The following is a 230,686-nucleotide window of genomic DNA, read 5'->3' as shown; positions in this document are numbered from 1 at the left end:
GGCAGTTCGGCAAAGGTGTCGAAGCGTGCGTGAGGAATGTCGTTGGCTTCGCAGTACTTGGCGAGGCTGCCCTTGGCGAACACGAAGTCGGCGGTGGAGGCCACGCACATATCGGACTTGCCGTCGCCGATCACCAGCACGCGCTTGTTGCGTGGGGTGGACTTGCACTTGCAGTTGCCGGAAGCGGCACGGCAGGCGTCGCTGGCATACGGGAAATCGATGCGCCAGCTGTTCTGGTCGACCTGGCGCAGGCGGTTGGCAAGGATCGGCAGCAAGGTCACGTAGTTGCGCGACAGGATGCGGGCAATGCCCTGCTCGATGCCGTCGCTGACCACTTCGATGGTCGCACCCAGTCCCATGACGTGGTCGACGAAGTCGGGGAAGTCCGGGTCGATCTCGACGCTGTCGAAGTACGCCAGCAGCTCGGAAGGTGTGGCCTTGATCAGCGCCAGTTGGCGGCTCAGGCATTCGCGTGAACCGATATGCCCATCCAGCCATTCCTGTTCGATGGTTTCCCACTCGGGGCCGGCGAAGCGTTGGAGGACGTTGTCGATGACATCGGTGGGGGTAATGGTCCCGTCGAAGTCACACACGATATGCCACTGGATCATCGTTGTTTACCTTGGAGGAGCGCGCTGTGTGCGCTTGCACCAGAGGTAGAGCAGGGACTGTGCCAACTGGCCACCACCCAGCAGGGCTGGGCCCCTGGCGCGTATCGAGGGCGGAATGTGTCGTCGAAGCTACAATTTTTGTAGCTTGCTACAAACAAGATGAGTGCTTGCGTGAAGCGGGCCCTTCGCGCGTTCATGCGCACGTAATCAATCAAGGAACCTGACCATGTACAGGATCACATGCGCTGCATTCGCCGGTTTGCTTGGCCTTTGGAGCTTTTCAAACGCTGCCCTGGCCGAAGGCATCACCGGTGAAGTGGGCGCAGGCATCAGTTATCAACCCCATGACCCCACCGCCAGCCGCTACGAAGTCCGCCCCGTGCCCTACCTGGACCTGGATTGGGGCAGCGTCAGCCTGGGCACCGATGACGGCTTGACCTGGAGCGCGCTCAACACCCACGGCTTTACCGCCGGCCCCTATATCAACTACCTGTCGGGGCGCACGTCCAATGGCGATCTGCAAGGCCTGCGCAATGTGTCGGACATGGCCGAGGTGGGTGGCTTCGTCCAGTACGCCCCGGCTGATTTCTGGCGGGTCTACGCGCAAGTGGGGCAAGCCGTGGGCGGTGGGCATTCGCAGAGTGGCGCCCTCGGCAAACTGGGCGGCGAACTGGGCTACCCGCTGGGCGGTGGGATCATCGGCAGCAGCGGGCTGGTCGCGCATTTTGCCGATGCACGCCAGACCAACACGTTTTTTGGCGTGGATGACAACGAAGCCGCTTCCACCGGCTTTCGTCCCTACAACGCCAGCGGTGGCTTCCAGAACCTGACACTGACCCAGAGTTTCGAATTTCCCCTGGCTGCCAACTGGTCCTTGCTGACCAGCGCCAGCTGGATTCACTTGGTGGGATCGGCCGCCAACAGCAGCATCGTCAAAGAGACCGGCGATGTGAACCAGGGCCAGGTGCAGACGGCCATCAGCTACAAGTTCGATTAGGTTGGTCTGGGGTTTGCAACAAGGTGCTGGAATCCACTTTTCCAGGACACTCTTCATGGCTCGCCCCGCTTACCGCCTGCTCCATCACTCGCTCTGGGACCTGGTGCCCATCGCCCTGGGCCTGGCGCATTTCGCGTTTGTCGTCTGGCTGGTTGCCGCCTTCCATCACCTGAGCTGGTGGGCCCTGGTGCCGCTGGCGCTGCTTTACGCAGTCAGCCTGTCGTGGAGCATCAACAGCATCTCCCACAACCAGATCCACAACGCCTACTTCACCCATCGCGCCATGAACCGGGCCTTCGACCTGCTGCTGTCGGTGACCATCGGTTTCTCCCAGACGCTCTATCGCGACATCCACAATCGCCACCACCGTGGCAACGCCGACCTGCCGGGGCCGGACGGTAAAACCATCGACCCACTGTCGATCTACCAGCGTGGCCACAACGGCCAGCCGGAAAACCCGTGGGCCTATACCTTCCTGAGTTTTTTCCGCGACGACCCCAAGCCCTTCTATGACGAGATGAAGCGCAAACGCCCGGCCGATGCGCGCTGGGTGAAAGTCGAGATCGGCGTGACCGTGGCGTTCTACATCGCGCTGGCGTTCTACAACTGGCAGGCGGTGCTGTGGCTGTTGCCGTTCTGGTACCTGGGCCAGTGCCTGTCATCGCTCAATGGCTACTACGAGCATTTCGGCGGCAACCCGGACCTGCCAATCGCCTGGGGCGTGAGTTCCTACAGCGTGTTGTACAACCTGATCTGGATGAACAACGGCTACCACGCCGAGCATCACTACCGGCCGAAGATGCACTGGACCCAGGTGAAGGCGTTTCATCGGGAGATTGCCGGGCAGCAGCGGGAGGCAGGGGTCAAAACACTTCCGGTGTCCCATGGTCTAGGGTTTTTGGTGGCACACCGCAAACCCTAGGCACTCAGTTTTCTTCGCCCTCTGCCAGGAGGGCGATACCACCGATAATCACCGCCACCCCCACCCAGTGCAGCGGGCTGATATGTTCCCCCAGCCCCAGCCACGAACCCAGCAACACCACCACGAACACCAGTGAACTCAGCGGAAACGCCAGGGACAGGCTGCTGCGCCGCAGGATCAGCATCCACACGAAAAACGCGCCGATGTAGCTGGCAATCGCCGCCAGGATTCCAGGGTTGCGCACCACCTCACCCAACCACTGCCAGTTGAAATCCATCTGCCCCAACTGGTCGCCAGCGACTTTGGTAAACAGCTGGCCGGCGCTTTCCGTGCAGATCAGCAAGGCCCACAGCACCACCGTGCCCAAACGCCCATGCAACCATCCCGTATTCATCGTTTGCGTACTCATGCCTGACTCCCTGCAATCGCCACCAACATCACACCCAAGGTAATCACCAGCGTACCGAGCCAACGGCGCCGGCTGACGGTTTCGCCCAGCACCACCTTGCCCGCCAGCACCACCCCGCAATACGCCAGCGCGGCCGCCGGAAACAGCAGGCTCAATGGCGCACGCGAGAGGGCTTCGAGCCACACGAAAAATTCGACGGCATAGGCGCCGATCCCCGCCCACAGCAACGGCGCATTGAACACCTGGCCCCAGAACGCATTCAGGCGAAAACCGCCGTCCAACTCCGGCAAACGGTCCAGGCCGATCTTGAAACACAGCTGGCCGATCACATCGAGCACGATGGAAAACGCCACCAGCAACACCACGGTCAAGGTCACGGGAACAGCTCCTCAAACAGGTCAATCAGGGCTTCATTGGTCGCGGCATTGCGCTGCAGATCCTCAGGGCTCCAGCGTTCGGGCGGCGGCTGGTCGGACTTGGCTTCCCAACGCTTGAAGGCATTGCTGAACGCCGGCGTGGCGAACTCGCCGCACACGTCGATGCCGATGATGCGCTTGCGCGCCGCCAATGCGCGCAGGGCTTGCAGCAGGTGGGTCAGGCGCATGCCGCCCTGATCCCAATTGGTGGCGGCGTCTTCGCTGGCGAGTACGTCTTTGTCGAGGGTGATCCAGATTGCCTCGGTGGGCAGGCTGTCGATCATCTGCTCAAGGAACGCCGCCCAGTCCAGCTCGGCCAGGTTGCGCCAATGCAGGTGGTTTTCCCGCTGCTGGTGACCAGCGCCGTCCCCTACCCGCCCCCAGACTTTGGAGGGCGCATGCTGCCAGGGAAACAGCTGCAATTGCCCGCGCTTGAGGGCACCGAGGTTGCCGCCGCGCAGTTGCGGGTTGTGCAGGTCGTCGCTGCACGGGCCGAGGGTGACGATGCGTTTGATCGCCGGCATTTTCAGCGCGCGATTGACCCACGAACCACAGTGACGCTTGGGCGCAAAGCGCACCCAGTCGGGGTGGTTGTCGAAGTGGATCAGGCTGATGGGCTCTTTCAAATCAGCCAGGAATGCCGGCGTGAGGTGGTGATAATCGCCGGAGCCGACAAACAGGATTTCCGGCCGTGCGTCGGAAGGCCGGGGCCGTTGGGCCAGGCGTTCGGCGAAGCGCTTCCAGGTTTTTTCGGTGGACCACAGGCGCAGCTTGGGGCCAAGGTCCAGCAGGTCGATACGATGGGCGCGCCCACTGGCCAGGCGCCGTGCAATCGGTGCCTGGCCGGTGAGGCTGTGGTCGAGGTCAAGAATGTTCAAGGCAGTGTCCCCTAAGGCTTTAAGGGGTCAATGCAAGGGACGGGCCAGCACCTGTCTCAAGACCAATGGAGAACAATGTGGGAGGGGGCTTGCCCCCGATAGCAGAGTGTCAGTCAACACATGTCTTAACTGAACCACCGCTATCGGGGGCAAGCCCCCCTCCCACATTTTGACCTGCGTTCGGCTTTAGCTTTTGGCTTCGCTGATGATCTGCCGGATCGCCCCCACAAAGGCTTCAGCCGGCTGGCCACCGCTCACGGCGTACTGGTCGTTGAACACGATGGTCGGCACCGAGGTCACGCCACGGGAGATCCACAGTTGTTCCTGTTCGCGGACTTCGGCGGCGTACTCGTCGCTGGCCAGAATCTCGGCCGCACGCTGGATATCCAGCCCGACGCTCTCGGCAATGATCGCCAGGGTCGCGTGGTCGGACGGGTCCTGCCGGTCGGTGAAATACGCCTTGAACAACGCTTCCTTGAGGTTGTATTGCAAGCCCTCCAGCCCGGCCCAATGCAACAGGCGGTGCGCGTCGAAGGTGTTGTAGATGCGGCTCTGGCCGTCAGTGCGGAAGGCGAAGCCCAACCCGGCGCCCATGTCGCGGATGCGCTCGCGGTTAGCCTGGGATTGCTCGGCGGTGGAGCCATATTTCTCGGTGATGTGCTCGACGATGTTCTGCCCTTCGGCGGGCATGTTCGGGTTCAGTTCGAACGGCTGGAAGTGGATCTCGGCTTGCACATCGGCGCCAAGCTGGTCGAGGGCTTCGGTCAGGCCGCGCAGGCCGATGATGCACCAGGGGCAGGACACATCGCTGACGAAATCGATTTTCAGGGGAGTACTCATGGCAGGCAACCTCGCTGGCAGTAATGCGCCGTAAAGGTTGCACGATACACCAATGTCACAACACCTTCGAAGGCTCGCCCAGGTCAATCTGCGCCCAGTGCGCCGCATCTTCCCGATGTGCTTGCAGGTACGGCAACACGGCCGTCAACAGGGGCGCCTTGAACGCTTCCTGGAACCGATGGGCCATGCCGGGAATCAGCTTCAACTGGCTGCCCTGGATATGCGCCGCCAGGTGCACGCCGTGCATCACCGGCAACAACGGGTCGGCCGTGCCGTGCACCACCAGGGTCGGCACGCGCAGTTGGTTGAGCAACGGCACGCGGCTCGGTTCGGCGAGGATCGCCATGATCTGGCGCTTCACGCCGTCCGGGTTGAAGGCGCGGTCGTAGGACAGCGCCGCCTGGTGCAACAGCGCCTGGCGATCATCCTTGACGTTCGGGCTGCCCAGTGCGGCGAGCAAGTCGGCCTGCTGCTCCAGGGCCACTTCACGATTCGGCGCGCTGCGTCGCGACAACAGCTGTACCAGCGCGGCATTCGGCGCCGGCAGGCCTTCGGCGCCGGAACTGGTCATGATCAGCGTGAGGCTCTCGACCCGCTGCGGCGCCATGGCGGCCAGGTGCTGGGCGATCATCCCGCCCATGCTCGCGCCGAGTACGTGGAATTGCTGGATCTGCAACGCGTCCATCAGGCCTATGGCGTCATCGGCCATGTCGGTCAAGGTATACGGAGCCGCCACCGGCAGGCCGAGTTTGTAGCGCAGCACTTCGAAGGTCAGGTTGGCATTGGCCGGAGCCTGGCGCCAGGTGGACAGGCCGACGTCTCGATTGTCATAGCGGATCACCCGGAACCCTTGCTGGCACAAGGCGACGACCACCTCGTCAGGCCAGTGGATCAACTGCCCGCCCAGGCCCATCACCAGCAGCAAGGCAGGGTCGGACGCACGACCGATGCTCTGGTAGGCGATGCTCACCTGAGCCAGGTCGACCATCTGGGTCGGGACATTCACATCACATCGAGAAGCCGCAAAAGACGGCAGGCCGAACACTAAGGCGGCCAATAAAAACAACACACGCATGGAAAACACCGAAACGCAGAACCCCAGTAGAGCGCGAGTCTGATGAAGTTTGTTCAAGCGCGCTGCCACAGTTGCGTGACAGTTTGATGAAGAGTGCTCAACGGTCACTGTCGACACGGCTTGTAACATGAGACAAACTCACGTCATTCCGATTCGTCACAAATTGTATTCATGGAGAGCCCGTGCTCGAGATCCGTCACCTCAAGACCCTGCACGCCCTGCGCGAAGCTGACAGCCTGGTGGAAGCGGCCGAGCGCCTGCACCTCACGCAATCAGCGCTGTCCCACCAGTTCAAGGAACTGGAAGAACGCCTGGGCATGCCGCTGTTCGTGCGCAAGACCAAGCCGCTGCGTTTCACCAGCGCAGGGCTGCGCCTGCTGCAACTGGCCGACGCCACCCTGCCGCTGCTGCGCGGCGCCGAACGGGATATTGCGCGCTTGGCCGGCGGCACCGCCGGACGCCTGCACATGGCGATCGAGTGCCACAGTTGCTTCCAGTGGCTGATGCCGACCATCGACCAGTTCCGCGATGCCTGGCCCGAAGTCGAGCTGGACCTGGCCTCGGGTTTCGCCTTCGCCCCGCTGCCGGCCCTGGCCCGTGGCGACCTCGACCTGGTGGTCACCTCCGATCCGCTCGAGTTGCCCGGCATCACCTACGTGCCGCTGTTCACCTATGAAGCCATGCTGGCCGTGGCCAATCAGCACCCGTTGGCGAACAAGGCGTACATCGTGCCGGAGGACCTGCTGACCGAAACCCTGATCACCTACCCGGTGGAGCGTGACCGCCTGGACATCTTCACCCGCTTCCTGGAACCGGCCGACGTGGAACCGGCCCAGGTGCGCACCTCGGAACTGACGGTGATGATGATGCAACTGGTGGCCAGCGGCCGTGGCGTATGCGGCATGCCCCACTGGGCGCTGCATGAATACAGCTCGCGTGGTTATGTGAAAGCCAAGCGCCTCGGCGAGAAAGGCTTGTTCGCGACGTTGTATGCGGGGATTCGCGCCGACATGCTGGATGCACCGTACATGCGCGACTTCCTGCTGACGGCCAAGGACACCTCGTTCTCCACCCTGGATGGGGTCAGCGCGGTTCGCTGACCGCCCCCCATCAAGCGGACGTCGCGCAGCCGGCCAGCGATTCGCGGTAGAACGGCAGGATCAGGTCGCGGGTCAACGGCGCCAAGTGCAAGCCGCCGTCGCCCATGGGATCGATCCAGCGTATTTCTTCGATTTCAGCGGCAGGCGTCACCGGTACGTCGATCCGCACCTGGAACAGCTCGGCTTCCACGGTGAAACCCGGCTCGTTGGCGGCCGGCGCCGAGAAGTGCCCCAGGTACAAGGCCTGGCCTGGATCGATATGCAGGTTCAGCTCTTCGTGCAGCTCGCGGGCCAGGGCCTGGGCGGGTTGCTCACCGGCATCGATCTTGCCGCCCGGTTGCATGAAGGCCTGGGTGCCGCGCTTGCGGACCAGCAACGTGTGGCCATCACTGCCGATCAGGAGGGCGGCAGCAATGCGGATAATGGTGGACATGCAATAAACCTCAGGCGCAAAAGCGGCAAGGATCACATGGGCTTGCGTTGCAGGCAATCGCCCCCGGGCACGCGTTCACCCACACACATGCACCGCAACACGTGCAACCGCCAACCCTAGACTCCGAACTCTGATCCAGCCGTGCGCAGCAAGCGCCTTCCATACGAGTTCACCATGTACCAGTCATCGCTTCCCCCCTCAGATGCCCCGGAACCACTCTTGCCGGTCAACGGGCCTGCCAACCTCTCGCAACCCGTGACCCTGCCGGTGGTACCCGCCGCCAACCAGACCGGCGACACCCAGCAAGTGCTGCTTATCCAGGCACTCGGCAGGTTCAATACCCAGACCGACGAACTGCTCCAGCAACAGCCGAATCTTGAAACGGTGTATCAGCAACAGTTGGCTGCCTTGTTTCCTGATTTGCAGCGGCCCATCAATCCCAACCACATTTTCTACAGCCGCTATCGCGAGGACGTACCGGGCCAGAAACAATGGCTGGGCAGCGAACCCCTGGGATCACTGCTGGCCAGGTTACGCGGCTCTGACGCGCAGGCTTATCTGACGCAAGAGAGCGGTGCCTTCTACCGGGAAAGCGGTACCGTGGACGAGGGCAAACGCCTGTCTGCGGCCAGCCCGACCGCCACACTGGCGGGCGTGCTGGAAATCGCCTTCACAGTCAAGCTCAATGAATTCTGGAGAGATCGGGAAGGCGACCAACCGACCCTCGAGGAGCGACTGGTCGACCTGCGCCGGCAGGTCCTGGCCCACCAATTGGCCCTGCGCACGCTGGACGGCACATTGTCGGCCGCGTCACGGACACTGGCGGACACGGTATTGAAATACCCCACCGCCGCGGCGCGCAAAAAGGTGTTTCCCACAGGCCCCAGACCTGCCGTGTACCGGCTGGCGCTGGACAATGGCAGCGAGTTCGCCGCCGCGTTCATCCTGAACGCCACCGGTGGCACACCGCCCGTTGGCAGCGTGCTGCTCTTCAGCCCTGGCGAAGGCTTCGAGGAATTTGAAAACCTGGCGCGGTTGAATGAAACCGTGGCGGCACGTCTGCGCGCCAGCGACCCCGCGGGCCAACGCCTGATTACCAGCCTGCCGCTGGCCGCTCAAGCACACGCGAGTGACACGCCAATATTGGCGAGCGACCCGGCACGGATCGAGGCCGACGTGATCGCCGACCACGTCCGCTCCCTGCGGGTACGGCAGTACTTCAACACCCGGGCGGCTCTGCGCCAACAGACGTTGCCACTGGCCGGTGAGATCGCTCTGGTTGCCGACCTGGCGCCACACCTGGATGTATCCGCGGCCCTCGCGGCACGCAACCTGCGCCTGGTCGCGCCGCACGACCCCGTCTGGCTGAGCACGGCCAGCCCGGCGGACCAGCAGTTGTACCGACAGCTGGAAACAACCCTGGTCGACAACAATGAGGCGCTGCGCCCACTGCTTGAACAGATTTCGACCCTGCCAGCGTTCGCGGAGGATGAAACCCGCAAGGTGCTCAGCCGCCAGAAACCGGAATACGCCAATGTGGACCTGGACGTCCACAAGAGCCTGGTACGACTGCGTGTGAGCACGTCAATGCCGGTCAAGGTCACGGGTTATCGAGACGACGAATCCGAAACGGTCTACATCTGCGAAGACCCACAGCTCGATATTCCCCTGGTGTTGACGGAGCAGACACTGACCTTCGGCACCTGGAACGCCAAAGAAGTCGTGGACCTGCGCACCCTGGGAAGCTATGCCCGGCGCAACATCGATGCGTGGTCGCCCCATGAATTGCACAGAACGATCACCGCCACTGCCGACCTTTTCGACACGCGAGGAGAAAAAGTCGGCAGGCTCGACAACGCAGACCTGCGCGCCCTTGCCCTACAGGCCGACATTGGCCAGCAGTACGCGGCGTACCTCAGGGCGGCGTTCGCGCCAGACGGTGAAGGCCGCGCTTTCGCCAGCGCCTGGCAGCGCGCGAATGCGGCAAGGATGCGCAAGGACGCCTTGGAGAGCCGGCTCAATCCTGCTGTCAACGACCTGTTTATTTTCAAGACACCCGGCGGTGGACTGGACTGGGCGCAGGCGGTTGCGCAGCATCCCGACCCCACCACCCGGCCCAAGGTCGGCCAGTTCGATATCGAGGTCAATCTCCTGGTCATGGGAGGCGGGCTTGAAGGGGGCCAGGGAGGCCAGGTGATCAACGGCGTGCTGGTCATTCAGCGCAAGGGCACCAGGCCCGGCGGCGTGTGCGTGCTCTACACACCGGAGGCCCCCGATGATGCGCCCTTCAGGGAATTGGTGCTGGGCCTGGCGGAACTCGACACGCTCAAGGCCAAACCCGAATGGCGTGCCTATTTCAGCCAACGGATGGCCACGCACGATGTGCGCGAACTCTCCCGGGTGTTCAATGACACGCGCAGCGTGCACCGTTATGCCCTGACCCCCGTCACCGTCGAGCTGCATGCCTATTTGTATTCGGCACAACTGGGCTTTCAGCTTTCCCATGCCGATTACCGTTCGCGGACCAACGCGGAAATTACCCTCGAATCGGCAGTCAACGGCTTTCTATTTTCCGTCGAAGTGGCTGATTTCCTCCTCGGACTGTCCCTGTTCAAGGCCCTGCGGCGCCTGGCCCATCGCTACATCGTCCGAGGGGTGCGCAACGCGCAGAAGTTGGGGCGCAGCATCCCGGGCCTGATCCGCAAAATCGGCGAAGACAAAAAAGCCTCCATCGTTCTCGCCAAACCCGCGATCCGCCCGCTGGACCCGGCCTGGGTCGATGTCGCAGAGTACCGACTGCCCCACTCGATCGACGCTCTTTTTGACGTCGAAGCGTTTGCCCAAACCCACCATTTTCGACTGTCGCGCGCGATGGGCGCGCCCAGTTTCATGGACAGTCGCAATCAGCAATTTGTCGCGATGATGGGCAACGACGGTCGCTACTACCTGTATGCGTCCCATGTGGAAGAAGGTGCGCGCTTTATCAAGCACCCGACGGGGAATAAGCCGGATTTCATGGTCGTGCCGGGCGATGCAAAAAGCTGGAAGCCACGCTTTGAGCGTACGACACGCGGGGGCGGGTCGGTGTTGGGCGTTCTCGGGGGGCGTACCGCCGAACAGCAAGTGCACGATGACCTGATCGCAGCGATGCGCATCTACTCCTCTGCTACCCATGGCGAAGCGATGCTCAAGGAGGTGACCGCGTCACAGAAACGTCGACTGCTGGACAACGCGCTGGAGCGCCTGGGTGTCGATGAGGCCACGTTCCGCCGCATTGTCTGGGGGCAGCGGGGGGCTCCCGCGCCGCGACTGCGCGAGACGTTATTGAACATTGAATTCGAAGCGAACCTTTATACACACCTGAACAAGACCACCTACTTCCTGTCCGGACAACTCACCCTCTCCAGCGAGGAGATGGAAAATCTGTTTATTAAAATCAAACGAATCGTTGGCCGGAACGACGACTTCTCAAAACACATCAGGGCATCGATCAGTATTATCGACCACGATACCGGCGCCACTTTCGTCGGTTATGCGTTCACCCAGAAACAGCTGAACAGCCTGACCAAGTTCGATAATAAGTTTCACTTGTCCACCTGGCGCCAGGAAACCCTCGAGGCGTTTGTGAGAGAAAAAGGACGCACGAAGATCGTCCAGGACATCGCTACACAACACAACATCAGCTTTAACGAGGCCTTGAAGAAACTGCTCGAGGCCCCGAGTATCCAGGAAGCCTTGGAAACGTTCAGGACCGAACGGCGCCGTGAGCTTTTACTGAAGCTCGGCGTCGATTCATTTTCAGACGATTTCAAAAAAGCCGGCATTCCCTACATTGCCTTGTCCCACGGCGAAAGGACCGGAGCAGTCTCCAGTTTCAAGGCGGTGGACAGCGTGACGGTCGCGGAATTTGAAAGAACCATTCCCAAATTCTCAACGCCTTTGGAATTTCAACCCGCACACCCGCCACTTCCTCGCGGTGAAAGGCTGCCTCAAAGGCCACAAACCCCTGTGCCACCTAGCCCCGTCACTCCCTCGGGCGACGGGGCGGCCCACATCGTCAGGTTCGACGAGCTGATGGAAACCCAACTGTCTCTGCTGCCAGCCAACGCCAAAAGCAAAATCGACGAAATCGTTCAGGACATTCAAGGAGGACGGGTCAGCGGCAAGAAAATCGGCAGCTACAGCTACGTGGATCTGCCGCAACTGGACCCAGGCGCCGGGCGCGGTCGATGGCGAGTGGCGCTCGAGAAAACCGGGAAAGACGGTGAGAAAGACGTGTACGTGCTCAGGGGCATCATCGACTATCACGGCAGCCGGCGTAAAACCTGGGGCCTGTAGGCAAGCCGGGCCCCGTACGGCGCGCACTAGGGGAGTTGCGCCTGCTCCTCGGGCGTCTTGATGAACACGCTGTACTTGGCGCCCTCCATCGCTTCGAACGCAATCAACTTGTCGACCAGCGGCAGGTTCAACACCTTGCCGGCGTTCAACAACAACATGCCGTTGTCGGCATTGAGGTTGCGGGCCAGGACCATGCCGGCCTCCAGCTCTCGAGTGGTGAGGACTTTTACCGTGGGGTCGCCCAGGGTCACGTCGCTCAGGAAGGTTGCGCAGGCCTGCACGAAATCTTCCACCAGGTCCGGATCGTAGAGGCGCCCGGCATATTTGCGGATAAACAGCAGGGCTTCATCGCTGTTCAAGTTGCGCTCGAGGATCAAGCCTTTCTGCAACTCGATGAAGTCCACCGCCAATTTCAACAGCCGTGAACCGGGAGGAATCGACTCGCCCTTGAGGTGGTCGGGAAAGCCCGTACCGTCCCAGCGCTCCTGATGATGGCGAATGATCCGCGCCGCGTCTTTCATCGGTTCAAGGGTCATCAACAGCGATTCACTCTGGGCCGGGTACTCGCGGTAGAGCGTGCGGTCGGTGCTGTGCAATTTGTCCGACGGCGACACCATCATGCTGTCGGTCCAGCTCAGCTTGCCGATGTTGTACAGCGCGGCGGCCATGGTCAGGTCACGGGTGCTGGCTTCATCCATGGCCTGGGCGGCGCAGTACACGCGGATCAGTTCGATCAGCGCGCGGTTGGTCTGCTTATCCCTGGGCAGACGCAGGTTGGCCAACAGCGAAAACACTTCGGTGCCGGTCACGTAGCTGCGCTTGAGTTCTTCGTAGGCCAGGTCGAGCATGTCGGCGGTTTGCTGCAACTCGGCGGTGCGCGACGCGACGCGCTTTTCCAGGGTGGCATTGAGCGCCTTGAGCTGGTCGTTCTGCACCTGGGTCAGCCGTTCAAGCCGCTGATGTTCAAGCGCCTGCTGCAGGATCAGCTTGAGTTCATCGTCATTCCACGGCTTGCCGATATAACGGTGGATCTGCCCTTCGTTGATCGCCTTGATGATGGTCGGCACGTCAGCGTAGCCGGTCAGCAGGATACGGCTGGTGGCCGGGTACAGCCGGTGGACTTCGGCCAGTAACTGCGCGCCATCCATGCCGGGCATGCGCGCATCGCTCATGATCAGGTCGATGGGCTGTGCCGCCATGATCTCCAGAGCCTGGGCGCCGCTGCCGGCCAGCACTACATCGAAGGCTTGACTGCGCAACAGCCGGCGCAGGCTATTGAGAATCGACTCTTCATCATCGACCAGTAAAACAGTGGGTTTCTCATCCATGGTGACCGCGCCTTCAAATCAAACAAAATTGAGCTAAATTGAACCCTTGTGCCCGGCCAGCTTCCTTCGCCTGAGGCGCGGGGTTGATTTGACGCCAACTGGCCGTCGATATCAAGCGACCTCGACTATGCTGACAGAACAGGTTGGCGCCCCGCTCCGAGGCGAAATCAGGGAAGGAATCGTTATGCAGTCAAACCTTTTGTCGTCACGGAGCAGGCCATGACTGCTGATTCCGCCAGGGCCAACCGGCGCATTCTGATCGTCGATGACACGGCCTCGATCCACCAGGACTTCCGCAAGATTCTCTGCGCCGATGCCAATGGCGAGCCTTCGTTGGAGAACCTTGAAGAAACGCTGTTCGGCACCGCCCCTAAAGTACGCCAGGCCTTCAAGCTGGACTCCGCCTACCAGGGTGAGGAAGCTCTGGAACTGGTCAACCGGGCCCTGGCCGCCAACGCGCCCTATGCCCTGGTGTTCATCGACATGCGCATGCCGCCGGGTTGGGATGGCCTGCAGACCATCGAACAGCTGTGGAACGTTGACCCCAACCTGCAGATCGCCCTGTGCACGGCTTATTCCGACTATTCCTTCGAAGCCATCGAGGCGCGACTGAAGTACAACGACCAGCTGCTGATCCTGAAAAAACCCTTCGATCATCTGGAGATCCGCCAGATGGCAAGCGCCCTGACCTGGAAATGGCAGCTTGCCCAGGACATAGCGCTAAAGGTGATCGGCCTGGAGCGCACTATCGAAGAACGTGTGCAGGAGCTGCTCAAAGTCTCGCACCTGCTGCAATACGACACCCTCACCGAATTGCCCAACAGCACGCTGCTGGGCGACCGGCTCACGCAGGCGATTGCGTTGGGCCACCGGCATGACACGCAACTGGCGGTGATGTTTATCGGGCTGGACCGCTTCAAGCGCGTCAACAATGCCTTGGGCTACCCGGTGGGCGATGAGGTACTGCAACAGGTCAGCCACAGCCTGGTGGCGAGCGTGCGTGCATCGGATTCGGTGTTTCGCTACGGCGCGGACGAATTTGTGGTTGTGCTCAGCGATATCGAGCATCCGCAGCAAACCCAGCATATCGCACAAAAAATCCTCACGGCCGTGAGTGCCACCCGACATGTCGCAGGGCACGACCTGAGCGTCACCGCCAGCCTGGGCATCGCCATCTACCCCGATGACAGCGGCAATGCCGTGGAACTGATCAAACACGCCGAGACCGCCATGCGCACCCGCAAGGAACAGGGCCCGGATGGCTTCAGCTTTTATACCGAAGACATGAACCGGCGCGCCCGACACCAGCAAAACCTGGAAAGCGCGATTCGCCAGGCGCTGGACCGCGAAGAGTTTGTGCTGCACTACCAGCCGAAGCTGGACCTGAAATCCGGCAAGATCGTCGGCGCCGAAGCGCTGATCCGCTGGTTCCAGCCACGCTCGGGCTGGGTCAACCCCGGCGATTTCATCCCCGTGGCCGAAGACAGCGGGCTGATCGTGCCCCTGACCCAATGGGTGCTGCGCCAGGCCTGCGAGCAAGTGCAGGCCTGGCGTGCGATGGGCCTGCCACCGCTGTGCATCTCGGTGAACATCTCGGCCATCGACTTCCGTCAACGCGACTTCGTCGACAACCTCGTCGCAATCTTGAAGCAGACCGATATGCAGCCACATCTGCTTGAACTGGAAATCACCGAAAGCGTGCTGATGCAGAATGTCGAAGAAACCGTCAAGACCCTGCACACCATCAAGGCCATGGGCGTGCGCCTGGCCCTGGACGACTTCGGCACCGGTTACTCCAGCCTCAGCTACCTGAGACGCTTCCCCATCGACGTGTTGAAGATCGACCAGTCCTTCGTGCGTGGCCTGAACGTAAATAGCCAGGACGAGCAACTGATCAGCGCTATCATCGGCATGGGCAGGAGCCTGGAACTGACTATCATCGCCGAAGGGGTCGAAACCCTCGATCAGCTGAGTTTCCTGCAAGCCCAGCTGTGTGAAGAAGGCCAGGGCTTTTTATTCAGCAAGGCCGTGCCTGCCAAAGACTTCGCCCAGTTGCTGCAAGTGGGCTGCGCGACATTGATGCCCACCCCATAGCCCTATGCTTGCAAGGAGTGCTCGCTTGAGCGATGTCTCAACTTACCGTCTTGGCCTGATGTTCATGCTGGGCCTGGCGGCACCGCTGCTGGCCGCACCACTGGATGAAGCGCTCAAACCGCTGCCTGCGGTTCCGGCGCTGGACCCGGCCAGGGTCGAGCTGGGTCGCCAGCTGTTCAACGAACCGCGCCTGTCGGTCAACGGCACCCTCTCCTGCGCCAGTTGCCATCGACTGGCGTCCGGCGGTGCCGACGACAAGCCGTTTTCCCTTGGCTTCGACGGCAAGCCGGTAGCGATCAACACGCCGTCGGTATTCAACGCCAGCCTGAACTTCAAGCAGTTCTGGAATGGCCGGGTGGATACCCTGGAAGCCCAGGTCGAACAGGTGGTGATCAGCCCGGTGGAAATGGGCAGTGACTGGAAAACCGTGGTGCAGAACCTGTCCGCCATGCCTGCCTACCAGACCGCGTTCAGCCAGGCCTACCCCGACGGCGTCACCGCCGCCAATGTGCAAAACGCACTGGCCACCTATGAACGCACCCTGCTGACACCCAACTCGCGATTCGACCAGTACCTGCTGGGCAACACCGAGATCCTCACGACCCAGGAAAAGTACGGCTACCAACGCTTCAAGGACTACGGCTGCATTGCTTGCCACCAGGGGGTCAATATCGGCGGCAACATGTTCCAGAAGTTCGGCGTGATGGGCGACTATTTCAAGGCACGGGGCAATCCGGTGGAGTCGGACCTTGGGCGCTACCTGCAGACCCAGGACGAAGAGGACCGCCATGTGTTCAAGGTGCCCAGCCTGCGCAATGTAGCCGTCACCGCCCCGTACTTTCACGACGCCTCGGCCAGGACCCTGGAAGAAGCGGTCGATGTGATGTTCAAGTATCAACTGGGGCGCAACCCGTCCCAGGAAGACAAGGACCTGATCATTCAATTCCTCAAGACCCTGACGGGCGAATGGGCGGGCAAACCACTATGACCCTGTCCAGACGCCGTACCAGCCAACTGCTGCTCGGCCTGATCACCGTGCTGCTGGCCTCGACGCTGGTCTTTCTGTACTTCAAGTCAGGCCGTGACCAGACAGCCAGTTACACTCACTCGCGGGACCTGATCCGGCAACTCCAGCAACTCAATGCCCAATGGGACAGTGAGGTGCTCAAGGCCAGGATCTCTATTACCCATAACTACGACCCCCTGGTCGCGCCACTGCTGGAAATGACCCGACTGTGGACCGAGCTGAAAAGCCGCGGTTCCTACCACGAGGCCACCGACCTGCCCCGCTGGCAGGCCGATCAACAAGCCTATGAGGCGGCCATCCAGGAAAAGGCCCGGTTGGTGGACCAGTTCAAATCCCACAACGCGGTGCTGCGCAACTCGCTGGCCTTCCTCCCGACTGCCGAGGACGATATCCAGGCCCAATTCAACCGGGTGGACGATGAGGGCAAGGCGCAACTGCAAAGCGTGGCCACCGACACCTACGACCTGCTGCTCAGCAGCCTGGAGTTCGCCCAGGTCACCAGCGGTGATCGAGCCGCCGACATTCTCGTCGGCCTGGGCAAGCTGGCCGTCAACAAAGAGTTGCTGCCTGTCGAGTTCCAGGCGCCGGTCGATATTCTCAGCAATCATATTTCGCTGATCCTGCGCGAACAGCCTTTGGTCAACAGCCTGCTCGAACGAATCGCGGCGGTGCCCGTGGCCGAACGCCTGGATGACCTGACCACCCATCTCAACCAGGACCAGCAGACGGCCGACCTGGTCGACCATCAATACCACCGTTACCTGCTGATTTTCTCGACCTTGCTGGTGGTGCTGTTGCTCTATCTGGCCGTGCGCCTGTTGCGCAGTTTCGCCGAGATCAACCGGGTCAACCGCGCCTTGCAGGCGGCCAATGAAACCCTGGAGCAACGCGTGGAGCGGCGTACGCGGCAGCTCAAGGATGCCCAGAGTGAACTGATGGACAGCGCCCGCCAGGCCGGCATGGCCGAGATCGCCACCAACGTGCTGCACAACGTCGGCAATGTGCTCAACAGCGTGAACATTTCCGCCGACCTGGTCAGCCGCAAATTGCGTAGCAGCAAGGCCCTGGGCCTGGGCAAAGCCATGCAGTTGATCAACGAACGCCAGGCTGACCTGGGCACGTTCCTTACCGAAGATGAAAAGGGCAAACTGTTGCCCGGCTACTTGAACCAGTTGGTGGAGGCCATCGCCGCCGAACAGCAGGGCATGACCGAGGAACTGGCGCAGTTGAGCAAAAGCGTCGACCACATCAAGGACATCGTCGCCACCCAACAATCCTACGCCGGTGCGTCCACGCTGCTGGAGCCGGTCAACATCAGTGCCTTGATGGAAGATGCCTTGCGCATGAATGCCGGTGCCCTGAGCCGTCACCACGTCACGGTGGTCAAGGAGTACGCACGGGTGCCGGAAATCCTGGGGGATAAGCACCGGCTGTTGCTGATCATGGTCAACCTGATCAGCAACGCCAAGTACGCCATGTCCAACCTCACCGACCGGCCACGACAAATGACCCTGGTTGTCCAGCCGGGTGCCGATGACACCTTGCAAATCAGCGTGAAAGACGAGGGCGAAGGCATTCCGCCCGAGAATATGACCCGGATCTTCACCCACGGCTTCACCACCCGCAAGGAAGGCCACGGCTTCGGCCTGCACAGCTGCGCCCTGGCCGCCGTGGAAATGAACGGCCAGCTCAGCGCACACAGCGATGGGCCTGGCCTGGGTGCGGTGTTTACCTTGACGATTCCTCTCACTCTTGCCGGAAGCCCCCCATGAACCAGCCTCCCAACCGGCGCATTTTGTTGATCGATGACACGCCGTCGATCCATGACGACTTTCGCAAAATCCTGATGCCAGCCGTCGAATCCAACCAGGCGCTGGATGACATGGAGTCGGCCCTGTTCGGCGACACGGCCAAAGCCCAGGCCCAGGTGTTCGAGTTGCATTCGGCATACGGTGGAGAGGAAGGCCTGCAACTACTCGTCACGGCCATGGCAAACAAACAACCCTACGCCCTGGCCTTTGTCGACATGCGCATGCCCCAGGGCTGGGATGGCGCGAAAACCATCGAGGAACTCTGGAAAGTCGCGCCCGGCCTGCAGGTGGTGGTGTGCACCGCTTACTCGGACTATTCCTGGGAAGACCTGCTGGAGCGCCTGCACGCCCATGATCGCCTGCTGATCCTGAAAAAGCCTTTCGACAATATCGAAGTCCAGCAAATGGCCAACACCCTGGCCAACAAATGGGACATGGCCCGGCGTGCCTCCCTGCAAACCGCGCACCTGGAACAGTTGGTGGAACAGCGCACCCAGGCGTTGCAACTGGAGATCGACGAGCGCAAGCACCTGGAAAGCCAATTGGTGCAGTCGGAAAAACTCGCGTCGCTGGGGCAACTGGCGGCGGGCGTGGCCCATGAGATCAACAACCCGGTGGGGTTTATCTCCTCCAACCTCAGCACCCTGGATGGCTATTTCAACCAGCTGCAACAGATGTTGGATGCCTACCGGACGGTCGAGCAAACCCTTGCGCCGGGAACACAGCGCGATCAACTCAAGGCGATGCGCGACGAGGTGGAACTGGACTTCCTCAAGGAAGACATTCCGATCCTGATCAGGGAATCCAAGGAAGGTATCAGCCGTGTGATACAGATTGTGAAGGACCTGAAGAACTTCTCCCGGGTGGACAACGACCAGACCTGGCAATTTGCCAACCTGCAACAGGGCATCGACTCCACGCTCAACATCGTCGCCAGCGAACTCAAGTACAAGGCCGATGTGGTCAAGCACTATGCCCCGCTACCGGAAATCGAGTGCCTGGCATCCCAGCTCAACCAGGTGGTGATGAACCTGGTGATCAATGCTGCGCAAGCCATGGGACCCGAGCGCGGCACCATCACCATCAGCAATGGCGTGGAAGGCGAGCATGTATGGCTGGAAGTGGCCGATAACGGCTGTGGGATTGCGCCTGAGACCGTGCAGAAAATCTTCGACCCGTTCTTCACCACCAAACCGGTGGGTGAAGGCACAGGGCTGGGCCTGTCGCTGTCCTACGGCATCGTCAAGAAACACCGGGGCGATATTTCCGTCAGCAGCGAACTGGGCAAAGGTACGAAATTTAGAGTGGTCTTGCCGATCCGGCAGACGGCGGCGTAGGACACGCCGCCATCATGTCGCTCAGGCCTCGGCTTTTTTCGGGCTAGAGCCAAACGACGCGAACCGCTTGTTGAACCCGGCAATGCGGCCTTCGGCCTGGGTCTTGCGCTGTTGGCCGGTGTAGATCGGGTGCGAGGCGCTGGACACGTCCAACGGAATATACGGGTAAGTGTTGCCGTCACTGTGTTTATGGGTGCGGTCGCTGTCGGCGGTGGAGCCGATCAGGAAAAACACGTCGGCGGCGGTGTCGTGGAACAGCACGGTGCGGTAGTCGGGATGGATACCAGCTTTCATAAGGCCTCCGGGGCGTTTGAGTGCATTTGATGCGTTATACAGTAACACAATCCACACACCCAAACGAGAACAGATTGCAATAAGCATATACCTGTCAGAACTCACAGCAGACGTTGTTGGTTGCTAACCAGACACTCCAGGCAAGCGAGTTGCCTCAATTGAGCAGCACGCGCCTCGGCTCCAGCCAGCCCTTGACTGTAACGACCAGCGTCACCAATACCGGCCCACGCGCAGGCGACGAAATTGTTCAGCTTTACCTGCGGGACGCTGTCGCCAGCGTCACCCGCCCGGTACGCCAGTTACGCGGCTTTCGCAAAGTGCATTTAGCAGCCGGCCAAACCCGGGAAGTGGTTTTCACACTCGATGAAAATGACTTTGCCTTACTGGGTGCGGATTTGGCGCCAGTGGTGGAGGCCGGCACCTTTACTGTTTTTGTCGGGGGTGACTCAACCACCGACAACCAGGCCCACGTCGAAGTCACTGATAGCCGCAAGCTCTCTATATCGGGCCAGTCCGTCTCACCCAGCGTGCCAAATTGAATATTCCCACAGGTTGTCTAGGGTTTCCTTACAGGCGCAGAATGCCGTACCGACCAAAAGAGTCTGAACCCAAGGAAACCGTATGAGCCTGTCGTTGTTAAGCCGTTACGCCTTCTTTGCCGTGTGCGTCCTGTTCACCCTTGCCAGCTTGCCCTTTATCGAACACGAATGGCTGTGGCCCATCACGGTGGTCACCGGCGTGTTGAGCCTGATCGGTCTGTTCGACCTGCTGCAAAGCCCCCACGCCGTGCGCCGCAACTACCCGATCCTGGGCAATATCCGTTACCTGGTGGAAGCCATCCGCCCGGAAATCCGCCAGTACCTGCTCGAATCCGACAGCGATGCCCTGCCCTTCTCCCGCGCCCAGCGCTCGCTGGTCTACTCGCGGGCGAAGAACGAAACCGCCGACAAACCCTTCGGCACCCTGATCGACGTGTACCAGTCGGGCTTCGAATTCATCGGCCACTCCATGCGCCCGGCGCCGCTCAGCGACCCCAGCGCATTTCGCGTGATGGTCGGCGGCCCGCAGTGCACGCAGCCGTATTCGGCATCGGTGTTCAATATCTCGGCGATGAGCTTTGGCTCGCTGAGCGCCAACGCGATTCGTGCGCTGAACCAGGGCGCCAAGCTCGGCAACTTCGCCCACGACACCGGCGAAGGCAGCATCAGCCCTTACCATCGCGAAAACGGCGGCGACCTGACCTGGGAACTCGGCAGCGGTTACTTCGGTTGCCGCACCAGCGATGGCCGCTTCGACCCTGAGCGCTTCGCCGTGCAGGCGCAGAACCCGCAAGTGCGCATGATCGAAATCAAGATGAGCCAGGGCGCCAAACCCGGCCACGGCGGGATCCTGCCCAAGCACAAGGTCACCCAGGAAATCGCCGACACGCGTGGCATCCTGATGGGCGAAGACTGCATCTCGCCGTCGCGTCACAGCGCGTTCTCCACACCGATCGAATTGATGCAGTTCATCGCGCAACTGCGTGAACTGTCCGGCGGCAAACCGGTAGGCTTCAAGTTCTGCCTGGGCCACCCGTGGGAATTCATGGGCATCGCCAAGGCCATGCTCGAAACCGGCATCCTCCCGGACTTTATCGTGGTCGATGGCAAGGAAGGTGGCACCGGGGCCGCGCCGGTGGAGTTCACCGACCACATCGGCGTGCCACTGCGTGAAGGCCTGCTGTTCGTGCACAACACCCTGGTGGGCCTGAACCTGCGCGACAAGATCAAGCTCGGCGCCAGCGGCAAGATCGTCAGCGCGTTCGATATCGCCAGCGTACTGGCCATCGGTGCCGACTGGGCCAACTCGGCGCGCGGCTTCATGTTTGCCATTGGCTGCATTCAGTCCCAGTCGTGCCACACCAACAAATGCCCGACCGGCGTGGCGACTCAAGACCCGCTGCGCCAGCGCGCCCTGGTGGTACCGGACAAGGCCCAGCGCGTGTTCAACTTCCACCGCAACACCCTCAAGGCCCTGGCGGAAATGCTCGCGGCGGCGGGCCTGGAGCATCCGTCGCAACTGTCGGCCAAGCACCTGGTGCGACGCATGTCGGCGACCGAGATCAAATTGTTCTCGCAGTTGCATGTGTTCCTCAAGCCGGGCGAATTGTTGACCGGTGAGGTGAATGGCGAGTTCTATTCGCGGATGTGGCAGATGGCGCGGGCGGACAGCTTTGAACCCCACGAAGCCAGCGCCGCGTGATATCAAGATAACGCCCCTCACCGCTGAACCGGACCACCGACGGCATCGTTGAAACAAGGAGATTCACATGCCGTTACTGGACTTTTCCGCCATGGCCGCGCAACTACCCGAGAGTTGGAAATCCAAGCGTCTGGGCCAGGTTGGCCCCGCGTGGATCAAGGTGTTGCGTATGGATGAGCAGGCGTACGAGGTAGAAACCCATGACTACAACGAAGGCCTGCTGGTGATCGATGGCCTGTTGCGCCTGAGCATCGGCGACGACGAAATCAGGGTAGGCGCCGGCCAGATGTACCTTGTGGAAGCCGGTATCGCCCACGCAGTGCTCGCCGGCAGCCATGGCACACTGGTCATCATTGATGTCTAGAGACATTCAGTAATATCCAACCTTTGCAATTGCTTACAAATACCGCCAACCTGCGCCCGCCCGACGTGCGGCGTACGACAACGCCCACGCTCACCTGTCCTTGTTAAACCTGACATTCAAGAGCCCGTAGCCATGCCTGACGGACGCGACCCACGCATCGATTTTTTTCGGGGCCTGGCGTTGATCTTCATTTTCTGGGATCACGTCCCCCACAACCCTCTCGGCCAGATCACCTTGCGCAACGTCGGTTTCAGCGACGCGGCGGAGGTGTTCGTGTTCCTCGCCGGTTTTGCCGCCGTGCTCGCCTACGGCAAGATCCTGCAGCGCGACGGTTACTGGCTGGCCAGTTTGAAAATCCTGCGACGCACCTGGGTGCTGTATGTGGTGCATATCTTTTTGCTGGCGCTGCTGATGGGCATCGTGTTCTTCGCCAACAGCCATGTGGAAACCCGCGACCTGGTCGAGGAGATGGGCCTGACGCACTTCGTCACCCACCCCCAGCAGGCGCTGACCGACGAACTGCTGCTGCGCTTCAAGCCCAACCTGATGGACCCGCTGCCGCTGTATATCGTGCTGTTGGGCGGCCTGCCGCTGGTGCTGCCGATGATGATGCGCAGGGTCGAGGCCGTGGTGGCCGTGTCGCTGGCGATCTACTTGATGGCGCCCTGGATGGGCTGGAACCTGCGCGCGATTGCCGACGGCGTGTGGTACTTCAACCCGGTCACCTGGCAGTTGCTGTTCGTGCTTGGCGGCGCGGCGGCGGTGTACAGCCAGCGGCCGAAACCTGTGCAGGTACGCCCGTTGTCGCGCCAGCCGCTGTTTGTCGCATGTGCCCTGTATGTAGTGCTGGCGGCGGTGATCACCCTGTCGTGGCGCTGGCCGCACGTGCATGACGCCTGGATGCCGGCCTGGCTCAGTGATGGGCTGTACCCGATCAGCAAGACCGATTTGTCACCGGTGCGCCTCGTGCACTTCCTCGCCCTGGCCTACGTTACGGCGAAGCTGTTGCCCCACGTCGGTTGGACGCAGAACCGCGTTGCCACTGAGGTGTGCCGCATGGGCCGCTACTCCCTGGAAGTGTTTTGCCTTGGGGTCGTGCTGGCGCCCCTGGCAGACATGATCAACGCCTTGGCCCACGATGCCGTCGCCATGCAACTGGCGACCGCCGTGGCCGGTGCGCTGTTGATGGTCGGCCTGGCTATGTGGCTGGACATGCTCAAGCGCCTGGACTCGGCCCCCAAGCCCGCGCTACATAGGTAGCGCCCGGCAAAACCGGCAGGGTGATTCCATTTCCTTCCACTTAACCCGTGAAAGGAAATGGCCCATGCCAACCCATCAACTGCTCAACGGCCTGTCGGGCAACCTGCAATCGAGTGATGCCTGGGGCCGACAGCAAGCCCTGGAGCAGATCCGTGAAACCCTCACGCGCACACTGAACACCCTGAGCCCTGACCAGCAGCGCGATTATGTGCGGCTGCAACGCAATGCTCTCCAGGCCCTGAAAGCGGTAGAGACAGAAAACAACGCCCTGATCGGCACGTTCAAGACGTGGGGGCAGGCCCAATTGCGCGCACGCATCGGCAACCAGGACCCCAAGCGCGTGTTCCTGCACACCCGCTACCTGGAACAGGTGCAGCCGCCGATGCCCTGGGAACCGCGCACCAGTTCCACCAGCCTCTCCCGGGAACGGCGGCGTTTTCGCCGGGCATACGATGAATGGAAATACCGCTCCCATGTGTCCACCCTCTCGTTGTGGGACGCCGCGTGCCTGAACTTCGACTTCACCACCGGCACACCGCAACGCCAGGGCAGTACCTTCGTCGATGCCTCCTACTTCACGGGCAATGAAAACCCGGTGTTGACCGTCCAGGGTTTTGTCGAGATCGCCCGCGAGCTGGACCTGGGCGGGCAACTGCAACGCACGCTCGATGCAGCCCTGGGCCGGGACGGGAGACTGCAACAGTTGCTGCAGGACAGCGCCCGTGCCTGCCTGCTCTTCGAAGCGTTGGAAGCCTATCGCAACCGCGCCGTGACAGGCGTCACCCTTGAACTCTACCACCGCCTGACCCAGGCCATTGATGGCAGTGGCGCGGCGCTGGAATTCGAAACACTTGGGATGAGCACCGGCATCACGCTGCTGCCGGCGGTGCCGTTCGTGCCCTCCGGCGAGACCATCCCGGTGCCGCTGCTGCTGATCCGGGTGGGCAGCCTCGGGGTAGTGTCCTACTTCCCGTTCCGTCCCGGCGGTGCGCTGCACTATCACATCGACAGCAACGCGGCCCACGCGCACTTCATGCAGCAACTCAAGGACAGCCACCGCCAACATGACCTGGGCTGGTTCGCACGACAACTGCCCGTGACCGAAATGACGGCGTTCAAGCGCCTCGACCAGCAGGAGCGACGCCCGGAGCACCTCAGCGCCCTCGCCGGCTTCCTGTACGACACGTTCCATCGCCTGTTCCCGGCCAAGACCCTGGACAGCCTGCGCTTCAGCCCAGACCCCAAGCACGGGCGTCCCGAAACCCTGGTGCAAGCCCTCACATACCGTCACGTCCAACACTACCAGGCCAATCTCTCCACCCTGGCCACCAGCCGCTCGACCCGCGACTTGCAGGCCGTCATGGACGGCGCTGCCGCCATCGCCGACGAAATCCTGCAATTGCTGCTGACGCCCATGCCCGGCGGCGTCACCGGCCTGAACCGGGTGATGCAGGCGGCGGTATTCGGCAGCCTCACCTACAGCACGATCGTCGGTATCAATGAAGCCGCGAAGGGCCAGCCCATGGACTTTGCCGCCGCATTGGCGGATGTGATGGACCTGGCAATCAACGGTCTGTTGATCACCACCGCCGGGCGGGTGCATCGGCTACGCATCCAAGGTTTGCTGCAACGCCTGGGCAACCCGCAAAAGCTGATGCGCAACGACGAAACCGGGGTGCTCTGGAAACCGGACATAGGCCCCTACGCCATTCTCGATCAGAACCTGCTCAATGGTCAGACGCCCAATGCCCAGGGCGTGTACCAGATCAACGGGCAGCAGTACGCCTGGTGGAACTACGGTAAAGAGCGACGCGTCGTGGAAATCAGCCATGACGCCAAGACCCTCAGGTTCGTGCTCAAGCAGGAAAACCGCGGCGACGCAGCGCCGCCGATCGTGTTCGACCCCGCCTTGCAAGCCTGGACCCTGGACTTGAGAAACGCCCATGACCTGTCCGACGTGCAACTGATCGAGCGCATGCTGCCCAATGGCTCAAGCCCGGTGCCCAGGCTCGACTTGGAACGCATGCTGCGCAGCATCTCGCCCAGCCGCGCCACCCTGGACAACGTCTGGGCCGGAGAGCCCGCCCCCGTCAACCTCACCGAAGGCGTCAGGCGCCTGCAGGTTGACCGGGTCATAGACCAGTTGATCAGCGACTTTCACCGCCGCGGCCACCTGCCGCCCCATGCCGATGGGGCGGTGCTGTGCCTGTTGCCTCACGTGCCCGGCTGGCCAGCAGATGCGTCCCTCCAGGTGCATGACGCCCAAGGCACGCTCATCGAAACCTATGCCGCCGCCGATACCCCACCGGCCACGGGCGCCGTTATCAAGCTCAAGCGCCGCGACGATGGCACCTATATCGCCCTGGACGGTCCGGACACCACCGTCGTCTCCCAGGAGCCGTTGTTCGAGCTGATCCTTGAGCAACAGCCTTCCGGTTCGGTACTGGGCAAAGAAGGCAGCCCGCATTTGACCACGGCGCAACGCATCGCCCGCGTGCGCCTGCAAATCAGCGAGCTGGCCCAGGCCCGGCGGTTGGCGCTGTTCAGCGCGCTGTACCGCTACGCCGGCCATGCCCGGCATGAAGTACCGGCCAGCGATCCCGCGCGCCTCTTTACGCCGCTGAAGGTCGCGCCTCCTTTGGTGGAGGTCACGCCTGTGCTGAAGACTCTGCGCGAGCGATTCGCCCCGTTGACCCCGGCAAACCTGGCACAGTTGCTCAACGACATGCCCTTGAGCGAGCCTGAGCAGGCGCGTTTGCTGCAGACCGGCAAATTGCCGCAGGCCCTGCACGAGCACCTGGAGCATCACCGTACCGCGCTGCGTATCGATGTGGTCATCGACGGCCTCTACCACCGCCGCGCATTCAACCCGGACACCGATCAATGGGCACGGGAGTTCGCCGCCAGCCTGCTACGCGACACCCTGGGACGACATTTCGTGGTCACCGATATGAGCAGCGGCGATCCCGGGCAACGTTACGAGTCCAGCGGACCCGACGACACCACGGTGGAATTGCTGTTCTACGGCGAAGGTCGCTACGAAGCCTACGACATGCGTAACGGCGGAGCGATCCCGGTATCGCCGGCCGTCGACAGTTTCTACCTGGCCATCGGCTCGGTGCTGCAACCCCACGAACGCTTGAAACTGGGTATGCAATCCGCTTCCGATGCCCAGGGGCTGCGCACCACCCTGGGCGACCTGATGAGCGCCCAGCGCAGCCCCAGCGGCTATGTCAGCCTCCTGGACCTTTCGTTGCACCAGTACGAGCAGAACGTGGTGCTGCCGGCACACTTGCAAGCGGGCGCCAATGGCCTGTATGACCTGGACGGGCAAACCCTGCTGCCGCTCTATGGCTCGCTGTATCCGGTTGTCTATGACAACAGCCTGCGCAAGTGGCGGCTCAAGCACCCGGAAAAAATCGGCGTCGACACGCCCACTCTGGAACACAACCGTCGGGGCGCATGGCGCTTGTCCACCGAGAATCCGATGACCTGGAGCGATCATCGCCTGCTCTACCGCCTGGGAGCCCAGGACTACAACGTGGACGAAACCACCGCCGCGCGTATCCTGAAAATCACCGATACCCCGGCACGGGCCCTGCGCGAGTCGCACAGCACTCAATTGCCGCCACCGCCGTTGCTGGAAGACACCTGCAAACGCTTTCGCATCGAGCGCGACATCCTGCACTTTATCCAGGCGATGACCACCTATTCTGCCCAACAGAATGCGCGACCGTCCTTGCAACTGCAGCTCGCCAGCCACTTGCCTACCTGGCCGGACAGCCACAGCCTGGAGGTTGTCGACGACAACGGCCGCGTGATCAGCCAGTACCGCTACCACCCCACTACCGAGAAAATACGCCTCACGGAGGCCGAAAGCCGCAGTCGCGAACCGTTGAAAAAGCTGGTGCAGAACGATGCCTTGACTCGCGCCTTGCTCGGCGAACTCCCGGCCACCCAGGAAGAACGCCTGTTCAAACTGGCCAAGGCCATCGCCGAATATGCCTACCGCGAACGCGCGCAACTGTTCGACAACCTGTACGCCCAGAGCGAGCAAGGTGGCAACCGGCTGGAACAGCGCTTGAAATCCAGTTTCCCGCAACTGCCCCGTAGCGCGGTCAGGGCCATTCTCGACCAAGCCACCCCACGGGAACTCAAGCAACTGCAGGACCATGGCCGGGTCGGCCTGCGCCTGGTCGAACAGGCCCGGCTCACCGCCGACGATATGCGCCTGAACCGCGCCTACGAAGGCCTTTACCTCAGGACCCTGGCCAACCCCGACAGCGAAAGGATCACCTTGCACCTGCTCAAGGAACTGCCCGGCTGGCCCCGGCAACTACGCCTGGACATCCACGACGGCAACGCCAGGGGCCGTCTGCTGGAGCGCGCAGGTCACCTCGCCGGTATCGATCGGCGCACCCTGGCGCGATTCAACGGCGGATTCCATGCTTATGACAAGCAAGGCCGCTTGCTCAACGACCCCGCCGATGTCGGCAGCGACCTGTTGAGCGCCATCGCCCTGCTGCTGTCGGAAACCGAGTGCCGGGCACTGGGCATTGCCGACAGCGTTGACCTGTCACCCCTGCGACAGGCGATTGCCGAGCTGGCGTTGAACCGGCGCATTGCAATCAAGGGCCTGCTCGGCCTACGGCATATACCGCCGTGGCTGCAACCGCCGATGCAGGTGGACAGCTCATTCATCGCCTATCCGTTTTCATTGAGAGGGCTGTGGCCATTCGGCGGGGACCAGCCGGTGGACTTGCTGAGCAAGGTGCGTGAACTCTACCCCAGCTTCAGCCAATTCCGAGCGCAGGAACTGATCGACAGCCTGGGCATGAGCGAACCCGCCGCCCTGATTGAATTGCAACGCCGCAAAGCCGAGTACCAGGGCCTGCAATTCGAATTGCAACGCTGGATCGGTCCCCCCCAGGCCGTCGACGCCCCGCGCACCGATCCGGTCGCTCGGAACTATGGCGTGCGTCGGCAATTGGCCGACAGCATCCTGCGGGCCTGGCGCCAGGAAACACGTGTGGCCTATATCAGCGGTACGGGTCTGTTCGACGCTCACCAACTGGTGCTGCGCCTGGACGGCAACAGCTTGCCTGACGCTGATTTCATCCTGAATAACCGAGGCTTCGAGCACATTGAATACCTGCGCATCGACGGCGACGCCTTCCCGGAGACCGGCAACGCCTTCCTCGGCAAATTCACCGGCCTGACCCACCTGAAAATCGACTGCATGCTCAATGAGCTGCCCGCCAGCCTGACGCAGATGACCCAGCTTGAGAACCTTGACCTGAGCGACAACACTATCGTGCTGACGGCCGAATCTCGCCAGCGACTGGCCGGTATGACGCGACTGGCCGAGCTCCACCTGGATGGTAACCCCCTGGGCCTGACCCCGGATATTTCCCGCATGACCCGCCTGCGCGTACTGTCGTTGCGTCAGACCAACATTGATCAGTGGCCCATCGGCGCCGAAACCCGCAGCAGCCTGCGCACCCTGTTATTGCAGGAAAACCGCTTGACCACGGTACCTGACGCAGTGTTTTCCGACGTGCGCATGGGGCCGACCAACCGCAACACCATCCTGCATGACAACCCATTGAGCGAAACGACCCTGGCCAGGATTCGCGACTACCGTCATCGCACCGGCATCGTCATCGGTGGCGCATTGCCGGGGACCTTGCACCAACAAGCCATGTCCAGGGAATTCAGCCGCTGGCTGGCCGGGGTTCCTGTCGCACAGCACAGTGAACGGCAACAGTTATGGGAGCAGTTGCAACACCACGAGGGGGCGAGGTCGGATGACGCGTTCCGGGTACTGCGCGACCTGATCCAGTCCTATGCCTACACCCACAGCCCGGCCAGCCAGCAAACCCTGACCACCAGGGTCTGGCACCTGCTCGAGGCCATGGGCCAATCGACCGAGCTGCGCGAGCAGATTTTCCTGAACACCTATGTCGCCGGTACGTGCGGCGATGGCGCCATCCTCGCCTTCATCGATATGGAGATTCAGCACAAGGTCCACCAGGCCCGGTCCCAGGCCGGCAGCAGCCAGGCCGACCACGATCTGCTGAGCCTTGCCAGAGGCCTGTTCTACCTGCGCAAAGTGGATGAATTGGCCGATACGCACCTGCAAAAGTTGCGTGAAGAGGAGATAGATCCGGACGATGCCGAGGTGAAACTGTATTACCGGCTGCGTTTTCGCGATGAGTACAACCTGCCGATTCTTCGCGAAGAGATGCTGTACTCCGTGGAGGATTGGGTCGACGAGCAAGATATTGTCGAAGCCCGCGATAGTCTGGCCGGGTTGGAGAGAACCCAGGCAGTGCAGAACTCGGTGCTGATGGAGGAGTTCTGGATCGAGTACCTGGCCCGCAGTTACCCGGAACCTTTCTCGACCATCGAGAACGTCGTGAGTCACCAATTGAAAAGCCTGAACCTGGAGATCTCGAACAGACGCTCGGAAGCCTACCTGGAACGTCGGCAATCGCTGATGGAGTTGGAGATCGCCGAACGCAATCGGCTGGTGCGCCAGTTGACCGAAGCGGCGCAACTGGCACAACAGCAGGTCAATTGAGCCTCACGCCGAACGCGTGGCCCCCTGGGCAGTGTTCAACGGCTGCAGCTTGAACACGTAGAACAACACGGTCAGCAGCACCAGGAACGCCGGCCCCACATACAGCGCCACGCGAGTGTCCGGGAAGTACGCCATCAGGCCCACCACCAGCACCAGGAACGCCAGGGCCAGGTAGGAACTGACCGGATACAGCCACATGCGGTATTTGAGCCCTGCCCGTTCGGCGGGGCTCAGGCCTTTGCGGAACTTGAGCTGGGCCAGCAGGATCATCAGCCAGGTCCAGATCGCACCGAAGGTGGCGATGGAGGTGACCCACACAAAGACTTTTTCCGGCACCAGGTAGTTGAGCAACACGCCCAGCAGCAAGGCAAAGATCGACAGCAGCAACGCCTTGCGTGGCACGCCATTGCTGGAGGTCTGGCCGAACGTGGCCGGCGCCTGGCCGTTCTGCGCCAGGCTGTAGAGCATGCGCCCGGTGCTGAAGATGCCGCCGTTGCACGACGACAGCGCGGCGGTGATCACCACGAAGTTGATGATGCCCGCGGCGGTCTTGATACCGAGCCGTTCGAAGGTCATCACGAACGGGCTGCCCTGGGTGCCGATCTCGTTCCACGGGTAGATCGACAGGATCACAAACAATGCGCCCACGTAGAACAACAGGATGCGCCAGAACACTGAGCCGATGGCGCTGGGAATGGTCTTTTGCGGGTTCTTCGCTTCACCGGCGGTGAGGCCGATCATCTCGACGCCCAGGTAGGCAAACATCACCATCTGCAACGACATCAACACGCCCTGCACGCCATTGGGCATGAAGCCGCCGTGGGCCCACAGGTTGGAAATCCCCAGGGCCACGCCGTCATTGCCGAAGCCGAAGGCGATGATGCCGACGCCGCCGATGACCATGGCAATGATGGTGACGATCTTGATCAGGGCGAACCAGAATTCGAACTCACCAAACGCCTTGACCGCGATCAGGTTGATGGTGCCCATGCTGATCAACGCCGCCAGGGCCCAGATCCAGCGCGGCGTATCCGGGAACCAGACGCCCATGTACACCGCCACGGCGGTGATCTCCGCCACGCAGGTCACCAGCCACAGGAACCAGTAGTTCCAACCGGTGAGAAAACCCGCCAAGGGGCCGAGATAGTCTTGGGCATAACGGCTGAACGAACCGGCGACCGGGTTGTGCACGGCCATCTCGCCGAGGGCGCGCATGATCACCAGGATCGCCAGGCCACCGATGATGTACGACAGCATGATCGCCGGGCCGGCCATTTCGATGGCCTTGGCCGAGCCGAGGAACAGGCCGACGCCGATGCAGGCGCCCAGCGCCATCAGGCGGATATGCCGTTCACCGAGTTCGCGTTTGAGCGGGCCGCCTTGAGCGGTCTCGCCATGGGGCAGTGGGTTGCCGACTGGCATAGGGTACAACCTCATTTTGTTATTGGATTGTCCGTCGAGTCTCCAGGGCGCGGGCCGGTAAGCCGGCACCCTTGCCGAGACCGGGGCCGCCTCATGGACGGGCCCTTCTTGCCAGGCAAGATCAGCGGGGCGTGCAGTATAAAAAGCCCGGAGCAGGGTCTTTCACTATAAAAGCGAGGCAATTTAGTGGAAGTGCTCGCTGTCTTGCAATTTAACAGGAGCATCTGACCTGCATTGAGCGGCAAAACGTCGCGGCAGGCCCGCCCCCATAACCGTCGGAAGGTTCTGACTCGAAAAACACATTTCCCTCACAAGCAGCGTCCAGCGACTACGCTTCAAGCAAGTCCGATCAATCTGCGTGAATGGATCAATCGACTATGGGCGCACTGTGGCAAACCGAATCGACCAAGGCTGCGAAACCACAAGGCAGTTCGGACCCAGCGCCTTTACCCGAAAGTAAACCCCGGCCGCGCCATGGGCGTCGCCTGTTCTGGTTGATCGTGCTGATGGCGCTGATCGCCCTGGGCTTTGCCGCCGCCGGGGAGATGCGCACCTCGCACCTGCAGGCCGAGGCACTCAGCCGGCTGGCCCGCGACCTGACTTATGACGTCAGGCCCGGCCCCAGCGATGCGATCGTTTACCCCGGCGCAGGCCCATTCGATCGTCGCCTGGGCTACAGCGACCTCGATACATTCCTGCCGCGCTTGCTCAAGCGCGGCTACGTGATCGAAGCCCAGGCGCGGTTTTCCCCCGCGTTGATGGACTACAGCGCCAAAGGGCTGTTCGTGCCCTACACGGAAAAAATCCAGGCGGGACTTTCCATCACCGATTGTCGCGCCGTGCCGCTGTATCGGTACGACTACCCGCAACAGTTGTACTCAAGCTTCACGGCTATCCCCTCACTGGTCGTGAACAGCTTGCTGTTCATCGAAAACCGCGACCTGCTCGACCCCGCGCAACCCCAGGCCAACCCCGCCGTGGACTGGCCACGCTTCGCCAAGGCAGCCTGGTCGCAAGTCGCCAAACTGCTGCACTTGCCGGGGCAAAGTGCCGGTGGCAGCACCCTGGCGACCCAGTTGGAAAAATACCGTCACTCACCAGACGGCCTGACGGTGTCAGGTGGAGAAAAATTGCGGCAGATGTTTTCCGCCGCCGTGCGTGCCTACCACGACGGCCCCGAGACCCTGGCGGCACGCAAGAATATCCTGCGCGATTACCTCAACAGCGTACCTCTGTCGGCAGTCCCCGGGCATGGTGAAGTGCATGGCATGGCCGAGGGTTTGCGGGTGTGGTACGGCGCCGACTTCAACCAGGTCAACCAGGCCTTGCGCGGCCCAGTGAATGCGCAGCAAGGCCTGGCGTTGCGTCAGGTGCTGTCGTTGATCATCGCGCAGCGTCGTCCTTCCCATTACCTCGCCAAAGGGCGGGACGAACTTGCCGACCTGACCGACAGCCATTTACGCCTACTGGCCCAGAATGGCGTGATCGGACCTGACTTGCTGAAGGTCGCCCTGGCGAGCAAGGTCACTTACCGCGACTGGGCACAACAACCCACGCTTCAACCAATAGAAACCAATAAAGGCATCAGTGTGGCCCGCAGCCGTTTGGCCGCATTACTTGACCGGCCGCTGTACGACCTCGACCGCCTGGACCTGTCCGCCACCACGACCCTGCAAGCGCAGTTGCAGGGCCAAGTCAGTGACTACCTCAAGCACCTCGCCGACCCCGAGTATGCCCGCCAGATCGGCCTGCTCGGCGAGCGCCTGCTCACCCCCGCCAGTACCGCCCAGGTGCGCTACAGCTTCACCCTGTTCGAACTGACCCCGGACGGTTCACGAGTGCGGGTGCAGACCGACAACACCGACCAACCCTTCGACATCAACGAAGGCAGCAAGCTGGAGCTGGGCTCCACCGCCAAGCTGCGGGTGCTCACCACCTACCTGCAAATCATCGCCGAACTGCACGGCAAGTACGCCGCACAAGCCCCCGCCGCGCTGAAAAAAGTCGCCGTCGACGACCAGGACCGCCTGAGCCGCTGGGCCCTCGATTACCTGATCCAGGCCCCGGACAAATCCCTGGCCGTCATGCTCGACGCGGCGCTGGACCGCACCTACTCGGCCAGCCCCGGCGAGCGCTTCTTCACCGGCGGCGGCTTGCACAGCTTCCATAACTTTCGCAGCCAGGACAACGGCCGCAGCCCGACCCTGCGCGACGCCTTGCGCGAATCGATCAACCTGCCATTTATTCGGCTGATGCGCGACGTGGTGCGCTATGTCACCTATTCGGGCGAGAACAACAGCGCCGAGTTGCTCAAGGACGACAGCGACCCGCGCCGCCAGGAATACCTTGCCGGTTTCGCTGACCGCGAAGGCACCACCTTCCTGCGCAAGTTCTGGAAGAAGTACCAGAAGAAAGACACCCAGGCACGCCTGGACACCTTCCTCGACAGCCTGCGCCCAACGCCGATCCGCCTGGCAGCCGTGCACCGCTACCTGTTGCCCGACGCCAGCCAGGCGAGCTTCAACCTGTTCGTGCGCTCACACCTGGCCGGCATCAAGACCCACGAAAAACTCACCGACGAACGCCTGCAAAAACTCTACAAGGACTACGGCCCCGGCACCTACGACCTGCCCGACCAAGGCTACATCGCCAAGGTGCACCCGCTGGACCTGTGGTTGCTCGGCTACTTGCTCAACCATCCCGAGGCAACGTTCAGCGAGGTGGTCAAGGCCAGCCAGTTCGAACGCCAGGAGGTGTACAGCTGGTTGTTCAAGAGCCGCCACCAGAGTGCGCGGGACAGCCGCATTCGCACCATGCTGGAGATCGAAGCCTTCCTCGACATCCATCAGCGCTGGCAGGCCGTGGGCTACCCCTTCGATCACCTGGTGCCGTCCCTGGCGACGGCGATCGGCAGCTCTGGCGATCGCCCGGCGGCCTTGGCTGAACTGATGGGCATTATTCTCAACGACGGGGTGCGCCCCAAGGTGCTGCGTATCGACAGCCTGTTGTTTGCCGCCGGCACGCCGTACGAAACACGCTTCGTCAACGACCCGGCACCCGGCAAACAAGTGATCCCGGTCGAGGTCGCCAGGGCCCTGCGCGGCGCCTTGTCCCAGGTGGTGGACGCCGGCACCGCCAAACGCGTCGCCGGCAGTTTCAAGCTGGCCGACGGCACGCCGCTGGCCATGGGCGGCAAGACCGGCACCGGCGATAATCGCATCGAGGCCATCGGCGCCGGTGGGCGCATCCTCAGTTCCAAGTCGATCAACCGCACTGCCACGTTTGTGTTCTACCTGGGCGAACACCACTTCGGCACGTTAACCGCGTTTGTCCCCGGCCAATCCGCCGAGCACTTCACCTTCACCTCGGCCCTGCCCGTGCAGGTGCTCAAGGGCATGGCGCCGTTGCTGATGCCGTACTTGCAACCCGGCAGCCAGACCCTGTGCCGGGCAAACGCTGACCTCAGTCGAGGCTGAAAAACAGACGCCTGGCCACGGCCAAGGAGATGGCTTGACGTTCGATCTCAGGCACAGGTTGCAACTGACCAGTCTGCCCGCGACGAATACGCGCAAACCTGTCCGCCTCGACTTCGGCCTGGTCCTGGCGGCCCAGGTATTCCTGTTCGGGGCGCTTGAGGTGGGCGGCCACGAAATGATCGTCCAACGCCTTCTGCGTCGGGTAATGGAAATGGGCGACACACAGCGCTTCGCCGTTCGCGGCATCGACGACGGCGTAGACCTGCAGATAGTCGTCGCGGTGCCCCTTGAGCGCCACCCGCCCGCCGCGCCGGGTTATCCGAACCTCGTGGTGGCGATGCAGGAACTCCAGCGTGTCCTGGGTGATGGGCCGTACCTTGCTCGCCTGTATGCGAGCCTCCAGGCCGGCGGCCTCCAGGCTCGCCACCGAGGCGTGCAAGCGGCTGACCATGGCCCGGGCGTTGGCCTGTTGCACCACTGCCAGCCGCGTACTGTCGAGCACACTCAGCTTCTTGTTGATGTCCTCGGCCACCCAGCGTCGACGGGTGGCCTGGGACTCCAGCAGGTATTGCAGGCTCGACGGCTGGTTGACGCCAGGGATCATGGCCTTGACCTGATTGATGGCTTTATCGACCGTCGCCAACAGGGCTTCGCCTTTTTCCATCAGGCTGCTCAATGCCGGATCGGGGCGGCGCCGGGCGGGTGTCGGCCGGGCATCCCACACGCCGTCTTCGGCTTCGGTGAAGGCGGCGATGACTTGGCCCGAAGGGTCACGCAGTTCGGCGGCTGGGTGGTCGGACGGCAGGTCGCTCAGTTGGGCAACATACAGGTCGCGGTTACGCGTGCGGATGATCTTCTTGCGTCTTGCCCCTGGTATGGGTGCGGGCGGCTTGGTCCGTGGCCTGGTCTTGGCGACCGGTTGCGTCAGGTCGTTGAGTTGGCCTTCGATGTACAGATGCAGCTGTGTCAGTAACGCCTGGAGTTTTTGCAGGTAATCCACGTTGAACTTGTCCGGCTCCATGGCCCGCCAGAACTCGATCTGATCGTCGGTTTGCGCGTAGACCTGGTCAACGCTCTCCAGCAATTCGATGCGCTCCTGGTCAGTGACCTCCACGTGACGCAAGTCCGCCATGGAACGGTTGGCCCGACGCGCCCGGTTGATGGTTTCGCTGATGCTGTCGAAGAAGGCGTCCTCCAAAGGCGGCCCCGCCACATCGATGGCGATACCCCATAACGTGGTGAACTGCAGGGCTTGCAGGTCCTGCACCGATGGCCGTGGGGGCAAGCCTGCCGTCAAGGCCTCGGCCTTGTCGCGGCCAAGCCTGGGAACCTGCCGCAATTCGTCCAGGTGAAGGTCCTCCAGGGTTCGCCAGTGAATAGCGTGGTCGTGCAGCGTCGCCAATTCGCGCAGGCCCTGTCCCAACTCCACATGGGCCTGGCGGTTGATGTCGGACTGAGCCTCATCCTCGGTTTCGTCCTCCAACAATTTGAACACCGGATCGAGTCGCGCGTTGGTTGCCACCATCTGGTCGCGGGTCAGGGAGCTGAGCAATTGCGTGCTCAACACAACCGACTCCAGGGCGCCGCACAGCTCTTCTTCATAACGCGTGCGCGGTGCCAACTCGCGCAATGCGCGCAGGGTGTGCAGTTCCTTGCGGGCGAAACCACAGGCGCGTTCGGCTTCCTGGTGATAACGCTGCCGGGCTTGCACCCGACGTTGCTCATCAATGGCGCCTTCAGGCTGTTCGACCAGTGCACGGGCCACCGCCATCGCCTGGCGGGCCCGCGCCTGGTCCTGGCGTGCCTGCTGGTAGTCGCGGGTCAGGCTTTCACGCCGTGTACTGGCTGCCTGGCGGGCTTCCTGCCGGGCAGAGTCGGCCGCGCCGCCACGCAGGTGCAGGCCCAGGTCGAGGTCCCAACGCCCGTTGCCCAGGTGTTTGAGCCAGGGCCCCAGGATTTCGCCCGTGGCACTGACCACCCGTACCCGCCCCTGTTGGATCTGAACGCGATAGACCCGCCCGCGTACCAGCGCCTGCCAGTACCCGCCGACAGCCGATGCGGGTTTCAACAACCCTTGCAACGGACCGCTGGCTTCAGCCTGTTTCAGATCGTCGGGCGTGGGCTGCGACTCGAGGCTCAAGGCCGTCAGCCGCGCCTGCATGGCCGGGGTCAGGGTATCCCGTGCGTTGGCCCAGCCAAGCGGCGCACTGAACGATGCCGGGGCCACCACCCGCACCGGCGCGGCAGGCAACGGTTCGGCGCGGGCCAATGGCGCAAACGCCGGATGTTCCAGGTCCAGATGGCGGTGCACGTCATGGGGGGCAGCCTGATGCGCTATCACGGCTATCAGGTTGACCAGCATGTCCGTGACGGCGGCGGCTCGCGCCTGGGCATCGGTACTGTGCAGGCTCTGAAGATCCTCTCGTACGCTGTCCGTCAACTGCAGCAGCCACCCGGACAACGCCGCCGGCCCACGCAGGAACGGCAGCAGGTTGGTAAACAGCAGCCAACCGAGTTTTTTCAGGGTGGCCCAGCGCTGTTCGGCATTGGACTGTGACTGACGGTCGGCCAGGGTCACCAGCGCCTCGGCGGTTGCAATGAAAACCTGTTGCGCCGGGTCGCCCTCGACCACCTGTTTGTGCAGTTGTGCGGGAGCCGGTTTGGTGTAGACCGTGAACTCATCCGTCGGTAAAAAATGCCGGATGTGCGGCTCGATGAAACCACCCTTGACATAGATCGCCTGGCGTCGTGCATCTATCCAGCTCAGCACCTGATCCTGCAGTTCGCCAGGGGCCCTGATCGCCTCGAGCAAAGCCGCCAGGCTTTCATACTCCTGCAACGTCGGGCTCAGCAGTGGCCGGTACAACAGGTGCGGCCCTTCGTGCCCGGCCTGGGGCCCGATGATGAACTGGTTGGCAACCACGTCCGCCACCTGATCGGGCGCAGCGCGAAACGCCAGCGGCCACAGGGCCATGCCTTTTCCATCGAGCAGGCGTTGGGCCGGAGTAGCTTGCAACGCGGCCTGCAAGCGCAGGAAACCGGTGCGGGTCAGGCCGTGCAGCCCCTGGATTTTGTATTGCAGAGCCAGCAGCGGCAGTTGGTTACGCAGTTGCCGGCTGAACAACCGCCGGCGGCGCGTGGCTTCAGATTGGTCCTCCACCAGCTTGCGCTTGAGCAACAGCGGATAGGCTTGCCCGATATCGACCTGCTCGATGCAGGTGCTCAGCAGGTTGTACGTCAACCACGTCGGGGCCTTTTCGCCCTTGAGGCTGATCGACTTGGGCGTGTGTGGAAAGCCGGCGAGGTTTTCCAGGGCCAATTGCACCAGTGTCACGGTGACGGGTTCGACTTCCCCGGCAATGAAGCCGCCCGGCAGCGGCACGGCAGCGGCAATCACGCGATCGAACCGCAGGCTGATGTCTTGTGCTTTCAGCTTGGCCGTCAAGGGCTGCTGCTTCAAACACCCTTGCAATTGCTCGATGGCAAACTGCTCAATCGTCGGGATACCTTCCAGGTAGTCGTGTGCGCCCTCGGCATGCCCGGCCAGCACCCAGCCACGCAGCAATTGGGCACAGGCGATACTGTCGGCGGCATCGGCCTGGCTCAGCCACAGCGGCAAGCCAGCACGCAACTTCTGTTGAAGAGAACTCAGGCGCGCGACAAACCAGTGAAAGGGGTCAGTGATGTCGTTCAGCAACTGTTGCAAAGCCTGGGGCGTGCGTGGCACCCGGCGGTCGATGCGGTCGAGGTCGCGCAACTGCCGCTCCAGGTAACTGGCCGCCAAAGCATCGAAGGGGTCCCCCTCCACCGGCTGGGAAAACCACTGTGCGACTTGCCCTGACGGTGACGGTTCCACCTCGGCAGCCAGCAAAGCCCCTATATCGTCTATAGCTTCAATGGGGGTGATTCCCGAGGCCGGGTTGTAGACCAACAAAGACGAACGCCCCAGCGCCAGGGTCCGCTCAAGCAACAGCCAAGGCAGCGTGCGCAGCTGGTTTTGCTGCAGGTGCAGCGTTTGCACGCGCAATGCCGCGCTGTGCAGGCTCCACTCACGGTCGGGCCGGGTCGCACGCAACAAGGTTTTCGGAAACAGCTCGGCAAAGCGCGCCGAGCTCATGCCAGGCGGCATGGGGGCATCGTAGAACAGCGCCAACAACTCATCGGACAAATACCCCCAGCGCACGCTGTCCACGGGCATTGCCTCATGCCACCACGCCTGCAATCGCTGGGAAAAAGCCTCCAGCAGAAAGCTACCGCATTCGTTGATCAATACCTCCAGTTCGGCAAGGCTCGGCCCACCCGGCTCAATCACCTCGCGTACGCGTCGGACCACCTTTTGATAGTCCTGCACCAGCAACACTGGCCGAGCAGTCGCCAGGCGCTCCACCACCATCTGCGCCAATGAGGCATAGCGCCAGGCGCCTTCATCGGGGTGATCTTCAGGGGTTGCGATATGGAGCCATCGCGCGTGCTCGTTACGCGCGCTGAAATGACGGTCCAGGTAAGCCTGGGCACTGTCCAGGGCGACTGCCAACAAGGAGGGAGGGTCGTTGAACAGGGTTTCGATCTGTTCAATATGAGCTTGGCGCAGGGCGCTGGCAGTGAGGGGCATCCAGGTCTCTCCATGGGGTGGGTCCCCTCAAGCTAATCCCTTGCGCCACCTCCGAAGACGTAGACAGTTAACACCGCCGACCGAGCCCCAGGAATAAAGCGCAGGCGACTTCAACTATCTACTGCCTCGCCCCCACCCCAGGGCACCTAGGCTGACGACCTTTTCTACACCTCAAGGTCATCTGCCATGCACCCGCCACCGCAGCCCGCGCCCGCGTCGTCCCTCCACCCAGACAAAGGCCCGCACTATGAATTGATCAAACAGAAGATCCCGCCATGGCTGCTCGCAACCTCGCCGGCCAGAGCTGAAGCCTTGAGCAAGGCCCGCCTGGACCTCGCGTCCTGGTATCACAGCGCGCCCCCTCAGGCTCACGCCAGCCTCAAGACGGCCAACGCCCAGGCATGGGTCACCCAGAACACGGTGGATGAGCGCCTCGAACAGGTCCAGGACGTCTATGCCTTCGCCGAGCCGTTGCTGACCCAGGCGCTCAAGACAACATACGGCGTGGACGCCAGCGTCCGGGACACCTTCCTGTTCCTGTACAGCGTCAAGGGCACGTTCATCCAGGGTGTCACCAGCCGCAGTGTGTCTCTGCTGGACGCCGCCCTGCACAACTTTGCCAAGGATGAGCACTTCACCGACGACTCCAGCTACACCAGCCGGCCCGACGCCCGCGGTCACTTCACCCTCAAGCCCCTCAAGCAGCAGATGAGCATTGCGCAGTTCACCGCCCTGTGCCGACAACTGGATCTGGGTGCCCAGTACCAGCGCCACCTGCAACAGCACCTGCTGCCCACCGACGAAACGCAACTGGCCGCGCTGCACGATGCGCTCATCGCCAGCCAGAAAGCCGCCCTGAACGCCGCGGCCCACCACGCCTTGCTCACGCACGCCATCGACGCCGCCAGTTTCCATGTGCTGCAACGCGCCCTCAACGGCGAGCGAGGCGTGCTGCAGTTTTATGAGTTGCAGATGATGGACTCGCGCCTGACCGGCATCCTGCTGATCGCCGCCGACCTTGAGCGCGCAACGGTCACCGTGCCGGTACTGGCGTATATCCCCCATGACCCACAGGCACCACTGATGGCATACCCCAGCAGCGCGGCGTTCATGCAAGCGCTGACCGATAAGTTGCGCACCGCCGCGTACCGCCAGTTCTTCAGCCAATTCATCGACCAGCAACAGCGCGGGCACTTTTTCGCCAACCTCGAACAACGCCTGAACCGCGTCCAGTGGTATCGCCGCACCGATCCGCTGGACACGCGCCCTACCTGGCGGGACACGCCGGTGGACCAGCCGCGCCTGCAATACGCCGCCGTGCCCATCGACGGCGACCTGTGGCGCCATCGCCTGCAACGTGGCCTCGACAAGATCTTCAATGACGCCCGCGACATCGTGGTATCCACCGCCGACAGCGACAGCCGCGCCCGCTGGGCCTGGTGGGATAATTTCAGCCGCGTGCTCAGCGAGATCTTCAACGCCGCCTTGCTGGTGATCACACCCTTCGTGCCGTGGCTGGGTGAGCTGATGCTGGCCTACACCGCCTACCAGTTGCTCGATGAAGTGGTCGAAGGTGTGGTCGACCTTGCCGAAGGCCAGGCCAGGGAAGCGGCCACGCACCTGGTCGGCGTGGTCAACGAAGTGGTGCAGTTGGGTGCGTTTCACATCGGCGGTCAACTGGTCAAGCTCATCCCTTCGCCCTTCGTCGATCAACTGCAGGCCATCGAACACAATGGTCAACCGCGCTTGTGGAACCCCGACCTGCGCCCCTACGCGTTGAAGGCCCCCGGCCTGCCCGGCGATTCGGCACCCGACGCGCTGGGCTTGCACACCCACGCAGGCCGCAGCGTGCTGCCCCTGGACGGCGAGCACTATGAAGTCAGGCTCGACGACGCCGGCCACCGTATCCAACACCCCAGCCGCCCCGACGCCTACGCACCGCGTTTGCAACACAACGGCCAGGGTGCCTGGACCCACGAGGCCGAAGACCCCAGGACCTGGGACGACCCCCAATTGATGCGGCGCCTGGGTCACAGCGTCAATGACCTGGACGCGGCGCAACTGGAACAACTGCGCCAGACCAGTGGCACCGAGTACAACGAACTGCGTGCGCTGCATCGCGACAACGCAGCCCCCTCTCCGCGCCTGGCCGACAGCCTCAAGCGCTGGCGGCTGAGGCAGCACACGGAGCGCCTGGCCCAACGTTTAAAGGTCGGCGAGGCGGTGGATGATGACACCTACTGGAGCCCTCACTTGGCCACCGAACTGCCGCAATGGCCAGCGGACCAGGCGATTGACGTGTACGAAGAAGATGACCTCGGCGGCGCGCCCCTGCGTTACGGCGCCACCGACGCCAACGCCGTGCTGCCGATCAGCCGCCAGGCCCTGAACAGGGGCGAGCTGGCGCCGCGCCTGCTCGACGTTCTCAACGAAGCGCAACTCCAGGCCCTCGCCGGCCCCTTGCCGCAGACACGGGCGGCGCGTATCGATGCATTGCGCCAGCGCCTGGCCGATCAGCTCGCCGTACGTCAACGGGCAGTGTTCGACTACCTCTACCAGCACAGCGAGAGCGTGAACCAGGCAACGGCGCTGCGGGTCCGCGAGGCGTTCCCCGAACTGCCCAAAAGCCAGGTCGAATATCTGCTGGAACAAGCGCGCCCGGACGAACGGGCGCTCATGACCCACGGCCATCACTTGCCCCTGCGCCTCAAAAGCCTCGGGCGCGCACTCCAACTGCAAGCCCGGGCCACTCACGCGTATGAAGGCTTCCACGCCGCGCCGCTGCTCAACGAGCACAGCGAGCGCATGATGCTCGGTGCGCTTGAGCAACACAGCCCGGCCCTCGCCGCGCTGCACTTGCAAGTGCGCAGCCAGTCCACCGGCGGTGCAGTGCGCGCCGAGGCGGGTCGCGGCGACGCCCGGCGTATCCTGGTACATCGCGAAGACGGCCAGTACGCGGTCTACGACGGCGCTCACCAGAGCCTGCACCCCGCCAGTGACTTTTACAGCGCATTGCTCAACGCCCTGCCCAGGCCAACGCGTACCGCGATGGGCGACGCCGCCGCCGACGGCCCGGCGTTGCGCAACTGGTTGATGGAGCGCCTGGTACCGCTGGAGGATCGCTGCCGAGTGCTCGCCGACCCCATCGGCGCGCCGCCCGAACGCGAGACCCTGCGCCTGGTGCAGGCGCCAAGGTTCAAATGGGCGAGCAAGCTGCTGGGGCTGTCGCCAGGCTCGGTGGAAGAACGCGTCAAAGCCTTGTACCCGGGATTGAGCGCGGCAAAGGTGCAGGAACAGGTGCAAGCGTTTGACTCACCGGATGGCCTCACGGCGCTGCGTGAGCTGGAGCGGGAGAAAAAGCAGCTGGCCAAGGACCTGAAGAAATGGGTGGAGGCCCCCACGAGCCGGCATCAGGGCAACATCGAAGAACAAACCGCCGAGCGACTGGTGCGCTCTCAACTGTCCCAGGCCTTGCGGCGCAGTTGGGAGAAATCGGCAAGTGGCTACCGCGACGGGTTTGGCGAGCGCCAGCCAGGCAGCCGCCTGGACCTGGAAGGCTGGCCGCTGGGTACCTACCTGTTGCATATGCCGACACTGCGCACACCGCTCAAACACATCACCAGTCTGAACCTTGGCGACACCGGACTGGGCGATGCGCAGGCCAGGTTCCTGGAATTGTTTCCAAACCTCATCACTCTGGAGCTGGCGCAGAATCGCCTGACGCGGCTGCCGGAAACACTCACCACTCTGCCACGCCTGACCCAACTGGGGCTGAGCGCCAACCCCTTGCAATGGGACGCCCATTCCCTGGCCCAACTCAACACCCTCAGCCGCCTCAAGGTGCTGGACCTGTCCTACAACCGCCTGCTGCGCGAGCCACCGGACATCAGCGGCATGCCCGACCTGCGCGAGCTGTACCTGACGAATACGCAGTTGACGCAGTGGCCGCAAGGGTTGTTCGAACAGCCACGGCCCGAGGATTTCCTGCTCGACCTGCAAAACAGCCCGATCAAGAGCGTGCCGAAGTTTCTGCCCTGGCAAGCCGAGGCGCTGTTGGTGGCGCGCACGCGGTTGGACCGCAACCAGCTCGGCCTGGACGACGAAGAACGCATGGTCAGCTATCGCCTTGGCGCCGGCCTCGACCCTTATCGCACCTACCCGCCGCGTGGCGAACAGGACAGCGCGTTCTGGCTGCAGGACCTGCCGGCCGAACAGGGTCCATCGCGTCAGCGCCAATGGGACGAGCTGGAACAGGAACACGGCTCCCAGGGTTTCTTCGAAGTGATCCGCAGCCTGCAGACGCCCAACTACTTCGAGACCGAGGGCGATCGGGCCGCGTACCTGGCCAACCGGCGGGCGCTGAGCCTGAACGTCTGGCGCATGCTCGACGCGATGCACGCCGATGAAGCGCTGCGCAGGCGCTTCTTCACCCTGGCCAGCGCGCCCGCCAACTGCGCCGATGCGGGTGCGCAGGTGTTCAATAGCCTGGGCGTGCAGACCCTGGTGTACGAGGCCTACGCTGCACGCCCGGCCCTGGAAGAAGGCGCCTTTGCCCGGCGACTGGCGCACCTGGCCTGGCAGGCCGCACGCCTGAGCCGCGTCACCGCCCTGGCCCGCCAGGAAGTGGCGCACCGACTGGCGCCGATTGACCAGGGTGGGCTCGGGTTGCGACTGACCAGCGAAGTGATCGATGGCGTACCGGGCAGCGTGGATGAAGTGCAGGTGCACACGGCGTTGCAGACCGCCCTCAAGGCACGCCTGCACTTGCCCTGGCTGGCAGAACATATGGTCTATCGTGTCACCGCGTCGGTGAACCCCGCACTGATCGAGACGACCTACAAGGCCGTCATCGAGAGCGAGGCCGGCGACGGCCGGGTGGATGCGTTGTTGAACGTCGAGTTCTGGGACCAGTACCTGGAAGCCACTCACGCCGAAGCGCTGGCGCTGAACACCCAGGTCCATCAGGACAAAGCCGCACGCCTGGACGACTTGCTGCAGGCCCAGCACGCCTGGGTGCAGGGCCAGGGTTCGCGGCAAAGCGTTGAGACCCTGGCCGATGCGCTGGGCGTGCCCCGTGCCAGCGTGCTGACCGACGCCCCCGTTAGCCAGGCAACCTATGAACGCTGGCTGGAAGACGTGGCGCAGGCCCACAAGGCCCTGCGCCGGCAATTGACCCGTGAGGCGCTGGGCCCGCTGCAAAGCGAGGCCGCGCCCTCAGACTTCGGAGTCCCAGACCACCGTAGCCGTTCCTGAATAGGTGGTGCCGCTGCCGTGTTCGAGCATCTGTGCCACACCGTCGGCCAGTACCGAAAAGTGCAAGGTGCTGGGTTGCCGGTAGATGTAGATGCGCGGCTGGAAGCGCTCGGTGCCGCTGCCGTCCAGGCGCAGCGGCAAGCGGTTGACCGGCCGCCCGGCACTGTCATACAAACCCGCCGGCAGGCTGACGGCCACCTCCAGCGGCACCTGGTGCGTGCCGTTGCTGACGCTGCAGGTGTTGCCCAGCGGCTGCCCGCACTCCAGGGTCATCTTGAAGGGGCCGCCCGACCACAGGCTGACGGTCTGGTCCCTGGCCAGGCGCGTCGGTTTGCGCCCGTTCTGCAGCCAGTTCTGCCAGCCGCCCTGGGGTTCCAATTGCACCCGGTTGCCGCCCGGCGGCACCTGTACGCGCAGGTGATGGTCCACTGTCAGGGTGAAGTTGAACGTCAGGACGTTATCGTTGGGGATCATCACATCGCCGAAATCGAAATCCCCACCCGGGCCTAGCACATAACTGATGCTGCCCGTGTATTCACCCGGCGCCATGGCCAACGGGTTCGGGGTTTTCAGGCCGTAGGCATACTCCATATTGCTGTAGTTGAACCAGTCGATGGTGGTGGAAGGCACCCGGTGACACACGCCAGCGTTTTCCGGGACCAGCCAGAAGAACAACACGAAGTTGGTTCCAGCGGCAAAATAGTTGATGCCGCGACAAGGGCTGGGCGCATCCCGCCACGCGCTGCTCCAAGGCAAGCCGGGTTGCCCCCAGGCACTCACGCCGGGGCGGCTGTTCCAGCGATGGCCGATGCCTGCGATGCGCATCTGTACCGTATCGGTCTGCCCGGTTTCGGTATGGGTGACCTGCACCGCACGCCACTCCGAAGGCACCTTCCACATGGCCCCCTGGCGGGGGCTGGGGTGGTTTGCGGGAATGGGCCCGTTGGCCTCGGCCGTGAAGGCGTTGGTGCGGATGGTGAAGATCCCCAGCGCGTTGCAATGCCCCGGGATATGCCCCGGGCAAATGCCGCTCTGGGGCGTGGTGTTGACGAACTCGTTGACCGTCGGGTTGGACGGGTCGGGGCGGAACTTGGCGGTGATGTCCTGGGTAAGTGCGCTGGCCAAAGGGCTGATCAACGCGGCCGTCAGCCCGGATGCCAGGATCAGTCTGCTGATCCAATAGTGACTCATTTAAACCTCCGAATCCCAGATCACGGTGGCTGTGCCTGTATAGGTACTGCCGCTGCCGTGTTCGAGCATCTGCGCCACCCCCTCGGATTGAATGGAAAAGTGCAGCGTGCTGGGCTTGCGGTCGACAAAGCGGGTCGGTTTAAACAGCTCGCTGCCACTGCCGTCAAGGCGCAGGGGCAAGCGGTTGACCGGACGTCCGGAGGCATCGCTCAAACCTGCGGGCAACGTGACAGCGATGTCCAGCGGCACCTGATGCGTACCGTTGCTTACGCTGCAGGAATTGCCCATGGGCGCCCCGCACTCCAGGGTCATCTTGAACTGAGTACTGGTCCACAGGTTGAGGGTCTGGTCGCGGTACAACCGGGTCGGTTTGCGCCCGTTTTGCAGCCACGCCTGCCACCCCCCTTGAGGCTCAAGCTGTACGCGATTGCCACCGGGGGGCACCTCGACCTTGAGGATATGGTCCACATCCAGTACGAAGTCCAGGATGGCGACGTTGTCGAACGGAACGACGCGGTCGCCGAAATCGAAGTCCATCCCCGGGCCTACGGTGTAGAGCTGGCTGCCACGGTAAATCCCGGCGGGCATATCCAATGGGTTGGGCGTACGCAGCTCGTAAGTGAAATACAGGTCGGGGAAATCCATATAGGGCAGATCAAACAGCGCCTGGGTGGCGCAGGCGCCCGCATTTTCCGGCACATGCCAGAGCCACTGGACCCAGTAAGCGGTGCCATTGATCATTCCGGTGGGGATACACGGTGCCGGCGCTTTATGCCAGCGTCCGGTACTCCACAATTGTTCGTAGTCTCCACCATTGGTGATCAGCGTCACATGCCCGCCGTGACGCTCGGTGCCACCGATCCCCGAGATACGCACCTCCAACTGACTGCTGTCGCCAGCAGCACTGGTGACCGTGATGGTTCGCCATTCGGACGGAACCTTCAGGTATACGCCCTGACGCGGGTCGGCGTGGTTGGCGGCAACCGGTCCGCCAGTGGTTTGCGGCCTTGGGCCGATGGGCATGTCCAGACTGAACCAGCCTCTAGGCTCGCAGTAATTAACGAAGTGCTTACAGAACCCCGTACTGGGCGTGACGTTGGTAAAGCGGTTGACCATCGGGTTGCTGGGGTCGGGACGGAATTCGGCACGGACCTCGGCGGAACCGGCCTGGGCTGCACTCGCAACCAGCGTGAGAACCAGGCCAAGGCCCCATTGGATATGACGTAAATACCTCATGGATTCGCCCCCGGCGCCAGCGCATCGAACACCATGTGCACCGTGCCGTAATAGTTACCCGGGGCGTAGTCATCCGCCGGTTTGATCGCGGCGATTTCCAAAGCCACGCGCTTGCCCGGCGCGGCATCGGTGCTGGACACCACTTCGCTGGAGGTCAGGCCCAGCTCTTGATTGTTGAAGGTCACGCGCAGGTCGATACGCTCCCTGCCGTTGAACAGAAACGGTTCGGCATCCAGCCGTGCGCCAATGGCGCCGCTGACGTTTTTCACATCGAATTGCGCACGCAGCGGCTTGAGTTGCGATGACACCGGGTTGTAATCCAGCGGCTGGTCGCGCTGCACCAGGGTCGGGTCCACCGGGAGCACATAAAACTGCGCCGTGGGGATTTCCACGAACACCTCGAAGGTTTCCCGCTCTACCGCAGCCCGGGCCGAGGGCAACACGCAAATAGCACTGAGCGAGGCGAATGCCAGCGTCTTGAAGAGTGTGATCACCCCTTGACCTCCATCGGTTTTTTCTCGCTGCCTTCGATCAGGCTGAAGCGGTAGGAGCGGCCAGGCTCTTTATCGAATCCATAGGAACGACCGGCCATGATGTGGTGCTTGACCGTCGGCCGGCATTCCAGGGTATTGGCCGCCGAGCAGTCCTTGAATTCATCGACCACCACGACACTGTTGCCCTTGTTGACCAAGGTGTAGCGCTTGCCTTCGTCACGCACCTGGGTGTCAAACCGCACGTTGCTGGGGCGTACGAAAAACACCGTGCCGTAACCCGCCAGCACGCGCACGCCAGCGGCCAGGCTGTCTTTGTATTGCTTGCGCTCTTCTTCGGTGACGGCGAACTCGTCTTCGGTCTCGGGCACCACCGGTACGAAGCGCACGCGGAAGTAGCGTTCCTTGTCACGGTTGCCCATGAACAGCAGGCGCGTGCCCTGGGTGCCGTTGGCCGGTACGATCAGCCGCGCCGGGCTGGCCATCAGGCCATCGCGCGCAGCGGCGCCGGGCTGGTTCTGCAACGGTACTTCACGGTAGGAGCCATCGGCGTCGTAGATCATTTCCAGGATGTTGACCTTGACGAACGCCGTGGAGGTGCCGCCATTGAACACCCGTTTCATATAGGTGCTCTTACCCGCCTCCAGGTAGTCGTACACCACGCCTACGTTGATCTGGGGGCCCGCCTGGGCCCCCAGGGAGAAAAGACATACGCATAACAACCAAAAACGTTTCATGCCACAACCTCATGTTTTGCAAGCGGCCAAGCGCGGCCATTTATCCAGGAACTATTCAACCCGCCGTTGCCGTGCCCAGGGTGGCCTCGGCCAGGGTGTCAGGGGTACAGCGCAGGTCACCGATCATCAGCACATCGCTCTCCTGGCGCGCCTGGCTGGGGTCAAGGCGGAACTGGCAGAGCAACTGGTTGGCGTAGCGCACTTCCAGGGTGGGCGAGCTGGCGTTCATCTCCATGGAGAAGAACCCGTCGACCTCGCTGACCCCGCGACTGGCGTGATTGATCACGTGGTGCCCCTTGAGCGGCCGGCCCTGGGCATCCAGCAGGCGACCGAGCACCGTGACGGTTCTCATCACGCTGATCTTGCGGTAGCCCACCCCGCCCTTGTTCAAGTGGTAGCTGGACCGCGCCGGCTGAATGTTGGCCGCCGGTGGATGGTTGCCCTCGAAGTCGAAACTCAGGGTGCTGTTCTTGTAGGCGGTGATGGGCACGAAGTTGCGCCCCGGCCGCAGGGTGCTGCTGCCGCCGGTAAGGTCGTCGGCGCGCAGGGTGATGTCGTCCAGGTCGGTCTCCACATCCACGATCATCCCGGCGCCGTGGCCTTGGGGCTGGCTGCTCAGGGCAACTTTCTGCCCGCCCACCGCGACGGTGCTGCTCAGGTTCAAGCCACCGGTGATCTTGTTGTTGAAGGAGGAACGCTGGGCAAAGGCATCGCCGTACAGCGCATCGGTCTGGAAGCTGGTACGACCGGACAACCCGACGCCGTAAGTATCGGCAATCGCCGTGGCCGACACGCTTTGCAGCACGTGATCGTCCAGGGTGCGCTGGTAGGTCAGCGAGCCATTGTTGTCGCGGCTGCCGTCACGGGCGGTGCGCGTACCGAGGCTGGCGGACCATTGCTCGTTGGGCCCGCCCAGGGCCAGGCTGACGCTCACGTCGACGCCCACGTTGCGTTTGTCGCCGGTGCTGGAGGTGGCCGGGCGATCGAACACCGAAAAACGCCAGTTGGCGTCGCTGCCGAGAAGCTTGCCGCGCTGGTTCCAGCCCAGGTCCAGGCCCAGCCCTTCGATGTTGCCCTGGCTGTAGGACAGGCGCGAGTTGATCGAACTCTTGTTGCTCAATCGATGGTTGATCGACAGCGACGAGTTGCTGGTCTGGCCGATAAAGGCGGTCCGCGGCCGCAGCCGTGTGCCGTCGGGGAGGATCTCGTAGGTGCGGCGGGTGTCCAGCCAACTGCGGTTGTGGCTGAGTACCACGCTGCCGTGCCCGTAGCTGTAGAGGCCTTGCATATCCAGGCCGGTGCCGTGGTCCTGGGTCTGGTAGACGTTGGCGTAGAGGCTGGTGCTGTTGGCCAGGGTCCAGTCGATGGACGTGCCGTATTGCATCTTCTCGCGCACTTTGCGCGTGGACAGGCCCAGGATCACCCGTGGATGGGCCAGGTAGTTGGCGCTGGCGCCGTAGGTCACGAACCCGGTGGCCTGTTCGTCCCAGTTACTGAGCAGCTTGGTTTCCCGACCGACGAAGGTGTTATAGCGCCAGCGTTCGTCGGCATTGCGCCAGTTGTTGGGTTTGTACACCAGTTCCTGGGTGGTGGCCGTGGTCAGCCCGTCTTCGATCAGGCGCACTTCGACTTCATAGATGCCCCCCGGCAGCGAGCGCGTGTCGAGGGTCTGCAGGCCCGCCGCCACCGGCTGGCTATTGATCAACAGGCCATTACGGTAGATCTCCACCGACGCCTGGCGGCTGGCGGTGACGTAAATCGGGTACACGCTGGGCTTGGGGTTGTTGATCAGCAGGCTGTCGGAGCTGCCGTACATCAGGCCCACGGCGGTGTCGGGGTTGGCGCCGAATGAGCGGACCTGCCGCGTGAGGCCATCGGAGCCAGGGGTGAAGTAACCCAGGCGCAGGAAGTTGCCTTCCATTTCACGCTGGCTGTAAAGCTCATGCACGGCGTGGTACAGCGTGGTATCGGTGCCGCCGAAACGCGACAGTTGCAGGTTCAGTGCCTGGGTCCAATTGCCGACGCTGGCGCTGGCTTCCAGGCCGTAACGGCCGCCCAACGCTTCATCCTGCCCACCATTGAGGTTCAATTGGTTATTGACGATCAGGCCCAGGCTTCCGGCCTCCGGCTGGTCGTAATAACGCTTGGTCTGCGTGGTGCGCTCGACGTTCTCGGTGAGGATCGAGACCAATGAGTTTTCCAGGCTGTAGTGCATCGCCAGGAGTTGCTCTGGGCAACTTCTTTCGCAACTTCCAAGGGTCATGCCCTGTTGCAGGAGTTGCTGCCACTTGGCCCGTTCTGAAGCCGCGAAGGGACTGTCGTTGGCGTCCGTGAATTCCAGCAAGGTAATACGGTCATTGCGGTCCAGCACAATCATGGCCTCGCCGAGAAACTGTTGGTCCAGTTCCACGCGCACGGCCAAGGGCACGTCAAAAAAGTGCTCTTCGAAATCGTTTGGCAATCCCTTGGACTGTGACAGCAAACTGCCCGGCGTCGTGCCAGGCGCTGTCGGCGCGGCCAGGGCGCCGGCGCACATCAATAGCGCCAGCGCGCCCGCAATAGGCGTCTTCGAAAACATGAACGGAATACTCGTAAATACGCACAGTCAGGGCTGCTTGACAAGGTCGGCAGCCATTGCCGGCAACCGACCTTGGGTCAATGCCCGCGTGATCGTCGCGATCACGGGGCCAGGGGTGCTCCGCGTCGGTTACGGATTCGGCGTACGCGGCACGGCGTCGAAGATCACCGTGTAACTGGCGGTGTACAGGCCATTCTGGGTGTCTGTCGGCTTGGCCGGAGTGATCACCAGGTCGGCCTGGGTGCCCGGGGTGGATTGAGGGTCGTCCACCACTTCCTGCGGGGTGCCAGTCAGGGTGACGCCGTTGAAGGTGTTGGTCAGCGCAATGCTGTTGGAACCGTTGTACAGCGCGGCCGACGTCGGGCCGCCTTCGATGTAGGCATGCACCGAACCGTCGGTGTTTTTCACGTCGAACGTGGCGCGCAGGGAACTCAGCTCACCGCTCACCGGGTTGTAGTTCATGGTTTCGTCTTTACCGAAGTTCGGGTCCCGTGGCTGCGCATGAAACTGCTTGGTCGGGATGTCGGCCTTGATGTTGATGGCGGTGCGCGCGTCATCGGCGGCAACGACCAGGGACGAATTCAAGGCGACCGCGACCAGAGCGGCCGCGACGGAAAGTTGTTTCAACATAGCGATATACCTGTTGGTTAAAAACAATTTAGTGAAGTCATTAAAAACCTGCATTACGCAAACTTTTCAACAACTTGCATTGACGAACGCACCGTCTCGCCTTATGCCCAACAAGTATTCTCAAAATAAAAGTTCAAGTAAGCAGTCCGCTTCTCTACTTCATGTAGCCGAGACACACCTAGTAATATGGGAAAAAAGTGGCATTTTGCCAAAACTTTAAAATCACCTGTAAGAAAAAGACTACTTGATAATAAACGAGAATAATTACGCACCGAACAAGTATGTAAGAACAATACGACATGCGCATAAAAACTCCAACATTCGCGTGCCGACAACGCGTGTAAGAGAACACCACTGACTACTTGAGTAGTTACTCTATTTATACAGAGTTGAATAACTCGAAACTTTCAGCCTGCTTTTCAGGCTCGTAATGCCTTGCGTGCCGTTGGTCGGGTGCGTTTGCCCTAGTCACAAGATATATCTTACGTTGTATCTAACCACGACAGGAGAAGCGCAATGAGAGGACACCCTCACCACGACAGCCACGACGGCTTCGAAAAACGCGGCGGTCGCGAACGCGGTGGCCGCGGCCCGCGGGTCTTTGCCCCAGGCGATCTGAAATTGCTGCTGCCGGCGCTGATCGCCGAACAGCCCTGCCATGGCTATGACCTGATCCGTCAGATCGAAAGCCTGTTCGACGGCGCCTACAGCCCCAGCCCCGGGGTGATCTACCCCACGCTGACCTTTCTTGAAGAAAGCGAGTTGATCAGCGGCGACACCGAAGGCGGGAAAAAACGCTACACAATCACCGACGCCGGTCGTCTCTTCTTAAGCGAGCAGACGGTTGCCCTCGACGGTATTCGTCTGCGCATGGACGTGAGCAAGCGCGCGCTGCGCGGCCAGGACCGACCGCCGGAAATCCACGAGGCGGTGCACAACCTGCGCCATGCCTTGCATTCGCACCACGGGCGCTGGAGCCCGGAAGAAATCGTGCGTGTCGCGGCACTGCTCAACAGCACCGCCCAAGCCATTGTCGACGGGAAAAACCAATGAATACGCAAACCATCCATCGCGTTACCCACGAAATCAAACGTCGCCGCCTGCACGTGCTGCGGGTGGTGGACATCACCCCACGCATGCGCCGCATCACCCTGGGCGGGCCCGAATTGACCGGGTTTGTCAGCCTGGGCAGTGACGATCACATCAAGCTGCTGTTCCCCCAGAACGCCGCCGAACAGGCCGCGCTGGAAAGCCCGACGTTCGCCATCAAGGGCGACGGGCCGCAACCGGCCATGCGCGACTACACGCCGCGGCGTTTCGACCTGAGCATCGGTGAACTGGATATCGACTTCGTGCTGCATGGCGACGGCCCTGCGTCGACCTGGGCCGAGCAGGCGCAGGTCGGCCAACACCTGTACATCGGTGGGCCACGGGGCTCGATGATCGTGCCGGATATCTTCGACAGCTACCTGTTGATCGGCGATGAAACCGCCATCCCGGCCATCGCTCGCCGCCTGGAAGAATTGCCGGCAGGGCGCACCGTGCTGGCCGTGATCGAGATCGCCAATACAGCCGAAAAGCAGGCGCTGCAAAGCGCGGCCGACGTCCAGGTGATCTGGGTGATTCGCGGCCAGGACGACCTGCTCGACACCGTGCGCGAACTGACGCTGCCGAGTGGCTCGCTGTACAGCTTTGTCGCCACCGAAACCAAGCTGTCGCGCCAGGTGCGCCGCGTGCTGCTGGACACGCACCAGGTCAAGGAGGAGTTCCTCAAGACCGTCGGTTACTGGCGCGCCGAAGGCAGCGACGAAGAATGAATCAGGGCTGGGGCTTGATGAGCTTGTCCAGCCCCACCACTGCCCCTGCTATCGCGACAAACCCCGCCAGAATGCCCCCCGCATTCACGAACACCTGTGGATAACCAAGGGTGCCCACATCAATGAACGGGTACTGATACTGCCCGAGCAAATCCCCCCGCAGCAGCACATAGGCAAAGTACACCAGCGGGTAAATCACCCAGCCGGCGATGTGCCTGAGGTGCAGGTTGCCCTTGGGCACGCACTGCCACCAGTAAATAAAAAACAGCACCGGCATTACGTCGTGCAGCAACTCGTCGGCGATGAACTGGAAGCCTTCGGGTTGCCACAGATGCCGCAGCAACAGGTTGTAAGCCAGGCCCACCACCAGGATGCTCACGGCGATCCCACTGCTGATGCCGGGCGCGAGGAAAAACCGCTTCGCGGGTGAATCGCGCTTCACCAGCGCATAGCTCAACACCACCACCGCGAGGGTGTTGGTGAGCACGGTGAAGAAACTGAAAAAGTTGACCAGCCCGCCCATCAGGCTGGCGCCGGATTCCCAGCGCGAATAGAAAATCAGGTATTGCTGAATCACCAACCCCACCCAACCAGCAAGCGCCGCCGCAGCCACAAACCGCTTCATGGGATCAGTCCAGCGGACGTTTGGTACGCATCAGTTTCACGTACAACCCTTCGACTTTTTCCCGCGCCCACGGGGTCTTGCGCAAGAACGTGAGGCTTGACTTGATGCTCGGGTCGCTCTTGAAGCAGCGTACGTCAATGCGTTCGGCCAGGCCGGCCCATTCGTAATGCTCCACCAGGGTGGTGAGGACGTGTTGCAGGGTCACGCCGTGGAGAGGGTCGTTGCTTGTCGCGGTCATGCCAGGCCTTTAGAAAAGAGAACACACAGCTGCGCACTTTAGCACGATCAAAAAAGTTCCCGTTTTCAGCGAAAAAGAGATGTTATATTGTAACCATACATCTCAAATCTTTTCGTTGCTTTACAAAGGAATGCCCAATGCTCTTCTCTTCCCTATGGCGCCTGTCCCCGCTCGCCGCCGCCCTCCTGATCGGCTCCGAAGCCCATGCCCTGGAGCTGCAACCCCAAGTCATCACCGGCAACCCGCTGGGCAGCGAGCAGCTCGCCTCGCCGACCACCGTGCTGGAAGGCGATGACCTGACCCTGCAACAAAAGGGCAGCCTCGGCGAAACCCTGAACAAGCAGCCAGGCGTGTCGTCGTCGTACTTTGGCCCGGGCGCCAGCCGGCCGATCATCCGCGGGCAGGATGGCGACCGCATTCGCATCCTGCGCAATGGCGTGGGTGCGCTGGATGCGTCGTCGCTGTCCTACGACCACGCGGTGCCGCTGGATCCGGTCAACGTGGATCGCGTTGAAATCGTGCGCGGCCCGGCGGCGCTGTTGTACGGCGGCAGTGCCATCGGTGGCGTGGTCAACACCTTTGACAACCGCATCCCCACCGAAGCCATCGAAGGCATCCACGGTGCCGGTGAATTGCGTTACGGCGGCGCCGACACCACGCGCAGCAGCGCCGGCAAACTGGAGGCTGGCAACGGCACGTTCGCCTTGCACCTGGACGCCAACGCGCGGGAATTCAACGACCTGAAAATCCCCGGTCAGGCGCGCAGCCGCCACGCCCCGGCAACCGACGACGCCCCCGGCAAGAATGGCCGCCTGGGCAACAGCGACGGGCGCCAGGACGGCGGTGCCGTGGGCGGTTCCTATACCTGGGACGACGGCTATGCCGGGTTGTCCTACAGCAACTACGACGCCAACTACGGCTCCCCTGCCGAACAGGATGTGCGCATCCGCATGAAGCAGGATCACTACGCCTTCGCTTCGGAGATCCGCAACCTGCAGGGTCCGTTCACCTCGGTGAAACTCGACGCGGGCTACACCGACTACGAGCACCGCGAAATCGAAGGTGGCGAAACCGGTACGATCTTCAAGAACAAGGGGTATGAAGCCCGGATAGAAGCCCGCCACCAGCCGCTTGGCCCGTTCGGTGGCGTGGTGGGCGCGCAAGTGACCCGCAACGAGTTCTCCGCCCTCGGCGAAGAGGCCTTCGTGCCGCAGACCGACACCAACGCCGGCGCGCTGTTTATCCTCGAAGAAATGCAGGCCACCGAGCGCCTCAAACTCAGCCTCGGCGGGCGCCTGGAACACACCAGCGTCGACCCGGATGCCAAGGGCAACGCGCGTTTTGCCAATGCCGACAAATCCAATGACTTCACCGCCGGCAGCTTGTCTTCGGGTGCGGTCTACACCCTCACACCCGTGTGGTCCCTGGCCGCCACCCTGGGCTACACCGAGCGTGCACCGACCTTCTACGAGCTGTATGCCAACGGCGCCCACGTCGCCACCGGCACCTACGAGCTGGGGGATGCCAACCTGAAAAAAGAAAAAGCCGTGTCCAGCGACCTGGCGCTGCGCTTTGACAATGGCACGCACAAGGGCAGCTTCGGGGTGTTCTACAGCCGCTTCTCCAACTACATCGGGCTGTTGGGCAGCGGTCGCACGCTGAACGATGAAGGCGAAGAAGACGCGGGCGGTATCCCTGAGTACAAGTACTCTGGCGTGCGGGCACGCTTCGCCGGCTTTGAAGCCCAGGATCACTGGAAACTTGGCGAAAGCGCCTACGGTAAGTTCGCGCTGGAACTGTCAGGCGACTACACCCGTGCGACCAACCTCGACACCGGCGAAGCCCTCCCGCGTATCGCACCGTTGCGCTTGAACAGCGGCTTGCTATGGGAACTGGACCGCTGGCAGGCACGTATCGATGTGGAACACGCGGCGGGCCAGGGTCGCGTGCCGGATAACGAAAGCGGCACCGATGGCTACACTACGCTCGGCGCAAGCATGGGTTATCACTTCAATATGGGTGGCAGCCAGTGGCTGGCGTTCGTGAACGGCGAGAACTTGACCAACCAGACCGTGCGCTATGCCAGCTCGATCCTGCGCGATATTGCCCCGGCACCGGGGCGCAGCGTGCAGTTCGGCATCCGCACCACCTTCTAAAAACCCCGCAAATCCAATCTGTTGGTCTGCTGTGGCGAGCGGGCTTGTTGTGGCGAGCGGGCTTGCCCCGCGTTGGGCTGCGCAGCAGCCCCAAAACCAGTCACTGAGTCTTTCTCAAAGAATGCGGTGAATTGACAGGGGGCTGCTTCGCAGCCCAACGCGGGGCAAGCCCGCTCGCCACAACAAGCCCGCTCGCCACAGGGCAGGGCTTCATGAAGCCAACGTTGCAGCGACTATCTGTCACTGTTACCAAATCTGAAATGATGCATCTTGCGATTTACGCTTTCTCTCGACGCCCTCTCCCTTTATCCTTGCCGCAACAAACTGAAACGTTTCACGCCCCCGGTCGACCTCATCTTGCTGATTATTCCCACCTGCAAAGACAGCGCTGTCTTACCCCGAGCTGCGCCTGGGGATAAATCGCCCGTCTGTGGATAACCCCACTTATCCCCAGAAAAACCGAATTAACGCTGAACCAAGCCCGTGCCGAATCGTCATCTACAGTGAAGCACGGGGTCACATAATTCCAACGTCACGGAGAAACACACTATGAGCACTGATGGTGCTTCGAGCCGAAGCCGCCTCCTGCCCAGGTTGCTAGGCGTCTTGCTGCTGATCATGGGCCTGGCCTTGCTGGCCGGGGGTATCAAGCTGACGATGCTCGGCGGGTCGCTGTACTACCTGCTGGCCGGTATCGGCATCACCCTGACCGGCATCCTGTTGCTGGCCACCCGCCGCGCCGCGCTGGGCCTGTACGCACTGGTGCTGTTCGCCAGTACCGTGTGGGCGCTGTGGGAAGTCGGCCTGGACTGGTGGCAGTTGGTGCCGCGCCTGGCGCTGCTGTTCGCCCTGGGTATCGTCATGCTGCTGCCGTGGTTCCGCCGTCCGTTACTGCGCGGCCAGCCTGCCCCACTGGGCACTGGCGCGCTGAGCGTCGCCGTGGTGTTGGCAGGTGCTACCGCCCTGGCCAGCCAGTTCACCAACCCGGGTGAGATGGTCAAGACCGGCCAACTGGACCGCGACGCGGTGCCAGGCATGGCCAGCGCCGCGCCGTCCCAGGCCGATGGCGACTGGAACTCCTACGGCCGTTCGGCCTACGGTGACCGTTACTCGCCGCTGGCGCAGATCACCCCGGAAAACGCCCATAAGTTGGTGCCGGCGTGGACCTACCGCACCGGTGACATCCCTGGCCCGAATGATCCAGGCGAGACCACCGCGGAAAACACCCCGCTGAAAGTCAACGGCATGCTCTACGTGTGCACCCCGCACAGCCAGGTGATTGCCCTCGACCCGGACACCGGCAAGGAAATCTGGCGCTTCGATCCGAAGATCAGCAGCCAGGGTGCCGAGAACTTCAAGGGCTGGGCACACATGACCTGCCGTGGCGTGTCGTATCACGATGACGCCGTGTACGCTTCCGAGCAAAGCCCGACCGGCAGCGCCAGCCCGGCCGCCGCACCGAACGCCTGCCCGAAACGCATCTTCGTGCCAACCGCCGACACCCGCCTGATCGCCCTCAACGCCGACACCGGCAAGATGTGCGAAGACTTCGGCGACAAAGGCCAGGTCGACCTGCGTGCCAACATCGGCAGCTTCGCCCCAGGCGGTTACTACTCCACCTCGCCACCGGCCGTCACCAAGAACCTGGTGGTGATCGGCGGCCACGTCACCGACAACGTCTCCACCGACGAGCCCAGCGGCGTGATCCGCGCGTTCGACGTGCACACCGGCAAGCTGGTGTGGAACTGGGACAGTGGCAACCCGGACGACACTACCCCGTTGGCCGAAGGCAAGACCTACACCCGCAACTCGCCGAACATGTGGTCCATGTTCGCCGTGGATGAAAAACTCGGCATGCTGTACCTGCCGATGGGCAACCAGATGCCCGACCAATACGGCGGCGACCGTACCGAAGACTCGGAAAAATACAGCGCCGGCCTGACCGCCCTGGACATCGACAGCGGCCATGTGAAGTGGACCTTCCAGTTCACTCACCATGACCTGTGGGACATGGACGTAGGCGGCCAGCCGTCGCTGATCGACATCAAGACCGAAGCCGGCGTGAAGCAGGCGGTGATGGCGTCGACCAAGCAAGGCAGCATCTACGTGCTGGACCGTGCCACCGGCCAACCCGTGGTGCCGATCCACGAAGTGGCCGTGCCGCAAGGCGCCGTCGCGGGCGACCACACCTCGCCAACCCAGCCGAAGTCGGACCTGAACTTCATGCCGCCGCCGCTCAAAGAGCGTGACATGTGGGGCGTGACACCGTTCGACCAACTGCTGTGCCGCATCGATTTCAAATCCATGCGCTACGACGGTGCGTTCACCCCGCCATCGCTGCAAGGTTCGATCGTGTACCCGGGCAACTTCGGCGTGTTCGACTGGGGTGGCATTTCCGTCGACCCGGTGCGTCAGATTGCCTTCGTCAACCCGAGCTACATGGCGTTCAAGTCCAAGCTGATCCCGGCGGCCGACATCGCCAAGCAAGGCCCGCGCGTCAGCGAAACCGAAGGCGTGCAGCCAAACAAAGGCGCGCCGTACGGCGTGATCCTCGAAGCCCTGCTGTCGCCAATGGGCCTGCCGTGCCAGGCACCGGCATGGGGTTATGTGGCCGCGGTCGACCTGACCACCCACAAAACCATCTGGATGCACAAGAACGGCACCGTGCGTGACAGCTCGCCGGTTCCGGTCCCGCTGACCATGGGCGTGCCCAGCCTGGGTGGCACCTTCACCACCGCCGGTGGCATCGCGTTCCTCAGCGGCACCCTCGACCAGTACCTGCGTGCCTACGACGTGAAAAACGGCAAGCAACTGTGGGAAGGTCGCCTGCCAGCCGGCGCGCAGACCACCCCGATGACCTACACCGGCAAGGATGGCAAGCAGTACGTGCTGGTCATGGCCGGCGGTCACGGTTCCCTGGGCACCAAGCAGGGTGACTATGTGATGGCGTTCAAACTGCCGGAATAAGCGACACCGGCAACAGAACTGTCACTTGGGAGGGGGGCAAGCCCCCTCCCACATTTTTTATCAGTGTTCTATGACTTCACCGCGCATCACCGCCAGCCGCGCAATCAGGCGGTTCTGCACCGGCACCGCAATTGCCTCGCTGTCCATCGCCTTGATCAAGTCCTCCACCAACGCATTGAAATCACTGCGGCTCACATTCTGGCCCTTGTGACTCTCGGCCATGCTGTCACCGGTGTAGGTGCACGGCCCACCCGCCTCCACACAGAACTGCTCGATCAGCTTGTTGCGCAGGCGCTGGATATCAATGCGCCGGAAGCGCTCGACGATACGATCATCCCGGGCGATGTTGAGCAACATGCCCTCCACGATCCGGGTGATGCCGGGCATGGCGCCGAGGTCGCGATAGAGGCTGTCGTCCTTGGGCGGTTGCTGCGCGCAGGCGCTGAGCAGCAGGATGAAAACCAGCGGTAGACAGCGCATCAGAAACTCCCCTGCACGGACAAATACGTGCCGTTCTGGTGGTCCAGCGTGGCGATTTCGCCAAGCCGTGCATAAGCCAATACAAACGACACATGCTTGTTGGGGAAGTACCCCACGAACAGATCCGCCCAATCACTTTCGCCGGCAAACGACAGGTTGTCGGGCTTCTCACGGTACTCCACGCCCACCGCCCAACGCGGGTTGAGCAGCAACGCCAGCGAGCCTTCCTTGAGCAGGCTGCGGCTGTCGCGGCGGTCGCCGCCAAAGCCGAGCAAGCCGGTTTCATTGGCCCGACTGTAGCGCAGGCTGCCGTTGACCAGCACGTTGTAGCCAAACGCGGCGCCCATGAACAGGCGGCTGGCGGCCAGGTAGCCTTCGACATCGCTGTCGCGCCTGGCGCCCACCAGGCTGGGGATATCAAAGTTCGTCTGGTGCTTGTATTCCAGGCCCAGGGAAACCTGGGGCAGCGCGTCGTAGATCACATCACCGAACAGGCGCACCTTGAGGCCAAGCACGTCCTGGCCCAGGTTGTCCTCGGGCAGATTGAGCTTATGCACCAGGCTGCCGAGGTCGAAGCGCTGGCGGGCGAAAGACACCTCGACGCGGTTGTCATAGGCCAGCGCCAGCCCGGCCACGTCCAGCCGATAATCCGGCAGGTTGACCGTGGTCGCGAACGCCGTGGCGCCCCATTCGTGCTGTTCGCCGTATCCGGCCAGCACTGCCCAGGGTGTGACCCCACCGCCCGCCGTGCCTTCGATACTGCTGGCGCCACCGGTAGCGATCAGGCGGCCGTTGTCGGCCAGTGCCGTTTGCAGGGCCAGTGCGCCAAGGCAACCGATCAGGAAAGAAAAACGCACGGTCATGTCACTCAATGAACCAGGGAAGTTTGCGCACTGAGCGGCAAGGCCATCCAGGCTTCGAAGGCGTCGGCACTCAACGGCCGGCTGATCAGGTAACCCTGGGCCGTGTCGCAGTGCCAGCGCTCCAGCAGGCGCAGGCTGTGGGCATATTCGACGCCCTCGGCAACGACCTTGAGGCCCAGGTTGTGGCTCATCTCGATGGTGGAACGCACGATCACTGCGTCTTCACTGGTTTCATCGAGGTTGCGCACAAAGGATTGGTCGATCTTCAACTCCTGCACCGGCAGGCGCTTGAGGTGCGCCAGTGACGAATAGCCGGTGCCGAAATCGTCCACCGACAGGCCGATACCGCAATCGCGCAGCAAGTTGAGCACCTTGAGGGCTTTTTCCGGCTCACGCATCACCGCGCTTTCGGTGATTTCAAACAGCAGTTGCTCGGCCGGCAAACCATAGCGACACAGCAATGCCGAGACCCGGTGGGCCAGCTCATCGCCCAGCAGATCGTCCGCCGAGATGTTCAGCGACAGTTGCAAGGACAGGCCGCGCCGGTTCCATTCGCACAACTGGCGAATGCCCTGCTCGATCAACCATTGGGTCAGCAACTGGATACTGCCCGAGCGTTCGGCCAGCGGGATGAATTCCCCCGGCGAGACCATGCCGAACTGCGGATGCTGCCAGCGCAACAGCGCTTCGGCCTGACGCACATGGCCCTGGCGGATATCCAGCTTGGGCTGGTAGTGCAGCAACAGTTGACCCTGGTTGGCCGCGTGGCGCAGGTCACGGATCAGCGTAATCTGGCGGCGGTGCGCCAGGTCGCGGCCCTGCTCGTAGATTTGCAGGCGGCCGGGCATTTGCGCGGCGTCCTTCATGGCGATGGCCGCGCGTTCCAGCAAGGTGTGCGGGCTTTCACCATCGACCGGGTACACCGCGATGCCCAGGCGACAATCCAGCGCCAGGTCATGGCCGTTGATGCGCTGGGGACGCAGCAGCAGCTGTTGCAGTTTGTCGGCCATGCCCACCGCTTCGTCGCTGCCTGCCCCTTCGAGCAGCAGCAGGAATTCGTCGGCGATCAGGTGCGCCACGGTATCGCCGGGGCGCAACGCCGCTTGCAGGCGCTGGCTGACCGTGATCAGCAGTTGGTCCACCGCTTCGGGGCCGGCGGTTTCGCTGGCGGCGCGCAGGTTGTCGATGCCCAGGTAGATCAGGGCCACCGGGCGTTGCAGGGCAATCGAACTGCCCAGGCGTTCCATGGCCAGCGCACGGTTCGGCAGGCCGGTGACGCGATCATGCAAGGCATTGTGCGCCAGCTGTTGTTCGCGCTCGGCAATGCCGTTTTGCATCGCGTTGACCGCCAGGGCCAGGCGCCCCAGTTCATCACTGCGCGCCAGCACCACCGGGGTCTGATAGTCGCCGCTGCCGATGCGTTCGGCCGCCTGCGCCAAGGCCTGCACCGGACGCGACACCGTGCGCGCCAGCAGCAAGGCACCGATCAATGAAGCGATCAGCGCGACCAGGGCAATCCCGAGAATCTTTTCATCCAACGGCACAAAGGCCTGCATCGCTGCATCCAGCGGGCTTTGCAGCAGGGCCAGGACTTTGCCGTTTTCATCACTGGCCAATACCAGCGATTGACTGAGGAAGCGGTGCTCAAGGTGATCGGTGGTGGACACCCCACGCCGCGTCGAGTCGCCCAGCATCAGCGCGCTGATGCTCTGGCGCAGTGCTTGCGGCTGGGTACTGACCAGCTCGCCGGGGCGGTCATGATCAATCGCCAGGAACGAGACTTCCAGGTTGCTCAACGAACGCAGCTCATCGGCAAATGCCGCGTCCATGCTGAACCCCATTACCACCCGCGCGATAGGCAACGGCGCCAGCACCGAAGCTTCCACCAACAGATGCGGCTCGCCCTGCAACGGCACCATCAGCATCGCCTGACGATTGCGCCGGGCTTCGCGCAGGGCCTGGTCGTAGCGAAAGGTCGAGCCCTCCGGAACGTCCTCCAGGGTGCTGGCCAGGACTTTTCCGTCCATGCCCAGCAGGATCATGTCGCTGGCGTTGATGCGCTTGCCGTGGTTGAGCAGCACCGAGCGCAGGGTTGCCGAATCGCCACTGGCGACCGCATCGCGAAAACCGAAGTCGGCCGCCAACAACTGCACGCCATCGGCCAGGCGCCGACCGCGTGTGTCGAGCAAGCGCTCGAACACCCGCGTGCCCACGTCCAGCTGGGCCAGGGCCTGGCCGTGGACCGCCGAGCGGGTGGCGGCCTTGACGCTGAAATACAGCGCGCCGATCACCACCAGTGACAGCACGATCAACACGCAGGCGACCCGCGCCTGGAAGCTACTGCGCAGTTTCATGGGCGGCTCGATTGAAGGCATCGCCAAAGGCGCTGGGCGGCGGCGGCAAATCCGCCGGTGCGGGCTCCAGGCTCAACGTCACACGGTGGCTGAGCCCGGCAGCAGGCATGTGCAAGGTGCCGCCATCCAACGGCTGCATATCTGCCAGTTGCGGATGCCACACGGTGAGGTGGTAGTCACCGGCCGGCAACTGTTCCAGGCGCACACGGCCCTGGGCATCGCTGACGCCGAAACGTGGGTCATCGGTGACATAGATATAGCCGAGCATCCAGTCATGGATATTGCAGCCCAGCACCACCACGCCGGGCCTGTCGAACAGCAGCGGGTCAGTGGGCGTGCCTTCGTAAAGGCGCAGTTCGAAGCGCTTGGCAGCGGAGAACGAATACACCTGATGGCGAATATTGTCGCTGTTGGGGAAGCGCACCTGGGTACCGGTGTGCACTGCCAGTACATGGGGCGCGAAGCGTTGACCGCGCTGGTCCATATCCGCCTTGAGCACGCCTTGCGGCGCCTGCGCAGGGCCGTGCAAGGTGACCACGGCATCGGCAACAGGCTGACCGTCGACCTGCAGGGCCAACACCTCAAGCGTCGCCGCCGATGCGGGGCCGGCCACAGCCAGCAACAGTGCCGTACGAAGTAACGAGTGAAAAATCCAAGCCATGGTCGATCCGCAGGAAATGAGCTGAAAGAGCAGCCTGCCTTGGCACAGAAACATTGAAGTGCATGCATGATGACGCAAACAAGGCCAATTGCCATCATCGGTTTTACAGCAATACATAACCGCCTGTCGGCAAAAAACTATGCATTCGGTCAAGCCTTGTAGAGGTTATCGACGCTGTTTTGAAAATCTGCAGTCGAAGGGAAAGGCTTTTCTAGATCGGCACCCGCTCACGCCGCATCCACATCTCGAACGCCATCGCGTTCAGCGGGCGGCTGATCAGGTAGCCCTGGGCGGTATCGCAATTCCACTGCTTGAGCAGCTTGAGGCTGGGGGCAAACTCCACGCCCTCGGCCACTACCTTGAGTCCGAGGTTGTGGCTCATCTCGATGGTGGAGCGCACGATCACGCCATCGCCGCTGGTGCTGTCGAGGTTGCGCACGAAGGACTGGTCGATCTTCAACTCCTGCACCGGCAAGCGCTGCAATTGCGCGAGGGACGAGTAGCCGGTACCAAAGTCATCCACCGACAGGCTGATACCGCAACCGCGCAGTTGCTCCAGCACGCTGAGGGCCTGTTGCGGGTTGTGCATGATCGCGCTTTCGGTGATCTCGAAGATCAGTTGCCCGGCGTCCACCTGGTACTGCATCAACAGCGCGGTGACGCGAATCGCCAGGTCGTCATCAGCCAGGTCGTCCACCGAAATATTCACCGACAGCTGGATCAGCAGGCCGCGCTGCGCCCACTCGGCGATCTGGCGCACCGCTTCTTCGATCACCCACAGCGTCAGGCTGCTCATGCTGCCGGTGCGTTCGGCCAGGGGGATGAACTCGGCGGGAGACACCTGGCCCAGGGTCGGGTGCTGCCAGCGCAACAAGGCTTCGGCCTGACGCACATGGCCGTGCTTGAGGTCGAGTTTGGGCTGGTAGCACAGGAACAACTCGCCCTCGATGGCCGCACGCCGCAGGTCGCGGATCAGGGTGATCTGGCGCTGATGGGCCAGGTCGCGGTCCTGCTGGTAGATCTGCAGATGCCCCGGCAGGCTCGCGGCGTCATGCCGGGCGATGGCGGCGCGGCTGATCAACTCTTCCACTTGCTGGCCGTCGGCGGGGTAAGCCGCGATGCCGATGCTGACTTCGTGGCGCAGTTCGTCATTGCCGATGCGCTGGGGCTCGGTGAGCAGCGCGTAGAGGCGGTCGGCGCGGGCCACGGCGCGGTCGACCTCGGTGTTTTCCAGCAACAGCAAAAACTCACTGCCGGCAATACGTGCCGCGGTGTCGCTGGCCAACAGGCTCATGGCCAGGCAGCGACTGGCTTCGCGCAGCATTTCCTCGACACCTTCGGGGCCAAAGCCTTCGTTGATCACCCGGTAATTTTCGATCCCCACATACAGCAACACCACCGGCCGGCCGGCGCTGATCGCACTGCCCAGGCGCTCCATCGCCAGGGCGCGATTGGGCAGGCCGGTGAGCGGATCATGCAACGCGTTGTGCGCCAGTTGCCGCTCACGCACAGCGATGCCGCTTTGCATGGCGTTGAACGCACGGGCCAACAGGCCGAACTCATCATGGCTACGCACCCGCACCGGCGTGCGGTAGTCACCGGCGCCGATGCGTTCGGCCGCCTGCACCAGCGCATTGAGCGGGCGCGACACCCGCCGCGCCAAAAACAACGCACCGGCCAACGACACCACCAGCACCGCCAGGGCAATCCCGAGGAACTGCCGGTCCAGCGGCGCAAAGGATTCCAGGGCGTGGTCCAGCGGACTTTGCAACAGCACCCGCACGTCATCGCCGTCGCCGGTGTTGGCCAGCGGTAATACCTGGCTGAGCACACGCTGGCCGTAGAACAAATGGATCCGCGGTTCGGGGTCGACATGCCCGTCGCGCAACAGGCTGAGGGTACCGGCCTGGTAGGCGTCCGGCTGCGTGCTGAACAACGGGCCGGGCTTGCCGTCCTGCACGCTGAGGAACGACACCTCCAGGTTGCTCATGGAACGCAGTTCACTGGCGAAAAGCTTGTCCATGGGGAACCCCATGACGATGCGAGCGATAGGCAGCGGGTCGAGTACTTCATCCTGCACCAACAAATACGGACGCCCATCCATGGCCACGATCAACATCTGCAGCCCCGTGCGCCGCGCGTGACGCAGGGCATCGTCGTAGGGGAAAAACTGGCCACGGGTGAGGATCGGCAACGTGCTGACCATGACCTTGCCATCCAGGCCCAGCACAAACACCTCGCTGGAGCGGATACCCGTGCCGTGACGGCGCAGCGCAGCAAGGATCGGCACGGTCTTGCCGTCGGCCACGGCTTGCTTGAACGGCAGGTCGGCGGTCAGCCAGTCCAGGCCGTATTGCAGGCGATGCCCGCGCAGATCGAGCAAGCGTTCGAACACCTGGCTGCCGGTTTTCAGTTGGACTTGCGCCTGGTTTTCCACTGCGCGGGCGGTGGCGGTCTTTACCGAGAAATAGGTGGCGGCCACGACTACCAGCAGCAGCAGCGCGAGCACCCCGGCGATGCGGGTCTGGAACGTGTGGCGCCACTTCATCGCAGTGCCCTCTGGCAGCGTTCGCCTCTCTCTGCCACTACGTCCCTTTGTCATGTGCATTCCCTGCGACTGCTGACCTGGCGTCAAAAAAATATCCATTTTGATTGAATATTCGATTTGAGGAGATTAGCTGGGAGTGGGCGTATGTGCACCCAATAAAGACGGGGAACTGGGTGACGTTTTTTTGGCGACAAAGGGTTGGCTGAGGTTTTGAGTTGAGTACATATCCGTTATTTTGATAACGGCGACTTATGGCTCAACTCTTACAGTTGCGAACACTGCAATTGTGGCGAGCGGGCTTGCCCCGCGCTGGGTTGCGAAGCGACCCTGAAGAAGGAATTCGTTGAGTCAGATACTCTTCGGTCGCCGGTTTTGGGGCTGCTTCGCAGTCCAACGCAGGGCAAGCCCGCTCGCCACAGGGTAGTTATCGCCTGCTCTACTTAACGACCTTGATATGAACACAATCACCCACCCCGAGCCCGCATGAAATCCCCCCACCGCCGCACCAGATAATTGTGCTCATCCATCACCGAATTCCACACCGCAATATGCCCCATGCGCTGCTCATACGACCCCCCGTCCCGCACTTCCCCCACATCGATCAACGGCAAACCATCGCTGCCCAACAACTCCTCCCGCGCCGGCAACCCCGCATACCAGTAATCCCATTCGGCACTGCTCAAGTGATCACGACTGCGCGCGGGGTTACCAATGTAGTAACCCTGGCGCGCCATCACCGCCCCGGGCCAGCCGGACAGCCACCAATTCAAGTACGCATACGCCGCATCCAGCACCGGCCCCTTGGCATGCCGCGACAACGACAACCCGCCAAACCACGCGCGATACCCTTCACGCGGCACGGCAAGGCGGTATTTCACCCCTGCGCGATGCAGACGCATCAGGGTCGGCGACCACAGGCTCTGGATATCGATACTCGGGCTGAGCATCAACTGCGCAGCTTCTTCATCGTCGGACCAGAACGCCGCAAAGTGCCCTTCTTTCTGTTTACGCACCAGGATGTCAGCGAGCACGTCGATCTCTTCGATGCTCATATTGCCGATGTCCCTGAAGCTGGCCAGCCCCGCGCCCTGCACCGCCAGCGCGGCATCCAGGGCGCCGATGGCGGCATCGCTTTGCAGCGCGGTGCGCGCACGCCAAGCCGGGTCCAGCAGCCAGCCCCAGCTCTCGTTACCGTGGCAAAAACCGTCGGGCAAGCGCTCGGGGCGGTAGGCGAAACTGTCGGCGTTGTGGGTCAGCGGCAGCATGCTGATACGCTCGGTGACCGTGCTGCCGAGGCTGCCGTCGTGCTGCACGAACAGCCGCTCACTGGGCACGCTGCCACTGCCCAGGCGGTCGTCGGCCGACAGGCGCCCGCGCTTGGGCAGGTCGTTGATTTCATGCCACAAGGCGATGCGCCGGGTGTCGATAGGCTGGATCGCCTGGGCCGGCCACACAAAGTCGACGTTGTGGAACCACTGGTCGTACAGGTCGTAGCTGTCGGGCTGCATCACCGCAATACGCTGGGCCTGTTCGACATCGTGCACCTGGTACACCAGACGAATGCCCAGCTCTTGTTCGGCACGTACGCGCAGGCATTCAAGCAGGGTCACGGAGGTGCCGAGGACGCGCAGTGTGATCATGTCGCCCACCGCCGCGAAAAGACTTCAAACGAGCGCCTTAACAGCGCAGGGTCTACGCCACGCAGGATAAACACCAGGCGCGATTGGCGATCACTGCCCGGCCACGCCGGCAGATGCACCGGCGCGTGCAGGCAGTGCTGCACGCCATGGATGACGATGGGAGCGTTACTGGCGTTCACGTTAAGCAGCCCTTTGACCCGGAGGATTCGTTCGCCGTGGCATCTTAACAGCATCGACAACCACACCCCGAACCCCACCCAATCCAGAGGCTGGTCGAACGTCAGGCTGCACACTTGCGCGGCGCCGTGAGTGGCAGTGGGGATGCGATGCAACTGCCAGCGACTGACTTCAACGGCGGGCTCGGCGCTGCGCAGGCCTTCGCCGAGCAGCAGCTGGTCACCGCTGTGGATGTCGTGGGTATCGAGGATCGGCGTGCCGGCATTGAGTGCCTGCAAATGGGTACGTAGCGCTGCGCAATCCCCCGCCAGATCGGTCTTGCTCAGCAGCAAGCGATCCGCCGCCGCCACCTGCGCCAGCCATTCCGGGTGCAGGCGTTCTTGCAGGGCTGCGTGGCTGGCGTCGACCAGGGTGATCACCAGGCCGATATGGAAACGCCCGCGCAACTGCACGTCGTTGTTCAGGGTGGCGAGGATCGGTGCCGGATCGGCCAGGCCCGTGGTCTCCAGGATCACCCGTTTGAACGCCGGGATTTCACCGCGCTCGCGGCGCTGCAGCAGGCCAAGCAGCGCGTCTTTCAGCTCGCCCCGGATCGAGCAGCACACACAGCCGCCGGGTAGCAGCACGGTGTCCGGCGCAACCGCCTCAACCAGCAGATGGTCGATGCCGACGTCGCCGAATTCATTGATCAGCAACGCGGTGTCGCCCAGGCTTTCGCCTTGCAGCAGGCGCTTGAGCAACGTGGTCTTGCCGCTGCCGAGGAAGCCGGTGATGACGTTGAGGGCGATGCTCATACGCAGGCCTCCAGATGATCCAGCAGGCGCGGATCGAGCGGGTCCAACGGACGGCCAAGCAGGGTCTCGGCAGCTTGCCAGAGTTGATCCAGGCCGCTGGCCAATGCCTGTTTACCGGTGGCGCCCAATAGCAGATAGGACGCGCCCTGGAAGTCTTCGACCTTGAGCCGGAACACCGCCAGTACCTGGTTGATCGCCGCAATCCGGCGCAGGCGTTCGCGACGCCGGGGCAATTCATCGCCCAGGGGGTCGCTCCAGTGCAGGTCTTCACCAAGCAATCCACAGAGTCCGCACATGGCTACACCTCACTCATGGCATGACATCGCCGGAGTTCGGGCCCAGGGTCTGGCCAACGAACAGGTTGCCGCCCGGCTCGCTGGCCAGCAGCACCGCGACCGGCGCCACTTCATCCGCCAGGCCGAAACGGCCCAGGGGCAGTTCCCTGGCCTTGGCGCGTTTCCAGTCGTCGCTGATGCCGCCGACCAGGGGCGTCTCGATCGGGCCGGGGGCGATAGCGTTGACCAGCACATTGTCCTTGGCCACTTCCAGCGCCAGGGATTTGGTAAAGCCGATCACCCCCGCCTTGGCCGCTGCGTAATGGGTCAACTCGGCGCCACCCTTGATGCCCAGTTGCGAAGCCACATTGATGATCCGCCCCCAGCGCTGCGCGAGCATGTGCGGCAACGCACGCTGGCTGGCGACGAACACACTGGTAAGGTCGACGCGCAGCATGTCGTTCCACATTTCAAGGGTCAGGTCCACGCAACGCGCCTGGGTGAGCATGCCGGCGTTGTTGACCAGAATGTCGATGCCGCCAAAGTGCTCGACGCAGCGGTCGACACTGGCTTGGGCGCCTTCGGCAGTGCCCACGTCGGCCAGGCATTCGAACACCTCGGCGCCGAGGTTGCGGCAGGTGATCGCGGTTTCCGCGAGGCTGGCCGCATTGCGGTCGGCCAGCACCAGGCGGGCACCTTCAGCGGCGTAGGCACGGGCGATGGCGGCACCGATGCCGCTGCCGGCGCCGGTGATCACGGCGCGGCGGTTTGAAAGTTGGGACATGTAAATTCTCCTGAACAAAACACAGGTCCAATGTGGGAGGGGGCTTGCCCCCGATGGCAGTGGTTCAGATAAAACAACGGTGACTGATGCACCGCTATCGGGGGCAAGCCCCCTCCCACACTGGACCCAGTAAACCAGTTAGTCAGTCGGGCCAGCGCACGGTCAGGCCACCGTCGATGACGATGCTTTGCCCGGTCAAATAACTCGACGCCTCACTGGTCAAGAACTGCACCAGCGACGCCACTTCATCCGCCCGCCCTACCCGGCCCAAGGGAATCGCCCGCGCCGCTTTCGCCAAGCCTGCCGGCCCCAGCGAATTCTTCGCATCCAGCGACTGCGGCGTCTCGATCAACCCCGGGATCACCGCATTGCAACGAATCCCCAGCGGCGCCAACTCCACCGCCAGCGACCGGCACAACCCCGGCACACCGGCCTTGGCCGCCGCGTAATGGCTGTGTTCCTGCCAGCCATACACGCCACCGGCAATCGACGAAATCGCCACCAGCGCACCACCTTCAGCCATATGGCGGGTGGCCGCACGGAAGGTGCGCATCACCCCCGTGAGGTCGACATTGAGCATTTCGTCCCACAGCGCGTCGGTCATCTCCAGCAACGGTGCGCGGCGCAGCAGGCCGGCGTTGGCCACGGCGTAGTCCAGCCGGCCGAAATGCGCCACCGCCTGTTCGGCCAGGGCGTCCACCGAGGCGGTATTGCCCACGTCCAAGGGCAGCATCAGGCATTTGCCGCCGGCCTCTTCCACCAGGCCTACGGTGGCCTGCGGGTCATGGGGATCGGCCGGGTAATACCCGCCCACCACCGCCACACCCACGCGGGCATAGGCCACCGCGAGGGCTTGGCCGATGCCGCTGGCGGCACCGGTAATCAAGGCAACTTCAGGGATCATCGATCACTCCTTACTGAACGGTTTCCGGACGCACATGCCGTGCGGCGAACATCAGCGCGCCGGAGAGGAAGCACGGCAGTGCGCCAAACCACAGCGCGGCGGTCTGCCAGTCGCTGCCGGCAGACAACACTTGGGTCGCGCCAAAGCCTGCGACTACAGCGCCGATCGGCCCCATGGCATGGATGATCGCGCCACCGGTGGCGCGGATGCTGGTGGGGAAACTCTCGCTGATAAAGAACAGCGCCGCCGAGTACGGCCCGATCAGGAAAAACAGGCCCAGGCTGTACAGCCCGACCACCATCGGCATATTGCTCGGGCCAAACAGCATCCCGGCAAACGACAGCCCGCCGAGCATCCAGCCCAGGCCGATCACGTTGCGACGGCCGATCTTGTCGCCCATCCAGCCGTGGCTCAGATAGCCGCAATAGCCCACCAGGTTCGACAGCACGAGGATGATCAGCGAGTTCTCGAACGAGATGTGGTGCACGCTGACGATCACCGAAGTGCCCAGCACGCTGAACACCTGGATCGCGGCCCAGTTGAGCAACAGCGCGGCGCCGATCACCAGGGTGGCGCGGCGCGCCGGGCCACGGAAGGCGGCCTTGAGGCCGGCCTTGCTGTGTTCGTCGTAATCCACGCCGTAGGTCACGGCGACGTTCTGCGCTTCTTTCACCGCACCGCTTTTACGCAGCTCGCTGATGCGCTGGTGGATCTGGAACTGCGGGCTCTCCTTGAGCTTGCGCGCCATGATCGCGATGACGATGGCCGGGATCGCGGCAAAGATAAAGCAGCCCTGCCAGCCGATGATCGGCAGCAACAGCGCGGTCAACCCGGCGGCGATCAACGCACCGACCGGCCAGCCGCCTTGCACCAGGCTGTAGATAAAGCCACGGCGTTTGGTCAGGCGCGGGTCTTCCGAAGCGCCGTACAGCTCGCTCAGGTAGGTGGCGTTGACGGTCTCCTCGGCATAGCCCAGGCCGCCCAACGAACGGATCAAAATCAGCGGCGACTTGCCCCACGCACCACCGATAGCGGTCAGCGCCGAACACAGCGCGGACCCCGCCACGGTGAAGATAATGCCTTTGCGCCGGCCCAACTTGTCGACCACCGGCCCAATGGCAAACGCCACCACCGCCGTGCCCACCGCGACCCAGGTCGCGATTTCCGCTTGCTCCACTTCACCCCAGCCGAAGTGCCGGCCAATCTCCGGCAGCAAGGTGCCGAACAGGATGAAGTCATACACCGCAAACACCCAGGCGAAAAACGCGATCCAGGTGGCGAAGCGCACTTCCTGGGACGTCAGTTGCCGGGGTTTCCAGCCAGTCAGGTCAAGCTTGTTGTAGATGGACATGGGTCGCGCCTCAGGGGTGGTTGCAAAGGTTCAGGTACGCGGTTGGCGGCGGATGAAGTCGTCGGCGATTTCGTCGAAGGTGACGAAGCGCACGCCGGCATGGCTCTGGATGTGTTCGATCAGGCGCTCCAGCATCAGCAGCACTTGCGGGCGACCGGACACGTCCGGGTGGATGGTCATGGTGAACACCGCATGTTCGTGTTCGCGGTAGACCCAATCGAACTGGTCGCGCCACATTTCTTCGAGGTGACGCGGGTTGACGAAACCGTGGCTGTTGGGGGCTTTCTTGATGAACATCATCGGCGGCAGGTCGTCGAGGTACCAGTTGGCCGGAATCTCTACAAGGTCGGTTTCTTCGCCGCGCACCAGGGGTTTCATCCAGGTGTCGGGGTGCTGGCTGTAGTCGATCTTGGTCCAGCTGTCGCCCTTGCGCACGTAGTAGGGATGGAAGTCGTTGTGCATCAGGCTGTGGTCGTACTTGATGCCTTTTTTCAGCAGCAGTTCGTTGGTCACCTTGCTGAATTCCCACCACGGCGCGACATAGCCGGTGGGGCGCTTGCCGGTGACCTGGGTGATCAGTTCGATGGATTTATCCAGCACGATTTCTTCCTGCTCGGCCGTCATCGCGATAGGGTTTTCGTGGCTGTAGCCGTGCACGCCGATTTCGTGACCGGCGTCGGCCACGGCCTTCATCTGTTCCGGGAAGGTTTCCATCGAATGGCCGGGGATGAACCAGGTGGTGCGCAGGCCGTAGCGTTCGAACAGCTTGAGCAACCGTGGCGCGCCGACCTCACCGGCGAACAGGCCACGGGAGATGTCGTCCGGCGAGTCTTCGCCGCCGTAGGAACCGAGCCAGCCGGCGACGGCGTCAACGTCGACGCCAAATGCACAGAGGATGTCTTTAGCCATGGTGTGTCTCCTTAAACGTTAAGTACGGTTTCGACGGACAACGCCGCGCGCAACAGGCGAGCGTCTTCTCCGGTGGGGGCGCTGAGCAGCAGCCCGGTGGGCAGGCCCTGGGCATCGCGGCCGCTGGGCAGGTTCACGCAGGCCATGTCGAGCAAACTGCCGGGCATGGTCAGGCGCAGGGTGGCGAAATTGGTTTTGACAAACAGGTCGTCGTCGGCCTCCAGCGGTGCCAGGGCTGGCGCGACATGGGCGACGGTGGGGGTGATCAGGATGGCGCCGTCGAGGTCGTCGATCAGTTGCTGTTGCAGGCGGCGGCGTGCATCGGTCAGGTGGATAAGCTGACTGGCGGGCAGTGCGCGCGCGGCTTCGAGGCGGCGACGTACGCGAGGGTCGAGTTGCTCGGCATCAGGGCCGTCGAGCAGCGCTTCATGCAGGGCAAAGGCTTCGAAGGAACCGAGCCAGCCGTGGTGCTTGATCAGGTCCAGGGTGGCCTGGAAGGTCGCGCATTCACGTTCTTCAACCAGTGCGCCCCGGGCCTTGAGTTGCTCCACGGCGCGCAACAGGTTGTTGCGCACGGCGGGCTCGACGTCCTGTTGCGCCAACACAAAGCGCTGGCCCTTGAGGCTGCGGGCAGTGTGGATCTGGGTACGGCCATGCAGCAGGTCGTCGATGGCCAGTGCATCGCGCACGCTGCGGGTCAGCGGCCCCAGGCTGTCGAGGGTATGGGCCAGGGGGAACACGCCGTCGCGGCTGTAGCGTCGGCGGCTGCTGCGATAGCCCACCAGGCCATTGAACGCCGATGGGATGCGGATCGAGCCCGCAGTGTCGGTGCCCATGGCGATGGGCACGATCCCGGCCGCCACGGCCACCGCCGAGCCGGACGACGAGCCGCCAGGAATGCGCGGCTGGTCGTCGCCATGGGGATTGTGCGGCGTGCCGAAATGCGGGTTCAGGCCCAGGCCGGAATAGGCCAGTTCGCTGAGGTTGGTCTTGCCGACACTGACCATTCCGACGCGGCACAACAGGCCGACCACAGGTGCATCGAGCAACGCGGCAGGCGCGTTGCGGCGATAGGCAGCGCCTGCGGTGGTGACGCTGCCGGCCACATCGAACAGGTCCTTCCAGGCCAGCGGCACACCATCGAACACGCTCAATGGCTGCCCGGCGCGCCAACGGGCAGCCGAGGCTTCGGCTTCACGGCGCGCACGCTCGGCAGTCAGGCTGATAAACACGGCCGGGGCCTGGCTGGCCTTATCGAGTGCCTGTTCGAGGGCTTGCACCGGGTCACTGCGACCGCTGGCAAAATCCTCGGCCATGGAAGTGGCGTCTGACATCGGCTTGATCCTCAAAACGTACATATTCATAAAATGTACATTTTACAAAGGCAGATTCCGTGCCAGTCTGTATCGGCACGTGTGTGCGCGATGAGGAAAGTTTGCCCAGAGCAGCGGGATAGATGCTTTTAGACGGCAGGAAAAATCTTGCCAGGAAGAGGGAAAACACCTTCAATGAAATAATGTATCTTCTATTAAAAAGTACATTTTGGTGCAGAAAAGTAACATCCTCACTTTCAAGGCCCCAAAAAAGTGCCACCGACGTGGCGCAGAGTGACAGGCACGACTTATGAGAGAATCCTCGGCCACCTTCCTACAGCCTCCAGAGAAAACGATGAAAGCAGTGTCCGCCTCGGCCTCCCGTTACGCGATGATTTACAAGGTGATGCGTGACGCGATCGTCAACGGCACTGCGCGCCATGGCCTGGTGTTGCTGGAAGCGCCGCTGGCCGAATTGTTCGGCACCAGCCGTGTCCCAGTGCGCAAGGCCCTGGACCTGCTGCATGACGAAGGCCTGATCTGCCGCTTCAACGGCCGGGGTTACCTGATCAATCCCGAAGGCCTGGCCATGGAACCGCTGCGCCTGCCGCTGAGCCATGCACACCTGGGGCTCAACCGTGACGATGAACTGGTGGACACGCGCCCCCTGGGCGAACGCATCGTCGAAGAAATCGGCGCGGCGCTGTCCACCTGCATCGCCTTCGGCCATTACCGCCTCGACGAGCAAGCCGCCGCCGACCACTACGGCGTCAGTCGTGCGGTGGTGCGCGAAGCGCTGATGCGCCTGCGCGACCGTGGCCTGGTGGAAAAGGAGCCCTACTCCCAATGGCTGGCGGGGCCTTTGACGGCGCGGGAAGTCACCGAAGACTACGAACTGCGCGCCTGCCTGGAACCCGAAGCGCTGCGCCAGAGCGCGCCCCACCTCGACCGCGAGTTGCTCGAAGCCATGCTGCAGCGCGTGCTGGCCGCCCAGGACAGCCCCCACTGCAGCCTGGAGGCCATCGAACAGATCGAGGACGACTTGCACCAACGCTGCCTCGCCGGCCTGCAGAACCGCAAGATCGCGGCGTTGATCCGCCAGGGCCAGAGCCCCATGATCATCAGCCGGATTTTCTACCGCTTGCTGGGGATCGGCGCGGATCCAGCCATGCTGGCCGAACATCGGTTGATATTGGAGCTGCTGCTGCATGGTGCGTTTGATGCGGCGGCGTTGAACCTGCGCGAGCATTTGCAGCGGGCCAGGCAACGTATGTTGCAGCGGTTGAAGGTGCTGTCGGTGTTACCGGAGCAGCCGTTGCCGAGTTATCTGCACAAGATCAGCTGAATTCATGCAATTTGTTGCTAACTCCACCCCGCCATTGAAACCACCACTGCCCCGCCCCATCTAAGCACCATACTTCCTTATGCAGGTGCCCCATGAGCGACCAGCAAGATTTCCCCGATTACGACCTCAACGACTACGCCGACCCCGAAAACGCTGAATCCGCCTCGTCCAATACCGGCCTGGCCCTGCCTGGGCAAAACCTGCCGGACAAGGTCTACATCATCCCGATCCACAATCGGCCGTTCTTCCCGGCGCAAGTGCTGCCGGTGATCGTCAATGAAGAACCGTGGGCCGAAACCCTGGAGCTGGTAAGCAAGTCCGACCACCACTCCCTGGCCCTGTTCTTCATGGACACGCCGCCGGAAGACCCGCGCCACTTCGACACCTCCAGCCTGCCGTTGTACGGCACCCTGGTGAAGGTGCACCACGCCAGCCGCGAGAACGGCAAGCTGCAATTCGTCGCCCAGGGCCTGACCCGCGTACGCATCAAGACCTGGCTCAAGCACCACCGCCCACCGTACCTGGTGGAAGTTGAGTACCCGCACCAGCCCAGCGAGCCGACCGACGAGGTCAAGGCCTATGGCATGGCACTGATCAATGCGATCAAGGAACTGCTGCCGCTCAACCCGCTGTACAGCGAAGAACTGAAGAACTACCTCAACCGTTTCAGCCCCAATGACCCGTCGCCGCTCACCGACTTCGCCGCCGCGCTGACCTCGGCCACCGGTAACGAGTTGCAGGAAGTGCTGGATTGCGTGCCCATGCTCAAGCGCATGGAAAAAGTGCTGCCGATGCTGCGCAAGGAAGTCGAAGTCGCACGCCTGCAAAAAGAACTCTCCGCCGAGGTGAACCGCAAGATCGGCGAGCACCAGCGCGAGTTCTTCCTCAAGGAACAGCTCAAGGTGATCCAGCAGGAGCTGGGCCTGACCAAGGACGACCGCAGCGCGGACGTCGAACAATTCGAGCAACGCCTGGAAGGCAAGGTGCTGCCGGCCCAGGCGAAGAAACGCATTGACGAAGAGTTGAACAAGCTGTCGATCCTCGAGACCGGTTCGCCGGAATACGCGGTGACGCGCAACTACCTGGACTGGGCCACCTCGGTGCCGTGGGGCGTGTACGGCGAGGACAAGCTCGACCTGAAACATGCGCGCAAGGTGCTGGACAAGCACCATGCGGGCCTGGACGACATCAAGAGCCGCATCCTCGAGTTCCTCGCGGTGGGCGCCTATAAAGGCGAAGTCGCCGGTTCCATCGTGCTGCTGGTCGGCCCGCCGGGTGTGGGCAAGACCAGTGTGGGCAAATCCATCGCGGAGTCCCTGGGGCGGCCGTTCTACCGCTTCAGCGTCGGCGGCATGCGCGACGAGGCCGAGATCAAGGGCCATCGCCGTACCTACATCGGCGCGCTGCCCGGCAAGCTGGTGCAGGCGCTCAAGGACGTGGAGGTGATGAACCCGGTGATCATGCTCGACGAGATCGACAAGATGGGCCAGAGCTTCCAGGGCGACCCGGCGTCGGCGCTGCTGGAAACCCTCGACCCGGAGCAGAACGTCGAATTCCTCGATCACTACCTGGACCTGCGCCTGGACCTGTCCAAGGTGCTGTTCGTGTGCACCGCCAACACTCTGGACTCCATCCCCGGCCCGCTGCTGGACCGTATGGAAGTGATTCGCCTGTCGGGCTATATCACCGAAGAAAAAGTCGCCATCGCCAAGCGTCACCTGTGGCCCAAGCAGCTGGAAAAAGCCGGTGTGGCGAAAACCAGCCTGACCATCAGCGACGGCGCCCTGCGCGCACTCATCGACGGCTACGCCCGCGAAGCCGGGGTGCGACAGTTGGAGAAACAGCTGGGCAAACTGGTGCGCAAGGCGGTGGTCAAGCTGCTGGATGAGCCGGCCTCGGTGATCAAGATCGGCAGCAAGGACCTGGAAAGCTCCCTGGGCATGCCAGTGTTCCGCAATGAGCAAGTGCTGTCCGGCACCGGCGTGATTACAGGCCTGGCCTGGACCAGCATGGGCGGCGCAACCTTGCCGATCGAGGCCACGCGCATCCATACGCTCAACCGCGGCTTCAAGCTCACCGGGCAATTGGGTGAAGTGATGAAGGAATCTGCCGAAATCGCCTACAGCTACATCAGTTCGAACCTGAAGTCATTTGGCGGCGATCCGAAATTCTTCGATGAAGCCTTCGTTCACTTGCATGTGCCGGAAGGCGCCACGCCCAAAGACGGCCCGAGCGCCGGGGTGACCATGGCCAGCGCGTTGTTGTCGCTGGCGCGTAACCAGCCGCCGAAAAAAGGCGTGGCCATGACCGGCGAACTGACGTTGACCGGGCATGTGCTGCCGATTGGCGGGGTGCGTGAGAAGGTCATCGCGGCGCGGCGCCAGAAGATCCATGAACTGATCTTGCCGGAGCCGAATCGCGGGAGTTTTGAAGAGTTGCCGGAGTACCTGAAGGAAGGCATGACGGTGCACTTTGCCAAGCGCTTTGCGGATGTGGCGAAGGTGCTCTTCTGACAGCTATCCAGCGCCTGGTAGGCCCCCTGTGGCGAGCAGGCTTGCCCTGCTCGCCACAACAAGCCCGCTGCCCTGTTGTCACACCTTGTCTCATCTTCGGTTATGCTCGCCCTTCGTCGTGAATGAACGGAGCCCCCATGACCGCTGCCCGCCTGCTTCTCCCCTTGAGCCTTGCCTTACTGGCCGCGTGCGCCAGTGCACCGAAGCAAAACGTCACCGTGGACAACCAGAGCGCCTGTCCGCTTCAGCTTAAAAGCGGGCAAAACCTGACCCTCACCCTCCCGAGCAACCCCACTACCGGTTACCGCTGGGCCATCCAGGATTCCGCCGGCGGCGTACTGCGCGCGTTGAGCCCTGAGGTCTACAGTAGCAGCGAGTCGGGTGTGATCGGCGGCGGCGGCCAATCGACCTGGCGCTTCCAGGCCTTCGCCTCCGGCCAGGGCCGTTTGCGCCTGACCTCCCAGCAACCCTGGGAGCCGGAGGCCGAACCTGTCGAAACCTTTGACTGCGCCATTACGGTGAACTGATATGCCCTGGCTGATTCTTGCGTTGATGGGCGCCGGCACTTTTATCTACGGCCTGAGCACCCATGCCACCTTGCTGTGTCTATTGGTCAAGCCGCTGCCGGTACTTGCGCTGCTGGGCTGGCTGCATGATGCACCGCCCACCGACTATCGACGCTGGATCAGCCTTGGGCTGATTTTTTCCCTGGTGGGCGATGTGCTGCTTGCCTGGCCCGGCGACCTGTTTATCTTTGGCCTGGGGGCGTTCCTGTTTGCGCACCTGGCGTATCTCAAGGCCTATTTCAGTGATTGCCGCCGCCTGGCGCTGCTGCCGCTGGTATTGGCGCTGGGCATGGGGGTTGTGCTACTGAGCATCCTGATCTCGCACGGCCTCGGTGATTTGCTGATCCCCGTGGTGGTTTACGCCGCCGTGATCAGCGCGATGCTCTGGCGAGCGTTGGCACGCCTGGGCAGCGAAGTGCCAAAACGCTCGGCTCTGCTGGCGGCGGCGGGTGCCGTGTCGTTTGTGTTTTCCGACACACTGATTGGCATCAATCGGTTTGTGGTGGCGTTCGATGCGGCCCCGTACTTGCTGATCACTAGCTATTGGCTGGGCCAGTGGGGAATAACAGCAGCGGCATTCTCTCCAACCGCTACTCAGCCATTCGCGAATGTACCAACGAAAGAACTTATTGATTAGATCAACGCTAATATTTATAGCCAAAACTTCTACAACACTGTCATTACTAACAGTATCCGACCTCTCGAATCAAGAATAGCCTTCCTACTACTCGGCAAGTCAAACCTCATTCACCGAAGATGGGAGTCTTGAATCATGAGCACAGCACAACCTAAAGGACAAAAAGCAACGGGACGCCTTACGGGCACCATTACCAGGAATGATCAACCGACAGCGTTCAATGGTACAGATCACTATATATATAAAGACAACAACGAACTTGAGATTTACTCAGGCGAAGAAACTCCCGGAGGAGCTTGGAAATCAATAAGTTTGAATCTGGACCCAAACATTACAGCAGGCACACATAAGCTAGGTTCTTTTTCAAGTTTTCGGAGCGCCACGGTCGTTCCAGGCAACACTGATGTTCTTCTAAACTACTCGGGCACTCTGGATATAAAACCCGACCATGCAAATCGACATTACACTGGCAGCATTTCTCTCTCTGCAAAAAACAATGGCTCAGATACCTACCAGATAGAGGCAACGTTTGATCTCAAAGAATGAAAGTAGCCAACGCCAGCAATCATCCACTTTAAAAACTGTGCTCGCCTCATAAGCGAGTGCAGTTTTTTTCTGAATCGATGATGTCTTTCAGACAAACCGCGCACGCCCCCTTCAACTTGGCTAAAATACTGGCCTTTCCCAGATCAATGCCGGAACAGCCGTGAGCAAAGAACCCGATCGCCTATTCGCCCAGCCCCTGCCCCAGGTGCCGGACTTCGCCTTCAACGAAGACGTGGTGCGGGTGTTCCCGGACATGATCAAGCGCTCGGTGCCCGGTTACCCGACCATCGTCGAGAACCTCGGCGTACTCGCGGCGCAATTTGCCCAGCCCAACAGCGTGCTGTATGACCTGGGCTCGTCCCTCGGCGCCGTCACCCAGGCCCTGCGCCGCCATGTGCGCACCGGCGGTTGCCGGGTGATCGCGGTGGATAACTCGACAGCCATGGTCGAGCGCTGCCGTGAGTACCTCAATGGCCAGGACTCGATGTTCCAGGAGTTGCTGCCGGTCGAGGTGATCGAGGGCGATATCCTCGCGCTGCAATTTGCCCCGGCCTCGGTGGTGGCGCTGAACTTCACCCTGCAATTCATTGCCCCCGATGAGCGCCTGGCGTTGCTCTCGCGCATCCGCCAGTCGCTGTTGCCGGGTGGTGCGTTGATCCTCTCGGAGAAGCTGCGCTTCAACGATGCCGAAGAACACGCGCTGCTCACCGACCTGCACATCGCGTTCAAACGCGCCAACGGCTACAGCGAACTGGAAATCGCCCAGAAGCGCAGCGCCATCGAAAACGTCATGAAGCCCGACAGCCTCGAAGAACACCGCGAACGCCTGCTGGCAGCCGGGTTCTCGAAAGTCGTGCCGTGGTTCCAGTGTCTTAACTTTGCCTCGTTGATTGCCTTGCCATGATTGATCTTTCCCCCCTCGCCCGCCATCTGGTCGGCACTCCCCTGGCCGTGTGGGCCCAGGGCCTGCAAGCGCAGCTCGACAGCAAGATGGAAAAGGGCCATGGCGACCTGGAGCGTTGGCAGAGTGCGTTGGATGCGCTGCCAAAGATCCAGCCCAGTGACGTGGATTTGCTCAACGGCCTGACACTCGATACCGACTGCGACGATGACACCCGCGCGCAGATGCACACTGCATTGATGGGCCTGAGCCCGTGGCGCAAAGGGCCGTTTAACCTGTTCGGCGTGCATGTGGACACCGAATGGCGCTCGGACTGGAAGTGGTCGCGGGTTGCGCCGCACCTGAACTTGAAGGGCAAACGTATCCTCGACGTAGGCTGCGGCAACGGTTACTACATGTGGCGCATGCTTGGCGCCGGCGCTGACAGCGTGATTGGCGTGGACCCGAACTGGTTGTTCTTCTGCCAGTTCCAGGCGGTACAGCGCTACCTGTCCGAGCCCAGGGCCTGGCACCTGCCGTTCCCGTTCGAAGACCTGCCGGCAAACCTGGAAGGCTTCGACACAGTGTTTTCCATGGGCGTGTTCTACCACCGTCGTTCGCCGATCGAACACCTGCTGGCGCTGAAAGACACCCTGGTCAAAGGTGGCGAACTGGTGCTGGAAACATTGGTGGTCGAAGGCGATCAGCAACAAGTGCTGGTGCCGGAAGATCGCTACGCGCAGATGCGTAACGTGTGGTTCCTGCCCTCAGTGCCGGCGCTGATGCTATGGCTGCGCCGTGCAGGCTTCACTGATGTGCGCTGCGTGGATGTGAGCGTGACCACCGTCGAGGAACAGCGCGGGACGGAGTGGATGAAGTACCAGTCGTTGAGTGACTTCCTCGATCCCGAAGATCACAGCAAGACCATCGAAGGGCTGCCGGCGCCGATGCGGGCGGTGATCATCGCCAGGAAATGACGCTGATACCTCACTGATAAAATAGAGTTCCAAATGTGAGAGGGGGCTTGCCCCCGATGGGGGTGCATCAGTCATAAATATGCTTACTGACACACTGCTATCGGGGGCAAGCCCCCTCCCACCTTTTGATTTCCAGCGTCGTTTAGAGAGCAGATTTGGCCCGGCGGGCCTTGAAGAACTCGCTCAAGACCGTCCCGCACTCCTCAGCCAGCACCCCGCCTTCAAACAACACTCGATGATTCAGAAAGCCCTGGGTAAAAAACTGCCCCTGGCTTTGCACGACTCCCGCCTTGGGCTCCAATGCGCCATACACCACCCGCGCAACCCGCGAATGCACGATCAAACCGGCGCACATGCTGCACGGCTCCAGGGTCACATACAGCGTGCTGCCCACCAGGCGGTAATTGCTGATGGCTTGCGCGGCGGCGCGGATGGCGACCATCTCGGCGTGAGCGCTGGGGTCGTTGCCGCTGATCGGGCAGTTGAAGCCTCGGCCGATGATCTCACCGTCCTGCACCAGCACCGCGCCGACGGGCACTTCTCCCAGCGCGGCGCCTTCGGCGGCGAGGGCCAGGGCTTCGCGCATGAAGTCCTGGTCGCGGCTGCGATCAATGATTGCGGTTGGGCGGATCTGGCGCATCACGCCACCTCGATGGCGGCCATCAGGCCGGTTTCCATATGGTCGATCACGTGGCAATGGAACATCCAGACGCCTGGGTTATCCGCCACCAGTGCCACGCGGGCACGCTCGTTCTTGCCCAGCAGGTAGGTGTCGGTGAAATACGGGATCACCTTGTGCCGGTTCGAGGCGATCACCTTGAAGCTCATGCCGTGCAGGTGAATCGGGTGCTGGTACTGGGTCATGTTCTTCAATTCGAAAATGTAGCTCTTGCCCTTCTCCAGCTTGGCAATCGGGCGGTCGGCGCACGTCTTGTCGGTGATGTCCCAGGCCTTGCCGTTGATCTGCCACAGGCTGGGTGGCTTGCCGTTGTCGGTGTTGACCGAGACCGAACCCACCCACTCGAAATTGAAGTTGAGTTTCTCGGCATTGGCCAGGTCCGGTTCGCTGATCGGGTTGGCGGGCAACGCAGGCGGCCATTCGCCGGGCGCATCGGTGTTGGCGACCGAACGGAAGGTGCCGAGGCGTACCGGGCCGTTGCGGATCGACAGTTCCTCACCCACCGGCGGCGCCTTGATCGCCAGGCAGATACGCATGCCCGGGCCCAACCAATATTCCTTGCCCAGGGGGCGTGGCTCGATGGGGTTGCCGTCCAGCGCGTAGATCTGCGCTTCAACATCCGGGATGTTGATGCGATAGGTCAGGGTGTTGTCGAGGTTGAGCAACCGCACGCGGGTGATCTGCCCGGCCGGCAAATCGATCACCGCCTGGGACACGCCGTTGATCGTCGACAAGCGCCCTGCCGTACCGCCCCGGGCCGCCTCACGCGGGATACTGAATGCGACGAAAGCCCCCTCTTCGTCTACATGCCAGCTTTTCAGGCTGAGGGTGCGCTCGTGCTTGAAACCGGTGGGTTCGCGCTCTTCGATGATCAGCGGGCCAACCAGGCCACGGCCAAGTTCTTCGCTGCTGTTCACGTGGGGGTGGTACCAGTAGCTGCCGGCGTCGGGTACGCGGAATTTGTAGTCGAAGTATTCGCCGGGCAGGACCGGCAATTGAGAGACGTAGGGCACGCCATCCATTTCCAGCGGCAGGCGGATGCCGTGCCAGTGAATGGTAGTGGCAACCGGCAGGTGGTTGATAAAGCGTACCCGCAGCCATTCGCCCTGGCGCACCCGCAACTCGGTGCCCGGCGCCGAAGGGCCGAACGCCCAGGCTTCGGTCTTGTGCCCTGGCACCAATTCCACGTCCAGTGGCGCGGCGATCAGCTCGTAGTCGTGCCCCGCCTCGGCTTCGGCAACTTTCCCCAGCCAGTAGCGGTAGCCGCCACCGGCACCGACGCCCACTACGGCCAGGCCTGCAAGACCACCCAGGATTTGTCGACGGGAAAAGGATCGGGACACAACAACCTCACGTATCGGCCGCAGGCCCAAGGCCTGCAAAGGGCAGATACGATACACCTGCAACGGCTAAACAGTAAGGGTTCGCATGTGGGAGGGGGCAATCCCTCCCACATTGCAACTGCATCGTTGTTTAGTGCTTGGCGGCAGCCAGGATCAGGGCTTTCATTTCGGCGACAGCGCCTTTGAAACCGACAAACAGCGCATGGGCCACCAGCGCATGGCCGATGTTCAGCTCGTTGATACCCTTGATCGCGGCCACGGCTTCGACGTTATGGTAATGCAGGCCATGGCCGGCGTTGACGATCAGGCCTTGCTTGAGGCCGCAGCTCACACCGTCGATGATGCGTTGCAGTTCCTCGGCCACTTCGGTGGGCGTGGTGGCGTCGGCGTAGCGGCCGGTGTGCAGTTCGATCGCCGGTGCACCGACACGACGCGAGGCTTCGATCTGGCGCTCGTCGGCGTCGATGAACAGCGAGACTTCACTGCCGATCTTCGACAGGCGCTCCACGGCGGCTTTGATCCGCGCTTCCTGGCCGGCCACGTCGAGGCCGCCTTCGGTGGTCAGCTCCTGGCGGGTTTCCGGCACCAGGCAGATGTGTGCCGGGCGGATGCGCTCGGCGAACTGCATCATTTCTTCGGTAACGCCCATTTCGAAATTCATGCGGGTTTGCAGCACATCCTTGAGCAGCAGCACGTCGCGCTCCTGGATGTGGCGGCGGTCTTCGCGCAGGTGCACGGTGATGCCGTCGGCGCCCGCTTCTTCGGCGTCCAGCGCGGCCTTGACCGGGTCAGGGTAACGGGTGCCCCGGGCCTGGCGCAGGGTGGCGACGTGGTCGATGTTGACGCCAAGAAGAATGCGATTGCTGGTGCTCACGGAAGCGCTCCTGAAAAGGGAAAGAAACGCCGCACAGCATACACGGGGTTGTCAGGGCTTTCGAAACAACTCGCGGCTGACCAGCGGCCGTCCGCCCAGGTGCACGGCCAGGGCCTGGCGCATCAGGCGCTTGGCGGCGGACAAGGCGCCGGGCGCCGTCCAGTCCGCTTCGCTCATGGCCAGCAGCTCGGTGCCCTGGAACAGGCCAGGTTGCAGCAGGTACACGCGCTCCAGGCCGGCGTCCACTTGCAGGCGATACATACCATCGGCGGCGATGGGCTCGCCGTGCAGGTCGTTGGCCAGTTCGAAGCCGTAGCCCAGGTCGTCGAGCAGGCGCCATTCGAACGCACGCAGCAAGGGTTCCAGGGGACGGCCTTCGGCCAGGGCGAGCAAGGTGGCGGCGTAGTGCTCGAATACTGCCGGGTGCGGGTCTTCGGCGGGGAGCAGGCGGATCAGCAGTTCATTGAGGTAAAGGCCACTGAACAGCGCATCGCCGTTGAGCCAGGCCGAGGTACCCACGCTTTCCATGCGGCCGACGTTTTTCAGCTCACCCTTGCCGCGAAACTCCACGTCCAAGGCCACGAACGGCCGCGCCAACGTGCCCGCCTTGCCCCGTGCACTGCGCAAGACGGCGCGCAGGCGGCCTTGGGGCGTGAGGAAGTCCACCAGGGCGCTGGTCTCGCGGTAGGCGCGGCTGTGCAGGACGTAGGCAAGTTGGCTTGGGGGTGGGGATTGGGACATGGCTGCTCACTGCTGGAATGCACTTTTGAAAACGACACAAACCTAATGTGGGAGGGGGCTTGCCCCCGATGGCAGTGTGTCAGTCACTTATTTGTCAACTGACCCACCGCTATCGGGGGCAAGCCCCCTCCCACATTTTCAGCCCCGCGGTGCATTCAGGACCTTACAGGTCGCCATAGCCCAGGGAACGCAGTGCACGCTCGTCATCGGACCAGCCGCCCTTCACCTTCACCCACAGGTTCAGCATGATCTTGGAATCGAACAGCAATTCCATGTCCTTGCGCGCCTCGGTGCCGATGCGCTTGATACGCTCGCCCTTGTCGCCAATGATGATTTTCTTCTGACCGTCACGCTCGACGAGGATCAGCGCATGGATGTGCAAGGTCTTGCCCTGCTGCTTGAACTCTTCGATTTCCACGGTGATCTGGTACGGCAGCTCCGCGCCCATCTGGCGCATGATTTTCTCGCGCACCAGTTCAGCGGCGAGGAAACGGCTGCTGCGGTCGGTGATCTGGTCTTCCGGGAAGAAGTGCTCGTTCTCCGGCAGGTGCTCGGCGATCACGCGCTCCAAGGCATCGAGGTTGTGGCCATGCTGGGCCGAAATCGGGATGATCTGGGCGTTCGGCAGTTGTTCCTGCAGCCAGCTCAAGTGCGGCATCAGCTCGGCTTTGTCTTCGATACGGTCGGTCTTGTTCAGCGCGACGATCAACGGGCCGGTGACGTACTGCACGCGCTCCAGGACCATCTGGTCTTCGTCGGTCCACTTGGTGCGGTCGACCACGAAGATCACCACGTCGACGTCTTTCAACGCCGCCGAAGCGGTCTTGTTCATGTAGCGGTTCAGGGCTTTCTCGCCACCTTTGTGCATGCCTGGGGTGTCGACGTAGACCGCTTGCACGGTGCCTTCGGTCTTGATGCCCAGCATGTTGTGGCGGGTGGTCTGCGGCTTGCGCGAGGTGATCGCCAGCTTCTGGCCAAGGATGTGGTTGAGCAACGTGGACTTGCCCACGTTCGGGCGGCCGACGATGGCAACATAGCCACAGCGTGTTGCGGTTGAATCAGTCATGGCCATTCTCCACGCCCAGGGCAATCAGTGCTGCGGCGGCCGCTACCTGTTCGGCAATACGGCGGCTCACACCCTGACCTCGGCTTTTTTCGTTCAGTAAGGTGATTTCACATTCCACGAAGAACACGCGGCAATGGGGCTCACCCTGGATATCCACCACTTCGTAGCGTGGCAGTTCGCACCCGCGGGACTGCAAAAATTCCTGCAGGCGGGTCTTGGGATCTTTGTTGGTGTCGACCAGCGTGAGGCTTTCGATCTCGGAAGTCAGCCAGGCGGTGACACGTTCCTTGGCGGCTTCCATGCCGGCATCGAGGTAGATGGCACCGATCAGCGCTTCAAGGGCATCGGCCAGGATCGACTCGCGACGAAAACCGCCACTCTTCAACTCGCCGGACCCCAGGCGCAGGTACTCGCCCAGGCCAAAGCCACGGGCCAGCACGGCCAGGGTCTCGCCCTTCACCAGGCGCGCACGCAGGCGCGACAACTGGCCTTCACGGGCTTGGGGGAAGCGCTCGAACAGCGCCTCACCGGCGACGAAGTTGAGGATGGCATCACCGAGGAATTCCAGGCGCTCGTTGTTACGCCCGGCAAAACTGCGGTGTGTGAGGGCAAGGACCATCAGTTCCTGGTCCTTGAAGGTGTAGCCGAGCTGGCGCTCGAGACGTGCTAGAGAAACGGTCACGGTTTATCCATATCTAGTTGGTGGCACCGGCGGCCATCGACGATTGACGCAGTGTTCAAATTCAAATCCTGGTTGGTGCCGCATGAGGCAGGACCGATTTGTCCCCACCCCAGAAAAGCATTCGGCGCTGTGATCACAGCGCCGCCTGTATTACTTGATCAGCCCGATCCGCGAGAAGTTCGGCAGGTGGCTGAGTTTGGGTTCCGGCCAGCTCATCCAGACCGCAAAGGCCTTGCCGACGATATTCTGGTCGGGAACCATGCCCAGCAGGTCCTTGGGAATGTTGGGGTCATCCCAGTACCGGCTGTCATTGGAGTTGTCGCGGTTGTCGCCCATCATGAAGTAGTGCCCGGCCGGAACCTTCCACTGCCCATCAGGCTGGGCACGGTAGCGGCTCATTTCCTTGCGGATTTCGTGCTCCACCGCACCGAGTTTTTCCTGGTACAGCTCGGCGCTGCCCAGGCTGTTCGGCTCGGAACCCAGCAGCTTTTCAGCCACCGACTCACCATTGATGAACAGGCGCTTGTCACTGGTGTAGCGAATCACGTCGCCCGGCAGACCAACCACACGCTTGATGTAATTGACGTTCGGGTCGCTCGGGTAGCGGAACACCATCACATCGCCGCGCTGCGGGTCACCGACTTCGATGACCTTCTTGTCGATCACCGGCAGGCGAATGCCGTAGGAAAACTTGTTCACCAGGATGAAGTCGCCCACGTCCAGGGTAGGCTTCATCGACCCCGACGGGATCTGAAACGGCTCCACCAGGAACGAACGCAGCACCAGCACGATGAACAACACCGGGAAGAACGACTTGCCGTATTCAACCAGCAAAGGCTCTTTGTTCAGCTTCTCGATCACCACGCCATCGGGCTGGCTGACGCTGCCCTGATAGGCCGCGATAGCCGCCCGCCGACGCGGGGCGAAGAACACCAGATCGAGCAACGCCAGGAGACCGCAAACGGCAACGGCGATGACCAGCAACAGCGGGAAATTTAGCGACATAGGACCTAACTATCCAACCTGAGCACCGCAAGGAAGGCTTCTTGTGGAACTTCCACGTTACCTACTTGCTTCATGCGTTTTTTACCGGCCTTTTGCTTCTCAAGCAGCTTGCGCTTACGGCTTACGTCACCGCCGTAGCATTTGGCCAGTACGTTCTTTCTGAGTGCCTTGACGGAGGTCCGCGCAATGATCTGCCCGCCAATGGCGGCCTGGATCGCGACGTCGAACATCTGGCGCGGAATCAGTTCTTTCATCTTCTCGGTCAACTGGCGACCTTTGTAGTGCGCGTTGTCCTTGTGCACGATCAGTGCCAGGGCATCGACCTTGTCGCCGTTGATCAGTACATCCAGTTTCACCAGATTAGCCGATTGGTAACGGTCGAAATGGTAATCCAGCGAAGCATAGCCGCGACTGGTGGATTTGAGACGGTCGAAGAAGTCCAGCACCACCTCGTTCATCGGCATGTCGTAGGTCACTTGGACCTGGGTGCCGAGGAACAGCATGTCGCGCTGTACGCCACGTTTCTCGATGCACAGGGTGATAACGTTGCCCAAGTGTTCCTGCGGCACCAGGATATTGGCGCGCACGATCGGCTCGCGCATGTCTTCGATCGCCGAGAGATCCGGGAGCTTGGACGGGTTGTCGACGTAAATCGTTTCACCGGTTTTCAGCAACAACTCAAAAATAACTGTCGGCGCAGTGGTGATCAGGTCCAGGTCGTATTCGCGCTCGAGGCGCTCCTGGATGATTTCCATGTGCAGCATGCCCAGGAACCCGCAACGGAAGCCGAAGCCCAGGGCGTCGGAGCTTTCCGGGGTGTACTGCAACGACGAGTCGTTGAGGGTCAGCTTCTGCAGGGCTTCGCGGAAGTCTTCGAAATCGTCGGAGCTGACCGGGAACAGGCCAGCGTAGACCTGCGGCTGGATGCGCTTGAAGCCTGGCAGCACGTCGACGTCCGGCGTGGAGCTCAGCGTCAGGGTGTCACCTACCGGTGCGCCGTGAATATCCTTGATACCGGCGATGATGAAGCCCACTTCACCGGCTTTCAGATCAACGGTCGCGGTGTGCTTGGGGTTGAATACCCCGACGCTGTCCACCAGGTGGATCTTGCCGGTGGACTTGACCAGGATCTTGTCGCCCTTCTTCACGCGGCCATGGCGCACGCGCACCAGGGAGACAACGCCCAGGTAGTTGTCGAACCAGGAGTCGATGATCAACGCTTGCAGCGGATCTTCGTAGTTGCCGGTCGGCGCAGGGATAGTGTGCACCAGGCGCTCGAGCACTTCGTCGACACCCAGGCCGGTCTTGGCGCTGCAGGTGACGGCGTCGGTGGCGTCGATGCCGATGATCTTCTCGATCTCTTCCTTGACGCGCTCAGGCTCGGCCTGGGGCAGGTCGATCTTGTTCAGCACGGGCATGACTTCCAGGCCCTGCTCGATCGCGGTGTAGCAGTTGGCAACCGACTGCGCCTCCACGCCCTGGCCGGCGTCCACCACCAGCAGGGCACCTTCACAGGCCGCCAGGGAACGGCTGACTTCGTAGGTGAAGTCGACGTGGCCCGGGGTGTCAATGAAGTTCAGCTGGTAGGTGATACCGTCTTTGGCCTTGTAATACAGAGTAACGCTGTGGGCCTTGATGGTGATGCCGCGCTCGCGTTCGAGGTCCATGGAGTCCAGGACCTGGGCTTCCATTTCGCGCTCGGCAAGGCCACCGCACATTTGGATAAACCGGTCGGCCAGCGTCGACTTGCCATGGTCAATGTGGGCGATGATGGAGAAATTGCGGATATGACTCAAATCACTCACGGATCAACACTCAAAAAGGCTGCAGGCAGATTGCCCGCTGAAAAATAGCCGGGAATTGTACCTGATGCTCAGGCCAGACGTCATCTTTGCTGACCAGAACAAAAATGCCCCGATCTCTCGACCGGGGCATTTTTTGATCATAAGCGCGACATCAGCCAGCTCGACGCAACAGCCAGAACCCGGCCAGGGCGCAGATGCCGGTGGGCACCAGCACCGCAAACAGCGGCGAGAAGCCAAACACCAGGCTCGAAGGGCCAAGCAGGTCCTGGGCGATGCGGAAGGTGAAGCCCACCAGCACACCCGTGAATACACGCTGGCCCAGGGTCACCGAACGCAGCGGGCCGAAAATGAAGGAAATCGCCATCAACACCAGCGCGGCGGTCACCACCGGTTGCAACACCTTGACCCAAAATGCCAGCCAGTAGCGGCCGTTGTTCAGGCCCTGGTCCTTCAGATAGTGGATATAGCCCCACAACCCGGAGATCGGCAGGCTTTCCGGAATCATCACCACGGTATTCAGCAACTCCGGCTTGAGGGCGATATCCCATTCCTGGCTCGGTACGTTGATCACTTCGGTGCTGGCCTTGGTGCCTTGGCCAATATTGCGGAAGTAGGTGGTGGTTACATCGCTGAGTTGCCACTTTTCGCCACCGTACTGCGCACGTTTGGCGAAGCTGGACTCCAGCAGGTGACGCTCCTTGTCGAACGTATAACGGGTCACACCAATCAACAGTCCGCCGGGCTGCACGGCGTTGATATGGATGAACTCATCGCCCTGGCGGTGCCACAGACCATGCTTGGAGCTTTGCGCATCGCCTGACCCCTGGGCCAGGGCGCGATTGGCCTGGGCAGTGGTTTCGGCTGGTGGCGCGACGTATTCGCCGATCAGCACGCTGCAGGCCATCAGCAGCAGCATGGGCTTCATCACCGCCCAGACGATACGACCAATGGACACGCCGGCAGCGCGCATGATGGTCAGTTCGCTATTACTGGCCAGGCTGCCCAGCCCGATCAGGCAGCCGATCAGCGCGGCCATCGGCATCATGTCATAGAGGCGACGCGGCGCGGTGAGGGCCACGTAGCTCAGCACGTCCCACACGGTGTAGGTGTCGCTGACATTACTCACTTCATCGATGAAGGCGAACAACGACGCCAGCCCGAGGATGATGCCCAGTACCGCCAGGATGGCGATCAGTACGCTGCTACCAATGTAGCGATCGAGCTTAGCCACGAGCCAACTCCTTCTGGCCACGACGGCTCTTCAGTTTCAAACGGATCGGTTCCCAGTAGAGCAGCCCCAGGCCGATCACCAGGAACATCCCGTGCACCACCCACAGGCCCAGGGTCGGCGACAACTTGCCCTTCTCCAGGGAGGTACGGGCGGAAATCAGGATGGTCAGGTAGGCCATGTACAGCAGGATTGCCGGCAACAGCTTGAGGAAGCGGCCCTGGCGCGGGTTGACGCGAGACAGCGGCACAGCCATCAAGGTCACGATGAACACCAGCAGCGGCAGGGAGAGTCGCCATTGCAACTCGGCGATGGAACGCAGTTCCTTGCTGCCCCACAGATCAGTCGTCGGGATGGCATCACGGTCGGTGACTTCGTCGCTGATGTCCGGACGAGCCAGCATCACGCCATAGGTGTCGTACTTGATCGCGCGGTAATCGGCCATGCCCGGGCTGCCGTCATAGCGGTAGCCATTTTCCAGGATCAGGTAGCGGCTGCCATCAGGACGGACTTCCTGGCGCCCCGAATCGGCCACCAGCACGGAAATGCCACGGTCTTTCTTGTCCTGGCCCAGGCGCTTCTCGGAGATGAACACACCGCCCAGGTTGGCGCGGTCGTCGGTCAGGGTTTCGGTGTAGGTCACCCGGGAACCGTCATTGAGCGCCTGGAAGCGACCGGGCTCGAGGGTGTCGAACTCGGTCATCGCGTCCTGCTTGTTCAGCACCAGCTGGAACTGCAGGGCACCCTGGGGCGCCAGACTCAGGCTCAGCCAGGCAACGATCAGCGCGATGCCGGCGGCCGGGATCATGGTCATGCCCAGCAGGCGCTGCTGGCTCATGCCGGTGGCCGAGAGCACGGTCATTTCGCTTTCGAGGTACAGGCGGCCATAGGCCAGCAGTATCCCGAGGAACAGGCCCAACGGCAGGATCAACTGCAGGAAGCCCGGCAGGCGAAAGCCCATGATCAGGAACAGCGAACCCGGGTCGAGGGCGCCGGAGGCAGCCTGGGCCAGGTATTTGACGAAACGACCACTCATGATGATGACCAGCAGCACCGCACTCACGGCACTCAGGGTCAACAGGACTTCGCGGGACAGATAACGGAAGACGATCAAACCAGACACTCCAGGGTTGTCAGGCTAAGGCGGCCAAACAAGCAAGCATACCGAGACAGCCCATTTACACAGGGCCGGCTAAAAAGATGGCGCATTATCCTGTGATTGACCGCGCCTGTCACGGAGCTTGCTCGTGCACACGCACAAAGCGTGCACCAAGGGTTGTCAGGCTCCGTCGGCGAGGTTCAAACTGCGGCCTTTGTCGCCGGCGGCTTACACGGCTGCCTGGTATTAAAGCCGGAGTACAGACTCCTGGCTAACCGACCTTTATAAGGGACCCGAAAATGGAACTGGTTGTAAAAAGCGTTAGCCCCGAAACGTTGAAAACCGCCACCCTCGTGGTCGCCATCGGCGAAGGCCGCAAGCTCGGCGTGGCCGCCAGGCAACTCGACGAACTCAGCGGCGGCGCCATCAGCGCGGTGCTCAAGCGCGGCGACCTGGCCGGCAAAGTCGGCCAGAGCCTGCTGCTGCAAAGCCTGCCCAACCTGAAAGCCGACCGCGTATTGCTGGTGGGCGTGGGCAAGGACGCCGAACTGGGTGACCGTCCGTTCCGCAAGATCATCAGCGGCATCCTCGGCACCCTCAAGGGCCTGGGCGGCAGCGACGCGACGCTGGCCCTCGACGAAGTCGTGGTCAAAGGCCGTGACAGCTACGGCAAGACCCGCCTGCTGGCCGAGAGCCTGGTGGACGGCGGCTATATCTTCGACCAGTTCAAGAGCACCAAGACCGAACCCCGCGCCCTGAAGAAAATCACCCTGCTGACCATCAAGGCCGCCCAGGCTGAAGTCCAGCGCGCCGTGACCCACGCCACAGCCATCGCCAACGGCATGTCGTTCACCCGTGACCTGGGCAACCTGCCGCCGAACATCTGCCACCCGACTTTCCTCGGCGAACAGGCCAAGGCGCTGGGCAAAGAGTTCAAGGGCCTGAAAGTCGAAGTGTTCGACGAGAAGAAGATCAAGGAACTGGGCATGGGCTCTTTCTATGCCGTGGGCCAGGGCAGCGACCAGCCGCCACGCCTGATCGTGATGCAATACAACGGCGGCAAGAAGTCCGAGAAGCCTTACGCCCTGGTGGGTAAAGGCATCACCTTCGACACCGGCGGCATCAGCCTCAAGCCGGGCCTGGGCATGGACGAGATGAAGTACGACATGGGCGGCGCCGCCAGCGTGTTCGGCACCCTGCGTGCCGTGCTGGAACTCAAGCTGCCGATCAACCTGGTGTGCATCCTGGCCTGTGCCGAGAACATGCCGAGCGGTGGCGCGACCCGTCCGGGCGACATCGTCACCACCCTGAGCGGCCAGACCGTCGAAATCCTCAACACCGACGCCGAAGGTCGCCTGGTGCTGTGCGATGCCCTGACCTACGCCGAGCGCTTCAAGCCGCAGGCTGTGATCGACATCGCCACCCTGACCGGCGCGTGCATCGTCGCCCTCGGCTCCCACACCTCCGGCCTGCTGGGTAACAGCGACGAGCTGATCGAGCAATTGCTCAGCGCCGGTAAAGCCGCCGACGACCGCGCCTGGCAATTGCCGCTGTTCGATGAGTACCAGGAACAGCTGGACAGCCCGTTCGCCGACATCGCCAACATCGGTGGCCCGAAAGCCGGCACCATCACCGCGGCTTGCTTCCTGTCGCGTTTTGCCAAGAACTTCAACTGGGCGCACCTGGACATCGCCGGCACGGCCTGGACCAGCGGCGGCAAGGACAAGGGCGCCACTGGCCGTCCGGTGCCGCTGCTGACCCAGTACCTGCTGGATCGCGCCAAGGCCTGAAACTGAAGATTCCGGGGCGACGCTTATGTCGCCTCGGTTTCGGGAACCGCAATGACCCAAGTCGACTTCTACATACTGCCCAGCGCCGATCCGCTCGCGCGCCTGGACTTTGCCTGCAAACTCACCGAAAAAGCCTGGCGCATGGGCCACCGCATCTACCTGCATTGCAGCGATGCAGCCCAACGCGATGAGCTGGATGCCCGCCTGTGGCGCTTCAAGGGCGAAAGCTTCGTACCCCACGGCCCCGCCGAGTCTGAACCTGAAGGGCTGGTGGTGCTCGGTTTGGGCGACAGTTGCGGCGATCACCATGACCTGTTGGTCAACCTGGACCTGAAAGTGCCGCCGTTCGCCAAGGCGTTTGCCCGTGTGGCCGAGGTGGTGGTGGAAGATCCGGCTATTCGTCAGGCCGCGCGGGAGAGTTTCCGTTTCTACCGCGAACAGGGCTATCCTCTCCAGGATCACCGGCTACAACGACTTTGAGTAAATGATGGACACGCCAAACCCGCTGAAAAAAGATGACCACCTGCTGGACGACCTGGAGTCGATCCGTCAGTTACTGGGTGATGATGACTTGCAACCGCCGCTGTTGACCGAAACGGTCGAGGGCGAGGTACAGATTCCGCTGCTGTTCGACATGGTCGGCGGCAAACCTGTCGCGCCGGAGCCGGTTGTCGAAGCACCCGCCGTCGCACCTGCCCCCGCTGAAAAAGGGCCCGACGCCCTGCTACTGCACCTGGACAACGAACTGCGCGCCGCCGCACAACTGATCATGCAGGACGTGATCGACGACTTTGCCCCGCACATCGAAACCGAGATCAAGCGGCGACTGGATGCGCGGATGGAGCGGCTGCTCAGCCAGTACCAGTCCTGAGCCTTGCATAATCTCCCTGTGGGAGGGGGCTTGCCCCCGATAGCGATGGGTCAACGACTGCTGCGTTGACTGACACGCCGCCATCGGGGGCAAGCCCCCTCCCACATTTGATTCGCACAAGTCTTCAACTCGCCCTCAGCTCCCAGCCCCGTTATACTTGCCGGCTTTCCTGAATTAATGCCAACTAGGGTCCCGCCGCGCATGGATAAGACCTACCAGCCGCACGCCATCGAAACTTCCTGGTACAACACCTGGGAATCCGAGAATTATTTCGCCCCGCAAGGCGCGGGCGATTCCTACACCATCATGATTCCGCCACCGAACGTCACTGGCAGCCTGCACATGGGCCATGGCTTCAACAATGCGATCATGGATGCCTTGATCCGTTTCCGCCGCATGCAGGGCCGCAACACCCTGTGGCAACCGGGCACCGACCACGCCGGTATCGCCACCCAGATGCTGGTGGAACGCCAACTCGAAGCCACCGGCCAGAACCGTCATGACCTGGGCCGCGAGAAATTCCTGGAAAAAATCTGGGAATGGAAGGACCAGTCCGGCGGCAATATCAGCCGTCAGATCCGTCGCCTCGGTTCGTCCGTAGACTGGAGCCGCGAGCGCTTCACCATGGACGATGGCCTGTCGGAAGCCGTGAAAGAAGCCTTCGTGCGCCTGCATGAAGACGGCTTGATCTACCGCGGCAAGCGCCTGGTCAACTGGGATACCAAGTTGCACACGGCGATTTCCGACCTCGAAGTGGAAAACCACGACGAGAAAGGTTTCCTGTGGAACCTCAAGTATCCGCTGGCCGATGGCGCCAAGACCGCCGAAGGCAACGACTACCTGATCGTCGCCACCACGCGTCCGGAAACCATGCTCGGCGACGCTGCCGTGGCGGTTAACCCGAATGATGAACGCTACCAGGCGCTGATCGGCAAGTTCGTCGAGCTGCCGCTGGTGGGCCGCCGTATCCCGATCATCGCGGACGACTATTGCGACCCTGAATTCGGCACCGGCTGTGTGAAAATCACCCCGGCCCACGATTTCAACGACTACGAAGTCGGCAAGCGCCACAACCTGCCGCTGCTGAACATCTTCGACAAGAACGCTGCCGTGTTGCCGGCCTGCCAGGTGTTCAATCTGGACGGCACGCTGAACGAAACTGTCGATGGCAAGATCCCGGCTGAATACGCCGGCCTCGACCGGTTCGAAGCACGCAAGCAGATCGTTGCCGCCTTCGACGCCGCGGGTTTGCTGGTGAGCGTTGACGACCACGGCCTGAAAGTGCCGAAGGGCGACCGCTCCGGCACCGTGATCGAGCCGTGGCTGACCGACCAATGGTACGTCTCCACCAAGCCGCTGGCCGAACCGGCCATTGCCGCCGTGGAAGATGGCCGTATCCAGTTCGTACCCAAGCAGTACGAAAACATGTATTTCTCGTGGATGCGCGACATCCAGGATTGGTGCATCAGCCGTCAACTGTGGTGGGGCCACCGCATTCCGGCCTGGTACGACGAGTCGGGCAAGGTCTATGTAGGCCGCGACGAAGCCGAAGTGCGTGCCAAGCACAACCTGGGTGCCGACGTTGCGCTGCAACAGGACAACGACGTACTGGACACCTGGTTCAGCTCGGGCCTGTGGACCTTCTCCACCCTCGGCTGGCCGCAGCAGACTGAATTCCTGAAGAAATTCCACTCCACCGACGTACTGGTCACTGGCTTCGACATCATTTTCTTCTGGGTTGCCCGGATGATCATGCTGACCATGCACCTGGTGAAAAACGAGGACGGCACGCCGCAGGTACCCTTCAAGACCGTGTACGTGCACGGCCTGGTACGTGATGGCCAAGGCCAGAAGATGTCCAAGTCCAAGGGTAACGTGCTGGACCCGCTGGACATCATCGACGGCATCGACCTGGAAACCCTGGTGCAGAAACGCACCTCGGGCCTGATGCAGCCGAAACTGGCGAAGAAGATCGAAAAGCAGACCCGCGACGAATTCGCCGACGGCATCGCCAGCTACGGCACCGACGCCCTGCGCTTCACCTTCTGCTCGCTGGCATCCACCGGTCGCGACATCAAGTTCGACATGGGCCGTGTCGAAGGCTATCGCAACTTCTGCAACAAGATCTGGAACGCGGCGCGCTACGTGCTGGATAAAGGCGAAGACTGCGGCCAGAACGGCGAAGCCGTCGAACTGAGCCTGGCCGATCGCTGGATCATCTCGCAGCTGCAACGCACCGAAGCCGAAGTGACCCGCCAGCTCGACCAGTTCCGTTTCGACTTGGCCGCACAGGCCCTGTATGAGTTCATCTGGAACCAGTATTGCGACTGGTACCTGGAACTGTCCAAGCCTGTGCTGTGGGACGAGAACGCCCCGATCGAACGCCAGCGCGGTACCCGTCGCACCCTGGTGCGCGTACTCGAAGTCGCGCTGCGCCTGGCGCACCCGTTCATGCCGTTCATCACCGAAGAAATCTGGCAGCGCCTGGCGCCACTGGCCGGTATCGAAGGCAAGACCATCATGCTGCAACCCTGGCCGGTAGCCAACGAAGCGCGCATCGATGAGGCGGCCGAAAGCGATATCGAATGGCTCAAGACCCTGATGATGGGCACGCGTAACATCCGTGCCGAAATGAACATCGGGCCTGGCAAGCCATTGGCGGTGTTCGTGAAGAACGCCAGTGCCGAGGACCTGCGTCGTCTCGCCGAGAACGATGCGCTGCTCAAGAAGCTGGCGAAGCTGGAGTCGATCACCGTATTGGCGGCCGGCGAAGAAGCACCGCTGTCCGCGACCGCACTGGTTGGCGAGATGGAAGTGCTGGTGCCAATGGCCGGCCTGATCGACAAGGGTGCCGAACTGGCCCGCCTCGACAAGGAAATCGCACGCCTGCAAGGCGAAGTGCAGCGGGTGGGTGGCAAGCTGTCCAACGCGGCGTTCGTCGACAAGGCGCCGGCTGAAGTGATCGAGAAGGAACGCGCCAAGCTGGCCGAGGCCGAACAGGCCCTGGGCAAACTGGCGGAGCAACATGCGCGGATTTCCAGCCTGTAAGGATCAAACCGTGTGAAAAAAGAGACCTTCGGGTCTCTTTTTTTATGAAGATCAAATGCAATACGCCTCCTCAGGCCATTAAATTAACTCTCTTCACGTCCCCAAGCGGATCACTGTTCCTAACGACGTCCGCCGACGCTATTAAAGCGATCAACTTAGCACTTGCGAGCATGATGATTATAAAGAGGATAAAGCCACCACTTATAACTTCAAGATATAAGCTTTATAACCGTCGCCACACAACGCATTGCGTAGCCATATTGGAGGCCTGAGTGTCTATAGGAGAAGTAAGTGGGACACTGGCATAAAGAACCTTCATAACTTGGTTCCTTGAAGCAAAAATACTTACAAAAAAAATTGCACTCCATGAAAGATTCTGATCAGGATTCCTCCCTCCAACCTTCCTAAAGTCAAAGGGGCTTTACTTTCCTAGTCCAATACAGGAATTCTCCCATGCCAGTCATCCCGAATAATATTTCATCGTTATCGCCGGCATCTGCAAAAAACACTTACATTGAGCATGATAGTCTCTCGCTTCCCAGCGCCGCAGACAAAAACCCCGCCATTAAAAGCCAAACATTTCGCAGCTGGGAAACAGAGCACACTATTACTCATGACGAAAAAGACCGGTTACATACGCCAGAGGCAAAGGACCCTCGTAACTACCCTAAGACCCATGACAAATATGACCTCGCTTACTTACGAAACTGGAATAAACCCAAAGGCCCTGTTTGCACTGAAAAAGCGGCGAAGAAGTGCAATATCAATCAACTGGCGTTACTCACCCCTCCGAATACCCAGGCGCTCTTCAAGTTATACGACAACAAAGAGGGCTGGGGCGGTGTCCCGGGCTTTATCGATGCATTCTTGCGCGGGGAGCCAGGAGGAAGGACTGAGGGGTTTGGAGCACGGCCCGAACAGTTTTCGACCACGTCCTTTGACCCTCAACTAGGCGGTTTCCTGATATCGCCAAACCCCAGCAACATTCCTGAACGTGGCAAAACGTATACGGATGACGCCACTGCGTTACTTGAAAAGACACGTGGCAAGAATGGCTTCGGGTTGGTTTGCTACTGGATTCCCCCAGGAACCTATGAACGTTACCCTACCTTCCAAAAATTATTTCCACACGTAAAGATTCCAGAATCTTCACCTGCATTCGAAGAACGCGGGCATCTGCCGCCAAACCGACAGGACAGGGATTTCAATACCGAGTCTAATCAACAATACCTCCAGAGAACCGGAAACAGATTTCTATCGGTACCTGTGAACTTGGAGCGCAAACACATCCCCTTGCTTGAAGAGCTGACCAGTACCGTCAATAAGGTTTTGAAGGACGTATATCAAACGGATCCTGAGAAAGAAAAAGTTGAGATATTCACTCACAGTCCTGTATACGATATGGATTCGTGCGGCCTTCATGTACATGTGCGAGTCAATCAAGGGCGCCACCCCCTTGAAGAGGACCTGCGGAATTTGCCTATTGGTCAGTCAAATCCGAATCCGACTGTCATCGCCCCCGACAGTCATTTGAATCATTTCCCCCATAACCGGACTCTGATCGAGCAGTTGGAAAGCAATGGGAGACTCACCGACTTCCCACAAACCAAGAATAAACATTTCATCTCCTATAATATCGCCGCAAAAATGGAAAGAGCCAGAGATAATGGCATTGAGTTTTTAACTGTCCCGAATGTTTTCAAAAATCCAGCCCTCGCTGTCAGCAAGCAAAGCCTTACGCTATCTCCACACCCCTTGATCAATAGAGAAAACGACCCCAACAGTATTCAAATATCAAAAAAATCCGCGGCCAAATATAATTGTCCAGAAATAGGCTTGGTGCCCCCTGAAGGCATGCAAGAACGCATTTCACGTTATGCCAACAATGAAATACTGCCAACGTTCATCTATAACTTCTTTACTAAAGAGGACGACCCGAAGGCAAAGGCATTCCAACAGCACCCAGAACAGTTTCCTGCCACCCACTTTTCCACAGAGGGCGGCATGTTTTTAATGCCCAATACAAAATATGTCCCCGGAAAATCCGAATCCTTTGAGCGTCCGGAGGACATTCTGGCAAGTACCCGCAACACGGGTGGGTTTGCCTTGGTCGGCTATTGGGTCCCGCCTGGTGTTTTTGAAGGCAAAGAACCGTTCAATAAACTCTTTGGCGTAAACACCCAGCGGGCTGAAGGTCCTGAAAGTCGTGAGACCATCGCTGCGTATAACAAACGAACTGACTCATCTTTTATTGTCAACCCGATTGACCTGCAAAAAAAACATATTCCGATGCTCAATGAGTTCAAGGAAATGAGCCTTAAACACTTGCAGGATGTATACGGGGTCCAGCCTGACAAAGAAAAAGTCGATATTTACCTGCACAGCCCGATCTACGGAAACCGGACGGCCGGCCTTCATATTCATGTGCGCATTAACCAGAACCTGCCTGCGGGAGAAATAGATAGTAATCGGCTTGGCTTCGACAAGCTCATGTCCATTTTGAACGATGAAAAAATTTCTGATAGCCACATTCGGGAGCACATTTTGAACAGCGGCCTCAAGACGAACTCTGGAAGCTTTTTGTCATTCAGTTCTGCTTGGGGAAGGCAACAATTCGAAGGTACAGCGACCACCTACGTACCCAACCCATTCCGACGTCCGGACCTCATGACAAGCACATGAAGAGCTAAGTGCATTGGAAGATGAACACCCTCAACCAAAACCGGCAAGCCTCCACCACAGGGGGAGGCTTGCGCATGAGTGCGCCGGTTTGGGTCCACGAGTAACCCTTCCCACTACGACACGCGGTAGCGGTATATGTGTGACAATACCTGCCACTTTTGAAACAGCCTCAGAATCGACGCAGCCAATGACCGCCCCCAGCACGCCAAAACCTCCGCGCAAGAAGCCTAAAACCGCAGCCACGGCCAAGCCCGTTGTGCCGCGCAAAGAGGCCACCCTGCATCCGCGCAACCGCCACACAGGCCGCTACGACTTCCCGGCGCTGATCAAGACCACGCCAGAACTGGCGCAATTCGTGATCATCAACCCGTACGGCAAGGAAAGCATCGACTTCGCCAGCCCGGATGCGGTGCGGGTGTTCAACCGGGCGCTGCTGAAGGCGTTCTACGGCATCCAGCATTGGGACATCCCGGCCGACTATCTGTGCCCACCAGTGCCGGGGCGTGCGGACTACGTACACTTCCTCGCCGACCTGCTGGCCAGCACCAATGACGGCAAGATCCCGCGCGGTTCGATCGTCAAGGTGCTGGACATCGGCATGGGCGCCAACTGTGTCTACCCGCTGGTTGGCTACATGGAATACCGCTGGAACTTCCTCGGCTCCGAGGTCGACCCTATCGCCGTGGCCGCGGCCAAGGCCATCGTGCAGTCCAACGACCTGAGCAAGGTCATCCAGTTGCGCCAGCAAACCAACCCCAAGCAGATCCTGCTGGGCTTGCTGGAGCCGGGTGAGCGCTTCGACCTGACGATGTGCAACCCACCGTTCCATGCGTCCATGGACGAAGCCACCAAGGGCAGCGAACGCAAATGGCGCGCCCTGGGCAAGGCCGATCCCAAGCGCAAGTTGCCGGTGCTGAACTTCGGTGGCCAATCGGCTGAACTGTGGTGTGAAGGTGGCGAGGCGCGCTTTGTGACGCAACTGATCGCTGAAAGTGCGCATTTTGCCCACAAGGTGTTGTGGTTCAGTTGCCTGGTGTCAAAAGCGTCGAACTTGCCCGCGATCGAGACGGCGTTGAAAAAAGCCGGCGTGCTGGAAAGCCAGGTGGTGGAGATGTCCCAGGGACAGAAGCAGAGTCGCTTCGTGGCCTGGACCTTCCAGACCAAGAACGAGCAGCAGATCTGGCGCCAGCGCTGGGTGCGCTAGGCACAAATTGCAGGCACAAAAAACCGTGCCCGGATCGCTCCGGAGCACGGTTTTTTTTGCTGCGGCTTACTTGTTAACAGCGTCGGTCAGGCCTTTGGCCACAACCAGCTTGATAACTTTCTTGGCAGCGATTTCGATGGGGGCGCCAGTCGAAGGGTTACGGCCAGTACGGGCAGGACGCTCGGTCACTTTCAGTTTGCCAATGCCTGGCAGAGTGATTTCGCCGACGGTTTCCAGCTGGTCAGCAACAACTTGGCTCAGTTGGTCCAGCAGAGCGCGCACGGTAGTTTTTGGTGCGTCTACTGCTTCAGCCAGGTCAGCGATCAGTTGGTCTTTAGTAATAGCCATTGTGGTGTTCCTTCCCTATCAAATTCATATGGATTGCAGAGTGCAGTGTCAGCCGTCGAGCCCGACCGTCATGGCCTGGCACCCCAGGCTTATAACCACGGAGATCGCGGTTATAGATGCTTGAAACGGGGATTGGTTCGACCTGACAGATGCTGAATGCACGCTTATCGCCGAGACTTGGCGTAAGACGGGGCAAAACTAGCACAGAGACGGGGAAATATCCGCCTCTACCTACCCATTTGGTCAGCTTTATCGCTCTAAACCGTGAAAAAAAGGCATATGCCCCGTCGGAAGGTGCCCAAAACACCCTTCGAAGCACGTCTTGGCCAATGGTGCGGTACACTTGGCGACTTTTCGGGGAGGCCCACCGCTCCCCTCTCAACCAGCCGAGAAGCCTATGCCGATCCGTCATTGCATCGTCCACCTGATCGACAAAAAACCCGACGGCACACCTGCAGTTCTCCATGCCCGCGACTCCGAGCTTGCCGAGTCGGCCGCCATCGAGAACATGCTTGCCGACCTCAACGAGAGCTACAACGCCAAACAAGGCAAGGCCTGGGGTTTCTTCCATGCCGAGTCGGGCGCGCACCCGTTCAGCGGCTGGTTGAAGGAGTATTTCGACGGTGGGCAGGATTTCACCACCTTCAGCCGCACCGCAGTCGAGCACCTGCAGAAGCTGATGGAAGAATCCAACCTTTCCACCGGCGGCCACGTGCTGTTCGCCCACTACCAACAAGGCATGACCGACTACCTGGCCATCGCCCTGCTGCACCACAGCGAAGGCGTGGCGGTGACCGACGAGCTGGACGTGACCCCGTCCCGTCACCTGGACTTGGGCCAACTGCACCTGGCGGCGCGGATCAACGTGTCCGAATGGCAGAACAACAAGCAGTCCAAGCAGTACATCTCGTTTATCAAGGGCAAGAACGGCAAGAAGGTGTCGGAATACTTCCGCGACTTCATCGGCTGCCAGGAAGGCGTCGACGGCCCGGGCGAGACCCGCACCCTGCTCAAGGCCTTCAGCGACTTCGTTGAAAGCGAAGACCTGCCCGACGAATCCGCCCGCGAAAAGACCAAGACCCTGGTGGACTACGCCAGCAGCCAGGCCAAGCTTGGCGAACCCATGGGCCTGGAAGAACTCTCGGGGTTGATCGATGAAGATCGGCCAAAGGCGTTCTACGACCATATCCGCAACAAGGATTACGGCCTCTCGCCGGAGATTCCGGCGGATAAACGCACCCTCAACCAGTTCCGTCGCTTCACCGGCCGCGCCGAGGGCCTGTCCATCAGCTTTGAAGCACACCTGCTGGGGGACAAGATCGAGTACGACGAAGCCGCCGGCACCTTGATCATCAAGGGCCTGCCGACCCAGCTGACCGACCAGCTCAAGCGCCGTAACTGATGCTGGGCGGGGTCTTCAAGAAAGTCCTGCTGGTATTGCTGGTGGTGGTGGTGATCCAGAACTGGGGCAAGATCGAGCGGGTGTTCAACCCATCGCAGGTAGCCACTGAACAAGTGCGCGCTTCGGCGCGCGTGGTGCTGTATGCCACCGCGTGGTGCGGGTACTGCAAGCAGATCCGCCGTTTCCTGGACCAGAAAGGCATCCCCTACCAGGCGTTCGATATCGAGAAAGACGCCCAGGCGCGCAAGACGTATGAGGCGTTGGGCGGCGGCGGGATTCCGTTTGTGGACGTGAACGGCACGCTGATTCGCGAATACAGCCCCGAGAAGATCATGGCGGCGCTGAAGTAATCAGCGCACCACGATCATGCGCCCCAGCACCTGGTGCTGTTCAAAACCGAGAACCACCTGCAAGGCATTCAGCACAGCCTGTGGGTCTTTGCTCGGGAAGCTGCCGCTGACACGCCTGGCGCCCATCTCTTCGTTAAGCAACAGGATGCGACCGGGGTAGTAACGGCCCAGGTCCTTCACTACGTCCGCCAAGGGCGCCTTGTAGTAGTTGAGCCAGCCGTCGCGCCAGGCCAGGCGTGATTCGCTGTCGACCCCATGCATTGGTTCGGCAATGCCATCGGCGTAGGCCACTTGCTGGCCGGCGGTAAGAACCTGCTGTTGGCCCTGCTTTGACGGCGTCACGCCAACCCGTCCGGACAACACCGTCACCTGGGCGCCTGCCGGTTGCAGGCGCACTTCGAACTGGGTGCCCAGCACCCGCGCTTCACCGCTGCCCGCCGCCACCACGAAGGATTGCCCGGTGTGGGTCACGCTGAAAAAGCCGGCCCCGCGACGCAATTGGATACGCCGCTCGCCATGGTTGAAATCCACGGCGATGGCGCTGTCAGCGTCCAGGGTGACTTGGGAGTTGTCGGCCAGCGTGACGGTCTTGATTTCCCCGGGTGCCGTCACGTAGTCAGCGCCAAGGTCATCGACCCAGCGCGACGGCTGCCAACCAGCCCCCATGGACACCATCACCACCAGGCAGGCAGCCATGGCCAACGCCCCGGACCAACGCAGCACCCGCGAACGCTTCGGGGTGTTCATCGCATTGAGGTAGCCCTGCAAGGCCATGGCTTCTTCGTCCGCCAGCTTGCGCGCCGGGACTTCGCTCAACTCCCACAGCACCTGGGCCTGGGAATAGGCCTCGACATGTGCAGGGTCGGCCCGCAGCCACTGGCTGAACGTGGCCTGGTCGCCACTGCTGGGCTGGTCGTGCAGCAGGCTCAACCAGGCCAGGGCCGCTTGTTCCTGGGCGGGCGTGGGGATGACGTTCACGGTGCTTTCCCTGGCGTGCGTGGGGATGAGGGGTCGCGAAGGCTGGCTTTGCAGGCTTCGAGGGCACGCATCATATGTTTTTCCACGGCACTTTGGGACAGGCCCATGGCCTTGGCGATTTGCGCGTACTTGCGGCCGTGGATGCGGTTGAGCAGGAAAATCTGCCGCGTGCGCTCGGGCAAACTGCGCAGCGCCGCTTCGACATGGCGCAGATCATTGCCGGCTTCCAGCGCCGCCTGGGGCTCGGAGCCTTGGTTGTCGTGCTGTTCGGGCAGCCAGCCTTCGCTGCTGCGCACCCGCGCGCCTTCGCTGCGCAGGTGATCGATGGCGATATTGCCGGCGCAGCGCAGCAGGTAGGTGCTGAGTTCTTCGACCTGCACCAGCGGCCGGCGCCAGAAGCGCAGGAACAGGTCCTGCACCAGGTCGGCCGCCGTGGCGCGGCACCCCACGCGGCGACTCACCAGGGCCTCCATCTGCGAACGCTGGGACAGGAACACCTGCAGGAAATGCGCACGCCCACCGGCCGCGTCAGCGTGCTGGCTGTCCTGGGGTTCCGGTGGGGTGCTGATCATCATGGACGGGCTCAGAGTGTGGCGAAGGCTGCGACAGGGCTGGCGAGCAGGCCGACACCCGCCAGGATCAGGGCCAGCCTTGGCCGATACGGCAACAGCAGCACCAACAGCAGTGCGCTGAGCATCAACACGGCGCACCACTCCACCAGGCCCTGGCCCCAACCGGAGATGGCCACGGCGGGCCAGATCGACACGGTCAGCAGCAACCACCCAGCCACACGCAAACCCAGGCGCCGGCGAGGCGTGGGTCTACTGTGCAACAGTTCGCCGTGATGACGGTCGGTGGACAAGCACAACGCAGCAAACCCGGCGTAGCACATCAGCAGTGCAAGCAGCATTCAGTTCGCCTCCTGCTTGAGCGTCAACCCGCGTGTGCGTTCAACCTTGGGCGCAGGCATGGTGCGATGCCGCATCTTCCAGGCGGCCCAGCCGAGGAATATTCCGCTGGCCAGGCACGTCAGGTCGAAGCCGGCCATGGCCCAGTCTCCGGTGGCCAATGAAACGCCCAGGTGATGCGAGGTGGTCAACGCGTTGAGCAATGGAATGGCGATAAACAGCAATGCGCCGACGCTCAACTGCTCGACCCAACCCTGGCGGCCACACCGCAGGATGGCGTGCAGCAGGCTCAGGCCCCAGGCAATAAAGAAGGTTTGCACTTCCCAGTCGGAACGTTCGGCGAAGGTCACCGGCAGCAGGCGGTTGGCCCAGAAAAACGCCGCGATGGCGATCATCAGGCCGGACATGCTGGCGATGTTGAGTACTTCCACAAGACGCAGTTCAAACGGCATCACATTGCTCTTGAGGTGCTTGAGCTGACGCTTGCCAAGCCAGATGACCAGCCCGGTGCCTATCATAGCCGTGCCCGCCAGCCCGCAGATAAAGTACAACCAGCGCAGCACCGGGCCGGCGAAATGGCCCATGTGCAGGCCGTAGAAACTGCCGCCGATGGCCGCCGGCAGCGACTGCCCGCCGCTCACTCGCAACAATTCGCCGGTGCTGCCATTGAAGGACACGGTACTGCCGAAATCGTGCACTACGCTGTCGGAACCGGCGCGCAATACATTGACCGAGGCGTTCACATCGCCGGGGTTATTCACCGCCACGCGCCCCACATGCCCGCCCGCCCACTGTGCCCGCGCCTGCTCGTACATCGGCACCAGCGGCAGCAATGTGCCTGGCTGGCCCGATGCAGGCGCGTTGTTGGTGTTCGGGAACACCTCGCTGAAAAAGGCGCGGGTGTCGTTGCCATAGGAAGCCAGGATCGGCGCCGGCATCACCATGCTCATGAAGATCACCAGGCTGCTGTAGGTGATCATCAAATGGAAAGGCAGCACCAGCACACCCACCGCGTTGTGCCCGTCGAGCCAGGAACGCTGGCCTTTGCGGGGACGGAAGGTGAAGAAGTCCTTGAAGATTTTCTTGTGGGTGATGATGCCGGTGATCAGCGCGATGAACATCACCATCGCGGCGATGGTCGACAGCCAGCGCCCCCACGGGTGAGGCATTTGCAGTTGGAAGTGGAACCGGTAGAAGAACTCGCCGCCCATGCTTTCACGGGCCTGCACGGCCTGGCCGGTGACGGGGTCGAGGGTTTTCTGGATGAAGTTGCCACGCTTGCCGGGGTCGACCTTGTCCTGCCACATCACCGACAGGCCGGGGTCGCGACTGTCCGGCAAGGTGATGAACCAGCGCGCGGCGGTGGGTGCGACCTGCTGCAGATAGGTTTGGGCCACGGTGAGGCTGCGCGCATCGTCCAGGGGACGGGCCTGCACTTCGGGCTGCATCCAGTGGCTGATCTCGTCCTTGAAATACGAAAGGGTGCCTGTCAGGAAAATCGCAAACAGCAGCCAGCCGAAGATCAACCCGGCCCAGGTGTGCAACCAGGCCATGGCCTGACGGAAACCCTCTTTCATACTCGTGTCATCCACAAGCCCACGCCCGCCAGGGTGGCGAACGCCGCACTTGGCAGCAGCACACCGAACCAGGCGCGTGCGGCACTGCGGCAGGCGAAACACCAGAGCACAGCGAGCAGGTAAAACACGAAGGAACTCATCATTCCGGTGATCACCGCATCGGCGCGAGAAGTAGGCAGCCACAGCGCCAGACAGATGCTGGCCAGGGACGCCATCAGGTAACCGCCCACCACGGCAGCCAGCACACGCGAGGTCACGGCGAGACGATAGGAGACAGGCAGCGAGGTTTTGCTTTTCATGCGGGAGGCGCCAGGTTCATCAGCGCGCAATATTAATGATAAATATTCTCATAAGCAAAACAGAACGGATGAATCACTTGTGCGGATGGATTGCCGAAGCCACTCACGCGCCCTACAATGCGAACAATTCTTGTTCTCTAAAGCATCGCGATGCTTGTGGAGTGTCCCCGTTGAGCCCGTCCAACACCGTCGAAGTTTTGTACACCGACCATCACCACTGGCTCACCGGCTGGTTGCGACGCAAGCTCGGCTGCCCGGAAAGCGCCGCCGACCTGGCCCAGGACACCTTCATGCGCGTGCTCACCGCGCGGGAAACGCCCACCCTGGTCGAACCCCGCGCGTTTCTCACCACGGTTGCCAAGCGCGTGCTGTTCAACTTCTACCGCCGCCAGGACCTGGAACGCGCCTACCTCGATGCCCTGGCACACATGCCCGAACACGTGGCGCCATCGGAAGAAGAACGCGCAATCATCCTGCAAACCCTGGTCGAGCTGGACCAACTGCTCGACGGCCTGCCGGTGCAGGTCAAGCGCGCCTTCCTGCTGGCGCAACTGGATGGGCTGACCTACGCGCAAATCGGCGCGGAGCTTGGGATTTCCATCGCCACCGTCAAACGTCACCTGACCAAAGCGGCCATGCGCTGCTATTTCGCCCTATGAACTTCTCCACTCAAGTCGCCGAACAGGCCGTGCATTGGCTGATGGAAATGCAGCAAGGCGGACTCAACCCTCGCCAGCAGGCTGCCTGGCAACACTGGCTGAACGCCCACAGCGAACACCAGCGCGCCTGGGACCACATGCAACGCGTCAACCAGCGCCTGCGCGGCATGCCCTCGCCCCTTGCCCATGCGGCGTTGAACGCGCCAACCTCCACCAGCCGCCGCCAGGCGCTCAAGTTGCTGTTGATCCTCGGCGCCGGTTCGGCCGCCGCCTGGGGCCTGCGCCAGCAACATATCCTGCCGCCGCTGAGCGCCGACTACCGCAGCCCCATCGGCCAACGCCGCAAGGTGCAATTGGCCGATGGCAGCCAGTTGCAACTCAATACCGGCAGCGCGGTGGATGTGCACTTCGATGGCAGGCAACGACTGATCCGCCTGCTTGAAGGCGAAATCCTGCTGACCGGTATCGCCGGCAACACACCGCTTAACGTGTTGACCGGCCAGGGTCTACTTACCAGCCAGGCCGCACGCATGAACGTGCGTCAGTTCAACGACCACACCCAGTTGACGGTATTCAATGGCCGCGTCGAGGTAATGCCCAACACCTACAGCGGCCTGCCGCTGACGGTCGAGGCCGCGCGCCAGGTCAACTTCACCCGCAAAGGCTGGGACACCCCGCGCCCTAGCGACGCCAACAGCGGCGCCTGGGCCGACGGCATGCTGGTCGCAGCTCACATGCGCCTGGAAGATTTCCTCGGCGAACTCGGCCGTTATCGTCGTGGCCAGGTCTATTGCGACCCACAGGTGGCCAACCTGCTGATCTCCGGCAGCTACCCGCTGGACGACAGCGAACGGATTCTGGACCTGCTGGAAGTGAGCCTGCCGGTCAAAGTGCGGCGCTTCACGCGGTATTGGGTGACGGTGCAGGCACGCGCCTGAAATTAATTCAAAACACTGTGAGCCGTTTTCCACACCTCGCGTGACAGAGAAGGAAAGCCCCCTTGATCCTTCCTTCTCAGGACCGCTCTTCATGCCCCAGCAACCCACGCTTCTCGCCCGCACCCTGCGCCAGTTCCTACTTGGCGCCAGCCTGAGTCTTACGGTACTGCCACACGCCATGGCGGCCGATGCCAAGCCGTATCACATCGCGCCGACTTCGCTGGAAGCGGCGTTGAATCAATTCGGACGTGAAGCGGGTGTGCTGATTTCCTTCGGTTCGCAAGTCACCGCGGGCATGCAGAGTCGTGGCTTGTCCGGTAACTATGGCGCCGCCGACGGCCTGCAGAAACTGCTGGAAGGCACCGGCCTGCAAGCCCGCGCCGAAGGCGACAATGCCTACAGCCTGCAACCGGCCAATGCACCGACCACTATTGAGTTGGGCACCTCCAGCGTGGTCGGCGACTGGCTCGGCGACGCAGCGCAAACCAATGTGTTCGAACACCCCGGCGCCCGAGATGTGATCCGCCGCGAAGAGTTCGAACGCCAGGGCGCCACCCAGGCCAGGGACGTGCTCAATCGCATCCCCGGCGTCAACGCCCCGGACAACAACGGCACCGGCAGCCACGACATGGCGCTGAACTTCGGTATTCGCGGCCTCAACCCGCGCCTGGCCTCGCGCTCCACGGTGCTGATGGACGGTATTCCGGTACCGTTTGCGCCGTACGGCCAACCACAACTGTCGTTTGCGCCGATCAGCATGGGCAACATGGATGCCGTCGACGTGGTGCGTGGCGGCGGCGCCGTGCGCTACGGCCCGCAGAACGTCGGTGGCGTGGTCAACTTCGTGACCCGGGCGATCCCGGATGCGCCCACGGTGAAAGGCGGCCTGCAGACCGAAACCAGCCCGTCCTCCAGCCATGACGGCTTCAAGACCACCGGCAACCTGCTGGCCGGCGGCACGGCCGACAATGGCCTGGGCGGTGCGCTGCTGTACTCCGGCACCCGTGGCGGCGACTGGCGCGAGAACAGCAACACGCGCATCGATGACCTGATCCTCAAGGGCAAATACCAGCTCGACGACGCCAACAGCTTCAACGCCATGGCGCAGTACTACGAAGGCCAGGCCGATATGCCTGGGGGGTTGAACGTTGCGGACTACAAGGCAGATCCGTACCAGTCCACCCGCCCCTACGACAAATTCTGGGGCCGCCGCACGATGTTCAACGTCGGCTACCGCTATGAGCAGGATCGTCGCGAGTTCACCGTGAATAGCTTCTTCACCAAGACCCTGCGCAGTGGTTACCTGGACCAGGGCACCTTCCTCTCGCTGTCCCCGCGCGAGTACTGGGTGCGTGGCATCGAGACCCGCTTCGCCCAAGGCTTTGATGTGGGCCCGACCAGCCACGAAGTAGGCGTCGGCTACCGCTACATCAACGAGGCCGGCCACGAGCTGCGCTATCGCACGCCGATTGCCGCCAACCAGCAGATTCCCACTACCAACAGCCGCAACGACCGCGACACCCGTGGCGGCACCGAAGCCAATGCATTCTTCATCGACGACCGGATCGATATCGGCAAGTGGACCATCACCCCGGGCGTGCGCTACGAGATGATCGAGTCCCAGCAGACCAACAACCTGAGCAACGTCAAATACAAGGGTGACTACAACACCGCGCTGCCGGCCCTGAACGTGCTCTACCACCTCACCGACAGCTGGAACCTCTATGCCAACACCGAAGGTTCGTTCGGCAGCGTGCAGTACAGCCAGATGCCCAACCGCGTGACCAGCGGCGAAGTGAAACCGGAAAAAGCCCGCACCTGGGAACTGGGTACCCGTTACGACGACGGCACCTTGCGTGCCGAGATCGGCGCGTTCCTGATCAACTTCGACAACCAGTACGAAAGCAACCAGACCAACGACTCGGTGATTGCCCGTGGCGAAACCCGCCACCAGGGTATCGAGACCAGCGTCAACTACGCGCTCGATGGCTTGAGCCCGGCGCTGGCCGGGTTTGATGTGTACGCCACTTACGCCTACGTCGACGCCACCATCCGCGAGGACGGCCCGAACAAAGGCAACCGCGTGCCCTTCTCGTCCAAGCACAAAGGCACCCTTGGCGTGGGTTACACCGAAGGCCGCTGGAAACTCAACCTGGACAGCAGCTACCAGAGCAGCCAGTTCGCCGACAACGCCAACACCCAGGCCGAAAGTGCCGACGGTGCCAACGGACGTATCCCGGGCTATATGTTGTTCAGCAGCCGTGCCGCCTACGACTTCGGCCCGCAGTTGTCGGATTTGAACGTGGCGGTGGGGGTGAAAAACATCTTCAACAAGCAGTACTACACGCGCTCGTTCGACGATAACAACAAGGGCAAATACGTCGGCGAGCCGCGCACGGTGTACGTACAGACCTCGATTGCGTTCTAACTGCCCGCCAGGCAACTGGGAGTGGCAGCGACCAGGGCGTCGATGGCGCAGCGGGTCTTGGCCGGCATATGCGCGGCGGTCGGCCAGATCACGTGGATCGGCGAGGGTTGCTCACGGTAGGCGGGCAACACCGCTTCCAACTGCCCGCGCAGCACATAGTGTGCAATCAACCAACTGGGCAACCAGGCCAGGCCGACGCCCGCGATAGCAGCGTCCGCCACGGCCTGGAGGTCATCCAGCACCAACGGCGATACGACCCGCGAACGGTGCGGGGTGTTGCTGCGGTAGGCAATGCCGCGGTGGCCGGCAAGGTCATCCGTCGATTCAATCCGTCCCACCCGCTGCAAGTACGCCGGTGAAGCGGCCAGCCCCACGGACTGTTCGCCCAGGCGCCGTGCACTCAAACGTTCGGTGTCAGGCAAAGCACCGATTCGCACGGCGATATCGAAGCTTTCCTGCACCAGGTCGGTGATACGGTCAGCAAAACACACCTCGATCTCCAGTTGCGGGTAACGGTCCATCAACCCCCATAACGCGGGCGCCGCATAGTGATGCCCGAAGGCCAGCGGCACGCTGGCGCGCAGCCGGCCGCGTGGCAACTGCCGGCCACTCTCCAGCACCGATTCGGCGGCTTCGAGTTCGGCCAGTGCGCGCAGGCAATGCTCGTAGTACGCCTGCCCGTCTTCCGTCAGACGCTGGCGGCGAGTGGAGCGCTGCAACAGGCAAGTCCCCAGCCGCGCCTCCAGCCGCGCCAGGCCCTTGCCCACCGCCGAGCGCGTCAGGTTCAGGCGTTCGGCGGCTTCCGTCAGGTTGCCGCTTTCGACGATCTGCAGAAAGAGTTCAACGCCATCGAAACGCGCAGTGGCCATGATTATATTGTCGCCCTTTATTCCCCTGTTGATGGAAAACTTATCACGAATAAAGAAACAGATTCCCCTGAAAATCTAACGCCCCCTCAACCTCAGGAGAATCCCATGCCACCCGCCGCCACCTTATCGGCCGTCAACCCACCCCGCACCGCCAGAAACGGCCTCGCCCTCACCGCCGTGTGCCTCGTCGCCCTGATGTTCGGCCTGGAGATCTCCAGCGTGCCGGTGATCCTGCCCACGCTGGAGCAGCAATTGGGCACAGGCTTCCAGGATGCCCAATGGATCATGAATGCCTACACCCTGGCCTGCACCAGCGTATTGATGGCAGCCGGTAGCCTGGCGGACCGTTTTGGCCGCAAGCGCATACTGGTGCTGTGCCTATGGTTGTTCGGACTGGCTTCGCTGGCGTGTGGGTTGGCGAACGATGCACCGACGCTGATTGCCGCGCGCTTCGTCCAGGGCGTGGGCGCCGGGGCGATGATGATCTGCCAGTTCGCGATTCTGTCGCACCTGTTTCGCGAACCGGCGGCGCGGGCACGGGCGTTCGCAATCTGGGGCGTAATCGCCGGCGTGGGCCTGGGCTTCGGGCCCATGGTGGGGGCGCTGATCCTGGCAGTAGCGGACTGGCGCTGGGTGTTCCTGGTGCATGTACCGCTCACCCTGTTCACCCTGGTGCTGTTGCATGTCAGCGTGCAGGAGTCCCGTGACCCGGCCGGCCATCGCCTGGACATCGCCGGTATGCTCACCTTGACGCTGTCGGTGTTCGCGCTGGTCTATTTCATCACCCAGGGCACCGAGAACGGTTTTGGCACACCGGTCATGCTCGGCTGGGCGGGACTGGCGGTGGCCGGGTTGCTGTTGTTCATCGTCGTTGAACGACGCAGCGCCCACCCGATGTTCGACTTCTCGGTATTGCGCATCCAGCGCTTCAATGGCGCCTTGATGGGCTCGATCGGCATGAATTTCAGCTTCTGGCCGTTCATGATCTACCTGCCGCTGTATTTCCAGGCCGGCCTGGGCTACGACACCCTGACCAGCGGCGGCGCCCTGCTCGCCTACACCCTGCCCACACTGCTGGTACCGCCGCTGGCTGAGCGCCTGGCCCTGCGCTATGGCGCCGAGCGCATCATTCCGTTGGGCCTGGGCTTGATGGGTGTAGGTTTCCTGGCCATGGCCGCCGCCAATGGGGCGGCGCAACCCGGCATCCTGCTGATCCTGGGCAGTTGCATCATTGCCGGCACAGGCCTGGCGCTGACCAACTCCCCCACCACCAACACCACGACCGGCTCGGTGTCGGCGGACCGCGCCGGCATGGCCTCGGGCATCGACCTCAGCGCACGGCTGATTACCCTGGCGCTCAACATCGCGTTGATGGGGCTGGTGCTGTTGCTGGGGATCAGCGATCAACTGGCCGGTGTGCTGCCCGAAACCACGGCGCTGGATTGGCCGGGCATCAGCCAGAACATTGCGGCCGGCAAGCTCGATGTACCGGGGTTGAACGCCGCGCAGGCCCAGGCCGCACTGCGCCACGGTGCCGGCTGGGCGATGCTGTTTGCAGGATTGGGTGCGTGTGGGCTGGCGCTATCGAGCCGGTACTTTTTCCGACGCGGACAGTAAATGAAAACGGGCCTGCAGTTGCAGGCCCGTTTGTAGGGGGGTGAAAATCGGTCAGCCGTTAATGACAGCGTTTTCGTTTTCCAGGAATTCCTCTTCCAACGCGTCTTCATTCACTTTATTGATTGGCTGGTTTTTCGCGGCAGCGCGTGGCTTGCCTTGCAGTTTGCCAAACAGATGTTCCAACGCATGGTCCAGCTTGGTCGCCGCACCGTCGATGGCCTGTTCCAGCGTATCGGCCTTATGCAGCACCGACAGTGGCTGATGGCCTTTTGGCCGCGCTTCCAGGCGGCAACTCAAATCGTGGGGACCGGGCTTGTCGCCGTTCTCATCCCGCAGGTAGACCTCCACTCGGGTCAGGTCTTCTTCGTAACGTTCGAGCGTGCTCTCAATGGTAGTACGTACCCACTCCTCCAGTCGGATGCTGCTTTCAATATGGTTATCGCTATTGACTTGGATTTGCATAGTTCTTCCCTTATTTCAGCTAGCTCGCGAGAGGTCACAACTGCGACACCGGGGCGGTGAAACCATGACCTCTTGATTACACAATTGAGCAGTCCGCAGAACAATTCAACCCCTTTGCAAAGATAAATCCTACATTACAAATTAAGCCTGACGACGAGCAAAAACGCTGTTAGGGTGGGGAGTTAGTTACATCTTCTTACGTGCAATCAACCTTACAGTTGCCCCTCTCCCAACGGGTGCAATCCGCGAAAGATCTCCGCCTCCTCCACCAGCCAATCATGTACCGCACGCACGCCCGGATGGCTCAGCGCACCCGGCGCATACAGCAGTACGTAGCGTTTATGGTTAGGCACGGCCAGGCCGAAGGGCACGATCAAGGTGCCGCGCTCCAATTCATCGTTGAGCAAGGTGCGGCGTGCGATGGCCACGCCCATGCCGGCGATGGCGGCTTCGATGGTCAGGTGGTTGCGGTTGAAGGTGTGGCCACGGCGCACATCGGCGTCGTGGTAGCCGATGGCATTCAAGTAAAACTCCCACTCCGCATACTCATAACTGCCACGCCAGGCGGTGATGTCATGCAGCAGCGGGAAATGCACCAGGTCGGCCGGCCCATGCAACGGTGGGCGACCGCGTAGCAGGCTCGGCGCGCACACCGGGAAGATCTGCTCGTCGAGCAAGGCGGTGGATAACAGGCCGGGGTAGCTGCCGTCGTTCAAGTCGACGGCCAGGTCGAAGTCGCCCTCATGCAAGGCGATGCTGCTGTCCTCGGCGACCATACGCAATTGGATATCCGGAAAGCGCTGCTGCAAACGCGGTAACCGAGGGGTCAGCCACTTGCCGAGAAACGACGGGATCGAGCGCAGGCGCAGGGTGCCGCTGATCATTCCCGCGTCCAGGCGCTGCAACTCCGCGTCGATGCTGCCATAGGCCTCGCCCACCGTCGCGGCCAAACGTTGCCCCTCGGCACTCAGCTCCACCCCACGGGCGCGTCGATGAAACAGACGAAACCCCAATCGCTCTTCCAACTGGCGGATTTGCTGGCTCACCGCGCCCGGCGTGATGTGCAGTTCTTCGGCGCAACGGGTGAACGACAGGTGCCGCGCAGCACAGGAAAAAACGTGCAGCCAGACATACGTCTGGCCATGGAGGGGCCGGATCATAGCGTTTAGTCCTGCTAAAGGGTGTCTTAGGATAATTCGTTGGTCAGTGCCGTGCCAGAGGCTCAGTATCGCGCCAATTGCGCTCGTCCTACAAAACATGGCAGCGATTCCTACTCCATTGCTTGTAAGGGTTTAGCATGGCTATCAGTGTTTTTGATCTATTCAAAGTGGGCATCGGCCCTTCCAGCTCCCATACCGTCGGCCCCATGCGCGCGGCGGCGACCTTTGCCCAAGCCCTGATCGACCAACGATTGTTGAGCGGCACCCGCCGCGTGGAAGTACGCTTGTATGGCTCGCTGTCCGCCACCGGTGTAGGCCATGCCACCGATCGCGCCTGTGTGATGGGCCTGATGGGTGAGTGGCCGGACACCGTCGACCCCACCTCGATCAATGCGCATATCCAGCAACTGCGTGAATCCGGCCGACTGTTACTCGCCGGCCAGCAGGACATTGCCTTCAACTGGCACACCGACCTCCTGCTACTGGACGAAAGCCTGCCCTACCACCCCAACGCCATGTCCCTGCACGCCTACGGTGAAAACGGCCTGCTGAGCGAGCAAACCTATTACTCGGTGGGCGGTGGTTTCATTATCGGCGCCGCAGAAGCAGCCTCCGGCATTGCACCGGCCAGCGATGTGCAATTGCCCTACGACTTCTCCAGCGCTGTCGAACTGCTGGCTTTGTGCAACAAGCACGGCCTGCGGGTTTCCGAACTGATGATGGCCAACGAACGTGCGTGGCGCAGCGACGCCGATATCCGCAGTGGCCTGCTGCATATCTGGTCGGTGATGCGCGAATGCGTGGAGCAAGGCCTGCGCGATGAAGGCATCCTGCCGGGCGGCCTGGATGTGCCACGCCGCGCGGCGAAACTGCACCGCAGCCTGTTGGAAATCGGCAAGCCGAATGTCATCACCTCCACCTTGTCCGCCATGGAATGGGTCAATCTGTTCGCCCTCGCCGTCAACGAAGAAAACGCCGCCGGCGGGCGCATGGTCACCGCGCCGACCAACGGTGCCGCCGGGATCATCCCGGCCGTGCTGCATTACTACATGAAGTTCAACGCCGACGCGTCTGACGACGACGTGGTCAATTTCTTCCTGGCCGCCGCCGCCGTCGGCATCCTCTGCAAGAAAAACGCTTCCATTTCCGGTGCCGAGGTTGGCTGCCAGGGCGAAGTCGGTTCGGCCTGCGCCATGGCAGCCGCCGGCTTGGCCGACGTGCTCGGTGCAACCCCCGAGCAACTGGAAAACGCCGCGGAAATCGGCCTGGAACATAACCTGGGCCTCACCTGCGACCCGGTCGGTGGCCTGGTGCAAGTGCCGTGCATCGAGCGCAACGCCATCGCCGCCGTCAAGGCGATCAACGCCACGCAAATGGCCCTGCGCGGTGACGGCAAGCACTTCATTTCCCTCGACCGGGTGATCCGCACCATGCGCGATACCGGCGCCGATATGCATGACAAATACAAAGAAACTTCACGGGGCGGCCTGGCGGTCAGTTGGGTGGAGTGCTGATTGGCTTGATTGCGCTGTCAGCGATCGTTTTCTCGGGACTGCCCTGAAACAGGTCACCCCACTCAAGCACGACCCAAAACAACGGTGGGAGGGAGATTGCCACCGATAGCGGTCTTCCAGCCAAGTATTCATTGGCTGAAAGTCTGCTATCGAGGGCAAGCCCCCTCCCACATTGGGATACGCGCTCCACACGGCACGGCCTTTGCTGTACAGCTCATGAGGCAAACGGACTTTGTTAAACCTCAACGACGAAGTGGCCGGTGGTCAGGAGACGCGAACTAATCCCGACACCGGTCGTCAATGACTGCATGTTCTTATCAGGCGGTAACACACCATGGACAATCCTTTTCAGATCATCACCGATACCTTCACCCCGCAATACCGCGTCAATCTGAGCATCCAACGCCTGGACGGCAGCATCATGCTGACCCTCTCCAACGAGCAGGGCGTGGTAGCCAAACGCATGATCAGCGCCGAGCAACGCAATGATCCAAAGCGGCTCAAGCGTCTGGTGCAGAGCATCCAGTTCGGCATCGCCATCGAGCAGGGCCACAGCGCCATGGACATCCTCACGGTGATGACGGATGGCGACCACAAAGTGCTACAGCGCCCGCCTGCCCGTACCCTGCCCTTCAGCGTCGGGCTTTAAAGCTCGCCCTTCTCGGTTTCCAGGCTCGCCTCGCCCTTGCGACGCGGGCCTTCGACCTTCACGGAAGGGAATGCCGATGAGGCATAGCGCACCACCAGGATCGAGAACGCCAACAGCAGAATCCCACCGCACAGGTAGATGATGCCTACATCCGGCGGGTTGTGATGGGACACGTTGGAGATCAGCAGACGCGTCAGCGCAGTGATTGCCACGTAGATCAGGAAGCGTACCGGCATGTGGTTGGTCTTGAAGTAAATCCCCACCATCGCGCCCAATTCCAGGTAGATGAACAGCAGCAAGATGTCATCGATCTTGATGTGTCCGTTCTCCAGCATCCCCAGAAACTCCATCACCGCCGCCCAGGCCGTCACCGCACCAATGGCGAACAGCGCCAGGTAGTGGAACGACTCGACGAACAGATTGCCCAGGGACTCGGCCAGACCATGTACTTGCTGGCGCAGCCTTTCGGCCCAGTTGATTTTCACGATGATGCTTCCTTAGGTCGACTCGACCGGATAATGCGGGTTGGACGTGACGGTTGTTCTGCATGCAGAAAAAAGGCCAGGGGCAGGTATAAGATGATGGCGGGGTGATATGAGGCACTCCAATCCCGTATTTCCAGACTACATTAAAAAACTGCTACCCAAACCCCACGGTTTGGCTTACCCTTTTCGCTGTATATAAATACAGTAGTCGCAAAAGACAACTATCGTGAAGGCATGTGAGGTGGTGAATGGCCGTCGAAGTGGTATACCGCAGCAGCCGAGATCTGGAGCGTTTGTTCATGGATAAAGCCGAAGCTGACCGTCATGACAAGATGCTTGAACTCGCCGAGTTGCTCGCAGAAGTGTTGCAAAAAGCCGTGCCGTCCCTGAGCGAGCAGCAGGTGGAAGAAGCCGGGATCTACATGGCGAAGAACCGCGATGTGTTCGCCAAGGCGTTCAAGAGCCAGCCGGACGCGTTGTCCGAGTTGCTGAACGCGGCGGCGGAATAAAGCCCGAATTGAACAGGCCCTGAATCATTGGTTCAGGGCCTTTTTAATACCTGGCTATTGGTAAAGCAGGCGCTCGGCGAGTTCGTCGGCCACGCGGGCGGGTGAGCGTTTTTCGGCCTGGGCGTGGGCGAAGATTTCGGTGAGGCGCGTGCCGATGTTGGACAGGTGCGCGGTGATGGAAGGGAGCTCTGCGCCGCTGTGCCTGAGGGCGACGTAGATCAGCCCTCCCGAGTTGATCACGTAGTCCGGTGCGTAGAGGATGCCACGCGCCTCCAGTTGATCCGCGTTGTCGAGGTGGGTCAGTTGTGCACTGGCGGAACCGGCCACGGCGGCGCAGCGCAGTTGGCCGACGCTCTGGCGGTTGAACACGGCACCGAGGCCGCAGGGGGCGAGGATGTCGCACGGCGTGCTGAGCAAGGCGTCATTGGCGATGGGGTGTGCGCCCAGTTGCTCCATGGCCAGTTGCACCTTGCCGTGGTCGATGTCGCTCACCAGCAGTTCGGCCCCGGCCGCGTGCAGTTGTTCAGCCAGGGCGAAGCCGACGTTGCCCAGGCCCTGGATGGCGACACGCAAGCCTTCGAGGTTGTCGCTGCCCAGGCGTGCCATGGCGGTGGTGCGGATGCCGGCGAACACGCCCATGGCAGCGTGGGGCGAAGGGTCGCCCGCAGCGGTGGTGCTGGTGACGTAGCGGGTGTGCTGGGCGATGCAGTCCATGTCGGCCACCGAAGTGCCGCTGTCGATGGCGGTGATGTAGCGTCCGTCGAGCTGTTCGATGCAACGTCCAAAGGCTTCAAACAAGGCGGCACGGTTTTCCACATGAGCGGGACGCAGGATCACGGCGGTGCCACCGCCCACCGGCAAACCGGCCAGGGCCGCCTTGTAGCTCATGCCTTGGGCCAGGCGCGCAGCATCTGCCACGGCACTTTCGTCGTCGGGATAGGAGAGGTAGCGACAGCCGCCAAGGGCAGGCCCCAGACGGCTGTTATGGATGGCAATGACCGCCTTCAGCCCGGTGACCGGGTCGACGCTCAAGTGCAGCGATTCAAGGCGGGTGCTGTGCATGAGAGCAAACATCGTCAAGCTCCCGAGTCACTTCTGGTAGTGGGCCAAGTATAGGCTTGCGGTAGAAAACTGCCGGAATACGCTGGAATAAGCCGGCCGATTTGGTAGGGCTTGCGACATAAGCGCGCAGGATATTTCCCAAGCCACTGGACGAAAATTCCCAGCAAGGCTAAAACGGGGGCATCCGCCGGAGATTGCAATGAACCCCCGCAAAGCCTTTTTCGCCTGCCTGGAAAGCTCCCCGCCCGCGCTGTTTGAAGCAGCGTTGTGGATTGCGGCCGAGCATGACCCGGCGGTGCAGCCATCCGTGATCCTGCAGGAGCTGACGCTGCTGCAACAACAGGTGAGCATCGGCATGCCCATGCTGCCGGCGGATGAGCTGGGCCAGCCGTTGCTGCGGCGCCTGAATGACCTGGGGTTTGCCCAGGATGAATTCACCCCGCTGCGCCCCGCCGCCGCCTTGCTGGACAAGGTGTTGCAACGCAAGCGCGGACAACCCCTGGCGATGGGGCTGATCGCCATGGAGCTGGCGCGACGGATGGATATCCCCATGGTCGGCGTGAACTTCCCCGGGCATTTCCTGCTGCGCGTACCCGGCGCCGATCACCTGTTGGATCCGTGCGGCGGCCGGCGCCTGTATCCCAATGATTGCCGCGACCTGCTGCAACGCCAGTACGGCCCCAACCTCAAGCTGCAGGCCGACCACCTGCACACCGCCGACCCGCGTTCGATCCTGCAGCGACTGTCCCGCAACCTGCGGCAATTGCACCTGTCCAACGACGCCCCGCTCGAGGCCCTGGTCGACGCCGAACGTGTGCTGGAACTGGGCAATGCCAGCGCCGCCGATTACCTGGCACGGGCCAGCCTGTACCAGCGCCTGGACTGCCCCAACGCCGAGCGCTTCGATCTGGAACACGCGCTGATGCTCAGCGAAGACCCGATCCAGCGCCTGCGCCTGACCGAACGCCTGGGGCATTTGCCGCCCAACTCAGTGGTGCACTGAACCCACGACTTGCCACAGCCAGTTCGCTCGCAGTGTCAGTGATTGGCCGGTGCCTTGAGAATATCGCCGGGCATCGCGCTCTTCGGCCCCCCAGCCCCAGGCGAACGCACCTGGATAATCAACAACGCCGCCACTACCGCCGGTATCGCGCAGAAGAAGAAAATCTGCTCCACCGGGATATGCATCGCCAGCAACATGCTGCCAAACAACGGGCCCAGGATTGAACCAAACCGCCCCACCCCCAACGCCCAGCCCGTCCCCGTGGCGCGCACCTGTGCCGGATAAAAATTGCTGGCAAAGGCATTGAGCGTCAGTTGCCCACCGATGATGCAAAACCCGGCTGCAAACACACAGGCCACCAGGTAACGGGGGTTGTCATGGTTCAGGCCGAGCAGGATGGTGCACACCGCCGCTATCGCCAGCACGCCGGACAACAGCCGCACCTTGCTTTTCAAGCGGTCGGCGAACCAGGCCATGCCGATGGCGCCCAAGGTCCCGGCGAACAGGAACATCGAGGTCACCAGGTTGGCTTCTTTCAACGCCAGCCCACTTTCCAGCAGCAGCGACGGCAACCAGCTGATCATGAAGTACAACAGGATCAGGCTGACAAAAAAGGTCGCCCAGATCAGCAGCGTCGGTCGTGCATAACCATTGCGGAACAACTCCACCACCGTCAGTTTGCTGCCCTGCTCCTGTTGGTTTTGCGCCTCGGTGGCCAACGGCGGTTGCCAGCCCGGCAACATCCGCGACGTCACGCTTTGCAGCCGCGCATAAGGCGGAGCGTCGCGCAACAGACGCGGCAAGGATTCCGGCAACAGCCACACCAGAAACGGAAACAGCAGCAACGGCGTCACGCCACCGGCGAGAAACACGGCCTGCCAGCCAAACCCTTCGATGAACCCCGCCGCCACAAACCCGCCCGCCGCGCCGCCGAACGAGAAACCACAAGCCGCCAAAGTCACCATCAATGTGCGCAGGCGTGGAGGGGAATAGTCCGACATCAAGGCCATCGCACTCGGCATTGCGCCGCCCATGCCGATGCCACAGATGAATCGGGCGGCCATCAACGTGGTCAGCGAGTTGGCGAACACCATCAGCACAGTCAGGGTGGCGTAGATCAGCACACAGCCGAGCAGGATACGGCGTACCCCGAAACGATCCGCCAGCGGGGTGACCAGCAACGAGCCCAAGGTCAGCCCGAGCAGGTTGGCGCTGAACACCGGGCCAAAGGCAGCCTTCTCCAGCCCCCAGTCCTGGGCCAGCGCCGGCACCACATAACCCAGGACCTGGGCGTCGTAGCCATCGGTCACCAGCAGCAGCGCCAGCAACAGGAGAATCAACCACTGGTAGCGCGACACCGGACGGGCGTCGAGTGCCGCGCGAAAGCTGGCAATCTGATTATGCATCGCAAGGTACCTATTATTTTTATAAGGGTGTTGCAGGTCAAAATGTGGAAGGGGCTTGCACCCTTCCACAGTGTGTCCTAAGGCGTGTCAGGTTGATTGGCGGGGTGTGCTTTCACAAACGCCGGATTCTGCGCCGCCAATGCCGCCACCCGCCCGATGCGCGGGTACGCCGCCAATCGCACCTTGAAGCGTTCCGCCGCATACAACTGGGGAATCAGGAACGTATCGGCCAGCCCCGGCTGCTCGCCAAAACAAAACCCCGTGTCGCCGATCAACTGCTCCACCGCACCCAGGCCCTGGCTGATCCAATGGCCGATCCATTCCAGCACTTGCGCCTCGTCATGCCCCCACTGGCGCAGCAGGTTCTGGGTACTGGAATTGTGCAGCGGATGAATATCGCAGCCGATGATCGAGGCCACCGCACGCTCATGGGCGCGGGTCGCCAGGTCCTTGGAGAGCAGCGGTGCCTGTGGATAACGTTCTTCCAGGTATTCGATGATCGCCGGCGACTGAATCAACAGCTCGCCCTCATCGGTGCGCAACGAAGGCACACGGCCCTGCGGATTGATCGCCAGGTACTCCGGCTGGCGATTGGCACCGCCCGCCGGCACCAGCAGGTTGACCGGTACGGCAGTGAAATCCAGGCCCTTGAGCGCCAGGGCAATGCGCACCCGGTACGACGCAGTGGAACGGTAGTAAGTGTAGAGTTCCATCGCCGGGCCCTCCTAGCGCGCCGCGACCACGGTGCCACGGCATTCGCCGAAGCCGATGGAGGCAAAGCCTTCACGGCGGCAGCGGGCGCGCAGGATGATTTCGTCGCCATCCTCAAGGAACTTGCGCACCTCGCCGGACGGCAACTCGACCGCCTTTTTGCCACCTTCGGTCATTTCCAACAGGCTGCCGAACTGGCCCGCCTGCGGCCCGGACAAGGTGCCCGAACCAAACAGGTCACCGGCCTGCAACTGGCAGCCATTGACGCTGTGGTGCGCCACCAATTGCGCGACAGTCCAGTACATGTGCAGGCTGTTGCTCAGGGCCAGGCGGAATGCCGGCAGGTTCTGTTCGCGCATCGCGGCGGTGGTCAGCAGCACTTCCAATTCGATATCCAGGGCGCCCGCAGCCTGGTCGCGTTTATCCAGCAAGTACGGCAGCGGTTGCGGGTCGCCTTCGGGGCGCGCCGGTTGCGCTGTGCGGAACGGCTCAAGTGCCTCGACCGTGACCACCCACGGTGAGATGGTGGTGATGAAGCTTTTCGACAGGAACGGCCCCAATGGCTGGTATTCCCAGGCCTGGATATCCCGCGCCGACCAGTCATTGAGCAGGCAGAAACCGGCGATGTGGTCCGCCGCGTCACCAATGGCAATCGAATCGCCCATCTCGTTGCCCTGGCCGATCCAGATACCCAGTTCCAACTCATAGTCCAGGCGTGCACACGGGCCGAAGGTCGGCTCGGTCTGGCCGGCCGGCAGGGTCTGGCCCTTGGGACGACGCACGTCGGCGCCCGAGGCGCGGATGGTCGAGGCGCGGCCGTGGTAACCAATCGGCACGTACTTGTAGTTGGGCAGCAGCGGGTTATCGGGACGGAACAGTTTGCCGACGTTCTGCGCGTGCTCGATGCCCACATAGAAGTCGGTGTAGTCGTTGATCTGCGCCGGTACGTGCATCCGGCAATCGGCGGCGCGGTGCAGTACCTGTGCCTCGCGGGTTTGCAATGGGCTGCCTTCGGCCAGCAGTTCCAGCAGACGCTCGCGCAGGGCCACGCGCGGGCCTCGGCCCAGTTCAAAAAATGCGTTCAGTTGACCACCGGCGGTAGCCTCGACGGCGCGGCGGGCATCACCACTGAACTCGTCGATGGCGGCATGCAGATCCAGGATCGAGTCACCAATCGCCACGCCACTGCGTGGCGCACCGCCGTTGATGCTGAACACACCCAGTGGCAGGTTCTGCAAGGGGAAATCGGTGTGACCGTTGGCGGAGGCCACCCAGCTGCGGGTGAGTGTGGGCTGCGTCATGGGTTATCTCCGGTTCGGGTTGAAGGTAGCGGGCAGCGAGGCCCAGCACGCGTCATAAGCAGGTTGCAGTTGCGGGCAGTCCAGGGCGAACTGGGTCGGGCGCAGCACCTGGCTGGTCTCGAACATGAACGCCATGGTGTTATCGATCTTGTGCGGCGCCAGCTCCACGTTGATGGCCTTGGTGCAGGTCTCGCCGTCCGGGCCGTGGGCGCTCATGCAGCTGTGCAGAGATGCGCCCCCCGGCAGGAAGCCTTCGGCCTTGGCGTCGTAGGCACCCTGGATCAGGCCCATGTATTCGTTCATCAGGTTGCGGTGGAACCACGGCGGGCGGAAGGTGTTCTCGGCCACCATCCAGCGCGGCGGGAAGATCACGAAGTCGAGGTTGGCCAGGCCGTGGGTGCTGGTGGGCGAGGTCAATACGGTAAAGATCGACGGGTCCGGGTGATCGAAGCTGACGGTGCCAATCGTGTTGAAACGGCGCAGGTCGTATTTGTACGGCACGTTGTTGCCGTGCCAGGCGACCACGTTGAGTGGGGAATGGTCGAGCTCGCAGGCCCAGAGTTCGCCGAGGAATTTCTGTACCAGCGTCGTCGGTTTCTTCACATCTTCATAGTGCGCAACCGGCGTCAGGAAATCACGCGGATTGGCCAGGCCATTGCTGCCGATGGGGCCCAGGTCCGGCAGGCGCAGGGGTGTGCCATGGTTCTCGGCGACGTAACCGCGCGCTTGCGCGTCCAGCAGCTCGACGCGGAACTTCAGGCCACGAGGCAACACGACGATTTCCAGTGGCTCCACTTCCAACACGCCAAGCTCGGTGGCGATGCGCAGGCGGCCTTGCTCGGGAACGACCAACAACTCGCCGTCGGCGTTGAAGAACACACGCTCCATGGAGCGGTTGGCGCGGTAGTGATGGATGCTGATGCCTGAGGGCTTTTCTGACCCGGAATTAGCCACCATCCCGACCAGCCCGTCGATAAAGTCCGTCGCCTCGCTCGGCATATCCAGCGGGTTCCAGCGCAGGCGATTGGGCGTCACCGCGCCCAGCTGACCACCGGCCAACTGTCGTTCAAGCCTGATAAACGCCGGGTGATTGGCCGACGGCTGGATGCGGTACAGCCAGGTACGCCGGGCTTCGCTGCGGGCCATGGTGAACGCGGTGCCGGAGAACAGTTCGGTGTACAAACCGTAGGGCGCTTTTTGCGGGGAGTTCTGGCCGACGGGCAGTGCGCCGGGCAAGGCTTCGCTGGCGAATTCATTGCCAAAGCCCGACAGGTATTCGAGGTTCATGGATCATCCTCTGCACGGAAGTTGTTTTTATCGTAATCCAGTTACGCATAACGTAATTTGATCACTATCGACCGTCAAGCTATAAAGACGCCCATTCATCTCTCGGATTCTCGTCCCTCCATGGAAAAGCCCCGCGACACCGGTAAACAGAAAGTCCGCTCGGCCGAAGTGGGCACCGATATCCTCAAGGCCCTGGCCGAGTTGTCCCCGGCCACGTCGCTGTCACGCCTGGCCGAACACGTACAGATGCCGGCCAGCAAGGTGCACCGCTACCTGCAGGCGCTGATCGCCTCGGGTTTCGCCGAACAGAACACCGCCACCAACCACTATGGCCTGGGCCGCGAAGCGTTGCGTGTGGGCCTGGCGGCGCTGGGCAGTATGGACGTGCTGAAAGTCGGCGCACTGCCCCTGGCGGAGTTGCGCGATGAATTGAATGAAACCTGCTTTTTGGCGGTGTGGGGCAACCAGGGCGCGACCGTGGTGCAGATCGAACCGGCGGTGCGCGCGGTGACGGTGGTGACGCAATTGGGTTCGGTGCTGCCGTTGCTCAGTTCGTCCACCGGGCTGGTGTTCAGCGCCTTCCTGCCGTCGCGGGAAACCGTGGAGCTGCGCGAACGTGAGATCCAGGCCGGCATCGCCCATGCGTTGGCGGACGACCAGGCCTACGCCATCACCTGCGAACAGATCCGCAGCCGTGGCCTGCACTTTGTGCATGGTTTGTTGATGCCCGGCGTCGATGCGCTGTCCGCACCGGTGTTCAACGCCATCGGCCAAGTGGCTGCGGTGATGACCGTGGTCGGCCCCACCTCGTTGTTCCATGCCGATGAAGACGGCCCGGCGGCGCAGCGCTTGCTGGCGGCGACCCGGGCCGTGAGTTGGCGCATGGGTTATCAGCCCTGAGCTAATCGTGCCATTGGGCCAGGGCCAACGCCACGCGGTTCTCCAGGGCGCGGATCGGCGCGGCGCTGCTCAGGTAGTTGTTACTGATCATTGAAAACACCAGGCGCCGGCCCTGGGCGTCGCTGATGTAGCCGCTCAGCGACGACACGCCGGCCATGGAGCCGGTCTTGGCGTGCAGGTGGTTTTGCGCAGGCGTCCCACTCAGGCGATAGCGCAGGCTGCCACCGGTCATGCGGTCCGGGTTGCCGGCAATCGGCAAGGCGTTGTACCAGGCGTCGAACCACGGCTGTCTGGCGGTGGCCAGCAGCAGATCGGTGAGGCCTTGGGAAGACACCAGGTTACGCCGCGACAGGCCCGAACCGTCGACCTGGCTGAGAGTCGTCGGGTCCAGGCCCTGACGCCGCATGAAGTCCGCCACCGCGGCCACCCCCGCCTGCGCCGTGCCCGCATTGGACGTCTTGCGCCCCATGGCCTTGAGCAAGGCTTCGGACATGTTGTTGTTCGAAAGCTTGAGCAGCGGCGTGATCAGCTCCTGCAATGGCGCCGACTGATGTTCCGCCACGACCTTGGCCGTCGCAGGACTGGCACCGCCGATCACACGACGCCCGAGCACTTGGATGCCTTGCTGCGCCAGTGCTTGCTCAAACAGATTCGCCACCAGTTGCGTCGGCTCCCACACACTCACCCACTGCCGGCTTTGCTTGCCCGGCGCCAACGCGCCGGTGAGTTGCAGCAGGTTGGTGCCGTGCTGGCGGGTGATGCCGTAATTGTTGCCGGGGCCGCTGACAGCACGGTTGTCCAGTTGCACGTAGTCGGTGGACGGACTCACCAACACGCTGACCGGCTGACCCACCACGGCGGGGGCTTTGGCGGTGACCAGCAACGTGCCCGCATCAAAATCAGAATTGGGTGACACGGTCAGCGCCGAAATTTGCGCGCCGTAGTAGGTGCTTTCGTCGTCCTGGGCCCAATCCACGCCCAGGCGTTCGGCGTCGAAAAAGCTATCGTCGAACACCAGGTCGCCCTGGATCTGACGCACGCCCTGGCCGGCAAGCTGTGCCGCCAATGCCTGGTAGTCGGCGAACTGCGTGGTCGGGTCGCCCAGGCCCTTGAGGTACAGGTTGCCGCTGAGACGCTCGCCTTGTTGCGTGCCGTTGCTCAACAGTTGCGTGGAAAAACGATACTGCGGCCCCAGCACATCCATCGCCGCTGCGGTGGTGAGCAGCTTGAGATTGGATGCGGGAATCAGGCGGGTTCGCGGGTTGTGTTGATAGAGGGTGCTGCCGCTGCGGGCATCACGCACCATCAGGGACACAGTGGCGCCGTTGAGGGCCGGGTCGGCCATCAACTGGTCGATGATGGTTGGGGTGGACGTCTGGGAAACACTCGCGCAGCCACCCAGCAATAAGCTCAAGCCCACCAGCATCCCGCTGGTGGATATCCATTTTCCAAAGTACATCAGTAGCGTTTTCCTAAAGCGGTCAGTGGCAGCAACGCTAACAGCTCCCTCCCCCTGTGGCGAGCAGGCTTGCCCTGCGTTGGGCTGCGCAGCAGCCCCCATCAGAACACCGCGCTATACCAGTTATTTCTCACCGACCAGGTTTGGGGCCGCTGCGCGGCCCAACGCGGGGCAAGCCCGCTCGCCACAGAAGCCTGCTCACCACGGAAGCCAGTTCGCCACACAATAGGCGCATCAGAACTCCAGGGTGCTCGACACCGACACCTGACGCGCATCCCCCATGGACACAAACAACCGGCTGGCCGCCGAGGTGTAGTAGACGCGGTCGAACAGGTTCTTCACGTTGAGCTGGAACTTGACCTTCTGCCCGTCAATCCTGGTGTCATACGTGGCAAACGCATCCGCCACGGTGTACCCCGGCAGGGTGAAATCGTTGGCGGCATCGCCTGCACGCTCGCCGACATACCGCGCGCCGGTCCCCACCCGTAACTGATCGCCCCCGAACACGTTGCCGAAGTCATAGGCCACCGACAGCGAGCCGGTGTGCTTGGCCACGTTCTGCAGGCGGTTGCCTTCCAGGGTCGGGTCCTTGTCCTTGATGTCTTCGGCGTCGGTGTAGGCGTAGCTGCCGATCAGGCTCCACTTGTCGGTCAGTTGCCCGGTGGCGTCCAGTTCCAGGCCGCGGGAACGCACCTGGCCGGCAATGCTGTAGATAGTGTTCGCGCCGGAACCGACCGATACCAGCACGTTGCGCTTGTCGATGGTGAACAACGCGGCACTGGCCGTGATGCGCCCAGGGATGTCGAGCTTGGCCCCCAGCTCCCAGGACTTGGATTTCTCGGGCGTCAGGTCGCCAGTCAGCGTGCTGCCGTCGGCCAAGGCAGCAATGGTGGAGTTGGGCTTGAACGATTCGGTGTAGCTGCCATAGAACGACAACTCATCGGTGTAGCGGTACACCAGCCCAGCACGCGGCACCCAGGCCTGGCCATTGCCGTTGGTGTTGGCCTTGAACGGTACGCCTTTGCCAGCGTATTGGTCGTACATCTGGTAGCGCGCGCCGGCGACAAAAATCCATTGGTCGTTGAGGTGAATCGCATCCTGGAAGAACAGCGAGTCGCTGCGCAGCAGGTCGGTCTGGGCGCTGTCGGCGGGGCTGACGGTGGTGCCCGCCACTTCGTTGCCATACACCGGGTTGTTGTAGTTGAAGGTGCCGCGCGAATTCTGGCGGATCAGGTCAGCGCGGTAGATCTTGCGGTACTCATCATCCAGGCCGAACACCACATCGTTCTGCAGGCCGAACACATTGACCTTGCCTTCCAGGCTTGCAGTGGCGAAACGGTCGGTGGTGATCGCTCCCTTGGTGCCATCCATCTTGCGGGTCAGGGTGCCGTTGGTGTTTACCGCGCTGACGCGCACCTGGCTGGCGTCATAGGTCTCGCGGTTCCAGCTGTAGCCGAAGTGGGCTTTCCAGTCGTCGTTCAGGTCGTGGTCGGCTTCGAAGCGGTAAAGGTCGGAGCGACCTTCCATGTTGTTGAACGGTTCATCCAAACGACGTGTGGCCGGGATGTCCAGCGGGTGGTTGGACTTGTCGATGGCGGTACCACGGTCGAACGGCGTGAGGAACTCGCGGTGCTCATAGGCGAACAGCAGTTGGGTGCTGTCGCCATACCAAGCCAGCGACGGCGCGATCAGGCTCTCGCGGTGGGTGCCGAAGTCGCGCCAGTAATCTTCGTCTTCATGATCGACGATCAGCCGATAGGCCAGGCCGCTGTCGCCAATCGGGCCGGTGGTGTCGAGGCTGCCGCCGCTGCCGTTCTTGCCGTCACCGAAGGTGGAGCCGCGTACGGTCAGGGCGGTGGACTGGACCAGTTCAGGCTTTTTACTGACGATGTTAACCACGCCGCCCGGGTCCTGGATGCCGTACAGCAACGACGCCGGCCCCTTGAGCACTTCGACCCGCTCCGCCGTGGCGTTCAGCGCACGGCCCTGCACGATGGGCATGCCGTCACGCATGATCGAGCCGTTACGGTTGTCGCCAAAGCCGCGCAGCATCACCGCGTCCTGGGTGCTGGCCAGAGTGTTGGCCTGGGTGATGCCGCTGATATTGCCCAGGGCGTCATCCAGGTTGCGCGGGGTCTGGTCGCGCAGCACTTGGGCGGGGACCACGTTGACGGTTTGCGGGGTCTCCAGCAGCAGGCCATGGGAGCGCATTACCGAACTGGTGGGTGGTGGCTGGTAGCTGGTGCTGTCCTGGACCTGGCTGGCACCGCTGATGGTGGTGGCGCCGAGGTTGACCGCGCCTTCGGTGGGCACCGGCTCCAAGGCCAGGGTGCGAGCGTCGATCTGGCGGAAGGTCAGGCCGGAATTGCCCAGCAGGCGCTGCAGGGCCTGGATCGCGCTCATCTGGCCGCTGACCGCCGGGGCCTTGATGCCGTAGGGCGCTTCGTCGGTGTAGATCACGCTGATCCCGGTGACCCGGCTGAAATCGCTCAGGGCCTGGGGCAGCGGCTTGGCTGCCAGGGCAAAGGTGAACTGGGCGCTTTGCTGCTCTTGTGCCTGCGCCATGCTCAAGGGCAGCACCGCCAGACCCGATACCGCCAATACCGAGGCTCCCAGCCACTGTTTAACCCAACCGCCCGCCGCTGACTTCATGCTGTGAGAACCCGTGTAGAAAACGCTGTTAATGCGAATAGATCGCAGTTTCAAGCACTACACGGTTGGGCGGTGGATTTACCTCACTTTTATTTGCAAATATTTTTCCCTACTGCGCCTGGATGCGAAAACCGATGCGCGGGAAATGCACATGCACGGTGCCCGCGCGCTCGTCGGTGCGGCGCAGGATCAGTTCTTCACGCCCGGCAAACAGCAGTTCGCCGGCGACCGGGTCGGTGCCGTAGTCGGTCGCCGAAATGGTCACCTGCTGGCCTGCCTTGAAGCCGTTCAAGTCTTCAAACAGTTCTTCGGGCAGAGCAGCCGGCGTCGCATTGCGCGACACGTCCAGGGCTTGCTCGGCGCTCATCTGAGTGGAGGTACCGTGGCCGAAACCCAGCACACGATCCAACCAGGCGGCAACGGCGGGATAGGTGTCTACCAAAGGCGACGTCACTGAAGAGCCTTTGAGGAACCACAGGGGATGGGCCAGGGCAAAGTCGGCAATCGACGGCTCGCCGAACAGGAAATCCCCGGCCTGGTGCTGCAGTTGCTGATCGATGCGGCCAACAATCGCCGGCCATTGATGCTTGGCTACATCCAATTGCACCCGAGTCGCCGTGCCGCCGCTGAACAGTTTACTGCGATCCGCCACCAGCACCTGGAGCATTTCCGGCGGCACCTTGGCGAACTTGACCGCCAGTGATTCCGGCTGGAACACCAGCGCCACCGCATGGGAGAACACCACCGAATCGGCCCAGGCGGCGAAGCCTTGGATGACCAGTTCCAGGCCTTGGAGAAACAGGGCCGGAGCGGCTTTTTCCTGTTCCAGCCGCCGGGCGATCAGCGCGGTGTCGCAGTAGATATCGGCACCGATTTGCAGCACGGGGGTCTTGCGATAGCCGCCCGTCAGGGCGGTGAGGTCTGGCTTGGGCATCACCGGCGAAATATGCACCGAGCGCCAGGACAAACCCTTGAAGCCCAGCAACAGCCGGGCTTTTTCAGCAAAGGGGGACTGCGGGTAGTGGTGGAGGATCAACTCAGACATGCCAGGCTCCGCGAGAGAAGTGAATCGCTAGCTTAGCCTGCAAACCCTGGCGCGGGCATGATGGGAACTCATCAGTCAAATCAATGAGCCACTTGCCGCCAGGCACTCCTTGGCGCTCTTCTTCAACTTCTTGATCAGCCGTTCCTGACGCAGGGCCTCGCCCTTGCTCGCGCATTGCTCGGTGTACACCAGCGCCACCGCCGGGCTGGACAGGAAAAACCGCGCACCCTTGCCGCTCTGGTGCGAGGCGAACCGGCGCACCGGGTCATTGCTGATGCCGCAGTACAGCGAGCCATTGGCGGCGCGCACCAGGTAGACGAACCAGGGTTTGGGGTCAGGCGTATTCACGGATCGATTCGGCAAGGCATAGGAGTTGCCAAGCTTATCAACGACTGGCCTGGAATGCCTTCAAGCCTTTGCGCGCCTGGGCACGCACGGCGTTTTTCACCAGCGGCGTCCACCCCAGCAACAACCCCTTGGTGCCCAAGGCCTGGCGCGACCAGCGCCACAGGTCGAAGTGATCGTGGTGTTCGCAGATCCTGCCGTCGCGAAACACAAAGCGCGCCTGGATATCGTTGACCACTGTGTTGCCAGTGGCGCTGAACAGGTAAGTCGCCACCCAGTGAGCGCCACCACTACGGTCGTCGCTGCGCACATTGTCGAAGGTCAGGGAGAAATCCTTGGCGCGGGTGGTGAGCATGCGCCACATGTCACCGGCATCGCGGCCGCGCAGTTCGCCGAAGGCCGGGTCGCTGAAGACCACGTCGTCGGTGTAGCAGGCCGACATGGCCTCGGCGTCCAGGCGCTGGAACGCGCTGTAGAACTCGGTGATCAAGGCGTTGTGGGCATCACTCATGAACAGGCTCCGCAATTATCGGCATAAGGCCAGCACGATAATCCGCGGCGCCTGGAAACACCATGTTCATTCACCCGATGGATAAGCGAGAGTGCGTCAGAGGTAGACGATATCCAGGGTGGCGCTGCCGTCCAGCGGGATCTCTTCGGTGATGGCGCCCCTGGGTTTTCTGACCCGTGTCTGTACCATCACGTCCATCGCCAGGTTCTGGACCGGCACCGGCATGGCGTCGACTTCACCGGGCGCACCTACAGAGCGCATCCAGAGCGGTTGCCAGGTTTGATCTTGCGAGATGGGAAACCAGGTCTGGCCATCCACGGACTCGATCACCGGGGCCACGGCACCGTCGGCCTGGACGTTTTTCACCATCAACCGATACCCGCCCAAGCGCCAGGTCCCGCCGTAGAAACCCAAACCAAACACCGCATCGGTATCGCTACCGAACCAGGCACTGCCGGACCGATTATCCGTGGCCTTGACCGCCATCAATGTCGCGGCCTCACAGTTGACACTCAACGCCAGCGTGGCCTCAGGCAGGTAAGCGTCGTAAGAAAGATCGCCGATGGAAATCTTGCCATGATCGACCACTCCTGCGCGTGACAGTGCTGGCGTGCAGGCGGAAGGGGTCAATGTACCCACGACGCTCAGGTCTATGGTGGACGCGGCAAACAAGTTCGAACTCGCCGTGATCAGGAGTACGGAGGAAATAAGGGACAGTGAGTATTTCATTGATTCAAGTGCTCGCATTCAAGCCAATACAGATACTTGCATCTTGCCTTATAACAAGACGCTGCTCTGTATTCAGCTCAGTGTTGGACATAGGTATTTTATGTCGCCGATTTATAACTATCGGGTACATGAACACACACTAACCTGCCAACGCTTATCCCCCCATACAACTAATACGAATCACCATCAAGCCTGTAACAAAACTGCAACTTATCCATTATTCACCCCAACTAAGGCACCATGCCGCTTTGCCGTGCGTAGGTAAAAAGATCCACATCGGTGGAGATACACAAACGCTGCATGGCCGTGCTTTTCTGCTTGCTGATGGTCGAGATACTGCGGTTGACCCGTGCGGCAATCTGGCTGACGGTCATGCCACTGGCGAGCATTCTGACCACCTCCCGCTCCTTGCCCGACAATTGCGGCTGGGACGGATGCGCCAAGTCGGCTTGCTCCATCTGCAGGCGCAGGCACTCACTGACAAAAGTACGCCCCTCGACCACCGCCCGCAGAGCCAGGGGCAGCTCCCTCGCCGACGCGCTCTTGGCCACGATCGCCCGCGCACCATGGGCAAACGCTTCGCGCAGCGTCACAACGTTGGCGAACATCGTCACCAAAATCACCGGCAATTTGGGGTATTGCCGATGCAACAAGCCCAACAAGCCATACCCATCTGCCTGTTGGTTCCCTGGCATCGCAAAGTCGGTCACGATGATATCGCACGGGATACCGCTCACCAGTGCCAACAACTCATCCGGCCCGTTGGCTTCTCCTACGACTTTGTATTTACCACTTGCCTCGATCACCACTTTTTGCCCAATCCGAACTATAGGGTGATCGTCAGCAATAATTATGCGAATCATCGACACTATCCGTGATGGCAATTTGAATTTACGCAAAATAGCGCGCTCTGCCTCATGTAACAACCTGAAATAACTGGGTGATTGCGCGTTACCCCCCACGTCGCTGGAAGTCGGCATTTAACCCACAAAACAAAAGGAAACTACATACAGATAAATCCTACATATCAGCAAAGAAACTTCTTACAAGCATCTCAATTTAAAGTTGATGCAACCGCTGCAGATAACACTCGACATCGCGGTGGAATCGCTCCAATGCCTGCCGATTCCTTCCCACCCCATTGGCCTGTACCCGGTCAATCAACACCGCGGCCCGCCGCTCCAAAACCGTCGCTCCCAGAAACGCCACGCTGCCCGCCAGTCGGTGCAAGCGCTGCGAGGTCAGCGTGGCGTCGCCGCTGATACGCGCCTGCACCAGCACTTCCAAGTCGTCGCGGGCCTCTCGCAGCAGGCTTGTCAACATCGCCTCTACCACCGACCAGGAGCCAAAGGTCGCGATGAGGCTGTCACGGGAAGGGAATCGTTCCCGTCGACGACGCGGCGACTGCGGTTGCCGGCCACGGGCGCAGAGCAACGGCGCCGGCGCCAGCCACTGCGTCAGTAACTCGTGCAACTGGCCCAGGTTGATGGGTTTGACCAGCCACCCATCCATCCCGGATTCCAGGCAACGGCGAATCTCTTCCGGCCCCAGGCGTCCGGTCATGGCAATGATGGGGATACCAGGCCGGCTCTTGCCGTACTCGCGTCGACGCCATTCACGCGTCATGGCGAAGCCATCCATCACCGGCATTCGGCAGTCGGTAATGACCAAGTCAAAATGCCCCGTCTCCAAGGCGTGCAGCGCCATGCGGCCATCGCCGCAGGCTTCGTGGGCGACCCCCAGCATCTGCAGCAATGACCCGACCAGCAATCGATAGGTTGCATGATCATCGACCACCAGGACCCGGGCCTGCTGCCAGTGGGCGGGAACATCAGCCGGGGGCGAAGCCTTTCGTGAATAACGACGTGGAGCATTGCCCGGCATAACAACCTCATGCAGAGCGATCAGCTCACCAGGCTTACCTGGCGCAAGGAGACGCCTGAAAAGGTTTATGGCCTGTCAGACGATTTCACTCGAACTTTTCGCGCAAAGACATTCCGCTTCATTCAAAAGAAGCCGGATCGATTAAAAAAGAGCGCGAAAAATATCCGAACGAATGAGTTTGAGCGATACAACAACTACGACTAAGCCACTTTCCTTACATGTTGATCTGCACATTCCAACAGCAAATCGCAGCGGTATCAGGCAGCGCCATTATCGTAATTGTTGCATTCCAGCCCCCAGGGGAACGGGCGTTAAATATGTCCCGGCTCAAGGCAACAAGAGGCGCGTCGCCGCCTACAACATCCCTCCAATATCGCGACGCCAGCGCCCCGCCCGAGCCACTGACTGCCCTTCGTGCCAACACTTCGCCCAGGAATGCGCTGTTCACATGAAAGCCCAATATGCCCTGCTCTTCACTACCTTGCTGATGACCACTGCAACCCCGTTGCTGGCTGCCAGCAGCACCGACCTGAACGTCTCCGGCCTGATCACGCCAAGCGCTTGTACCCCTTCGCTCAGCGGCGGCGGGGTGGTCGATTTTGGCAAGATATCCGCCGCCGATCTCTACGAACACAGCGCCAAGGCGTTGCCGCCCGCGACGTTGCAATTGGGCGTGGAGTGCGAAGCCGCCACGCTGTATGCCTTCATCGGCCTGGATAACCGCGACGGCAGCTCCATCGGCGGCCCGACCTCCTATGGACTGGGGTTGATCAACCAGACCGAACGGGTAGGTGCCTTTGACCTGGGCCTGAACAACGCCACCGCCGACGGCGTGCAGGTCGCCACCCTCGCATCCAGGGACAACGGTGCCACCTGGCAGCAGAGCAGCGAAAACGCGTTATGGACCCGCGACCGCCTGGCCGGATTCGGCACTGAGGCCGCAGGGACCTGGGCGCCAATCCCGATCCGCGCCTTGAGCAGCGACCTGCGCATCTACGCGGTCATCGCCGCCACCAGCACCCTGACCCTGACCGAGGAACAACCCCTCGACGGCTCCGCCACGTTGGAGTTGCGCTACCTGTAAGCCCCACTGCTTTCCCTTCACACAAGGACCCGTGCCGATGGACAGAAACACCTGCGCCACACTTGCCCTGTTACTGAGTACCTGCGCTCCCGCAGCCTTCGCAGCCAGCACTACCGACCTGAATGTCTCGGGCACCATTACGCCCAGTTCATGCACCCCCAGCCTGTCCAATGAGGGCGTCGTCGATCATGGCAAGTTGACCGGTCGGGACCTGGACATCGATCTGCCGACCCGTTTGCTCCCCGGTGAAATGCAACTGGATGTGCATTGCGAGGGCGCCACGCATTTCACCCTGACCACCGTCGATAACCGTGGCGGAACGTCGGCCATCAATCCGGTGTTCCACGGGCTGGGAGTGGTCAACGATGACCAGATGCTGGGCAGCGTCGCGCTCGGACTGTTCGAACCCGTGGCGGATTCGACACCGGTGCAGGCCATCATGTCGCGGGACGGCGGTGCCAGCTGGGGGCCGTCGTCCTACCTGGGGCACGCCGCACTCACCGCCTTCGCCGCCGCGGGCGCCCCCTATACCCCCATTGCCATCACCGAGCTCAGCGCTCGCCTGCGGGCCTTCACCATCATCGCCCCGGCCCGCGACCTGACCCTGCTGGACGAGCTGCCGATCGATGGCAGTGCCACGTTGCAACTCAAGTACTGGTAACCCTTTTTCCCTTGCCCTTTATATGGAGCCTGACCATGAAACTTTCCTTGAATACCTTGTTCGCCAGCGTACTGCTGGCCGGTAGCGCCAGCGCCTTCGCGGCCTCCAGCGTCGATCTCACCGTCAAGGGCCTGATCACCCCCAGTGCCTGCACTCCAGCCCTGTCCAATAGCGGGTCTGTGGACTACGGCAAGATTTCCGCCAAGGATTTGAATGTCGACCAGGTAACGCCCCTCACCGAGCAAACCGTACAACTGACCGTCACCTGTGATGCGGCTACCCTCATGGCCCTGGACGCCGATGACAACCGTGCCGGCTCGAACTACGGCGGCGACATCACGGAATTCGGCCTGGGCCTGATCAACGGTACACAGAAGCTCGGGGCCATGGGCCTGAGCCTGAACACGCCGATTGCCGATGGTGTGGAGGGGCGGCCGATCACCTCGGTCGACGGCGGTGTCACCTGGGTCGTTGCGCGCAACTTGACGCCCGACAACCTGATCTCGGTGGCCGACACCGCCGTCGACACGCCCATCCCGGTGCAGGTGCTGACCTCGGACCTGACGGTCAGCCCCAAGATCGCCCCCTCCAGCCAATTGACGCTGACCAACGAGGTGGCCATCGACGGTTCGGTGACCGTGACGGTGCGCTACCTCTAAGCCCACTCGAAACGCACACAGGCAGGTCATGAGACCTGCCTGTGTCCTGCACTGAAACGAAGAACCAGGCAACCGGTGAACCTCCCCATGAAGCACACCTCTTCACGCCTTCTTGCCATGCTTTGCCTGCTCTGTAGCGGGCCCGCAGCGTTGGCGGCCTCCAGTACCGAATTGAATGTGACCGGGATAATCACCCCCAGCGCGTGTACACCGACGCTGTCGGCCAACGGCATCGTCGACCACGGATTGGTGCCGGCACGCAGTCTCAACCAATACGAATTCAGCGTCTTGCCCACCCAGGCCCTGGACCTGAATGTGAGCTGCAACGAGTCAGTGCTGTTTGTATTGGTGGGCTTGGACAATCGCGCCGATTCATCCCTGGGCCCGGGCTTTTACTATGGCCTGGGCCATAACGTCTACGCGCCCACCGAACGACTCGGCACCGTGTCCATTGCCTTTCGCGACGTGATGGGCGACGGCGAGCGCGTATTGGTGCTGGCGTCCAGCAATCAGGGCCTGACCTGGTTCCCGGAAAGCAATGCCTACCCGAACAATTACATGGGGTTCGCTCACCCCGGCACGTTGGTGCCGGAACCCCACCGCCAGATCGCGGCCACCTTGCAAGTCAATACGTCGATCAATGCGGCCGCCTATTTGACCCTCAAGCAGGAAGTCCCTCTGGACGGTTCCATCGTGCTTGACCTGAGGTATCTGTAGCCATGTCCCCCCTGCCCTTTTCAACCCGCGCCTTCACCGCCATTCGCTACGCCGGCCTCTACCTCGGCGCACTGGCCCTGACGTTCGCCGGCCCCTCATGGGTGCTGGCCGACGGCATGGTGCCCGACACCTCGGTGGTCATCGTCAACGAGGCGGACGGCGAAGCCTCGGTGTCCGTGACCAATACCGACGACAAGTTGGCGCTGTTGCACGTGACCCTTGAAGACATCCCCGAGGACAAAGCCTCGCTGTTGTTCGTGACCCCGCCCCTGGCCCGGGTGGAACCGAACAAGAGCCAACTGATCCGTTTCATTCTGCAATCGCCGCAACCGCTGAAAACCCAGCGCCTGAAACGGGTGATATTCGAAGGCATGCCCCAAGGCCGTTCGGCGGCCCAGGCCGGGCACGCACGGGTGGGCGTGACCGTGCGCCAGAACCTGCCGGTGATTCTGCACCCCAAGGGCCTGCCCCCCAACCGCACACCCTGGACCGGACTGGAGTGGCGCCTGCAGAACAACCAATTGAGCGTCAGCAACCCCACGGCCTATGTGGTACGCCTGGCTCAGGAGTTGCGCTTGTTGCCCGGCGACGGTTCGGCCTTGCTGCCCCGTACCTACGTGCTGCCCGGTGAAACCCTGCGCGTGACGGCCAGCGGCAGCGGCGCGAGTCGCGTGCAACTGCAACCGGCCACGGTGTATGGCTTTGCCGTGGCGCCCTACGAAGCACCGATCACCCTATAAAAAAGAGTGGCCTGCCAACGCCACCGGAGGGCCTGACTGAACCGCAGAGTCAGCAGGCCACCCCCAGCTGAGAATGACCTTGTGAGCACAGTAATGACTGACCGCCGCGGCCAAGCCGTGCCCGCCGTTTCACCACGCCGCGCGCACACCTTATTGGCAGGGCTGGCGCTGACCCTGGGTGGTTCACTGCCATACGAGGCAGCTTGGGCGAGCGACAACCTGATTGCCGGCGCCTTCGACCCCCAAACCTTGTCCCATCGCGGCATCGATCCGGAGTTGGCCAACCTGCTCCTGCAAACGCCCCGTTTTGCCACGGGCAGGCATGCCGTCAACCTGAGCGTCAACGGCCAACGCCGTGGGCGGGTGGATGTGGAATTCGACCGCCAGGGCAGTCTCTGCTTCAGCCAGGCCCTGCTGGATGCGGCCAACCTGATAGTGCCCGATGAAGTCCAGACCCCAGGCTGCCATCGTTTCCTCGAGCGCTACCGACAAACCGTCATCGAGCAAGACCCGGCCAGCCTGACTCTGGCCCTGGTGGTACCGACCGATGCACTGCGCCCCGCCCGGCAGGATATCTCCGGCTATCAGACCGGTGGTTTTGCCGGCCTGCTCAACTATGACCTCACGGGCCTGCATAACGAGTTCGGTGACGCCACCAGCCGCTTCGGCTCAGCCAACACCGAAGTCGGCTTCAACGCCGGCGACTGGATCGTACGCAGCCGCCAGGTCAAGACCTGGCAAGACAGCCGCTCACGCACCACTCATCTGGATGCCTATGCCCAGCGCACCTTCGCCGAGCAACAGGCCGTGTTCCAGGCCGGCCAGATCAGCCTCTACAACCCGGTGCTGGCGGGCACGCAGATCACCGGCGCCCAAGTGCTGACCGAAACCGCACTGCAAGACCAGAATCAGGGCGCGACGATCAACGGTATCGCCAACAGCCCGGCCCAGGTGGAAGTCCGCCAGAACGGTGCGCTGATTCACTCCACCGTGGTGCCGGCCGGACCGTTCGCGCTGACGGATGTGCGCCGCTTGAACAGCCGCTCCGACGTGGAAGTCACCATCAAGGAAACCACCGGCGAAGAACGCCGCTTTACGGTGCCTGCCGCCATGCTCGGGCTGGGCTTGCCGGCGCCGGGGTATTCCGTGGCGGCGGGCCGCGTGCGGCAGATTGGCGACAGTGACGGCACCGAGCCCTGGGTGGTCAGCGCGGGGTGGAGTGGTGCGATCCATCCGCAAGTCAGCCTCGGCGGCGGTGCACTGATGGCCGATGACTATCGATCGGCGGGCATCAACCTGGGTTGGCTGCCCTGGCAGGACAGCCAATTGCAGGTCTCGGCGCAAGCGGCCCAGGCCAGCCACGAGGGGCGTGAGCGTGGCGTCCAGACGGACGTGTCCTGGTCCCAGCGCTTGAGTGAAAACTGGTCGGTGACCACTGCCGGCTCGTGGCGCTCCCAGGGCTATCGCGACCTCGAGGACTCAACCTTCGTCGGCAACAGTCGCGACCAACAGCGCTCGCGCTATCGCGATCAGCAAAGCCTCACCGCGTCCTGGGCACATCCAGCGCTGGGAGCGTTCAGTGCCGGCGTGTCGCGCACTGCGGCCTATAACGGTGAAAGCAGCAGCCGCGCGTTGGCGTCCTGGGGCACCAGTTTTGGCCGGGTGTCGGTGTCCGCCAGTGCCGAATGGCAGGTGGGCGGCCGCCAGCAAAACGATGACAGCGTTTACCTGAACATCAGCCTGCCGCTGGGTGAAAACCGTCGCGCCCGCACTTGGGCGCGCAGGGCCGGCGGTGAGCATCGCCTGGGCGTGGGGTTGAACGAGCAACTCAACGACCAGTTGAGTTACCGCGTGGGCGTGGAGCATGACAGCCGCGACCGCGAGGTGGAGTCTTCGATCGGTGTCTCGGCCCTGCCGTGGTACAGCCAACTGGACTTCAACTACACCCGCAGCAACGACGAGCACTCCAGTTACCAGGGCGGCGCCCGTGGCGGCGTGGTGGTGCATGGCGACGGCTTGACCTTCTCGCCCTATCCGGTGCGCGACACCTTTGCCGTGATGTCGGTGGGCGAGATGGCGGGTATCAAGGTGGCAACGCCCAGCGGCCCGGTGTGGACCGACTGGCAAGGCCAGGCCGTTGTGCCGCAACTCAACGCCTACGGCCGCAGCCCGGTGGAAGTGCAGACGCGCTCACTGCCGCGCAACGCCGATATCCATAACGGCCTGGCGGTGATTTCCGCCGGGCGCGGCGCGGTGGACAAGGTTGAATTCGGCGTCGCCCTCACCCGGCGCGCGCTATTGAACGTAGCCACCGACAACGGTCAGCCGTTGCCGCGCGGCGCGACCGTCAGCACCGCCGACGGTGAATTCATCACTCTGGTGCAGGAGGACAGCAAAGTCTTCCTGCCCGACGTACTCAACCCGCGTCCTCTGTGGATCAAGGCCCCGGGCCAGGCGCCTTGCCGCCTGAGCTACGAATTGGCGGACGACGTCGACCCCGAGGTGTATTACGAAACCGCACCCGCCCGGTGCCACCAACCATGAGGACTGTGACCATGGGCCTGAAACCTGTCTTGTACGTCATGGGCGTGCTGTTCGGCGCCCACGCCCTGGCCGCCGACGAATGCAAACTCAACCTCAGCCAGACGCACATGGACTTTGGTTTGATGAACCGCGCCGTGGCATTGGTGCCCGCCCCCGAGCGCCTGCTGGGAGAGCGACAACTGAGCCTGACGTTGAACTGCCCGCAACCTATCGACATGAGTGTGTTTTATCGTGGGCTGGGCGCGGGCCCTGGGCGCTTTCGCTTCACCGAGCGCGGCAGCTACGGCTTGCAAGTGCGCGATGCAGTGCTCGACGGTCAAACGGTCGAGCTTGGTTTGATTGCAGGCCCGGGGCAGGCGCCATCGGTGGTCGCTGGCCATCTGAATTGGCAGCCCGACCACGGCGTGGTGCCGATGCGTGGCGGCGTCGCGGTGACCGGGCGCAACCTGTCGCTACAACTGCAGGCCAGTGCCTGGGCCAACGAAGATGCCGCCCGGGTACGCGACGCAGTCACCTGGGACACCTCCGGGCTGTTCGACGCCGTCGCCGCCGGGCGCTCGCGCGAGTTGCACTGGCAGGCACGTTTTGCGCCGGCCGCCTGTACCCCCACCCTGTCCAACGGCGGCCATGTGGAGCTGGGCAAACTTTCGATCGGCGACCTGTCCATCGACAAGGACACCCTTCTGGCGCCACGGCCCCTGTCCCTCAGCGTGACCTGCGATGCACCGACGACCTTCGCCGTACGCATGCAGGACAACCGCCAGGGTTCGGCAACCGGCGCCACGGATGAAACCACCTTTGGCCTGGGCCTGGACGCCAGCCGCCAGAAAATCGGGCGTTATCGCCTGCTGTTCGACCCGTCGCACATCGCTGCCGACAGCTTCGCCCATGTCTTCAACACCTTCTCCAGAACCGGCGGCCTGCCCTGGAGCAGCGCCAGCGCGCGCATCACTGCGGTAGGCGCCAATCGCTACCTGGGGTTCAGCAACACCTCCGGCAGTACCGGGGGACCCACTGCCATTCAACACCTCAGCGCCACGTTGAGCCTGGAAGCGACCATTGCGCCCTTGGGCACCCTGGACCTGGGCAACGAGGTACGCCTCGACGGCGCAGGCACCCTCGAAATTCATTACCTATAGGAACGCAACCATGAAAGCGATACTGATCCGACTGACCGCCTGCGTGTGGCTGGCCCACATGCTACAGGCCCAGGCCGCCTCAACCGTCGAGCTGAGTATCAACGGCCTGATCACGCCCAGCGCCTGCGCGCCCGCACTGTTCGAGGGCGGCGTGTATGACTTGGGCAAGATAGCCGCCAAAGACTTGAACAGCGATCGACCCACCCTATTGCCCGCCACCAGCCTGCAACTGGCAATCACCTGTGAAGCCATGACGCTGCTGGCCCTTGAGCCCCGGGACAATCGCCTCGGCTCGAGTTACAACGATTCACCCAACTCATTCGGCCTGGGGCTGACCGGCAATAACGCCAAGCTCGGCTTCCTGCTGCTGACCCTCGATACCGCGTTGGCCGACGGCGTTGAGATGATACCGATTGGCTCGACGGCGTCCTCGTCCTGGTCCCCCACGAGCATTCTCTCGCACCACTTCCTCACCGCATTTGCCCCAAAAGACGTATTCGCTCCAGTACCTGTGCAGCAACTGACCGCCCAACTGCACGTCGTGCCAGCCCTCGCCCCCGCCAACACCCTGCCACTGAGCGAAGAAGTGCCCTTCGAAGGCTCGGTGACCCTGACCATCAAGTACTTATAGGAGCTGAACCATGAACGCCTCACTGATTCGCGTGGCCGCCCTTGCCTGGCTGGCCAGTATTTCAACCGCCCAGGCCGCGTCCACGGTGGAACTGACCGTGGGTGGCCTGATCACCCCCATGGCCTGCACCCCGGCGTTTTCCGGCGGTGGGTTGATCGACTTCGGCAAGATCTCCCGGCAGGACCTCAACCAGGCCACGGGCACCCGGCTGCCGCTCAAGTCACTGACCCTGACCGTCAGTTGCAACGCCCCGGGTCGCTATGCCCTGCGCATGCGCGACAACCGCGATGGCTCCGCTCACGTCAACAGCGAGATTTACTACGGCCTGGGCCTGGACAGCGCGGGTAACAAGATTGGCGTGTACTCGGTGAAATTCGATCCCAAGCAAACGGTGGCCGATGCTTTGCCGGTGACTTACGGCACCGAGTCCACCACGGGTGGCGTGGCGTGGCGTACATCCAACAGCAACCCCATCGATATCGGCTCCAGGAGCCTGCTGGGCTTCACCGATGTGGCCGGCAGCACCGCCGGCCCATCAGCGATCCAGAACCTGACCAGCACCCTGACCCTGGAAGCCGTGATCAACGCCAGGCAAAACCTCGACCTGAGTGTGGAAACGCCGATGGATGGCTCCGCGACGCTGGAAGTGGTGTACCTGTAGGCCGCACGCAGCCCCTGCGTTACCTCGAGGCCGCGGATCAAACCCGCTCGCTGAGCACGCCCACATAGCGTGCTCGGCCGGCGCCGAGACCTGTGATGATGGCCCCCAGGCCGATCACAGCGAACACCCAGCCGGTGGCGCCCCAGCCGCCGGTCCAGTCATGCAGCACACCCACCGCCAATGGCCCCATGGACGCCAGTGTGTAGCCAAAGCCTTGCGCCATGCTCGACAGGTTGGCGGCCACGTGGGAATCCCGCGAGCGCAACACGATCAAGGTCAGCGCCAGGCTGAAGGTGCCGCCCTGGCCCAGGCCCAGCAGGATCGCCCAGCCCCACAGGCCGTCGAGCGGCGCGTACAGGCAACCGAACAGGCCGCCGAGGGTGAGCAGCATCACCACCACAATCGCCAGCCGTTGATCCTTGCCCCGCGTCGCCAACCACGGTGCCGCCAGCGAGCTGAACAGCTGCACGATGATCGAACCCGAGAGCGCCAACCCGGCCTCAGTGGCGCTCAGGCCACGGCCGATCAGAATCGACGGCAACCAGCCGAACACGATATAGGCCAAGGACGATTGCAGGCCCATGTACAACGTCACCTGCCAGGCCAGCCGGTCGCGCAGCAAGCCCTTCACGCGATAGGCCACGTGGTGCGCACCGTGCTTGTGCCCGACCTGCGGCAACCAGACCAGTGCCGCTACCAACGCCGGCAAGACCCAGAACCCCAAGCCGATGCTCCAGCTGTCGCCGAAGTAATGGCTCAGGGGCACCGAAGCGCCGGCTGCCAATGCCGCCCCCAGGCACAGGGCCATGGTGTAGACGCCGGTCATGGTGCCCGCCTGCCGGGGGAAATCACGCTTGACGATCCCCGGCAACAGTACGCCGATGATGCCGATACTCGCTCCGGTGATCAGGCTGCCGACGAACAGCCCGGCTTCGCCAAATGAACTGCGCAGGATGATGCCGGCAGCCAGGGTCAGGAGGATGCCCAGCACCACCCGTTCGGCGCCGAAGCGGCGCGCCAGCAACGGAGCGGTCGGCGCGAACAGGCCCAGGCACAACACCGGCAACGTGGTCAGCAGACCGGCCCGGGCTGCCGACAGCCCCAGGCTGGCGGAGACGTCGGCCAGCAACGGCGCCATGCTCGACAGTGCCGGACGCAGGTTCAGTGCCACCAGCACCAGGCCCAGCAGCAACAACCATGGGCGGCTCACTGGCGATGGCGTGTGCTGCACCACCTCGTCATCGGCTTCGGCGTCGATCAGCAGTTCTTCGAATTCGGTTTTGCGCTGGGTTTCAAGGCTCATTGATCAACTGCCGGCAGAGGGATTTGGCGCGTTCAGGGTTTTGCTGTTCCACGGCGTCGAGCAAGGCGGTGTGCAGGTCGAACACCGCTTGGCGACGCGGTGAAATGTTCAGGGTCTGGCGCAACTGGGCGGCAACGATGCGCGAGAAATACTGGTACAGCTCGCTGAGTGCCGGATTGTGCGCGGCGTCCACCAGGTGCTTGTGGAACAACAGGTCAGCGCTGATATAGGCCTCAAGGTCGCCGTGATACAGCTTGCCACTGGTGTCAAGGGCTTCGCGCAAGGCGATGAGGTCTTGTTCGGTACGACGCATGGCGGCCAACCCGATGGCTTCCACTTCAAGAATCTGCCGCGTCTCCTGCGCCTGCTCCAGGGTGCAGTGGGATAGCGCCCGCATCGTGCCCAGCGGATCGGTCATCGAGCGCAAGTAACTGCCATCGCCCTGGCGGATTTCAATCAAGCCGGAGAACGCCAATACGCGCATGGCCTCGCGCACGGTGTTGCGGCTGATGCCCAATTCGGCGGACAGCTCGGGCTCGGTGGGCAGGCGCTCACCGATGGCCCACCGGCCTTCAGTGATGCGCAGGCGCAACTGCTCCAGGGCCTGGTCGACCAGGGAGCGTTTGATCAAAGGGGCGATGTCTGTCATGGGCTCCGCGCTTTCGTCCAATCATAGGATGAATTTTCCTACAGCCTATTCGGACTTGCCTACAAAGGCAACGCACTACGGTTCTTAGGCAGGTAAAGGAGCAGTATTTTCGATTGGTAAAATTACCCTTTGAGGGTAATTATGGACTTAGGTGTCTTATGGAAAAGTACACACCTCATTACGATTTGGCGGTGATAAAGGCGGATGTGAGACGGCTGGGAGACCAGGCATTTACCTCAACGGCCAAGGCCACAGGAAGGAAACTCGGCTTCGCAATCCATGAGATGAAGGAGGTCGTTTATCAATTGCAAACCAGGATGTTGTACAAATCAATGACTACCTATGCAGACCATCGGGTATGGCAGGACGTGTACCACATCAGTTCACACGGCATGGAGATCTACATAAAGGTGACTTACTGCCCAGGCGGTAATCCCCCGGTCATCTCCTTCAAGGAGTGCAACTCATGAAAACCCGACAATGCTATATATGCGGTACACCCGACGGAATGACCCGGTTCGAGGGCCGAAGCGAAACCCTTAGTGTCAAAGGCATGGAACGTCGTGTCGATGACCTTTCTGGCTGGGAATGCCATGCATGCAGCGACAGCGTGTATGACCCTGATAGTTCAGAGCGCCATGCGAAAGCCGGTGATGAACTCATCCACGCCGCGCGAAAAATGATCGGCACCGAGATGAAACGCATCCGACGCAAACTGCACCTTACACAGAAGGAAGCAGTGGAACTGCTATCGGGAGGCGGTCACAACGCTTTTTCACGCTACGAGCGCGGCGAGCTTCTGCCCCCCAAACCCCTGGTGCTGCTGATGCGACTATTGGATCGCTACCCACACCTGCTGGCCGATGCGAGGGCGTTGGCCGAGGGTACTGATATGCGCGGATTCAACCACACCATCAATACCGATCCGGAAGCGCTCAAGGCCTCCTAGACAGGCAAAAACAAACCCGGCACCAGGCCGGGTTTGTCGTTTCAAGCATCGATCAATGCAAGATCTGGCTCAGGAACAACTTGGTCCGATCATTCTGCGGGTTGTCGAAGAAGTCATTCGGCGCCGCCTGTTCCACGATCTCCCCCTTGTCCATGAAGATCACGCGGTTGGCCACGGTGCGCGCAAAGCCCATTTCGTGGGTCACGCACAGCATGGTCATGCCGTCTTCGGCGAGGCCGATCATGGTGTCCAGGACCTCTTTCACCATTTCCGGGTCGAGTGCCGAAGTCGGCTCGTCGAACAGCATGATCTTGGGCTTCATGCACAACGCACGGGCGATCGCCACGCGCTGCTGTTGGCCGCCGGACAGTTGTCCCGGAAACTTGTGCGCCTGCTCCGGGATGCGCACGCGCTCCAGGTAGTGCATGGCGATTTCCTCGGCCTTGCGCTTGGGCATCTTGCGCACCCACATTGGCGCCAGCGTGCAGTTCTGCAGGATGGTCAGGTGTGGGAACAGGTTGAAATGCTGGAACACCATGCCGACTTCGCGGCGGATCGCTTCGATCTGCTTGAGGTCGTTGGTCAACTCCACGCCATCGACCACGATGCGACCCTGCTGGTGCTCTTCCAGGCGGTTGAGGCAGCGGATGGTGGTGGACTTGCCCGAACCCGACGGGCCGCACAGCACGATACGCTCGCCCTGCTTGACGTTGAGGTTGATGTCTTTCAACACGTGGAACTGGCCGTACCACTTGTTGACGCCCTGCATCTGGATAATGCCTTCAGGGCTCACAGGCTGTTTGATCGCTTCGCTCATAACAACAACTCCTAACGCTTGTGGCCTGTGTCGAGCTTGTGTTCCAAATGAATGGAATAGCGCGACATACCAAAACAGAAAATCCAGAACACCAGGGCCGCGAACACGTAGCCTTCGGTGGCCATGCCCAGCCATTTAGGATCGGCGGCGGCTTGCTTGACGCTGTTGAGCAGGTCGAACAGGCCGATGATGATTACAAGGCTCGTGTCCTTGAACAGCGCGATGAACGTGTTGACGATGCCGGGAATCACCAGCTTCAGGGCTTGCGGCAGAATCACCAGGCCCATGCTGCGCCAGTAACCCAGGCCCATCGCTGCAGCCGCTTCGTACTGACCTTTGGGAATCGCCTGCAAGCCACCGCGCACCACCTCGGCCACGTAGGCCGACTGGAACAGGATCACGCCGATCAACGCCCGCAGCAGCTTGTCGATGCCCATGCCTTCGGGCAGGAACAACGGCAGCATCACCGAGGACATGAACAGCACGGTGATCAACGGCACGCCGCGCCAGAATTCGATGAAGGTCACGCAGACCACCCGAATCGCCGGCATGTTCGAGCGTCGCCCCAACGCCAGCATGATGCCCAGCGGCAAGGCACCGGCGATGCCGACGGTGGCGATCACCAGGGTCAGCATCAGCCCGCCCCATTGGCTGGTCGCCACGTTGGTCAGGCCGAAGATGCCGCCATGCAACAGGAAGTAGGCGATGATCGGGTACAGCACCAAAAAGCTCAGGCCGTAGATCGCCTTGCGTTGGAAACGCGAGATGAACAGTGGCGCCACGCCAACGATGGCCAGCCACACGGTCAGGTCCACGCGCCAGCGCAGGTCGCCGGGGTAGTAGCCGTACATGAACTGCCCGAAGCGCTGTTGGATAAACACCCAGCAGGCGCCCTCCTTGGTGCAATCGGCCCGCGTGGTGCCGACCCAGTTGGCATCCAGGATCGCCCAATGCAGGATCGGCGGTACCACCAGGTAGATCAGGTAAAACGCCAACAGGGTCAGCAGGGTGTTGAGCCAGCTGGAAAACAGGTTGGCGCGCATCCATGCCATCGGCCCGAACACTTTGTTCGGCGGCGGCATATCCGGTTTGAATGTATGCGTAGTCATGCTGGTTTCCTCACCGCTCGATCAGCGCAATGCGCTTGTTGTACCAGTTCATCAGCAGGGAAATGCTGATGCTGATCGCCAGGTACACGCTCATGGTGATGGCAATGACTTCGATGGCCTGGCCGGTCTGGTTGAGCACCGTGCCGGCAAACAGCGAGACCATTTCCGGGTAACCGATACCGGCGGCCAGGGACGAGTTCTTCGCCAGGTTCAGGTATTGGCTGGTCAGCGGCGGAATGATCACCCGCAGCGCCTGCGGGATGATGACCTTGCGCAGCGTCGGCCCAGGGCGCAGGCCCAGGGAGCGCGCGGCTTCGGTCTGGCCATGGCTGACGGACTTGATGCCCGAACGCACGATCTCGGCGATGAACGCTGCCGTGTAGACGGTCAGCGCCAGGGTCAGTGCCAGCAGTTCAGGGATGAGTACCCAGCCACCGACAAAGTTGAAGCCTTGCAACTTGGGCATTTCCCAATGCAGCGGCGCGCCGAAGATCAAGGCGCACAACGCCGGGATCACGATGAACAGCGCCAGGCCCGCCCAGAACTTGTGGAACGGTACGCCGGTGGCTTCGAAACGTTTGTTGGCCCAACGCGCCATCAGCACGATTGCCACGATGGCGACAACGATGCTGACCACAAACGGCCAGAATCCGTCAGCGGCAATCGCTGCCGGCATGTTCAGGCCACGGCTGCTGACAAAGAAGGTGTCACCGAAGTTATGACTGTTACGCGGCCCCGGCATGGTCAGGAACACCGCGAAGTACCAGAACAGGATTTGCAGCAGCGGCGGAATGTTGCGGAACACTTCCACATACACGGTCGCCAGCTTGTTGATCATCCAGTTCGGTGACAGCCGCGCCACGCCGATGATGAACCCCAGCAAGGTCGCCAGGATCACGCCGATAAAGGTCACCAGCAAGGTGTTGAGCAAGCCGATCACGAAGACCCGGGCATAGCTGTCCGATTCGGTGTAGTCGATCAAATGCTGCGCGATGCCGAAGCCGGCACTGCGTTCAAGAAAGTCGAAACCCGAGGTAATGCCCCGGTGCTGAAGGTTGGTCTGGGTGTTGTTGAAGAGGTACCAGCCCAGCGAGACCACCGCCACTATCGTGATGATCTGGAAGAGCCACGCACGCACTTTAGGGTCGCTGAAGCTGAGCTTCTGCTTGGGTGCGCCGATTTGATTTTGCATGAAGTGCCCCGGAAATAATGGAACAGAACATCACCCGGCGGTTGGCCCACCGGGTGACAGAACCATCAGCGATCAGCGCACAGGTGGTGCGTATTGAATGCCGCCAGCGTTCCACAGCGCGTTCAGGCCACGGTCGATTTCCAGCGGGGTGCTCTTGCCCAGGTTACGCTCGAACACTTCACCGTAGTTACCGACTTGCTTGACGATCTGTACAACCCAGTCTTTCTTCACTTTCAGGTCTTTGCCGTATTCGCCGTCAGCACCGAGCAGACGCGCAACGTCCGGGTTCTTGGTGGACTTGGCTTCAGCTTCGACGTTTTTGGAGGTGATGCCGGCTTCTTCAGCGTTGAGCATGGCGTAGCCAACCCAGCGCACGATGGCCAGCCACTCGTCGTCGCCATTACGCACGACCGGGCCCAGTGGTTCCTTGGAAATGGTTTCCGGCAGAACGACGTAGTCCTTCGGCGAGGCCAGCTTGCTGCGCTGGGCGAACAGCTGGGACTTGTCGGAGGTCAGTACGTCGCAACGCCCGGATTCCAGCGACTTGGCGCTTTCATCGGAAGTGTCGAAGGTGATCGGTGTGTATTTCAGGCCGTTGCCACGGAAGTAGTCGGAAACGTTCAGCTCGGTGGTGGTACCGGCCTGGATGCAGATAGTTGCACCGTCCAGTTCCTTGGCACTTTTCACGCCCAGCTTGTTGTTTACCAGGAAGCCGATGCCGTCGTAGTAAGTGATGAAGCCTGGGAATTTCAGGCCCATGCCGGCGTCGCGGGAGCTGGTCATGGTGGTGTTACGGGACAGAATGTCGACTTCGCCGGATTGAAGCGCGGTGAAACGCTCCTTGGCATTCAACTGGCTGAATTTGACCTTGGTCGCGTCGCCGAAAACGGCAGCGGCCACAGCGCGGCAAAAGTCGGCGTCAATCCCGAGGATCTTGCCGCTGGCATCCGGTACCGAGAAACCCGGCAGGCCGTCACTCACGCCACACTGCACAAAGCCTTTTTTCTGCACGGCGTCCAGCGTGGCGCCCGCCTGGGCGAAACCACTGACACCCAGTACAGCCGCCGCAGTCACGATGGCCAGGGTGGATTTCAATACCTTCATTCAAACCTCCAGTTTGCTCTTGTTGTGTCGGAGCTCGAACCTCAGCGCACCCTTATGAGGCGATATCGACCCGTGTTGGCTTTTTTTAGGGTCAAGCGGCATGAAGTTGTCGCAGTAATTCCAGTTGCTATCCCACAAGCGGCAGTCACTGATAGTGTTACCGTCCCGGGATAGCGCTGACATCGTTCAACACATAGCAAGCGCCGTACCAGAGTGCCGGCTGAGTCGTTCCAGCCCCCGGTCAAGAGAAAAAGATTCAACCGTGCGACATCTTCTTAACAGATCAACCCATCGCGCACCGTTCCGTCGCACTTAATCGGAGCGCACGCACATTAATGGAGCAGACATGACCGAACCCTTGATTCTTCAGCCCGCCAAGCCCGCAGACGCCTGCGTTATCTGGTTGCATGGCCTGGGTGCCGATCGCTATGACTTCCTGCCAGTGGCCGAGGCGCTGCAGGAAAGCCTGCTGACCACGCGTTTCGTTTTGCCCCAGGCACCGACCCGGCCGGTGACGATCAATGGTGGCTACGAGATGCCAAGCTGGTACGACATCAAAGCCATGAGCCCGGCCCGTTCCATCAGCCTGGAAGAGCTGGAAGTCTCGGCAAAAATGGTCACGGATTTGATCGAGGCACAGAAGAGAACCGGAATAGACGCTTCGCGGATTTTCCTCGCCGGTTTTTCCCAGGGTGGCGCCGTGGTCTTTCACACCGCTTTCCTGAATTGGGAAGGCCCCTTGGGTGGCGTGATTGCCCTCTCCACCTATGCCCCCACGTTCAGCGACGAGTTGGAATTGTCCGCCAGCCAGCAGCGCATTCCCGCGCTGTGCCTGCACGGCCAGTACGACGACGTGGTGCAGAACGCCATGGGCCGCAGCGCCTACGAGCATTTGAAGAGCCGTGGTGTCACCGTGACATGGCAGGAATACCCAATGGGCCACGAAGTGTTACCCGAGGAGATACGCGATATCGGTGCCTGGTTGACCGCTCGCCTGGGCTGAACACCAGCGTTTATGTAGCCGTATGACAGACGCACTACGCCGCGCCCGATTCTTGCATTACACTGGCCGGCGTACATTCCTTAACCAATTAATGAGATCACCGTGCTCAAAGCACTCAAGAAGATGTTCGGCAAAAGCGAGGCTGAGCCGCTCGCGCCTGATTCCAGTGCTCCTGCCCCGACAGCCGGCAGCCGCAATGACGGCAGACAGCCCGACCGGACCGCACCCGCCGCCCAGCCGAAGAAGCCGACGGTGACCCCACCTGAACAGGCCAGACCGGTCGAACCCGTTGCCGCACCGGTGGCACCAAAACCGCGCCGTGAACGTGCGCCAAAACCGCCAGTAATTCCATGGAAACTCGAAGACTTTGTCGTCGAACCCCAGGAAGGCAAGACCCGCTTCCATGATTTCAAGCTGGCCCCGGAACTGATGCACGCCATCCAGGACCTTGGTTTTCCGTACTGCACGCCGATCCAGGCGCAGGTGCTGGGCTTTACTCTGGCCGGCAAAGACGCCATCGGCCGCGCCCAGACCGGCACCGGCAAGACCGCCGCGTTCCTGATCTCGATCATCACCCAGTTGCTGCAGACGCCACCGCCCAAAGAGCGCTACATGGGTGAACCGCGCGCGCTGATCATCGCCCCGACCCGGGAGCTGGTGGTACAGATCGCCAAGGACGCCGCCGACCTGACCAAGTACACCGGCCTCAACGTCATGACGTTCGTGGGCGGCATGGACTTCGACAAGCAGCTCAAGCACCTCGAAGCCCGTCACTGCGACATCCTGGTGGCTACCCCTGGCCGTCTACTGGACTTCAACCAGCGCGGCGACGTGCACCTGGACATGGTCGAAGTGATGGTGCTGGACGAAGCCGACCGCATGCTCGACATGGGTTTCATCCCACAAGTGCGCCAGATCATTCGCCAGACCCCGCCGAAATCCGAGCGTCAGACCCTGCTGTTCTCCGCGACCTTCACCGAAGACGTGATGAACCTCGCCAAGCAATGGACCACCGACCCGTCCATCGTCGAGATCGAAGCGGAAAACGTCGCCAGCGAGAACGTCGAGCAACACATCTACGCGGTAGCCGGCGCCGATAAGTACAAGCTGCTCTACAACCTGGTCAACGACAACGGCTGGGAACGCGTGATGGTGTTCGCCAACCGCAAGGACGAGGTGCGCCGGATCGAAGAACGCCTGGTGCGTGACGGTGTGAACGCCGCGCAACTGTCGGGCGACGTGCCACAGCACAAGCGCATCAAGACCCTGGAAGGCTTCCGCGAAGGCAAGATCCGTGTGCTGGTGGCCACCGACGTGGCCGGGCGTGGGATTCACATCGACGGCATCAGCCATGTGATCAACTTCACCCTGCCGGAAGTGCCGGATGACTACGTGCACCGCATTGGCCGCACCGGCCGTGCCGGGGCGGCGGGTGTGTCGATCAGCTTTGCCGGGGAAGATGATTCGTATCAGCTGCCGTCGATCGAGGCGTTGCTGGGGCGCAAGATCAGCTGTGAGACGCCGCCGACGCACCTGTTGCGCGCCGTTGAACGCAAGCGTCCGTAAGCTGGAATGCAGTGAAAACTGTGGGAGGGGGCTTGCCCCCGATAGCGATGGCACATCTAACATCTCTGTTGGCTGACCCACTGCAATCGGGGGCAAGCCCCCTCCCACATTTGGTGCTGTGTTTGGCCTAAGACTTCCAGCGATCCGCAGCGGCGTGGTCGCTGTGGCGCCCTTCCACCCAACGCGGCCCCTCGCTGGTATTTTCCTTCTTCCAGAACGGCGCCCGCGTCTTCAGGTAATCCATCACAAACGCGCAGGCATCAAACGCCGCCTGGCGATGGGCACTGGCCGCCCCGACAAACACAATCGGCTCGCCAGGTTCCAGCGCGCCAATGCGGTGCAGCACTTCCAGCTTGAGCAACGGCCAGCGCTGCTCGGCTTCCACAGCGATCTTGGCCAGGGCCTTTTCGGTCATGCCGGGGTAGTGTTCCAGGAACATTCCCGCGACATCCAGACCGTCATTGAAATCGCGTACATAGCCAACAAAACTCACTACCGCACCCACGCCGACATTGGCCGCATGCATCGCGTTGACTTCAGCACCGGGATCAAACGCCTGGACCTGCACACGAATGGCCATGCTCAGCCTCCGGTCACGGGTGGGAAGAATGCTACTTCGTCACCTGCCTGCACCGGCTCATCAAGGCCGCACATCTCTTCGTTGCGCGCACACATCAGGCTGGTTTCGTTGAGCACTGCAAACTCCGGGTCACTGGCCAGCGCCAGACGCACCGCATCGACAGTGGCGAAGTCGCCCTCCATCTCCAACGAATCAAAACCCACCGCTTCGGCGTAACGCGCAAAAAACAATACGTTGATGCTCATGCCTGGTCCGCCTTGAAATGCCCGCTTTTGCCGCCGAGTTTTTCCAGCAGGCGAATGCTTTCGATGGTCATGCCACGGTCCACCGCCTTGCACATGTCGTAGATCGTCAGCGCCGCGACGCTGGCAGCAGTAAGGGCTTCCATCTCCACGCCGGTCTGGCCGGAGAGTTTGCAGCGCGCCACGATACGCACCAAGTCTGCACCCTCGGCGCTCAGTTCGACCTTGACACCCGTCAACATCAACGGATGGCAGAGGGGAATCAGGTCACTGGTTTTTTTCGCGGCCTGGATCCCGGCAATGCGGGCCACGGCAAACACGTCGCCCTTGGGGTGGGCGCCGTCGACAATCATTTGCAGGGTCTCGGGCAGCATGCGCACACGCGCTTCGGCCACCGCCTCACGGAACGTCACGGACTTGTCGGTGACGTCGACCATATGGGCGCGACCTTGGGAATCGAGATGAGTCAGCACAGGGATACTCCTGATCAGGAGCAGCGATTGTAAACCCGTCGGTCAAGATTGCGCACACCTGATTCCCCGTCCCTGAATCACCAGTAGCCAATGCTCGATCAGTGCGACGAATACACCCCATCAGAACAAAGAATTGGCGCCAACAATCCAAGCACCGTAAAACTTGAAAAAAAACGGAATGCCCACTTCATGACCTTACTGTATTTCATCCTGCTCAGTTTATTCGCCGGTTTTGCAGTGCCCTTGCAGGCAGGCACCAACGCAAAACTGGGTAACCTGCTAGGCCATCCTTTATGGGCCACGGCAGTATCTCTATTGGTCAGCCTGGTTGTACTCATTGTTGTCATTATTGCAGTCAAGGCGCCTCGCCCCAATCTTGCCGCCGTGCAAGACGGCCCCTGGTGGATTTGGATGGGCGGTGTTGCCGGCGTTTTTTATATTACCGTAGCCTTATTGATGGCGCCTCGACTCGGCGCCCTCAACTTCATCATGGCGGTATTGATCGGACAACTTATCGTTTCAATTGCGATTGACTATTTTGGCTTATTGGGCTTTCCCAAACAGTCTCTCAACATTAATAAACTGGTCGGCGTACTTGTCGTCATAGGAGGATTCCTTATTACCACTCGCACTTGATTCACGCCTAACAGGGTCACCAAAAACAGAAGACTTCTTCATGTTCCCAGTCAGGGATTGACGACAGCTATTAACTTTAAAAAGGTGAGGCAATGACCACTCAAACTGCAACGGCAACTTACGACGCCATCGGCGAACGCTTCGAAGCTTTCACGGACAGCGCCTCGCAGCGCTCGGTGGAAACCGCAACCTTCTTCAGTATGGTTGGTAATCCCCAGGGCAAATCCGTACTGGACCTGGCCTGCGGTTTCGGTTTCTTCGGACGCGAGCTGTATCGCCAAGGTGCCAGCAAAGTGGTTGGCGTGGACATCTCCGCCTCCATGATTGAACTGGCCCGGCAAGAGTCGGCGCGCAACCAGGAGCCGATCGAGTACCACGTCAGCGATATCTGCGATCTGGGCATTCTCGGCAAGTTCGACCTGATCACCGCCGCCTGGCTGTTCAACTATGCCGATTCGCCAGAAAAACTGGACAAGATGTTCCAGGTCGTCGCCAAGAACCTCGCCCCAGGTGGACGGGTCGTGGCTTACACGGTAGAGCCAACCTTTCAATTGAAACGTGGCAACTTCACCAAATACGGCGTGCACGTACTCACCGAAGAACCCCATGAAGGCGGCTTTCGCCACCACGCCGAATTCGTCACCACACCGCCCAGCGCCTTCACCTTCCATCGCTGGAGCCGCGAACGCTATGAGCTGGCGATCATGAAAGCCGGCTTCTCCCGCCTGCAGTGGCAAAAACCGATTATTTCCGAGGCCGAGCGGGCCAAGCACCCCAAGGGCTACTGGGATGACTTCGAACGCAACTGCCTGCAAACCGGGCTGATCTGCACTCTCTGAAGGCCGGGCACGTACGCCTGGGTGTACGTGCCTTTTCCCCCACGCAGTAGGAAAACGAGCGTTATGACTTCCAAGGGTTTCAACCATTGGCCCGTGTTCGACGGCCCCCTGACCGCCGAAATGACAGACCGTTTCTTGATGGGCCTGCCTGAGCATTTCCACGAAGCCGTCAACCTCAAGTTGCCGCTGGCAGCCTGGCGCCTGGTGTCGGAAGAGACCAGCGAACAGTTGGCCGACCGCGTCGAAAACCCTGTCTCGCCGCTGGCCTGGCGCTATGCCGCCGCCCAACTGCTGGCACTGACCCATGACCCCAGGCTCGATGTACTCAACCCCACGATGATTCAAATCAGCGCAGGCACCGTCGAGATCGGTCTGGCCGAATCGGCGGTCGACCAGGTGATGCATGACATGCGCGGCCTGGGCCTGGATCGGGACTGGATCGCCAAGGAAGTCCCTCGTCATCGCGTCCACCTGCGGCCATACGCCATCGGTAAATATCCGGTGACCAACCTCGAATACCGAGCCTTTCTCGAAGCCAACACGCAGGCACGGATTCCCGAAAGCTGGGCCTTCGGACAGTACCCTCACGCACGCGCCAACCATCCGGTCTACGGGATCACTGCCGATGACGCCGACGCCTACGCTGCCTGGCTCAGCGAGGCCAGTGGCCGCAGCTTCCGCCTGCCCACCGAGGCTGAATGGGAATACGCCGCCGCCGGCCCGGAAAACCTCGAATATCCCTGGGGAAATACCTTCCTGCCCGAGCGTGCCAACACCGCCGAACTGGGCCTGTTCGACACCACTCCGGTCGGCTTCCTGGTCGAGGGTGCTTCGCCATTTGGCTGTCTGGACATGGCCGGTAATGTCGAAGAATTCGTCGCTGACGACTACGCCCCCTACCCCGGCGGCACCGCCATCACCGACGACCTCGTCACTGTGGTTGGCACCCACCGCATCGCCCGTGGTGGCAGCTTCACGCGGTTTCGCGACCTGACCCGCAATTGCCGGCGTCACGGCAAGTATCCGCGACAGATTTACGTAATGGGCTTTCGCCTCGCACAAACCCTGTAATCCCTCTTCTGTACCAAAACAATAACGCGTTGATCATTCAAGCACGGAAGGAACCGCCATGAACCGCCTAAGCGTACGCAACCATGTTGATATCCCCCTGGACGACCATTCCAACCCTGGAACTTTCTACACGTTCAGTGGGTTGGACACGGCACACGAACATATCGTGATAAAGCTTGGCCCCGCCAATCCCATCAGCCCGTTGGTGCGTATTCATTCCGAATGCCTGACCGGCGATGTATTCAGTTCACAGCGCTGTGACTGCGGCCCGCAATTAAACGAGTCGATCCTGCGCATGCAGGAAGTGGGTGGCTATCTTATCTACCTGCGCCAAGAAGGCCGCGGTATCGGCTTATATGCAAAGTTGGACGCCTACCGCCTGCAGGATTCTGGCATGGACACGTTCGAAGCCAATACTCATCTGAACTTTCCGGAAGATGATCGCGACTTTTCCATGGCCGCAGGCATGTTGAAAGCGCTGAACATCAAACATTGCCAATTGATCACCAATAACCCGGACAAAGTTCAGGCCCTGGTGGATAACGGCATTGTAGTGGACAACGTTATTCCGACCGGTGTGTTTGTCACCCGACATAACACTCATTACCTGCAAGCGAAAGTCGATAAGAAAAACCACGTGATCAACCTGATGAAACAACCGAAGCGCGCCTGAACACTTTCTTTCGCCCACACTACATTAAGGATGATGACGCATGAGACACTTTGGCCCTATTAGCGGTATCGCAACATTCAACGATACTTACGTTGCAACCGCCGGTTATGACAACCAGGTTATTTTGTGGGATGCAAAAACCAAGACGCCGATCCAGCGCGTGCTCCACGACCACCTGGCCAACCAATGTGCGTTCAACGCCAGCGGCACCCTGCTGGTCAGTGCCAGCAGCGACTACACCGCCCGCGTCTGGGAAATCCCTTCGCTGCGCTTGAAAAGCGTGCTGGTGGGTCACGATGACGACATCGAAATGGCTGCCTTCTCACCGGATGGCCAGACCATCGCCACCTGCTCGCGGGACCACAGCATCCGCCTGTTCGACCTCAGCGGGCGAACCCTGCGGATCCTCAGCGGTCACGATGCCGACGTGATTTCGGTGTGCTGGGCCGCCGATGGCAAGACCCTGGTTTCCAGCAGCGATGACGGTTCGATCCGCCGTTGGGACGCTGCCAGCGGCGAACAACTGGACCTGATCGACCTGGGCGGCGTCGAAACCGACACCGTTGCCCTGTCCCGTGAGGGCATCATTTTCGCCGGTGACGACGAAGGCAAAATCTCCGTGATCAGCAGCAGCGGCACCTACCTGCAAGCTGCCCATGCCGCCGGCATCAAGCGCATCGTATGGAACGACGCGCAGCGCCTGCTGGTCAGCCTCAGCTACGACCGTTGCGTCATGCTGTGGGAGCTGACGCCCGACAACCAACTGGTAAAAACCGCCCAGACTTCACTGCCAAGCATCATCTGGCCACGCAGCTGTGCATTGCTGGGCAACCATCGCATCGCCTTCGTGACCTTCGGCTCCACCTACGCCACCTGGGATTTCATCACTCAGGAATGGGACGTGGGCGGCATCGAGCCGGCCATCAGCTTGAACGCCGTCACGGTGGTCGGCGACGACATCTACAGCATCGGTGATGCCGGCATCCTGCAGATCAATGGCCAGCCCAGCACCAAGGCCGGCAGTCTGTGCAACTTCCTGCTGCCCTTCGGCGACAGCGTGTTGACCGGCGGCCAGATGGGCACGGTGTTCGACGCCAAGACCGGCGACGTCATCTACCAGCACCGTTCACCGCTCAACTGCGGCACCACCTTCGAAAAAGATGGCCAGTTGCACGCCGCAATCGGTACGTACACTGGCGAAGCCTTGATCTTCAATCTGGAAAACCAGCAGCCGCGTTTCCTGCGCGAAGTGCGCATGCACGAGAACGCCATCAAGGGCATCGCCGCCGATGAACAGTACCTGTTCAGCGTATGCGCGACAGCGGCCGCAGCGTTCTTCCGGATCGAAGACTTCGAGCTGGAAACCTACCTGGACAAGGCCCACGACCGTATTTCCAACGGCTGCACGCAGATCCAGGGCGGCTTTGCCAGTATCGGTCGCGACCTTAAGCTGCGCCTGTGGCAAGCCGGCAACAGCGAGGTGTATGACACACCTCATAGCCACTCGATCAAGTGCATTGCCATCTCCAAGGACCGCCAGATGATCGCCACCGGCAGCTACGGCGGCACCGTGGCCGTGTTCGACCTGGCCAAGCGCAAATGGGCAAAGGTGGAGAAGATCACCGCCAGCGGTATTTCCTGCCTGACCCATGACGCCGAAGGCAGTGGCTTCCTGGCCAGCGCCTACGACGGGCGTATCTACCCGATCACCGCCCACGCCGTGGCAGGGCAACGCCGCCCATGACCCACTTCAGCGAAATCGACTTTCAACATATGCACCATGCATTGTCGTTGGCCGAGCGCGGCAGTCACTCCACCTGGCCCAATCCACGGGTCGGGTGCGTCATCGCCCACGGTGCACACATCGTGGGCGAGGGCTGGCATCGGCGTGCGGGCGGTCCGCACGCCGAGGTCTTCGCCCTGCGCCAGGCGGGTGCCCTGGCCAAGGGCGCCACGGCCTATGTGACGCTGGAACCCTGCAGCCATGTCGGGCGCACCGGTGCCTGTCACCAGGCGCTGATCGAGGCTGGCGTGGCGTGTGTGGTCGTTGCCCATGAAGACCCGTTCGAGCAGGTCGACGGTCGTGGGATCGCCGAACTGCGCGACGCCGGGATCGAGGTTCGCGTGGGCTTGCTCAATGCGGTCGCCCGCGAGTTGAACCGTGGCTTCCTGTCCTCGGTCAAGCGCCAGCGGCCGTGGGTGCAACTGAAGATGGGCATGAGCCTGGATGGCCGCACCGCGCTGAACAACGGGCGCTCGCAATGGATCACCGGCGCCAGGGCGCGCGCCGATGTGCAGTATTGGCGAGCGCGCAGTGCAGCGATCCTCACCGGCAGCGGCACGGTGCTGGCCGACAACCCCTCATTGACCGTACGCGAGATGGCATCCGCCGAAGCCATCGCGCCGCTGCGGGTGATCCTCGACAGCCAGGCGCGGGTGCCGGGTACCGCGAGGGTGTTCGACGACCAGGCGCCAAGCCTGCATGTGGTGCACGAGCAACATCTGCCGCCAGGCGCCAACGCCGAGCGCTTGCTCGGCCTGCCGGGCAACCAGAATGGCCTCGACCTGCATGCCTTGATGGTCCATCTGAGCCAGCGCGGCTTGCATGATGTGATGGTCGAGGCCGGGCCGACCCTGGCCGGCAACCTGCTGCGCGCCGGGCTGGTGGATGAGCTGTTGCTGTACGTCGCGCCGCGCCTGCTCGGCGACCTCGCACGGCCGCTGGTGCATTTGCCGGAGCTGGAAAACCTCACCCACTCCCTGGACTTCACCCTGTACGAAGTGACCCAGTTGGGCCAGGACTTGCGATTACGCCTGCGCCCCGATCAGTCGACCTGCACGGTATGAGCTACCACTTGCTTGACCTGTTCGCGCAACCACGCATGTGCCGGGTCGTCACAGAATCGCTGGTGCCAGATCTGCACAAAGGGAAAGCGCGGAATGCTGAACGGTGGCGGCAATTGCACCAGGTCCGGGTTGAGCAACGTGTCTTCCAGCGTGCGGGTGGCCACGGTAAGGATCAGGTCGGTGTTGTGCAACAGGCTCGGCGCCGTACGCCAGTGCGGCACGCTGACGGCGATGCGACGACGCAAACCTTCGGCACGCAACAGGCTATCGACTTCACCATTGGCACCTCCGTCCATGGACACCTGGATATGCGGGCGCTCCAGGTAGCTCTCCAGATCCAGCATGCCGTCCTTGGACAGGGTCCGCCGGTCGAGCAGGCAGGAAAACGTTTCCTCGAACAACACTTCCATCGACACATCGGGCGTCAGGCTGGGGAACACCCCCAGCGCCAGGTCGATCTTGCCCTGCGCCACTTGCTCGAACATCGCATGCCGGCTGCCCTGGGTCACCACCAGCGTGGTGTTCGGCGCCTCGCTGCGCAGTCGCACCAGCAACTTGGGCAGGATAATCGCCGCGCCGTAGTCCGACATCGCCAATTGAAAGGTGCGTTGGGAACTGGCCGCGTCGAAGTCGATGGATTTGCCGAACAGTGTTTCGATCTGGCTGAGGATGTCGCGCAACGGCACCTGGATATTCTGCGCCAGCGCGCTGAGCACCACTTCGTTACCCTCGCGGATCAGGATCGGATCGTCGAGCAGCACCCGCAACTTACTCAAGGAGTGACTGATGGCCGGCTGGCTCAAATGCAGTCGCGCACCGGTGCGGGTGACGTGTTTTTCAGTCAGCAGTGCATCGAGCACCACCAACAGATTCAAATCGATATTGCGCAGTAGGACCGTGACCATGCTGTGAATTCCATCTCAGGGAGCAACCTTCAACAAGGAGCAAAACCATGCCTCAACTCAAACGAATCATTGAGACCGCGCTGTACGTAGACGACCTCGACCGCGCCAAAGCGTTTTACGCCCGGCACCTGGAGCTTGAGACGATGGTCGAGAGCAACGTACTCGTCGCGTTAAATGTCGGTCAGCAGAATACTCTCTTGCTCTTCAAACGGGGCGCCTCTCTTCAAACCAAATACTTGAGCGGCGGCGAGATCCCTCCCCATGACGCCAACGGGCGCATTCATATCTGCTTTGCCATCGACGCCGACGACCTGCCGACCTGGGAGGCGCGCCTGGACAACGCGAACATTGCCATCGAGGGGCGCACCCACTGGCCCAAAGGTGGATCGAGCATCTATTTCCGCGATCCGGATGAGAACCTCGTCGAACTACTGACGCCGGGCTGCTGGCCCATTTACTGATTGCCGCTCAAGGAATGAAGCTTATGTCACACGTCAGTCGATCCGGACGTGCCGTCTCACGAACCAGCGTGGCGCTGTTGATCGCCGTGGTTGTCCTCATTGCGTTGGCGTGGGCATTGTGGCGCTGGAGCCATCCGGCTGCCGCGGCCTACGCGCCCGCGCCGATCAAAGTCGCGGTGGCGCCGGTCAGCGACGCCCCCTTCACCCGCTACCTGGAAGCCATCGGTGAGCTGGAAGCCGTGCAGCAGGTGAGCGTACCCGCCGAAGTCGGCGGACGTGTGGTGCAGTTGCCAGTGGAATCCGGCCAGCGCGTCGAGCGCGACCAAGTGCTGGTCAGGCTCAACGATGCTCCCCAACGCGGCAACCTGATGCGCCTGCAGGGTGAGTTGGAAAATGCCAAGGTCAAACTGGAACGCTCGCGCACCCTGGTCAAGGTGAACGCCACGTCCCGCGAAGCCTTCGACAATGCCCAGACCGAATACACCACCGCCCAAGGCGCCCTGCAGGAACTGAAGGCGCAGATCGACCAATTGACCATACGCGCACCGTTCGCCGGCACCCTCGGGATCCGCAAGGTTCACCTGGGCCAATTTGTGAACCCCGGCGACAGCCTGATCAACCTGGTCGGCGACAAGGGCCTGTACGTGAACTTCAGCGTGCCGGAGCAAGCCCTGGCCCAACTGAAGGTCGGCAATACCCTGGATGTGCAACTCGATGCCCTGCCGGGGCAACGCTTCAGCGCACGTATCAGCAGTATCGACCCGTTCCTCGACCGCTCGCGCACCCTGAGCGTCCAGGCGCTACTGCAGGCCCCCACCGACGGCGCCCTGCCGCGCATGTTCGCCAAAGTGCGCCTGCCGCAGTCACTGCCCGGCAATACCTTGAGCGTGCCGGAAACCGCCATCACCTATAACGCCTACGGCGAAGATGTCTTCGTGGTGCAGCCATCGACCGATGCCAATACCCCACCCGTCGTCCGCCGCGTATTGGTCAAGACCAGCGAGCGGCGCAATGGCCGCGTAGTGATCGATGCGGGTCTGAATCCGGGTGACCGCGTGGTGATTTCCGGGCAGATCAAACTCAGTGACGGTGCCGCTATCGAGCCCCTCGAACGTACGGTGTTGAACGATGCCAACCCGTCCTCGGGGATGACCATGGCCGGAGAAAACCCGTGAAATTCACCGACCTGTTCGTACGTCGCCCAGTGCTGGCCCTGGTGGTCAGCCTGCTGATCGTACTGGCCGGGCTCAAGGCCTACCTCGACCTGCCTGTGCGCCAATACCCGCTGTTGGAAAGCTCGGTGATCAGCGTGACCACCGATTACCCCGGCGCGCCCGCCGAGCTGATGCAAGGCTTTGTGACCCAACCGATCAACCAATCGCTGGCCTCGGTGGAAGGCGTGGACTATGTCAGTTCCTCATCGGTGCAGGGCCGCAGCCAGATCACCCTGCGCATGGCACTCAACCAGGACTCGGCCAAGGCGTTGAGCGATGTGATTGCCAAGGTCAACCAGGTCAAATACCGCCTGCCTGAACAGGCCTATGACCCGGTGATCGAACGTTCCGCCGGCGATGCGACAGCGGTGGCATACGTGGGATTTTCCAGTGATTCGCTGTCGGCCTCGGCCTTGAGCGATTACCTGAGCCGCGTGGTACAGCCACTGTTTTCCACGATCGACGGCGTGGCCAAGGTCGAGACCTTCGGCGGCCAGCGCCTGGCCATGCGCCTGTGGCTCGACCCGCAACGCATGGCAGGCCACGGCATCAGTGCCGCCCAGGTGGAACAGGCGATCCGCGACAACAACTTCCAGGCAGCACCGGGGCAGATCAAGGGCCACTATGTGATCTCCTCGATCCAGGTCAACACCGACCTGAGCAGCCTCGATGAGTTTCGCAACATGGTCATCAGCAACAACGGCGACCACCTGCTGCGCCTGCGCGATATCGCGACCGTTGAGCTGGGTTCGGCTGCGTACGAGACCAGTGCGTTGATGGACGCCAGGCCCGCAGTGCACCTGGGCCTCTATGCGACACCCAAGGGCAACCCGCTGTTGATCGTCGCCGACATCAAGCGCCTGCTGCCGAACATCGAGAAAACCCTGCCGCCTGGGGTCAAGGTGGCGCTGGCGTTCGAGACCGCGCACTTTATCGAAGCCTCGATTATCGAAGTGATCGAAACGCTGATCGAGGCCATCCTGATCGTGGTGGTGATCATCTACCTGTGCCTGGGCTCGGTGCGCAGCGTGATCATCCCCATCGTCAGTATTCCATTGTCGATGCTCGGCGCCCTGGGCTTGATGACGTTGTTCGGCTTCAGCATCAACCTGCTGACGCTGCTCGCAATGGTGTTGGCGATCGGCCTGGTGGTGGATGACGCGATTGTGGTGATGGAGAACATCCACCGGCATGTCAAGGAAGGCCGCAGCGCGCTGCAGGCTGCCTTGTTCGGCGCGCGCGAGATCGCTTCGCCGGTGATCGCCATGACCATCACCCTGGCGGCGGTGTACATGCCCATCGGCCTGATGAACGGCCTGACAGGCGCGTTGTTCAAGGAGTTCGCCCTGACCCTGGCCGGCGCCGTGCTGGTCTCCGGGGTGATCGCCCTGACCCTGACCCCGGTCATGTGCGCCAAGCTGCTACCGGGCCAGGAGCATGAAGGCACCATGAGCCGCCTGGCCGAGCGCTTCTTCCACCGCCTGGCACGCCTGTATCAGCGTGCGTTGCTGGGCTCGCTGCGCAAGCGCGGGCTGATCCTGTTGTTCGGCGCCGTGGTGCTGCTCAGCCTGCCCTGGCTGTATGGCCATGCCAGCAAGGAATTGGCGCCCAACGAAGACCAAGGCAACCTGCTGCTGGCGATCAAGTCACCGCAGCACGCCAACCTGGATTATGTAGAGCGCTACGCCTATCAGTTGAGCGGGATTCTCGGCCACTTGCCGGAGACCGTGAGCACCTGGATCATCAACGGCAATGACGGTGTCGCCGCGAGTTTTGCCGGGGTGAACTTCACCGAATGGTCGCAGCGTCAGCGCAGCGCAGCGACAATCCAGGCCGAGCTGCAACAAAGCGTCGATGCCGTGGAAGGCAACTCGATCTTCGTGTTCCAGTTGCCGCCACTGCCCGCCTCCACCGGTGGCTTGCCGGTGCAAATGGTGATGCGCAGCACAGAAGACTACCGCTCGCTGTACCAGGCCATGGAGGCGCTGAAAACCCAGGCGCGGGCCAGCGGGCTGTTTGCGGTGGTCGACAGTGACCTGGCGTTCAATAACCCGGTGACCCAAGTGCGCATCGACCGCAGCAAGGCCAACAGCCTGGGGATTCGCATGCAAGACATCGGCAGCACGCTGGCGGTGTTGATCGGTGAGAACTACACCAACCGGTTCGCCCTGCAAGGCCGCTCCTACGATGTGATCCCCCAGAGCCAGGCCTCGCGACGCCTCACGCCCCAGGACCTGAATGGCTTCTACGTCGACACCGACACCGGCCAGCAGGTGCCGCTGTCCACCGTGGTGAGCCTGCACAACGTGATCGAGCCGAACAAGCTCAAGCAGTTCAACCAGCAGAACAGCGCGACCTTCCAGGGTATTCCCGCGCCCGGCGTCAGCCTTGGCCAGGCAGTGGCCTTTTTGCAGGAACACAGCCGCCAGTTGCCCGCCAGTTTCAGCCATGACTGGCAGGCCGATTCGCGGCAGTTCATCCACGAGGGCAATGCGCTGATGCTGACCTTCCTGTTCGCGCTGATCGTGATCTACATGGTGCTGGCCGCGCAGTATGAAAGCCTGACCGACCCGCTGATCATCCTGATCACGGTGCCGCTGTCGATCTGCGGCGCGTTGATTCCCCTGGCGCTGGGGCTGGCGACCATCAATATCTACACGCAGATCGGCCTCGTCACCCTGATCGGTCTGATCAGCAAGCACGGGATCCTGATGGTCGAGTTCGCCAACGAGCTGCAGGTGCTGTACCGCTGCACCCCGGCCCAGGCGATCATGCGCGCGGCACGCATTCGGCTGCGGCCGATCCTGATGACCACGGCGGCCATGGTGGTGGGCCTGGTGCCGATGCTGTTCTCGTCAGGTGCCGGCGCCGGCAGCCGCTTCGGGTTGGGGCTGGTGATCGTGATCGGCATGCTGGTGGGCACGCTGTTTACCTTGTTTGTACTGCCGTCGGTGTACACCCTGCTTTCCAGGGCACATAAACCGGCAATCGATTGGGCACAGGTCGAGCAGTCGGCCTGAACACAAAAAACGGGCGTCCCATGGGACGCCCGTTTTAGTCAGTGCCGAGGGTCAGAGATGGGATTCGGCGTATTCGGCCAGGATCGAACGTGGAACACCCTGCAGCGCAATGTGCACGCCGTTCGGGAAATCCTTGAAGCGTTCAGTCAGGTACGTCAGCCCGGAGCTGGTCGCGGACAGGTAAGGGGTGTCGATCTGTGCCAGGTTGCCCAGGCACACCACTTTGGAACCGGCGCCGGCACGGGTGATGATGGTTTTCATCTGGTGCGGCGTGAGGTTCTGGCATTCATCGATCAGGATCAGGCTCTGCTGGAAGCTGCGACCTCGGATGTAGTTGAGGGATTTGAACTGCAACGGCACTTTGCTGAGGATGTAGTCGACACTGCCATGGGTGTTTTCATCATCCATGTGCAAGGCCTCGAGGTTGTCGGTGATCGCCCCCAGCCACGGCTCCATTTTTTCCGCTTCGGTGCCGGGCAGGAAACCGATCTCCTGGTCCAGGCCCTGCACGCTGCGGGTGGCGATGATGCGGCGATAGCGTTTGGTCACCATGGTCTGCTCGATGGCGGCAGCCAGGGCGAGAATGGTTTTCCCCGAGCCTGCGGCGCCGGTCAGGTTGACCAGGTGGATGTCCGGATCGAGCAGCGCGTACAGCGCCAGGCTCTGGTAGATATCACGCGGTTTCAGGCCCCAGGCCTCCTGGTGCAACAGGGGTTCCTGATGCAGGTCGAGGATCAGCAACTTGTCGACCTGGATCTCTTTGATCCAGCCCACGAAGCCCTGTTCGTCGACGATGAACTCATTGATATGTACGGCCGGCAGGTTATCGATCAGCTGCACCTGGTGCCAGGTACGGCCATGGTCCTGACGGGTTTCGACCTTGCTGACGCGGTCCCAGAACGAGCCAGTCATCATGTGATAACCACGGGACAGCATCGACACGTCGTCGACCAGTTGGTCGGTACTGTAGTCCTCGGCCGCGATCCCACACGCTCGGGCCTTGAGGCGCATATTGATGTCTTTGGTCACCAGCACTACGCGCAGGTCCTTGTCACGGGCGTGCAGGTCGATCAATTGGTTGATGATCTTGTTGTCGTTCAGGTTTTCCGGCAGCAGGCTGTTGGGCTCGCTGCGCTTGCTCATCAGAATCGACAGCAAGCCCTTGGGTCCGCTTTTACCACGCTGGATCGGCACGCCGACTTCGACATCTTCTGGCGAAGCTTCGCCCAATGTCTTGTCGATCAGGCGGATGGCCTGGCGGCATTCGGCGGCCACGCTGTGGTGCCCGCTTTTGAGTTTATCGAGCTCCTCAAGCACGATCATCGGGATGGCGACGTGGTGTTCTTCGAAGTTGAGCAGTGCGTTTGGATCGTGGATCAATACGTTGGTATCAAGCACATAAAGGATTGGCTGGTCGGAAGAAGGGTTACGTCCATGATCATCCATACTCGGTCACCTTTGTGGGAGCCAGTCGACGCAATACCTGGGCGGTGCTGCGCCTCGATTCGACCGCCGACTGCACCTGAGTGACGTCAAGCGCAGTGCCCACATGAGGAGTCTTGGAAGACGCCACCTGTGTTGCAGGTTTCGGCGATCTGACTTCGTAATACCGCAAAACGTGTGACAGGAAAAAGCACTTTGACGCTTTTTTGAAGTTTATTTTTCAGGATGACGAATAGCACTAGCCGAGTGCCACTTACCCCGCTAAAGTCGGAAGTCCGCCTGCATCGAAATGTCGCACAAAATTACCCCGAAATCGCCCAAAACCCAACAGTTCCGGGCACTTCAGCGAAACGCCTCCCGGCAGTCCTGCCAACCCAGACCACTCTGCGCCGTCGCCTGCAACAGCATGGGCAAAGCGACCCGTGCCTTGTCCTGGGTGTCGTGGAACACAATCACGCCTTTGCGCCACAACAGCATCAAGGTCAGCACCCGTTGCGCCGACTCATCGGCCTTGAGCTTGCCCGGTTCATCCTGGGAATCGATGTCCCACAACGCCACCTGCAAGCCTTGCGCCTGGAAGAAGCCTTGGCTGTCCGCGCGGCGCTGGCCATAGGGCGGACGGAACAGCGGCACGTAGTTTTCCGGCATCAGGTTTTGTGCCAGCGAAGCGCTGCGGGTAATCGAGCTCTGCCAGTCCACCCAATGGCTGTGGGAACGATACTGCCAGCCCTGGGTGCCGACGCACTGGCCCTGGTACAGCGCCTGCACATCGGCAACCGAACTGCGCTCGACACGGGCCTGCAGGCTGCTGCCAAGGGTGAAGAAGGTCGCGCTCATCTTCTGCTTGCGCAAATAGTCGGCGAGCCAGTCGGTATTGCCGCTGACCGGCGCAGGGCCGCCGTCGAACGTCAGCAGGAACAGGCGGTCGTTGAACTCGTCGCCATTGCGCTCATGGTCGCCGAAACGTGCGACTTCGCTGCTGATCTGCGGAAACAGCGCGGCCTTGCGCAGCAATTCATCCAGGTAGCGCTCATGGAAGGTATGGCTCGGAGCGGCCCAGCCTATATAGAAGGAGTCTTCGCTCACCTCGAACTTGCCGGCCTGCTCGCGCAGGTCGTCCATGTTCTCCACCAGATAGCAGAACGAGGCGTCTTCCGCGCAGCTCTGCTGGGCGAAGGTGTAGTTCTCCAGCAGGCGCTGCCAGAGCTGGCGGCGCAGGTCGTCGATGGCGGCCAGGTTGATGATCTTCAGGCCCAGGCGCTGCTTGAGCGCGGTTTCGTCCTGGTTCTCGCTGGCCAGCAGGCTGTGGGCGAACATGAGGATTTCGGCACGTGAAGCCACATCGAACAGTGCCGGGCTGCCGAGTTTTTCGGGCCAGGTGCCACGGTCAAGGCTGGCCACATCCACGGGTGCTGCCTGGGCATTCAGGCATAGCAGGCATGCCGACAATAAAAGCGCTATTCGCACACAGGGTCTCCCTCTCCAGAGTCACCGGCCATCATAGCGGATCACGCCTATCGCCATCATAGGTGGAGTCAAAACGCCCCAGCCCCTAGAATCGCCTCACGTTTAAAGGAGACGACTTCATGCTGATGGTGATTTCCCCCGCCAAGACCCTCGATTTCGAGACCGCGCCGGCGACCCAGCGCTTTACCCAGCCGCAGTACCTGGACCACTCCCAGGAGCTGATAGAGCAACTGCGCACCCTCAGCCCGGCGCAAATCAGCGAATTGATGCACGTATCCGACAAGATCGGCGGCCTCAATGCCGCCCGCTTCGGCAGCTGGACCCCGGCATTCACTCAGGACAATGCCAAGCAGGCGCTGCTGGCCTTCAAGGGCGATGTGTACACCGGCCTGAACGCCGAGACCTTCAGCGATGCCGACTTCAGCTACGCCCAGGACCACCTGCGCATGCTCTCGGGCCTGTATGGCCTGCTGCGCCCCCTGGACCTGATGATGCCGTACCGCCTGGAGATGGGCACCAAGTTGCCCAATGCCCGTGGCAAGGACCTGTACGCCTTCTGGGGCACGCGTATCAGTGAATGGCTCAACCAAGCGTTGGCCGAACAAGGCGACGACATGCTGCTCAACCTGGCCTCCAACGAATACTTCTCGGCGGTCAAGCGTACGGCCTTGAAGGCGCGGATCATCAACACCGAGTTCAAGGACCTGAAGAACGGCCAGTACAAGATCATCAGCTTCTACGCCAAGAAAGCCCGGGGGATGATGAGCCGCTTTGTGATCGAGGAACGCATCAACGACCCGGCGAAGCTCAAGCAGTTTGATGTTCAGGGCTATCGCTTCAACGCCGAGCAGTCCAAGCCGGATAACCTGGTGTTTTTGCGCGATCACGCACCAGAATAAAGCTCCCGAGAACACTGATGAACAAATGTGGGAGGGGGCAAGTCCCCTCCCACATTTTAACCGCATTTTAATTCGCGAATCGTCATTTTTTTGACGTCAAAAAATATCCCGACGCATCTCTAACAATTCTTTCACTCGACATTCGTCGATTTTTTTCGTAGTGGCACCACTTTTTTCAAACACTAGTGGCACAAAACTATCCCCGCGCGCCAACTCCCTATAACTACTGGCTCAAATAGCAAGTGCTATCAATATACTACCAGTGCCATCTTTCCCAATATTTCAAGAAATTTCAGGAAACAGGATGAGCGGCCCGGAACTTCGTCTAAACGCACGGCTCATACCACCGGTAACGAAATTCTCTGCTTCTGTAAGAGATGACTTACATGACGACCCAAGGAAGTAGCAAAGTTGCCCCATCAACTTTGACTCACGGGTCATATCATCAACTGATATGAGTTGAGGGCGGCGATAAGGATTAATTGCTATCCCCTATAGGCCAAGGCAGCGCTTACCCAAATGTGTCAGTGACGACACCCAAGATGTTGATAAATAAGGGCCTAAAGCCCCCATCAGGATCTTGTGGCACTGGCGTCGGCACCTTTCCCCAGAAAGGCCGGCTGCATTTCAGGGCAAGCCCCAATAACAAGGCCAAGTTGCGCACAACTTGAGTGCAATTGTTAGTCACTCGCTAATTAACATGCCTGTACGCGGTAAGTTGGCGTCTATTCGCCTAACTTTCGCGGCATCAGTGACGCTTGCAAACATGAACTCCGCCATTAATTGGCATGATTAACACAGTCTTGAAGACAAAGAGGTAAATGCGATGCGCATCAGCATATTTGGTCTCGGTTACGTTGGCGCAGTCTGTGCCGGTTGCTTGTCTGCCCGTGGCCACGAAGTGGTCGGCGTAGACATCTCCAAGGATAAGATTGACCTGATCAATGCAGGCAAATCGCCCATCGTTGAGCCCGGTCTGGGCGAGCTGTTGAGCCAGGGTATCGAAACCGGCCGACTGCGCGGCACGACCAACTTCGCCGACGCCATCCGCGATACCGACCTGTCGATGATTTGTGTCGGCACACCGAGCAAGAAAAACGGCGACCTGGAGCTCGATTACATCGAAGCCGTGTGCCGCGAGATCGGTTTTGTCCTGCGTGACAAAACCACCCGCCACACCGTGGTCGTGCGCAGCACCGTACTGCCGGGCACCGTGGCGAACGTGGTGATCCCGATCCTCGAAGACTGCTCCGGCAAAAAAGCCGGCGTCGACTTCGGTGTCGCGGTCAACCCGGAATTCCTGCGTGAATCCACCGCCATCGCCGACTACGACCAGCCACCGATGACGGTCATCGGCGAGTTCGACAAAGCCTCCGGCGATGTCCTGCAGTCACTGTACGAAGAACTCGACGCACCGATCATCCGCAAGGACATCGCCGTTGCCGAGATGATCAAGTACACCTGCAACGTATGGCACGCCACCAAAGTGACGTTCGCCAACGAAATCGGCAACATCGCCAAGGCCGTCGGCGTCGACGGTCGCGAAGTGATGGAAGTGGTATGCCAGGACAAGACCCTCAACCTGTCCCAGTACTACATGCGCCCAGGCTTCGCCTTCGGTGGTTCGTGCCTGCCCAAAGACGTGCGTGCCCTGACCTACCGCGCCAGCTCCCTGGACGTGGAAGCGCCGCTGCTCAACTCGCTGATGCGCAGCAACGAGTCCCAGGTACAGAACGCCTTCGACATCGTCTCCAGCCACGACAAACGCAAAGTCGCCCTGCTGGGCCTGAGCTTCAAGGCCGGCACCGACGACCTGCGCGAAAGCCCGCTGGTTGAACTGGCCGAAATGCTGATCGGCAAGGGCTTCGACCTGAGCATCTACGACAGCAACGTCGAGTACGCCCGTGTCCACGGTGCAAACAAGGACTACATCGAAGGCAAGATCCCGCACGTGTCGTCCCTGCTCAACTCGGACTTCGACGATGTGATCAACAACTCCGACGTGATCATCCTGGGCAACCGTGATGAGAAGTTCCGTGCCCTGGCGCAGAACGCACCACACGGCAAGCAAGTGATCGACCTGGTGGGCTTCATGTCCAAGGCCACCTGTGCCACAGGCCGTACCGAAGGCATTTGCTGGTAACAGCAACGGCAAGTTCCGGGCTGCAAGCGTACCTATCCCCAGCGCTTGCAGCCGGGAGCCTTCTTCACCTTCGGATGACGCTTATGTCCAAGTTAAAACACGTACTGCTCCAATCCGCCGGCTGGCTGTTCTTTTTGAGCCTGCTGATGGGACTCGCCCTGCTCTTGCCGGCGAGTACGTTCGACTCCGAGTCGAAGAATTTTATTTTCCTGATTGGCGCCGTCGGCATCTGGCGCTACTCGATGGGTGCTACGCATTTCTTTCGCGGCATGCTGTTCCTGTACGTGGTCTACCCGCACCTGCGCCGCAAAGTGCGCAAGCTGGGCAAGGCCGCCGACCCGTCCCATGTGTTCCTGATGGTCACCAGTTTCCGTATCGATGCGCTGACCACCGCGCAGGTCTACAGCTCGGTGATCCGTGAAGCCATCGAATGTGGCTTCCCCACCACCGTGGTCTGCTCGCTGGTGGAAATGTCCGATGAGCTGCTGGTGAAGAGCCTGTGGGAACGCATGAATCCACCGGAGCACGTGAAGCTCGACTTCGTGCGCATCGCCGGCACCGGCAAACGCGACGGCCTGGCTTTCGGTTTCCGCGCCATCTCCCGCCACCTGCCGGACGACCGTGCCGTGGTTGCCGTGATCGATGGCGACACCGTGCTCGCCGAAGGCGTGGTTCGCAAGACCGTGCCGTGGTTCCAACTGTTCGGCAACGTCGGCGGCCTGACCACCAACGAGTTCTGCGAAGTGCGCGGCGGCTACATCATGAGCGAGTGGCACAAGCTGCGTTTCGCCCAGCGTCACATCAACATGTGCTCCATGGCCCTGTCCAAGCGCGTGCTGACCATGACCGGCCGCATGTCAGTGTTCCGTGCCAGCGTGGTCACCGACCCGGGCTTTATCGCCGACGTGGAAAGCGACTCGCTGCAACACTGGCGCCTGGGCCGCTTCAAGTTCCTCACCGGCGACGACAAGTCCAGCTGGTTCAGCCTGATGCGCCTGGGCTACGACACCTTCTACGTGCCGGATGCCGCGATCAACACCGTGGAACACCCGCCGGAAAAGAGCTTCATCAAGGCCAGCCGCAAGCTGATGTTCCGCTGGTACGGCAATAACCTGCGCCAGAATTCCCGTGCCCTGGGCCTGGGTGTGCGTCGGCTGGGCCTGTTCACGAGCATCGTGCTGTTCGACCAGCGCGTGTCGATGTGGACGTCCCTGCTCGGCCTGACCGTGGCGATCATCGCCACCTTCAAATACGGCGGCGCCTTCATCCTCGCGTACCTGCTGTGGATCGGCATCACTCGCCTGATTCTCACCCTGCTGCTGTCGTGCTCCGGCCACAAGATCGGCCCTGCGTACCCGGTGATTCTCTATTACAACCAGATCATGGGCGCGCTGGTGAAGATCTACGTGTTCTTCCGCCTCGATCAACAGTCCTGGACCCGCCAGGACACCAAACTGACCCGCGATTTGGCCAGCTTTCAACGTTGGTTCAACACCTGGTCGTCTCGGACCATGACCTTCTCCGCCGGCAGCATCTTCGTTGCCGTGTTGCTGATGATGGTCTGACCCTGCCAAGCCTGAATTAACTCTAGGAAATTGCCCTGATGAACAGCCAAGTAAATGCCAATGTTGTCCACGAATCCGAAGCCCAGCGCCAACATGCCCGCGTAAAAATCCCGGCCAAGCTGCGCTTCTTCAACACCGACCGCACCCAGACCGAAGCACGGGTGATCGACCTGTCCGCCGGCGGCCTGGCGTTCACCGCCACCCAGCCGTTGACCGTCGGCGAAGTGCACAAGGGCCGCCTGCAATTCGTCATCGATAACCTTGGCCTGGCCATGGACGTGGAACTGCAGATCCGCTCCTACGACCGCCAGACCGGCCGCACCGGGTGCCAGTTCCAGAACCTCGACGCCCAGGATATTTCCACCCTGCGCCATCTGATCACCTCGCACCTGTCCGGTGACATCGTGACCATGGGCGACGTGCTGGCGACCCTGCAACGTGACAACTTCACCAAGGCACGCAAGGTCAAGGACAGCGGCAGCAACATGAGCGCCGCCGGCCGCCTGCGCGCCGTGGTGTTCAGCGCGGGTATCTTCATCGTCGGCCTGGCGGCTTTCGGTTTCGTCTTCAAGTCGGTGTACGGCATGTACTTCGTCAGCCATGCCCAGGCCGGCCTGGTGAGCGTACCCGGCATGAACGTGACCATGCCACGCGACGGCACCGTGCAGAGCCTGCTCAAGGGTGACGCGGTCGCCGCCAAAGGGGCGCCACTGGCGACCTTCAGCACCAGCATGCTCGACGTGCTCAAGGGCCACCTGGACGAAGACCAACTGCAACCGGCCAAGGTTGAAGAGCTGTTCGGCAAGCAAATGACCGGCACCCTGACTTCGCCGTGCGATTGCGTGGTGGCGCAGCAACTGGTGGCTGACGGTCAGTACGCCAGCAAGGGCGACGTGATCTTCCAACTGGTCCCACGCGGCAGCCAGGCCAACGTGGAAGCACGCTTCACCTATCGCCAGTTCGCCGATGTGCGCCCAGGTACCCCGGTGAGCTTCCAGGTGGCCGACGAGGAGCAGATCCGCACCGGCACCATCGTCAGCAGCACCAGCCTGAACAGCGCCGACCTGTCCTCCGACATCCGCGTGCAGATCAAGCCGGACGCACCGCTGGACAGCACCTACGCCGGTCGCCCGGTGGAAGTCACCAGTGACCGTGGCCCATCGCTGAACTGGCTGATCGATAAAGCCATGGCTGCGGGTCTTTAATCATGAGCGCCCTTCGAAACCTGCCGGTGCCCCTGGCGCTGGCCATCGCCCTCGCCGGTTGCGCCGGCCTGCCCGACCAACGCCTGGCCAATGAAGCGCTCAAGCGTGGCGACACCGTCACCGCGCAGCAGAATTACCAGCAACTGGCAGACCTGGGCTACAGCGAGGCCCAGGTGGGCCTGGCTGACATCCAGGTAGGCACTCGCGATCCGGCGCAAATCAAACAGGCCGAAGCCACGTACCGTGCGGCAGCGGACACCTCGCCCCGCGCCCAGGCGCGCCTGGGTCGCCTGCTGGTGGCCAAGCCCGGCAGCACCGAAGCCGAACATCATGAAGCCGAAGGCCTGCTGAAAAAAGCCTTTGCCAATGGCGAAGGCAACACCCTGATTCCGCTGGCGATGCTGTACCTGCAATACCCGCACAGCTTCCCGAACGTGAATGCCCAGCGGCAGATCAGCCAATGGCAGGCCGCCGGTTACCCGGAAGCCGGCCTGGCCCAGGTGCTGCTGTATCGCACCCAGGACACCTACGACCAGCACTTGGATGACGTGGAGCGCATCTGCAAAGCCGCGCTGAACACCACCGACATTTGCTACGTCGAACTGGCCACGGTCTACCAGAAAAAAGCCGAGCCGGAAAAACAGGCCGAACTGCTCAAGCAAATGGAAGCCGGTTACAGCCGTGGCACCGTTACCGCACAGCGTGTCGACAGCGTGGCGCGTGTGCTGGGTGACGCCACCCTCGGCCAGCCGGACGAAAAAACCGCCCAGGCCCTGCTGGAAAAAATCGCCCCCGGCTACCCGGCTTCCTGGGTCAGCCTGGCGCAACTGCTCTATGACTTCCCGGAACTCGGTGACGTCGACCAGATGATGAAGTACCTGGACAACGGCCGCGCCGCCGACCAGCCGCGCGCCGAACTGTTGCTGGGCAAGCTCTACTACGAAGGCAAGTGGGTGCCGGCGGATGCCAAGGCAGCCGAAGCGCACTTCGAAAAAGCCGTGGGCAAGGAAGTGGCCGCCGATTACTACCTCGGCCAGATCTATCGCCGTGGCTACCTGGGCAAGGTCTACCCGCAAAAAGCCCTCGACCACTTGCTGACCGCTGCGCGCAACGGCCAGAACAGCGCCGACTTCGCCATCGCCCAGTTGTTTTCCCAAGGCAAGGGCACCAAGCCCGACCCATTGAACGCCTATGTCTTCAGCCAGTTGGCCAAAACCCAGGACACCCCGGAAGCCAATGACCTGGCCGCCCAGCTTGAAGCGCCTTTGACGCCTGAACAACGCGCCCAGGGCCAACGCCTGGTGCAACAGGAACTGGCCGCCCGCGGCACCCTGGCCCAGAGCACGTTGCAACTGCACGCCCTGGATGAAGAAGACGACGGCGAGGAATCCCTATGAAGCTCAACCCATTCGTCAAGGCCGGCATCGGCCTGACCTTCGCCCTGCTGTGGTCGTGCCCGACCCTGGCCGCGCTGACCGAAGCCAAGAACTTCGGCCTGGAAGTCAAAGCCACCGCGCAGTCCGAAGATGACCGCGACCTCGGCACGCAAAAAGGCGGCGACGTCAACGGTATCGGCCTTGACCTGCGCCCGTGGATCTACGGCGAAAGCGGCGCGTGGAGCGCCTATGCCATGGGCCAGGCGGTGGCGTCCAGCGACATCATCGAGACCGACACGCTGCAACAGTCGGCCGATGACGCGAACCAGCAAACCACCAACAACGACCGCAAGGCCAAGAAAAACTACCTGGCCATGCGCGAGTTCTGGGTCGGCTACAGCGGCTTCACGCCCTACCCTGGCGAGATCCTCAAGCTGGGTCGCCAACGCCTGCGCAATGACGACGGCCAATGGCGCGACACCAACATCGAAGCGCTGAACTGGACTTTCGACACGACCCTGCTCAAGGCCAATGTCGGCGTCGCCGAACGTTTCAGCGAATACCGCACCGACCTCAAGGAACTGTCGCCCAAGGACAAGGACCGTCAGCACCTCTACGCCGACGCCGCCTACCAGTGGACGCCCGGTCAGTGGATCGGCCTGCGCGGTCACCACACCCATGACAACGGCAAGCTGGACTACCCGGAACCGGGCGTGCCCACCGACTCGTTGGACAAGCGTGAAAACGGCGACCTGACCTGGCTCGGCATCGAAGCCAACAGCGACGCCTACAACTGGCGCAATACCAACACCGTCAACTACTGGGCCAGCATCACCGGTATGCGCGGCGACCGTGACTCGGTCAATGCCCTGAATGCCGACGGCACCCGCCCGACCAACGCCAAGCGCAGCGACGACGTGAGCGGCTGGGCCACCGACCTCGGTGTGCGCCTGCGCCTTGACCCGCAGTGGCAAGTGGGCGCGGCCTACTCCCGCGCCAGCGCCGAGTACGAGCAGAACGGCCTGCAAAGCAACCGTTCGAACTGGACCGGCACCCAGTCCCGCGTGCACCGCTTCGGTGAAGCCTTCCGTGGCGAAATGAACAACATGCAGGCCATGAGCCTGTTCGGTTCCTGGCAGCTGCGCGAGGACTACGACGCCAGCCTGGTGTACCACAAGTTCTGGCGTGTCGACGGCAACAAGCCGGTGGGCAGCAACGGTATCGATGCGGTGCAGAACAACACCGACGACGTCACCGGCGCGATCCTGTCCAGTACTTCCCTGCCTCTTGAAGATGGCAAGAAAGACCTGGGCCAGGAGATGGACCTGGTGGTCACTAAGTACTTCAAGACCGGCCTGTTGCCGGCTGCGCTCAGCCAGTCGATCGATGAGCCGTCAGCGCTGGTGCGTTTGCGTGCCGGCGTGTTCAAACCGGGCGATGCCTATGGCAGCAACGTCGACTCGTACATGCATCGCGCGTTTGTCGACGTGATCTGGAAATTCTGATGGGAGCCCGCCCAATGAATGCTCAAAGCCTACTCGTCGCGGCAATGCTGTTGGCCAGCGCCACAGCGTTTGCCGATACGGCGGCCAAGGCGCCGACCATCGCCAAGGAACTGCAGCAGGCCAAGACCTACACCATCTCCAGCCCGCCTACCGCGCCGCTGGAAATGGCCAAGCCGGCCCTGCCGGACCTGTCGGGCTACACCGCCGCGGCGATGGAAAAAAAGATCGTAAGAACCAAGCCGGGCAAGATCAGCATCCGCCGCATGATGCAGGAAGACGCGCTCAAGGACTTCATCGGCGGTGACAACAAGATGGCCGAATGGGTGGTGCGCCAGCACGGTATTCCCCAGGCGATCTTTGTCGACGACGGCTACATGAACCTCAAGGACCTGCTGGGCAAGGTGCCCAAGCAGTACCTGAGCGAGACCTCGCCGGGTGTGTTCCTGGCCAAGTTGCCGATCGTGGTCGGGCGCAAGGGCATCCTGGAAATCGACAAGAAGACCCAGGAGCTGCGCCTGTCCCAGGAAGGCGGTTCGTTCCTGATCAACGACGGCCAGCTGTTTGTGCATGACACCAAGGTCACCGGCTGGAGCGAAAAGGCCAACGGCCCGGCGCTGTTCAAGTCGCCCAAGGAATTCCGCCCGTTCCTTCTGGCCTGGGGCGGTACCGAAACCTACATTTCCAACACCAAGATGGCCAGTTTCGGCTACGCCAACAGTAAGTCGTACGGGGTGAGTATTTCCCAGTACACGCCGAACATGGCCAAGGTGCTCAAGCGTCCGGAGCCGACCGGCTGGATCATCGATTCCGAGTTCTCGGACATGTGGTACGGCTTCTACTGCTACGAGACCACGGGCTTCGTGATCAAGGGTAATACCTACAAAGACAACATCGTCTACGGCATTGACCCCCACGACCGTTCCCACGGCCTGATCATCGCGGACAACACCGTCTACGGCACCAAGAAGAAGCACGGCATCATCATTTCCCGTGAAGTGAACGACAGCTTCATCTTCAACAACCGCAGCTACGACAACAAGCTCTCGGGCCTGGTGATCGACCGTAACAGCGTGAACAACCTGATCGCCGACAACGAGATCTACCGCAACCACACCGACGGCATCACCCTCTATGAGAGCGGCGACAACCTGCTGTGGGGCAACAAGGTGATCAGCAACCGCCGCCACGGCATCCGCGTGCGCAACAGTGTGAACATCAAGCTCTACGAAAACACCGCGATGGCCAACGGCCTGACCGGTGTGTACGGCCACATCAAGGATTTGACCGACACCGACCGCGACATCGCCCTCGACCCGTTCGACGCCAAGGTCTCGCTGATCGTGGTGGGCGGTGAACTGGCGGGTAACGGCAGCGGGCCGCTGTCCATCGACTCGCCGTTGAGTATCGAGCTGTACCGCGTATCGATGCTGGCACCGACCAAATCCAGCGGCATCAGCTTCTCCGGCGTGCTTGGCGATCGCCAGGAAGAGATTCTCGACCTGCTGGTGCGCCAGCAGAAAGCCGTGCTGATCGACCCTGTCGAACGCCAGACCGAAATGCAGGACTGAGGATGACCCTTATGCACCCACACATGATCAAACTGCTGAGCCTCTCGGGTCTGACCCTCGGCCTGCTCGCGGCCAGCCAGGGCGTACGCGCCGACGACGTCAAGGCGCCGACCTTCACCGCCGAGCCATGCTGCAGCCTGTGCCCGGCCGCCCATGATGCGCGCAACTACACCACGCGCTATCAGCAGAACTTCACCACCCTGGTGCAAGCCCAGGGCGACTGGTTGTTCCGCACCCAGGAAGACCTGCGTACCGAATTCGACACCACCCCGTCCGGCTACAAGCGCATGCAACAGCTGCACGACGCGTTCAAGGCCAAGGGCGTGGAACTGGTGGTGGTCTACCAGCCGACCCGTGGGCTGGTGAACCGCAACAAGCTCAACCCGGAAGAGAAAGCCAAGTTCGACTTCGACAAGGCCCTGGGCAACTACAAGACCATGCTCGGCCGTTTCGCCAAGATGGGCTACGTGGTGCCGGACCTGTCGCCGCTGACCAACGAGCAACTGCCGGAAGAGCTGCCGGCCCACGATTTCTACTTCCGTGGCGACCAGCACTGGACCCCGTACGGCGCCCAGCGCACCGCAAAAATCGTCGGTGCCAAAGTGCGTGCGATGCCCGAGTTCGCGGATATTCCCAAGCGTGAATTCGAAACCAAGCGCTCCGGGCGCATGGGCAAGACCGGCACCCTGCACAACATGGCCGGGCAACTGTGCGGCACCAGCTACGCGATCCAGTACATGGACCAGTTCACCACCGAGCCCAAGGGCGAAGCGGGCGACGGCGACCTGTTCGGCGATTCGGGCAATCCGCAGATCACCCTGGTGGGCACCAGCCACAGCGGCAAGAACTACAACTTCGCCGGCTTCCTGGAACAGGAAATCGGTGCCGACATCCTCAACGTCGCCTTCCCCGGCGGCGGTCTGGAAGGGTCGATGATCCAGTACCTGGGCAGCGATGAATTCCAGAAGACCCCGCCGAAAATCCTCATCTGGGAGTTCTCGCCGCTGTATCGCCTGGACCAGGAGACCATCTACCGCCAGATGATGGCCCTGCTCGACAACGGCTGCGAAGGCAAGACCGCGCAGATGACCGCGAGCACCACCTTGAAACCCGGCAAGAACGAATTGCTGGTGAACAGTTCGAACAAAGACCTGCGTAATGCCAATCACCAGGTCGATATCCGCTTCGCCGATCCGTCGGTGAAAACCCTGCAAGCCACCCTCTGGTACATGAACGGGCGCCACGAGGACATCAAGATCGAGAAACCCGAGACATCCGATACAGACGGGCGTTTCGCCTTTGAACTGCGCACCGATGAAGACTGGGCCTCGCAGAACCTGCTGGCCGTGGAAGTGCAGGGTCCCGAAGCGGGCGCTGCTGCGCAGAAGGTCGAAGCGAAAATTTGCACACGCAACGTATTCCCGGCCGGTGGTCAACAGACCGCTTCAACTGGGAAATGAGGTTACCTATGCAGAAGTTACTGATCCCTACGCTGCTGGGCCTGGCGATGTTCGCAGGCTCCGTCAACGCCGCCGCACCGCTGCGTCCGCCACAAGGCTATTTCGCACCGATTGAAGCGTTCAAGACCGGCGACTTCAAGGAAAACTGCGACACCATGCCGGCGCCCTACACCGGGCCGCTGCAGTTTCGCAGCAAGTACGAAGGCTCGGACAAGGCGCGTTCAACCCTGAACGTGCAGTCGGAAAAAGCCTTCCGCGACAGCACCGCCGACATCACCAAGCTGGAAAAAGACACCAGCAAACGCGTGATGCAGTTCATGCGTGACGGCCGCCCCGAGCAGCTCGAATGCACCCTGAACTGGCTGGTGTCGTGGGCCAAGGCCGATGCATTGATGTCCAAGGACTTCAACCACACCGGCAAGTCCATGCGCAAGTGGGCGCTGGGCAGCATGGCCTCGGCCTATGTGCGCCTGAAGTTCTCCGACTCGCACCCGTTGGCCAATCACCAGCAGGAATCGCAACTGATCGAAGCCTGGTTCAACAAGCTCGCCGATCAAGTGGTCAGCGACTGGGACAACCTGCCCCTGGAAAAAACCAACAACCATTCCTACTGGGCCGCCTGGTCGGTGATGGCAACGTCCGTCGCCACCAACCGTCGCGATCTGTTTGATTGGGCGGTGAAGGAATACAAGGTCGGCGTGAACCAGGTCGACGACCAGGGCTTCCTGCCGAACGAATTGAAGCGTCAGCAACGCGCCCTGTCGTACCACAACTACGCTCTGCCGCCGCTGTCGATGATCGCCAGCTTTGCCCTGGTCAATGGCGTGGACCTGCGCCAGGAAAACAACGGCGCGCTCAAGCGCCTGGGCGACAAAGTGCTCGCCGGGGTCAAGGATCCCGAGATCTTCGAACAGAAGAACGGCAAGGAACAGGACATGAAGGACTTGAAGCAGGACATGAAATTCGCCTGGCTCGAACCCTTCTGCACCCTCTACACCTGCGCGCCGGATGTGCTCGAGCGCAAGCATGGGATGCAGCCGTTCAAGACCTTCCGCCTCGGGGGCGACCTGACCAAGGTCTATGACCCGACGCATGAGAAAGGCAACAAAGGTTCCTGACGAAACGCGGTAAAACATGTGGGAGGGGGCTTGCCCCCTCCCACAGTTCGAGTCGGTTTCGTCAGTTGGAATGTTGTACGGCCCGCCCCCGATTTTTCGTGGGGGGGTTTGGGGGGGCTCTGGCCCTTGACTGTTGGTTAAACATGGAGAGATCGGGATGGTTTTCTCGTCCAATGTGTTCCTGTTTCTGTTCTTGCCGATCTTTCTCGGCTTGTACTACTTGAGCGGGCAACGCTATCGCAACCTGCTGCTGCTGATTGCCAGCTACGTGTTCTACGCCTGGTGGCGAGTGGACTTCCTGGCGCTGTTCGCCGCCGTGACGCTGTGGAACTACTGGATCGGCCTGAAAGTCGGTGCCGCCGGTGTGCGCACCAAGCCGGCCCAGCGCTGGCTGCTGCTCGGCGTGGCGGTCGACCTGTGCATCCTCGGCTACTTCAAGTACGCCAACTTCGGCGTCGACAGCATCAACGTGATGATGAAGTCGGCGGGCCTTGAGCCGTTCATCCTGACGCACGTGCTGCTGCCGATCGGTATCTCGTTCTACATCTTCGAGTCGATCAGCTACATCATCGACGTGTACCGTGGCGATACCCCGGCGACCCGCAACCTGATCGACTTTGCGGCGTTCGTGGCGATCTTCCCGCACCTGATTGCCGGCCCGGTACTGCGCTTTCGCGACCTGGCCGACCAGTTCAACAACCGCACCCACACCCTCGACAAATTCTCCGAGGGCTGCACGCGGTTCATGCAGGGCTTCATCAAGAAGGTGTTCATTGCCGACACCCTGGCAGTCGTCGCCGACCACTGCTTCGCCCTGCAGAACCCCACCACCGGCGATGCCTGGCTCGGCGCGCTGGCCTACACCGCGCAGCTGTACTTCGACTTCTCCGGCTACAGCGACATGGCCATCGGCCTGGGCTTGATGATGGGCTTCCGCTTCATGGAAAACTTCAAGCAGCCGTACATCAGCCAGTCGATCACCGAGTTCTGGCGGCGCTGGCACATCAGCCTGTCCACCTGGCTGCGTGACTACCTGTACATCACCCTGGGTGGCAACCGTAAAGGCACGCTGACCACCTACCGCAACCTGTTCCTGACCATGCTGCTCGGTGGCCTGTGGCATGGTGCGAACATCACCTACATCGTATGGGGCGCGTGGCACGGCATGTGGCTGGCGATTGAAAAAGCCATCGGCCTCAACACCGCGCCACGCAGCTTCAACGTCGTGCGCTGGGCCTTCACCTTCCTGCTGGTAGTGATGGGCTGGGTGATCTTCCGCGCCGAAAACCTGCACGTCGCCGGCCGTATGTACGGTGCGATGTTCAGCTTTGGCGAGTGGTCGCTGTCGGAACTCAACCGTGCCAACCTCACCGGCCTGCAAGTGGCAACCCTGGTGGTGGCCTACGCAACCCTGGCGTTCTTCGGCCTGCGCGATTTCTACACCAATCGCCCTGCCGAGAAGACCAAGCCGGCCGACCCGAGCCTGATCAAGGCCGTGCCGGGCGACAACCCCGGCAGCATCCACGAGCCCGGCTTCACCGTGGGCCAGGATGCCGCTGTGCAACCGGCCTACTGGACCGCTGACTGGTCACGCTACGCCATGCGCGCTGCGGTGCTGCTGCTGTTCGTGGCGTCGATTCTCAAACTGTCGGCGCAGAGTTTCTCGCCGTTCCTTTACTTCCAATTCTGAGGGAGCCGACCATGACCCGTTCATTACGCGTCCTCTATATCGGCCTGTTCCTGGTGGTGTTGCTCGCCCTGGGCGCCTGGTCGCTGCGCAGCTTCTTCGGCTTCAGCACCAATGCCGACGCCACCGTGCTCAACGGTCGCTGGACCAAGGCGGTCGAGACCCACTACGACGACCAATTCCCGATCAAGCGCCTGGGCACCAACCTGTGGGCGGCGCTGGACTACAAGCTGTTCAATGAAGGCCGTCCCGGCGTGGTGCTGGGTCGCGATCACTGGTTGTACAGCGACGAGGAGTTCAACCCCGCCGTCAACGAAGACCAGAACCTGGAAGGTAACTACGCGCTGGTCGAAGGCGTACGCCAGAAGCTCAAGGCCCAGGGCATCCAACTGGTGATGGCGATCGTACCGGCCAAGGTACGCCTGTACCCGGAACACCTGGGTGAAGTGAAGCCGGCGAGCATCCACGCCAACCTGTACCAGGACTTCCACGCCCGTGTCGCCGCCGACAAGATCATCGCCCCGGACCTGCTCGGCCCGCTGCAACAGGCCAAGCTCGGCGGCAAGCAGGTGTTCCTGCGCACCGACACCCACTGGACCCCGGACGGCGCTGAAATCGCGGCCAAGCAATTGGCCAAGACCATTGCCGCCAAGACCCCGCTGAGCGGCGAGCCCCAGCGTTTTGTCACCGAGGCCGAGAGCACCACACCGCACAAAGGCGACCTGCGTCTGTTCCTGCCGCTGGACCCGCTGTTCGAAAACCTGATGCCGCCGCAAGAGCCGCTGCAAAAACGCGTCACGCACCTGGCCGAAACCCAAGGTGACGACGCGCTGTTCAGCGACAGCGAAACCCCGGTGGCGCTGGTGGGCACCAGCTACAGCGCCAACCCCAACTGGAATTTCGTCGGCGCCCTCAAGCAAGCCCTGGGCAGCGACGTGGTCAGCTACGCCGAAGACGGCCACGGCCCGATCCTGCCGATGCTCAGCTACCTGAAAAGCGATGACTTCAAGAACAGCCCGCCCCAGGTGCTGATCTGGGAGTTTCCTGAACGTTATCTGCCCGTGAACAACGAAATCGGTGATGCCGACCCCGCGTGGGTTGCGCAGCTTAAACAAGCCGGTTCGCGCCAACAGAACATGGCCATCAACACTAAATCCGAGACGCCCGACCGGGCGCAAAACTGAAAGAGAGGTAACTCACATGACTTTCACTACAACTCCTCGTCGTCTCGCTAAAACCCTGGCCATCGCAGCCGGTTTGAGCTTCGTATCGATGTCCGCCTTCGCCAGTGGCGACGCTGCCCTGTACGGCCCTACCGCGCCAAAAGGCTCGAGCTTCGTGCGCATCTACAACGCCAGCAACCAGGAAGTCAGCGCTACCGTCGGCGCCACCAACCTGAGCGACGTGGCCCCACTGGCCAGCAGCGACTTCAGCTTCATGCCCGGCGGTGACTACAGCGCCAAGGTCGGCAGCCAGACCGTACCGGTCAAGCTCGCTCCGGACCACTACTACACCCTGGTCAACAGCGGCAGCGGCCAGCCACAACTGATCGAGGAACCGCCGTTCAAGAACAAGCAGAAATCCCTGGTGCGCGTGCAGAACCTCAGCGACAAGGCCCTGACCCTGAAAACCGCGGATGGTAAGACGGATGTGGTCAAGTCAGTGGCAGCCAAGGGCCGTGGCGAGCGTGAGATCAACCCGGTGAAAGTAAGCCTGGCGTTGTATGACGGTGACAAGAAAGTCGGCGATGTGAAGCCGGTTGCCTTGGAACGCGGTGAAGCGGCGGTGCTGTATGTGACGGGCTCCGGTTCGAGCCTCTCGCCAGTCTGGGTCAAACGCCCAGTGTCGACCCGCTAAGGCATTTTTCCGGGTTGGTTGAGACCAACCCGGACCGAGACAAAAACAAGAGTGAAACGACAAACCTTCGTAGCTCTGACCCATATCGATTCAAGGAGAAACACCCATGATTCCAGTCATCCTTTCCGGTGGTAGCGGCTCACGTCTTTGGCCGCTTTCCCGTAAACAGTTCCCTAAACAGTTCCTGGCCCTGACCGGTGAACACACGCTGTTCCAGCAGACCCTGGAGCGCCTGGTGTTCGAAGGCATGGACACCCCGATCGTGGTCTGCAACAAGGACCACCGCTTTATCGTCAACGAACAACTGGCCGCCCGTAAGTTGGAAAGCCAACGCATCCTGATGGAGCCGTTCGGCCGCAACACCGCGCCGGCCGTGGCCCTCACCGCAATGATGCTGGTCAACGAAGGCCGTGACGAGCTGATGCTGGTGCTGCCCGCCGACCACGTGATCGACGACCAGAAAGCCCTGCAACGCGCCCTGGCCCTGGCCACCGTGGCCGCAGAGCGTGGCGAGATGGTGCTGTTTGGCGTGCCGGCCACCCGCCCGGAAACCGGTTATGGCTACATCAAGTCCACCAACGATTCGCTGCTGCCCGAAGGCGTGAGCCGCGTCGAGCAGTTCGTGGAAAAACCCAATGAAAAACGCGCCGTCGAGTTCGTCAAAAGCGGCGGTTACTTCTGGAACAGCGGCATGTTCCTGTTCCGCGCCAGCCGCTTCCTCGAAGAGCTGAAAAAGCACGACCCGGACATCTACGACACCTGCCTGCTGACCCTGGAACGCAGCGAACAGACCGCCGATACCGTGTCGTTCGACGAAGCCACCTTCGCCTGCTGCCCGGACAATTCCATCGACTACGCCGTGATGGAAAAAACCCAGCGCGCCTGTGTGGTGCCACTGAGTGCCGGTTGGAGCGACGTGGGCTGCTGGGCCTCGCTGTGGGCGGTCAACGACAAAGACGTCCACGGTAACGTCAGCAAAGGCGACGTGGTGATCCAGGACAGCCGCAACTGCATGATCCACGGCAACGGCAAACTGGTGTCGGTGATCGGCCTGGACAACATCGTAGTGGTGGAAACCAAGGACGCGATGATGATTGCCCACAAGGACAAGGTCCAGGGCGTGAAGCAGATGGTCAACACCCTCAACGACCAGGGCCGCAGCGAAACCCAGAACCACTGTGAAGTGTACCGTCCGTGGGGCTCCTACGATTCGGTGGACATGGGCGGCCGCTTCCAGGTCAAGCACATCTCGGTCAAGCCGGGCGCGTGCCTGTCGCTGCAAATGCACCACCATCGCGCCGAACACTGGATCGTGGTCAGCGGTACGGCCGAAGTGACCTGTGACGAGAACGTGTTCCTGCTCACCGAGAACCAGTCCACCTACATCCCGATCGCCTCGGTGCACCGCCTGCGCAACCCGGGCAAGATCCCGTTGGAGATCATCGAAGTGCAATCGGGCAGCTACCTGGGTGAAGACGATATCGAGCGCTTTGAAGATATCTACGGTCGCTCCACACCGGTAGAACGTGGCGTGTCGGTGAAAACTATCGCGCAGTAAAACAGTCGTACAAGAAGCCCTCGCCCAGCCCATTGCGTCCCCTATCCGCAGTGGGTTGGGTGGGGGCTTTTCTCGTTCAAGGGTTCTCTACACCTATCAGCGGACGCCCCCATTGTGTCCCATCGAATTGACGCCCCAATTTCTTGGGGAAAAGGCGTTGTAATTGCCGCTGGAGTGATCTTTCCCCGCGTTTTTGAATTGATCCTTGCCAAGTTTTTCAGCGGCCTTCCCTCCCCACATAAGCGCCCCACCTGCGGCTTTGGAGGCAAATCCCCCGGAGTTGGACACTGTCTTTCCGAGCACCTTGGCCATTCCCCCGACAACGGTCAGAGCGGCCCCCTGGGCTTTGTCCTTTTTATCGTTGTAGAGCGGTGGGAAGAAGTACGCATTCAGTTTGTCATTGACGCCTTGCAGAACCGTTTGTCGCAGGTTTGTAAGCCTCATGTTTTGCATACGAGGGAATAGGCGCGAGCTGACCTCCTCCCTGGGGGCTTGATCGATTGTTCCCAGCACGACAGGCGCTGGTACGGATGCAGGTACTACAGGAGAAATCTGCGCAGGAGCGAGGATGTTTGGAATGGCCATGGTGGATCTCACTTCGTAAGATGGCAGTAGGGTTACTGAAGGGCTTACAGAGCGTCTGCGTACCCGGTTTTTTGTAAAAAGACTCCACACTGGTTCGTGTCTCGAAGCCAATAAACACCTGGGGTGGTAGGTTTCAGCGGCGTCGGCAGTCCCACTCGGGCGAGCTCCCGAGGGCGATCGTCGGACGTCCTGCAAGATCGAATTTTTCGGCGCCATGCGCTTGGGCAACCTTGCCTCCCACAATCATCACTAGACCCAAGGCTTTGGAGAGAAGGCCACCACTGGCAGCTAACTTTTGCCCAGCCTCCTGCACGGCCATGCCGCCCACGGCAATACCCACACCCTTGGCGCTCATGTCACAGTTACGCGATTGCAGCATGGCTTGCTTCAGGTTTGTCAGCTTCTGAGCCTGCCTACGCGAAAACGGGTGTGATCCTGCCGCGTCAATCGTTTGCGTGAGCGATGCAGGGTGGGACTGCTCAGCCACTTTTGAAGATGTGATAAGCGCGGTCGCCACCGACGCTAGGGAAGAGGTAACCTCAGGAGCAAGAAGGGCTGCAATAGTCATCGTTTATCTCACTTGATCAGACTGCGATAAGTACATCCTGGACAATCCGTACTTCCCTGTTATAGCTCTGTGGACAAAATGCGTGGGCCGGTTCCTCGCACAGGAAAACTGATCCTGCGTTAGGCATCCACACCCGCCCGCGAGTAGGATGTTTTATCCGCATATGAGACTGTCATCATGTTTTTTGGCGTTCTACTGATCATCACTTGGCTGGTCCTGCTACTGCGCTACCCGGCCAGAGCCTTGCCGGTGTCGCTGGCCGCCGCCGTGGGCCTGGGTTTCGTGGCGATCTGGGTGGTATGGCTGGACAACCGCGAAGCCTCGCAACTGGCGCGCCTGGAACTGCGCATCAGCTACGCCCCGCAAGAGTGCCCGGCCGACCGCCCGCTAAAGTTGACCCTCAACAACGGCAACGATGTACCGCTGACCGAACTGCGCTGGCGCGTCGCCGCCTATGCACCGGGCGACTCGGTCAACCTGGCCGACAACGTCTACGCCGCCCCCCGCTATCGTGGCCCCGGCGAGTTGCAGGCCAGGGCGACGTGGGACGACTGCCTGCCCACCCCGCCCTTGCGCCCTGGCTATCGCCCGCAAACCCTGGAATTTCGTGCCGAGCACCTTCAAGGCCGATTTGCAGACTGAGCCACGGGGACAAGTGAATCAGATTCAGGCCGGATTGATCCGTTTGAGCAACACGCTTTTATGCGGCGAGTCCACAGTTGAGCGCGTGCGAATAACTTTTTGTTCCGCACTCGGCCCTGGATTATTCTTTACCCATTCAAGACGCTCTTTCTCACTGATGAGAGTGGCTTCATACACCTCCAGGATCGCTTCGGGCTCGACGTAGGAGTCAATCAATACCTCCTGCGAGCCTTTAGCAAAATTCATCACCCTGTTTAATTCACCTCCAATCGGCTTCGAGCCCGGTGCATCTGCATGCTCCTGCTGCATCGCCGCGCGCCCCTGTTCAGTGGTCAGATCAAAGGTAGTGCTCTCAGCCGGCCTGCGAAACTTCACGACCCTCTTGCTTCCCTCGGCAGCCCATATGCCCGCCACTTTGAGAGAGCGCGTGCCTGAGATCCATCTGGACTTGAGCAGGGCCCTCGTGCCTCTTCGAACATGTTCATACGAACTGGTGAACTTGTCATGCCCGATCGGCGGTCGAAGCCCCCTGAGTTTAAGCCTGGTTTCATCCTTGCGCAGCGCACGATAGAAAATATCCGGATCCTCACTTTCCGATTCTCCTTCCGAATCTGGATGTCGGGCCCTGACTCGGGGTGGGACGCTGGTCACCTGGGACGAAGGCCCTGCCTGGTTGTCCAACCTGGGTCGCTTCGAGGACGAAGCCGAAGATTGTTCGTCCTGGGCTCTTTTCCCTTTCAAGCCATCATCGTCAATAAGATTGACAGGGTTGTTTCCGACCATCCGGTAGAGGTTGGGCCCGTCAATCATCAATTCGGGGTCCGGGCTCAACCATCGCTGTTGCCAAGGTAAGTAATAGCGTCGCTTGAAGTAGTAAAGCCCCGTCGCATCGCACTCCTTGCCCACGTAACCCAGCGTACGATAACTCTCTTCACTGGAATCACCACGCTCCCAAAGAGCTGTAGTGCCAAACGGATGGTAACTTTCGCGACTGACGACCTTCGCCATACCATCCAGCTCTACGGCCCATGATCGCAAATGATCATCCAGGTTGTAGCGGTACTGATCATTTGCCACTCGCTTGGGTCGCGCTGTTTCCCAGTGCAGCACCTGCACTTCACCCACAGTGATCACATGCAACACATTGCCGTGCACATTACGGATCTCCAAATCCGGTAAATAGCGTGTTTCCTGGGTGACAGCACGCGCATTGGTATGGGCAATGCGCACTTTGCGCCGACGCTTACCTTCTGAGTCGTAGACGTAATGCTCACTGTCATTGTCGGTGGATTCGCGCACCACCGGCTCTACGTGGAGCAATTGGTTACGCTGATCCCAATTCAGCGGTCGGCCCTCCAGCCTGAGTAGGTTGCCATTGGGGTCAAACTCGTCGTCGAAATCAGCTTGGGTCAGCGACACACCCTGACTTTCAGGCAAGCAGCGATTGCTGAAGGGAGCCGCCTTCAAAATCCGCCCATGGCTTTGTGGCCCTTGGTGGATCAACTCCAGCAAATTGCCGCCCCTGTCATAGCGGTACGTCTGACAGTATTTGGCTATTGCGAGGGGGTCGGCCACGTGATTCGGCCCTTGGCGAAGACTGCCCGCTTCAAAGCCAGTTGCCCTGACCAATTGACCGATGCTGTCGTGGTGGTAGCAACTGATCGGATCGATACGCTGATTGTTAAAAAACCGCACCGCTAGCGTCGTGTCCTTAATTCTGACAACGTTACCCGCCGGTTCATACTCGTAATGAAGGTCCTGCAAGAGCGCGCCACTGCCGCGATAACTGGACAGCTGGCGTAATCGACCGTCTAGAGGACAGTAATCAAACTGCCTGACCACACCATTGCCCAGGGTTTTGCGTTCTATCTTGCCGTGCGCATCGTAGACAATGGCGCTCACCAGAGTCGTTTGCGCTGACGCCCCCTTGAGCCTGAGCCACGCCTCACGCAATTGGCCGTCGACCGTGTAGCGGAAGCCCTGGTGATTACCTGCCACATCGATCTTTTGCAGCACCCCGCCGAGTGCATCGAGGTAAACCTGAGTGCGCAACCCCTCGCCAGGCTCCAACAAGGCATTGCGCAGGTGCAAGGATTTCGGCCAGTCCGGCATATCCAGGGTCTTCAGGAAATGCTGCACATGATCCAATACGGTACCGCCCATCGCGTACTCGTTGAAATGGCGAGTGCCCGCAGTGTCATCCTGCCGGATGACCTGCCCGCATAGGTTACTGTCGGCATGGACTGGCTCTGCACGCGCATAGGTAAAGCGCTCCGTGCACAAGCCTTGCTCAACCACTGCCAACGGTCGTATCAACTCATCAAATTCGACCTCGCGCTGCGTACCCCGCCCATCCTGCGAATACACGTTTTGCCCGGCTTCACCAAACACGTGGACACGCCACCCAGCGTCGACGCTTTGGGTACTCAGCACCTGGCCGCCCAAGGAGTAAACAGTTGTCAGGTTTGCCGGCACCGTAGGGTCGCCTTCATGCAGTAAATGCAAGCGGGGGTCCCATTGGGCAGTTGCCTGGCCTGCCTTGTTGTAAAGCGTGCGTGTGACTCTCAGGTCTGCCGCCCCCTGCGGATCGCTGCGGCAATAGGCAACTGCGCGGCAGGCCAGGCCGCGCGGTTCAATCGCCGTCAGGTCAGGCGTATGCGTGTGCACCTGGGGATTGAATAATGGCGTGACATCCGCGTACGCCATGGCTGCTCGGGTTTCTTCATACGTGTCGTTTTCATCCTCACTGATGGTGTACCAGCAACGGAAAGTCTGACGCCGCAGATGGCCTTCCTTGGCAAGAATAGTATTCGTCGGCCGCCCCAACGGGTCGTAGAGCTGTGTATCGTAGTAGCCGTGCAGGCTGGAGCTGGCGTCGTTGATGCAATGCCAATTCGAGGCAAAGTACGGCCGATACACCCTCACCGCAAGCCCCTTGTTGTTGTACTCGACCCGCTCGCTGACGCGCCAGCGCGGCACATCCGGCAGCGTAATCGGCTTGCCCTCGGAGTCCAGCGCCAGGGTGCCGTCCGACTGCACCTGGTACGCATAGCCATCGTCCACCTTATGCTTGGTTTGCAATGGACGGCCGAATCCATCCCAACAGCGGATCGTCATGCGAATCTGCCGGTCAGGGGCAGTCGGATCATTATCCGCCAGGAGGAGCACACCATGCACCGGTTCGCGCTGCACGTTCACCAGGAGCGCACGCAGGCGCTGGCGTGCAGGCGTCAAGTCTTGCGTCGGTAAAAGCGCATGCGCGCCAGCGCGTATGTGGCCACTGGGCAACAGGTCGCCTTGCTTAACGCACTCGTCAAGCCAGGCCAAGTCCGACCGGTCAACTTCGGGTATGCGGCCCATCCAACTGAACGGGTTTTCGAAATAAGCGGTGGCGGCACCTTGCAGTGCTTGCTCCGGCGCCTCGATCGCGTGGGCGGGGCTGTCGTCCTGTGGCCGTTGATAATTGTCAACGGGGTCGAATCCCACGGCCTCACCGCGCTCCACACCGTAAAAGCTGGTAGCCAGCACCTGTCCGAAAGCGCCATGTAGGACTTCCTGGCTATTTTGATTGGGGTCGAGGATGCGGGCAGGTTGCATCAAGCGGTAATCAATTTTCTCGACCTGAGTCTTACAGCCATCAGGCAAGGTCACCGACGTGTTCAGGCATCGGTGAGGGTCATAGCCCAGTAACGTCACGCCGTGGGCCTGGGTCTGCTGCACCGTCAAGACCTGATGAAAGTCGGACAATGGGGCATAGGTGTAGAAGCCCCGCCTGATCGACCAAAGCGGCTCCGGTTCCAATTGCGGGCCGAGCAGCCAGGGCATGCGGCGGTAGCCGATCTCGGTCAGGCGTGCCGCCAGGTCAAACGGCATATCGCCGTGTTCATTCTTGAGCAGGTCATACGCCTGGAGCGCGGGTTTATCGAGCTCAGCCCTCTCCACATAGTCCGGCAAAGCCTCGAAACCGGCCTGGCCGTCGGGCCATGGCGTGTTACCGGGAAGCTTGCGATAACGCTGCAGCGATTGCCCGACCAGCTGGCGCTGGATGCTGTCATTGAGCGGGTTGTCGGCGCTGGCGGACGTAAAGTATTCGTAGGTAATGTCTTGCGGCATCAGGCCTTTGGGGCCAGCGCCCTTGACCAGCACCATCGCATCGGTGCGTTGCAAATACGGCAGGCCCAAGCGCCAGGCGTCGGGCTCGGTCAGGTTGATGAATCGCGCAAGGGTCTGCGTCAGGTAGTAACGCTGCTGTGCATCATCATGGGTGTCGCACCACCAGCGTTTTTGCGGCGCAAGCGTGTGAGGGTCCAATTGGCACGCCGGATCACTCCGAGCAGTGAGACGCCGGGCGTATTCGACGGTAACGCTGTCGGTCGGGTTGCCGACAGCATCCCAGTGCAAATTCAAGGTCTTCTGACACACAGGGTCGGCGCTTTTGCGCTCGTAGCGATAGGTGATGATTTCAACCGGTAATACGTGCAGCACATGATAGGGGGCATGTTTTCCACCGGTGGGACGCTGCAGCCTGCGCAGCAGGTAGCGATGCTGCTCGACGGAATACGGCGTGCCGTCCTCGTCACCAAAGTCAAAGAGTTCACTGCGCAGCACCTGCCCAACCAGTGCATTGCACATTTGTTCCTGTTCCTTGGCATCGGGGACGACCAACTGATCGCAGTCGTCCGCCTCGTGATAATAGCTGTAGAGCGTACCCTTCAAATCGATAGCGTCACTATCCCCGTCGAAGTAGTCCTGGGTGGGTGGGTCCACGGTGTCACCGACGTGATACCAGGTTTTGCGCAACACCGGCGCGCTGTAACCCTCCTCGCGCTGCCCATTTGCCTGCTCTTCGCAGTCGCTCGACAGCTGCAAGGCGAACCCATGAAACTCACGCTCGACGCCTTCGTAGAAGGCCTTTCGATAGCTGAACCGCTGGGTCAATTGGTTGCCGGTGATTTCATCATGCTGTATTTGGACGCTGACCAAGGGCAGCGCAAATGGCAGGTGGCACACCGCTGGTTGTTCGCGGGCCTGGAGGTATTGTTTTTCATCCAACCACTCCTGGGCCGAACTGCGGTACACGACAGTTGCGGCAGCACCGAGGTTATTGTTGGTGCCACACAACAGGTACGGCTTGGCGTGAACCAGGTCATAGCGCCAGTGCCGAGGGCTCATATGGGGCACGGTCAGCACCAGGCTCGAATACCCCTGCCCTTGCAGGTCCGCGGCGCTGACTTGGCAAAATCGGTCATAGTTCACACCGGGTGGCCAAGGCAGGCACAGGGGGACTTCATCAAAACCGTTGCCACCACGGTTCATATAGATCAGCGCACAGTTCGGCCGCAATAACACCAGGTCGACAGCACCAGAGCCGTCGAAATCGGCGAGCAGCACCTGTGACGCGTCGAACTCATCGTAGGTGAAGGGTAACTTGCACCACACAAAACCCTTGCCGAAACGCCCACGCCCCAGGTTAGGCCAGCATTTGAGCTGATCATGGCGCACTTCAACAAGATGCTGCTGGCCGGAACCCAGCACGTCACAGAACGCCACCAGTCGGTCATTCGCGCGACTGAATAGCGGCAGGCAGTCATCGTCGATACTGTGCGCCACTTCCTGGGCGGCTCGATATCCTTCTGCGCGACCGCTCGCATAAAGGCGCACGCTGTGTGGACCGATCATTGCCAGGTCCTGCAGCCCTGCGCCCATCAGGTCCGCCAGTTGCGCCTGAGGATGAAAGAACTCATTGGGCAGTGCCTTCAGCGAGATGAACTGATCCCAGCGGCCATCCGGCCGGTAGGTGAAAAAGCCGCTCCAACCCGGCTTGGCGATGATCCAATCCGGAGTGCCATCACCCGTGATGTCCGCCAGGAATTGCCGCACAGGTTTTGTGCTATCGGCGACGGGAATGCGTTCGAGCTCACGCCACTCGTCATAAACCACCTCATCGGGATGGGTCGGAGCCTCGGCCCGTTTGGGCGAGCGGTAATACCAGCTTTTGTCGCTGCGATAGAGAATGCCTGCCATGCCTTCGCTCAGCAGATCGAACAGATGGTAGCGATCACCATCGTTCAAGCCGGGCATCGCATCGAAAGGTTGGAACCCCGTCACATCTTCAACCGGGGAGAACGCCTGATAAGTAAACTCAATAGGGGGGCGGCTATGAAGCACGCCATTACCGTCACACGCCTGGGAATGGGCTGCGCTCAAGTGGCTGTAGCCCAGGGCGGTAGTGTGGTACTCGAGTAGCAAACGTTGTACCAGGACCGGCTCAGGTCCGAGTTCCGCAAAGCTGTGAAACATCAGGACTTGGTGGCACAAGCGTTGCGTCCACAGTCCGAAGCCATAGCGGTAGTCGGAGTAGGCATCCGTCCGTGCAGTCCAATGTTCTGTTCCAGCATAGGCTGGGACCGCCTCGATCCCACGGGGCCGCTCCCCGTAGTCAAACACCAGATGAAAGTGCCACTGCACATTGGCCCAGCCAGCAACTTTCCAGGCATAAAGGTGCCTATGTCCCTGGGCATTACCGTAATGCACCGCGCTCAAGTAACGCTGGGCACGGCCATCACGGGGCTGGTCGGGGCCTGGCGCGTCGGTGTCACGTTTATATTCATAGGCCACGTGCTCGCCAGCGGGGTTAACTTTTTCATGAATCAACCAAGCGGCTACGTTTGTCTCATCATCAGGACAAGCCAACCGTGAGTCCGCGGTCTTACCGTAAATGTGAAGGCTGCCGTCTGCCGTATGCACCAGCCAGAACATGGTCTGATCGGCGTTTGAGGTCCAGCGCTCAATCAAGGCAAATGCGCCTTCGATGCGGGGCCAGTAACGTGTCACCTGGTGACTGCCGACGTCTAGCCCGCGGTAATGGGTTTCGGTCCTCTGGACTAGTTGTCCATCGCGGTCATCCCGTTCCGGCATCAACACTTCGCCGTCGGGGCCGAGAACCAAGTCCTCATCGGTGTAGGTAGGTACGCCTTGGGATGTGCGCCGACTGATGGCATTAACCGTCTTGCTCCAGCCCATACCGAAGTCGCTGTTGCCCGCATCGCTGCGATAGCTCAACGCAAGGTCCGGCGCAAGGCCGCGTCCAGGGGAAATAGGCAAGGGCAACGCATATGACGCCGTTCCCCTCGCGCCTACGGCACCCAAACCATCCCCAAGACTTCGAATCGCGCCACCGCCCTTCGGCAGGCTGGGTGGAATGATGTTCAGTGAGTCGTCATGGTTCATGAGGGCTACTCCTGGCCGAGTTTAGCGGTGTAACTCAGGTGGAGGATGATGTCTTGCAGCGATTCGATGTGCCGCTCACGTATCTGCGGATTTTGCTCGGTAAATGCCAGGCGCCAACGGGAGACCGAGCCAGTGGGTTCGAAGGGGAGATAGCGCTCGTCATCGCCGGTGAATTGGCCGTCGTCGTTATCCACGTGAGATAAGACAATTTGCAACTGACCTTGCCTTTCCTGGTTTTTTTGAGGCTGCGTCAGTCACCAGGCCTTTTAAAAAACGGGTGTTGAAGACCGGCTTGACTTGCGGTGCTTTCGCGCCGGTCTTGGGTTTGGCTTTCGATTTAGACGTTGTTGGTGGTTTCGCTGTCGTGGATTTCTTATCTTTGGCTTTCACATCCAGTTTGCCCCTGTTGCCCGAGTGAGACTGGATTAAACATAAGCCATTTCACACGATGGTGAACCTGTGAAAGTTGACAGGTTCACGCTCGTTTCCCGCGAAATGTACATGTTTCAATTTGCACCACAGCTACGGTAGGGTGCCTCTCCACAAAGACAGCGACACCGCCAAGGACCGCCCCATGCCCAACGTACTCATCACTGGTTGCTCCAGCGGCATCGGCCGCGCCATGGCTGACGCTTTCAAGGCAGCAGGCTTCGAAGTGCTCGCCAGCGCTCGCCGCGAAGCCGACGTTATCGCCCTCAACAACGCCGGTTTTCACGCCGTGCTGCTGGACGTCAACGACAACGCCGCCCTGCTAACACTGGCCAGCCATGTGGGCGAGCTGGACGTGCTGATCAACAACGCCGGTTACGGCGCCATGGGCCCACTGCTTGATGGCGGCACCCAGGCGCTGCAACGCCAATTCGAAACCAATGTGTTTTCCATCATCGGCGTGACCCAGGCGTTTTTTCCGGCGCTGCGCAAACGCAAAGGCCTGGTGGTGAATATCGGCAGCGTGTCCGGGGTGCTGGTGACGCCGTTTGCGGGCGCCTACTGCGCATCCAAAGCGGCCGTACATGCCCTGAGCGACGCACTGCGCATGGAACTCGCGCCGTTTGGCGTGCGGGTCATGGAAGTGCAGCCCGGTGCGATCAATACCAGCTTCGCAAAAAACGCCGGTGCCCAGGCCGAATTGTTGATCAACGAGCAATCGCCGTGGTGGCCATTGCGCGAAGGTATTCGCGCACGCAGCCAGGCGTCGCAGGACAAGCCGACACCCGCCAATGAGTTTGCGGCGGACGTACTCAAGGCCGTGCAACAGTCGCAACCGCCGCGCCTGCTGCGTTCGGGCAACGGCAGCCGCGCGTTGCCGTTGATGGCGGCGCTGTTGCCCAAGGGGTTGTTGGAGAGGGTGCTGAAGAAGCGTTTTGGTCTGGCGGGCTCACTCTAGCCCTTCATGAAATCAATAAATGCCCGCACCTTGAGCGGCAAATGCCGAGTGTCCGGATACATCGCATAGACCCCTTGCGGAGCGAAGCGATGGTCCGGCAACAGGCGCACCAACCTCCCGCTGTTCAGATCGTCCTGCACCAACCACTGCGGCAACACTGCCACGCCATGCCCGCGCACGGCAAAGGCTTGCAGGACCGCCGCGCTATCGGCCACCAGCGAGGCATTGCCGGGACGGTACTGATGTTGGCCACCTTCGGGGTCGGTCAGGCTTAACTCAGTCAGACGGCCATGTGCCAATTTGGGCAACGGCTCCAATGCCTCCAGCGTGTCAACCCCGGCGAACTCCGGTGCCGCCACGACAAACACCTCGAAGGTGGACAATTGCACCGCGCGGTGATTGGAATCGAGCAGGCGGCCCAGTCGAATCGCCACGTCGAAACGTTCGGAGATCAGGTCGGCATGGGTCGAGGAAGTGGACAAGTGAATGTCCAGGTCCGGATGCAGGCGGCGGAAGGCTTCGACCGCCGGCGCGACCACGGCCAACGCGTATTCGATGGTGGTGGTGATGCGCAACGTGCCTTTGAGTTGGGCATGCTCCGAGCGGGCTTCCTCCACCGCCAATCGAGCTTCTTCGAGCATGCGCGTGCAACGCACGTAGAAGCGTTCGCCGGCATCGGTCAGCGCCAGTTGGCGGGTGTTGCGGGTCAACAGAGTAACGCCCAGTTCCGCCTCCAGGCGCTTGAGGTTGAAGCTGACCACGGCGCGAGTCTGGCCCAACAGGTCAGCGGCAGCGGTGAGAGAGCCGGCCTCGACCACGGCCTTGAAGGTGTCGAATCGGTCCAGGCTGACCATGGGTTGGAGGTCTCTTTGTCAAAATATTTTTGACAAACTAGCAGGCAAACCGGCGTAGCCCAAATGTTGTGTGCGGCCTACCCTGCCCGCTTCATTCGCAGGATTGCGTTCATGACCTACCGCTCGAAAGTCGCCTGGATCTTTTTGCTGGGCTTCGCCCTGGACCTGGTAAACATGTTTGTCGCCACCGTCGCCTACCCGGACATTGCCCGCGAACTGCACGCCTCGGTCACGCAACTGGCCTGGATCAGCAATGCCTATCTGATCGGCCTGACCGGGATCATTCCGCTCAGTGTCTGGTTGGCTGCGGTGATGGGGGAGCGAACGCTGATCGCGGCAAGCCTGTTGCTGTTCGCCGGGGCATCGGTGATGGTGGGCCAGGCGAGTTCGATTGAAACACTGATCGGCTGGCGTGCCCTGCAAGGGCTGGGCGGTGGCTTGCTGATTCCCGTCGGGCAGGCCATGGCTTACCGGCATTTCCCGGCGGCTGAACGCAGCCAACTGACAGCGCGAGTGATGTCGGTGGCATTGCTGGTGCCGGCGCTGTCTCCGGCTCTGGGTGGTTTGATTGTCGACAACGTGTCGTGGCGCTGGATCTTCTACGCCAATCTGCCACTGGCGTTGATGACCCTGCTGCTGACCGTTCTATGGATAAAACCTGACAGGCCGTCGAGCCGTCGTGTGCCACTGGACGTGGGCAGTATTTTCCAACAGATGCGCAGCCCAATGCTGCGCACCGCGATGCTGATCTACCTGTGCATCCCCGGCGTGTTCATCGGTACCAGCCTCATCGCCATACTCTATCTTCGCGGCCTCGGGTACGACGCCACACAGACCGGCGCCTTGATGCTGCCGTGGGCACTGGCGTCGGCACTGGCGATTTTGCTCAGCAAAAAACTGTTCAACCGCTGTGGTCCGAAGCCGTTGTTGTTGGCGGGCATGCTGCTGCAATGCCTGGGCATCTTATTGCTGAATGGCCCTGCACTGATCATTCCAGCCTATTTGTTGATGGGGTTGGGCGGCAGCCTGTGCAGCAGCACCGCGCAGACCCTGGCCTTTCTCGACATCCCCGCTGAACGCATGGGTCACGCCAGCGCCTTGTGGAACATCAATCGGCAAGTGAGCTTCTGCCTGGGCGCAGCCATACTCAGCGCACTGTTGTCAGCCTTGGATTCCTTCGCCATAACCTTCACGATGGCGGCAGCCCTGACCCTGCTGCCTCTTTTTGCGGTGCTGCGCCTGGATGCGTCCAGGCTACGTGCACTGCTTCACCCTGCCAGCGAGCCCGACCGATGATTGACTACAGCGATTTTTTTGAAGAAGTGATCCAGACCCACGTCGAGATCGAACAATGGTTTGCCGGTGTCGCACCCGAAGGTACCTTGCAGACGTTGCTCGCCCGCTTTTCGCCGGAGTTCAGCATGATCGCCCCCGCTACCGGCGCACGGGTAAATGCCGCCGGGGTCAATGCACTGTTCACGCGTCTGGGCGGCATGCGCCCGGGGTTGAAGATCACCTTGAGCGAGATGGCCGGGATCGACCGGCATGCTCGTGGGGCGACGGTGACTTACCGCGAACATCAGGTGGATGCCAGCGGCACGCAGACGGATCGCCGCGCTACCGTGGTGTTTGAGAAGCAGGCCAGTGGCGTGCTGTTGTGGCGGCATTTGCACGAGACCTTCATAGCGCAGTGAGATAATTACCAGGCCGCGTCCTACAAAAAACAGCGAACGGCCTGACATCATTACAAGGAAACAATCCCCAGGCTCTTTCACCTCTGTCGACTCACAGGTGAAAGGATGCCCAGGGATTTTCTGCAAAGTGGTGTGCCGCAAGCGCATACCACTACTCGCCAGCGGCTGACCAGTCTGCTGGACCTGCCCAAGCTCTATCGAACCATAGATGCCGACCCGGCCATCGTCGGGGCCGCAGTGGTGCATATCGGCAGTGATTATCAGGTGACGGTACTGCGTGAGTTTGTGCCGCTGTGCAGTATCAGGCCCAAGCGCGTGATGTTGCGGGAAATGACGGGGCCGGTCAGGACGGCAGAAGAATATGCGCAGCTGGCGGCCAGTTCACTGCATGAGTCGCAGGTGTGAAAAGAAGCATCGGGAGTCGTGAGTTCCTGCGGCGGGGCTGTAATAGGCATCATAATTGCGAAGGCAGGAATCGCGGCGGCACCGTTCAGCGCAGGTACCAGTCTTGCTTTGTCCTACGTTGCTTTGGCCGGCACGGCTGCAAGCGGCGTGCAATGCCTCAACAGTCTATGGCGGACCTACAATGAGTTCGTCAACCCCGCCGAGAACGACTACTACGACTCGTTAGGTTGGTACCAGGCAATGACCGTCGCTCTAGACGGAATCTCACTCGTCGGTGCGGGAAGCACTACGTTTGCCACGGTAAAAACGATTATGGCGATCAAACATTCGACGGGGCGCGAAGTCACTGATGTCTTGAGGCATATGAGTCGTCAGGAACGCGCAAAGCTAACCAGCGAAGTATTACGCCTGAAAAACCCTCGTCACCCCAGTGCAATGGTTCGCCTGAAACAGTTGTCTGGGCAGTTGCCCAGACGCTTCAGCAATTCCCAGATACGCCTAAGCATCATGACTCAGATCCAAGACCAAATCGGCGCCACTTTGGCTGTCACGGGCAGCACTCTATCCGGAAACGTCAATCACGTGATCGTTGCACTCTACGAGGAGTTCGACAGCCATGAAATATAGCGTCGACCCCTTCCGGGAGTATTTAATTTGGCGCCGTTATGCGTACCGTTTTTTACCGGTATGGGGTGGCGCCTTACTGCTTTGCTTGAATACGATTGCCGGCAACATGGCGCATAGCCTCTCGTACTACGCAGCGCTCTATCACCTATCGACCGAGTATTCTTTCGGAACCGGCGTAGCACTCTGCTTGATCTTCTACGTGGGCCAAGCGATGTTGTGGGAAGGATCCCGTCATGCATCTCGAGTACTTGTAACTGTGATCATCGCGAATATCTTGCTCTCGATCGCCTATCTGGGCAGCCACGCTGTGACATTGCTCAACCTATTGCCGCTATTCTCGGCTCTGCTTTACATCTTGGTTCTCAATTCAAAAAAACATCGCCGTTTTACCAGCATCTTGAGAGTGAAACGCCGTCGCAAAGTGAGGGCCAACGCACTCCGCCAATAGCCGACCTCAACCTCCCGACAACTCCCGCACAATCACCGTGCACGTAATCCCCGCCGCCAACAACACCCCCTGCGGCACTTCATCGATATGAATCCGCACCGGCACCCGCTGGGCCAGGCGCACCCAGTTGAAGGTCGGGTTCACATCGGCAATCAACTCGCGGCTCTCGGGATTGTCGCGGTCGTAGATGCCGCGCGAGATGCTTTCTACATGGCCCTTTAAGGTCTCGCCGCTCATCAACTGCATATCGGCTTTGTCGCCGACCTTCACATGGGGCAGTTTGGTTTCTTCGAAGAAGCCGTAGACCCAGAACGAATTCATATCCACCACCGCCATCTTCGCTTCGCCGATGCGTGCGTAGTCGCCTCGGTGCACGTTGAGGTTGGTGACATAGCCGTCCACCGCCGCCAGCACCCGGGTGCGTTTCAGGTTGAGTTCGGCGGCTTCCAGTTGCGCCAACGCATGCTGGTAATCGGCCAAGGCGGAGTCGGCGATGTTGCTGGCGTCGTCACGGTTTTCTTTCGAAATCACCAGCGCATCGAGGTCCGCCCGGCGATGGGCGTTGACCTTGCGCATTTCCCAGGTGGCTTTGCGCGACGCGACCAGCGATTGCGCCTGCTTGACCGCAATGCGGTAGTGCTCGGGATCGATCTGCATCAGCAGGTCGCCTTTTTTGACAAGCTGATTGTCACGCACCGGCACGTCGACCACTTCGCCGGTGACGTCGGCCGCCACGTTGATGATGTCGGCTCGCACACGGCCGTCGCGGGTCCACGGGGTTTCCATGTAATGCACCCACAACGTGCGGCCAATCCAGATCGCCAGGGCCAGTACCAGCAAGGTCGCGAGCAGGCTGAAAAACTTTTTCATCGGGGCATTCTCAACGGTAGACGCTCAGCGCCAGGGCGCCGAACAGGCAGACGAACAGGCTCAGGCGCAGCAACGCCGGGTGCCAGAAAAAACGGTACAGGTCGAACCCGGCCAGGAAGCGATCCACACCCCAGGCCAGCCCCGCCGCGATCAGGAACATCAGGGTCATGGTCGGCATATAGATGCCATGGAAGGCGATTTCACGGGGCATGCGCAGCTCCTTTAAAGGCAGCGAGTGGCGATTGCGGGTCGAGCAATGAAGTGCGGATAAAGTGCAGGTAGCTTTTCACCCGGCGCAGGGCCGACGTGTCGAAGTGCGGGGCGAAGGGTTCGTCGGTAGCCTGTACGCGGCTGATCGCATGGTCGACGGCGATGAGGCCGCGCTCCAGGTTGCTCACGCTGGGTTGCAGGAACAGCCGCACCAGCGAGCGGCCCATCACGCGGATCGCCTGGCGCCACGGCTGGGACTCGGCGTACGCCGGGTGCACCGGAAGGATCGCCTGTTCCTTGCGCAGCTCAATGATCGCGTGACCGACTTCCAGCACCACGAACATCCAGCGCAGCAGGTCGCGCTGCACTTGCGGCTGGCCGACGGCGAGGCCGTAGGCCTGGTGCAGCAGGTCGCGGGTGCGGCTTTCAAAACTCGAGGCCAGGCCCTTGAGCTTGCCGCTGATCGCATACACCACCTGTTCGCGCAGGTCCTGCTCCAGGCGGCGCCACAACCAGCGGCTGTTGGGCGGCAGGATGATCGCCCCCGCCGCCGCGCACACCAGCATGCCGATGACCATGGCGATGTAGTCGTTGATAAAGGTGTAGGGGTTGTAGACCGTGAGGTTATCCGGCACCGAACCGGTGCTGAAGAAGATCAACAGGCCTACCCCGACACCCGCGTATTGCGGACGTGAAGCGAGAAACGCGCCGAAGATGATCACCGGCGCAAGCATCACGCACAGCAGCGGGAAACCGTCGATCCAGGGGAACACGAAGAACATTTCGACAAAGCCCACCAACGCACCGAGCAACGTGCCGCAGGCCATCTGGAACGCCATGCGCTTCGGGTTCGGCGTGGCGGCGGACAGGCCCACGGTGGCGGCGGCAATCAGGGTCATGGTCGCACCGCTGGGCCAGGCGGTGGCGACCCAGTAACTGCCGAGCACAATCAAGATAAACGACGCGCGAATCCCCGAGGCGGCGCAAGCCAACCAGTTGGTCTTCGGGATAAAGGTTTCGTCCCACTGCTCGCGCGCATGGCTGTGATCGGCCAGGGACGCGTGGGTTTGCGCGTAGTTGTGCAGGTCGTCGACGAAACGGTAGAGCAACTCGTAGGCGGTGTGGAAATCCAGCTGCTCGGCTTCGGTGGGATCGCCTTCCTGAAAGGCCGCGCGCAGGCTACGGACCTTGGCGGGCAAGCTGTCCTTGTAGGCACTCAGTTGATTGACCAGGCGCGCCGCGTCAGGGCTGGTGAGCGCACGGCCAGTAAAACCATCGAGCACTTCGGCGAGGTCTTGCAGGCCGGGTTTGATCGCCGCGACAACATGGTCGGCTGCATCGCTGCGCAGGCGCTCGAGCAACTGGTGCAAGGCATTGAAGCGCGTGGTGAGGCTCATGAACTCGCTGTTGAGGCGACTGAGCCGACCATTGCGCCGGCGCATGTGCGGGTCTTCAAACACCGTGACACTGCGCAGCCCTTCCAGGCCCACGGCTTCGGCGATGAAGCGCACGTTGCTGGCCTCGAACCCTTCACGCTGGCTGCGCCCGCGCAGGCCATCGGTGACGAACAGCGCGAACACCCCAAAGCGCTGGTACAAGGCATTGCGCATGGCGGCGCTGGAGGTTTGCGGCAGGATCGCGGCGCTGACCAGCGTGGCGCACAGAATCCCCAGGGAGATTTCCAGCACCCGCCACACCGCTGCCATGAAAGCACCGTCCGGATGCGCCAGCGCAGGCAGGCCGACCATCGCCGCCGTGTAGCCGGCCAGCACGAAACCATAGGCGCGAAAGTTACGATTGCGCGTGGCACCAGCGGTGCACATGCCCACCCAGATCGCCAAGGCACCAAGGAACAACTCGGTGTTCTGCGCAAACAAGGCGATCAGCAGCACCATCACCGCCGACCCCGCCAGAGTGCCGAGGAAGCGATAGAAGCTCTTGGCGAACACCTGGCCGCTTTGCGGTTGCATCACGATAAACACGGTGATCATCGCCGTGCGCGGTTGCGGCAACTCCAGGCGCATGGCCAACCACAGCGTGAGGAACGCGGCGGCCAGCACCTTGAAGATATACACCCAGGTCACGCCATCGCTGCGTACCCAGTCGAAAAAACCACGGCGCCACTCAAGGGCATGCAGCCAGCGCAGCGGTGCAGGCAAGGGAGTCATCAAATCCTACTCAGTGATCGAACACGGCCAGTGCCGTCGGGGTCTTGCTCGGGAGGGTCTTGGCGTCTTGCGGTACGTCGCTGCCAGCACCGAGGCCGCCGCCCAGGGCGGTGACCAGTTCGGCGTGGGCACTCAGGCGGGCGGCCTGCACCTGTTGCTGCACCTGCTGCTGGCGGAACAACAACGTCTGCGCATTCAGCACATTGAGGTAGTCGGTGAGGCCGCGCTGGTAGGCGATCATCGCGATGTCGTAGGTTTTCTGCGCCGAGGCCACCGACTGCGCGGCGAAGGACGCTTGTTTGTCCATGGACTCGCGACGGATCAACTGGTCGCTGATGCCCTTGAGTGCGTTGACCAGCGTCTGATTGTACTTGGCGACCGCGATGTCATAACCGGCGCTGGCTTCACCCAATTGCGCACGCAGGCGCCCTCCGTCGAAGATCGGCAAGGTGATCGCCGGACCGACGTTGTAGTTGAATTTCTTGCCCGCCAGGAACTCCAGTATGCCGCCACCGGTGGCCATGTAGCCGAGGCTGCCGACCAGGTCCACGTTGGGATAAAAACCGGCGTGGGCCACGTCGATGCCACGGGCCTGGGCCGCGACTTGCCAGCGGCTGGCGACCACATCCGGGCGTTGGCCGAGCAATTGCGCAGGCAGTCGCGACGGCAGTTTCAGGGGCGCGGCGAGAGACAGGGTCGGGCGTTGCAATGTCGCGCCCTCCCCCGGCCCCTTGCCCGCCAGCGCTGCGAGTTGGTTGCGGCTCAGGGCGATCTCTTCGTCCAGGGCGTCCAGTTGGCGATGGGTTTCCGGCAACGGCGTTTCGGCCTGGCTGACATCAAAGTGGGTGCCGATCCCGGCGTTCAGGCGTTTGTTGGCAAGGTCGAGAATCTGCTGCTGTTGCGCCAAGGTGGCCGCGACGATATCGCGATTGGCGTACTGCAACGACAGCTGGATATAGGCGCGCACCACGTTGTTCTGCAATTCGAGCTGGGCCTGGCGCGCTTCGGCGGCGCTCATGTGCGCCAGGTCGACGGCACGTTCGCTGGCATTGCTTTCACGGCCCCACAGGTCGAGGGCGTAGCTCAGGCCCAGGGACGCATTGTTATCCCATGTGTTGGCACCGCTCAGCTCGCCCGGCCCGTAGAATTGATCCTTCGGCCAATTGTGACGCTTGAGGGTAGTGTCGCTATTGATCTGCAACGACTCGGCCGACTCGGCAACCCCGGCCATGGCCCGTGCTTCACGCACCCGTGCAACGGCCATGGCCATGCTTGGGCTGTTTTCGGTAGCGAGGGCGACCCAGCGGTTCAGTTGGGGATCGCCGTAGGCTTGCCACCAGTGTGCGGTGGGCCAGTGGGCGTCTTGCGCGGCGCTCTGGATGGCGTCGTCGGTAGCCAGGTCATTGGCGTTGAGGGACTGGCCTTGAGGGGCTACTCCTCCGGTTCCGATGCAGCCGCTGATTGCGAACGATAAAGCCCAAACACTGAGAGTCTTGAGCTCTCTGCTGATGCGACGCGGCACTGCTGTGAATTCCTGAGAGGGTGTTGCGGGGAGAGGTGGCGCAATTCTAGGCGGCGGCTTGGCGGACGATAAGCTGGCATTCCTGTGAATCTTTGTTACCGTTCAGGCGATAATCCGAGCTGACGCCAAGGATGTAGGGCTATTTATCCCGGCACAGGGACATTCTCCCTACAGCGCGGTGCGCTGCCAGCAAGCACACTGACGAGCATTCCACCCTCTGGAGTGCCCGAATGTTTTCAGTCCTCAACGCACGCCCTTTCGAAGCAGCCATATCCGCCCCTGCACAACAGACCGCTGACGTTCTGCGCAGGCAGCTACACCTCTCGCCAGCACCACTGCAACCCGGCATGCGCCCCCTGGAGCGTGATGTGTGCTGGATTGCGGACAGCGTCCTGGAAAAGCTGATCCCACTTGCAGACGATCATCGCGATCGAGCGTCAATAGAGGCGCTTCACCACAAGCTGTCCAGCCGTGAGCCGAGCCTTGAGGTGTCGGTAGAGGCATTACCGGACTTTTACGCGTTTTTCAAAAAGGCCGAACACCTGCTTCGCCGGCACCGCACCTCCAGGGACCCGGACATCGAGGCCGACTATGCACTGTGTCGTGCCCTCAAATGGCAGTTTCGGGCAGCCGTCAGTGCTGGCAAACATCTGCGCCTGACGCAAAAGTTATTACCGGCACTCGCCTATGTCCGCAATGGCGGCGAACGCAGCAACCACCGTCATATCGGCTACAACGTTGCATTGGAACCAACGCAACAGACGCGTGCCGGGCCGCAGCTGGCAGCCGACTCCCGCCTGGAGGTCTGCGCCGACCAGCGCATCAGAAGCACGCGCGCCATCAGCCTGCAGGCACAGTTGAAGTCATCGATCGAGAAGCTGTTCCAGACCCACAGCCAACTCGGTATCGGCTATGTTTCGGCTCGCGAATACGAAAACCTGGAACAGTACGCCGATGCGCGCAGCCATTCCGTTCGCACCTCGCTAAGCGAGAGTATCCGTCGCACTGTGAAGAACCTGCCCAGCTTGTTGCGTGATAGCTACAACCTGCAGAAACACCTGGCCTACTCAGCGCTGAGCCAACCCTATGTCAGGGCGGCATTGGCCGACGCAGGCCTGACCGATGTTGAGCTGCCCAGCGTGAGAAACACGTCCCAACCGGTGATCACCGAACGCGGCTTCGCGTTGACGGCCCATAACAAGTCGACGGTGAATGTCTTCAGTGCTCTGCAGGTGAAAACCACGATAAAGCCAACCCTGCAACGCACTCACCGACACATCACCCTGGATATCCTGAGCCTGTATGAAACGGCGCCGGAGTTGGCGCATCGTCGCCTGGCCTCGCACAAGCACTACAACGACGACCCCCTGGCACTGTTGGCCGACATGAAAAACCACATAGACGCCACCAGCAAACAATTCACCCGGCAGGTCTGCACACCCGTGCCAGCGTCCGAGCTGAACGCCACCCGCCACGCCAGCAACAAACAGGCCCAATCATTGCTGGAGCGCTATGTACTGCTCAAGGCACAGTCGCGCATCGATAGGCCGCTGGAGAATGAAATGTACACGCTGATCCAGCGTCACCCTGCTCAGCTGCGCCCCGATGCGCTGAAAGTCTACAAGCTGACCGCCATCGCCCAGATACAGAGTTTCTCTGCCGGGGTAGCGGCCTCGTCACAGGGCGGGGCGGGCAAAGGCGTGACCATTGAAGTCAGCCAACGCAAGCTCGATGACCCGCACCTGAGCGGTGATTACCTGACAATCGATATTGCCCCTTTAGAATCCCGGCAAGTCGTCAAGAAAATGCTGGACCAAGCACTTGATACCATTGGCGAGCAGACATTCGGCTGGGGACACCTGGTCCGCTCGATCAGCGAATCGCTGCCTGATCCCGCCAGACCGTGGTCCACCCAAGTGCTGGTAAAGATAAAGCACGGCCAACCGGTGGTGCTCTATACCCGTCATACGGAGGACAAAGACCGCAATCTGGTACTGCCGCAACAGGTTGAACAGTTCAGCGTCATCGAGGCGCAGTCGTTGCGCACCCGGCAAACCTTGCACAAAGACCGGTTAGGCAGCGACTCACTGGATCATCTGCTGCCAATCGCCCTCCGCTACCTGGAAAACCCCGATGAGAAGCCGGGCTGGGACGATTACGTAGAGCGGCACGCCGATGACTTTCATGCATTGCTCGACACCCTGGGCCGGCAGGCCCACGGTACGTCGCTGACCGCGGAGATTGACGCACTCAAACGCATCAGTCCGGTACTCGCCCGGGCCGCCGAAACCCTGATACAGCGCGCCCACGCCGCCCTCGACGTACCTACCGGTGAAAACCGCGCCCGCGCACAGGCGGCATTCAATCACTTGCTACAGGAATACATGCCGCACTATAGGGCGAAAGTCAGTGAGGCCTGGACGTTGTCCTGACTCTTCGCCACCCACGTCGGGAGGGGACAGCGCCCAGCGGATACACACCTGCGCGCAACTTCATGTCACAATTTGGCATCTCCCTTGAGAACACTCCATGGACACTTTGCAAAACATGCGCGCCTTCAGTTGCGTGGCCGAAGCCGGCAGCTTCACCGCCGCCGCGGTGCAACTGGATACCACCACTGCCAATGTGTCGCGCGCGGTCTCCAACCTTGAGGCCCATCTGCAAACCCGCTTGTTGAACCGCACCACTCGGCGCATTGCACTGACCGAGGCGGGTAAACGTTACCTGTTGCGCTGCGAACAGATCCTGGCCTATGTCGAAGAAGCCGAAGCCGAGGCCAGTGACGCCCATGCGCGCCCCGCCGGGCAATTGAAAGTGCACACCATGACCGGCATCGGCCAGCATTTCGTCATCGACGCCATCGCTCGCTATCGCCGCACCCATCCGGACGTGACCTTCGACCTGACCCTGGCCAACCGTGTGCCGGACCTGCTCGACGAAGGCTATGACGTGTCCATCGTGCTGGCCAGCGAACTGCCGGACTCGGGCTTCGTGTCCCAGCGCCTGGGCATCACCTACAGCATCGCCTGTGCCTCGCCGGATTACGTCAAGGCCAAGGGCTGCGCCCATCGCCCCAATGACCTGCTCAACCATGCCTGCCTGCGCCTGGTCAGCCCGGTGATCCAGCTCGACAAGTGGACCTTCAACGGCCCCGAAGGCCAGGAAAGCGTGGCGATCAATACCTCGCCGTTCCTGGTGAATTCGGCCGACGCGATGAAAACCGCGATCACCAGCGGCATGGGCATTGGCCTGTTGCCGGTGTACGCGGCCATCGAGGGCCTGCGCAACGGCACCCTGGTGCGGGTCATGCCCAACTACCGTTCCCAGGAATTGAACCTGTACGCCATCTATCCCTCGCGCCAATACCTGGATGCGAAAATCAAGACCTGGGTGGAATACCTGCGCGGCTCGCTGCCGGAGATTCTGGCGGCGCACCAGGCGGAACTGGTGGCGTATGAATTGAGTGGCAGCCTGAGCGGTGCGCGCCTGGCGAACTGATCTCTCCCAGGTGATATAGATCAAATGTGGGAGGGAGCTTGCTCCCGATAGCGGTGCGTCAGTCACCAGATGTGTTGACCGGTCCACTGCCATCGGGGGCAAGCCCCCTCCCACACTTGGTCCGGTGCTCACATGGATACATGTGACGTCCTGACAACTGTCGGCAGGAATGTTAGCGTGCTTGGCATTCTCCCGTAGTCGATGAGCCCGCCTGCAATGAAAAAGACTGTCCTCGCCTTCAGCCGCGTCACCCCGGCAATGATCGAACGCCTGCAACAGGATTTCGAGGTGATCGCGCCCAACCCCAAGCTGGGTGACATCAACGCTCAATTCAATGAAGCCCTGCCCCACGCCCACGGCCTGATCGGTGTGGGCCGCAAGCTGGGGCGCGAGCAGTTGCAAGGCGCAAGCAAGCTGGAAGTGGTGTCCAGCGTGTCGGTGGGTTACGACAACTACGATGTGGCGTACTTCAACGAGCGCGGAATCATGCTCACCAACACCCCGGATGTGCTCACCGAAAGCACCGCCGACCTGGCCTTCGCCCTGCTGATGAGCAGCGCTCGCCGGGTGGCCGAGCTGGACGCCTGGACCAAGGCCGGCCAGTGGAAAGCCAGTGTCGGCGCGCCGTTGTTCGGTTGTGATGTGCACGGCAAGACCCTGGGCATCGTCGGCATGGGCAATATCGGCGCGGCCGTGGCCCGGCGTGGCCGCCTGGGTTTCAACATGCCGATCCTCTACAGCGGCAACAGCCGCAAGCCGGCGCTGGAGCAGGAGTTGGGCGCACAGTTGCGCAGCCTGGACGCGCTGCTGGCCGAGGCGGATTTCGTGTGCCTGGTGGTGCCGTTGAGCGACAAGACCCGGCACCTGATCAGCACCCGCGAGTTGGGGCTGATGAAGTCCAGCGCGATCCTGATCAATATTTCCCGCGGCCCGGTGGTAGACGAACCGGCGCTGATCGAAGCCCTGCAAAGCCAGCGTATCCGTGGTGCCGGCCTGGATGTGTATGAGCAAGAGCCACTGGCCGAATCGCCGCTGTTCCAACTGAGCAATGCCGTGACCCTGCCGCACATCGGCTCGGCCACCCATGAAACCCGCGAAGCCATGGCCAACCGTGCCCTGGACAACCTGCGCAGCGCCCTGCTGGGCCAGCGTCCGCAGGACCTGGTGAATCCTCAGGTGTGGAAGGAATGATTTTAGCGGCCCATGCCCCTAAAGCATGGGCCGCTCAAGTCGATAACCTTCCATAGATCGTCATCCCTGATCCACAGAAGGTTTTTATGCCCACCACCAAAGCCCGCGCAGACTCACTCTCGCTTCTGCTCTTTACCTTGCGCAGCGGCAAGCTGATGGCGATCAACCTGCTGAAAGTCAGCGAAATCATCCCATGCCCGCCGCTGACCAAGCTGCCGGAGTCCCACCCGCATGTGAAAGGCATCGCCACTCTGCGCGGCAACTCGCTGGCGGTGATCGACCTGAGCCGCGCCCTCGGCGAAATGCCCCTGGCAGACCCGGACGGTGGCTGCCTGATCGTCACCGACGTGAGCCGCTCCAAACAGGGGTTGCATGTGCAGGCGGTGAGCAAGATCGTGCATTGCCTGACCACCGACATCCGTCCGCCGCCCTACGGCTCCGGCGGTAACCGTGCGTTTATCACCGGGGTGACCCAGGTGGAAGGCGGCCTGGTGCAGGTGCTGGATATCGAAAAAGTCATCCATGGCATCGCACCGGCGCCAATCGAAGCGGCGCCCACCGACTTGACCATGGAAGAGGCCGAAGTACTGGGCAATGCGCGCATCCTGGTGGTGGACGACAGCCAGGTCGCGCTGCAGCAATCGGTACACACTCTGCGCAACCTCGGCCTCACTTGCCACACCGCACGCAGCGCCAAGGAAGCCATCGACGTGCTGCTGGAGCTGCAAGGCACAGCCGAGCAGATCAATGTGGTGGTGTCGGACATCGAGATGTCGGAAATGGACGGCTACGCCCTCACCCGCACCCTGCGCGAAACCCCGGACTTCCAGCACCTCTATATCTTGCTGCACACCTCCCTGGACAGCGCGATGAACAGCGAAAAAGCCCGGCTGGCCGGCGCCGATGCGGTGCTCACCAAGTTCTCTTCGCCCGAGTTGACCAAGTGCCTGGTAGTGGCCGCTCAAACCGTGGCGCAAAAAGGCCTGTGAGCGAATACTTCCAACTGCTGCGCCGCGACCTCACCGGCAGCCTGCCTGCCCCGCTGTGGCCCGCGGATACACAGTTGGATCATTATCGTGACGAGCTTGCACCAGCGATTCATGCGGTATTGCGCATGACCCAGGACCAGGGCGGCGGCCGCGTTCCCCACCTGGAAACCTGGCAGCACCAATTCACCACCGACGCCGAGTTCGACCCCACGCTGTGCCTGGTGGCGAGCAACCACGAAGGCATTCTCGCCGTCGCGCAATGCTGGACCAGCGCGTTCATCAAGAACCTCTCCGTTCACCCTTGCGCCCAGGGCCAGGGGCTGGGCCGCGCCTTGTTGCTGCACAGCTTCCAAGTGTTCAAGCAGCGCGGCGAGCCCTATGTGGACCTCAAGGTATTGGAAAGCAACCTGCGCGCTCGGCAGTTGTATGAGAGCGCAGGCATGAGATTTGTCCTACGCGATGTAGTGACAGAGGACTGACAGGCACTGGCGTGCAACTTGCTTCCACAGAGACAAAACGGTGAACAGAGGTAAAAACCCGTCACCGTTCTTGCGTGCCCTCTGACCTAGCCTGGTGACAGATCCGCCATGAACACTCGATTTTCCTGCGTAGGTTGCGGCAAATGCTGCTCCGATCATCACGTACCCCTGACCCTCGAAGAAGCCCGCCAGTGGGCGGCCGACGGCGGCAGCGTCATCGTCCTGGTGGAAGGTTTCCTCGGTAATGGCCTGGGCCTGCCCCTGCAACAACGCGAACATGCCGAACGCCGTTCGGTGGTCGTGCCCAGCGGCAACACCGAGGCGTTTGTGGCAATCACCTTTGCCGCCTACAACGCCGGCCCCTGCCGGAATCTTGACGAGGACAACCGCTGCCGTATCTATGAGCGTCGCCCGCTGGTGTGCCGCATCTACCCGATGGAGATCAATCCGCATATCCCGTTGAACCCCGCCGCCAAGGATTGCCCACCGGAGTCATGGGAACAGGGGCCGGAATTGATCGTGGGCGGCCAGCTGATGGACCCTGAACTGGCGCAGTTGATCCAGCGCTCACGTCAGGCCGACCGTGATGACGTGCAGACCAAGGAAGCGGTGTGCGCCTTGCTCGGCATTCGCACCACGGCGCTCAAGGGCGATGGGTTTACCGCTTACCTGCCGGACATGGGCGCGTTTGCCCAAGCGATCGAGTTGGCGGTGGGTCAGCCGTCCGTGGCCAATGAATGGGTGTTCCATGTGTCGGGGATGGACATCGCCGAGCAAGTGCTGGATGCCGGGGCGCAGATTGCCACCGAAGTGCCGGCCAACTATGCGTTTATCTCGTTGCGCGCGGCCTAGACCAGAACTCCCGCGCCAACTGCCGTAGATCCTCCGCCAGTGCGGCCACATCGCTTGAACTGAGCCGGCTCTGCTGCCCAGCACTGACGGTGGCCTCCCCGGCATCACGGATGCCGACGATGTTGCGATTGATGTCCTCGCTCACCGTGCTCTGCTCCTCCACGGCGGTCGCAATCTGCTGGCTCATGGCGGTGATTTGTGTGACACGCTGACTGATGCCATCCAGTGCGGCGGCTGCCCGCTGCGCCTGTTTGACGCTGGCGTCGACATGCTCGCCACTGTGCGCCATGGCCTGCACCGCGTCACGTGCGCCGCCTTGCAGGGTGCTGATCATGCGCTGGATTTCATCGGTCGATTGCTGGGTGCGCTGGGCCAGGCCGCGCACTTCATCGGCCACCACCGCAAACCCGCGCCCCTGCTCACCGGCCCGCGCCGCTTCGATAGCCGCGTTCAGGGCCAGCAGGTTGGTCTGCTCGGCAATCGTGCGGATTACTTCCAGCACGCTGCTGATTTCACCGCTGTGGTTTTCCAACTGGTGGATAACCTCCGTGGCCCGCGCCAGCTCCTGGGACAAGCGCAACACCGCATCATGACTTTCATCCACACGCAGGTGACCTTCACGGGTTTCGCTGCCGGCCTGGTCGGCCGCCTTGGACGCCTGCTGGGCATGATTGGCCATTTCGGCCACGCTGGCGGCCATCTGGTGAATGGCTGCCGCCACCTGGTCGGTCCGGGTCTGCTGGCCAAGGCTGCTGGCGTGACTGTTGTCGAGGTGCTGCACCAACCGTGCAGCGTGGCCGGAGAGGCGCTGGGAGGCATCGTCGATACGCCCTACCACTGCGCCGACCTGGGCTTCGAGCATGTGCAGGGCGAACTCGATCTGCCCGCACTCGTCGCGGCGCTCGGTGTAGATCGCCTGGCTCAGCGGGTTGTCGGCCACCCGGCGCGCGCGCTTTTGCAGTTCAGCCAAGGGCCGCAACATCAGCCGCACGCCAGCCGCCCCCACCGCACAGCCCGACACCAACGCCAGTAACTGCCAGACCGGCGCGGAGTCCGTCAGGCCCAAGCCCAAGGCCCAGGTCACCGCGCAAGTGGCGATGACCCATGCCGACAATTTCACACCCATGCCGACGACCGGCCAGGACAGCCGCTTGCCCGCTCGCAAACGCGCATACATCCGCTCCGCCACCGCGATCCTGCGCGCATCCGGCTTGATACGCACCGATTGATACTCCACGGTCGCGCCCTCTCGGGTCACCGGCGTGGCATACGCGCTGACCCAATAGTGGTCACCGTTTTTGCAGCGGTTTTTCACCATGCCCATCCACGACCGGCCGCTCTTGAGGGTTTGCCACATATGGGCGAATGCCTCGGCCGGCATGTCCGGATGCCGCAGGATGTTGTGCGGCGCCCCCAGCAGCTCGTCACAGCTGTAGCCGCTGATATCGATGAAGTCCTGGTTGGCGTAGGTAATCGCGCTGGTCAGGTCGGTGGTCGAAAGGATGTTGGCGTCGGGGGCAAAGTCCACATTCCGACCGGTGACCGGCAGATTGATCTTCATGGAGAAGCGCGCTCGTGGTTGTTGGGGGAGTCGGCAGGGCGTCGACTCTAAGCGCACCGAGGGGGCAAATACTGATCCAGCTCATGTTCCGCGCAATTAATTAGCCATCACGGCCGGTCCAGATGATAAGGCGCGACGATCCGCTGGTATTCGCCATTGTGCTTGAGCTGTTCAAGCGCACGATTCAGCTCGACACGCAGCGCCGTGTCGGTATTGCGCAGCGCAATCGCAACACCATTGCCTAACAGCTCAGCACAAACGGCGGGCCCCAGAAAGTCGAAATCCTGGCCGACAGCCGTGTCGAGCAGGGCCTCGCGAATTTCCACAGTGCCCTGCAGGGTCGCATCGATATCGCCTGCCACCAGGCTGCGGACCAGCTCGTCGTTGAGCCAGAAACTCTTGATAATCACGCCTTCGCGCGCCCATTGCGAACGAACAAAGGCTTCGCGATTACTGCCCAGCAATACGCCCACTCGCTTGCCCTTGAGCGACCTTGGTGTCGGCATCAGGCCCGAGCTTCGACGGGCGACAAGACGCGTGGTAAAGGGGTAGAGGTTGTCGGTAAAACTGACCCAACGCCGGCGCAGGGGTGTAGGGGCAATGCCCATGATTGCATCGAATTGCCGCGCTTCAAGACGTCCGAAGTTTTCGACCAGCACCTGGTCGACCCAGGTACAGCGAACATTCAACTGCTGGCAAAGGGCGTTGCCCAACTCGATATTCAAGCCGACCAACTGCCCTTGCGGGTTGCGGCTCTGGAAGGGGGGAAATTGTGCGGCAACGGCGAAGCGGATTTCGCGTCGAGGTTGATCAAGGCCTGCAACGGCATCCACCGCAAGCAACAGGACAAACGCTACACAGAGGTGTATCAGGGCCACAGGAAACGTCCTTTTCCGGAAAGAGCGCCCTCCGCTGCTCCCTGTGGAAAAACCAGGGGTGCAGCGGAAGCTGTGCAAGCTTTCAAGAAATGGTCGCGGGCTTACAAGAAGAAATAGCGACTGGAGCTGTAGGCAACATCCCGCAAATATTACAGTGGATTAATCTTAACGTTTACCCATGGAACGACGGGTGCCCGGTGGCGCCATGCCCGGGGTCTTGGTGTGGCCATTCCTGGCACCGTTCTTGTACCAGGGCTGGGCGGCATTCTTGGCCCCGGCCAGCTCACCCGGCTTGAAGGGGAATTTGAACGCCGGGATCTCGGCTTTTTCAACGCCTTCGGCGCTGGCCGGATCGACGAGGTCGGCCGCTTCAACAGGGGGTTGTGTCGGGGAAGTCATGGAAGCTCCGGAGCGTGCAAGAAATGACGCGGGGCCGGCTTGCGGGCCACGCTGGCGCGCAGTATACCTGCCCGCCTCGGATCTTTAACCACCACCTGTACGAATGGTCTGCCTTTACTGACAGCGCCGTCAGTTAGCAGTCACCTTGCTGACCGGGTTGGCAGGCTATAAAGGCCTCACACATTTCCAATCCTTTGCCCTGGCGCCTCACCCCATGCACATTCAACGCAAAACCGCCCTGATCGTGGCTGTCCTCGTGGTGTTGGCCGTTGCGGCCTGGGCCTTGACCCGTCCAGCCAAAGCCAGACTGGCGGCGCCCACGGCGATTCCGGTGCGGGTGGTGAGCGTGGTGCAGCAGGATGTTCCGCGCTTTGTCAGCGGGATCGGTTCGGTGCTGTCACTGCACAGCGTGGTGATTCGCCCGCAGGTGGACGGCATCCTCACAAAATTGCTGGTCAAGGAAGGCCAACGGGTCAAGGCCGGCGACCTGCTGGCGACCATCGATGACCGCTCGATCCGCGCCAATCTCGACCAGGCCAAGGCGCAACTGGGCGAAAGCCAGGCGCAGTTGCAGGTGGCGCTGGTCAACCTCAAGCGCTACAAGGCATTGAGCGTCGATGACGGCGTGTCCAAGCAGACCTATGACCAGCAACAAGCGTTGGTCAACCAGCTCAAGGCCACCGCCCAGGGCAACCAGGCCGCCATCGATTCGGCCCAGGTGCAACTTTCCTACACCCAGATTCGCTCACCGGTCAGCGGCCGCGTGGGTATTCGCACCGTGGATGAAGGCAACTTCCTGCGCACAGCCGATACCCAGGGCCTGTTTTCCGTGACCCAGATCGACCCGATTGCCGTCGAGTTCTCCCTGCCGCAACAGATGCTGCCCACCCTGCAAGGCCTGATCGCGGCGCCCACCCCGGCCAGCGTCGACGCCTACCTGGGCGCCGATACCGACGGCCAGACCGGCGATTTGCTCGGCGAAGGCCATTTGAGCCTGATCGACAACCAGATCAGCTCCACCACCGGCACCCTGCGCGCCAAGGCCGAGTTCAACAACGCTTCACAGCGCCTGTGGCCGGGGCAACTGGTGACTATCAAGATCCAGACCGCCCTCGACAAAAACGCCTTGGTCGTTCCACCGACCGTGGTACAGCGCGGCCTGGATTCGCACTTCGTGTACCGGGTCAACGGCGACAAGGTCGAGGTGGTGCCGGTGCAGGTGACGTACCAGGACAGCGACCTCAACATCATCAAGGGCGTGCAGGCCGGGGATGTGCTGGTCAGTGACGGCCAGTCGCGGCTCAAGGCCGGTGCGCAGGTGGAGGTACTCAAGGACCCACCGCAGGTCATCCAGACCGTCGATGCCAAGGTGCAACCATGAGCCGTTCGCCGTCAGCCTGGTGTGTCGACCACCCGGTCGCCACCCTGCTGCTGACCTTCGCCCTGGTGCTGCTCGGGCTGATTGCCTTCCCGCGCCTGGCCATTGCCCCACTGCCTGAAGCGGAGTTTCCGACCATCCAAGTGACCGCCACCCTGCCCGGCGCCAGCCCGGACACCATGGCCTCGTCCGTGGCCACGCCATTGGAGGTGCAATTCAGCGCCATCCCCGGCATGACCCAGATGACCTCCAGCAGTGCCTTGGGCTCCAGCCTGCTGACCCTGCAATTCACCCTGGACAAGAGCATCGACACCGCCGCCCAGGAAGTGCAGGCGGCGATCAACACCGCGTCCGGCAAGCTGCCCAGCGATATGCCGAGCCTGCCGACCTGGAAAAAGGTCAACCCGGCGGACAGCCCGGTACTGATCCTCAGCGTCAGTTCCAACAGCATGCCCAGCACCGAGCTGAGCGACTACGTGGAAACCCTGCTGGCCCGGCAGATCAGCCAGATCGACGGCGTTGGCCAGATCAACATCACCGGCCAGCAACGCCCGGCGATCCGCGTGCAGGCGTCGCCGGACAAACTCGCCGCCATCGGCCTGACCCTCGCCGATATCCGCCTGGCTATCCAGCAATCGAGCCTCAACCTGGCCAAGGGCGCGATCTACGGCGAGAACAGCGTGTCGACCCTGTCGACCAACGACCAGTTGTTCCACCCGGAGGACTACGCGCAGTTGATCGTGTCCTACAAGGACGGCGCACCGGTTCAACTGCGTGATATCGCCAAAGTCATCAATGGCTCGGAAAACGCCTACGTGCAGGCCTGGTCCGGCGACACGCCCGGGGTCAACCTGGTGATCTCACGCCAACCCGGCGCGAACATCGTCGAGACCGTCGACCGTATTCAAGCCGAGTTGCCGCGCCTGCAAGCCATGTTGCCGGCGTCGGTGCAGGTCAGCGTGTTGACCGACCGCACCAAGACCATCCGCGCCTCCTTGCACGAAGTGGAAGTCACCTTGCTGATCGCCATCCTGCTGGTGGTGGCGGTGATGGCGCTGTTCCTGCGCCAGTTGTCGGCGACGCTGATTGTGTCCAGTGTGCTGGGCGTGTCGCTGGTCGCCAGTTTTGCGCTGATGTACCTGATGGGCTTCAGCCTGAACAACCTCACACTGGTGGCAATCGTGATTGCCGTGGGCTTTGTGGTGGACGATGCGATCGTGGTGGTGGAGAACATTCACCGTCATCTGGAGGCGGGCCTCGACAAGCGCGAAGCGGCGATCAAGGGCGCCGGTGAAATCGGCTTTACCGTGGTGTCCATCAGCTTCTCGCTGGTGGCGGCATTCATTCCGCTGCTGTTCATGGGCGGTGTGGTCGGACGGCTGTTCAAGGAATTCGCGCTGACAGCCACCTCGACCATCCTGATTTCGGTGGTGGTATCACTGACCCTGGCGCCGACCCTCGCCGCGCTGTTCATGCGCGCGCCCACCCATCACGCCCACGACAAACCAGGTTTCAGCGAGCGCCTGTTGGCCGGCTATGCGCGCAACCTGCGCCGCGCCCTGGCCCATCAACGCACCATGGCAGCGATCTTTGTGATAACCCTGGCCCTGGCCGTGGTCGGCTATGTGTTTATCCCCAAGGGTTTCTTCCCGGTGCAGGACACCGGCTTTGTACTCGGCACCAGTGAAGCGGCGGCCGACGTGTCGTACCCGGACATGGTCGCCAAGCACAAGGCCCTGGCCGAGATCGTCAAGGCCGACCCGGCGGTGCAAGCGTTTTCGCACTCGGTAGGGGTGACCGGCAGCAACCAGACCATTGCCAACGGGCGTTTCTGGATCGCCTTGAAGGATCGCGGTGATCGCGATGTGTCCGCCAGCCAGTTCATTGATCGCATCCGCCCGAAACTGGCTAAGGTGCCCGGCATTGTGCTGTACCTGCGTGCCGGTCAGGACATCAACTTGAGTTCCGGCCCCAGCCGCGCCCAGTACCAATACGTGCTCAAGAGCAATGACGGCGCGACGCTGAATACCTGGACCCAGCGCCTCACCGAAAAACTGCGCGCCAACCCGGCCTTTCGCGACCTGTCCAACGACCTGCAACTGGGCGGCAGCATCACCCACATCAGCATCGACCGTCAGGCCGCCGCACGCTTTGGCCTGACCGCCACCGATGTGGACCAGGCGCTGTACGACGCCTTCGGCCAACGCCAGATCAACGAGTTCCAGACCGAAATCAACCAGTACCAGGTGGTGCTGGAACTGGACACGCAACAACGCGGCAAGGCTGAAAGCCTGAACTATTTCTACCTGCGCTCGCCGCTGACCAACGAGATGGTGCCGCTGTCGGCGCTGGCCAAAGTCGATCCACCGACGGTGGGGCCGCTTTCCATCAGCCATGACGGCATGTTCCCGGCCGCCAACCTGTCGTTCAACCTGGCGCCGGGTGTGGCATTGGGCGACGCGGTGCTCATGCTCGACCAGGCCAAGAATGAAATCGGCATGCCAACTACCATCATCGGCAACTTCCAGGGCGCGGCCCAGGCGTTCCAGAGCTCCCTGGCCAGCCAACCGTGGCTGATCCTGGCGGCGCTGGTGGCGGTCTACATCATCCTCGGCGTGTTGTACGAGAGTTTCGTGCACCCGCTGACGATCATCTCGACCTTGCCATCCGCCGGGTTGGGCGCACTGATCATGCTGTCACTGATGGGCCAGGACTTTTCGATCATGGCCTTGATCGGCCTGGTGCTGTTGATCGGTATTGTGAAGAAGAACGGCATCCTGATGATCGACTTCGCCCTTGACGCCCAGCGCGTGCGCGGGCTGGCGCCTGAAGAAGCGATCTACGAAGCCTGCGTCACGCGGTTCCGGCCGATCATCATGACCACCCTCGCCGCCCTGCTTGGCGCGGTGCCGCTGATGCTCGGCGCCGGCCCCGGTGCGGAAATGCGCCAGCCGCTGGGGATCGCGGTGGTCGGCGGCTTGCTGGTGAGCCAGGCGCTGACGTTGTTCACCACGCCGGTCATATACTTGTACCTCGAGAAGTTTTTCCACCGGCCCATACCAACCCCTGCGTTGGCGACCACAGATTGAGGCCCGGCCCTGGAGCAAAAGACTCATGCGCGTCCTGATTATTGAAGATGAAGAGAAAACCGCGGACTACCTGCATCGCGGTCTGACCGAGCAAGGCTATACGGTCGATGTCGCCCGCGAAGGTGTCGAGGGTCTGCACCTGGCGCTGGAGAACGATTATGCGGTGATCGTGCTCGACGTGATGCTGCCCGGCCTCGATGGCTTCGGCGTGTTGCGCGCCTTGCGTGCACGCAAACAGACGCCGGTGATCATGCTGACCGCTCGCGAGCGCGTGGAAGACCGCATTCGCGGCCTGCGCGAAGGCGCCGACGATTACCTGGGCAAGCCGTTTTCCTTCCTGGAACTGGTGGCACGCCTGCAAGCCCTGACCCGCCGTAGCGGCGGGCACGAGCCGGTGCAGGTGACGGTCGCTGACCTGTGGATCGACCTGATCAGCCGCAAGGCCAGCCGCAACGGCGTGCGCCTGGACCTGACCGCCAAGGAGTTCTCGCTGCTCAGCGTATTGGCGCGACGCCAGGGCGAAATCCTTTCCAAGACGGCGATTGCGGAAATGGTCTGGGACATCAATTTCGACAGCGACGCCAATGTGGTGGAAGTCGCGATCAAGCGTCTGCGCGCCAAGCTCGACGGGCCGTTCGACACCAAGCTGCTGCACACCATCCGGGGCATGGGGTATGTGCTGGAGAGTCGCAATGTCGGCTAACTCCATTGCCTTGCGCCTGAGCGGCATGTTCAGCCTGGTGGCGTTGCTGATCTTCCTGTTGATTGGCGGCGCGCTCTATCAACAGGTGGACCGCAGCCTTGGGCTGCTGCCGGGCGCCGAGCTGGATGCGCGCTACAGCGTGCTCGAATCGTCGGTGAACCGCTTCGGTACGCCGGACCATTGGGTGAAGATCAAGGCCAAGCTCAAGCTGCTGGGTGAGGAAGACAAACGCATCCGCTTCTGGGTGGTGAGCAGCGACCCGAACTACGAGTATGGCAACCCCGATGCGCAGATCCGCGCCTTCGCCGAAGGGCGCACAGGCAAGCGCGACTTGCACCTGGCGGGCTACAAGCACCCGTTCAAGGTGTTGGTGAGCCAGTTCCCGGCCAAGGACCAGCGCCCGCCGCTGCGCTTCATGATCGCCATCGACACCGAGAACTTCCGCGCCACCCAGCATCATTTGCTCGTGGCATTGATCAGCCTGGCCCTGGTAGGCGTGGTGCTGGCGTCGTTGCTGGGGTTCTGGGTGGCGCGCATCGGCCTCAAACCGCTGGGCAAACTCTCGGACGAGGCGCAGAAACTCGCGCCACCGAAGCTCTCCGGGCGCCTGCAACTGTCGCCGTTGCCGCCGGAGTTGAGTCAGTTCGTCAACTCGTTCAACTCCACCCTGGACCGCGTCGAGCAAGCCTATTCGCGCCTGGAGTCGTTCAACGCCGATGTGGCCCATGAACTGCGTTCGCCACTGACCAACCTGATCGGCCAGACCCAGGTGGCGCTGACCCGTGGGCGCTCGGCCGAGCATTATTTCGAAGTGCTGCAATCGAACCTCGAAGAGCTGGAGCGCCTGCGCTCGATCATCAACGACATGCTGTTCCTCGCCAGCGCCGACCAGGGCAGCAAGGCTACCAAGCTGATCGAAAGCTCCCTGGCTGACGAGGTGGCCACCACTCTCGACTACCTGGACTTCATCCTCGAAGACGCCCAGGTCCAGGTGCAGGTCCACGGGGATGCCGTGGTGCAGATCGAGAAAGCCCACCTGCGCCGCGCACTGATCAACCTGCTGAGCAATGCGGTGCAACACACCGCGCCCGGGCAGGTCATCGCAGTGAACATAGAGGTGCAGGAGCATCAGGTCTCGATTGGTGTGACCAACCCCGGCGAAGTGATTGCCAGCGAGCACCTGCCGCGTCTGTTCGAACGCTTTTATCGGGTGGACGCGTCGCGCAGCAACAGCGGGGCCAATCACGGGTTGGGCCTGGCTATCGTCAAGGCGATTGCGTTGATGCATGGCGGCGATGTGTTCGTGCGCAGTGACGGCGGTGGGAATACCTTTGGTATTAGCCTGCCGGTCTAGCACCATGACTGTTGCGATTTGGGCAACAGTCATTATCTTGTTACACTCTGTATCGCACCGCTCACCTGCGTTAATTTGACGCATCGATGAGCGCGACGGCAAAGACAGCTTTCCCGCTTACCCGCATTTCCCTCGACTTATTTCCAGGGCTCTACACTGGGAATCTGTCTTAAAGCCGCTGACGTTCAGCGGCTTTTTTTTGCCGTCAAAAAAGGCCAGGCACCCCCAACGACACTGGCCGTTTCCGATTGACCAAAGGAGCTCCACCGGTGAAGAACTCGCTGACGTTCACCCCGTTATTCCTCGCAATAGCCGCAACGATTTCCCCCCTTGCCCACGCGGCAGACACTACCCCCGCCGACGGTTTCGTCGAAGGCGCCCACCTCACTATCAACACCCGCAACTACTACATGAACCGCGACCGGCGCGACATTCACACCGATGACAGCAAGGAGTGGGGCCAGGGTTTCATCGGTATCTTCGAATCCGGCTACACCCAGGGTACCGTCGGCTTCGGCCTGGACGCCCATGCCATGCTCGGCCTCAAGCTCGACGGCGGTGGCGGCACCGATGGTTCCAGCATCCTTCCGTATGGTGGTGGCAACGGCAAGGCACCCGGCTCGTTCTCTACCGCGGGTGGCACCTTGAAAATGCGCGCATTCGATACCGAGTTGAAGGCCGGCGACCTGTTCCTCAATAACCCGGTGATCGCCGGCGGCGCGACACGCATGCTGCCGCAGACCTTCCGTGGCGTGAGCCTGACCAACCACAGTCTCGACGGCTGGATGTTCGAAGGCGGCCAGGCCAGTTTCACCAAGCTCTACAACCAGAGCGGCCATCGCCGCATCGGCACCAGCTACGGCGCGCTGCCCAACACGGCGGACAGCCAGCACCTGAACTGGGCCGGCGTATCGTTCAGCGGCATCGCCGGGCTGACCAGCAACCTCTACGCGTCGGAACTCAAGGACGTGTGGAACCAGTACTACTACGACCTGGACTACACCTACGTGCTGAATGATCTGGTCAGCCTCAACCCGGGCCTGCACTACTACCACACCCAGGACACCGGCCAGTCGCTGCTCGGCGCCATCGACAACAACACCTACAGCCTGCATTTCACCGTGGGCGTGGGCAACCACAGCGTCACCGCCACCTACCAGCGGGTCAACGGCAACACGCCATTCGACTACATCGCCCAGGGCGACAGCATCTACCTGGACAACTCCCAGCAGTACTCCGACTTCAACGGCCCCAACGAACGCTCATGGAAGCTCAAGTACGCCTATGACTTCGTCGGCCTCGGCATGCCGGGCCTGACCTCGGCGGTGTCCTACATCAGCGGCGAGACCGACCTGACCAAAGTTGATCCGCAAAGCCGTGGCTACAGCGCCTGGTACAGCGCCGATGGCAAAGATGCCAAGCACTGGGAACGCGACATCGACGTGAAATATGTGGTGCAGGGCGGCAAGGCCAAGGACCTGGCGGTGCGCCTGCAATGGGCGACCAACCGCGGTGGCAATGGCTACGCGGCGGTGGATCGGGACGTGGACGAGTACCGCGTGATCGTCGACTATCCGATCAACGTGTTCTGAGGGGTGATTTTTTCTTTTTAACCAAGTATTTAATTTTCATCGGGTAGAACTAAACTGCCAGCATCCTCACCGCTGAAGTCTGCCCGATGAGTCCACGCCCTGCTCGTATCTCACCCGCACACCCTGAGTTGTTACTGATCCTGGGCAGCGGGCTCAGCGTCGCCCTGATTGTGATCATTGTCGCGGTGCTGTTGATGCGCGAACACGCCAGCACGCTCGAAGCGGCCAAGCGGTCTACCACCAACATCGCCCAATTGATCAATGCCGACGTGCTGCGTAACGTCGAACTGTATGACATGGCGCTCAACGGTCTGATTGCGGCCACGCAACGCGAAGACTTGTCCCAGGTTGCCGCCAATATCCAGCACCTGGTGCAGTTTGATTTGTCCACGGCGGCGCCTTTCAAAGGCGAGGTCCTGCTGCTGGACACCACCGGTACGGTTATCGCCGACTCCTCCACGCTGCGGCCCACGCCACGTAATTTTGCCAGCCGCGATTATTTCCAGGTGCATGCCAAGGACGCCAACGCCGGCTTGTTTATCAGTCGGCCGTTCAAGGTCCGTTGCGACTGCGACCAGGTCTGGCGCATGGCATTCAGTCGACGTGTGTCAGGCCCCAAGGGAGAGTTTGCCGGGGTGGCGGTTGCGACCATGCGCCTGGCGTATTTCGATCAGCTCTTCAACACCCTGACCATCGGCAACGGCAGCAGCGTCAACCTGCTGAGCAGGAATGGCATTCTCCTGGCCCAGCAGCCGCTGCTCGAACGCGACATGATCGACAAGGACCTCAGTGACCGGCCCAACTTCAAGCGAATACTGCGTGACGGAAGCGGCAGCTTTCAGGCGATCTCTGCCATCAGTGGCAAAGAGCGCCTGTATACCTTTACCAATGTCGGTGAACTGCCACTGATCGTGGTCGTGGCGCTGTCCAGCGAGGACGTATTCGCGCCCTGGAGTCGCGTGGCACTGCTGACCAGTAGTGCCACAGGAGTGCTCTGTGCCGGTTTGTTGTGGCTGACCTGGATGCTACGCCGGGAACTGCGACGGCGGCGGCGCGCTGAACGGGTACTGTCAGAACTGGCAGCCACCGATGCGTTGACGGGCCTGGCCAACCGCCGCGTGCTGGACGAACGCCTGCGCCTGGAGTGGGACCGCGCCCAACGCTCGACCGAGCCGCTCACGGTGCTGATGATCGATGTGGACCACTTCAAGGCGTTCAACGACCGTCATGGTCATCATGGCGGCGATGAGGCACTACGTAACGTGGCCCAAGTGATCGGTACCAACATCCGCCGCCCGGCCGACTTGGCGGCACGCTATGGCGGTGAAGAGTTTGCGGTGGTGTTGCCGTTGACCGATGCCAAGGGTGCCTGGGTGATCGCCGAGCATATCCGCAGCGGCGTCGAGCACTTGCCGCGGGTGGCCGGGGACGAACAGCCGATTACGGTGAGTATTGGCATGAGTACGTGGGACAAGCGCAGTCGCCAGTCGCTGGAGGCATTGCTGTTGAGTGCGGACCAGGCGTTGTATGAGGCCAAGCACAGCGGAAGAAACCGCATTGCCGATTCAGCAACCCTCTGAATAGTGAATCGGATCTAATGTGGGAGGTGGCTTGCGCCCTCCCACACTTGAACAGTGGCAGAGTCAGAAAAAGTGGGTATAAAAAAAGGCCACCCGAAGGCAGCCTTTCAAAACTAAAGAAAGAGAGTTGTTACTTACACCGCCGCAACGGGACGCATGTAAGAGATCGGTGCGGTGCTGGCATCTTCGAAGGTCACGACTTCCCAAGCGTCTGTCTGCTCAATCAACTTGCGCAGCAGCTGGTTGTTAAGGGCGTGGCCCGACTTGAAGCCTTTGAACTCGCCTATCAGGCTATTGCCCAGCAGGTAGAGGTCACCGATTGCATCGAGGATCTTGTGCTTCACGAATTCGTCTTCGTAGCGAAGGCCGTCTTCGTTCAGTACACCATCCGCGTCGACCACAATGGCGTTTTCAACGCTGCCGCCGAGTGCGAGGTTGTGCTTGCGCAGGTACTCGATGTCACTCATGAAACCAAAGGTACGGGCGCGGCTGACTTCTTTTACGAACGAAGTGCTGGAAAAATCCACGCTTGCACTTTGGGTGCGGTCACGGAATACCGGGTGATCGAAATCGATCTCAAAGCTCACTTTAAAGCCTTCGAACGGGACGAAGGTAGCGCGCTTGTCGCCGTCTTCTACTGTCACTTCCCGCAGAATGCGAATGAACTTCTTGGCTGCGTCCTGTTCTTCCAGGCCGGCAGATTGAATCAAGAATACGAAGGGTCCAGCGCTGCCATCCATGATCGGGACTTCGGACGCGGAGAGCTCGACGTAGGCGTTATCGATGCCCAAACCGGCCATGGCCGAGAGCAAGTGCTCCACCGTGTCCACCTTGACGTCACCGTTGACCAATGTGGTCGACATCGTGGTTTCGCCAACGTTTTCCGCGCGAGCAGGAATCTGCACCACAGGGTCCAGGTCGGCACGCACAAACACGATGCCGGTGTCGACAGGTGCAGGCTTGAGGGTCAGGTATACCTTCTCCCCGGAGTGCAGACCTACACCTGTGGCACGAATAATATTCTTCAGGGTGCGTTGTTTAATCATGGCTTGGACCGCTTCAGCGCAAATTGCGAACTGGTATCAACAAAGGCTGGCGATAATAGCAGACCAGACCTTTGCTGAACACCAATCACCTTCATAGCCCTGATACATTCCATCAATCGGCCTGACGACGCAAGAATGCCGGGATGTCCAGGTAGTCCAGATCATCTTGCGGATTCGGGCTACGGGACGCCGCAGCACCGGCCTGAGCCTGGTTGCGCATCACGGTCGGACGGTCCAGGTCACGGTAGTTCACCGACGGCAGTTCCTGGCGCGAAGGCGCTGGAGCAGCAGCCGCCTGGCTGGCGTGGCTGGCTTGGCTGTTGTGCAGGGTGTTGTCGATGACCTTCACAGGCTTCTCGATTTTCGCGCCCAGGCCGGTCGCAACCACGGTCACGTGCAGCTCGTCGCGCATATCCGGATCGATAACGGTACCGACCTTGACCATGGCGTGCTCGGAAGCGAAGGCTTCGATGATGCTACCCACGTCGGAGTACTCACCCAGGGACAGGTCAGGACCGGCGGTGATGTTCACCAGGATGCCGCGTGCACCTTGCAGGTTCACGTCTTCCAGCAGCGGGTTGCGGATGGCCGCTTCAGTGGCTTCACGTGCACGGTTCGGACCGCTGGCGCAGCCAGTGCCCATCATCGCCATGCCCATTTCGCTCATCACGGTACGGACGTCGGCAAAGTCGACGTTGATCATGCCAGGGCGCTTGATGATGTCGGAGATACCGCGAACGGCACCGGCCAGTACATCGTCAGCCTTGGCGAATGCGGACAGCAGGCTCGCGTCCTTGCCCAGGATGGTCAGCAGCTTCTCGTTGGGGATGGTGATCAACGAGTCGACGCTTTCAGACAGCAAACGGATGCCTTCGTCGGCGATCTGCATGCGCTTGCGACCTTCGAACGGGAACGGACGGGTGACGACAGCCACCGTCAGAATGCCCATTTCCTTGGCCACTTCGGCAATGATCGGCGCAGCACCGGTACCGGTACCGCCGCCCATGCCGGTGGTGATGAACACCATGTTGGTGCCTTGCAGCACTTCAGCGATACGCTCGCGGTCTTCCAGCGCGGCTTGACGGCCGACTTCCGGGTTGGCGCCAGCGCCGAGGCCCTTGGTCACCGCAGTGCCCAATTGCAGGATGGTCCGCGCGCCGATGCTTTTCAGCGCCTGGGCATCAGTGTTGGCGCAGATGAATTCAACGCCTTCAATGTTGCTCTTGACCATATGGTTGACAGCGTTGCCGCCGCCACCGCCGACACCGATCACTTTGATGACCGGGCTTGCGGGGATGTTGTCTACGAGTTCGAACATGTTCCCTCTCCTTTCATTTCTCTAGTTTTTTCGCCTACTGCTTACAACGGTGTTGCGGTGTCGCGGTAAATCGTTAGAAGTTGCCCTTGACCCATGCCTGCAACCGCTCGAACAACGGCGCCTTGGCCTCGTCGTCGCTGCGGTAGCTGTCGCGGTTGCTCGGGCCCGACAGGGAAATGCCGTCGGTCTGCTTTTGCAGCCCGTACAACAGCAAGCCCACGCCGGTGGAATAAATCGGGTTGCGTACCACGTCGCCCAGACCCTTCACGCCATGGGGCACGCCCAGGCGGACCGGCATGTGGAAGATTTCCTCGGCCAGCTCGACCGCGCCTTCCATCTTCGAGGTACCACCGGTCAGCACGATGCCGGCCGGGATCAAATCTTCGTAGCCGCTGCGGCGCAGTTCAGCCTGGATCAGGGTGAACAGCTCGTCGTAGCGTGGCTCGACCACTTCGGCCAGGGCCTGGCGCGACAGTTCGCGCGGTGGACGATCACCTACGCTCGGCACCTTGATGGTCTCGCCGGCACCGGCCAGCTTGGCCAGGGCGCAGGCGTAGCGGATCTTGATTTCTTCGGCGTACTGGGTCGGTGTACGCAGCGCCATGGCGATGTCGTTGGTCACCTGGTCACCGGCAATCGGGATCACGGCGGTGTGACGGATCGCACCCTCGGTGAAGATCGCGATGTCGGTGGTGCCGCCGCCGATGTCGACCAGGCACACGCCCAGTTCTTTTTCGTCGTCGGTCAGAACCGAGTAGGCCGAAGCCAACTGCTCGAGAATGATGTCGTCGATTTCCAGGCCGCAGCGACGCACGCATTTTTCAATATTCTGTGCGGCGTTGACGGCACAGGTCACCACGTGGACCTTGGCTTCCAGGCGTACGCCCGACATGCCCAGGGGCTCACGTACGCCTTCCTGGTTGTCGATCACGTAGTCCTGCGGCAGGGTGTGCAACACCCGCTGGTCAGCCGGGATCGCCACGGCCTGGGCAGCGTCGAGCACGCGCTCGAGGTCGGCCGAGCTGACTTCGCGGTCGCGGATCGCCACGATGCCGTGGGAGTTCAGGCTGCGGATATGGTTGCCCGCCACGCCGACGAACGCCGAGTGGATCCGGCAACCGGCCATCAGCTGCGCTTCTTCGATGGCGCGCTGGATCGATTGCACGGTGGACTCGATGTTCACCACCACGCCCTTCTTCAGGCCCCGGGACGGATGCGTGCCAATACCGACGATTTCGATGACACCGTCTTCCCCGACCTCGCCCACCAGCGCCACCACCTTGGAGGTGCCGATATCGAGACCGACGATCATTTTGCCGCTTTGCACGTTTGCCATGGGTCCTGCCTCTTCTTAATTCTTC

190 protein-coding genes (2 of these 190 cut by a window edge) are annotated in these 230,686 nt (G+C 61.4%); 97 read left to right on the top strand and 93 right to left on the bottom strand.

Annotation, left to right across the window (positions count from 1 at the left end; translation table 11 throughout):
* On the bottom strand, window positions 1–611 hold the 5' portion of the coding sequence (locus tag BM017_RS02370; protein WP_071488694.1) for an MtnX-like HAD-IB family phosphatase. Its footprint begins 88 nt before the window's first position; 611 of the gene's 699 nt are visible here — the first part of the coding sequence; its start codon is at window positions 609–611; its stop codon lies beyond the left edge, outside the window.
* A gap of 226 nt (window positions 612–837) precedes the next feature.
* On the opposite strand from BM017_RS02370, the gene BM017_RS02365 reads away from it, so the two are divergent.
* Together BM017_RS02365 and BM017_RS02360 are read left to right on the top strand one after the other, a co-directional pair.
* The gene (locus BM017_RS02365) at window positions 838–1,608 is read left to right on the top strand and encodes a MipA/OmpV family protein (protein WP_092241040.1); all 771 of its coding nucleotides are present in this window, start codon (window positions 838–840) and stop codon (window positions 1,606–1,608) included.
* A gap of 55 nt (window positions 1,609–1,663) precedes the next feature.
* The gene (locus BM017_RS02360; RefSeq protein WP_092241038.1) at window positions 1,664–2,530 is read left to right on the top strand and encodes a fatty acid desaturase family protein; all 867 of its coding nucleotides are present in this window, start codon (window positions 1,664–1,666) and stop codon (window positions 2,528–2,530) included.
* Between the two features lie 4 nt (window positions 2,531–2,534).
* Here BM017_RS02360 and BM017_RS02355 read toward each other — a convergent pair whose 3' ends face one another.
* The 5 genes from BM017_RS02355 to BM017_RS02335 all read right to left on the bottom strand — a co-directional run bounded on the left by BM017_RS02355 (window position 2,535) and on the right by BM017_RS02335 (window position 6,148).
* The gene (locus BM017_RS02355) at window positions 2,535–2,939 is read right to left on the bottom strand and encodes a DMT family transporter (protein WP_058423798.1); all 405 of its coding nucleotides are present in this window, start codon (window positions 2,937–2,939) and stop codon (window positions 2,535–2,537) included.
* On the bottom strand, window positions 2,936–3,316 hold the full coding sequence (locus BM017_RS02350) for a DMT family transporter (RefSeq protein ID WP_016977488.1): 381 nt from the start codon (window positions 3,314–3,316) through the stop codon (window positions 2,936–2,938). Before BM017_RS02350 ends, BM017_RS02355 begins: the two co-directional genes overlap by 4 nt.
* Entirely contained in the window at window positions 3,313–4,233 is a 921-nt protein-coding gene (locus BM017_RS02345) for an arginase family protein (protein WP_092241036.1), read from the bottom strand. Before BM017_RS02345 ends, BM017_RS02350 begins: the two co-directional genes overlap by 4 nt.
* A 186-nt stretch (window positions 4,234–4,419) precedes the next feature.
* Entirely contained in the window at window positions 4,420–5,073 is a 654-nt protein-coding gene (locus tag BM017_RS02340) for a DsbA family oxidoreductase (RefSeq protein ID WP_092241034.1), read from the bottom strand.
* Window positions 5,074–5,128: 55 nt separating this feature from the next.
* Window positions 5,129–6,148 carry an alpha/beta fold hydrolase gene (locus BM017_RS02335; protein WP_092241033.1) on the bottom strand — a complete coding sequence of 340 codons (1,020 nt, stop codon included), beginning with the start codon at window positions 6,146–6,148 and terminating at the stop codon, window positions 5,129–5,131.
* A gap of 182 nt (window positions 6,149–6,330) precedes the next feature.
* On the opposite strand from BM017_RS02335, the gene metR reads away from it, so the two are divergent.
* Window positions 6,331–7,248 (top strand): transcriptional regulator MetR, encoded by a 918-nt coding sequence (metR, locus tag BM017_RS02330; protein WP_071488687.1) that lies wholly within the window; start codon window positions 6,331–6,333, stop codon window positions 7,246–7,248.
* A 10-nt stretch (window positions 7,249–7,258) separates the two neighbouring features.
* Here metR and BM017_RS02325 read toward each other — a convergent pair whose 3' ends face one another.
* Window positions 7,259–7,681: an NUDIX hydrolase gene (locus BM017_RS02325; RefSeq protein ID WP_071488686.1), complete on the bottom strand. Its 423-nt coding sequence runs from the start codon at window positions 7,679–7,681 to the stop codon at window positions 7,259–7,261.
* A gap of 174 nt (window positions 7,682–7,855) precedes the next feature.
* Here BM017_RS02325 and BM017_RS02320 point away from each other — a divergent pair, with 174 nt between their 5' ends.
* Window positions 7,856–12,019 (top strand): DUF6543 domain-containing protein, encoded by a 4,164-nt coding sequence (locus BM017_RS02320; RefSeq protein ID WP_139216841.1) that lies wholly within the window; start codon window positions 7,856–7,858, stop codon window positions 12,017–12,019.
* Between the two features lie 26 nt (window positions 12,020–12,045).
* On the opposite strand, the gene BM017_RS02315 is transcribed toward BM017_RS02320, so the two are convergent.
* Window positions 12,046–13,347, bottom strand: coding sequence for a response regulator c-di-GMP phosphodiesterase, NosR family (locus tag BM017_RS02315; protein ID WP_092241029.1), 1,302 nt, complete (start codon window positions 13,345–13,347; stop codon window positions 12,046–12,048).
* A gap of 219 nt (window positions 13,348–13,566) precedes the next feature.
* Between BM017_RS02315 and BM017_RS02310 the strand changes: the two genes are divergently transcribed.
* From BM017_RS02310 to BM017_RS02295, 4 genes are read left to right on the top strand one after another with little or no spacing between them, the layout of a single operon-like run.
* Entirely contained in the window at window positions 13,567–15,441 is a 1,875-nt protein-coding gene (locus BM017_RS02310; RefSeq protein ID WP_092241027.1) for a putative bifunctional diguanylate cyclase/phosphodiesterase, read from the top strand.
* 58 nt (window positions 15,442–15,499) lie between these two features.
* Window positions 15,500–16,429, top strand: coding sequence for a cytochrome-c peroxidase (locus tag BM017_RS02305; protein ID WP_371914361.1), 930 nt, complete (start codon window positions 15,500–15,502; stop codon window positions 16,427–16,429).
* Window positions 16,426–18,240, top strand: a complete 1,815-nt coding sequence (locus BM017_RS02300) for a DAHL domain-containing protein (protein ID WP_092241023.1) — start codon at window positions 16,426–16,428, stop codon at window positions 18,238–18,240. Before BM017_RS02305 ends, BM017_RS02300 begins: the two co-directional genes overlap by 4 nt.
* A complete protein-coding gene (locus BM017_RS02295; RefSeq protein WP_092241021.1) occupies window positions 18,237–19,616 on the top strand; it encodes an ATP-binding protein in 1,380 nt (459 codons plus the stop codon). Before BM017_RS02300 ends, BM017_RS02295 begins: the two co-directional genes overlap by 4 nt.
* 21 nt (window positions 19,617–19,637) lie before the next feature.
* On the opposite strand, the gene BM017_RS02290 is transcribed toward BM017_RS02295, so the two are convergent.
* Entirely contained in the window at window positions 19,638–19,910 is a 273-nt protein-coding gene (locus tag BM017_RS02290) for a type B 50S ribosomal protein L31 (protein ID WP_071488679.1), read from the bottom strand.
* A 116-nt stretch (window positions 19,911–20,026) separates the two neighbouring features.
* Here BM017_RS02290 and BM017_RS02285 point away from each other — a divergent pair, with 116 nt between their 5' ends.
* From BM017_RS02285 to BM017_RS02265, 5 genes are all read left to right on the top strand, one after another.
* Entirely contained in the window at window positions 20,027–20,449 is a 423-nt protein-coding gene (locus BM017_RS02285; RefSeq protein WP_256575497.1) for a fibronectin type III-like domain-contianing protein, read from the top strand.
* A gap of 82 nt (window positions 20,450–20,531) precedes the next feature.
* A complete protein-coding gene (locus tag BM017_RS02280; RefSeq protein ID WP_071488677.1) occupies window positions 20,532–22,151 on the top strand; it encodes an FMN-binding glutamate synthase family protein in 1,620 nt (539 codons plus the stop codon).
* A gap of 67 nt (window positions 22,152–22,218) precedes the next feature.
* Window positions 22,219–22,515 carry a cupin domain-containing protein gene (locus tag BM017_RS02275; protein ID WP_092241017.1) on the top strand — a complete coding sequence of 99 codons (297 nt, stop codon included), beginning with the start codon at window positions 22,219–22,221 and terminating at the stop codon, window positions 22,513–22,515.
* Between the two features lie 132 nt (window positions 22,516–22,647).
* Window positions 22,648–23,775 (top strand): OpgC family protein, encoded by a 1,128-nt coding sequence (locus BM017_RS02270; protein ID WP_071488675.1) that lies wholly within the window; start codon window positions 22,648–22,650, stop codon window positions 23,773–23,775.
* Between the two features lie 64 nt (window positions 23,776–23,839).
* Window positions 23,840–30,358, top strand: coding sequence for an NEL-type E3 ubiquitin ligase domain-containing protein (locus BM017_RS02265; RefSeq protein WP_092241015.1), 6,519 nt, complete (start codon window positions 23,840–23,842; stop codon window positions 30,356–30,358).
* A 3-nt stretch (window positions 30,359–30,361) separates the two neighbouring features.
* Here the strand turns inward: BM017_RS02265 and BM017_RS02260 are convergent, their stop codons facing one another.
* A complete protein-coding gene (locus BM017_RS02260; protein WP_092241013.1) occupies window positions 30,362–31,780 on the bottom strand; it encodes an amino acid permease in 1,419 nt (472 codons plus the stop codon).
* 377 nt (window positions 31,781–32,157) lie between these two features.
* Between BM017_RS02260 and BM017_RS02255 the strand changes: the two genes are divergently transcribed.
* Window positions 32,158–35,256 (top strand): transglycosylase domain-containing protein, encoded by a 3,099-nt coding sequence (locus tag BM017_RS02255; RefSeq protein WP_092241011.1) that lies wholly within the window; start codon window positions 32,158–32,160, stop codon window positions 35,254–35,256.
* Here BM017_RS02255 and BM017_RS02250 read toward each other — a convergent pair.
* A complete protein-coding gene (locus BM017_RS02250) occupies window positions 35,243–39,868 on the bottom strand; it encodes a hypothetical protein (protein ID WP_092241009.1) in 4,626 nt (1,541 codons plus the stop codon). The genes BM017_RS02255 and BM017_RS02250 overlap by 14 nt on opposite strands.
* A 186-nt stretch (window positions 39,869–40,054) precedes the next feature.
* On the opposite strand from BM017_RS02250, the gene BM017_RS02245 reads away from it, so the two are divergent.
* A complete protein-coding gene (locus BM017_RS02245; protein WP_092241007.1) occupies window positions 40,055–45,121 on the top strand; it encodes a dermonecrotic toxin domain-containing protein in 5,067 nt (1,688 codons plus the stop codon).
* Here BM017_RS02245 and BM017_RS02240 read toward each other — a convergent pair.
* The 6 genes from BM017_RS02240 to BM017_RS02215 form a co-directional block, all read right to left on the bottom strand.
* A complete protein-coding gene (locus BM017_RS02240) occupies window positions 45,083–46,312 on the bottom strand; it encodes a hypothetical protein (protein WP_092241005.1) in 1,230 nt (409 codons plus the stop codon). The genes BM017_RS02245 and BM017_RS02240 overlap by 39 nt on opposite strands.
* Entirely contained in the window at window positions 46,313–47,548 is a 1,236-nt protein-coding gene (locus tag BM017_RS02235; protein ID WP_170856027.1) for a hypothetical protein, read from the bottom strand.
* Window positions 47,545–48,042, bottom strand: a complete 498-nt coding sequence (locus BM017_RS02230) for a CS1 type fimbrial major subunit (protein ID WP_371914358.1) — start codon at window positions 48,040–48,042, stop codon at window positions 47,545–47,547. Before BM017_RS02230 ends, BM017_RS02235 begins: the two co-directional genes overlap by 4 nt.
* Window positions 48,039–48,776, bottom strand: a complete 738-nt coding sequence (locus BM017_RS02225) for a pilus assembly protein (protein ID WP_071488668.1) — start codon at window positions 48,774–48,776, stop codon at window positions 48,039–48,041. The genes BM017_RS02230 and BM017_RS02225 overlap by 4 nt, the downstream gene beginning before the upstream one ends.
* Before the next feature lie 55 nt (window positions 48,777–48,831).
* Window positions 48,832–51,354 carry a CS1-pili formation C-terminal domain-containing protein gene (locus BM017_RS02220; protein ID WP_092241003.1) on the bottom strand — a complete coding sequence of 841 codons (2,523 nt, stop codon included), beginning with the start codon at window positions 51,352–51,354 and terminating at the stop codon, window positions 48,832–48,834.
* 129 nt (window positions 51,355–51,483) lie between these two features.
* Window positions 51,484–51,984: a CS1 type fimbrial major subunit gene (locus BM017_RS02215; RefSeq protein ID WP_092241001.1), complete on the bottom strand. Its 501-nt coding sequence runs from the start codon at window positions 51,982–51,984 to the stop codon at window positions 51,484–51,486.
* 516 nt (window positions 51,985–52,500) lie between these two features.
* On the opposite strand from BM017_RS02215, the gene BM017_RS02210 reads away from it, so the two are divergent.
* Together BM017_RS02210 and BM017_RS02205 are read left to right on the top strand one after the other, a co-directional pair.
* A complete protein-coding gene (locus BM017_RS02210) occupies window positions 52,501–53,037 on the top strand; it encodes a PadR family transcriptional regulator (protein WP_092240999.1) in 537 nt (178 codons plus the stop codon).
* A complete protein-coding gene (locus BM017_RS02205) occupies window positions 53,034–53,801 on the top strand; it encodes a siderophore-interacting protein (RefSeq protein WP_092240997.1) in 768 nt (255 codons plus the stop codon). Before BM017_RS02210 ends, BM017_RS02205 begins: the two co-directional genes overlap by 4 nt.
* A 1-nt stretch (window position 53,802) precedes the next feature.
* Here the strand turns inward: BM017_RS02205 and BM017_RS02200 are convergent, their stop codons facing one another.
* The gene (locus tag BM017_RS02200; RefSeq protein ID WP_092240995.1) at window positions 53,803–54,426 is read right to left on the bottom strand and encodes a Pr6Pr family membrane protein; all 624 of its coding nucleotides are present in this window, start codon (window positions 54,424–54,426) and stop codon (window positions 53,803–53,805) included.
* 4 nt (window positions 54,427–54,430) lie between these two features.
* Entirely contained in the window at window positions 54,431–54,664 is a 234-nt protein-coding gene (locus tag BM017_RS02195) for a VF530 family protein (RefSeq protein ID WP_048720273.1), read from the bottom strand.
* A gap of 137 nt (window positions 54,665–54,801) precedes the next feature.
* Here BM017_RS02195 and BM017_RS02190 point away from each other — a divergent pair, with 137 nt between their 5' ends.
* Window positions 54,802–56,820 (top strand): TonB-dependent receptor, encoded by a 2,019-nt coding sequence (locus BM017_RS02190; RefSeq protein ID WP_092240993.1) that lies wholly within the window; start codon window positions 54,802–54,804, stop codon window positions 56,818–56,820.
* 549 nt (window positions 56,821–57,369) lie between these two features.
* The gene (locus BM017_RS02185) at window positions 57,370–59,787 is read left to right on the top strand and encodes a glucose/quinate/shikimate family membrane-bound PQQ-dependent dehydrogenase (protein WP_092240991.1); all 2,418 of its coding nucleotides are present in this window, start codon (window positions 57,370–57,372) and stop codon (window positions 59,785–59,787) included.
* A gap of 60 nt (window positions 59,788–59,847) precedes the next feature.
* Here the strand turns inward: BM017_RS02185 and BM017_RS02180 are convergent, their stop codons facing one another.
* The 13 genes from BM017_RS02180 to BM017_RS02120 all read right to left on the bottom strand — a co-directional run bounded on the left by BM017_RS02180 (window position 59,848) and on the right by BM017_RS02120 (window position 74,861).
* Window positions 59,848–60,267, bottom strand: a complete 420-nt coding sequence (locus BM017_RS02180; protein WP_092240989.1) for a group I truncated hemoglobin — start codon at window positions 60,265–60,267, stop codon at window positions 59,848–59,850.
* Complete coding sequence (locus tag BM017_RS02175; protein ID WP_092240987.1) at window positions 60,267–61,130, bottom strand: DUF3034 family protein; 864 nt, start codon at window positions 61,128–61,130, stop codon at window positions 60,267–60,269. Before BM017_RS02175 ends, BM017_RS02180 begins: the two co-directional genes overlap by 1 nt.
* A gap of 5 nt (window positions 61,131–61,135) precedes the next feature.
* Entirely contained in the window at window positions 61,136–63,484 is a 2,349-nt protein-coding gene (locus BM017_RS02170) for a putative bifunctional diguanylate cyclase/phosphodiesterase (protein WP_092240985.1), read from the bottom strand.
* Window positions 63,468–64,145 carry a methylamine utilization protein gene (locus BM017_RS02165; protein WP_092240981.1) on the bottom strand — a complete coding sequence of 226 codons (678 nt, stop codon included), beginning with the start codon at window positions 64,143–64,145 and terminating at the stop codon, window positions 63,468–63,470. The genes BM017_RS02170 and BM017_RS02165 overlap by 17 nt, the downstream gene beginning before the upstream one ends.
* Before the next feature lie 211 nt (window positions 64,146–64,356).
* Entirely contained in the window at window positions 64,357–66,693 is a 2,337-nt protein-coding gene (locus tag BM017_RS02160; protein WP_092240978.1) for a putative bifunctional diguanylate cyclase/phosphodiesterase, read from the bottom strand.
* A 464-nt stretch (window positions 66,694–67,157) separates the two neighbouring features.
* On the bottom strand, window positions 67,158–68,333 hold the full coding sequence (locus BM017_RS02155; RefSeq protein WP_092240976.1) for an ABC transporter substrate-binding protein: 1,176 nt from the start codon (window positions 68,331–68,333) through the stop codon (window positions 67,158–67,160).
* Window positions 68,330–69,304: a CobW family GTP-binding protein gene (locus tag BM017_RS02150; RefSeq protein ID WP_092240974.1), complete on the bottom strand. Its 975-nt coding sequence runs from the start codon at window positions 69,302–69,304 to the stop codon at window positions 68,330–68,332. Before BM017_RS02150 ends, BM017_RS02155 begins: the two co-directional genes overlap by 4 nt.
* A complete protein-coding gene (locus tag BM017_RS02145) occupies window positions 69,301–69,600 on the bottom strand; it encodes a hypothetical protein (RefSeq protein WP_071488653.1) in 300 nt (99 codons plus the stop codon). Before BM017_RS02145 ends, BM017_RS02150 begins: the two co-directional genes overlap by 4 nt.
* 13 nt (window positions 69,601–69,613) lie before the next feature.
* A complete protein-coding gene (locus BM017_RS02140; protein WP_092240972.1) occupies window positions 69,614–70,363 on the bottom strand; it encodes an SDR family NAD(P)-dependent oxidoreductase in 750 nt (249 codons plus the stop codon).
* A 142-nt stretch (window positions 70,364–70,505) separates the two neighbouring features.
* Entirely contained in the window at window positions 70,506–71,267 is a 762-nt protein-coding gene (locus BM017_RS02135; RefSeq protein ID WP_092240970.1) for an SDR family NAD(P)-dependent oxidoreductase, read from the bottom strand.
* 10 nt (window positions 71,268–71,277) lie between these two features.
* Entirely contained in the window at window positions 71,278–72,618 is a 1,341-nt protein-coding gene (locus BM017_RS02130) for an MFS transporter (RefSeq protein ID WP_092240968.1), read from the bottom strand.
* Between the two features lie 30 nt (window positions 72,619–72,648).
* Window positions 72,649–73,527: a polysaccharide deacetylase family protein gene (locus BM017_RS02125; RefSeq protein WP_010212857.1), complete on the bottom strand. Its 879-nt coding sequence runs from the start codon at window positions 73,525–73,527 to the stop codon at window positions 72,649–72,651.
* A gap of 11 nt (window positions 73,528–73,538) precedes the next feature.
* The gene (locus BM017_RS02120; RefSeq protein WP_092240966.1) at window positions 73,539–74,861 is read right to left on the bottom strand and encodes an amidase; all 1,323 of its coding nucleotides are present in this window, start codon (window positions 74,859–74,861) and stop codon (window positions 73,539–73,541) included.
* 334 nt (window positions 74,862–75,195) lie between these two features.
* Here BM017_RS02120 and BM017_RS02115 point away from each other — a divergent pair, with 334 nt between their 5' ends.
* The 7 genes from BM017_RS02115 to cmoB all read left to right on the top strand — a co-directional run bounded on the left by BM017_RS02115 (window position 75,196) and on the right by cmoB (window position 82,304).
* Window positions 75,196–76,185: a GntR family transcriptional regulator gene (locus BM017_RS02115; RefSeq protein ID WP_170856026.1), complete on the top strand. Its 990-nt coding sequence runs from the start codon at window positions 75,196–75,198 to the stop codon at window positions 76,183–76,185.
* A gap of 92 nt (window positions 76,186–76,277) precedes the next feature.
* A complete protein-coding gene (gene lon / locus BM017_RS02110; RefSeq protein WP_092240961.1) occupies window positions 76,278–78,698 on the top strand; it encodes an endopeptidase La in 2,421 nt (806 codons plus the stop codon).
* Between the two features lie 137 nt (window positions 78,699–78,835).
* Window positions 78,836–79,225 carry a protease inhibitor I42 family protein gene (locus tag BM017_RS02105; protein WP_092240959.1) on the top strand — a complete coding sequence of 130 codons (390 nt, stop codon included), beginning with the start codon at window positions 78,836–78,838 and terminating at the stop codon, window positions 79,223–79,225.
* 1 nt (window position 79,226) lies between these two features.
* Window positions 79,227–79,901 (top strand): lysoplasmalogenase, encoded by a 675-nt coding sequence (locus BM017_RS02100; protein WP_092240957.1) that lies wholly within the window; start codon window positions 79,227–79,229, stop codon window positions 79,899–79,901.
* Between the two features lie 135 nt (window positions 79,902–80,036).
* On the top strand, window positions 80,037–80,447 hold the full coding sequence (locus tag BM017_RS28745; RefSeq protein WP_139212839.1) for a hypothetical protein: 411 nt from the start codon (window positions 80,037–80,039) through the stop codon (window positions 80,445–80,447).
* Window positions 80,448–80,607: 160 nt separating this feature from the next.
* Window positions 80,608–81,351 (top strand): carboxy-S-adenosyl-L-methionine synthase CmoA, encoded by a 744-nt coding sequence (gene cmoA / locus BM017_RS02095; RefSeq protein WP_092240955.1) that lies wholly within the window; start codon window positions 80,608–80,610, stop codon window positions 81,349–81,351.
* Window positions 81,348–82,304 carry a tRNA 5-methoxyuridine(34)/uridine 5-oxyacetic acid(34) synthase CmoB gene (cmoB, locus tag BM017_RS02090; RefSeq protein WP_092240953.1) on the top strand — a complete coding sequence of 319 codons (957 nt, stop codon included), beginning with the start codon at window positions 81,348–81,350 and terminating at the stop codon, window positions 82,302–82,304. The genes cmoA and cmoB overlap by 4 nt, the downstream gene beginning before the upstream one ends.
* 142 nt (window positions 82,305–82,446) lie before the next feature.
* Here cmoB and tadA read toward each other — a convergent pair whose 3' ends face one another.
* The 10 genes from tadA to lptF form a co-directional block, all read right to left on the bottom strand.
* On the bottom strand, window positions 82,447–82,944 hold the full coding sequence (tadA, locus tag BM017_RS02085; protein WP_092240951.1) for a tRNA adenosine(34) deaminase TadA: 498 nt from the start codon (window positions 82,942–82,944) through the stop codon (window positions 82,447–82,449).
* On the bottom strand, window positions 82,944–84,326 hold the full coding sequence (locus BM017_RS02080; protein ID WP_071488641.1) for a multicopper oxidase family protein: 1,383 nt from the start codon (window positions 84,324–84,326) through the stop codon (window positions 82,944–82,946). Before BM017_RS02080 ends, tadA begins: the two co-directional genes overlap by 1 nt.
* A gap of 130 nt (window positions 84,327–84,456) precedes the next feature.
* Window positions 84,457–85,200 (bottom strand): pyridoxine 5'-phosphate synthase, encoded by a 744-nt coding sequence (gene pdxJ, locus BM017_RS02075; RefSeq protein WP_071488640.1) that lies wholly within the window; start codon window positions 85,198–85,200, stop codon window positions 84,457–84,459.
* 51 nt (window positions 85,201–85,251) lie between these two features.
* Window positions 85,252–85,941 carry a DNA repair protein RecO gene (gene recO / locus BM017_RS02070; protein WP_092240949.1) on the bottom strand — a complete coding sequence of 230 codons (690 nt, stop codon included), beginning with the start codon at window positions 85,939–85,941 and terminating at the stop codon, window positions 85,252–85,254.
* A gap of 163 nt (window positions 85,942–86,104) precedes the next feature.
* The gene (era, locus tag BM017_RS02065) at window positions 86,105–87,007 is read right to left on the bottom strand and encodes a GTPase Era (RefSeq protein WP_033902448.1); all 903 of its coding nucleotides are present in this window, start codon (window positions 87,005–87,007) and stop codon (window positions 86,105–86,107) included.
* Entirely contained in the window at window positions 87,000–87,689 is a 690-nt protein-coding gene (rnc, locus tag BM017_RS02060) for a ribonuclease III (protein ID WP_012722401.1), read from the bottom strand. The genes era and rnc overlap by 8 nt, the downstream gene beginning before the upstream one ends.
* Before the next feature lie 150 nt (window positions 87,690–87,839).
* Window positions 87,840–88,694 (bottom strand): signal peptidase I, encoded by an 855-nt coding sequence (gene lepB / locus BM017_RS02055; RefSeq protein ID WP_071488638.1) that lies wholly within the window; start codon window positions 88,692–88,694, stop codon window positions 87,840–87,842.
* Window positions 88,695–88,699: 5 nt separating this feature from the next.
* On the bottom strand, window positions 88,700–90,499 hold the full coding sequence (gene lepA / locus BM017_RS02050) for a translation elongation factor 4 (RefSeq protein WP_003188853.1): 1,800 nt from the start codon (window positions 90,497–90,499) through the stop codon (window positions 88,700–88,702).
* A gap of 151 nt (window positions 90,500–90,650) precedes the next feature.
* Window positions 90,651–91,730 (bottom strand): LPS export ABC transporter permease LptG, encoded by a 1,080-nt coding sequence (gene lptG, locus BM017_RS02045; RefSeq protein ID WP_071488637.1) that lies wholly within the window; start codon window positions 91,728–91,730, stop codon window positions 90,651–90,653.
* The gene (lptF, locus tag BM017_RS02040) at window positions 91,723–92,841 is read right to left on the bottom strand and encodes an LPS export ABC transporter permease LptF (protein WP_092240947.1); all 1,119 of its coding nucleotides are present in this window, start codon (window positions 92,839–92,841) and stop codon (window positions 91,723–91,725) included. The genes lptG and lptF overlap by 8 nt, the downstream gene beginning before the upstream one ends.
* A gap of 284 nt (window positions 92,842–93,125) precedes the next feature.
* On the opposite strand from lptF, the gene BM017_RS02035 reads away from it, so the two are divergent.
* The 6 genes from BM017_RS02035 to rlmF all read left to right on the top strand — a co-directional run bounded on the left by BM017_RS02035 (window position 93,126) and on the right by rlmF (window position 102,421).
* Window positions 93,126–94,616, top strand: a complete 1,491-nt coding sequence (locus BM017_RS02035; RefSeq protein WP_092240945.1) for a leucyl aminopeptidase — start codon at window positions 93,126–93,128, stop codon at window positions 94,614–94,616.
* Between the two features lie 51 nt (window positions 94,617–94,667).
* Window positions 94,668–95,096 carry a DNA polymerase III subunit chi gene (locus tag BM017_RS02030; protein ID WP_012722396.1) on the top strand — a complete coding sequence of 143 codons (429 nt, stop codon included), beginning with the start codon at window positions 94,668–94,670 and terminating at the stop codon, window positions 95,094–95,096.
* 4 nt (window positions 95,097–95,100) lie between these two features.
* A complete protein-coding gene (locus tag BM017_RS02025; RefSeq protein ID WP_083351543.1) occupies window positions 95,101–95,487 on the top strand; it encodes a DNA polymerase III subunit chi in 387 nt (128 codons plus the stop codon).
* A 201-nt stretch (window positions 95,488–95,688) separates the two neighbouring features.
* Window positions 95,689–98,535, top strand: coding sequence for a valine--tRNA ligase (locus BM017_RS02020; RefSeq protein ID WP_071488633.1), 2,847 nt, complete (start codon window positions 95,689–95,691; stop codon window positions 98,533–98,535).
* Window positions 98,536–98,988: 453 nt separating this feature from the next.
* Window positions 98,989–101,217 carry a hypothetical protein gene (locus BM017_RS28740; protein WP_139216840.1) on the top strand — a complete coding sequence of 743 codons (2,229 nt, stop codon included), beginning with the start codon at window positions 98,989–98,991 and terminating at the stop codon, window positions 101,215–101,217.
* A 187-nt stretch (window positions 101,218–101,404) separates the two neighbouring features.
* Window positions 101,405–102,421, top strand: a complete 1,017-nt coding sequence (gene rlmF, locus BM017_RS02010) for a 23S rRNA (adenine(1618)-N(6))-methyltransferase RlmF (RefSeq protein WP_092240942.1) — start codon at window positions 101,405–101,407, stop codon at window positions 102,419–102,421.
* A gap of 66 nt (window positions 102,422–102,487) precedes the next feature.
* On the opposite strand, the gene BM017_RS02005 is transcribed toward rlmF, so the two are convergent.
* Complete coding sequence (locus BM017_RS02005; protein WP_092240941.1) at window positions 102,488–102,769, bottom strand: HU family DNA-binding protein; 282 nt, start codon at window positions 102,767–102,769, stop codon at window positions 102,488–102,490.
* Window positions 102,770–103,166: 397 nt separating this feature from the next.
* On the opposite strand from BM017_RS02005, the gene yejK reads away from it, so the two are divergent.
* Together yejK and BM017_RS01995 are read left to right on the top strand one after the other, a co-directional pair.
* Window positions 103,167–104,171 (top strand): nucleoid-associated protein YejK, encoded by a 1,005-nt coding sequence (gene yejK, locus BM017_RS02000; RefSeq protein ID WP_010212893.1) that lies wholly within the window; start codon window positions 103,167–103,169, stop codon window positions 104,169–104,171.
* Entirely contained in the window at window positions 104,171–104,521 is a 351-nt protein-coding gene (locus tag BM017_RS01995) for a glutaredoxin family protein (protein WP_092240940.1), read from the top strand. Before yejK ends, BM017_RS01995 begins: the two co-directional genes overlap by 1 nt.
* Here BM017_RS01995 and BM017_RS01990 read toward each other — a convergent pair whose 3' ends face one another.
* Genes BM017_RS01990 through BM017_RS01970 form a run of 5 tightly spaced genes read right to left on the bottom strand, consistent with a single transcriptional unit; the run spans window position 104,522 to window position 108,283 of the window.
* Window positions 104,522–105,499 (bottom strand): FecR family protein, encoded by a 978-nt coding sequence (locus BM017_RS01990; protein WP_092240938.1) that lies wholly within the window; start codon window positions 105,497–105,499, stop codon window positions 104,522–104,524.
* Window positions 105,496–106,074, bottom strand: coding sequence for an RNA polymerase sigma factor (locus BM017_RS01985; protein WP_071488629.1), 579 nt, complete (start codon window positions 106,072–106,074; stop codon window positions 105,496–105,498). The genes BM017_RS01990 and BM017_RS01985 overlap by 4 nt, the downstream gene beginning before the upstream one ends.
* 8 nt (window positions 106,075–106,082) lie before the next feature.
* Entirely contained in the window at window positions 106,083–106,409 is a 327-nt protein-coding gene (locus BM017_RS01980) for a DUF3325 domain-containing protein (RefSeq protein WP_092240936.1), read from the bottom strand.
* Entirely contained in the window at window positions 106,410–107,984 is a 1,575-nt protein-coding gene (locus tag BM017_RS01975) for a PepSY-associated TM helix domain-containing protein (RefSeq protein WP_092240934.1), read from the bottom strand. It lies immediately after the preceding gene.
* A complete protein-coding gene (locus BM017_RS01970; RefSeq protein WP_071488626.1) occupies window positions 107,981–108,283 on the bottom strand; it encodes a DUF3649 domain-containing protein in 303 nt (100 codons plus the stop codon). Before BM017_RS01970 ends, BM017_RS01975 begins: the two co-directional genes overlap by 4 nt.
* Before the next feature lie 170 nt (window positions 108,284–108,453).
* On the opposite strand from BM017_RS01970, the gene BM017_RS01965 reads away from it, so the two are divergent.
* The 3 genes from BM017_RS01965 to fecA all read left to right on the top strand — a co-directional run bounded on the left by BM017_RS01965 (window position 108,454) and on the right by fecA (window position 112,308).
* Entirely contained in the window at window positions 108,454–108,942 is a 489-nt protein-coding gene (locus BM017_RS01965) for a sigma-70 family RNA polymerase sigma factor (protein ID WP_071488625.1), read from the top strand.
* Window positions 108,939–109,880 carry a FecR domain-containing protein gene (locus BM017_RS01960; RefSeq protein WP_092240932.1) on the top strand — a complete coding sequence of 314 codons (942 nt, stop codon included), beginning with the start codon at window positions 108,939–108,941 and terminating at the stop codon, window positions 109,878–109,880. Before BM017_RS01965 ends, BM017_RS01960 begins: the two co-directional genes overlap by 4 nt.
* A 91-nt stretch (window positions 109,881–109,971) precedes the next feature.
* Window positions 109,972–112,308: a TonB-dependent Fe(3+) dicitrate receptor FecA gene (gene fecA, locus BM017_RS01955; protein WP_092240930.1), complete on the top strand. Its 2,337-nt coding sequence runs from the start codon at window positions 109,972–109,974 to the stop codon at window positions 112,306–112,308.
* On the opposite strand, the gene BM017_RS01950 is transcribed toward fecA, so the two are convergent.
* Window positions 112,305–113,177 (bottom strand): LysR family transcriptional regulator, encoded by an 873-nt coding sequence (locus tag BM017_RS01950; protein WP_092240928.1) that lies wholly within the window; start codon window positions 113,175–113,177, stop codon window positions 112,305–112,307. The genes fecA and BM017_RS01950 overlap by 4 nt on opposite strands.
* Before the next feature lie 105 nt (window positions 113,178–113,282).
* Here BM017_RS01950 and BM017_RS01945 point away from each other — a divergent pair, with 105 nt between their 5' ends.
* Complete coding sequence (locus tag BM017_RS01945) at window positions 113,283–114,794, top strand: MFS transporter (protein ID WP_092240926.1); 1,512 nt, start codon at window positions 113,283–113,285, stop codon at window positions 114,792–114,794.
* A 51-nt stretch (window positions 114,795–114,845) separates the two neighbouring features.
* On the opposite strand, the gene BM017_RS01940 is transcribed toward BM017_RS01945, so the two are convergent.
* Together BM017_RS01940 and BM017_RS01935 are read right to left on the bottom strand one after the other, a co-directional pair.
* Window positions 114,846–115,256, bottom strand: coding sequence for an HPF/RaiA family ribosome-associated protein (locus BM017_RS01940; protein ID WP_092240924.1), 411 nt, complete (start codon window positions 115,254–115,256; stop codon window positions 114,846–114,848).
* Window positions 115,257–115,468: 212 nt separating this feature from the next.
* Window positions 115,469–116,416, bottom strand: a complete 948-nt coding sequence (locus BM017_RS01935) for a LysR substrate-binding domain-containing protein (RefSeq protein ID WP_092240922.1) — start codon at window positions 116,414–116,416, stop codon at window positions 115,469–115,471.
* A 137-nt stretch (window positions 116,417–116,553) separates the two neighbouring features.
* Here BM017_RS01935 and BM017_RS01930 point away from each other — a divergent pair, with 137 nt between their 5' ends.
* Complete coding sequence (locus BM017_RS01930; RefSeq protein ID WP_092240920.1) at window positions 116,554–117,930, top strand: L-serine ammonia-lyase; 1,377 nt, start codon at window positions 116,554–116,556, stop codon at window positions 117,928–117,930.
* Between the two features lie 334 nt (window positions 117,931–118,264).
* Complete coding sequence (locus BM017_RS01925) at window positions 118,265–118,579, top strand: DUF3509 domain-containing protein (RefSeq protein WP_092240918.1); 315 nt, start codon at window positions 118,265–118,267, stop codon at window positions 118,577–118,579.
* Here the strand turns inward: BM017_RS01925 and BM017_RS01920 are convergent.
* On the bottom strand, window positions 118,576–119,064 hold the full coding sequence (locus tag BM017_RS01920; protein ID WP_058427808.1) for a phosphate-starvation-inducible protein PsiE: 489 nt from the start codon (window positions 119,062–119,064) through the stop codon (window positions 118,576–118,578). The two genes, BM017_RS01925 and BM017_RS01920, sit on opposite strands and share 4 nt — an antisense overlap.
* Window positions 119,065–119,312: 248 nt before the next feature.
* On the opposite strand from BM017_RS01920, the gene BM017_RS01915 reads away from it, so the two are divergent.
* On the top strand, window positions 119,313–119,573 hold the full coding sequence (locus tag BM017_RS01915; protein WP_003171979.1) for a YebG family protein: 261 nt from the start codon (window positions 119,313–119,315) through the stop codon (window positions 119,571–119,573).
* 54 nt (window positions 119,574–119,627) lie between these two features.
* Here BM017_RS01915 and BM017_RS01910 read toward each other — a convergent pair whose 3' ends face one another.
* Entirely contained in the window at window positions 119,628–120,647 is a 1,020-nt protein-coding gene (locus tag BM017_RS01910; RefSeq protein WP_071488616.1) for a Glu/Leu/Phe/Val dehydrogenase family protein, read from the bottom strand.
* A 187-nt stretch (window positions 120,648–120,834) separates the two neighbouring features.
* On the opposite strand from BM017_RS01910, the gene BM017_RS01905 reads away from it, so the two are divergent.
* Window positions 120,835–121,638: a SirB1 family protein gene (locus BM017_RS01905; RefSeq protein WP_092240916.1), complete on the top strand. Its 804-nt coding sequence runs from the start codon at window positions 120,835–120,837 to the stop codon at window positions 121,636–121,638.
* Window positions 121,639–121,673: 35 nt separating this feature from the next.
* Here the strand turns inward: BM017_RS01905 and BM017_RS01900 are convergent, their stop codons facing one another.
* The 4 genes from BM017_RS01900 to hmgA all read right to left on the bottom strand — a co-directional run bounded on the left by BM017_RS01900 (window position 121,674) and on the right by hmgA (window position 126,343).
* A complete protein-coding gene (locus tag BM017_RS01900; RefSeq protein ID WP_092240914.1) occupies window positions 121,674–123,044 on the bottom strand; it encodes an MFS transporter in 1,371 nt (456 codons plus the stop codon).
* A 77-nt stretch (window positions 123,045–123,121) separates the two neighbouring features.
* Window positions 123,122–123,757, bottom strand: coding sequence for a maleylacetoacetate isomerase (gene maiA / locus BM017_RS01895; protein WP_092240912.1), 636 nt, complete (start codon window positions 123,755–123,757; stop codon window positions 123,122–123,124).
* A 12-nt stretch (window positions 123,758–123,769) separates the two neighbouring features.
* A complete protein-coding gene (gene fahA / locus BM017_RS01890; RefSeq protein WP_092240910.1) occupies window positions 123,770–125,056 on the bottom strand; it encodes a fumarylacetoacetase in 1,287 nt (428 codons plus the stop codon).
* A gap of 3 nt (window positions 125,057–125,059) precedes the next feature.
* A complete protein-coding gene (gene hmgA / locus BM017_RS01885; protein WP_092240908.1) occupies window positions 125,060–126,343 on the bottom strand; it encodes a homogentisate 1,2-dioxygenase in 1,284 nt (427 codons plus the stop codon).
* A 120-nt stretch (window positions 126,344–126,463) separates the two neighbouring features.
* Between hmgA and BM017_RS01880 the strand changes: the two genes are divergently transcribed.
* Entirely contained in the window at window positions 126,464–127,243 is a 780-nt protein-coding gene (locus BM017_RS01880) for an IclR family transcriptional regulator (protein ID WP_071488610.1), read from the top strand.
* Window position 127,244: 1 nt separating this feature from the next.
* Here the strand turns inward: BM017_RS01880 and dacB are convergent, their stop codons facing one another.
* The 8 genes from dacB to BM017_RS01840 form a co-directional block, all read right to left on the bottom strand.
* Window positions 127,245–128,702, bottom strand: coding sequence for a D-alanyl-D-alanine carboxypeptidase/D-alanyl-D-alanine endopeptidase (dacB, locus tag BM017_RS01875; RefSeq protein ID WP_092240906.1), 1,458 nt, complete (start codon window positions 128,700–128,702; stop codon window positions 127,245–127,247).
* Between the two features lie 234 nt (window positions 128,703–128,936).
* Entirely contained in the window at window positions 128,937–131,354 is a 2,418-nt protein-coding gene (locus tag BM017_RS01870; RefSeq protein WP_092240904.1) for a TonB-dependent siderophore receptor, read from the bottom strand.
* 109 nt (window positions 131,355–131,463) lie between these two features.
* Window positions 131,464–132,399: a glutathione S-transferase family protein gene (locus tag BM017_RS01865; RefSeq protein ID WP_092240901.1), complete on the bottom strand. Its 936-nt coding sequence runs from the start codon at window positions 132,397–132,399 to the stop codon at window positions 131,464–131,466.
* Between the two features lie 75 nt (window positions 132,400–132,474).
* Complete coding sequence (locus tag BM017_RS01860; protein ID WP_071488606.1) at window positions 132,475–132,747, bottom strand: GIY-YIG nuclease family protein; 273 nt, start codon at window positions 132,745–132,747, stop codon at window positions 132,475–132,477.
* 37 nt (window positions 132,748–132,784) lie between these two features.
* On the bottom strand, window positions 132,785–133,255 hold the full coding sequence (locus BM017_RS01855) for a nuclear transport factor 2 family protein (RefSeq protein WP_092240899.1): 471 nt from the start codon (window positions 133,253–133,255) through the stop codon (window positions 132,785–132,787).
* Between the two features lie 96 nt (window positions 133,256–133,351).
* Window positions 133,352–133,984, bottom strand: coding sequence for a DUF1120 domain-containing protein (locus BM017_RS01850; protein ID WP_092240898.1), 633 nt, complete (start codon window positions 133,982–133,984; stop codon window positions 133,352–133,354).
* A gap of 230 nt (window positions 133,985–134,214) precedes the next feature.
* Window positions 134,215–134,847: a response regulator gene (locus BM017_RS01845; protein WP_092240897.1), complete on the bottom strand. Its 633-nt coding sequence runs from the start codon at window positions 134,845–134,847 to the stop codon at window positions 134,215–134,217.
* A gap of 196 nt (window positions 134,848–135,043) precedes the next feature.
* Window positions 135,044–135,781: a response regulator gene (locus BM017_RS01840; RefSeq protein ID WP_256572925.1), complete on the bottom strand. Its 738-nt coding sequence runs from the start codon at window positions 135,779–135,781 to the stop codon at window positions 135,044–135,046.
* Window positions 135,782–136,316: 535 nt separating this feature from the next.
* Here BM017_RS01840 and BM017_RS01830 point away from each other — a divergent pair.
* The 9 genes from BM017_RS01830 to BM017_RS01790 all read left to right on the top strand — a co-directional run bounded on the left by BM017_RS01830 (window position 136,317) and on the right by BM017_RS01790 (window position 144,704).
* Window positions 136,317–136,952: a DUF1120 domain-containing protein gene (locus BM017_RS01830; protein WP_092240893.1), complete on the top strand. Its 636-nt coding sequence runs from the start codon at window positions 136,317–136,319 to the stop codon at window positions 136,950–136,952.
* Between the two features lie 37 nt (window positions 136,953–136,989).
* Entirely contained in the window at window positions 136,990–137,613 is a 624-nt protein-coding gene (locus BM017_RS01825) for a DUF1120 domain-containing protein (RefSeq protein WP_092240891.1), read from the top strand.
* A gap of 35 nt (window positions 137,614–137,648) precedes the next feature.
* On the top strand, window positions 137,649–138,272 hold the full coding sequence (locus BM017_RS01820) for a DUF1120 domain-containing protein (RefSeq protein ID WP_092240889.1): 624 nt from the start codon (window positions 137,649–137,651) through the stop codon (window positions 138,270–138,272).
* A gap of 87 nt (window positions 138,273–138,359) precedes the next feature.
* Window positions 138,360–138,989, top strand: coding sequence for a DUF1120 domain-containing protein (locus BM017_RS01815; protein WP_092240887.1), 630 nt, complete (start codon window positions 138,360–138,362; stop codon window positions 138,987–138,989).
* A gap of 2 nt (window positions 138,990–138,991) precedes the next feature.
* Window positions 138,992–139,729 carry a fimbria/pilus chaperone family protein gene (locus BM017_RS01810; protein WP_092240885.1) on the top strand — a complete coding sequence of 246 codons (738 nt, stop codon included), beginning with the start codon at window positions 138,992–138,994 and terminating at the stop codon, window positions 139,727–139,729.
* Between the two features lie 81 nt (window positions 139,730–139,810).
* The gene (locus tag BM017_RS01805; RefSeq protein WP_371914594.1) at window positions 139,811–142,273 is read left to right on the top strand and encodes a fimbria/pilus outer membrane usher protein; all 2,463 of its coding nucleotides are present in this window, start codon (window positions 139,811–139,813) and stop codon (window positions 142,271–142,273) included.
* Window positions 142,274–142,284: 11 nt separating this feature from the next.
* On the top strand, window positions 142,285–143,412 hold the full coding sequence (locus BM017_RS01800; protein WP_092240881.1) for a DUF1120 domain-containing protein: 1,128 nt from the start codon (window positions 142,285–142,287) through the stop codon (window positions 143,410–143,412).
* Window positions 143,413–143,422: 10 nt separating this feature from the next.
* Window positions 143,423–144,043 (top strand): DUF1120 domain-containing protein, encoded by a 621-nt coding sequence (locus tag BM017_RS01795; RefSeq protein ID WP_092240879.1) that lies wholly within the window; start codon window positions 143,423–143,425, stop codon window positions 144,041–144,043.
* A gap of 10 nt (window positions 144,044–144,053) precedes the next feature.
* Entirely contained in the window at window positions 144,054–144,704 is a 651-nt protein-coding gene (locus BM017_RS01790; RefSeq protein WP_092240877.1) for a DUF1120 domain-containing protein, read from the top strand.
* A 37-nt stretch (window positions 144,705–144,741) separates the two neighbouring features.
* Here BM017_RS01790 and BM017_RS01785 read toward each other — a convergent pair whose 3' ends face one another.
* Together BM017_RS01785 and BM017_RS01780 are read right to left on the bottom strand one after the other, a co-directional pair.
* Complete coding sequence (locus tag BM017_RS01785; protein WP_092240875.1) at window positions 144,742–146,007, bottom strand: CynX/NimT family MFS transporter; 1,266 nt, start codon at window positions 146,005–146,007, stop codon at window positions 144,742–144,744.
* Window positions 145,997–146,656 carry a FadR/GntR family transcriptional regulator gene (locus BM017_RS01780; protein ID WP_092240873.1) on the bottom strand — a complete coding sequence of 220 codons (660 nt, stop codon included), beginning with the start codon at window positions 146,654–146,656 and terminating at the stop codon, window positions 145,997–145,999. The genes BM017_RS01785 and BM017_RS01780 overlap by 11 nt, the downstream gene beginning before the upstream one ends.
* Window positions 146,657–146,814: 158 nt before the next feature.
* Here BM017_RS01780 and BM017_RS01775 point away from each other — a divergent pair, with 158 nt between their 5' ends.
* Window positions 146,815–147,126: a type II toxin-antitoxin system MqsR family toxin gene (locus BM017_RS01775; protein ID WP_092240871.1), complete on the top strand. Its 312-nt coding sequence runs from the start codon at window positions 146,815–146,817 to the stop codon at window positions 147,124–147,126.
* Window positions 147,123–147,605, top strand: coding sequence for a type II toxin-antitoxin system MqsA family antitoxin (locus BM017_RS01770; RefSeq protein ID WP_092240869.1), 483 nt, complete (start codon window positions 147,123–147,125; stop codon window positions 147,603–147,605). The genes BM017_RS01775 and BM017_RS01770 overlap by 4 nt, the downstream gene beginning before the upstream one ends.
* A gap of 52 nt (window positions 147,606–147,657) precedes the next feature.
* Here the strand turns inward: BM017_RS01770 and BM017_RS01765 are convergent, their stop codons facing one another.
* The 4 genes from BM017_RS01765 to BM017_RS01750 form a co-directional block, all read right to left on the bottom strand.
* Window positions 147,658–148,422 carry an amino acid ABC transporter ATP-binding protein gene (locus BM017_RS01765; protein ID WP_003171943.1) on the bottom strand — a complete coding sequence of 255 codons (765 nt, stop codon included), beginning with the start codon at window positions 148,420–148,422 and terminating at the stop codon, window positions 147,658–147,660.
* Window positions 148,423–148,433: 11 nt separating this feature from the next.
* On the bottom strand, window positions 148,434–149,531 hold the full coding sequence (locus tag BM017_RS01760) for an amino acid ABC transporter permease (RefSeq protein WP_058422897.1): 1,098 nt from the start codon (window positions 149,529–149,531) through the stop codon (window positions 148,434–148,436).
* A 10-nt stretch (window positions 149,532–149,541) separates the two neighbouring features.
* Window positions 149,542–150,723 carry an amino acid ABC transporter permease gene (locus BM017_RS01755; protein ID WP_058422898.1) on the bottom strand — a complete coding sequence of 394 codons (1,182 nt, stop codon included), beginning with the start codon at window positions 150,721–150,723 and terminating at the stop codon, window positions 149,542–149,544.
* A gap of 72 nt (window positions 150,724–150,795) precedes the next feature.
* Complete coding sequence (locus tag BM017_RS01750; protein ID WP_071488588.1) at window positions 150,796–151,827, bottom strand: amino acid ABC transporter substrate-binding protein; 1,032 nt, start codon at window positions 151,825–151,827, stop codon at window positions 150,796–150,798.
* Between the two features lie 346 nt (window positions 151,828–152,173).
* On the opposite strand from BM017_RS01750, the gene BM017_RS01745 reads away from it, so the two are divergent.
* Window positions 152,174–152,830, top strand: a complete 657-nt coding sequence (locus BM017_RS01745) for an alpha/beta hydrolase (RefSeq protein WP_092240867.1) — start codon at window positions 152,174–152,176, stop codon at window positions 152,828–152,830.
* Window positions 152,831–152,926: 96 nt separating this feature from the next.
* Window positions 152,927–154,396: an ATP-dependent RNA helicase RhlB gene (rhlB, locus tag BM017_RS01740; RefSeq protein ID WP_165447910.1), complete on the top strand. Its 1,470-nt coding sequence runs from the start codon at window positions 152,927–152,929 to the stop codon at window positions 154,394–154,396.
* 127 nt (window positions 154,397–154,523) lie between these two features.
* Here rhlB and moaE read toward each other — a convergent pair whose 3' ends face one another.
* Genes moaE through moaC form a run of 3 tightly spaced genes read right to left on the bottom strand, consistent with a single transcriptional unit; the run spans window position 154,524 to window position 155,691 of the window.
* Entirely contained in the window at window positions 154,524–154,976 is a 453-nt protein-coding gene (moaE, locus tag BM017_RS01735) for a molybdopterin synthase catalytic subunit MoaE (RefSeq protein ID WP_092240865.1), read from the bottom strand.
* 2 nt (window positions 154,977–154,978) lie between these two features.
* Entirely contained in the window at window positions 154,979–155,221 is a 243-nt protein-coding gene (gene moaD, locus BM017_RS01730; RefSeq protein WP_071488584.1) for a molybdopterin converting factor subunit 1, read from the bottom strand.
* A complete protein-coding gene (moaC, locus tag BM017_RS01725) occupies window positions 155,218–155,691 on the bottom strand; it encodes a cyclic pyranopterin monophosphate synthase MoaC (protein ID WP_071488583.1) in 474 nt (157 codons plus the stop codon). The genes moaD and moaC overlap by 4 nt, the downstream gene beginning before the upstream one ends.
* Window positions 155,692–155,880: 189 nt before the next feature.
* Between moaC and BM017_RS01720 the strand changes: the two genes are divergently transcribed.
* The 6 genes from BM017_RS01720 (at window position 155,881) to ribD (ending at window position 161,757) form a co-directional block, all read left to right on the top strand.
* A complete protein-coding gene (locus tag BM017_RS01720; RefSeq protein WP_071488582.1) occupies window positions 155,881–156,327 on the top strand; it encodes a DMT family transporter in 447 nt (148 codons plus the stop codon).
* A 92-nt stretch (window positions 156,328–156,419) separates the two neighbouring features.
* Complete coding sequence (locus BM017_RS01715; RefSeq protein ID WP_071488581.1) at window positions 156,420–157,166, top strand: class I SAM-dependent methyltransferase; 747 nt, start codon at window positions 156,420–156,422, stop codon at window positions 157,164–157,166.
* A gap of 63 nt (window positions 157,167–157,229) precedes the next feature.
* Window positions 157,230–158,237, top strand: a complete 1,008-nt coding sequence (locus BM017_RS01710) for a formylglycine-generating enzyme family protein (protein WP_092240863.1) — start codon at window positions 157,230–157,232, stop codon at window positions 158,235–158,237.
* 58 nt (window positions 158,238–158,295) lie between these two features.
* Window positions 158,296–158,910 carry a GTP cyclohydrolase II gene (ribA, locus tag BM017_RS01705; RefSeq protein ID WP_071488579.1) on the top strand — a complete coding sequence of 205 codons (615 nt, stop codon included), beginning with the start codon at window positions 158,296–158,298 and terminating at the stop codon, window positions 158,908–158,910.
* A 40-nt stretch (window positions 158,911–158,950) separates the two neighbouring features.
* On the top strand, window positions 158,951–160,654 hold the full coding sequence (locus BM017_RS01700) for a WD40 repeat domain-containing protein (protein ID WP_092240861.1): 1,704 nt from the start codon (window positions 158,951–158,953) through the stop codon (window positions 160,652–160,654).
* Entirely contained in the window at window positions 160,651–161,757 is a 1,107-nt protein-coding gene (ribD, locus tag BM017_RS01695; protein ID WP_092240859.1) for a bifunctional diaminohydroxyphosphoribosylaminopyrimidine deaminase/5-amino-6-(5-phosphoribosylamino)uracil reductase RibD, read from the top strand. The genes BM017_RS01700 and ribD overlap by 4 nt, the downstream gene beginning before the upstream one ends.
* On the opposite strand, the gene BM017_RS01690 is transcribed toward ribD, so the two are convergent.
* Complete coding sequence (locus BM017_RS01690) at window positions 161,736–162,662, bottom strand: LysR family transcriptional regulator (RefSeq protein ID WP_071488576.1); 927 nt, start codon at window positions 162,660–162,662, stop codon at window positions 161,736–161,738. The genes ribD and BM017_RS01690 overlap by 22 nt on opposite strands.
* A 47-nt stretch (window positions 162,663–162,709) precedes the next feature.
* On the opposite strand from BM017_RS01690, the gene BM017_RS01685 reads away from it, so the two are divergent.
* From BM017_RS01685 to BM017_RS01675, 3 genes are read left to right on the top strand one after another with little or no spacing between them, the layout of a single operon-like run.
* The gene (locus BM017_RS01685; protein WP_058422912.1) at window positions 162,710–163,123 is read left to right on the top strand and encodes a VOC family protein; all 414 of its coding nucleotides are present in this window, start codon (window positions 162,710–162,712) and stop codon (window positions 163,121–163,123) included.
* 23 nt (window positions 163,124–163,146) lie between these two features.
* The gene (locus tag BM017_RS01680; RefSeq protein ID WP_092240857.1) at window positions 163,147–164,298 is read left to right on the top strand and encodes an efflux RND transporter periplasmic adaptor subunit; all 1,152 of its coding nucleotides are present in this window, start codon (window positions 163,147–163,149) and stop codon (window positions 164,296–164,298) included.
* Window positions 164,295–167,357 carry a MexW/MexI family multidrug efflux RND transporter permease subunit gene (locus tag BM017_RS01675; protein ID WP_092240856.1) on the top strand — a complete coding sequence of 1,021 codons (3,063 nt, stop codon included), beginning with the start codon at window positions 164,295–164,297 and terminating at the stop codon, window positions 167,355–167,357. The genes BM017_RS01680 and BM017_RS01675 overlap by 4 nt, the downstream gene beginning before the upstream one ends.
* Window positions 167,358–167,408: 51 nt before the next feature.
* Here BM017_RS01675 and BM017_RS01670 read toward each other — a convergent pair whose 3' ends face one another.
* Together BM017_RS01670 and BM017_RS01665 are read right to left on the bottom strand one after the other, a co-directional pair.
* On the bottom strand, window positions 167,409–168,803 hold the full coding sequence (locus BM017_RS01670; RefSeq protein ID WP_005785025.1) for a PhoH family protein: 1,395 nt from the start codon (window positions 168,801–168,803) through the stop codon (window positions 167,409–167,411).
* Between the two features lie 339 nt (window positions 168,804–169,142).
* Window positions 169,143–170,267 (bottom strand): polysaccharide deacetylase family protein, encoded by a 1,125-nt coding sequence (locus BM017_RS01665; protein WP_092240854.1) that lies wholly within the window; start codon window positions 170,265–170,267, stop codon window positions 169,143–169,145.
* Window positions 170,268–170,386: 119 nt separating this feature from the next.
* On the opposite strand from BM017_RS01665, the gene yaaA reads away from it, so the two are divergent.
* The 13 genes from yaaA (at window position 170,387) to BM017_RS01595 (ending at window position 188,208) form a co-directional block, all read left to right on the top strand.
* Window positions 170,387–171,166 (top strand): peroxide stress protein YaaA, encoded by a 780-nt coding sequence (yaaA, locus tag BM017_RS01660; protein WP_092240851.1) that lies wholly within the window; start codon window positions 170,387–170,389, stop codon window positions 171,164–171,166.
* A gap of 826 nt (window positions 171,167–171,992) precedes the next feature.
* A complete protein-coding gene (locus BM017_RS01655; protein WP_071488570.1) occupies window positions 171,993–173,309 on the top strand; it encodes a nucleotide sugar dehydrogenase in 1,317 nt (438 codons plus the stop codon).
* A gap of 83 nt (window positions 173,310–173,392) precedes the next feature.
* Window positions 173,393–174,874, top strand: a complete 1,482-nt coding sequence (gene alg8 / locus BM017_RS01650) for a mannuronan synthase (RefSeq protein ID WP_162276396.1) — start codon at window positions 173,393–173,395, stop codon at window positions 174,872–174,874.
* 38 nt (window positions 174,875–174,912) lie between these two features.
* Complete coding sequence (locus tag BM017_RS01640; RefSeq protein WP_071488569.1) at window positions 174,913–176,079, top strand: alginate biosynthesis protein Alg44; 1,167 nt, start codon at window positions 174,913–174,915, stop codon at window positions 176,077–176,079.
* 2 nt (window positions 176,080–176,081) lie between these two features.
* The gene (gene algK, locus BM017_RS01635; protein WP_092240849.1) at window positions 176,082–177,476 is read left to right on the top strand and encodes an alginate biosynthesis TPR repeat lipoprotein AlgK; all 1,395 of its coding nucleotides are present in this window, start codon (window positions 176,082–176,084) and stop codon (window positions 177,474–177,476) included.
* Window positions 177,473–178,960: an alginate export family protein gene (locus BM017_RS01630; protein WP_092240847.1), complete on the top strand. Its 1,488-nt coding sequence runs from the start codon at window positions 177,473–177,475 to the stop codon at window positions 178,958–178,960. The genes algK and BM017_RS01630 overlap by 4 nt, the downstream gene beginning before the upstream one ends.
* Window positions 178,960–180,528: a mannuronan 5-epimerase AlgG gene (gene algG / locus BM017_RS01625; protein ID WP_071488566.1), complete on the top strand. Its 1,569-nt coding sequence runs from the start codon at window positions 178,960–178,962 to the stop codon at window positions 180,526–180,528. The genes BM017_RS01630 and algG overlap by 1 nt, the downstream gene beginning before the upstream one ends.
* An 11-nt stretch (window positions 180,529–180,539) precedes the next feature.
* A complete protein-coding gene (locus BM017_RS01620) occupies window positions 180,540–181,988 on the top strand; it encodes an alginate O-acetyltransferase (RefSeq protein WP_092241382.1) in 1,449 nt (482 codons plus the stop codon).
* An 8-nt stretch (window positions 181,989–181,996) separates the two neighbouring features.
* Window positions 181,997–183,106: a mannuronate-specific alginate lyase gene (locus BM017_RS01615; RefSeq protein WP_092240845.1), complete on the top strand. Its 1,110-nt coding sequence runs from the start codon at window positions 181,997–181,999 to the stop codon at window positions 183,104–183,106.
* Window positions 183,107–183,263: 157 nt separating this feature from the next.
* Window positions 183,264–184,796, top strand: coding sequence for an MBOAT family O-acyltransferase (locus BM017_RS01610; RefSeq protein ID WP_092240841.1), 1,533 nt, complete (start codon window positions 183,264–183,266; stop codon window positions 184,794–184,796).
* A gap of 11 nt (window positions 184,797–184,807) precedes the next feature.
* On the top strand, window positions 184,808–185,977 hold the full coding sequence (locus BM017_RS01605) for an alginate O-acetyltransferase (RefSeq protein WP_092240839.1): 1,170 nt from the start codon (window positions 184,808–184,810) through the stop codon (window positions 185,975–185,977).
* A gap of 16 nt (window positions 185,978–185,993) precedes the next feature.
* Window positions 185,994–186,650, top strand: a complete 657-nt coding sequence (locus BM017_RS01600; RefSeq protein ID WP_092240837.1) for an alginate O-acetyltransferase AlgF — start codon at window positions 185,994–185,996, stop codon at window positions 186,648–186,650.
* Window positions 186,651–186,756: 106 nt separating this feature from the next.
* Window positions 186,757–188,208 carry a mannose-1-phosphate guanylyltransferase/mannose-6-phosphate isomerase gene (locus BM017_RS01595; RefSeq protein ID WP_071488563.1) on the top strand — a complete coding sequence of 484 codons (1,452 nt, stop codon included), beginning with the start codon at window positions 186,757–186,759 and terminating at the stop codon, window positions 188,206–188,208.
* A gap of 96 nt (window positions 188,209–188,304) precedes the next feature.
* Here BM017_RS01595 and BM017_RS01590 read toward each other — a convergent pair whose 3' ends face one another.
* Together BM017_RS01590 and BM017_RS01585 are read right to left on the bottom strand one after the other, a co-directional pair.
* Window positions 188,305–188,793: a hypothetical protein gene (locus tag BM017_RS01590; RefSeq protein ID WP_139216839.1), complete on the bottom strand. Its 489-nt coding sequence runs from the start codon at window positions 188,791–188,793 to the stop codon at window positions 188,305–188,307.
* A gap of 133 nt (window positions 188,794–188,926) precedes the next feature.
* Window positions 188,927–189,361 (bottom strand): hypothetical protein, encoded by a 435-nt coding sequence (locus BM017_RS01585; RefSeq protein WP_092240833.1) that lies wholly within the window; start codon window positions 189,359–189,361, stop codon window positions 188,927–188,929.
* Between the two features lie 177 nt (window positions 189,362–189,538).
* Here BM017_RS01585 and BM017_RS01580 point away from each other — a divergent pair, with 177 nt between their 5' ends.
* Window positions 189,539–190,003 carry a multidrug transporter gene (locus tag BM017_RS01580; protein ID WP_092240831.1) on the top strand — a complete coding sequence of 155 codons (465 nt, stop codon included), beginning with the start codon at window positions 189,539–189,541 and terminating at the stop codon, window positions 190,001–190,003.
* A gap of 24 nt (window positions 190,004–190,027) precedes the next feature.
* Here the strand turns inward: BM017_RS01580 and BM017_RS29575 are convergent, their stop codons facing one another.
* Window positions 190,028–197,233: a SpvB/TcaC N-terminal domain-containing protein gene (locus BM017_RS29575; RefSeq protein ID WP_092240829.1), complete on the bottom strand. Its 7,206-nt coding sequence runs from the start codon at window positions 197,231–197,233 to the stop codon at window positions 190,028–190,030.
* A 5-nt stretch (window positions 197,234–197,238) separates the two neighbouring features.
* The gene (locus tag BM017_RS01570) at window positions 197,239–197,487 is read right to left on the bottom strand and encodes a Tc toxin subunit A-related protein (RefSeq protein ID WP_256572933.1); all 249 of its coding nucleotides are present in this window, start codon (window positions 197,485–197,487) and stop codon (window positions 197,239–197,241) included.
* 320 nt (window positions 197,488–197,807) lie between these two features.
* On the opposite strand from BM017_RS01570, the gene BM017_RS01565 reads away from it, so the two are divergent.
* Window positions 197,808–198,620 carry an SDR family oxidoreductase gene (locus tag BM017_RS01565; protein WP_092240825.1) on the top strand — a complete coding sequence of 271 codons (813 nt, stop codon included), beginning with the start codon at window positions 197,808–197,810 and terminating at the stop codon, window positions 198,618–198,620.
* Here the strand turns inward: BM017_RS01565 and BM017_RS01560 are convergent.
* Window positions 198,617–199,474, bottom strand: coding sequence for a LysR family transcriptional regulator (locus BM017_RS01560; protein ID WP_092240823.1), 858 nt, complete (start codon window positions 199,472–199,474; stop codon window positions 198,617–198,619). The two genes, BM017_RS01565 and BM017_RS01560, sit on opposite strands and share 4 nt — an antisense overlap.
* A 111-nt stretch (window positions 199,475–199,585) precedes the next feature.
* Here BM017_RS01560 and BM017_RS01555 point away from each other — a divergent pair, with 111 nt between their 5' ends.
* From BM017_RS01555 to BM017_RS01540, 5 genes are all read left to right on the top strand, one after another.
* Window positions 199,586–200,770 carry an MFS transporter gene (locus BM017_RS01555; RefSeq protein WP_092240821.1) on the top strand — a complete coding sequence of 395 codons (1,185 nt, stop codon included), beginning with the start codon at window positions 199,586–199,588 and terminating at the stop codon, window positions 200,768–200,770.
* Window positions 200,767–201,168 carry a DUF4440 domain-containing protein gene (locus BM017_RS01550; protein ID WP_092240819.1) on the top strand — a complete coding sequence of 134 codons (402 nt, stop codon included), beginning with the start codon at window positions 200,767–200,769 and terminating at the stop codon, window positions 201,166–201,168. Before BM017_RS01555 ends, BM017_RS01550 begins: the two co-directional genes overlap by 4 nt.
* 105 nt (window positions 201,169–201,273) lie before the next feature.
* Complete coding sequence (locus BM017_RS29250) at window positions 201,274–201,573, top strand: hypothetical protein (protein WP_256572926.1); 300 nt, start codon at window positions 201,274–201,276, stop codon at window positions 201,571–201,573.
* 18 nt (window positions 201,574–201,591) lie between these two features.
* Complete coding sequence (locus BM017_RS01545) at window positions 201,592–202,200, top strand: hypothetical protein (protein ID WP_256572927.1); 609 nt, start codon at window positions 201,592–201,594, stop codon at window positions 202,198–202,200.
* On the top strand, window positions 202,190–202,648 hold the full coding sequence (locus tag BM017_RS01540; RefSeq protein WP_092240817.1) for a hypothetical protein: 459 nt from the start codon (window positions 202,190–202,192) through the stop codon (window positions 202,646–202,648). The genes BM017_RS01545 and BM017_RS01540 overlap by 11 nt, the downstream gene beginning before the upstream one ends.
* A gap of 6 nt (window positions 202,649–202,654) precedes the next feature.
* Here the strand turns inward: BM017_RS01540 and BM017_RS01535 are convergent, their stop codons facing one another.
* From BM017_RS01535 to BM017_RS01520, 4 genes are read right to left on the bottom strand one after another with little or no spacing between them, the layout of a single operon-like run.
* Window positions 202,655–203,518, bottom strand: a complete 864-nt coding sequence (locus tag BM017_RS01535; RefSeq protein ID WP_071488551.1) for an efflux RND transporter periplasmic adaptor subunit — start codon at window positions 203,516–203,518, stop codon at window positions 202,655–202,657.
* Between the two features lie 10 nt (window positions 203,519–203,528).
* On the bottom strand, window positions 203,529–203,729 hold the full coding sequence (locus BM017_RS01530; RefSeq protein ID WP_071488550.1) for a DUF1656 domain-containing protein: 201 nt from the start codon (window positions 203,727–203,729) through the stop codon (window positions 203,529–203,531).
* A complete protein-coding gene (locus BM017_RS01525) occupies window positions 203,719–205,896 on the bottom strand; it encodes an FUSC family protein (RefSeq protein ID WP_092240815.1) in 2,178 nt (725 codons plus the stop codon). Before BM017_RS01525 ends, BM017_RS01530 begins: the two co-directional genes overlap by 11 nt.
* A 10-nt stretch (window positions 205,897–205,906) precedes the next feature.
* Complete coding sequence (locus tag BM017_RS01520; RefSeq protein ID WP_092240813.1) at window positions 205,907–207,418, bottom strand: efflux transporter outer membrane subunit; 1,512 nt, start codon at window positions 207,416–207,418, stop codon at window positions 205,907–205,909.
* Window positions 207,419–207,648: 230 nt separating this feature from the next.
* Here BM017_RS01520 and BM017_RS01515 point away from each other — a divergent pair, with 230 nt between their 5' ends.
* From BM017_RS01515 to BM017_RS01490, 6 genes are all read left to right on the top strand, one after another.
* Complete coding sequence (locus tag BM017_RS01515) at window positions 207,649–209,850, top strand: hypothetical protein (RefSeq protein WP_139216838.1); 2,202 nt, start codon at window positions 207,649–207,651, stop codon at window positions 209,848–209,850.
* 97 nt (window positions 209,851–209,947) lie between these two features.
* Entirely contained in the window at window positions 209,948–210,916 is a 969-nt protein-coding gene (locus BM017_RS01510; protein ID WP_058422937.1) for a LysR family transcriptional regulator, read from the top strand.
* A gap of 216 nt (window positions 210,917–211,132) precedes the next feature.
* The gene (locus BM017_RS01505; RefSeq protein ID WP_092240809.1) at window positions 211,133–212,107 is read left to right on the top strand and encodes a 2-hydroxyacid dehydrogenase; all 975 of its coding nucleotides are present in this window, start codon (window positions 211,133–211,135) and stop codon (window positions 212,105–212,107) included.
* An 86-nt stretch (window positions 212,108–212,193) separates the two neighbouring features.
* Window positions 212,194–213,096, top strand: a complete 903-nt coding sequence (locus BM017_RS01500; protein WP_071491200.1) for a chemotaxis protein CheV — start codon at window positions 212,194–212,196, stop codon at window positions 213,094–213,096.
* The gene (locus BM017_RS01495) at window positions 213,093–213,575 is read left to right on the top strand and encodes a GNAT family N-acetyltransferase (protein WP_092240807.1); all 483 of its coding nucleotides are present in this window, start codon (window positions 213,093–213,095) and stop codon (window positions 213,573–213,575) included. The genes BM017_RS01500 and BM017_RS01495 overlap by 4 nt, the downstream gene beginning before the upstream one ends.
* 108 nt (window positions 213,576–213,683) lie before the next feature.
* Window positions 213,684–214,427 (top strand): YkgJ family cysteine cluster protein, encoded by a 744-nt coding sequence (locus BM017_RS01490; protein WP_092240805.1) that lies wholly within the window; start codon window positions 213,684–213,686, stop codon window positions 214,425–214,427.
* Here the strand turns inward: BM017_RS01490 and BM017_RS01485 are convergent.
* The 3 genes from BM017_RS01485 to BM017_RS01475 all read right to left on the bottom strand — a co-directional run bounded on the left by BM017_RS01485 (window position 214,405) and on the right by BM017_RS01475 (window position 217,265).
* Window positions 214,405–215,988, bottom strand: coding sequence for a methyl-accepting chemotaxis protein (locus BM017_RS01485; protein ID WP_092240803.1), 1,584 nt, complete (start codon window positions 215,986–215,988; stop codon window positions 214,405–214,407). The genes BM017_RS01490 and BM017_RS01485 overlap by 23 nt on opposite strands.
* 107 nt (window positions 215,989–216,095) lie before the next feature.
* Window positions 216,096–216,866, bottom strand: a complete 771-nt coding sequence (locus BM017_RS01480) for a transporter substrate-binding domain-containing protein (RefSeq protein ID WP_092240801.1) — start codon at window positions 216,864–216,866, stop codon at window positions 216,096–216,098.
* A 165-nt stretch (window positions 216,867–217,031) separates the two neighbouring features.
* Window positions 217,032–217,265, bottom strand: a complete 234-nt coding sequence (locus BM017_RS01475; RefSeq protein ID WP_092240798.1) for a hypothetical protein — start codon at window positions 217,263–217,265, stop codon at window positions 217,032–217,034.
* A 214-nt stretch (window positions 217,266–217,479) separates the two neighbouring features.
* Here BM017_RS01475 and BM017_RS01470 point away from each other — a divergent pair, with 214 nt between their 5' ends.
* From BM017_RS01470 to BM017_RS01445, 6 genes are all read left to right on the top strand, one after another.
* Window positions 217,480–218,646 (top strand): efflux RND transporter periplasmic adaptor subunit, encoded by a 1,167-nt coding sequence (locus BM017_RS01470; protein WP_092240796.1) that lies wholly within the window; start codon window positions 217,480–217,482, stop codon window positions 218,644–218,646.
* Window positions 218,643–221,732: a multidrug efflux RND transporter permease subunit gene (locus tag BM017_RS01465; RefSeq protein WP_092240794.1), complete on the top strand. Its 3,090-nt coding sequence runs from the start codon at window positions 218,643–218,645 to the stop codon at window positions 221,730–221,732. The genes BM017_RS01470 and BM017_RS01465 overlap by 4 nt, the downstream gene beginning before the upstream one ends.
* A 25-nt stretch (window positions 221,733–221,757) precedes the next feature.
* Window positions 221,758–222,435, top strand: a complete 678-nt coding sequence (locus tag BM017_RS01460; protein ID WP_071491192.1) for a heavy metal response regulator transcription factor — start codon at window positions 221,758–221,760, stop codon at window positions 222,433–222,435.
* Window positions 222,425–223,789 (top strand): heavy metal sensor histidine kinase, encoded by a 1,365-nt coding sequence (locus BM017_RS01455; protein ID WP_092240792.1) that lies wholly within the window; start codon window positions 222,425–222,427, stop codon window positions 223,787–223,789. The genes BM017_RS01460 and BM017_RS01455 overlap by 11 nt, the downstream gene beginning before the upstream one ends.
* Before the next feature lie 269 nt (window positions 223,790–224,058).
* Complete coding sequence (locus BM017_RS01450; RefSeq protein ID WP_092240790.1) at window positions 224,059–225,381, top strand: OprD family porin; 1,323 nt, start codon at window positions 224,059–224,061, stop codon at window positions 225,379–225,381.
* 86 nt (window positions 225,382–225,467) lie between these two features.
* Complete coding sequence (locus BM017_RS01445; protein ID WP_092240788.1) at window positions 225,468–226,961, top strand: GGDEF domain-containing protein; 1,494 nt, start codon at window positions 225,468–225,470, stop codon at window positions 226,959–226,961.
* A gap of 134 nt (window positions 226,962–227,095) precedes the next feature.
* On the opposite strand, the gene lpxC is transcribed toward BM017_RS01445, so the two are convergent.
* From lpxC to BM017_RS01425, 4 genes are all read right to left on the bottom strand, one after another.
* Window positions 227,096–228,007, bottom strand: coding sequence for a UDP-3-O-acyl-N-acetylglucosamine deacetylase (lpxC, locus tag BM017_RS01440; protein ID WP_003171886.1), 912 nt, complete (start codon window positions 228,005–228,007; stop codon window positions 227,096–227,098).
* A gap of 112 nt (window positions 228,008–228,119) precedes the next feature.
* Complete coding sequence (gene ftsZ / locus BM017_RS01435; RefSeq protein ID WP_017526184.1) at window positions 228,120–229,325, bottom strand: cell division protein FtsZ; 1,206 nt, start codon at window positions 229,323–229,325, stop codon at window positions 228,120–228,122.
* Window positions 229,326–229,398: 73 nt separating this feature from the next.
* A complete protein-coding gene (gene ftsA / locus BM017_RS01430; protein WP_010213031.1) occupies window positions 229,399–230,661 on the bottom strand; it encodes a cell division protein FtsA in 1,263 nt (420 codons plus the stop codon).
* A 15-nt stretch (window positions 230,662–230,676) separates the two neighbouring features.
* Window positions 230,677–230,686, bottom strand: partial view of a cell division protein FtsQ/DivIB gene (locus BM017_RS01425; protein WP_058422950.1) — the final stretch only. 860 nt of this gene lie beyond the right edge of the window; 10 of the gene's 870 nt are visible here — the last part of the coding sequence; its start codon lies off the right edge, out of view — the gene reads right to left on this strand; the stop codon is at window positions 230,677–230,679.

It is taken from the genome of Pseudomonas sp. NFPP04 (assembly GCF_900113815.1).
Taxonomy (GTDB): domain Bacteria; phylum Pseudomonadota; class Gammaproteobacteria; order Pseudomonadales; family Pseudomonadaceae; genus Aquipseudomonas; species Aquipseudomonas extremorientalis.
This window is presented reverse-complemented; position numbering and strand designations above follow the sequence as displayed.

Bases quoted from the DNA above. Each gene is read 5' to 3' on its own strand.
- BM017_RS02365 (WP_092241040.1), top strand. From the start codon at position 838: ATGTACAGGATCACATGCGCTGCATTCGCCGGTTTGCTTGGCCTTTGG.
- BM017_RS02360 (WP_092241038.1), top strand. From the start codon at position 1,664: ATGGCTCGCCCCGCTTACCGCCTGCTCCATCACTCGCTCTGGGACCTG.
- BM017_RS02355 (WP_058423798.1), bottom strand. From the start codon at position 2,939: ATGAGTACGCAAACGATGAATACGGGATGGTTGCATGGGCGTTTGGGC.
- BM017_RS02340 (WP_092241034.1), bottom strand. From the start codon at position 5,073: ATGAGTACTCCCCTGAAAATCGATTTCGTCAGCGATGTGTCCTGCCCC.
- BM017_RS02335 (WP_092241033.1), bottom strand. From the start codon at position 6,148: ATGCGTGTGTTGTTTTTATTGGCCGCCTTAGTGTTCGGCCTGCCGTCT.
- BM017_RS02325 (WP_071488686.1), bottom strand. From the start codon at position 7,681: ATGTCCACCATTATCCGCATTGCTGCCGCCCTCCTGATCGGCAGTGAT.
- BM017_RS02320 (WP_139216841.1), top strand. From the start codon at position 7,856: ATGTACCAGTCATCGCTTCCCCCCTCAGATGCCCCGGAACCACTCTTG.
- BM017_RS02315 (WP_092241029.1), bottom strand. From the start codon at position 13,347: ATGGATGAGAAACCCACTGTTTTACTGGTCGATGATGAAGAGTCGATT.
- BM017_RS02310 (WP_092241027.1), top strand. From the start codon at position 13,567: ATGACTGCTGATTCCGCCAGGGCCAACCGGCGCATTCTGATCGTCGAT.
- BM017_RS02305 (WP_371914361.1), top strand. From the start codon at position 15,500: ATGTTCATGCTGGGCCTGGCGGCACCGCTGCTGGCCGCACCACTGGAT.
- BM017_RS02300 (WP_092241023.1), top strand. From the start codon at position 16,426: ATGACCCTGTCCAGACGCCGTACCAGCCAACTGCTGCTCGGCCTGATC.
- BM017_RS02295 (WP_092241021.1), top strand. From the start codon at position 18,237: ATGAACCAGCCTCCCAACCGGCGCATTTTGTTGATCGATGACACGCCG.
- BM017_RS02290 (WP_071488679.1), bottom strand. From the start codon at position 19,910: ATGAAAGCTGGTATCCATCCCGACTACCGCACCGTGCTGTTCCACGAC.
- BM017_RS02280 (WP_071488677.1), top strand. From the start codon at position 20,532: ATGAGCCTGTCGTTGTTAAGCCGTTACGCCTTCTTTGCCGTGTGCGTC.
- BM017_RS02275 (WP_092241017.1), top strand. From the start codon at position 22,219: ATGCCGTTACTGGACTTTTCCGCCATGGCCGCGCAACTACCCGAGAGT.
- BM017_RS02270 (WP_071488675.1), top strand. From the start codon at position 22,648: ATGCCTGACGGACGCGACCCACGCATCGATTTTTTTCGGGGCCTGGCG.
- BM017_RS02265 (WP_092241015.1), top strand. From the start codon at position 23,840: ATGCCAACCCATCAACTGCTCAACGGCCTGTCGGGCAACCTGCAATCG.
- BM017_RS02260 (WP_092241013.1), bottom strand. From the start codon at position 31,780: ATGCCAGTCGGCAACCCACTGCCCCATGGCGAGACCGCTCAAGGCGGC.
- BM017_RS02255 (WP_092241011.1), top strand. From the start codon at position 32,158: ATGGGCGCACTGTGGCAAACCGAATCGACCAAGGCTGCGAAACCACAA.
- BM017_RS02250 (WP_092241009.1), bottom strand. From the start codon at position 39,868: ATGCCCCTCACTGCCAGCGCCCTGCGCCAAGCTCATATTGAACAGATC.
- BM017_RS02245 (WP_092241007.1), top strand. From the start codon at position 40,055: ATGCACCCGCCACCGCAGCCCGCGCCCGCGTCGTCCCTCCACCCAGAC.
- BM017_RS02240 (WP_092241005.1), bottom strand. From the start codon at position 46,312: ATGAGTCACTATTGGATCAGCAGACTGATCCTGGCATCCGGGCTGACG.
- BM017_RS02235 (WP_170856027.1), bottom strand. From the start codon at position 47,548: ATGAGGTATTTACGTCATATCCAATGGGGCCTTGGCCTGGTTCTCACG.
- BM017_RS02225 (WP_071488668.1), bottom strand. From the start codon at position 48,776: ATGAAACGTTTTTGGTTGTTATGCGTATGTCTTTTCTCCCTGGGGGCC.
- BM017_RS02220 (WP_092241003.1), bottom strand. From the start codon at position 51,354: ATGTTTTCGAAGACGCCTATTGCGGGCGCGCTGGCGCTATTGATGTGC.
- BM017_RS02215 (WP_092241001.1), bottom strand. From the start codon at position 51,984: ATGTTGAAACAACTTTCCGTCGCGGCCGCTCTGGTCGCGGTCGCCTTG.
- BM017_RS02210 (WP_092240999.1), top strand. From the start codon at position 52,501: ATGAGAGGACACCCTCACCACGACAGCCACGACGGCTTCGAAAAACGC.
- BM017_RS02205 (WP_092240997.1), top strand. From the start codon at position 53,034: ATGAATACGCAAACCATCCATCGCGTTACCCACGAAATCAAACGTCGC.
- BM017_RS02200 (WP_092240995.1), bottom strand. From the start codon at position 54,426: ATGAAGCGGTTTGTGGCTGCGGCGGCGCTTGCTGGTTGGGTGGGGTTG.
- BM017_RS02195 (WP_048720273.1), bottom strand. From the start codon at position 54,664: ATGACCGCGACAAGCAACGACCCTCTCCACGGCGTGACCCTGCAACAC.
- BM017_RS02190 (WP_092240993.1), top strand. From the start codon at position 54,802: ATGCTCTTCTCTTCCCTATGGCGCCTGTCCCCGCTCGCCGCCGCCCTC.
- BM017_RS02185 (WP_092240991.1), top strand. From the start codon at position 57,370: ATGAGCACTGATGGTGCTTCGAGCCGAAGCCGCCTCCTGCCCAGGTTG.
- BM017_RS02180 (WP_092240989.1), bottom strand. From the start codon at position 60,267: ATGCGCTGTCTACCGCTGGTTTTCATCCTGCTGCTCAGCGCCTGCGCG.
- BM017_RS02175 (WP_092240987.1), bottom strand. From the start codon at position 61,130: ATGACCGTGCGTTTTTCTTTCCTGATCGGTTGCCTTGGCGCACTGGCC.
- BM017_RS02170 (WP_092240985.1), bottom strand. From the start codon at position 63,484: ATGAAACTGCGCAGTAGCTTCCAGGCGCGGGTCGCCTGCGTGTTGATC.
- BM017_RS02165 (WP_092240981.1), bottom strand. From the start codon at position 64,145: ATGGCTTGGATTTTTCACTCGTTACTTCGTACGGCACTGTTGCTGGCT.
- BM017_RS02160 (WP_092240978.1), bottom strand. From the start codon at position 66,693: ATGAAGTGGCGCCACACGTTCCAGACCCGCATCGCCGGGGTGCTCGCG.
- BM017_RS02155 (WP_092240976.1), bottom strand. From the start codon at position 68,333: ATGATCACACTGCGCGTCCTCGGCACCTCCGTGACCCTGCTTGAATGC.
- BM017_RS02150 (WP_092240974.1), bottom strand. From the start codon at position 69,304: ATGAGCATCGCCCTCAACGTCATCACCGGCTTCCTCGGCAGCGGCAAG.
- BM017_RS02145 (WP_071488653.1), bottom strand. From the start codon at position 69,600: ATGTGCGGACTCTGTGGATTGCTTGGTGAAGACCTGCACTGGAGCGAC.
- BM017_RS02140 (WP_092240972.1), bottom strand. From the start codon at position 70,363: ATGTCCCAACTTTCAAACCGCCGCGCCGTGATCACCGGCGCCGGCAGC.
- BM017_RS02135 (WP_092240970.1), bottom strand. From the start codon at position 71,267: ATGATCCCTGAAGTTGCCTTGATTACCGGTGCCGCCAGCGGCATCGGC.
- BM017_RS02130 (WP_092240968.1), bottom strand. From the start codon at position 72,618: ATGTCCATCTACAACAAGCTTGACCTGACTGGCTGGAAACCCCGGCAA.
- BM017_RS02125 (WP_010212857.1), bottom strand. From the start codon at position 73,527: ATGGCTAAAGACATCCTCTGTGCATTTGGCGTCGACGTTGACGCCGTC.
- BM017_RS02120 (WP_092240966.1), bottom strand. From the start codon at position 74,861: ATGTCAGACGCCACTTCCATGGCCGAGGATTTTGCCAGCGGTCGCAGT.
- BM017_RS02115 (WP_170856026.1), top strand. From the start codon at position 75,196: ATGAAAGCAGTGTCCGCCTCGGCCTCCCGTTACGCGATGATTTACAAG.
- lon (WP_092240961.1), top strand. From the start codon at position 76,278: ATGAGCGACCAGCAAGATTTCCCCGATTACGACCTCAACGACTACGCC.
- BM017_RS02105 (WP_092240959.1), top strand. From the start codon at position 78,836: ATGACCGCTGCCCGCCTGCTTCTCCCCTTGAGCCTTGCCTTACTGGCC.
- BM017_RS02100 (WP_092240957.1), top strand. From the start codon at position 79,227: ATGCCCTGGCTGATTCTTGCGTTGATGGGCGCCGGCACTTTTATCTAC.
- BM017_RS28745 (WP_139212839.1), top strand. From the start codon at position 80,037: ATGAGCACAGCACAACCTAAAGGACAAAAAGCAACGGGACGCCTTACG.
- cmoB (WP_092240953.1), top strand. From the start codon at position 81,348: ATGATTGATCTTTCCCCCCTCGCCCGCCATCTGGTCGGCACTCCCCTG.
- tadA (WP_092240951.1), bottom strand. From the start codon at position 82,944: ATGCGCCAGATCCGCCCAACCGCAATCATTGATCGCAGCCGCGACCAG.
- recO (WP_092240949.1), bottom strand. From the start codon at position 85,941: ATGTCCCAATCCCCACCCCCAAGCCAACTTGCCTACGTCCTGCACAGC.
- era (WP_033902448.1), bottom strand. From the start codon at position 87,007: ATGACTGATTCAACCGCAACACGCTGTGGCTATGTTGCCATCGTCGGC.
- lepB (WP_071488638.1), bottom strand. From the start codon at position 88,694: ATGTCGCTAAATTTCCCGCTGTTGCTGGTCATCGCCGTTGCCGTTTGC.
- BM017_RS02035 (WP_092240945.1), top strand. From the start codon at position 93,126: ATGGAACTGGTTGTAAAAAGCGTTAGCCCCGAAACGTTGAAAACCGCC.
- BM017_RS02030 (WP_012722396.1), top strand. From the start codon at position 94,668: ATGACCCAAGTCGACTTCTACATACTGCCCAGCGCCGATCCGCTCGCG.
- BM017_RS02025 (WP_083351543.1), top strand. From the start codon at position 95,101: ATGATGGACACGCCAAACCCGCTGAAAAAAGATGACCACCTGCTGGAC.
- BM017_RS02020 (WP_071488633.1), top strand. From the start codon at position 95,689: ATGGATAAGACCTACCAGCCGCACGCCATCGAAACTTCCTGGTACAAC.
- BM017_RS28740 (WP_139216840.1), top strand. From the start codon at position 98,989: ATGCCAGTCATCCCGAATAATATTTCATCGTTATCGCCGGCATCTGCA.
- rlmF (WP_092240942.1), top strand. From the start codon at position 101,405: ATGACCGCCCCCAGCACGCCAAAACCTCCGCGCAAGAAGCCTAAAACC.
- BM017_RS02005 (WP_092240941.1), bottom strand. From the start codon at position 102,769: ATGGCTATTACTAAAGACCAACTGATCGCTGACCTGGCTGAAGCAGTA.
- yejK (WP_010212893.1), top strand. From the start codon at position 103,167: ATGCCGATCCGTCATTGCATCGTCCACCTGATCGACAAAAAACCCGAC.
- BM017_RS01995 (WP_092240940.1), top strand. From the start codon at position 104,171: ATGCTGGGCGGGGTCTTCAAGAAAGTCCTGCTGGTATTGCTGGTGGTG.
- BM017_RS01985 (WP_071488629.1), bottom strand. From the start codon at position 106,074: ATGATGATCAGCACCCCACCGGAACCCCAGGACAGCCAGCACGCTGAC.
- BM017_RS01980 (WP_092240936.1), bottom strand. From the start codon at position 106,409: ATGCTGCTTGCACTGCTGATGTGCTACGCCGGGTTTGCTGCGTTGTGC.
- BM017_RS01975 (WP_092240934.1), bottom strand. From the start codon at position 107,984: ATGAAAGAGGGTTTCCGTCAGGCCATGGCCTGGTTGCACACCTGGGCC.
- BM017_RS01970 (WP_071488626.1), bottom strand. From the start codon at position 108,283: ATGAAAAGCAAAACCTCGCTGCCTGTCTCCTATCGTCTCGCCGTGACC.
- BM017_RS01960 (WP_092240932.1), top strand. From the start codon at position 108,939: ATGAACTTCTCCACTCAAGTCGCCGAACAGGCCGTGCATTGGCTGATG.
- fecA (WP_092240930.1), top strand. From the start codon at position 109,972: ATGCCCCAGCAACCCACGCTTCTCGCCCGCACCCTGCGCCAGTTCCTA.
- BM017_RS01950 (WP_092240928.1), bottom strand. From the start codon at position 113,177: ATGGCCACTGCGCGTTTCGATGGCGTTGAACTCTTTCTGCAGATCGTC.
- BM017_RS01945 (WP_092240926.1), top strand. From the start codon at position 113,283: ATGCCACCCGCCGCCACCTTATCGGCCGTCAACCCACCCCGCACCGCC.
- BM017_RS01940 (WP_092240924.1), bottom strand. From the start codon at position 115,256: ATGCAAATCCAAGTCAATAGCGATAACCATATTGAAAGCAGCATCCGA.
- BM017_RS01935 (WP_092240922.1), bottom strand. From the start codon at position 116,416: ATGATCCGGCCCCTCCATGGCCAGACGTATGTCTGGCTGCACGTTTTT.
- BM017_RS01930 (WP_092240920.1), top strand. From the start codon at position 116,554: ATGGCTATCAGTGTTTTTGATCTATTCAAAGTGGGCATCGGCCCTTCC.
- BM017_RS01925 (WP_092240918.1), top strand. From the start codon at position 118,265: ATGGACAATCCTTTTCAGATCATCACCGATACCTTCACCCCGCAATAC.
- BM017_RS01915 (WP_003171979.1), top strand. From the start codon at position 119,313: ATGGCCGTCGAAGTGGTATACCGCAGCAGCCGAGATCTGGAGCGTTTG.
- BM017_RS01910 (WP_071488616.1), bottom strand. From the start codon at position 120,647: ATGTTTGCTCTCATGCACAGCACCCGCCTTGAATCGCTGCACTTGAGC.
- BM017_RS01905 (WP_092240916.1), top strand. From the start codon at position 120,835: ATGAACCCCCGCAAAGCCTTTTTCGCCTGCCTGGAAAGCTCCCCGCCC.
- BM017_RS01900 (WP_092240914.1), bottom strand. From the start codon at position 123,044: ATGCATAATCAGATTGCCAGCTTTCGCGCGGCACTCGACGCCCGTCCG.
- maiA (WP_092240912.1), bottom strand. From the start codon at position 123,757: ATGGAACTCTACACTTACTACCGTTCCACTGCGTCGTACCGGGTGCGC.
- fahA (WP_092240910.1), bottom strand. From the start codon at position 125,056: ATGACGCAGCCCACACTCACCCGCAGCTGGGTGGCCTCCGCCAACGGT.
- hmgA (WP_092240908.1), bottom strand. From the start codon at position 126,343: ATGAACCTCGAATACCTGTCGGGCTTTGGCAATGAATTCGCCAGCGAA.
- BM017_RS01880 (WP_071488610.1), top strand. From the start codon at position 126,464: ATGGAAAAGCCCCGCGACACCGGTAAACAGAAAGTCCGCTCGGCCGAA.
- dacB (WP_092240906.1), bottom strand. From the start codon at position 128,702: ATGTACTTTGGAAAATGGATATCCACCAGCGGGATGCTGGTGGGCTTG.
- BM017_RS01870 (WP_092240904.1), bottom strand. From the start codon at position 131,354: ATGAAGTCAGCGGCGGGCGGTTGGGTTAAACAGTGGCTGGGAGCCTCG.
- BM017_RS01865 (WP_092240901.1), bottom strand. From the start codon at position 132,399: ATGTCTGAGTTGATCCTCCACCACTACCCGCAGTCCCCCTTTGCTGAA.
- BM017_RS01855 (WP_092240899.1), bottom strand. From the start codon at position 133,255: ATGAGTGATGCCCACAACGCCTTGATCACCGAGTTCTACAGCGCGTTC.
- BM017_RS01850 (WP_092240898.1), bottom strand. From the start codon at position 133,984: ATGAAATACTCACTGTCCCTTATTTCCTCCGTACTCCTGATCACGGCG.
- BM017_RS01845 (WP_092240897.1), bottom strand. From the start codon at position 134,847: ATGATTCGCATAATTATTGCTGACGATCACCCTATAGTTCGGATTGGG.
- BM017_RS01830 (WP_092240893.1), top strand. From the start codon at position 136,317: ATGAAAGCCCAATATGCCCTGCTCTTCACTACCTTGCTGATGACCACT.
- BM017_RS01825 (WP_092240891.1), top strand. From the start codon at position 136,990: ATGGACAGAAACACCTGCGCCACACTTGCCCTGTTACTGAGTACCTGC.
- BM017_RS01820 (WP_092240889.1), top strand. From the start codon at position 137,649: ATGAAACTTTCCTTGAATACCTTGTTCGCCAGCGTACTGCTGGCCGGT.
- BM017_RS01815 (WP_092240887.1), top strand. From the start codon at position 138,360: ATGAAGCACACCTCTTCACGCCTTCTTGCCATGCTTTGCCTGCTCTGT.
- BM017_RS01810 (WP_092240885.1), top strand. From the start codon at position 138,992: ATGTCCCCCCTGCCCTTTTCAACCCGCGCCTTCACCGCCATTCGCTAC.
- BM017_RS01800 (WP_092240881.1), top strand. From the start codon at position 142,285: ATGGGCCTGAAACCTGTCTTGTACGTCATGGGCGTGCTGTTCGGCGCC.
- BM017_RS01795 (WP_092240879.1), top strand. From the start codon at position 143,423: ATGAAAGCGATACTGATCCGACTGACCGCCTGCGTGTGGCTGGCCCAC.
- BM017_RS01790 (WP_092240877.1), top strand. From the start codon at position 144,054: ATGAACGCCTCACTGATTCGCGTGGCCGCCCTTGCCTGGCTGGCCAGT.
- BM017_RS01785 (WP_092240875.1), bottom strand. From the start codon at position 146,007: ATGAGCCTTGAAACCCAGCGCAAAACCGAATTCGAAGAACTGCTGATC.
- BM017_RS01780 (WP_092240873.1), bottom strand. From the start codon at position 146,656: ATGACAGACATCGCCCCTTTGATCAAACGCTCCCTGGTCGACCAGGCC.
- BM017_RS01775 (WP_092240871.1), top strand. From the start codon at position 146,815: ATGGAAAAGTACACACCTCATTACGATTTGGCGGTGATAAAGGCGGAT.
- BM017_RS01770 (WP_092240869.1), top strand. From the start codon at position 147,123: ATGAAAACCCGACAATGCTATATATGCGGTACACCCGACGGAATGACC.
- BM017_RS01765 (WP_003171943.1), bottom strand. From the start codon at position 148,422: ATGAGCGAAGCGATCAAACAGCCTGTGAGCCCTGAAGGCATTATCCAG.
- BM017_RS01760 (WP_058422897.1), bottom strand. From the start codon at position 149,531: ATGACTACGCATACATTCAAACCGGATATGCCGCCGCCGAACAAAGTG.
- BM017_RS01755 (WP_058422898.1), bottom strand. From the start codon at position 150,723: ATGCAAAATCAAATCGGCGCACCCAAGCAGAAGCTCAGCTTCAGCGAC.
- BM017_RS01750 (WP_071488588.1), bottom strand. From the start codon at position 151,827: ATGAAGGTATTGAAATCCACCCTGGCCATCGTGACTGCGGCGGCTGTA.
- BM017_RS01745 (WP_092240867.1), top strand. From the start codon at position 152,174: ATGACCGAACCCTTGATTCTTCAGCCCGCCAAGCCCGCAGACGCCTGC.
- moaE (WP_092240865.1), bottom strand. From the start codon at position 154,976: ATGGCCATTCGTGTGCAGGTCCAGGCGTTTGATCCCGGTGCTGAAGTC.
- moaD (WP_071488584.1), bottom strand. From the start codon at position 155,221: ATGAGCATCAACGTATTGTTTTTTGCGCGTTACGCCGAAGCGGTGGGT.
- BM017_RS01720 (WP_071488582.1), top strand. From the start codon at position 155,881: ATGACCTTACTGTATTTCATCCTGCTCAGTTTATTCGCCGGTTTTGCA.
- BM017_RS01715 (WP_071488581.1), top strand. From the start codon at position 156,420: ATGACCACTCAAACTGCAACGGCAACTTACGACGCCATCGGCGAACGC.
- BM017_RS01710 (WP_092240863.1), top strand. From the start codon at position 157,230: ATGACTTCCAAGGGTTTCAACCATTGGCCCGTGTTCGACGGCCCCCTG.
- ribA (WP_071488579.1), top strand. From the start codon at position 158,296: ATGAACCGCCTAAGCGTACGCAACCATGTTGATATCCCCCTGGACGAC.
- BM017_RS01700 (WP_092240861.1), top strand. From the start codon at position 158,951: ATGAGACACTTTGGCCCTATTAGCGGTATCGCAACATTCAACGATACT.
- ribD (WP_092240859.1), top strand. From the start codon at position 160,651: ATGACCCACTTCAGCGAAATCGACTTTCAACATATGCACCATGCATTG.
- BM017_RS01690 (WP_071488576.1), bottom strand. From the start codon at position 162,662: ATGGTCACGGTCCTACTGCGCAATATCGATTTGAATCTGTTGGTGGTG.
- BM017_RS01685 (WP_058422912.1), top strand. From the start codon at position 162,710: ATGCCTCAACTCAAACGAATCATTGAGACCGCGCTGTACGTAGACGAC.
- BM017_RS01680 (WP_092240857.1), top strand. From the start codon at position 163,147: ATGTCACACGTCAGTCGATCCGGACGTGCCGTCTCACGAACCAGCGTG.
- BM017_RS01670 (WP_005785025.1), bottom strand. From the start codon at position 168,803: ATGGATGATCATGGACGTAACCCTTCTTCCGACCAGCCAATCCTTTAT.
- yaaA (WP_092240851.1), top strand. From the start codon at position 170,387: ATGCTGATGGTGATTTCCCCCGCCAAGACCCTCGATTTCGAGACCGCG.
- BM017_RS01655 (WP_071488570.1), top strand. From the start codon at position 171,993: ATGCGCATCAGCATATTTGGTCTCGGTTACGTTGGCGCAGTCTGTGCC.
- alg8 (WP_162276396.1), top strand. From the start codon at position 173,393: ATGTCCAAGTTAAAACACGTACTGCTCCAATCCGCCGGCTGGCTGTTC.
- BM017_RS01640 (WP_071488569.1), top strand. From the start codon at position 174,913: ATGAACAGCCAAGTAAATGCCAATGTTGTCCACGAATCCGAAGCCCAG.
- algK (WP_092240849.1), top strand. From the start codon at position 176,082: ATGAGCGCCCTTCGAAACCTGCCGGTGCCCCTGGCGCTGGCCATCGCC.
- BM017_RS01630 (WP_092240847.1), top strand. From the start codon at position 177,473: ATGAAGCTCAACCCATTCGTCAAGGCCGGCATCGGCCTGACCTTCGCC.
- algG (WP_071488566.1), top strand. From the start codon at position 178,960: ATGGGAGCCCGCCCAATGAATGCTCAAAGCCTACTCGTCGCGGCAATG.
- BM017_RS01620 (WP_092241382.1), top strand. From the start codon at position 180,540: ATGCACCCACACATGATCAAACTGCTGAGCCTCTCGGGTCTGACCCTC.
- BM017_RS01615 (WP_092240845.1), top strand. From the start codon at position 181,997: ATGCAGAAGTTACTGATCCCTACGCTGCTGGGCCTGGCGATGTTCGCA.
- BM017_RS01610 (WP_092240841.1), top strand. From the start codon at position 183,264: ATGGTTTTCTCGTCCAATGTGTTCCTGTTTCTGTTCTTGCCGATCTTT.
- BM017_RS01605 (WP_092240839.1), top strand. From the start codon at position 184,808: ATGACCCGTTCATTACGCGTCCTCTATATCGGCCTGTTCCTGGTGGTG.
- BM017_RS01600 (WP_092240837.1), top strand. From the start codon at position 185,994: ATGACTTTCACTACAACTCCTCGTCGTCTCGCTAAAACCCTGGCCATC.
- BM017_RS01595 (WP_071488563.1), top strand. From the start codon at position 186,757: ATGATTCCAGTCATCCTTTCCGGTGGTAGCGGCTCACGTCTTTGGCCG.
- BM017_RS01590 (WP_139216839.1), bottom strand. From the start codon at position 188,793: ATGGCCATTCCAAACATCCTCGCTCCTGCGCAGATTTCTCCTGTAGTA.
- BM017_RS01585 (WP_092240833.1), bottom strand. From the start codon at position 189,361: ATGACTATTGCAGCCCTTCTTGCTCCTGAGGTTACCTCTTCCCTAGCG.
- BM017_RS01580 (WP_092240831.1), top strand. From the start codon at position 189,539: ATGTTTTTTGGCGTTCTACTGATCATCACTTGGCTGGTCCTGCTACTG.
- BM017_RS29575 (WP_092240829.1), bottom strand. From the start codon at position 197,233: ATGAACCATGACGACTCACTGAACATCATTCCACCCAGCCTGCCGAAG.
- BM017_RS01565 (WP_092240825.1), top strand. From the start codon at position 197,808: ATGCCCAACGTACTCATCACTGGTTGCTCCAGCGGCATCGGCCGCGCC.
- BM017_RS01560 (WP_092240823.1), bottom strand. From the start codon at position 199,474: ATGGTCAGCCTGGACCGATTCGACACCTTCAAGGCCGTGGTCGAGGCC.
- BM017_RS01555 (WP_092240821.1), top strand. From the start codon at position 199,586: ATGACCTACCGCTCGAAAGTCGCCTGGATCTTTTTGCTGGGCTTCGCC.
- BM017_RS01550 (WP_092240819.1), top strand. From the start codon at position 200,767: ATGATTGACTACAGCGATTTTTTTGAAGAAGTGATCCAGACCCACGTC.
- BM017_RS29250 (WP_256572926.1), top strand. From the start codon at position 201,274: ATGCCCAGGGATTTTCTGCAAAGTGGTGTGCCGCAAGCGCATACCACT.
- BM017_RS01540 (WP_092240817.1), top strand. From the start codon at position 202,190: ATGAAATATAGCGTCGACCCCTTCCGGGAGTATTTAATTTGGCGCCGT.
- BM017_RS01535 (WP_071488551.1), bottom strand. From the start codon at position 203,518: ATGAAAAAGTTTTTCAGCCTGCTCGCGACCTTGCTGGTACTGGCCCTG.
- BM017_RS01530 (WP_071488550.1), bottom strand. From the start codon at position 203,729: ATGCCCCGTGAAATCGCCTTCCATGGCATCTATATGCCGACCATGACC.
- BM017_RS01525 (WP_092240815.1), bottom strand. From the start codon at position 205,896: ATGACTCCCTTGCCTGCACCGCTGCGCTGGCTGCATGCCCTTGAGTGG.
- BM017_RS01515 (WP_139216838.1), top strand. From the start codon at position 207,649: ATGTTTTCAGTCCTCAACGCACGCCCTTTCGAAGCAGCCATATCCGCC.
- BM017_RS01510 (WP_058422937.1), top strand. From the start codon at position 209,948: ATGGACACTTTGCAAAACATGCGCGCCTTCAGTTGCGTGGCCGAAGCC.
- BM017_RS01505 (WP_092240809.1), top strand. From the start codon at position 211,133: ATGAAAAAGACTGTCCTCGCCTTCAGCCGCGTCACCCCGGCAATGATC.
- BM017_RS01500 (WP_071491200.1), top strand. From the start codon at position 212,194: ATGCCCACCACCAAAGCCCGCGCAGACTCACTCTCGCTTCTGCTCTTT.
- BM017_RS01490 (WP_092240805.1), top strand. From the start codon at position 213,684: ATGAACACTCGATTTTCCTGCGTAGGTTGCGGCAAATGCTGCTCCGAT.
- BM017_RS01485 (WP_092240803.1), bottom strand. From the start codon at position 215,988: ATGAAGATCAATCTGCCGGTCACCGGTCGGAATGTGGACTTTGCCCCC.
- BM017_RS01475 (WP_092240798.1), bottom strand. From the start codon at position 217,265: ATGACTTCCCCGACACAACCCCCTGTTGAAGCGGCCGACCTCGTCGAT.
- BM017_RS01470 (WP_092240796.1), top strand. From the start codon at position 217,480: ATGCACATTCAACGCAAAACCGCCCTGATCGTGGCTGTCCTCGTGGTG.
- BM017_RS01465 (WP_092240794.1), top strand. From the start codon at position 218,643: ATGAGCCGTTCGCCGTCAGCCTGGTGTGTCGACCACCCGGTCGCCACC.
- BM017_RS01460 (WP_071491192.1), top strand. From the start codon at position 221,758: ATGCGCGTCCTGATTATTGAAGATGAAGAGAAAACCGCGGACTACCTG.
- BM017_RS01455 (WP_092240792.1), top strand. From the start codon at position 222,425: ATGTCGGCTAACTCCATTGCCTTGCGCCTGAGCGGCATGTTCAGCCTG.
- BM017_RS01445 (WP_092240788.1), top strand. From the start codon at position 225,468: ATGAGTCCACGCCCTGCTCGTATCTCACCCGCACACCCTGAGTTGTTA.
- lpxC (WP_003171886.1), bottom strand. From the start codon at position 228,007: ATGATTAAACAACGCACCCTGAAGAATATTATTCGTGCCACAGGTGTA.
- ftsZ (WP_017526184.1), bottom strand. From the start codon at position 229,325: ATGTTCGAACTCGTAGACAACATCCCCGCAAGCCCGGTCATCAAAGTG.
- ftsA (WP_010213031.1), bottom strand. From the start codon at position 230,661: ATGGCAAACGTGCAAAGCGGCAAAATGATCGTCGGTCTCGATATCGGC.